Origin of the sequence: Peribacillus sp. FSL P2-0133 (assembly GCF_037975445.1) — a bacterium.
Classification (GTDB): Bacteria; Bacillota; Bacilli; order Bacillales; family DSM-1321; genus Peribacillus; species Peribacillus simplex_E.
The window spans coordinates 4,896,557-5,127,242 of record NZ_CP150254.1 but is presented as its reverse complement, the minus strand read 5'-3'; the positions used below and the strand labels follow the sequence as shown (position 1 = coordinate 5,127,242).

Annotated in this window: 231 protein-coding genes, 7 pseudogenes, 1 riboswitch and 1 other annotated feature (1 of these 240 only partly in view); of the genes and pseudogenes, 172 read left to right on the top strand and 66 right to left on the bottom strand. The window is 38.3% G+C overall.

Annotated features, from left to right (window positions below; translation table 11 throughout):
- Nucleotides 1-40: 40 nt before the first annotated feature.
- Entirely contained in the window at nt 41-310 is a 270-nt protein-coding gene (locus MKY17_RS24690) for a hypothetical protein (protein WP_098369293.1), read from the top strand.
- A 118-nt stretch (nt 311-428) separates the two neighbouring features.
- Here the strand turns inward: MKY17_RS24690 and MKY17_RS24685 are convergent, their stop codons facing one another.
- Together MKY17_RS24685 and MKY17_RS24680 are read right to left on the bottom strand one after the other, a co-directional pair.
- Nucleotides 429-824, bottom strand: a complete 396-nt coding sequence (locus MKY17_RS24685) for a DUF3888 domain-containing protein (protein ID WP_098369294.1) — start codon at nt 822-824, stop codon at nt 429-431.
- Between the two features lie 331 nt (nt 825-1,155).
- Nucleotides 1,156-2,568 (bottom strand): FMN-binding glutamate synthase family protein, encoded by a 1,413-nt coding sequence (locus MKY17_RS24680; protein WP_141994579.1) that lies wholly within the window; start codon nt 2,566-2,568, stop codon nt 1,156-1,158.
- 212 nt (nt 2,569-2,780) lie between these two features.
- Between MKY17_RS24680 and MKY17_RS24675 the strand changes: the two genes are divergently transcribed.
- Nucleotides 2,781-3,527: a DUF2071 domain-containing protein gene (locus MKY17_RS24675; protein ID WP_141994580.1), complete on the top strand. Its 747-nt coding sequence runs from the start codon at nt 2,781-2,783 to the stop codon at nt 3,525-3,527.
- Between the two features lie 411 nt (nt 3,528-3,938).
- Nucleotides 3,939-4,133, top strand: coding sequence for a DUF6366 family protein (locus tag MKY17_RS24670; protein WP_098372972.1), 195 nt, complete (start codon nt 3,939-3,941; stop codon nt 4,131-4,133).
- 174 nt (nt 4,134-4,307) lie between these two features.
- On the opposite strand, the gene MKY17_RS24665 is transcribed toward MKY17_RS24670, so the two are convergent.
- A complete protein-coding gene (locus MKY17_RS24665) occupies nt 4,308-4,736 on the bottom strand; it encodes a hypothetical protein (protein ID WP_230303197.1) in 429 nt (142 codons plus the stop codon).
- A gap of 637 nt (nt 4,737-5,373) precedes the next feature.
- Here MKY17_RS24665 and MKY17_RS24660 point away from each other — a divergent pair.
- On the top strand, nt 5,374-5,523 hold the full coding sequence (locus MKY17_RS24660; RefSeq protein ID WP_048680414.1) for a hypothetical protein: 150 nt from the start codon (nt 5,374-5,376) through the stop codon (nt 5,521-5,523).
- Between the two features lie 33 nt (nt 5,524-5,556).
- On the opposite strand, the gene MKY17_RS24655 is transcribed toward MKY17_RS24660, so the two are convergent.
- Complete coding sequence (locus MKY17_RS24655; RefSeq protein WP_098372976.1) at nt 5,557-5,820, bottom strand: hypothetical protein; 264 nt, start codon at nt 5,818-5,820, stop codon at nt 5,557-5,559.
- Between the two features lie 255 nt (nt 5,821-6,075).
- Nucleotides 6,076-6,801, bottom strand: a complete 726-nt coding sequence (locus MKY17_RS24650; RefSeq protein ID WP_098372977.1) for a DUF4261 domain-containing protein — start codon at nt 6,799-6,801, stop codon at nt 6,076-6,078.
- Nucleotides 6,802-7,061: 260 nt separating this feature from the next.
- On the opposite strand from MKY17_RS24650, the gene MKY17_RS24645 reads away from it, so the two are divergent.
- Complete coding sequence (locus tag MKY17_RS24645; protein ID WP_053536610.1) at nt 7,062-7,781, top strand: YebC/PmpR family DNA-binding transcriptional regulator; 720 nt, start codon at nt 7,062-7,064, stop codon at nt 7,779-7,781.
- 100 nt (nt 7,782-7,881) lie between these two features.
- On the opposite strand, the gene MKY17_RS24640 is transcribed toward MKY17_RS24645, so the two are convergent.
- Nucleotides 7,882-9,288 carry a polysaccharide deacetylase family protein gene (locus MKY17_RS24640; RefSeq protein ID WP_339201009.1) on the bottom strand — a complete coding sequence of 469 codons (1,407 nt, stop codon included), beginning with the start codon at nt 9,286-9,288 and terminating at the stop codon, nt 7,882-7,884.
- 185 nt (nt 9,289-9,473) lie between these two features.
- On the opposite strand from MKY17_RS24640, the gene MKY17_RS24635 reads away from it, so the two are divergent.
- Both MKY17_RS24635 and MKY17_RS24630 read left to right on the top strand, forming a co-directional pair.
- On the top strand, nt 9,474-9,989 hold the full coding sequence (locus MKY17_RS24635; RefSeq protein WP_098372979.1) for a sigma-70 family RNA polymerase sigma factor: 516 nt from the start codon (nt 9,474-9,476) through the stop codon (nt 9,987-9,989).
- Nucleotides 9,974-10,840: an RsiV family protein gene (locus MKY17_RS24630; protein ID WP_098372980.1), complete on the top strand. Its 867-nt coding sequence runs from the start codon at nt 9,974-9,976 to the stop codon at nt 10,838-10,840. The genes MKY17_RS24635 and MKY17_RS24630 overlap by 16 nt, the downstream gene beginning before the upstream one ends.
- An 88-nt stretch (nt 10,841-10,928) precedes the next feature.
- Here MKY17_RS24630 and MKY17_RS24625 read toward each other — a convergent pair whose 3' ends face one another.
- The gene (locus MKY17_RS24625; RefSeq protein ID WP_098372981.1) at nt 10,929-11,153 is read right to left on the bottom strand and encodes a hypothetical protein; all 225 of its coding nucleotides are present in this window, start codon (nt 11,151-11,153) and stop codon (nt 10,929-10,931) included.
- 347 nt (nt 11,154-11,500) lie between these two features.
- On the opposite strand from MKY17_RS24625, the gene MKY17_RS24620 reads away from it, so the two are divergent.
- Entirely contained in the window at nt 11,501-12,994 is a 1,494-nt protein-coding gene (locus MKY17_RS24620; RefSeq protein WP_339201007.1) for a peptide MFS transporter, read from the top strand.
- A gap of 259 nt (nt 12,995-13,253) precedes the next feature.
- On the opposite strand, the gene MKY17_RS24615 is transcribed toward MKY17_RS24620, so the two are convergent.
- The 4 genes from MKY17_RS24615 to MKY17_RS24600 all read right to left on the bottom strand — a co-directional run bounded on the left by MKY17_RS24615 (nt 13,254) and on the right by MKY17_RS24600 (nt 16,679).
- Nucleotides 13,254-13,526, bottom strand: coding sequence for a YesK family protein (locus MKY17_RS24615; RefSeq protein ID WP_141994586.1), 273 nt, complete (start codon nt 13,524-13,526; stop codon nt 13,254-13,256).
- Between the two features lie 503 nt (nt 13,527-14,029).
- The gene (gene bioA / locus MKY17_RS24610) at nt 14,030-15,412 is read right to left on the bottom strand and encodes an adenosylmethionine--8-amino-7-oxononanoate transaminase (protein ID WP_098372983.1); all 1,383 of its coding nucleotides are present in this window, start codon (nt 15,410-15,412) and stop codon (nt 14,030-14,032) included.
- Nucleotides 15,409-16,116 (bottom strand): dethiobiotin synthase, encoded by a 708-nt coding sequence (bioD, locus tag MKY17_RS24605; protein ID WP_339201006.1) that lies wholly within the window; start codon nt 16,114-16,116, stop codon nt 15,409-15,411. The genes bioA and bioD overlap by 4 nt, the downstream gene beginning before the upstream one ends.
- Nucleotides 16,095-16,679 carry a biotin transporter BioY gene (locus MKY17_RS24600; RefSeq protein ID WP_339201005.1) on the bottom strand — a complete coding sequence of 195 codons (585 nt, stop codon included), beginning with the start codon at nt 16,677-16,679 and terminating at the stop codon, nt 16,095-16,097. The genes bioD and MKY17_RS24600 overlap by 22 nt, the downstream gene beginning before the upstream one ends.
- A gap of 381 nt (nt 16,680-17,060) precedes the next feature.
- On the opposite strand from MKY17_RS24600, the gene bioB reads away from it, so the two are divergent.
- The 6 genes from bioB (at nt 17,061) to MKY17_RS24570 (ending at nt 22,408) form a co-directional block, all read left to right on the top strand.
- Nucleotides 17,061-18,026 (top strand): biotin synthase BioB, encoded by a 966-nt coding sequence (gene bioB / locus MKY17_RS24595; protein WP_218925128.1) that lies wholly within the window; start codon nt 17,061-17,063, stop codon nt 18,024-18,026.
- Nucleotides 18,027-18,681: 655 nt separating this feature from the next.
- Nucleotides 18,682-19,167, top strand: a complete 486-nt coding sequence (locus MKY17_RS24590; protein WP_339201004.1) for a DUF2975 domain-containing protein — start codon at nt 18,682-18,684, stop codon at nt 19,165-19,167.
- A gap of 227 nt (nt 19,168-19,394) precedes the next feature.
- Nucleotides 19,395-19,586: a hypothetical protein gene (locus MKY17_RS24585; RefSeq protein WP_339201002.1), complete on the top strand. Its 192-nt coding sequence runs from the start codon at nt 19,395-19,397 to the stop codon at nt 19,584-19,586.
- 216 nt (nt 19,587-19,802) lie between these two features.
- A complete protein-coding gene (locus MKY17_RS24580; protein ID WP_098373067.1) occupies nt 19,803-20,501 on the top strand; it encodes a polysaccharide deacetylase family protein in 699 nt (232 codons plus the stop codon).
- Nucleotides 20,502-20,518: 17 nt separating this feature from the next.
- A complete protein-coding gene (locus MKY17_RS24575) occupies nt 20,519-21,118 on the top strand; it encodes a DedA family protein (protein ID WP_098372989.1) in 600 nt (199 codons plus the stop codon).
- Between the two features lie 123 nt (nt 21,119-21,241).
- Complete coding sequence (locus tag MKY17_RS24570; RefSeq protein WP_339201001.1) at nt 21,242-22,408, top strand: glycosyltransferase; 1,167 nt, start codon at nt 21,242-21,244, stop codon at nt 22,406-22,408.
- Nucleotides 22,409-22,598: 190 nt separating this feature from the next.
- Here the strand turns inward: MKY17_RS24570 and MKY17_RS24565 are convergent, their stop codons facing one another.
- Entirely contained in the window at nt 22,599-23,525 is a 927-nt protein-coding gene (locus tag MKY17_RS24565; RefSeq protein WP_339201000.1) for a helix-turn-helix transcriptional regulator, read from the bottom strand.
- Nucleotides 23,526-23,673: 148 nt separating this feature from the next.
- On the opposite strand from MKY17_RS24565, the gene modA reads away from it, so the two are divergent.
- Nucleotides 23,674-24,477, top strand: a complete 804-nt coding sequence (modA, locus tag MKY17_RS24560) for a molybdate ABC transporter substrate-binding protein (protein ID WP_339200999.1) — start codon at nt 23,674-23,676, stop codon at nt 24,475-24,477.
- A gap of 229 nt (nt 24,478-24,706) precedes the next feature.
- Here the strand turns inward: modA and MKY17_RS24555 are convergent, their stop codons facing one another.
- The gene (locus MKY17_RS24555; protein ID WP_339200998.1) at nt 24,707-25,489 is read right to left on the bottom strand and encodes a hypothetical protein; all 783 of its coding nucleotides are present in this window, start codon (nt 25,487-25,489) and stop codon (nt 24,707-24,709) included.
- 362 nt (nt 25,490-25,851) lie between these two features.
- Here MKY17_RS24555 and MKY17_RS24550 point away from each other — a divergent pair, with 362 nt between their 5' ends.
- From MKY17_RS24550 to MKY17_RS24510, 9 genes and pseudogenes are all read left to right on the top strand, one after another.
- The gene (locus MKY17_RS24550) at nt 25,852-26,550 is read left to right on the top strand and encodes a response regulator transcription factor (protein ID WP_057219206.1); all 699 of its coding nucleotides are present in this window, start codon (nt 25,852-25,854) and stop codon (nt 26,548-26,550) included.
- Between the two features lie 3 nt (nt 26,551-26,553).
- Nucleotides 26,554-27,915 carry a HAMP domain-containing sensor histidine kinase gene (locus MKY17_RS24545; protein WP_098372995.1) on the top strand — a complete coding sequence of 454 codons (1,362 nt, stop codon included), beginning with the start codon at nt 26,554-26,556 and terminating at the stop codon, nt 27,913-27,915.
- Nucleotides 27,916-27,984: 69 nt separating this feature from the next.
- Nucleotides 27,985-28,689 (top strand): polysaccharide deacetylase family protein, encoded by a 705-nt coding sequence (locus MKY17_RS24540; protein WP_260398146.1) that lies wholly within the window; start codon nt 27,985-27,987, stop codon nt 28,687-28,689.
- Between the two features lie 19 nt (nt 28,690-28,708).
- A complete protein-coding gene (locus MKY17_RS24535; RefSeq protein ID WP_098372996.1) occupies nt 28,709-29,308 on the top strand; it encodes a DedA family protein in 600 nt (199 codons plus the stop codon).
- Nucleotides 29,309-29,566: 258 nt separating this feature from the next.
- The gene (locus MKY17_RS24530; RefSeq protein ID WP_098372997.1) at nt 29,567-30,733 is read left to right on the top strand and encodes a galactosyldiacylglycerol synthase; all 1,167 of its coding nucleotides are present in this window, start codon (nt 29,567-29,569) and stop codon (nt 30,731-30,733) included.
- 186 nt (nt 30,734-30,919) lie between these two features.
- Entirely contained in the window at nt 30,920-31,522 is a 603-nt protein-coding gene (locus MKY17_RS24525; protein ID WP_098372998.1) for a DedA family protein, read from the top strand.
- Nucleotides 31,523-32,082: 560 nt separating this feature from the next.
- Nucleotides 32,083-32,518 (top strand): annotated as a pseudogene (locus tag MKY17_RS24520) (GNAT family N-acetyltransferase).
- A gap of 585 nt (nt 32,519-33,103) precedes the next feature.
- Nucleotides 33,104-33,604 (top strand): hypothetical protein, encoded by a 501-nt coding sequence (locus MKY17_RS24515; protein WP_098372999.1) that lies wholly within the window; start codon nt 33,104-33,106, stop codon nt 33,602-33,604.
- A gap of 299 nt (nt 33,605-33,903) precedes the next feature.
- Nucleotides 33,904-34,257 (top strand): annotated as a pseudogene (locus MKY17_RS24510) (GrpB family protein).
- A 129-nt stretch (nt 34,258-34,386) separates the two neighbouring features.
- On the opposite strand, the gene MKY17_RS24505 reads toward MKY17_RS24510, so the two are convergent.
- The 3 genes from MKY17_RS24505 to kduI all read right to left on the bottom strand — a co-directional run bounded on the left by MKY17_RS24505 (nt 34,387) and on the right by kduI (nt 37,233).
- Nucleotides 34,387-35,394: a LacI family DNA-binding transcriptional regulator gene (locus MKY17_RS24505; protein WP_339200997.1), complete on the bottom strand. Its 1,008-nt coding sequence runs from the start codon at nt 35,392-35,394 to the stop codon at nt 34,387-34,389.
- A 184-nt stretch (nt 35,395-35,578) separates the two neighbouring features.
- Nucleotides 35,579-36,355 (bottom strand): 2-dehydro-3-deoxy-D-gluconate 5-dehydrogenase KduD, encoded by a 777-nt coding sequence (gene kduD / locus MKY17_RS24500; RefSeq protein WP_339200996.1) that lies wholly within the window; start codon nt 36,353-36,355, stop codon nt 35,579-35,581.
- A gap of 47 nt (nt 36,356-36,402) precedes the next feature.
- A complete protein-coding gene (gene kduI / locus MKY17_RS24495) occupies nt 36,403-37,233 on the bottom strand; it encodes a 5-dehydro-4-deoxy-D-glucuronate isomerase (RefSeq protein WP_339202456.1) in 831 nt (276 codons plus the stop codon).
- 309 nt (nt 37,234-37,542) lie between these two features.
- Between kduI and MKY17_RS24490 the strand changes: the two genes are divergently transcribed.
- From MKY17_RS24490 to MKY17_RS24445, 10 genes are all read left to right on the top strand, one after another.
- On the top strand, nt 37,543-38,508 hold the full coding sequence (locus MKY17_RS24490) for a sugar kinase (protein ID WP_339200995.1): 966 nt from the start codon (nt 37,543-37,545) through the stop codon (nt 38,506-38,508).
- 84 nt (nt 38,509-38,592) lie between these two features.
- The gene (locus MKY17_RS24485) at nt 38,593-39,618 is read left to right on the top strand and encodes a 2-keto-3-deoxygluconate permease (protein ID WP_339200994.1); all 1,026 of its coding nucleotides are present in this window, start codon (nt 38,593-38,595) and stop codon (nt 39,616-39,618) included.
- A 141-nt stretch (nt 39,619-39,759) separates the two neighbouring features.
- Nucleotides 39,760-40,299 (top strand): GrpB family protein, encoded by a 540-nt coding sequence (locus MKY17_RS24480; RefSeq protein ID WP_098373000.1) that lies wholly within the window; start codon nt 39,760-39,762, stop codon nt 40,297-40,299.
- Entirely contained in the window at nt 40,280-40,672 is a 393-nt protein-coding gene (locus MKY17_RS24475; protein WP_098373001.1) for a YdbC family protein, read from the top strand. Before MKY17_RS24480 ends, MKY17_RS24475 begins: the two co-directional genes overlap by 20 nt.
- Before the next feature lie 18 nt (nt 40,673-40,690).
- Nucleotides 40,691-40,879 carry a hypothetical protein gene (locus tag MKY17_RS24470; protein WP_142324003.1) on the top strand — a complete coding sequence of 63 codons (189 nt, stop codon included), beginning with the start codon at nt 40,691-40,693 and terminating at the stop codon, nt 40,877-40,879.
- A 109-nt stretch (nt 40,880-40,988) separates the two neighbouring features.
- Nucleotides 40,989-41,744: an AAA family ATPase gene (locus tag MKY17_RS24465; protein ID WP_098373002.1), complete on the top strand. Its 756-nt coding sequence runs from the start codon at nt 40,989-40,991 to the stop codon at nt 41,742-41,744.
- A gap of 189 nt (nt 41,745-41,933) precedes the next feature.
- Nucleotides 41,934-42,314 carry a GntR family transcriptional regulator gene (locus MKY17_RS24460; protein ID WP_098373003.1) on the top strand — a complete coding sequence of 127 codons (381 nt, stop codon included), beginning with the start codon at nt 41,934-41,936 and terminating at the stop codon, nt 42,312-42,314.
- Nucleotides 42,311-42,997 carry an ABC transporter ATP-binding protein gene (locus MKY17_RS24455; RefSeq protein ID WP_098373004.1) on the top strand — a complete coding sequence of 229 codons (687 nt, stop codon included), beginning with the start codon at nt 42,311-42,313 and terminating at the stop codon, nt 42,995-42,997. Before MKY17_RS24460 ends, MKY17_RS24455 begins: the two co-directional genes overlap by 4 nt.
- Nucleotides 42,994-43,827 carry a hypothetical protein gene (locus tag MKY17_RS24450; RefSeq protein ID WP_179891162.1) on the top strand — a complete coding sequence of 278 codons (834 nt, stop codon included), beginning with the start codon at nt 42,994-42,996 and terminating at the stop codon, nt 43,825-43,827. The genes MKY17_RS24455 and MKY17_RS24450 overlap by 4 nt, the downstream gene beginning before the upstream one ends.
- A gap of 28 nt (nt 43,828-43,855) precedes the next feature.
- Nucleotides 43,856-45,064, top strand: a complete 1,209-nt coding sequence (locus MKY17_RS24445) for a hypothetical protein (RefSeq protein WP_098373005.1) — start codon at nt 43,856-43,858, stop codon at nt 45,062-45,064.
- A 62-nt stretch (nt 45,065-45,126) separates the two neighbouring features.
- On the opposite strand, the gene MKY17_RS24440 is transcribed toward MKY17_RS24445, so the two are convergent.
- Together MKY17_RS24440 and MKY17_RS24435 are read right to left on the bottom strand one after the other, a co-directional pair.
- The gene (locus MKY17_RS24440; protein ID WP_098373006.1) at nt 45,127-46,326 is read right to left on the bottom strand and encodes an MFS transporter; all 1,200 of its coding nucleotides are present in this window, start codon (nt 46,324-46,326) and stop codon (nt 45,127-45,129) included.
- 12 nt (nt 46,327-46,338) lie between these two features.
- The gene (locus MKY17_RS24435) at nt 46,339-46,767 is read right to left on the bottom strand and encodes a MarR family transcriptional regulator (protein ID WP_311609502.1); all 429 of its coding nucleotides are present in this window, start codon (nt 46,765-46,767) and stop codon (nt 46,339-46,341) included.
- 345 nt (nt 46,768-47,112) lie between these two features.
- Here MKY17_RS24435 and MKY17_RS24430 point away from each other — a divergent pair.
- Nucleotides 47,113-47,503, top strand: a pseudogene (locus MKY17_RS24430) (VOC family protein).
- Nucleotides 47,504-47,606: 103 nt separating this feature from the next.
- Here the strand turns inward: MKY17_RS24430 and MKY17_RS24425 are convergent.
- Nucleotides 47,607-48,269 (bottom strand): hypothetical protein, encoded by a 663-nt coding sequence (locus MKY17_RS24425; RefSeq protein WP_098373007.1) that lies wholly within the window; start codon nt 48,267-48,269, stop codon nt 47,607-47,609.
- 130 nt (nt 48,270-48,399) lie between these two features.
- Here MKY17_RS24425 and MKY17_RS24420 point away from each other — a divergent pair, with 130 nt between their 5' ends.
- From MKY17_RS24420 to MKY17_RS24410, 3 genes are all read left to right on the top strand, one after another.
- The gene (locus tag MKY17_RS24420; protein ID WP_286177195.1) at nt 48,400-48,879 is read left to right on the top strand and encodes a DUF4306 domain-containing protein; all 480 of its coding nucleotides are present in this window, start codon (nt 48,400-48,402) and stop codon (nt 48,877-48,879) included.
- Nucleotides 48,880-49,146: 267 nt separating this feature from the next.
- Nucleotides 49,147-49,794, top strand: a complete 648-nt coding sequence (locus MKY17_RS24415; protein WP_098373008.1) for a pentapeptide repeat-containing protein — start codon at nt 49,147-49,149, stop codon at nt 49,792-49,794.
- 207 nt (nt 49,795-50,001) lie between these two features.
- Nucleotides 50,002-50,688 carry a VOC family protein gene (locus tag MKY17_RS24410; RefSeq protein WP_098373009.1) on the top strand — a complete coding sequence of 229 codons (687 nt, stop codon included), beginning with the start codon at nt 50,002-50,004 and terminating at the stop codon, nt 50,686-50,688.
- A gap of 267 nt (nt 50,689-50,955) precedes the next feature.
- On the opposite strand, the gene MKY17_RS24405 is transcribed toward MKY17_RS24410, so the two are convergent.
- The gene (locus MKY17_RS24405) at nt 50,956-51,156 is read right to left on the bottom strand and encodes a nucleic acid-binding protein (protein WP_098373010.1); all 201 of its coding nucleotides are present in this window, start codon (nt 51,154-51,156) and stop codon (nt 50,956-50,958) included.
- A gap of 222 nt (nt 51,157-51,378) precedes the next feature.
- Here MKY17_RS24405 and MKY17_RS24400 point away from each other — a divergent pair, with 222 nt between their 5' ends.
- From MKY17_RS24400 to MKY17_RS24360, 9 genes are all read left to right on the top strand, one after another.
- The gene (locus tag MKY17_RS24400) at nt 51,379-52,656 is read left to right on the top strand and encodes a glycosyl hydrolase family 8 (protein ID WP_098373011.1); all 1,278 of its coding nucleotides are present in this window, start codon (nt 51,379-51,381) and stop codon (nt 52,654-52,656) included.
- A gap of 45 nt (nt 52,657-52,701) precedes the next feature.
- Nucleotides 52,702-53,097, top strand: a complete 396-nt coding sequence (locus MKY17_RS24395; protein ID WP_339200988.1) for a VOC family protein — start codon at nt 52,702-52,704, stop codon at nt 53,095-53,097.
- A 322-nt stretch (nt 53,098-53,419) separates the two neighbouring features.
- Nucleotides 53,420-53,578, top strand: coding sequence for a hypothetical protein (locus MKY17_RS24390; protein WP_179891163.1), 159 nt, complete (start codon nt 53,420-53,422; stop codon nt 53,576-53,578).
- A gap of 369 nt (nt 53,579-53,947) precedes the next feature.
- Nucleotides 53,948-54,148, top strand: a complete 201-nt coding sequence (locus MKY17_RS24385; protein ID WP_063595989.1) for a DUF3311 domain-containing protein — start codon at nt 53,948-53,950, stop codon at nt 54,146-54,148.
- Nucleotides 54,145-55,620, top strand: coding sequence for a sodium:solute symporter family protein (locus MKY17_RS24380; RefSeq protein ID WP_339200985.1), 1,476 nt, complete (start codon nt 54,145-54,147; stop codon nt 55,618-55,620). Before MKY17_RS24385 ends, MKY17_RS24380 begins: the two co-directional genes overlap by 4 nt.
- Before the next feature lie 51 nt (nt 55,621-55,671).
- Nucleotides 55,672-55,878, top strand: a complete 207-nt coding sequence (locus MKY17_RS24375; protein WP_141994608.1) for a hypothetical protein — start codon at nt 55,672-55,674, stop codon at nt 55,876-55,878.
- 142 nt (nt 55,879-56,020) lie between these two features.
- Entirely contained in the window at nt 56,021-56,335 is a 315-nt protein-coding gene (locus MKY17_RS24370; protein WP_048686672.1) for a thioredoxin family protein, read from the top strand.
- A 173-nt stretch (nt 56,336-56,508) separates the two neighbouring features.
- Nucleotides 56,509-57,015, top strand: a complete 507-nt coding sequence (locus MKY17_RS24365; protein ID WP_141994609.1) for an Rrf2 family transcriptional regulator — start codon at nt 56,509-56,511, stop codon at nt 57,013-57,015.
- A gap of 2 nt (nt 57,016-57,017) precedes the next feature.
- The gene (locus MKY17_RS24360; protein ID WP_339202454.1) at nt 57,018-59,867 is read left to right on the top strand and encodes a YhgE/Pip domain-containing protein; all 2,850 of its coding nucleotides are present in this window, start codon (nt 57,018-57,020) and stop codon (nt 59,865-59,867) included.
- A 45-nt stretch (nt 59,868-59,912) separates the two neighbouring features.
- Here MKY17_RS24360 and MKY17_RS24355 read toward each other — a convergent pair whose 3' ends face one another.
- From MKY17_RS24355 to MKY17_RS24340, 4 genes are all read right to left on the bottom strand, one after another.
- Nucleotides 59,913-60,284, bottom strand: a complete 372-nt coding sequence (locus tag MKY17_RS24355; RefSeq protein ID WP_339200983.1) for a metalloregulator ArsR/SmtB family transcription factor — start codon at nt 60,282-60,284, stop codon at nt 59,913-59,915.
- Nucleotides 60,285-60,713 (bottom strand): SRPBCC domain-containing protein, encoded by a 429-nt coding sequence (locus MKY17_RS24350; protein ID WP_339200981.1) that lies wholly within the window; start codon nt 60,711-60,713, stop codon nt 60,285-60,287.
- Between the two features lie 125 nt (nt 60,714-60,838).
- The gene (locus MKY17_RS24345; protein ID WP_339200979.1) at nt 60,839-61,282 is read right to left on the bottom strand and encodes a DUF6376 family protein; all 444 of its coding nucleotides are present in this window, start codon (nt 61,280-61,282) and stop codon (nt 60,839-60,841) included.
- A 34-nt stretch (nt 61,283-61,316) separates the two neighbouring features.
- The gene (locus MKY17_RS24340; protein WP_098373020.1) at nt 61,317-61,922 is read right to left on the bottom strand and encodes a serine/threonine protein kinase; all 606 of its coding nucleotides are present in this window, start codon (nt 61,920-61,922) and stop codon (nt 61,317-61,319) included.
- A 590-nt stretch (nt 61,923-62,512) separates the two neighbouring features.
- Here MKY17_RS24340 and MKY17_RS24335 point away from each other — a divergent pair.
- Complete coding sequence (locus MKY17_RS24335) at nt 62,513-65,605, top strand: SH3 domain-containing protein (protein ID WP_339200978.1); 3,093 nt, start codon at nt 62,513-62,515, stop codon at nt 65,603-65,605.
- Between the two features lie 47 nt (nt 65,606-65,652).
- Here the strand turns inward: MKY17_RS24335 and MKY17_RS24330 are convergent, their stop codons facing one another.
- The gene (locus MKY17_RS24330; RefSeq protein ID WP_098373022.1) at nt 65,653-66,084 is read right to left on the bottom strand and encodes an Rrf2 family transcriptional regulator; all 432 of its coding nucleotides are present in this window, start codon (nt 66,082-66,084) and stop codon (nt 65,653-65,655) included.
- Between the two features lie 314 nt (nt 66,085-66,398).
- Between MKY17_RS24330 and MKY17_RS24325 the strand changes: the two genes are divergently transcribed.
- The 7 genes from MKY17_RS24325 (at nt 66,399) to MKY17_RS24295 (ending at nt 77,278) form a co-directional block, all read left to right on the top strand.
- The gene (locus MKY17_RS24325; RefSeq protein ID WP_339200977.1) at nt 66,399-67,088 is read left to right on the top strand and encodes a DsbA family protein; all 690 of its coding nucleotides are present in this window, start codon (nt 66,399-66,401) and stop codon (nt 67,086-67,088) included.
- Between the two features lie 2 nt (nt 67,089-67,090).
- Nucleotides 67,091-67,498 (top strand): disulfide oxidoreductase, encoded by a 408-nt coding sequence (locus tag MKY17_RS24320; RefSeq protein ID WP_141992527.1) that lies wholly within the window; start codon nt 67,091-67,093, stop codon nt 67,496-67,498.
- A 1,063-nt stretch (nt 67,499-68,561) separates the two neighbouring features.
- Nucleotides 68,562-69,203: an NAD(P)-dependent oxidoreductase gene (locus tag MKY17_RS24315; protein WP_098373026.1), complete on the top strand. Its 642-nt coding sequence runs from the start codon at nt 68,562-68,564 to the stop codon at nt 69,201-69,203.
- 394 nt (nt 69,204-69,597) lie between these two features.
- Nucleotides 69,598-70,485, top strand: coding sequence for a UTP--glucose-1-phosphate uridylyltransferase GalU (gene galU / locus MKY17_RS24310; protein WP_098373027.1), 888 nt, complete (start codon nt 69,598-69,600; stop codon nt 70,483-70,485).
- 155 nt (nt 70,486-70,640) lie between these two features.
- Nucleotides 70,641-74,243, top strand: coding sequence for a CDP-glycerol glycerophosphotransferase family protein (locus MKY17_RS24305; RefSeq protein ID WP_339200973.1), 3,603 nt, complete (start codon nt 70,641-70,643; stop codon nt 74,241-74,243).
- A gap of 103 nt (nt 74,244-74,346) precedes the next feature.
- Nucleotides 74,347-75,318 (top strand): UDP-glucose 4-epimerase GalE, encoded by a 972-nt coding sequence (gene galE, locus MKY17_RS24300; protein WP_339200971.1) that lies wholly within the window; start codon nt 74,347-74,349, stop codon nt 75,316-75,318.
- Nucleotides 75,319-75,997: 679 nt separating this feature from the next.
- Entirely contained in the window at nt 75,998-77,278 is a 1,281-nt protein-coding gene (locus tag MKY17_RS24295; RefSeq protein WP_339200969.1) for an ArgE/DapE family deacylase, read from the top strand.
- A 767-nt stretch (nt 77,279-78,045) separates the two neighbouring features.
- Here MKY17_RS24295 and MKY17_RS24290 read toward each other — a convergent pair.
- Nucleotides 78,046-78,870 (bottom strand): hypothetical protein, encoded by an 825-nt coding sequence (locus MKY17_RS24290; protein ID WP_339200968.1) that lies wholly within the window; start codon nt 78,868-78,870, stop codon nt 78,046-78,048.
- Between the two features lie 64 nt (nt 78,871-78,934).
- Nucleotides 78,935-79,187, bottom strand: a binding site (T-box leader).
- Between the two features lie 149 nt (nt 79,188-79,336).
- Here MKY17_RS24290 and MKY17_RS24285 point away from each other — a divergent pair.
- Nucleotides 79,337-80,227 carry a PhzF family phenazine biosynthesis protein gene (locus tag MKY17_RS24285; protein ID WP_339200966.1) on the top strand — a complete coding sequence of 297 codons (891 nt, stop codon included), beginning with the start codon at nt 79,337-79,339 and terminating at the stop codon, nt 80,225-80,227.
- Nucleotides 80,228-80,429: 202 nt separating this feature from the next.
- Here the strand turns inward: MKY17_RS24285 and MKY17_RS24280 are convergent, their stop codons facing one another.
- Together MKY17_RS24280 and MKY17_RS24275 are read right to left on the bottom strand one after the other, a co-directional pair.
- Entirely contained in the window at nt 80,430-81,149 is a 720-nt protein-coding gene (locus MKY17_RS24280; protein WP_339200965.1) for a pentapeptide repeat-containing protein, read from the bottom strand.
- 16 nt (nt 81,150-81,165) lie between these two features.
- On the bottom strand, nt 81,166-81,495 hold the full coding sequence (locus MKY17_RS24275) for a PadR family transcriptional regulator (RefSeq protein ID WP_098373034.1): 330 nt from the start codon (nt 81,493-81,495) through the stop codon (nt 81,166-81,168).
- Nucleotides 81,496-81,704: 209 nt separating this feature from the next.
- Between MKY17_RS24275 and MKY17_RS24270 the strand changes: the two genes are divergently transcribed.
- The 4 genes from MKY17_RS24270 to MKY17_RS24255 all read left to right on the top strand — a co-directional run bounded on the left by MKY17_RS24270 (nt 81,705) and on the right by MKY17_RS24255 (nt 84,613).
- Entirely contained in the window at nt 81,705-82,325 is a 621-nt protein-coding gene (locus MKY17_RS24270; RefSeq protein WP_098373073.1) for a class I SAM-dependent methyltransferase, read from the top strand.
- A 19-nt stretch (nt 82,326-82,344) separates the two neighbouring features.
- Nucleotides 82,345-82,479: a hypothetical protein gene (locus MKY17_RS24265; RefSeq protein WP_339200963.1), complete on the top strand. Its 135-nt coding sequence runs from the start codon at nt 82,345-82,347 to the stop codon at nt 82,477-82,479.
- 179 nt (nt 82,480-82,658) lie between these two features.
- Entirely contained in the window at nt 82,659-83,363 is a 705-nt protein-coding gene (locus MKY17_RS24260; protein WP_098373039.1) for a class I SAM-dependent methyltransferase, read from the top strand.
- A 416-nt stretch (nt 83,364-83,779) separates the two neighbouring features.
- The gene (locus tag MKY17_RS24255; RefSeq protein ID WP_098373040.1) at nt 83,780-84,613 is read left to right on the top strand and encodes an STAS domain-containing protein; all 834 of its coding nucleotides are present in this window, start codon (nt 83,780-83,782) and stop codon (nt 84,611-84,613) included.
- A gap of 142 nt (nt 84,614-84,755) precedes the next feature.
- Here the strand turns inward: MKY17_RS24255 and MKY17_RS24250 are convergent, their stop codons facing one another.
- Together MKY17_RS24250 and MKY17_RS24245 are read right to left on the bottom strand one after the other, a co-directional pair.
- Complete coding sequence (locus tag MKY17_RS24250; RefSeq protein ID WP_098373041.1) at nt 84,756-85,412, bottom strand: TrkA family potassium uptake protein; 657 nt, start codon at nt 85,410-85,412, stop codon at nt 84,756-84,758.
- Between the two features lie 23 nt (nt 85,413-85,435).
- Complete coding sequence (locus tag MKY17_RS24245) at nt 85,436-86,767, bottom strand: TrkH family potassium uptake protein (RefSeq protein WP_098373042.1); 1,332 nt, start codon at nt 86,765-86,767, stop codon at nt 85,436-85,438.
- 175 nt (nt 86,768-86,942) lie between these two features.
- A riboswitch (cyclic di-AMP (ydaO/yuaA leader) is annotated at nt 86,943-87,085 on the bottom strand.
- Nucleotides 87,086-87,416: 331 nt separating this feature from the next.
- On the opposite strand from MKY17_RS24245, the gene MKY17_RS24240 reads away from it, so the two are divergent.
- Nucleotides 87,417-87,608, top strand: coding sequence for a hypothetical protein (locus tag MKY17_RS24240; protein ID WP_076370632.1), 192 nt, complete (start codon nt 87,417-87,419; stop codon nt 87,606-87,608).
- A 234-nt stretch (nt 87,609-87,842) separates the two neighbouring features.
- Here the strand turns inward: MKY17_RS24240 and MKY17_RS24235 are convergent, their stop codons facing one another.
- Nucleotides 87,843-88,442, bottom strand: coding sequence for a TetR/AcrR family transcriptional regulator C-terminal domain-containing protein (locus MKY17_RS24235; protein ID WP_098373043.1), 600 nt, complete (start codon nt 88,440-88,442; stop codon nt 87,843-87,845).
- 118 nt (nt 88,443-88,560) lie between these two features.
- Between MKY17_RS24235 and MKY17_RS24230 the strand changes: the two genes are divergently transcribed.
- The 10 genes from MKY17_RS24230 to MKY17_RS24185 all read left to right on the top strand — a co-directional run bounded on the left by MKY17_RS24230 (nt 88,561) and on the right by MKY17_RS24185 (nt 101,506).
- Nucleotides 88,561-89,286 carry an ABC transporter ATP-binding protein gene (locus tag MKY17_RS24230; protein WP_098373044.1) on the top strand — a complete coding sequence of 242 codons (726 nt, stop codon included), beginning with the start codon at nt 88,561-88,563 and terminating at the stop codon, nt 89,284-89,286.
- Nucleotides 89,283-90,299 (top strand): ABC transporter permease, encoded by a 1,017-nt coding sequence (locus tag MKY17_RS24225; protein WP_098373045.1) that lies wholly within the window; start codon nt 89,283-89,285, stop codon nt 90,297-90,299. The genes MKY17_RS24230 and MKY17_RS24225 overlap by 4 nt, the downstream gene beginning before the upstream one ends.
- A gap of 232 nt (nt 90,300-90,531) precedes the next feature.
- Entirely contained in the window at nt 90,532-91,140 is a 609-nt protein-coding gene (locus MKY17_RS24220; protein WP_098373046.1) for a VanZ family protein, read from the top strand.
- Between the two features lie 39 nt (nt 91,141-91,179).
- Nucleotides 91,180-92,646: an aminoacyl-histidine dipeptidase gene (locus MKY17_RS24215; protein ID WP_098373047.1), complete on the top strand. Its 1,467-nt coding sequence runs from the start codon at nt 91,180-91,182 to the stop codon at nt 92,644-92,646.
- Nucleotides 92,647-93,229: 583 nt separating this feature from the next.
- Nucleotides 93,230-96,973, top strand: a complete 3,744-nt coding sequence (locus MKY17_RS24210) for a glycoside hydrolase family 3 N-terminal domain-containing protein (protein WP_098373048.1) — start codon at nt 93,230-93,232, stop codon at nt 96,971-96,973.
- A 196-nt stretch (nt 96,974-97,169) separates the two neighbouring features.
- Nucleotides 97,170-97,529, top strand: coding sequence for a PTS lactose/cellobiose transporter subunit IIA (locus MKY17_RS24205; protein WP_098373049.1), 360 nt, complete (start codon nt 97,170-97,172; stop codon nt 97,527-97,529).
- On the top strand, nt 97,522-97,833 hold the full coding sequence (locus MKY17_RS24200; protein WP_098373050.1) for a PTS sugar transporter subunit IIB: 312 nt from the start codon (nt 97,522-97,524) through the stop codon (nt 97,831-97,833). Before MKY17_RS24205 ends, MKY17_RS24200 begins: the two co-directional genes overlap by 8 nt.
- Nucleotides 97,834-97,846: 13 nt before the next feature.
- The gene (locus MKY17_RS24195) at nt 97,847-99,256 is read left to right on the top strand and encodes a glycoside hydrolase family 1 protein (protein WP_339200959.1); all 1,410 of its coding nucleotides are present in this window, start codon (nt 97,847-97,849) and stop codon (nt 99,254-99,256) included.
- Nucleotides 99,257-99,356: 100 nt separating this feature from the next.
- On the top strand, nt 99,357-100,670 hold the full coding sequence (locus MKY17_RS24190; RefSeq protein ID WP_098373052.1) for a PTS sugar transporter subunit IIC: 1,314 nt from the start codon (nt 99,357-99,359) through the stop codon (nt 100,668-100,670).
- A gap of 131 nt (nt 100,671-100,801) precedes the next feature.
- Complete coding sequence (locus MKY17_RS24185) at nt 100,802-101,506, top strand: GntR family transcriptional regulator (protein ID WP_098373053.1); 705 nt, start codon at nt 100,802-100,804, stop codon at nt 101,504-101,506.
- Nucleotides 101,507-101,589: 83 nt separating this feature from the next.
- On the opposite strand, the gene MKY17_RS24180 is transcribed toward MKY17_RS24185, so the two are convergent.
- Both MKY17_RS24180 and MKY17_RS24175 read right to left on the bottom strand, forming a co-directional pair.
- Nucleotides 101,590-102,138: an SMI1/KNR4 family protein gene (locus MKY17_RS24180; protein WP_339200958.1), complete on the bottom strand. Its 549-nt coding sequence runs from the start codon at nt 102,136-102,138 to the stop codon at nt 101,590-101,592.
- A gap of 809 nt (nt 102,139-102,947) precedes the next feature.
- Nucleotides 102,948-103,535: a TetR/AcrR family transcriptional regulator gene (locus MKY17_RS24175; protein WP_098373055.1), complete on the bottom strand. Its 588-nt coding sequence runs from the start codon at nt 103,533-103,535 to the stop codon at nt 102,948-102,950.
- 166 nt (nt 103,536-103,701) lie between these two features.
- Here MKY17_RS24175 and MKY17_RS24170 point away from each other — a divergent pair, with 166 nt between their 5' ends.
- Both MKY17_RS24170 and MKY17_RS24165 read left to right on the top strand, forming a co-directional pair.
- Nucleotides 103,702-104,619 (top strand): ABC transporter ATP-binding protein, encoded by a 918-nt coding sequence (locus MKY17_RS24170; RefSeq protein ID WP_098373056.1) that lies wholly within the window; start codon nt 103,702-103,704, stop codon nt 104,617-104,619.
- The gene (locus MKY17_RS24165; RefSeq protein ID WP_339200956.1) at nt 104,619-106,223 is read left to right on the top strand and encodes an ABC transporter permease; all 1,605 of its coding nucleotides are present in this window, start codon (nt 104,619-104,621) and stop codon (nt 106,221-106,223) included. The genes MKY17_RS24170 and MKY17_RS24165 overlap by 1 nt, the downstream gene beginning before the upstream one ends.
- Before the next feature lie 81 nt (nt 106,224-106,304).
- Here the strand turns inward: MKY17_RS24165 and MKY17_RS24160 are convergent, their stop codons facing one another.
- From MKY17_RS24160 to MKY17_RS24145, 4 genes are all read right to left on the bottom strand, one after another.
- Nucleotides 106,305-107,054, bottom strand: coding sequence for a sulfite exporter TauE/SafE family protein (locus MKY17_RS24160; RefSeq protein WP_339200955.1), 750 nt, complete (start codon nt 107,052-107,054; stop codon nt 106,305-106,307).
- Between the two features lie 372 nt (nt 107,055-107,426).
- On the bottom strand, nt 107,427-108,089 hold the full coding sequence (locus tag MKY17_RS24155) for a methionine ABC transporter permease (RefSeq protein WP_098373059.1): 663 nt from the start codon (nt 108,087-108,089) through the stop codon (nt 107,427-107,429).
- Nucleotides 108,082-108,840 carry an ATP-binding cassette domain-containing protein gene (locus MKY17_RS24150; protein ID WP_098373060.1) on the bottom strand — a complete coding sequence of 253 codons (759 nt, stop codon included), beginning with the start codon at nt 108,838-108,840 and terminating at the stop codon, nt 108,082-108,084. Before MKY17_RS24150 ends, MKY17_RS24155 begins: the two co-directional genes overlap by 8 nt.
- Before the next feature lie 34 nt (nt 108,841-108,874).
- The gene (locus tag MKY17_RS24145; RefSeq protein ID WP_218925127.1) at nt 108,875-109,708 is read right to left on the bottom strand and encodes a MetQ/NlpA family ABC transporter substrate-binding protein; all 834 of its coding nucleotides are present in this window, start codon (nt 109,706-109,708) and stop codon (nt 108,875-108,877) included.
- A 343-nt stretch (nt 109,709-110,051) separates the two neighbouring features.
- Between MKY17_RS24145 and MKY17_RS24140 the strand changes: the two genes are divergently transcribed.
- From MKY17_RS24140 to MKY17_RS24115, 6 genes are all read left to right on the top strand, one after another.
- Nucleotides 110,052-111,536, top strand: a complete 1,485-nt coding sequence (locus MKY17_RS24140) for a 4-hydroxyphenylacetate 3-hydroxylase N-terminal domain-containing protein (RefSeq protein ID WP_098373061.1) — start codon at nt 110,052-110,054, stop codon at nt 111,534-111,536.
- Nucleotides 111,484-112,920, top strand: coding sequence for a 4-hydroxyphenylacetate 3-hydroxylase N-terminal domain-containing protein (locus MKY17_RS24135; protein WP_286177196.1), 1,437 nt, complete (start codon nt 111,484-111,486; stop codon nt 112,918-112,920). The genes MKY17_RS24140 and MKY17_RS24135 overlap by 53 nt, the downstream gene beginning before the upstream one ends.
- Before the next feature lie 12 nt (nt 112,921-112,932).
- Entirely contained in the window at nt 112,933-113,988 is a 1,056-nt protein-coding gene (locus MKY17_RS24130; protein ID WP_098373062.1) for an LLM class flavin-dependent oxidoreductase, read from the top strand.
- Between the two features lie 34 nt (nt 113,989-114,022).
- Nucleotides 114,023-115,072, top strand: a complete 1,050-nt coding sequence (locus tag MKY17_RS24125) for an LLM class flavin-dependent oxidoreductase (protein ID WP_098373063.1) — start codon at nt 114,023-114,025, stop codon at nt 115,070-115,072.
- Between the two features lie 542 nt (nt 115,073-115,614).
- Nucleotides 115,615-117,027, top strand: coding sequence for a LysM peptidoglycan-binding domain-containing protein (locus MKY17_RS24120; protein ID WP_339200951.1), 1,413 nt, complete (start codon nt 115,615-115,617; stop codon nt 117,025-117,027).
- 303 nt (nt 117,028-117,330) lie between these two features.
- Nucleotides 117,331-118,116 carry a PhzF family phenazine biosynthesis protein gene (locus MKY17_RS24115; protein ID WP_098373064.1) on the top strand — a complete coding sequence of 262 codons (786 nt, stop codon included), beginning with the start codon at nt 117,331-117,333 and terminating at the stop codon, nt 118,114-118,116.
- A 62-nt stretch (nt 118,117-118,178) separates the two neighbouring features.
- Here MKY17_RS24115 and MKY17_RS24110 read toward each other — a convergent pair whose 3' ends face one another.
- Entirely contained in the window at nt 118,179-118,763 is a 585-nt protein-coding gene (locus MKY17_RS24110; RefSeq protein WP_098373078.1) for a LysE family transporter, read from the bottom strand.
- A 103-nt stretch (nt 118,764-118,866) separates the two neighbouring features.
- Here MKY17_RS24110 and MKY17_RS24105 point away from each other — a divergent pair, with 103 nt between their 5' ends.
- From MKY17_RS24105 to MKY17_RS24080, 6 genes are all read left to right on the top strand, one after another.
- Entirely contained in the window at nt 118,867-119,421 is a 555-nt protein-coding gene (locus tag MKY17_RS24105) for an XRE family transcriptional regulator (protein WP_098373065.1), read from the top strand.
- Nucleotides 119,422-120,245: 824 nt separating this feature from the next.
- Nucleotides 120,246-123,056 (top strand): 5'-nucleotidase C-terminal domain-containing protein, encoded by a 2,811-nt coding sequence (locus MKY17_RS24100; RefSeq protein WP_286177197.1) that lies wholly within the window; start codon nt 120,246-120,248, stop codon nt 123,054-123,056.
- A 54-nt stretch (nt 123,057-123,110) separates the two neighbouring features.
- A complete protein-coding gene (locus tag MKY17_RS24095) occupies nt 123,111-127,442 on the top strand; it encodes an endonuclease (RefSeq protein WP_179891164.1) in 4,332 nt (1,443 codons plus the stop codon).
- 301 nt (nt 127,443-127,743) lie between these two features.
- A complete protein-coding gene (gene sdaAB, locus MKY17_RS24090) occupies nt 127,744-128,406 on the top strand; it encodes an L-serine ammonia-lyase, iron-sulfur-dependent subunit beta (protein WP_098373863.1) in 663 nt (220 codons plus the stop codon).
- Between the two features lie 40 nt (nt 128,407-128,446).
- Nucleotides 128,447-129,322, top strand: a complete 876-nt coding sequence (sdaAA, locus tag MKY17_RS24085; protein WP_339200947.1) for an L-serine ammonia-lyase, iron-sulfur-dependent, subunit alpha — start codon at nt 128,447-128,449, stop codon at nt 129,320-129,322.
- A gap of 607 nt (nt 129,323-129,929) precedes the next feature.
- On the top strand, nt 129,930-130,448 hold the full coding sequence (locus MKY17_RS24080; protein WP_098373258.1) for a DinB family protein: 519 nt from the start codon (nt 129,930-129,932) through the stop codon (nt 130,446-130,448).
- Between the two features lie 153 nt (nt 130,449-130,601).
- On the opposite strand, the gene brnQ is transcribed toward MKY17_RS24080, so the two are convergent.
- A complete protein-coding gene (gene brnQ / locus MKY17_RS24075) occupies nt 130,602-131,942 on the bottom strand; it encodes a branched-chain amino acid transport system II carrier protein (RefSeq protein ID WP_098373256.1) in 1,341 nt (446 codons plus the stop codon).
- A gap of 295 nt (nt 131,943-132,237) precedes the next feature.
- On the opposite strand from brnQ, the gene MKY17_RS24070 reads away from it, so the two are divergent.
- The 6 genes from MKY17_RS24070 (at nt 132,238) to MKY17_RS24045 (ending at nt 138,360) form a co-directional block, all read left to right on the top strand.
- Entirely contained in the window at nt 132,238-132,747 is a 510-nt protein-coding gene (locus MKY17_RS24070) for a hypothetical protein (RefSeq protein ID WP_142324007.1), read from the top strand.
- Nucleotides 132,748-132,775: 28 nt separating this feature from the next.
- Complete coding sequence (locus tag MKY17_RS24065; protein WP_098373254.1) at nt 132,776-133,006, top strand: hypothetical protein; 231 nt, start codon at nt 132,776-132,778, stop codon at nt 133,004-133,006.
- A gap of 636 nt (nt 133,007-133,642) precedes the next feature.
- The gene (gene speB, locus MKY17_RS24060) at nt 133,643-134,581 is read left to right on the top strand and encodes an agmatinase (RefSeq protein WP_098373253.1); all 939 of its coding nucleotides are present in this window, start codon (nt 133,643-133,645) and stop codon (nt 134,579-134,581) included.
- A gap of 42 nt (nt 134,582-134,623) precedes the next feature.
- Complete coding sequence (locus tag MKY17_RS24055; RefSeq protein ID WP_098373252.1) at nt 134,624-135,991, top strand: APC family permease; 1,368 nt, start codon at nt 134,624-134,626, stop codon at nt 135,989-135,991.
- Between the two features lie 43 nt (nt 135,992-136,034).
- Nucleotides 136,035-137,678, top strand: a complete 1,644-nt coding sequence (locus MKY17_RS24050; RefSeq protein ID WP_098373251.1) for an amidohydrolase — start codon at nt 136,035-136,037, stop codon at nt 137,676-137,678.
- A 103-nt stretch (nt 137,679-137,781) separates the two neighbouring features.
- Complete coding sequence (locus tag MKY17_RS24045; protein WP_098373250.1) at nt 137,782-138,360, top strand: TetR/AcrR family transcriptional regulator; 579 nt, start codon at nt 137,782-137,784, stop codon at nt 138,358-138,360.
- A gap of 373 nt (nt 138,361-138,733) precedes the next feature.
- On the opposite strand, the gene MKY17_RS24040 is transcribed toward MKY17_RS24045, so the two are convergent.
- The 5 genes from MKY17_RS24040 to MKY17_RS24020 form a co-directional block, all read right to left on the bottom strand.
- Nucleotides 138,734-139,264 carry a helix-turn-helix transcriptional regulator gene (locus MKY17_RS24040; protein ID WP_141992561.1) on the bottom strand — a complete coding sequence of 177 codons (531 nt, stop codon included), beginning with the start codon at nt 139,262-139,264 and terminating at the stop codon, nt 138,734-138,736.
- Between the two features lie 46 nt (nt 139,265-139,310).
- The gene (locus MKY17_RS24035; protein WP_098373248.1) at nt 139,311-140,492 is read right to left on the bottom strand and encodes an ABC transporter permease; all 1,182 of its coding nucleotides are present in this window, start codon (nt 140,490-140,492) and stop codon (nt 139,311-139,313) included.
- Nucleotides 140,493-140,688: 196 nt separating this feature from the next.
- Nucleotides 140,689-141,897, bottom strand: a complete 1,209-nt coding sequence (locus MKY17_RS24030; RefSeq protein ID WP_098373247.1) for an MFS transporter — start codon at nt 141,895-141,897, stop codon at nt 140,689-140,691.
- A 17-nt stretch (nt 141,898-141,914) separates the two neighbouring features.
- Complete coding sequence (locus MKY17_RS24025; RefSeq protein WP_339200945.1) at nt 141,915-142,796, bottom strand: LysR family transcriptional regulator; 882 nt, start codon at nt 142,794-142,796, stop codon at nt 141,915-141,917.
- A gap of 273 nt (nt 142,797-143,069) precedes the next feature.
- Nucleotides 143,070-143,981: a LysR family transcriptional regulator gene (locus MKY17_RS24020; protein WP_339200944.1), complete on the bottom strand. Its 912-nt coding sequence runs from the start codon at nt 143,979-143,981 to the stop codon at nt 143,070-143,072.
- 132 nt (nt 143,982-144,113) lie between these two features.
- On the opposite strand from MKY17_RS24020, the gene MKY17_RS24015 reads away from it, so the two are divergent.
- From MKY17_RS24015 to MKY17_RS24005, 3 genes are all read left to right on the top strand, one after another.
- Entirely contained in the window at nt 144,114-144,692 is a 579-nt protein-coding gene (locus MKY17_RS24015; protein ID WP_339200942.1) for a LysE family transporter, read from the top strand.
- Nucleotides 144,693-144,826: 134 nt separating this feature from the next.
- A complete protein-coding gene (locus MKY17_RS24010) occupies nt 144,827-145,267 on the top strand; it encodes a cell wall hydrolase (RefSeq protein ID WP_098373244.1) in 441 nt (146 codons plus the stop codon).
- A gap of 59 nt (nt 145,268-145,326) precedes the next feature.
- Nucleotides 145,327-145,587 (top strand): hypothetical protein, encoded by a 261-nt coding sequence (locus MKY17_RS24005; protein WP_142324006.1) that lies wholly within the window; start codon nt 145,327-145,329, stop codon nt 145,585-145,587.
- A 252-nt stretch (nt 145,588-145,839) separates the two neighbouring features.
- Here the strand turns inward: MKY17_RS24005 and MKY17_RS24000 are convergent, their stop codons facing one another.
- From MKY17_RS24000 to MKY17_RS23990, 3 genes and pseudogenes are all read right to left on the bottom strand, one after another.
- The gene (locus tag MKY17_RS24000) at nt 145,840-146,277 is read right to left on the bottom strand and encodes a VOC family protein (RefSeq protein ID WP_088085025.1); all 438 of its coding nucleotides are present in this window, start codon (nt 146,275-146,277) and stop codon (nt 145,840-145,842) included.
- Between the two features lie 87 nt (nt 146,278-146,364).
- Nucleotides 146,365-146,843, bottom strand: a pseudogene (locus MKY17_RS23995) (IS1595 family transposase).
- Nucleotides 146,844-147,040: 197 nt separating this feature from the next.
- Nucleotides 147,041-147,403, bottom strand: coding sequence for a hypothetical protein (locus MKY17_RS23990; protein WP_098373242.1), 363 nt, complete (start codon nt 147,401-147,403; stop codon nt 147,041-147,043).
- Between the two features lie 368 nt (nt 147,404-147,771).
- On the opposite strand from MKY17_RS23990, the gene MKY17_RS23985 reads away from it, so the two are divergent.
- The 14 genes from MKY17_RS23985 (at nt 147,772) to MKY17_RS23920 (ending at nt 159,430) form a co-directional block, all read left to right on the top strand.
- Nucleotides 147,772-148,479, top strand: a complete 708-nt coding sequence (locus tag MKY17_RS23985) for a DNA alkylation repair protein (protein ID WP_141992568.1) — start codon at nt 147,772-147,774, stop codon at nt 148,477-148,479.
- 185 nt (nt 148,480-148,664) lie between these two features.
- Complete coding sequence (locus tag MKY17_RS23980; RefSeq protein WP_098373857.1) at nt 148,665-149,273, top strand: undecaprenyl-diphosphatase; 609 nt, start codon at nt 148,665-148,667, stop codon at nt 149,271-149,273.
- A gap of 311 nt (nt 149,274-149,584) precedes the next feature.
- A complete protein-coding gene (locus MKY17_RS23975; RefSeq protein WP_098373856.1) occupies nt 149,585-149,851 on the top strand; it encodes a CPCC family cysteine-rich protein in 267 nt (88 codons plus the stop codon).
- A gap of 154 nt (nt 149,852-150,005) precedes the next feature.
- Nucleotides 150,006-150,650, top strand: coding sequence for an HAD hydrolase-like protein (locus MKY17_RS23970; RefSeq protein ID WP_098373855.1), 645 nt, complete (start codon nt 150,006-150,008; stop codon nt 150,648-150,650).
- Between the two features lie 239 nt (nt 150,651-150,889).
- Nucleotides 150,890-151,099, top strand: coding sequence for a hypothetical protein (locus MKY17_RS23965; RefSeq protein WP_098373854.1), 210 nt, complete (start codon nt 150,890-150,892; stop codon nt 151,097-151,099).
- A 255-nt stretch (nt 151,100-151,354) separates the two neighbouring features.
- Nucleotides 151,355-151,996, top strand: coding sequence for a DUF4272 domain-containing protein (locus MKY17_RS23960; RefSeq protein WP_098373853.1), 642 nt, complete (start codon nt 151,355-151,357; stop codon nt 151,994-151,996).
- Nucleotides 151,997-152,492: 496 nt separating this feature from the next.
- Nucleotides 152,493-153,290 carry a fumarylacetoacetate hydrolase family protein gene (locus tag MKY17_RS23955; RefSeq protein ID WP_076370456.1) on the top strand — a complete coding sequence of 266 codons (798 nt, stop codon included), beginning with the start codon at nt 152,493-152,495 and terminating at the stop codon, nt 153,288-153,290.
- 715 nt (nt 153,291-154,005) lie between these two features.
- Nucleotides 154,006-154,209, top strand: coding sequence for a helix-turn-helix transcriptional regulator (locus MKY17_RS23950; protein ID WP_056522061.1), 204 nt, complete (start codon nt 154,006-154,008; stop codon nt 154,207-154,209).
- Nucleotides 154,210-154,257: 48 nt separating this feature from the next.
- The gene (locus MKY17_RS23945) at nt 154,258-154,464 is read left to right on the top strand and encodes a hypothetical protein (RefSeq protein WP_098373591.1); all 207 of its coding nucleotides are present in this window, start codon (nt 154,258-154,260) and stop codon (nt 154,462-154,464) included.
- Nucleotides 154,465-154,700: 236 nt separating this feature from the next.
- Nucleotides 154,701-155,195: a DinB family protein gene (locus MKY17_RS23940; RefSeq protein WP_098373590.1), complete on the top strand. Its 495-nt coding sequence runs from the start codon at nt 154,701-154,703 to the stop codon at nt 155,193-155,195.
- 581 nt (nt 155,196-155,776) lie between these two features.
- Nucleotides 155,777-156,433, top strand: a complete 657-nt coding sequence (locus MKY17_RS23935) for a phosphoribulokinase (RefSeq protein ID WP_339200937.1) — start codon at nt 155,777-155,779, stop codon at nt 156,431-156,433.
- Between the two features lie 159 nt (nt 156,434-156,592).
- Nucleotides 156,593-157,072 (top strand): VOC family protein, encoded by a 480-nt coding sequence (locus MKY17_RS23930; RefSeq protein ID WP_339200936.1) that lies wholly within the window; start codon nt 156,593-156,595, stop codon nt 157,070-157,072.
- A gap of 724 nt (nt 157,073-157,796) precedes the next feature.
- Nucleotides 157,797-158,681, top strand: coding sequence for an aminoglycoside phosphotransferase family protein (locus MKY17_RS23925; RefSeq protein WP_339200934.1), 885 nt, complete (start codon nt 157,797-157,799; stop codon nt 158,679-158,681).
- A 404-nt stretch (nt 158,682-159,085) separates the two neighbouring features.
- Complete coding sequence (locus tag MKY17_RS23920; protein WP_098373584.1) at nt 159,086-159,430, top strand: YolD-like family protein; 345 nt, start codon at nt 159,086-159,088, stop codon at nt 159,428-159,430.
- 373 nt (nt 159,431-159,803) lie between these two features.
- Here the strand turns inward: MKY17_RS23920 and MKY17_RS23915 are convergent, their stop codons facing one another.
- From MKY17_RS23915 to MKY17_RS23905, 3 genes are all read right to left on the bottom strand, one after another.
- Nucleotides 159,804-160,235, bottom strand: coding sequence for an ASCH domain-containing protein (locus MKY17_RS23915; RefSeq protein ID WP_098373583.1), 432 nt, complete (start codon nt 160,233-160,235; stop codon nt 159,804-159,806).
- A 516-nt stretch (nt 160,236-160,751) separates the two neighbouring features.
- The gene (locus MKY17_RS23910; RefSeq protein ID WP_286177232.1) at nt 160,752-161,000 is read right to left on the bottom strand and encodes a site-specific integrase; all 249 of its coding nucleotides are present in this window, start codon (nt 160,998-161,000) and stop codon (nt 160,752-160,754) included.
- Nucleotides 161,001-161,053: 53 nt separating this feature from the next.
- Nucleotides 161,054-161,362 carry a tyrosine-type recombinase/integrase gene (locus MKY17_RS23905; RefSeq protein WP_286177231.1) on the bottom strand — a complete coding sequence of 103 codons (309 nt, stop codon included), beginning with the start codon at nt 161,360-161,362 and terminating at the stop codon, nt 161,054-161,056.
- Nucleotides 161,363-161,666: 304 nt separating this feature from the next.
- Between MKY17_RS23905 and MKY17_RS23900 the strand changes: the two genes are divergently transcribed.
- From MKY17_RS23900 to MKY17_RS23880, 5 genes and pseudogenes are all read left to right on the top strand, one after another.
- The gene (locus tag MKY17_RS23900; RefSeq protein WP_098373582.1) at nt 161,667-161,927 is read left to right on the top strand and encodes a hypothetical protein; all 261 of its coding nucleotides are present in this window, start codon (nt 161,667-161,669) and stop codon (nt 161,925-161,927) included.
- A 9-nt stretch (nt 161,928-161,936) separates the two neighbouring features.
- Nucleotides 161,937-162,203 (top strand): hypothetical protein, encoded by a 267-nt coding sequence (locus MKY17_RS23895; protein ID WP_098373581.1) that lies wholly within the window; start codon nt 161,937-161,939, stop codon nt 162,201-162,203.
- 118 nt (nt 162,204-162,321) lie between these two features.
- Nucleotides 162,322-162,984, top strand: coding sequence for a DUF421 domain-containing protein (locus MKY17_RS23890; protein WP_098373593.1), 663 nt, complete (start codon nt 162,322-162,324; stop codon nt 162,982-162,984).
- Between the two features lie 147 nt (nt 162,985-163,131).
- A pseudogene (locus tag MKY17_RS23885) lies at nt 163,132-163,611 on the top strand (alpha/beta hydrolase); the annotation flags it as partial.
- 576 nt (nt 163,612-164,187) lie between these two features.
- Nucleotides 164,188-164,538, top strand: coding sequence for a VOC family protein (locus tag MKY17_RS23880; RefSeq protein ID WP_144530032.1), 351 nt, complete (start codon nt 164,188-164,190; stop codon nt 164,536-164,538).
- A 273-nt stretch (nt 164,539-164,811) separates the two neighbouring features.
- On the opposite strand, the gene MKY17_RS23875 is transcribed toward MKY17_RS23880, so the two are convergent.
- Nucleotides 164,812-164,982 carry a YjcZ family sporulation protein gene (locus MKY17_RS23875; RefSeq protein WP_098373666.1) on the bottom strand — a complete coding sequence of 57 codons (171 nt, stop codon included), beginning with the start codon at nt 164,980-164,982 and terminating at the stop codon, nt 164,812-164,814.
- A gap of 370 nt (nt 164,983-165,352) precedes the next feature.
- Here MKY17_RS23875 and MKY17_RS23870 point away from each other — a divergent pair, with 370 nt between their 5' ends.
- The 3 genes from MKY17_RS23870 (at nt 165,353) to MKY17_RS23860 (ending at nt 168,054) form a co-directional block, all read left to right on the top strand.
- Nucleotides 165,353-165,802 carry a GNAT family N-acetyltransferase gene (locus MKY17_RS23870; protein WP_339200928.1) on the top strand — a complete coding sequence of 150 codons (450 nt, stop codon included), beginning with the start codon at nt 165,353-165,355 and terminating at the stop codon, nt 165,800-165,802.
- 234 nt (nt 165,803-166,036) lie between these two features.
- On the top strand, nt 166,037-166,699 hold the full coding sequence (locus MKY17_RS23865; RefSeq protein WP_339200926.1) for a hypothetical protein: 663 nt from the start codon (nt 166,037-166,039) through the stop codon (nt 166,697-166,699).
- A 518-nt stretch (nt 166,700-167,217) separates the two neighbouring features.
- Nucleotides 167,218-168,054, top strand: a complete 837-nt coding sequence (locus MKY17_RS23860) for a DUF1835 domain-containing protein (protein ID WP_339200924.1) — start codon at nt 167,218-167,220, stop codon at nt 168,052-168,054.
- 625 nt (nt 168,055-168,679) lie between these two features.
- Here the strand turns inward: MKY17_RS23860 and MKY17_RS23855 are convergent.
- Nucleotides 168,680-170,749 (bottom strand): sigma 54-interacting transcriptional regulator, encoded by a 2,070-nt coding sequence (locus tag MKY17_RS23855; RefSeq protein ID WP_339200922.1) that lies wholly within the window; start codon nt 170,747-170,749, stop codon nt 168,680-168,682.
- Nucleotides 170,750-170,808: 59 nt separating this feature from the next.
- A complete protein-coding gene (locus MKY17_RS23850) occupies nt 170,809-172,242 on the bottom strand; it encodes a Na+/H+ antiporter NhaC family protein (RefSeq protein WP_339202452.1) in 1,434 nt (477 codons plus the stop codon).
- Between the two features lie 417 nt (nt 172,243-172,659).
- Here MKY17_RS23850 and MKY17_RS23845 point away from each other — a divergent pair, with 417 nt between their 5' ends.
- From MKY17_RS23845 to MKY17_RS23790, 12 genes and pseudogenes are all read left to right on the top strand, one after another.
- Nucleotides 172,660-173,742: a M20 family metallopeptidase gene (locus tag MKY17_RS23845; protein ID WP_339202450.1), complete on the top strand. Its 1,083-nt coding sequence runs from the start codon at nt 172,660-172,662 to the stop codon at nt 173,740-173,742.
- Nucleotides 173,743-173,981 (top strand): annotated as a pseudogene (locus MKY17_RS23840) (lyase family protein); the annotation flags it as partial.
- 365 nt (nt 173,982-174,346) lie between these two features.
- Complete coding sequence (locus MKY17_RS23835; RefSeq protein WP_339200921.1) at nt 174,347-175,456, top strand: beta-propeller fold lactonase family protein; 1,110 nt, start codon at nt 174,347-174,349, stop codon at nt 175,454-175,456.
- Nucleotides 175,457-175,844: 388 nt separating this feature from the next.
- A complete protein-coding gene (locus MKY17_RS23830; protein ID WP_339200920.1) occupies nt 175,845-176,591 on the top strand; it encodes an alpha/beta hydrolase in 747 nt (248 codons plus the stop codon).
- 695 nt (nt 176,592-177,286) lie between these two features.
- Nucleotides 177,287-177,640, top strand: a complete 354-nt coding sequence (locus MKY17_RS23825) for a hypothetical protein (protein WP_260398202.1) — start codon at nt 177,287-177,289, stop codon at nt 177,638-177,640.
- Between the two features lie 406 nt (nt 177,641-178,046).
- A complete protein-coding gene (locus tag MKY17_RS23820; protein ID WP_098373669.1) occupies nt 178,047-178,394 on the top strand; it encodes a VOC family protein in 348 nt (115 codons plus the stop codon).
- Between the two features lie 176 nt (nt 178,395-178,570).
- Nucleotides 178,571-179,059, top strand: coding sequence for a GNAT family N-acetyltransferase (locus MKY17_RS23815; protein WP_339200918.1), 489 nt, complete (start codon nt 178,571-178,573; stop codon nt 179,057-179,059).
- Nucleotides 179,060-179,332: 273 nt separating this feature from the next.
- Nucleotides 179,333-179,611 carry a metalloregulator ArsR/SmtB family transcription factor gene (locus tag MKY17_RS23810; protein WP_076370470.1) on the top strand — a complete coding sequence of 93 codons (279 nt, stop codon included), beginning with the start codon at nt 179,333-179,335 and terminating at the stop codon, nt 179,609-179,611.
- Nucleotides 179,612-179,720: 109 nt separating this feature from the next.
- The gene (locus MKY17_RS23805) at nt 179,721-180,104 is read left to right on the top strand and encodes a VOC family protein (RefSeq protein WP_339200916.1); all 384 of its coding nucleotides are present in this window, start codon (nt 179,721-179,723) and stop codon (nt 180,102-180,104) included.
- Nucleotides 180,105-180,573: 469 nt separating this feature from the next.
- Entirely contained in the window at nt 180,574-181,836 is a 1,263-nt protein-coding gene (locus tag MKY17_RS23800; protein WP_339200915.1) for a cation:dicarboxylase symporter family transporter, read from the top strand.
- A gap of 533 nt (nt 181,837-182,369) precedes the next feature.
- Entirely contained in the window at nt 182,370-183,074 is a 705-nt protein-coding gene (locus MKY17_RS23795) for an amino acid racemase (RefSeq protein ID WP_339200914.1), read from the top strand.
- Nucleotides 183,075-183,117: 43 nt separating this feature from the next.
- Nucleotides 183,118-183,993, top strand: coding sequence for a LysR family transcriptional regulator (locus MKY17_RS23790; protein WP_339200913.1), 876 nt, complete (start codon nt 183,118-183,120; stop codon nt 183,991-183,993).
- A gap of 212 nt (nt 183,994-184,205) precedes the next feature.
- Here the strand turns inward: MKY17_RS23790 and MKY17_RS23785 are convergent, their stop codons facing one another.
- A complete protein-coding gene (locus MKY17_RS23785) occupies nt 184,206-185,201 on the bottom strand; it encodes a zinc-dependent alcohol dehydrogenase family protein (protein ID WP_339200912.1) in 996 nt (331 codons plus the stop codon).
- A 264-nt stretch (nt 185,202-185,465) separates the two neighbouring features.
- Here MKY17_RS23785 and MKY17_RS23780 point away from each other — a divergent pair, with 264 nt between their 5' ends.
- From MKY17_RS23780 to tnpB, 13 genes are all read left to right on the top strand, one after another.
- The gene (locus tag MKY17_RS23780; protein WP_339200911.1) at nt 185,466-185,834 is read left to right on the top strand and encodes a winged helix-turn-helix transcriptional regulator; all 369 of its coding nucleotides are present in this window, start codon (nt 185,466-185,468) and stop codon (nt 185,832-185,834) included.
- A gap of 154 nt (nt 185,835-185,988) precedes the next feature.
- Nucleotides 185,989-186,480: a hypothetical protein gene (locus tag MKY17_RS23775; protein ID WP_339202447.1), complete on the top strand. Its 492-nt coding sequence runs from the start codon at nt 185,989-185,991 to the stop codon at nt 186,478-186,480.
- Nucleotides 186,481-187,004: 524 nt separating this feature from the next.
- Nucleotides 187,005-187,529 carry a hypothetical protein gene (locus MKY17_RS23770; RefSeq protein WP_339200910.1) on the top strand — a complete coding sequence of 175 codons (525 nt, stop codon included), beginning with the start codon at nt 187,005-187,007 and terminating at the stop codon, nt 187,527-187,529.
- A 69-nt stretch (nt 187,530-187,598) separates the two neighbouring features.
- Nucleotides 187,599-189,392, top strand: coding sequence for a DUF2642 domain-containing protein (locus MKY17_RS23765; protein ID WP_339200908.1), 1,794 nt, complete (start codon nt 187,599-187,601; stop codon nt 189,390-189,392).
- 36 nt (nt 189,393-189,428) lie between these two features.
- Nucleotides 189,429-189,587: a hypothetical protein gene (locus MKY17_RS23760; RefSeq protein WP_179891095.1), complete on the top strand. Its 159-nt coding sequence runs from the start codon at nt 189,429-189,431 to the stop codon at nt 189,585-189,587.
- Between the two features lie 23 nt (nt 189,588-189,610).
- Entirely contained in the window at nt 189,611-189,811 is a 201-nt protein-coding gene (locus MKY17_RS23755; RefSeq protein ID WP_339200906.1) for an ArsB/NhaD family transporter, read from the top strand.
- A complete protein-coding gene (locus MKY17_RS23750; RefSeq protein WP_339202446.1) occupies nt 189,802-189,945 on the top strand; it encodes an ArsB/NhaD family transporter in 144 nt (47 codons plus the stop codon). Before MKY17_RS23755 ends, MKY17_RS23750 begins: the two co-directional genes overlap by 10 nt.
- Nucleotides 189,939-190,415: an ArsB/NhaD family transporter gene (locus MKY17_RS23745; RefSeq protein WP_339202444.1), complete on the top strand. Its 477-nt coding sequence runs from the start codon at nt 189,939-189,941 to the stop codon at nt 190,413-190,415. Before MKY17_RS23750 ends, MKY17_RS23745 begins: the two co-directional genes overlap by 7 nt.
- Nucleotides 190,416-190,464: 49 nt before the next feature.
- Nucleotides 190,465-190,893, top strand: a complete 429-nt coding sequence (locus MKY17_RS23740; RefSeq protein ID WP_339200905.1) for an ArsB/NhaD family transporter — start codon at nt 190,465-190,467, stop codon at nt 190,891-190,893.
- Between the two features lie 15 nt (nt 190,894-190,908).
- Nucleotides 190,909-191,577: a DUF2642 domain-containing protein gene (locus MKY17_RS23735; protein ID WP_098372122.1), complete on the top strand. Its 669-nt coding sequence runs from the start codon at nt 190,909-190,911 to the stop codon at nt 191,575-191,577.
- A 330-nt stretch (nt 191,578-191,907) separates the two neighbouring features.
- On the top strand, nt 191,908-193,554 hold the full coding sequence (locus MKY17_RS23730; protein ID WP_098372121.1) for a spore germination protein: 1,647 nt from the start codon (nt 191,908-191,910) through the stop codon (nt 193,552-193,554).
- Nucleotides 193,555-193,811: 257 nt separating this feature from the next.
- The gene (locus tag MKY17_RS23725; protein ID WP_098372120.1) at nt 193,812-194,303 is read left to right on the top strand and encodes a GNAT family N-acetyltransferase; all 492 of its coding nucleotides are present in this window, start codon (nt 193,812-193,814) and stop codon (nt 194,301-194,303) included.
- A gap of 247 nt (nt 194,304-194,550) precedes the next feature.
- A complete protein-coding gene (tnpB, locus tag MKY17_RS23720; RefSeq protein WP_098372119.1) occupies nt 194,551-195,756 on the top strand; it encodes an IS200/IS605 family element RNA-guided endonuclease TnpB in 1,206 nt (401 codons plus the stop codon).
- A gap of 80 nt (nt 195,757-195,836) precedes the next feature.
- On the opposite strand, the gene nhaC is transcribed toward tnpB, so the two are convergent.
- The 3 genes from nhaC to MKY17_RS23705 form a co-directional block, all read right to left on the bottom strand.
- Nucleotides 195,837-197,288 carry a Na+/H+ antiporter NhaC gene (gene nhaC / locus MKY17_RS23715; protein WP_098372118.1) on the bottom strand — a complete coding sequence of 484 codons (1,452 nt, stop codon included), beginning with the start codon at nt 197,286-197,288 and terminating at the stop codon, nt 195,837-195,839.
- Between the two features lie 49 nt (nt 197,289-197,337).
- Nucleotides 197,338-198,504: an alanine dehydrogenase gene (locus MKY17_RS23710; protein ID WP_098372117.1), complete on the bottom strand. Its 1,167-nt coding sequence runs from the start codon at nt 198,502-198,504 to the stop codon at nt 197,338-197,340.
- A 234-nt stretch (nt 198,505-198,738) separates the two neighbouring features.
- Nucleotides 198,739-200,148, bottom strand: a complete 1,410-nt coding sequence (locus MKY17_RS23705) for a sigma 54-interacting transcriptional regulator (protein WP_098372116.1) — start codon at nt 200,146-200,148, stop codon at nt 198,739-198,741.
- Between the two features lie 162 nt (nt 200,149-200,310).
- Here MKY17_RS23705 and MKY17_RS23700 point away from each other — a divergent pair, with 162 nt between their 5' ends.
- From MKY17_RS23700 to MKY17_RS23675, 6 genes are all read left to right on the top strand, one after another.
- Complete coding sequence (locus MKY17_RS23700; RefSeq protein ID WP_098372115.1) at nt 200,311-200,751, top strand: GNAT family N-acetyltransferase; 441 nt, start codon at nt 200,311-200,313, stop codon at nt 200,749-200,751.
- Between the two features lie 50 nt (nt 200,752-200,801).
- Nucleotides 200,802-201,332, top strand: a complete 531-nt coding sequence (locus tag MKY17_RS23695; RefSeq protein WP_098372114.1) for a PepSY-associated TM helix domain-containing protein — start codon at nt 200,802-200,804, stop codon at nt 201,330-201,332.
- A gap of 14 nt (nt 201,333-201,346) precedes the next feature.
- The gene (gene fosM / locus MKY17_RS23690; protein ID WP_098372113.1) at nt 201,347-201,769 is read left to right on the top strand and encodes a FosM family fosfomycin resistance protein; all 423 of its coding nucleotides are present in this window, start codon (nt 201,347-201,349) and stop codon (nt 201,767-201,769) included.
- 28 nt (nt 201,770-201,797) lie between these two features.
- The gene (locus tag MKY17_RS23685) at nt 201,798-202,490 is read left to right on the top strand and encodes an aspartate/glutamate racemase family protein (protein ID WP_098372112.1); all 693 of its coding nucleotides are present in this window, start codon (nt 201,798-201,800) and stop codon (nt 202,488-202,490) included.
- A 600-nt stretch (nt 202,491-203,090) separates the two neighbouring features.
- Entirely contained in the window at nt 203,091-203,288 is a 198-nt protein-coding gene (locus MKY17_RS23680) for a hypothetical protein (protein ID WP_098372110.1), read from the top strand.
- 322 nt (nt 203,289-203,610) lie between these two features.
- Nucleotides 203,611-204,492, top strand: coding sequence for a hypothetical protein (locus tag MKY17_RS23675; protein WP_098372109.1), 882 nt, complete (start codon nt 203,611-203,613; stop codon nt 204,490-204,492).
- 255 nt (nt 204,493-204,747) lie between these two features.
- On the opposite strand, the gene MKY17_RS23670 is transcribed toward MKY17_RS23675, so the two are convergent.
- Together MKY17_RS23670 and MKY17_RS23665 are read right to left on the bottom strand one after the other, a co-directional pair.
- Nucleotides 204,748-205,158 carry a DUF3021 domain-containing protein gene (locus MKY17_RS23670; protein ID WP_098372108.1) on the bottom strand — a complete coding sequence of 137 codons (411 nt, stop codon included), beginning with the start codon at nt 205,156-205,158 and terminating at the stop codon, nt 204,748-204,750.
- On the bottom strand, nt 205,155-205,613 hold the full coding sequence (locus tag MKY17_RS23665) for a LytTR family DNA-binding domain-containing protein (protein ID WP_098372107.1): 459 nt from the start codon (nt 205,611-205,613) through the stop codon (nt 205,155-205,157). Before MKY17_RS23665 ends, MKY17_RS23670 begins: the two co-directional genes overlap by 4 nt.
- Before the next feature lie 440 nt (nt 205,614-206,053).
- On the opposite strand from MKY17_RS23665, the gene MKY17_RS23660 reads away from it, so the two are divergent.
- Together MKY17_RS23660 and MKY17_RS23655 are read left to right on the top strand one after the other, a co-directional pair.
- Nucleotides 206,054-206,506 (top strand): DUF4279 domain-containing protein, encoded by a 453-nt coding sequence (locus tag MKY17_RS23660; RefSeq protein WP_286177103.1) that lies wholly within the window; start codon nt 206,054-206,056, stop codon nt 206,504-206,506.
- Nucleotides 206,507-206,774: 268 nt separating this feature from the next.
- The gene (locus MKY17_RS23655; RefSeq protein ID WP_034310892.1) at nt 206,775-207,443 is read left to right on the top strand and encodes a DNA alkylation repair protein; all 669 of its coding nucleotides are present in this window, start codon (nt 206,775-206,777) and stop codon (nt 207,441-207,443) included.
- 188 nt (nt 207,444-207,631) lie between these two features.
- On the opposite strand, the gene MKY17_RS23650 is transcribed toward MKY17_RS23655, so the two are convergent.
- The 4 genes from MKY17_RS23650 to MKY17_RS23635 form a co-directional block, all read right to left on the bottom strand.
- Nucleotides 207,632-207,796, bottom strand: coding sequence for a YjcZ family sporulation protein (locus MKY17_RS23650; protein WP_076370340.1), 165 nt, complete (start codon nt 207,794-207,796; stop codon nt 207,632-207,634).
- A 309-nt stretch (nt 207,797-208,105) separates the two neighbouring features.
- The gene (locus tag MKY17_RS23645) at nt 208,106-209,194 is read right to left on the bottom strand and encodes a nitronate monooxygenase (RefSeq protein WP_098372106.1); all 1,089 of its coding nucleotides are present in this window, start codon (nt 209,192-209,194) and stop codon (nt 208,106-208,108) included.
- A 34-nt stretch (nt 209,195-209,228) separates the two neighbouring features.
- The gene (locus MKY17_RS23640) at nt 209,229-210,431 is read right to left on the bottom strand and encodes a YbfB/YjiJ family MFS transporter (protein WP_286177102.1); all 1,203 of its coding nucleotides are present in this window, start codon (nt 210,429-210,431) and stop codon (nt 209,229-209,231) included.
- A gap of 46 nt (nt 210,432-210,477) precedes the next feature.
- Nucleotides 210,478-210,867 (bottom strand): tautomerase family protein, encoded by a 390-nt coding sequence (locus tag MKY17_RS23635; protein ID WP_098372104.1) that lies wholly within the window; start codon nt 210,865-210,867, stop codon nt 210,478-210,480.
- Nucleotides 210,868-211,033: 166 nt separating this feature from the next.
- On the opposite strand from MKY17_RS23635, the gene MKY17_RS23630 reads away from it, so the two are divergent.
- From MKY17_RS23630 to MKY17_RS23590, 9 genes are all read left to right on the top strand, one after another.
- A complete protein-coding gene (locus MKY17_RS23630) occupies nt 211,034-211,924 on the top strand; it encodes a LysR family transcriptional regulator (protein ID WP_098372103.1) in 891 nt (296 codons plus the stop codon).
- A 253-nt stretch (nt 211,925-212,177) separates the two neighbouring features.
- Entirely contained in the window at nt 212,178-212,534 is a 357-nt protein-coding gene (locus MKY17_RS23625; protein WP_069981781.1) for a DoxX family protein, read from the top strand.
- A 30-nt stretch (nt 212,535-212,564) separates the two neighbouring features.
- Nucleotides 212,565-213,332, top strand: a complete 768-nt coding sequence (locus MKY17_RS23620) for a pirin family protein (RefSeq protein WP_098372102.1) — start codon at nt 212,565-212,567, stop codon at nt 213,330-213,332.
- A 44-nt stretch (nt 213,333-213,376) separates the two neighbouring features.
- On the top strand, nt 213,377-213,820 hold the full coding sequence (locus MKY17_RS23615; RefSeq protein WP_098372101.1) for a MarR family transcriptional regulator: 444 nt from the start codon (nt 213,377-213,379) through the stop codon (nt 213,818-213,820).
- Between the two features lie 443 nt (nt 213,821-214,263).
- Nucleotides 214,264-215,475 carry a macrolide family glycosyltransferase gene (locus MKY17_RS23610; RefSeq protein WP_098372100.1) on the top strand — a complete coding sequence of 404 codons (1,212 nt, stop codon included), beginning with the start codon at nt 214,264-214,266 and terminating at the stop codon, nt 215,473-215,475.
- 261 nt (nt 215,476-215,736) lie between these two features.
- Complete coding sequence (locus tag MKY17_RS23605) at nt 215,737-216,189, top strand: DUF4279 domain-containing protein (RefSeq protein ID WP_142323974.1); 453 nt, start codon at nt 215,737-215,739, stop codon at nt 216,187-216,189.
- Between the two features lie 178 nt (nt 216,190-216,367).
- Nucleotides 216,368-216,541, top strand: coding sequence for a hypothetical protein (locus tag MKY17_RS23600; protein ID WP_169803995.1), 174 nt, complete (start codon nt 216,368-216,370; stop codon nt 216,539-216,541).
- A 277-nt stretch (nt 216,542-216,818) separates the two neighbouring features.
- On the top strand, nt 216,819-216,968 hold the full coding sequence (locus tag MKY17_RS23595; RefSeq protein ID WP_179891190.1) for a hypothetical protein: 150 nt from the start codon (nt 216,819-216,821) through the stop codon (nt 216,966-216,968).
- 408 nt (nt 216,969-217,376) lie between these two features.
- Nucleotides 217,377-217,805: a hypothetical protein gene (locus tag MKY17_RS23590; RefSeq protein WP_098373422.1), complete on the top strand. Its 429-nt coding sequence runs from the start codon at nt 217,377-217,379 to the stop codon at nt 217,803-217,805.
- Between the two features lie 569 nt (nt 217,806-218,374).
- Here the strand turns inward: MKY17_RS23590 and MKY17_RS23585 are convergent.
- The gene (locus MKY17_RS23585) at nt 218,375-219,256 is read right to left on the bottom strand and encodes a DMT family transporter (RefSeq protein WP_098373421.1); all 882 of its coding nucleotides are present in this window, start codon (nt 219,254-219,256) and stop codon (nt 218,375-218,377) included.
- Between the two features lie 166 nt (nt 219,257-219,422).
- On the opposite strand from MKY17_RS23585, the gene MKY17_RS23580 reads away from it, so the two are divergent.
- From MKY17_RS23580 to MKY17_RS23565, 4 genes are all read left to right on the top strand, one after another.
- Nucleotides 219,423-219,983, top strand: coding sequence for an XRE family transcriptional regulator (locus MKY17_RS23580; protein ID WP_063235852.1), 561 nt, complete (start codon nt 219,423-219,425; stop codon nt 219,981-219,983).
- Between the two features lie 262 nt (nt 219,984-220,245).
- Nucleotides 220,246-220,881, top strand: coding sequence for a Type 1 glutamine amidotransferase-like domain-containing protein (locus tag MKY17_RS23575; protein ID WP_339200897.1), 636 nt, complete (start codon nt 220,246-220,248; stop codon nt 220,879-220,881).
- A 312-nt stretch (nt 220,882-221,193) separates the two neighbouring features.
- Nucleotides 221,194-221,691 carry an SRPBCC domain-containing protein gene (locus tag MKY17_RS23570; RefSeq protein WP_141993648.1) on the top strand — a complete coding sequence of 166 codons (498 nt, stop codon included), beginning with the start codon at nt 221,194-221,196 and terminating at the stop codon, nt 221,689-221,691.
- Nucleotides 221,692-221,725: 34 nt separating this feature from the next.
- Nucleotides 221,726-222,145, top strand: a complete 420-nt coding sequence (locus MKY17_RS23565; protein WP_098373419.1) for a VOC family protein — start codon at nt 221,726-221,728, stop codon at nt 222,143-222,145.
- Between the two features lie 63 nt (nt 222,146-222,208).
- Here the strand turns inward: MKY17_RS23565 and MKY17_RS23560 are convergent.
- A pseudogene (locus MKY17_RS23560) lies at nt 222,209-222,589 on the bottom strand (SDR family oxidoreductase); the annotation flags it as partial.
- 172 nt (nt 222,590-222,761) lie between these two features.
- On the opposite strand from MKY17_RS23560, the gene MKY17_RS23555 reads away from it, so the two are divergent.
- From MKY17_RS23555 to MKY17_RS23535, 5 genes are all read left to right on the top strand, one after another.
- A complete protein-coding gene (locus MKY17_RS23555; RefSeq protein WP_286177225.1) occupies nt 222,762-223,196 on the top strand; it encodes a GNAT family N-acetyltransferase in 435 nt (144 codons plus the stop codon).
- Nucleotides 223,197-223,666: 470 nt separating this feature from the next.
- Nucleotides 223,667-223,930 (top strand): hypothetical protein, encoded by a 264-nt coding sequence (locus tag MKY17_RS23550; RefSeq protein WP_098373417.1) that lies wholly within the window; start codon nt 223,667-223,669, stop codon nt 223,928-223,930.
- A 61-nt stretch (nt 223,931-223,991) separates the two neighbouring features.
- Entirely contained in the window at nt 223,992-224,207 is a 216-nt protein-coding gene (locus tag MKY17_RS23545) for a hypothetical protein (protein WP_098373416.1), read from the top strand.
- 207 nt (nt 224,208-224,414) lie between these two features.
- Entirely contained in the window at nt 224,415-225,419 is a 1,005-nt protein-coding gene (locus MKY17_RS23540; RefSeq protein ID WP_339200893.1) for a phosphotransferase, read from the top strand.
- Nucleotides 225,420-225,430: 11 nt separating this feature from the next.
- A complete protein-coding gene (locus MKY17_RS23535; protein WP_098373414.1) occupies nt 225,431-225,952 on the top strand; it encodes a GNAT family N-acetyltransferase in 522 nt (173 codons plus the stop codon).
- A gap of 92 nt (nt 225,953-226,044) precedes the next feature.
- Here MKY17_RS23535 and MKY17_RS23530 read toward each other — a convergent pair whose 3' ends face one another.
- On the bottom strand, nt 226,045-226,842 hold the full coding sequence (locus MKY17_RS23530; RefSeq protein ID WP_144529903.1) for a peptidoglycan-binding protein: 798 nt from the start codon (nt 226,840-226,842) through the stop codon (nt 226,045-226,047).
- Nucleotides 226,843-227,132: 290 nt separating this feature from the next.
- On the opposite strand from MKY17_RS23530, the gene MKY17_RS23525 reads away from it, so the two are divergent.
- From MKY17_RS23525 to MKY17_RS23505, 5 genes are all read left to right on the top strand, one after another.
- Nucleotides 227,133-227,786: an HAD family hydrolase gene (locus tag MKY17_RS23525; protein WP_339200891.1), complete on the top strand. Its 654-nt coding sequence runs from the start codon at nt 227,133-227,135 to the stop codon at nt 227,784-227,786.
- A gap of 105 nt (nt 227,787-227,891) precedes the next feature.
- Nucleotides 227,892-228,398: a GNAT family N-acetyltransferase gene (locus MKY17_RS23520; RefSeq protein ID WP_339200890.1), complete on the top strand. Its 507-nt coding sequence runs from the start codon at nt 227,892-227,894 to the stop codon at nt 228,396-228,398.
- 51 nt (nt 228,399-228,449) lie between these two features.
- Nucleotides 228,450-228,689 carry a hypothetical protein gene (locus MKY17_RS23515; protein ID WP_098373410.1) on the top strand — a complete coding sequence of 80 codons (240 nt, stop codon included), beginning with the start codon at nt 228,450-228,452 and terminating at the stop codon, nt 228,687-228,689.
- Between the two features lie 365 nt (nt 228,690-229,054).
- On the top strand, nt 229,055-229,987 hold the full coding sequence (locus MKY17_RS23510; RefSeq protein WP_098373409.1) for an ATP-binding cassette domain-containing protein: 933 nt from the start codon (nt 229,055-229,057) through the stop codon (nt 229,985-229,987).
- Nucleotides 229,987-230,686, top strand: partial view of a DUF2705 family protein gene (locus MKY17_RS23505; protein WP_179891188.1) — the 5' portion only. 257 nt of this gene lie beyond the right edge of the window; 700 of the gene's 957 nt are visible here — the first part of the coding sequence; it begins with the start codon at nt 229,987-229,989; its stop codon lies off the right edge, out of view. The genes MKY17_RS23510 and MKY17_RS23505 overlap by 1 nt, the downstream gene beginning before the upstream one ends.

Sequence of the window (230,686 nt, the reverse complement as noted above, 5' to 3'; positions counted from 1 at the left end):
TATATTTGGTAAAATAGATTAAAGGAGAAGGGGGGGAATCATGAAAAAATATTTAGGGGTTATTTCGTTTGCTTTTATTATCTTGGTTATTTGTTTCTTGGCTGCAGATATAACTCGAGTAATTGAAACTGGAGTAACAACTTTTCGTGTATTAATGATATGCGGAATCATTATATCTCTCTCTTTCTCTTTTCTCAGTGAGAAAGGGATTTGGAGAAAATTAGCTCTAGGTCTCAGTATATTTGTTGGTTTATTTTACTTTATAGCTTTCGAATTAATGAGATTAGTATTCCAGGGTAATGGATTTTAAATTGTTTATTCATCTAGGTGCTTTACTTCAATAAGAGAGTTGCTTCGGCAGCTCTTTTCCTTATGGAACTATCGGGGCAGTTTAGTTGAATAATATTCCTGAAGAAAAAGCACCCTTTTTACAAAGGATGTCTGCATTCAGTTATTTCGTTCGGCTTTAACCTTTTTCTTTTGAAATCAATAGCCTGCCACTCTATGGATTTTTCATTACTAAAAGTAATCGTCACTAAATCATTGGGAGGACCGTGAGCACCTTCAAATGTTGTTACCTGCACGGTGACATTAAATAAGTAAGTGCCTATTGGCAGCTTCTTAATTTGGGTTATTTCACCACAATAATTTTGTTTAATTTCGCCATATTGCTTCTTCAATTCTTGTTGAATTGAGGGATAAAGCATAATGAAAATCAAGTCATCACGCAACTGTATATCATTTTTAGTTACGGTTTCGGCTTGAACAGGAGAATAAGAGAAAAGAGTTAGGCAGGCAATCAATATTACAAGGCTTTTTTTCATAAAGAACCTCCATTCAATGTTGCTCTTATTATGAACAATTAAAGAAATTCTTATTAAACTAACGGGTGCTATAGTTCAAGAAGCTAATGGCAGCAATTATAATTATTATTTTGTTCTTCCGCAATCGGACGCATTAGTTGAAGATGGAGTTGCGATGGCAGCTCTTTATTCTTGCTGATCAACTAACGAATAGGTAAAAGGACCACACATATTAGACATATCAAAAATGTGTGGTCCTTTTAATATCAAAGGTTAAACTTACCTTACTAAATATAACATGTGATCGTTTGCCAATCTGGATATTTTGAATTTGCTTTCTATACACATTCAATTATTTCTCTTTTTGTATGTCTTCCCAAGGTTCAAACGAAAAGGGAATTCCAATCATTTTAGCAGTCAATTCATCATAGGAAACTAAATCTTTTTTTGACAACTCCTTTAAGGAATGTTTCCCCATCGCTCTTAATGCCATTTTCATTTCTTCTATACTTGCTGTAAAGAATTTCTCTGCTGCTTTTACTCCATCTTCTATCTTAAATTGATCCTTGAATTTACCTTGATTCCAAACAACTTGTGTAGGTGGTTCAAAGGGAAGAGCATTCAATGCTTGACTATGTGAGACAGCAAATAATATGGCAGATCCTACATAAACAGCATCAGCACCGAGTGCAAGTACTTTTAAAAAGTGCCCAGGTACTAATAGCCCTCCTGAAACAATTAAACTAATTTGCCCCTTCATTTTTCTCTTTTCTAAATGATTAACAGCCCGGACAACTGCATGCAATGTTGGTATTCCCATGTCATCGGATAAAATGGGGGGGGCACCGTGTGTGGCTGCTTGGCCGCCGTCAATCGTAATGAAATCAACACCGAGTTCAATTAAATGATCTATATCTTCTTCGATTTTTCCACCTGCCCCCATTTTTACACCAATGGGAACACCACCAGTTATGCTCCGAAGTTCATTAACAAGTTTTTTAATATCTTTCAATGTTTGATTTTTAAAAAAATGTTCAAAAATGACTCCATCCTCATTTTCTTTAAGCCCCATCACTTCACGAGCCCGACCTGTTAAATTTGTGGGTGAAATTTTCCCCCCCATCCCAGCTAGTGCGCCTTGTCCGAACTTAATTTCAATCATGTCGGCACGCTTAATAAGATCTTCTTCCTTTGACCATTCTGTTTTTGAAAACTGTAAAATATATTTTCCTGCTTTATCTAATTCTTCAGGTATTACTCCGCCTTCTCCGGAATTAATCGCGGTTCCTACATTTTTTGCTGCTTCCGCCAAAGAAAGCCTTGTTTGTTCACTAAGTGCGATACCATAGGCCATCCCTGTAATCATAAGAGGAATTTTTATTTTCATTGGTTTTTTTGCTTTTGGTCCAATGGTTACCTTAACATCAACGTCTTCTTCACCATCAATAGGAAATGGTGTCGTTTGTGCAGGGATAAAGGTAATTGGATCCAAATGCGGCCATTTTTTTGAAGAGCCAAGTGGTCGATGCAGGACGTCGCCTGTTTCTGCACGCAAGCTATTTTCAAGCATATTTTGAACGCCCATATGCCTTAGTCCTGGCATTAACTCCATAATATTTTCTTGATAGCTGTCGGTTAAAATGATTTTTCCCATTTTCTTAACTATACGTTTCATAATCCAACGCCAACCAACAAGCATGAATAAAAATAGGACAAATATTATTGCAACCATCACAAAAGATAAATAGGATAGAATGTTCGACATATTCACTTCTCCACTATCAAATTAATTTAACAGCTCAATATTGTTGTTATTTCCAGAAAAAGTATAATTGTGTTATTTTATAAAGATATCAGTCACAACTTTATAGGGTGAAAGTCAATACAGAGAGCAATTGAAAAATACAAGCAACATCAAATGATTTTCTGAGTTTTTTTTCACCCCTTAACTAAGTAGATATAAAGGAGATACTTTTCATGAACCTACTAGATGATAACGCTCACCGTCCTTGGCCAATACCTTCAAAAAAATGGATTATGCGACAACCTTGGAGAAATCTCTTGTTTACCCATTGGCCTATTCCAGCTGAAACACTAAGACCGCATATTCCTCTTCATTTAGAAATTGACACCTTTGATGGATATGCCTGGTTGGGAGTTATTCTCTTCGTTATGGAGGGAATTTATCCTCGTGGATTGTCATCTGTATCACTAACCCCTAAATTTTCAGAAATCAATGTAAGGACATATGTTCAATGTGATGGTAAACCCGGTATCTTTTTCATGTCTCTTGACGTTGAGGACTGGGCCTCCTATATAATAGCCAAGAAATGGTTTCGTTTGCCCTATCATTCTGCACAAATTTCTTTAGAAAAAAAAGGACAAACCTTTCATTGTCAAAGTATCCGTAATGGAAAAACAAATACTCCAATTAGATTTAATGCAAAGTACGCTCCAATACCAGAAGTTTATTTTCCTAAAAAAGGAACTTTAGATCATTGGCTCACAGAGAGATATTGCTTGTATAGTACGGATAATGGAGTCAATATCTATTGCGGAGAAATACACCATCGTCCTTGGCCGCTACAAAAAGTAGAGGCAGAGATATGTACGAATACACTTTTTACTCCCTTTAATTTTGACCTTACTGAAGTCAATCCGCTTTTTCATTTCTCTAAAGGTGTTGATACACTTATATGGAATATTAAGAAAACACGGTTCTAGTGTATAAAGATTCCTTGAACTATTCATTTCTTTCGAATTCGAGGATTAAGAAACTTCACTTAATTTCAATACTCAATATCCCTCACATCTAAAACTTAAATGTAACGCAAATAATGAAGAATCCATTTTATTTAATTAGTAATCCCTAATGGTCGTTTTGATATTATAAAATAACCCTTAGCGTGTAAGTAATTTTGAACCTCCCCGCAAAATAATAAAAATCATTAAATATTGTCTGAGGTATTTTTAATCAAACTTTATTTGAATTCAACACTTAGCTTAAGATCGGAGCTGTCTTTAAGGCAGCTTTTTCTTATGGCACTAACTGGGCAGGATAGTTCAACAAGGATAATGGTTATTTATGGTAAAATATAAAAGGAATGATTGTTTAATTTACAGGGGGGTGTTCAAATGAGTGAAGATAAAGAAACTCCTGAAAGAAGAAGAGAAAAATTAAGACAAAAAGAATTAAAAAGAAATCCTTCTAGCAGTATTCACGGTGGAGGTCTTGCTGATTTAGTTGGTAGCTTAGGTTGGAAAGGTACGGGAATTCTTATTCTTGTAATCATAATTGGCTTTATTTTTGTATCACTCTTCTTAAAGTAACGGATGCTTTAATTCAATAACAGGGGTTGCTGTGGCAGCCTTTTTCTTATGGCACTAACGGGGCAGAATAGTTCAAGAGTGCTGTTGATCTTTGTTCAACAATTGGGCCATATTCTTGAATAACTATCGACAGTACACTTGTCATAAGAAAGAGCCTATCAAGGTAAACTCTTTCTATTTTCCTTTTAATAACCAAAAACCAATTAATATAATTGTGATACCAATCCCTGTTCGCCAATTGGGAATTTCTTTTAGAAATATATATCCAATTGCGACACTAACTAGTATCTCCATTCCTTTAGAGACAATAAGTGAGAAGGTTAAGTTATCTACAATTTTTGTTAAAAACTTCACTCCGTATCCAATCATAATACTCGCAGACAGGAAAAGAGGTAAAAGCTTTATGTAGTACCATAAAGTGGATAAAAAATTCGAGTCAATGTGCTTGGTGTGATAAGCGTAAATAGTATTAATAATTAATAAACCGCCTAACATTAATAAAAGGGCAAGGAAAATCATAAATGTTGTTCTCCAATTGAATTTGTTTCTATAATTTTGTCCAAATGCAAAATCTTTATGTAAAGTAAAAATGAAGTTACTCATTAGCATGAACTGTTTTCAGAATCGCTTTTCTTAATGAACTAAAGGGTGCGTTAGCTGAAGATTGGAGCTGTCTTTGAGGCAGCTTTTTCTTTATGCAACTAACGGGGCAGGTTAGTTGAATAAGGTAATATTTGGATTAAGATAGATATAAGTAGAAAAGTTAATAACAAGGGGTGATTTTTTGGAGAAAAATATTGGGGATGTAGATTTTTTTTAACAAGTAGTAAAAAGACTTTGCAAAAAAAACAATATTTCCCCTCAGAAACCTAAATTTGAAATCAGCGAGAACGTAATGGTTATTAGCATTAAGAACCATTTAAAAGATGGAGTAGACTTAGATTGTTTTAATATTTTAAACCTTATTTACCGAACAATTGGACCTTTAGAAGAGAGCTGAACAAACAAGAAATAGAATTATTGAGGCTTATGCAGAGTGTCAAGGCATTTTATTTTGATTATAGCAATGAAATGAATACCATTTGGCGATGAATTATTTTACTAAGTTTTTAATGTTTTTACTGATATATGCAAAGTTAGCAGTACACTAATAAAGTAATAAGGTTTACTTCAGTAAAATAAGGTATATTATATTTGTTGAATAGATTCTCTTTAAAGACAAGAAAAGTAGGTGAAAAAAGTGGGAAAATATCAATTGGATACCAAAGGTAAGGTAGCTGTGACAAAGTTTCATGAAAAACAGAAGCCTGCCAAATTTGATAAAAAGCAGCAACTTGAAAAAATACGTGCGGAGTATTTGAAAAAGAAGCAAAAACAAACAGATAAATAATATGAATGAAAACATAGGAAGACTAAAATCTCCCTATGTTTTTCTTATTCGAAGTTCTTTTTTCAATTGATGATAGAGTTTATTATTCCCATAAATTTCAGATTCGGTGACAAAAAACTCGTCATCAGATATCCATTCCTCACTAAAAATTTCAGTAGCAGAATCAATAGACCAGCCGTTATTTTGGATACACCAGTAATCTGCAGCAGAAATTTTTAAAACATTTGGATACTCACTTGGCTTAGGTAGCTGAATAAAAAGATAAGTCTCGATCTTTTCAGCAAGATACTTTCTCAACACCCCACACTCAAAGAAAGTCAGGGAATACGTGCTTTACATCAATAAGGGAGGTTGTTGAAGCAACCTTTTCTTAATGAACTAACGGGTGCGTTAGTTCCATAGGATGCACTTAAGAAGACCACCAAAAGGTGGTCTCTTTTATTTGTTCAAAAATCAACATTAATCTTTTAACAAAGCCTTTAAATAAAAAAACTGCAGGCAAACTCGCTTTATGCGAATTTATCTACAGTCTGGGGGGAGCGAATCGCTCCTCTATTTACTTGTCCCTAAATTCCATAATCCTAACGGGTTGTAGAAGGGATGGTCTTCTTCATATCTAAAGTCCTGAAGGCCCGTCAATATAAAGTCGGGTGCATCTTGTTGAATGCTAAAGGTTTCGCCATTCTTAAAGAGAGGACGTTCACCTAAATGGTAATAATTAAATGTGTTAAGCAGGGCAGCCGCCTCTTTCGGACTCATCGTGTTAAGTGTCACGGCATCCGGAAGACCAAAAGCTTTCATTCCGAATGAACAATAATAATCTTCCTCTCCGATGATCGTGACAAAATGGGCATATACCGAGAGAATATCGGGGCTATGATGAAGATGCTGCCAATCTTCCTTTGAATGGGCAATTCCAGCCGTTTCTATTTTCACTGCCATTCCGCCTGCCCTTAGGATCGCTGCCCCGGCATCGATCAAATCGATAACAGTTCCGGTATCGGATACATCGGCTATTATATAAACGGTAAAGGTATGGTCATTGATCTCCTCTAATGCATTTTCCGAAAAGGCGTCTTTACTGGCGTAGGAAAAGCTTTCTTTCAAAGTGGGTTCATAATCATGGATCTCAGCCTGAAAAGTAATGTTCTTATCGCTGTTATGAAAAACATTCCCGGTTAACAGATACCCTTCACTTTGGGAAGCGACCGTTTGAATCAATTCTGTCCGGTCCTTCCATTTACCGGGTATCCCTATGATGATTTGGTTGTCCTTCATGGATCATCTCTCCTTTCCGTTAACTTCATACTATACCAATGCTGATGTTTTCCAAAGTAATTCATATAAAATAGCGCAAGGCTCCGATAAATACCAGTGATGGTTGTGCAGGACTTTTTCAAAATTATACAATTGATGTATAATATAATCTAGTAAACGTATAGCCTATCTTCAAAGGAATTCCCCTGTTGGGTTTTCTCATAGGGCCGTATCTTAATAATCTATTCGTATATATCAATGATGAAAGAGAGTGGAATATAATGGGTCGTAAGTGGAATAACATTAAAGAAAAAAAAGCGTCAAAAGATGCTAATACTAGTCGGATTTATGCTAAGTTCGGACGGGAAATATATGTAGTGGCAAAACAAGGTGAACCAGATCCAGAGTCCAATCAGGCATTAAGGGTAGTACTTGAGCGTGCGAAAACGTACAATGTTCCAAGAGCGATCATTGACCGTGCGATTGAAAAAGCCAAAGGCGGTTCGGAAGAAAACTATGACGAACTTCGTTATGAAGGATTCGGTCCGAATGGTTCAATGGTCATCGTGGATGCATTGACAAACAACGTGAACCGGACGGCATCTGATGTGCGTGCCGCATTTGGGAAAAATGGCGGGAATATGGGAGTCAGCGGATCTGTTGCTTATATGTTCGATGCAACAGCTGTCATCGGGATTGAAGGTAAGACGGCTGATGATGTTCTTGAACTGTTAATGGAAGCGGATGTTGATGTACGAGACATCATTGAAGAAGAAGAAAGTGTCATCGTTTATGCCGAACCTGAACAATTCCATGCTGTACAACAAGCATTCAAGGATGCAGGAATCAGCGATTTTACAGTGGCCGAGCTGACGATGCTTGCCCAAAATGACCTAACCCTTCCAGAAGATGCTCAAGCACAATTCGAAAAAATGATTGATGCATTGGAAGATTTGGAAGATGTTCAACAAGTTTATCATAATGTAGATCTTGGTGAATGATAAAATGAGCAGACCTTTGCTATATGATCAAAGGTCTGCTTATTTTATTTGAAAGGAAAGAGCCTGTTTACGAATCACGAAACAGGCTCTTTCCTTTTGATTATTCTTTTATGGTGATTCCGGAAAGTTCACGGTCTTTCTGTACCTTTTCCAATTCCGAAATTGTGACCAGTTGATATCCTTGGTCATGCAGTTGCTTGATGATTTTTCCTGCAGCCTGGGCGCTAGTTTGATAGATATCATGCATTAATATGATACTGCCATCTTTGGCTTTGCTCATCACTTTGTTTACGATTTTCTTTTCATTCCGCTCTTTCCAATCTTCGGGATCTACATCCCAAAGTGTGACTTTCATATCCTCCATGAATTCACGCACATTATTGTTAATCGCTCCATATGGGGGACGGACGAGATTTGGCTCAGCACCTGTAGCTTTTTCTACAGCTTCTTGGGTCTTTTCGATTTGACTTTTGATTTTGTTCTTGCTTAAGCGCGTCAGCTGCGGATGATCCCATGAATGGTTGCCGATCTCATTTCCTTGCTGCAGCATTTTTTGCAGAACTTCCGGATAGTGCTGTACGCGGCTTCCAAGCACGAAAAACGTCGCGTGTCCATCATACTTGTTCAGGTCTTTAAGAATGGACGTGGTATAACTTGGATGCGGCCCGTCATCGAACGTCAAGGCAATGACCTTTTTTGAAGGGTCGATCCATTCATTTTGCACGGGCAGTTTGGCGACGATATGTTTCGGCTGCCATTCCTTTACACGATCCGCATTCAAATCTTGACTTTGATATGAATCTAGCAAACTATCTTTAAAAAGTTCCTTCTTGATGGCTATTGTATGGGTCTTAGTTGAATCATCAGTCTTAACGTAGAATACAAGCGTATTTTTCAAGACTGAAAAAGAATTGAAGTTGGCTGCCTTCAGTTTGTTTTCCTTTTTAATGAGACTGTTTGAAGTGCCTTCTTCTTCCTTCTCCGTTAACTCTTCAAAAACAATATCGGATAAAACGGATAAATAATCAGTATCCGTGGCAAAGATGTCTTCTATGGAGAGCTTTTGCTGAGATGGAATATCATAAGTGAAGATCTGGGATCCAGACTGCTTCTTTCCTTCCACTTGCTCATATTTATCGAAGGAAATCGTAATGGTCTGTTTGCTGAAATGGAGGATCGTATAAGTGAGGTTAAGCTCGGAAGCTTTTCCATCGGATGCTTTCCATTTCTTTTCATAATCCTTAATTTCTTTCTTTATGTAGGCTTCTAGCTGCTTGTCGATATTTTCTAAATGCAGAACGGGCCTGCTGGCTGAATACCCGCCTTTCGTATTATCTTTCACATACGTTTGAATATCGGCTTCTGGGTAATTTTTATCAGTTGTATAGGCCGAAACGGTTCTTTTCTTATCAAAAGCAAGGCTTTTGATGGCTAACCCCAACGTTCCCACAGTAGCTGTTAGACAAAATAGAAAAATAAAGACTTTTTTATAATTTAATTTACTCATGATGCACTCCACCTCGATAATCATTCTACTATATAGACGCGCCAAAAGCCTTAAAAGTTTGTAAAAAATTTCATTTTTTTATATTTATATATTTCCCTGTTCATTTTCAAACTTTTATGGCTGCATAAACGTCTATCCTTAGTACCCAGGATACGTAATTTAAATGTAAGGAGCTCTTTCATGCAATGAAAAATCTAGATATGAATCAATTAATCGCGGCCCGGATAACCGAACGGCAAGAAAATTTGTACAGACTTGCTTTTTACTATGTTAAAAACCAAGAGGATGCGCTTGATATTGTACAGGAATCAATCAGGAAAGCGCTGGCCTCCAGCAGCAAAATCAAAGACGCTGCTTCTATAGATAGCTGGTTATATAAGATCATCGTCCGAACGGCACTGGATGTTTTGCGGAAGAAAAAGAAACTGACCGTCGCCGATGACGAAACAATAGAATACTTACGCAGCGGTGAGGAAGATCACTATCCTGACCTGGATTTGCAAAAAGCCCTTGAAGGACTTTCGGTCAAGTACAAAACGGTAGTCGTTCTCCGTTTCTTCGAGGACCTGAAGCTGGAAGAGATAGCGGAAGTGCTGGAAGAGAACGTAAGCACGATTAAAACGAGATTATATAAAGCATTGCAACTATTGCGGATCAACATGACTGAACGGGAGGAAACGAAAAGATGGAAAAAAAACTAAAAGATCTGCGGGAAGAATATCTTAAAACACCGATACCAAAGGAATTGAATGATGTCGTTCAAGCGGCCTTGAATGAAAAGCCCAAGAAGCCAAGGGTTGGCAGGAATATCCTCATGTCAGCGGCTGCAGCGCTTCTGATTGTGACAGCTTCCGTAAACATCAGTCCGGCAGCGGCGAAAGCCATGAGTGAAATCCCGATAGTCGATAAGGTCATCAAAGTGATTACCTTCGTCGAATGGAAAGAAGAAGCTAATAATTCCTCGGCAGTAATCAAAACACCTGCCATATCCGGTCTGGAGAATAAACAGCTCGAAGATAGCTTGAATGAGAAATACTTATCGGAAAGCAAGCAGCTTTATAAGGAATTCACGGACTCCATGTCAAAACTGAAGGAAGGGGAAAAGGGCAATATGTCCGTGGAAAGCGGATATGTGATATTGACGGATAATGAAACGATCTTATCCGTACAGCGTTATACGGATAAGATTTCTGCTTCCAGTTCTACAGAAAGTCAATTCGATACAGTCGACAAGAAAAACGATGTGCTATTAACACTAAATAGCTTATTTAAAGATGATCGTTATCTTCAGGTGATTAGTGAGAACATCAAAGAACAGATGAAGAGGCAGATGGCAGAAGATCCGGAAAAGATATATTGGGTCGAAGATGATGACCTTACTGCATTTAAAGGCATCGATGAAAACCAAAACTTTTATATAAACGAAGATGGCAAACTAGTCATCGCCTTTAACAGCTATGAAGCTGCGCCGGGATATATGGGGGCCGTCGAGTTCATCATCCCGACAAAAGTGCTGTCAGACCTTCTTGTGGGCGATCAATATATCCATTAAAACGGCTTTACTTGTAATTCTTATGATGGGCGGGAGGTTTTTAAAACGGGAAAATACCCATTAAAAAAGACGAACCAACGTTACTTGATTAAAGTAACCTTGGCTCGTCTCTTTTTTGTTCGAATTTCATCTGATCCAGTTCCAGCCTCATTTTTTCCGTCTCCATAAGAAAGTTTTCATGTTTAAGTTTTTCAAGTTCCAATTCAACTTTCAGCATATTGTGTTTGGTCTTTGACTGTTTCTCGAAATGGCTTGTCAGTATGGCGATTATAGGGATGGAAAAAATAAGCACAACAGTTATGATCCCTAGCATTATCGTGCCTCCTCATTTTTGGTTATATCTATTATACGGTGTATTTAACGGTTGAAGTTGTTTTTTTCCAAAATGGGTCTCCCCATTTTTCCGATTCTCATTGCATGTGCATGGCAAACAAAGAGATATGAAACGTAATACCATTGTTGAAGTTAGGGCAATATATCTTTGATGGCAGCTCCCTATTAGACTATATGGGGTGTTTTTAACTGCGAAACCCGGACTTTGGCTTGCATGGTGGCAACCCTCTTCTATTTATTTTGAAATTAATTATTTAAATATACTAAATATTTATTTACAATAGAGAAAATAAAAGTTATTATACAATAATAAAAGGAGGGCTAGGTATGGCAACGATAAATAAACAGAAAATTGTGGATAGTGTACCTCAAAAAGGTTTTTTTGGAAACCCTAAAGGATTATTCACCCTTTTCTTTACTGAGTTCTGGGAGCGTTTCTCCTATTATGGCATGAAGGCAATTCTTGTTTACTATATGTATTACGAAGTTTCTAAAGGGGGACTAGGTCTTGATGAACCCACAGCCCTTGCCCTTGTATCCATTTACGGATCTTTAGTATATATGTCAGGTATAATTGGCGGATGGCTTGCCGATAGGATCTTCGGGACTTCCAAAGCCGTATTTTACGGTGGTATATTGATCATGCTCGGGCATATTGTCCTTGCTGTACCAGGCAGTCTCTCCATGTTCTTTGTTTCCATGGTACTCATTGTTCTTGGTACTGGTTTATTAAAACCGAATGTTTCAAGCATTGTCGGTGAAATTTACGCGGAAAATGACGAACGCCGGGATTCCGGTTTCAGTATATTCTATATGGGTATCAACATGGGTGCATTCCTTTCACCTTTTGTTGTCGGTACAGTCGGAATGGACTACAGCTTCCATCTTGGTTTTGGACTTGCGGCAATTGGTATGTTAATTGGACTCATCGTCTTTGTTGCAACAAAGAAAAAGAACCTGGGCCTTGCTGGAACTCTTCCTGCGAACCCATTATCACAGAATGAAAAGAAAAGCGTATTCACTAAATTGGGGATAGCTGCACTTATCATAGCTGCCATCATCGGCATCACTGCCGCTAAAGGCATCTTAACGATTCAAACCTTTATCAATCTTGTAGGTATCCTAGGGATCGTTATTCCGACCCTTTATTTCATTTTCATGTATCGCAGTCCTAAAACAACTTCTGTTGAACGTTCACGCTTGATTGCCTATATTCCTTTGTTTATAGCAGCTGTCATGTTCTGGGCGATTCAAGAGCAAGGTGCAACTATATTAGCAAGCTATGCAGACAAACGGACACAGTTGAATTTTGCTGGAATAGAAATAAACCCGGCATGGTTCCAATCTTTGAACCCTTTGTTCATCATTACCCTTGCACCAGTATTCGCATGGTTATGGATTAAACTAGGAAAGCGTCAGCCGACCATTCCTCAAAAATTCTCAATAGGCTTATTGTTCGCCGGTTTATCATTCCTGGTGATCCTGCTTCCTGTTTATTTCGGTGGATCGGACGCATTAGTCAATCCGCTATGGCTTGTACTTAGCTATTTCCTTGTAGTACTTGGAGAACTTTGTTTATCTCCTGTTGGACTTTCAGCAACTACAAAATTGGCTCCTGCCGCATTCTCGGCACAAACGATGAGCCTTTGGTTCCTGGCAAGTGCAGCAGCACAAGCACTGAACGCACAAATCGTCAGATTCTACACTCCTCAAACCGAAATGGCTTATTTTGGCGTGATCGGTGTTGCTTCAATGGTCCTTGGACTGATCCTTATGGTCTTATCACCAAAGATTCAAGGTTACATGAAAGGCATTCGCTAACACTTAGCCTGCAGCAAAAAAAGATGACCTCCGAATTAAACGGGGTCATCTTTTTTATTATTCATTCCTTCTAGCTATAGAACGAGCTGGTCCTGCTTAGCCTTTTTTTCAATTGCATTATTGCCTGAATCTATTTAATATCACGGGTGGAGGGGGCAAACGCCCAACATATCCGGCTATTTTTCATTTCGGCAATTGGTCTTTTATTCGTTTTAGTCTTTGTATATATTCCTATTTTCATAGTCATTTGAATTTAACTTTATCTTTGTACACCTCTGTTTTTAATCGCAATAATTGAAGCCGCAATAGCAAAGGGAAGTAAAAAGAAAGCCAGTATTCCATATCCAGCTCCTTCAAACCCTCTAATGTTCACAAAACCAATGTAAAACAAAATAATTGAAGTTATTACAGTTAATATGCCTGGTAAAAGCCTTATAAATAAAGATAAATGTAATTTCCTAAACCACCACGCCAAAAATACTACTAACATTCCAGGGACACAAGCAACCAGGAGTGGAACTCCCAACATCATTTTGTAACCTCCTCAAATATCTTATGTAAATAATACCATAATAAGGAAGTCTTTTCTTTTTTATTTAAATAATGAAAGAGACAGCAGGGGGTAGCTGCCTTCTTCAATTTAATGTGGCTTTATAAAATAGGAAAAAACCATGAAATATAACCTAGTCCTGTTTTAAAATCACGGTTCGGGATTAAACCATTCCGAAGTCCGCTTTGTTAACAAAAGGGTTTCTATCAAAATTTTAAAACAAAGTTGATTGGAGCGGGTGTTCGAGACTCCTGCGGGAAAAGCGCGTCCAAGGGAGACCCCACAGGCGCGTAGAGCGCCGAGGAGGCTCCCGGACCGCCCGCGGAAAGCGAGTGCCTGGAGTGGAAATCAACGTTGCGATACTCATGCCGAATAACTGGCTAGACGAGACGAGACCTCGTAGGCGCTTGCTTTGATGAGGCTTGGCCTACAGAAAGGGAAAAGAAGAAACCGGATGAGCCCTGCTCTTCCGGTTTCTTTTTGAATCAGTTTGCTGCTGGAATCAATCCTTTATGAATGGAGACTTCCTGGATGGCACGGTAGACGGTTTCGACCATGAAATCGAGTTCTTTTTCTGACATGGAAAGGATTGGCATCATCGTGATGACTGGACCAAGTTCCCGGATGATCAGGCCATTTTCCCGTGCTGTATGGATGATCCCGGAAACGACGTTCTCTTGGAGGGTGAACGTTTCTTTTGTTTCACGGTCTTTAACGATTTCCACTCCAATCATGAAGCCGCGCTGGCGAATATCGCCGACGATCGGAAGTTCGTATAGCGCTTGCAGTCTTTGTGATAGATATTTAGATTTTTTCTGGATGTCTTTAATGAGATTGCGGCTTTCCATCAGCTCGATATTCTTCAGGGCCAGTGCACAGGCTAGCTGGTTTCCTGTATAGGTGTGGCCGTGATAGAAGGTTTTATGTTCTTCCCGTTCTCCCAAGAAGGATTGAAAGATCTGCTCGTTCATGATGGTGGCTGCGAGTGGCATATATCCCCCAGTGATCCCTTTGCCCATACACATGATATCGGGGACGACATCTTCCTGTTCGCAGGCAAACATTGTACCGGTGCGACCGAATCCTACGGCAACTTCGTCACAAATTAAGAGGATATTGTACTTTTTGCATAATTGTTCGACCTCTTTCAAAAAGCCCTGGGGATGGGTTATGATGCCTGCTGCTCCCTGTACCAGCGGTTCAATGATCAATCCTGCAATTTCCTCTGATTGTTCTTGCAGTAACTTCTCCAGTTCCTTCAAGCAATGGTTTTTCACGGCTTCTTGATCCCCGTACTCAGTCATGTGATAGGCATATGGTGAGGGGGCGGAGATCCGTTGAAATAAGAGGGGCTTAAAGATTCTATGGTATAGATCCATGCCGCCCACACTCACAGCTCCGACAGTATCGCCGTGGTATGCTTCGTCAAGTGAGACGAATTTGTTTTTATTCTGATGTTTGACGGGATCGATATTCTGCCAATATTGATAAGCGACTTTAAGAGCGATTTCCACAGCGGCAGATCCCGTGTCGGAGTAGAATACTTTCGATAAAGAACCAGGAGTGATCTCTGCCAGTTTTTTTGCCAGTAAGATCGATGGTACATTCGCAGATCCAAGCAGCGTGGAGTGCGCGACTTTATTCACTTGTTCAATAAGGGCGCCGTTTAATTCCGGCTCGTTATGCCCGTGCACATTCACCCATAATGAAGCATAGCCGTCGAGGTAGCGTTTACCATCCACATCAATCAGGTAGCTGCCTTCGCCGCGCTCGATGATCAGCGGTTTACTTTCCCGATACGTTTTCATTTGCGTGAACGGATGCCATACATATTCCTTATCCCATTGTTCTAAATCCTGACTGTTCATGCTTTGAACACCTCTTTCAGTTGTTGGGTATAATTTTGATCACCAAGCAAATTAAGGATGCATTTCCTCAAGTCTTTTCTGACATCGGCCATTGTTGGGATGCAGGCGAGACCATTCAGCCCAGTCAGCTTTTCAATGGTTTCGATATTGTCTTGATGAATCCGATCTTCTGGCCGGTAATGATTATACAAAATGGTTTTCACGTTTATATCATGGACTTGGGCATAAGAATGGGTCGTCACGACATCATGAATCGCCCCTAAACCGCTTGTGGATACGAAGAGGACAGGCATGCGGCAATCCCTTATGAAATCCGCCGTCATATAGAAACCTTCCGTCCGTTCAATGAGCGGCACAGCCAATCCGCCAGCGCCCTCGACTAATACGATGTCATACATTTCCTCAAGTTCATGAACCCTTTCCACGACTTTCTTCTCATCGATTTGACTACCAGTTAATTTAATCGCCAAATGTGGGGAAGTTTCGGGCTCCAGTGTGTAAAACCCTGATTCCTTTACACCGAGCTCCTGCTCAAACCAAGATATATCCGGGTATGTATTATTTTCCTCATTGATTCCAGTTTGAAATGGCTTGAAGATCGTGACGCTTTTTCCCAATGTTTGAAGCGACAGATAGAGCGCACTCGTGACGATGGTCTTTCCAATATCCGTGCCAGTTCCGGTTATAAAGTAGGCTTGGCCCATGGATGATTCAGCTCCTTTACGTTTATAAATTTTTCAATGCGCGGACGTACTTGTTGAATGATGGCAGCACATAGAATGCATAGCATTAAATCACCGGGTACAGGTAATAAGAAGCCGTAAAGAATCGTTTGGTTGATTGAAAGCGGCGTTTCCACAATCCACTTCATCGCACCATACAGCCAGATGCAGCCGAAAAAGTAAACTGTCAGCAAAGAGGCGGCATTAGCAAAGAATATGGAACGAATCGTGGAGAGGGAAAACCGGTTGATCAGCCATCCATTTACATAGGCTCCCAGTATATATCCGAGCAAATAGCCGAAAGTGGGTTTGAATATGTAGCCGAATCCCCCGCCTTCAGCAAACACGGGCACCCCGATAAGTCCGATCAAGACGTAGCATAACTGACTGAGCATCCCAAGCCGGGGCCCCAATAATGCGCCTGCCAAATAGACTGCCAGAATTTGCAGTGTGAATGGTATGTAAGGGATAGGTATCTTAATAAAGGCGCCAATGGCAGTTAACGCGGTAAAAAGGGCCACATAAGAAATCGTCCTTGCTTTCAAGTTTTCAACCTCCTTTTTAGAAATGGCTGGCAGAATGCCCACTATTAGTTTGCCTGATTCTCATTTTATATGTCAACTAATTTATATATTTAGTTAACATATAAAATGCCAGCTTTCCTAGGATTTAAAGGACAGACTAGGAAAATATTGAAAAAAGACCATTGAATAATATTTTGTATGTATGTTATTATTCAATCGATATGTTAACTTAAAATATTTAAGGTTAACATATTAAAAGTTTTATTTTGTATTGAGTGTGCAAAATGATCCAATCCGTTCCAAGGATTCAGGTAATTAATCGCGGAAGATTCATGGGAAGGAATATAGAACATTAAAAGAAAAGAGGGATTAGGTTTGGAAACATTGGTTAGGGATTGGAAGATGTTGGCAGAGAACGTTATCAAAGGATATAAAGTGACGAAGGAAGAGGCATTATCCATCGTACAAGCCCCAGACGAAGAGGTTTTGGAAATTCTGAATGCAGCCTATCTCATACGTAAGCACCATTATGGGAAAAAGGTTAAATTGAATATGATCATCAATACAAAGTCAGGATTATGTCCGGAAGATTGCGGCTACTGCTCGCAGTCGATCGTTTCGGAAGCCCCAATCGATAAATATGCTTGGCTGACTAAAGAAAAGATTGTCGAGGGAGCGCAAGAATCAATTCGTCGCAAAGCGGGTACTTATTGCATCGTTGCGTCCGGCCGACGTCCTACCAACAGGGAAATCGATCATGTCATTGAAGCGGTAAAAGAAATCCGCGAAACGACGGATCTTAAAATCTGCTGCTGTTTAGGTTTCTTGAATGAGGAACATGCCGGCAAACTGGCGGAAGCAGGCGTTCATCGCTACAACCACAACTTGAATACATCACAGGAGAACTACAGCAAAATTACATCGACACATACATATGAAGACCGGGTAGATACAGTTGAAGCTGTGAAGGATGCCGGAATGTCCCCATGTTCTGGTGCCATTTTCGGTATGGGGGAATCTGAGGCGGAAGCGGTGGAAATCGCCCTATCCTTACGAAGCCTTGATGCAGATTCCATTCCTTGTAATTTTCTCAATGCAATTGACGGAACGCCGCTTGAGGGAACTTCCGAGTTGACCCCCACTAAATGCCTGAAATTGATTTCGATGATGAGATTCGTTAATCCGAGTAAAGAAATTCGTCTGGCCGGCGGTCGTGAGGTCAATCTCCGTTCCATGCAGCCTATGGCACTTTATGCAGCCAATTCCATCTTCGTCGGCGATTATTTAACGACAGCCGGTCAAGAACCCACAGCCGATTGGGGAATCATCGAAGACCTTGGATTTGAAATTGAAGAATGTGCTCTTTAATTGGATTTCTTTAAAAAACACCCTCAGGGTGTTTTTTTCAGTTTGTCTATAAAATACTGTCTTATGAGACCCTGTTTGTTAATATAGAATGTTGATTTCCTCTCCAGGCACTCGCTTTCCGCGGGCGGTCCGGGAGCCTCCTCGGCGCTTTGCGCCTGTGGGGTCTCCCTTGGACACGCATTTCCCGCAGGAGTCTCTCGCCTTCCGTTCCAATCAACTGGAATGTTTTTTTTAAAAATCTGCAGGTAAACTAATTGGATTGAAGAAATGAACTGAATATTTTTTTGAAGGGTTTGTTAATATAGAATGTTAATTTCCTCTCCAGGCACTCGCTTTCCGCGGGCGGTCCGGGAGCCTCCTCGGCGCTTTGCGCCTGTGGGGTCTCCCCTGGACACGCATTTCCCGCAGGAGTCTCGTACCCTCCGTTCCAATCAACTTTATTTAAAAAATTCAGATAGATACCCATTTTTCGACAAAAGGAGGTTCTTTTAAAGTAAGAGCATTTCTTTGTAATGAGAAGTGCTTTTTATTTTTGTCAAAATTAAAAGGATATTTCAATAACAATAATAATATAAATAAAAACAATATAAATTTATTGTAAAACGATAAATAATTTGCTAAAATCATGTTGTCACTAAATAAGTGAGGTGTTTAAATGAATGTTAAACGAGGTTCAACCACTTTCTTAAAGGTAATTATTTTTCTGGCTGGAATTGCAGTGCTTGCTTTGTGTATCTGGTTGCCTGAGATAGCCGTTAGAGATGCAAGGGTACATCCAGATACGGCTTACTTCCTAATCCCCTTTTTAGTATGTGCATACGGATTCTGTATTGCGTTTTCTGTTGCGTTGTATCAAGCATATAAACTATTAACCTACATCGAAAAGAACAATGCTTTCTCTGAAGTATCCCTTAAATCTTTGAAGATTATAAAGAAATGTGCTTTTACAGTCATTTTCCTCATTTTGTTAGGAATAGTAAGCTTAAGGGTGCTTGCTAAAGTTACAGGTAGTGATGATGCAGCGGGTCCTACATCATTATGTCTAATGGGTATTTTAGCAACAAGTATCATCGCAGCCATTGTGGACGCACTTCAAAAGCCATTAAAAGATGCCCCAGATATAAAGTCAAAAAATGAATGATTAACGGATATGTAAGACTTTGGATTGTCAGCCAGGTGATTTTTGGAATACAAAAGCGACGAAGACACTCAATAAAAACAGACACAACTAATTTATTTAACTACGGGGACGATAGCTCAATTAACCGCCTTTTCACCAAGGCGGTTTTCTTATGGTCAAATATCAACATTAGAATTTAACATAGCCTTTAAAAAAAGAGCAGGCAAACTCGCTCTTTATGGTTTTTATTGTTTTATGAAACCCTTATTGGATTGAAGAAATATGCGACACTCCTGCCGAAAAACTGGCTAGCCGAGACCCTGCAACCGCTTGCTTTGCTGAGGCTTGGCAGACAGTCGGCGGAAAGGGAGCGGATTTCTGAAATCATCCGAACACTTTTCGTTTTCTTCGAAGTTGTCTATAGTCTGGGTGTTTTATGATTTTACTGTAAGCGGGCTATTGGTCTGTCAATCTTTACAAAAATAAAAAAATAATTGATAAGTGAAAGTAATGAAAAAAAAATGCTAAATTGTAAGGGGAGGTTTTTTAATGAATTACCTGAATACAATAACATTTGCTGCATTGTGGTAAATGATTATGATAAAGGGAAAGGATCAGTATTGGTAATATCAATAATGAGAGGATAGTTTTGTGTGATGCATATATGGCTGATTAGTTTTATTATTTTTTTATTGCTATTAATCTTTTATACGATTATCCCAACGGTGGTTATTCGTGTAAGCAGTCTGGGAATAACAAAAAAAATCAATTCGAATAATGGGATTGCGCTAACTTTCGATGATGGCCCAAACCCTGAATATACAATAAAATTACTTGATCTTTTAAAAGAGTTTGAGATAAAGGCCACATTTTTTGTTGTTGGCAATAAAGTGAAAAGTAATCCTGAGATTATTAAAAGAATGAATGAAGAGGGACATACTATCGGTATCCATCATTTTCATCATGTTTCAAGTTGGGTGCTATCACCAATCCATCTACGGAAACAGTTGGAAATGACTGAAAAGGCGATAAATGAAGTTACGAATGAAAAGGTTGTTTTTTATAGACCGCCATGGGGCCATTTTAATCTATTCACCCCACTTTTCAGTAAGAAATATAGAGTGATAATGTGGTCCGGCATCTTCGGGGATTGGAAGGCCGAAAATTGCAAAAATACTCTGCTTGATCAACTGCGAAGCACTTCGACGGAAGGTTCCATCCTGTTGCTTCATGACTGTGGTGAAACCTTGGGGGCGGATAAAGAGGCACCAGGCTATATGATCGAAATGTTAAAAATTTACCTGCAGGAGAGTAAGGAAAAGGGAACACGCTTCATTACTTTAAAAGACTTATAACTAATTCTGGGGGTATTATGAATATAGATACGCTTTTACATTTTATTGATTCATATGGATACCTGATCATTTTTCTTTTTTTATTCTTCGGCATTGTGGGAGTGCCTGCTCCAGAAGAATCACTACTATTCCTAATTGGGGTGTTGGCTGTCCAAGGTAAGCTCTCACTAGGTTTGGCAATGCTGTGTGCAATTCTCGGCGCCTTTATCGGAATGCTTGCAGCTTATGCATGCGGAAAATATGTGGGGTATCCATTTATAAATAAATATGGAAGATTCATTGGGATTACGAGTGAACGCTGGGAGAAAGCAAAGAAAAACTATACGGATAATGCACAAAAAACCTTAGTATTGGGATTTTATATTCCGGGTATAAGACAAATTAGTCCATATTTTGCAGGGATCTCATCTATACCCTTTCGGAAATACTTCCTATTTTCCCTATTAGGCACTTTACTCTGGACCGTTCCTTTTATAGTGGCCGGTTATTTTGTGGGGGATGCTTTTGATGTTAATCCCAAATATGTTCCATATTTAGGTGTTGTATTTTTAATTATTTTCGTACTATATGTTACTATCAAATACATGAAAAAGAGAAAACAAATGTCCAAAAGTTGAGTCGGCTCCTTATTATAAACCGTTGGAAATGAAAAAGGATTTGTTCAACGATATTTTAGGAGGAAGATATCATGAGCTATATATTTTCGTGTTTTCAGAATGATTTCTTAGGAGATGACACATATGAAGAAGATTTTGTTTTTACCTCTCTTTCGAATGCAGTCGGGACATCATCAAGTTGCAGAGGCATTAATGGATATGTTAAAAAAGCATTCAAATGGGATTACTTATAAAAAAATCGATCTAATCAGTTATACCAATACTTCTTTAGAAAAAATCATTGCAAGCAGTTATCTAACATGGATCCGTTATGCGCCGGCAACCTATAATCTTGCCTATAAGAATCTGTTTTATGTGCACTCTCCAAAGGAACGGATATTTAAATGGTATCAGCAATTATTCATGAATAAACTGGAACAATTGATAGCAGAGGAAGAGCCTGATTTAATTGTGTGTACACACGGTTTCCCTTCCTACCTTTTGAGTCAGCTAAAGATAAAAGGGAAGTGCAGCACACCGGTAATAAACGTGTACACGGACTTTTTCATTAATAACGTGTGGGGAAGCGAAGGGATAGATGCCCATTTTCTTCCTAGTCAAGAAGTAAAAGAAAAGCTGATGAGCATGCGTCAAATATCAAAACAAACGATGATGGTCACTGGCATACCCGTGCACGAGGAAATCACTAAAAATGCTTCTGTTCAAAAAAACACAGAACGGCCCAAAATTTTGATATCCGGAGGAAATAGCGGTCTGGGAGGGATTTTGAACTTAGGTGATGAGTTAAAGACTTCAACCGACTTTGATTATTTAGTTCTTTGCGGAAATAACAACAAGCTGTATGAAGAACTCGATACATGGAACTTACCTCATATCAAGCCATTGCCTTATATCTCCTCAAGGTCTGAAATGAATAGGCTTTATGAAGAAGTTGACGCAATCGTTACGAAACCCGGCGGTGTCACGATTAGCGAAGCATTGCGAAAAAGGCTTCCCATTTTTGTTCACTCCAGGCTTCCGGGGCAGGAGGAAATTAATCTGCAGTATTTAAAACAACAAGGACTTGTATTTAAACTTAATCAGAAAACGCCTTTTGAAAAACAATTGCTGAGTATATTGAAAGATCAGAAAAAAATGAAAAAGTGGAGCACATCCATAGAATCCTATCATAAGGAAATAGAGTTGGAGAAACCTGAGGGAATAGTGGAAGTCATGAAATTGATCCTTAACCTTAATCAAAATGGTACGCCTTCCTATCTAGCCCGACAGCCCAAACTCCTTTATAGCTGAGGTTATTGTGTTCCCCGTAAGAAAAGGCTTCTTATGCTTGTCTTCTATTTGGAATTGCCAAAGATATATGAACAGAAGAACCCGAAAAAAGGCATTCAAAGGGGGGATTTCAAATAGAACCGTTTGAAATCATTGACCATGGCTTGATGCATACGTAACAGGAAGGCTGCTGAATCAGTAGCCTTCCTGTTTAATATGTCTCGTATATGATAGAGCCTGTCTGAGAAATATCATAATCGCCTAAAGCTTTGATTTCAGCTTGAAATGGATTCGATGATAAAATCCGCTTAACAACGTTTATGAGCTCTTCGTTTTTCGGAGATTTTAAAATAACAAGGTCATAACGTTCTGTAATTAATGGGACAAAGTCAACTCCAACGATTTTTGCAGCTTTTTCAATTCCCACACCCACATCCGCTTTCCCCGCAGAAACCGCTGAAGCCACACTTAAGTGGTTGGTCTCTTCGTTTTCATATCCCTTAAGATCTTTAGAAGATATTCTGTGAATCCTTAGCTGCTCATCAAGAAGAATTCGTGCTCCCGATCCTCTTTCCCGATTGATGATGGCCAAGTCTTTATGTTTTAAATCAGTCCAATTTGTGAGGCCAAAGGGATTTCCCTTTTTAACATATAAACCGGCTTTCCTTGAAACAAGATTAAGTAAAATATAAGGATAACCGACCAAAATCTTTTTTATATAAGGAAGATTATATTCCCCAGTATCTCCATCAAACATATGCAAACTAACGATGTCGGCATCCCCATTGTACATGGATATAAGACCGCTTAGACTTCCTGTGTTAGATCGTAATGTTTTATAGCTGGAGTGCTTTTGAATGTGCTGACCTAGTATATCCAACACCATGTCTTGCCCGCTTATGACAAGGTTAAGGGAATCCTTCACTTCGTTTCCAGGGAGTTCGGCAACAGGAGCAGGGGATGTACTGGATTTATGGTTATTAATATACAACTCCAAATCTTTTGCATCCATTCTCATCTGCCTTCCCACACGGAATACTGGGAGTTCCCCTTTTTTAACAAGATCATAAATTGTCAATTTAGATACCTTTAAAAGCTGTGCCACTTCCTCGATCGTATAGGAAAGCTCTTTTGACATGTGCATCCCTCCGTTCTTTATTGTATCTTAGAGTCCTTAAAAAAGTAAATTCACAGGAAAAAGGGCATTGATTAAAACCTTTTATACGACTTATACTAGTTATAATTAGATATAACTAATTATAACTAGTAAGGAAGGAAGAGGGACTTTGAAAAAAATATACCTTATGATTTTTTCGGTTATGATGCTTGTGATAGTGGGGGCAGGGTGTTCAAGTGATGAAGAAAAAAGCGCAGAAAAGCAGACGCAACAAGCTGACGAGAAAGTAGAATTGACGATGTCAGCAGCCGTGAGTTTACAAGCTGCCTTAAATGACATTAAAACTGCTTTTGAAAAAGAAAATCCAAATGTGACAGTAAACTATAACTTAGGAGCTTCTGGAGCTCTTCAACAACAAATTTCACAAGGAGCACCTGTGGATCTGTTTTTCTCTGCTGCAGAAGATAAATTTGAAAAATTGGTAGCCGAAGACCTAATTGAAGAGAAAAATGGAATCGACTTAGTAGGAAATGAACTTGTGCTGGTGGTTCCAAAGGAATCGGATAAAGAAATCAAGAGAATAGATGACATCACAAAGGCTACCAAAATTTCCATCGGTACCCCTGAGTCAGTGCCGGCAGGGCAATATGCGAAACAAACATTAGAAAACCTAAATCTTTGGAAAGAGATTGAAGGAAAACTGGTCTATGCCAAGGACGTTAGCCAAGTGCTTACATACGTAGAAACAGGAAATGTAGACGCAGGACTAGTTTATAAAACAGATGCCTTAAACTCAGAAAAAGTTGATATCGTCGCAACAGCTAAGGAAGATTTACACGACCCGATTATTTATCCAGTAGGCATGATTAAGGATAGTTCTCATCCAAAAGAGGCGCAGCTATTTTACGACTATCTTCAAAGTGAAGATTCTATCAAGATTTTTGAAAAATATGGATTTGAAGATTTAAATTAATGCCGAAGTTTTGTAAAATAAAGATAAATTGCATTCTATAACAAAGGCCACCAATTTGGTGGCTTTTACTTTTGTGCGCCCTGCATGGCGCAATCTATAGGGTGAGACCCGAACACGAAAGCTGTATCAAGTAAATGTAGCAGATAGATCGGGGAAAGATTGTACTTTTCCCAGAGGTCTGTAACCTGTTCAGTGATGGACACCTGAATTATCAGAAATTGACCTACCTCTACTCTACAACTTTGCTCTCATCTCTTTTGGTTTTGGTCAAATAGACGACCAAGCCCAAGATTATAACGAGGAAGATCAAACTGGTTCCCGTCGTACCTAGACCAAGGCCACCCTTATCACGAGGTTGTGACAGATAGTCGCCAAGAGAGGCGCCGAGAGGACGAGTCAAGATGTAGGCGATCCAGAAGGAAAGCACTGTATTTAGTTTGAAACCGTAATGGGCGATGGTCACCACCCCAATCAATGCCGCAAACATAAGTGCTGACTTCCAATAGCCCATGTTGAGACCTTCTGCTATGAGATCACCAGCTGCGGTACCCAAGGCGAAGGTGAACAAGATGGCCAACCAGTAGAACGCTTCTCGTTTGGACGTGTAGATAGAGTGAATGGACAGTGTCTTCTCACTTGCATACCAAGCCGCAAACGTCGCAAGCATCGCAACTGTGAAGATGATAGTTGTGGTCACCAGACTGACCCCAAGATTGTCCACGAGGTTGTCGGTAATTAGCGTGCCTACAACGCTAATCATCACTACCGTAAACCAGTAAATCCTTGGCACATACTTACTCGCTTTTAATTGGAAGAAAAGCGTAATGATCAAAAGGACACTCATGATTAAAGTTGTGTTGGTCAAGCCCAATTTCAGATTTCCAATCAAGAAGTCTGCGGCCGTCTCTCCCACAGTGGTTGCCATTATTTTGATGATCCAGAAGTAAATGATGACTTCAGGAACCTTGTTCAACATCTGACGCCCGATGGATGGGCTTTTTGTATCATTCATTTATGAATCCTCCTTATCTTCTTTTGTTTTATTTCGTTTTCGATAAAACCTTATTGGATAGTTCTTTTGTTCGATATATTCACCATATCAAGTCAACCTTAACGCAACTTGAAAAAAGGATTAAAAATCAATTAAAAGACGAAATTAAAAGCAAAATAATGCTAAATTGTAGAAAGAGCATTTCAATAATTAGTAAAAGCGAGTAAAATGCAGGACTTTGGAGCAAATATAGAAGGGTATTGAATTATAAGCGGACGACAATTTTCTGTATTTAGGATGGAACTAATATTCCTAGCTAAATTCGATAAATACATGTGGATGTGGCTTCCTTTCCATATTGCACTCAAGTAGGAGGATTTTAAATGAAACAGCGTATTTTGGTTGTAGAAGATGAAGTCCAGATAGCAACGATATTAAAGATAGAACTCGAGTACGAAGGGTATGAAGTGCTTGTGGCCCATACTGGTAAGGCGGGGTTGGAAGCGGCATTACAGGAAAAATTAGATTTAATACTTTTAGATGTTATGTTACCTGAGATGAATGGTATTGAAGTTTTAAGAAGAATACGAAATGAGAACACCTTACTGCCAATCATCCTATTAACAGCTCGTAATATTACAATGGATAAGGTGACGGGACTAGATCAGGGAGCCAATGACTATATAACGAAGCCTTTTGAAATCGAGGAGTTATTGGCAAGAATACGTTCTTGTATTCGTCAGAATTCAATAGCTGCCAAAGCTTCAAAAGAAGAGGAATCGATCTTATCAATTAAGGATCTATTCATTAATCTCGATACTCGGGAGGTTAACAGGGGCGATTTTTCTATAGCGTTAACCCCGAAGGAATTTGATTTACTCGTTTATTTACTATCCAATAAAAATAAAATAGTGACACGAGAAAATATCCTGATTAATGTATGGGGTTATGAGTATGAAGGGGAGACCAATGTAATTGATGTGTATATCCGACATTTAAGAAAGAAAACGGAAGAAGGTTTTTCTGATCCAACGATTATTCAGACGGTAAGAGGAATTGGCTATACAGTAAGGGAGAATTAAGTAATGAAAATTACTACAAAAATTAACCTGATCACGACTGCTTGGATACTCTGTGTGTTGGTTGCCGTTAATGCAGTTGTATTTATTTCTTTTATGAAAATTACTGTAAATATGGAAGAGGATATATTAGTTCACAAAGCGCAAAATATTATTGCTGAAATTCAAAAGGATGATTCTCCTCAAGAGATAGAGAAAAAATTAACGACATATTTAACGAATCATTCATTTATACGGATCATTCAACCTGATTCTCAAATTAGTAGCGAAGTATCCAGTGACCCTTATTTGATTACTAAATTTAAAGGTGAATTTTCAAGCGAACAAGAATCGCAAAGAAGCACAATTAGACAAGCGAAAAAAGAAGAACAAATATTAATTGTTAGAGTACCTATTCTATCCGAAGGTAAAGTTGTTGAAACTTTAGAAATTGGCGATAGATTACTAGGACTGGAATTAGGGAAGGATGTATTACTTTCCATTCTGACATTTTGTACGCTATTAGGGGCGGGGTTATCGTTGCTAGGCGGCAGGTGGTTATCGAATGTAATTATGAGACCTATTTCCAATATGATTAATACGATGGAGGATATTGAACAAAGCGGTATACCAAAAAAAATCATCATCCAACATGAAACAAAGGATGAACTGCAAAAAATGGCTGTTACATTCAATCGGATGATGGGCAGATTGGATGCAAATTTGGATAAACAGAAGCAATTTATTTCGGATGCTTCTCATGAAATAAAGACCCCGCTTACGATTATAAAAAGTTATGCTGATCTACTGCGAAGACGTCGTATACAAAACGAAGATAAAGCACTTGATGTTATAAATGTAATTCATTCAGAGGCAACCCGTATACAGAAAATGACGGAAAGGCTGCTAGAATTAGCCGATACAGAATTGGAAAATACTTTGGATTATAAATCATTGAATGTAATAACTTTATGTCAGAACGTGTTTAATCAATTCAAAGAAGTCTATGACCGGGAAATAGATTTTCATTATCAAGAAGATTCCATTATGGTTATAGCAGATGAATTGAAGATAAAACAGGTGATCATTATCCTTTTAGATAACGCAATCAAATATAGTAATGACAAAATTGATGTGTATGTAAAGGATCAGTTATACTCTACAGTCATTAGGGTAAAAGATTATGGGATTGGAATACCTGAGAATGAAATAGAAAATATCTTCGAACGTTTTTACCGGGTGGATAAGGCTAGAAGCCGGGAGACAGGTGGAACAGGGCTAGGTTTGTCGATAGCCAAAAATATAATGAATCAACATAATGGGGAAATTAAAGTGGTTAGTACCGATGGAAAAGGAACAGAGGTGGTATTGTCCTTACCCAAAAGGTAATCTGCTACTTGCTAAATGATTAAGAAGGCGCAAGATAATTTGCCGCTAAATACAAGAATGAGGTGTTCTGTGAGTGACACTAATATGATGATTAGCTTGAGTATCTTATTATTGCTATTTCTCGTTTATACGATTGTCCCAACGGTATTTATTCGTGTATGCGGACTGGGCATAACCAAAAATATCAAGAGGAATAATAGGATAGCCCTAACTTTTGATGATGGACCTAACCCTGAATATACGACACAATTACTTGACCTTTTAAAAAAGTATAAGTTAAAGGGTTCGTTTTTTGTTGTGGGCAGTAAAGTGAAAAATAACCCTGATATCATTAAACGAATGCATGAAGAAGGACATACAATTGGAATCCATCATTTTGATCATATTTCAAGCTGGGTCCTTTCGCCATTTCATTTAAGGAAACAGTTAGATATGACTGAAAAGGCCATAATGGAATGTACCCATGAAAAAGTCACTTTTTACAGACCTCCATGGGGCCATTTTAATATTTTTACGCAAATTGCCAGTAAGAAGTTTCAAGTGATCATGTGGTCAGACATTTTCGGAGATTGGAAAGTGGAAACATGTAAAAATGACCTACTTGATCAATTGCGAAAAACGTCAACAGAAGGTTCCATTCTCCTGCTCCATGACTGTGGGGAAACCTTGGGAGCGGATAAAGAAGCACCTCGATATATGATTGAAGCCTTGGAAGTTTACCTACAAGAAACAATAAAAAAGGGAACACAATTTATTACATTAAAAGACTTATAAACTGATTCGAGGGGATTTTATGAATATAGATAGTATCTTACATTTTATTGACTTATATGGCTATCTTATCATTTTTCTTTTTTTATTCATGGGCATTGTGGGAATTCCCGCCCCAGAAGAATCTCTTCTATTTTTAATCGGAGTCTTGATTGGACAAAATAAGCTCTCTTTTGGTTTAGCCACGCTGAGTGCAATTCTTGGAGCCTTTATAGGGATGCTTATCGCTTATGTATGTGGTAAATATGTTGGGTATCATTTTATAAATAAATTTGGAAAATACGTGGGCATTACAAATGATCTCTGGGAGAAAGTACAGGGAAAGTATATGAAAAATGTCCAAAAAACAATTGTGTTTGGATTTTATTTACCAGGAATAAGACAAATTAGTCCGTATTTTGCAGGAATCAATCATATCCCCCTTTGTAAATTTCTCCTCTTTTCCCTGTTAGGCACGGTTCTCTGGACTGTCCCTTTTATAGTGGCAGGGTATTATATGGGCAATGCCTTTCATATAAATCCGGAATATGTTCCACTTTTAGGTGTCGTATTCATAATTTTTTTATTGATATACGTTTCTATCAATTATATAAAAAAGAAAAAAAAGAATGCCCAAAAATAGGCCCACTTCGTAAGGATGATCCCCATCCCGAATGGAATAACCAGTTGCTACAATTGGTTTTCTAATCGGGCTATTTAGTTTAGAGAAGGGGACTTAAGATACCTTGAACGTATCATTAAAAATTGATTAAAAAGAAAGTTTTTAACAAAATCAGTGATATATTGTAAGAGGAAAAAAGCTCTTGAACATGCAAATAGTCTTTTTTCTTAGTATGTAATCATCGTATTAAAAGAATGATTTCTATAGGAGATGACATATATGAAGAAGATTTTGTTTTTACCTCTCTTTCGCATGCAGTCAGGACATCATCAAGTTGCAGAGGCCTTAATGGATATGTTAAAAAAACATACAAGCGGAGTTACTTTGAAAAAAGTGGATCTGTTAAGTTATACAAGTAACTCTTTAGAAAAAATGATAACAACTGGTTATTTGAAATGGATCCGTTTTGCACCTGAAACCTATAATCTCGCCTATAAAAACCTTTTTTACGTTTCCTTGCCGAAGGAACGTTCATTTAAATGGTATCAACATATATTCTTGAAGAAAATGGAACAATTGATAGCGGAGGAAAAGCCAGATTTAATTGTGTGTACACACGGGTTCCCTTCCTATCTCTTAAGCCAGTTGAAAATAAAAGGGAAATGCAATATCCCAATTATCAACGTGTATACGGATTTCTTTATTAATAATGTGTGGGGAAGCAAGGGGATTGATTTTCATTTTCTACCTACCCAGGAATTGAAAGAAAAGCTAATAATCAAGAATCAAATACCGAAACATAGTATGAGGGTAACTGGTATTCCTGTGCATGAGGAAATCACTAAAAGAGCCCGTGGATTAAAAAACGAAGATCGCCCCAAAATTTTAATCTCAGGAGGAAACAGTGGTCTGGGTGGGATATTGAATTTAGAAGGTGAGTTAAAGAAATCAACCGACTGTGATTATTTTGTACTTTGTGGTAACAACAAAAAGCTATATGATGCAATAGATACGTGGGATTTAGCTCATATTAACCCATTACCTTATATCTCATCAAGGTCAGAAATGAACAAACTTTATGAAGAAGTGGACGCAATCGTTACGAAACCCGGCGGTGTCACCATTAGTGAAGCACTTCGAAAAAGGCTACCGATTTTTGTTCATTCAATGCTTCCAGGACAGGAGGAAATTAATCTACAGTATTTAAAAGACCATAAACTTGTATTTGAACTCAATCACAATTTATCATTTGAAAAACAAATACTCAGTATTTTAAAGGACCATAAAAAAATGGATCAGTGGGATATATCCATTGAATCTTATCAAAAGGAAATAGAGCTGGAAAAACCTGAGGGAATGGTGGAAGTAATGAAATTGATCCTCAATCTTAGACAAGCAAGTAAGCCGTCATACCTAACCAATCAGTCAAAAGTTATTTATAGCTAGGGATAATTCAGTTCAAGTAACATGGTGTTAAAAATATCTGTTCTGTATTTAATGAATCAGCTGGAAGATTCGTTTAATTAGTAGCAATTTGTAGTGGGCGCCATTGGGTGATCTACAAGGGGAATTATCAACAACGGTCGAGATTTTTTAAGAGAAAAGCTGAAAATGAAAGAGGGAAGCTGATTTATGAACGACTTTATCCAATCTATCCTACTTACACTTATGGATTATGGGTACCTTGGAATTACCCTCGGTCTTATGATTGAAATCATTCCTAGTGAAATTGTATTATCTTATGGAGGCTTTTTAGTATCCCAAGGAAACATCAGTTTTGTAGGGGCGGTTATTGCCGGAACAATTGGTGGAACCATCGCTCAGATCTTTGTTTATCTAATCGGATATTATGGTGGAAGACCATTTTTAGAACGATACGGAAAGTATATTTTCATACACAAGAAACATATTGAGCTATCGGAATCTTGGTTTACTAACTATGGACCAAGTGTCATTTTTACGGCTCGGTTCATTCCGGTTGTCAGACATGCTATTTCGATACCAGCGGGGATTTCTAAAATGTCTTTAATAAAATTCACGAATTATACGCTACTAGCCGTACTTCCATGGTCTGTGCTTTTTGTATTTCTCGGGATGAAGTTAGGAAGCAATTGGGGACAGATTAATGAGATGGCCAAGCCCTATATCCAGCCAATCGCAATTGTTGCGGTTCTTATTATTGCAGGAATGTTCATTCGCGGGTACATGAAAAAAAAGAAAAACAAAGCCTTATGAAGTTTATAGATTTAAGGAAGGGTTGTTATGAAACATAATAGGATACTTACAAAAGCCTTTATAACAACAGGAACCGAACCAATAAACGTGAAAAACTTCACAACGAATCATCGATATTGACGGTAAAAGCTTTCCAAGGACATTCGGTGGAAGGAGTTGGGTTTTATAATATGAATTAATTAAAAAGACCACCAATTTGGTGGTCTTTTTAATTAATTTATGGGGAAATAGATTGGTATTTCTTCCTTTATTTTGAAACTTTATCATTTGTAATCCGTATATGATGTGAACGATAGTAGTGAAAGTGAAAAATCAAGAAAGCCACATTTAAGAAAACACCATTTGAAATGGATGGGGTTAACGGTGGTTGTTAGGTTTCCTCATAATATTAAGATTCTTTTATTTGTAAATTTGATTAAGGGAAGGAATATAGAAGCAATAGAATACTTATAAATAGTATAGAAAATGTATTAGTAATATTTTTTAATAGGACAAATATTCAAATGGCAATGGAACCACTTACTAACATGTACTAGCCCTTAGAAAGGATGCTTTCATTCATGGAAATAAGGAAACCAACTGATTATGAACTTCAAAAGGTTGTATCACTTTCGCCACAAGTTGTTTTTGACGGCACATTAGGTGAAGTAAAGCCAACTAATCAAAAAATCAAACAACTTGTTGAACCACTGCTTGCAAAAGGGAGTTATTATGTCATTGCGATAGAAGAAGATCAACTAATGTGGATTCTATTGGGAGCAAGTAAAGATCAGTTTACGGATAAGATGAATGGATTTATTTATGAACTTTTTGTAATAAAAGAATACAGAGGGAAATGTATTTCTAAGAGATTAATGGAGTCAGCAATTGATTTTTCAAAAACAAGATGGGCAATCTGAAGTCCGTCTAAGTGCTTTTGCCCAGAACAAAGCTATTAAGCTCTACGAAAAAATGGGCTTTAACATCAGAACCATTACGATGAGTTTGCCGTTATGACTCTTTCAGTGGATGTTTTGCAATAGAGGAATATGTACTTAGAGGATTGCTTAGTTGACTATGGGCTGATAATCCTGATAAAAAAGCAAATTTATTACATAAAAAAGGATAGTAATTAACCGTCCTAAAGCTTTTATCCATTAGTGTTAGACCTATTTACAGGGGGGATAAAAAAAGTGAATGAAGCAATAATTAGTTTTCTTATTATTGTAATGTTGATCATTGCGTTCACATACGGTCTCATAAGACAAATACGGCAAATAGTTAGTATCAGAAAAGGAAATAACTCAGATTATGTTCATTACAAAAGAACAGTAGTTGGAAACTATCTGAGTTGCATTTCATATGCGGGTTTTCTTATTGCCTATATCTTAAATGTACTTCTTGCATCACGTATAATACCTAGTGTATTTTTTACAAGTGATAACACCAGTTTCAGTTGTTTTATTTTTTTTGCCTTACTATTGATTGCGAAATTTGGAATTATTCCTAATGATTCAAAACAGGGGGATTTACAGAATTGATGATGTCAGAGGATGTTCAATATTCTTGTGAATACAAATACGTAATTAAGAAAGAGGAAATATGAAAAAAATTCCGCTAACACTATTAATCATCGGAATATCCATTACCTTTGTCTTAAGCTTTGCCATGCCAGAGTTAGCAGGCAAAGTAAAAAACGATATAAGCTCTATGAAAATCCTATACTCCTACAGCGTTACAAAGTCATTCTTGGAACAAACCGAAGAAACAATCGAAATGGCATCTGTACCTCTGGGTAAAATAAAGACCCAAGATGTTAATATCCGCACAGATGTTCAGCTTGAAGAAACACCACTGAATATTCAGGGTGTAGTGAAGGAAAACCTAAACAAGCCAGAAGAGTACAAACACGAAGTCACCTTAACTGGCCCCGAAAAAGGGTTTACCTATCGGAAATATTATCTTACCAAAAATTACGATAAAGGAACTTACACAGTTATACGGACTAATAAAATAACTGGAAAAGAAAAGGAGTATGCCGGAACGTACTATGAACCGAGTACTCAGGATCCAATCATCGCGTGGTCACGTGACAAAAAGTAAAAAAGGTATGTGATTGATGACAGCTCTTATTACTACGCTTATTCCATTGTTACAATAGATAAAAACGATAGTCTAAAACAAGACCCCCATTCTAGGGGGATTTTTTAATTAATGAACATGATTAACATGAAAGTTGGGGGGAAAATGGAAAAACCAGTTTTGATTGAGAATTACAACCCTAATTGGGTTACTGAGTTCGAACAGGAAAAAGCAAAGATAAGGAAGTCCTAAAAGACAAACCTATTTGTGTTGAGCACATTGGGAGTACCTCAATAAAAGATTTAGGCGCAAAACCAATTTTGGATATAATGGCAGGCGTTCAGCATTTAGATGAAGTGGACATGTTCATTGAACCCTTGAAATCGATTGGTTATGAATTTGTCCTGCATAAGGAATTTCCTGAAAGGCGTTTTTTTAGAAAAGGTCAATGGAGAGCGGGAACACAACATTTGCATATCTATAAATACGGAAGTTAACAGTGGAAGAATCAACTTTCATTCAGGGACTATCTAAGAAGCCATTCTGACGTACGAAGACAATACCAGGAATTAAAATTAGCCTTAGCTCAAAAGCATCCTGCAGATATAGTGGGGTACACGAAAGCGAAAGCACCATTTATATTAAATGTCATAGAATCAGCAAATGGCGGGTGACTTCCAAGGGGAAAGTTTGAGCCGTGTTTCGGTAAATTACCTGAAAGAAAATGAAACACCAGCGGTTAGTTGTTCTGAAGGGAAATGGTAACGGCAGTGAATTTAAACTGCCGTTTTTTGTATGAGCAATTAACATGAACTTCGTACAATTAGTTCGGGGGCAAACCGGTAAGTAATGTACGGGGTCTGATCTGAATTAGTTATCCGGCTCAGTAATAACTCTGCTGTTTTAATTCCCATTTGCTGTATGGGTTGTCCAATTGTTGTGATGGATGGTTCATAAAACTCCGTATAAGCGACATCATCAATGCTGACAAGGGCCACTTCCCCGGGAATCGAGATTTTTTGCTTTTTCAAATAGCTAAGGATTTCACGTAACACTAAATCATTTCCTGCCACTATGGCTGTTGGAGGTTTTTCTGCATCGAATATTTGGGCCATTTTTTCTTGAATTTGGTTTCTGGGTAAAGAATGAATATCATCTTCCCTGACTTCCAATTTATGAGATGCCATCGCTTTTTTAAATCCTTCGATTCTCTCCAACCTCGGTGTGATCGGGATATCAATTGGCAAGGTTAAAAACGCAATATTTTCGTGTCCTTTTTCAGCCAGCATGGAAACAGCTAAAAAGATTGCAGCATGATTGTCCAATAGGACGGAATCAGATGTAACTCCATCAACTAATCGATCAACGAATACCATTGGAATTGAATGATCGATCAAGTAATTATAGACTTTAAAATCATTTCCTACCGGAAAGATGATGATTCCATCTACTTGCGTAGAAACCAGCAAATCAAGGTATTCTTTTTCTTTCTCCGGATCATCGGCAGAGTCACATATGAATACCTTCATGCCATGCTGCTGAAGCTGTTCTTCTACGGTACGGATGATTTCAGTGGATAAAGTATGTAAAATATTTGCTACGAGTATGCCTATGACCTTTGTTTTTTTCACTTTTAAGTTCCTGGCATTATCATTGGGCCGAAAATCAAGTTCATGGATGACTTGCTCGATTCTGTCTTTTGTTTCAGCGCTCATATAACGAAAACGTTGGTTAATATATTGAGAAACCGTACTTTTGGAAACACCGGCCTTCTCAGCAACATCTGATATGGTAGTTTTCTTTTTTTTCATGATGTTCTCCTAAAGGATATTATTTCTTTGAAATAGATCGGGATACCTTCATCATAACAAAGGAGCATTATGATTCCAACGCCAGTTAGCAGATTTTGTTAAACATTGGATGTAAGAAACACCCTAAGCACTTTGGCTAAGGGTGTTAACCTTAAAATATCCATTTGCAACTCTTGATCAACGGTTAACGAACGAGCCAGCCTCCATCAACAGCGAGGATATGGCCATTCATATAGTCAGAGGCCTTGCTTGCAAGAAAAACGACTGTTCCCATGACATCAAAGGGTGTTCCCCATTTTTCAGCCGGGATCCTTGAGAGAATGTCTTTGTTTCTTGACTCATCTGCACGAAGCGCGGCAGTATTGGCCGTTTCAATATATCCTGGGGCAATCGCGTTTATTTGAATGTTTTTAGACGCCAATTCATTTGCGAATGCTTTGGTCAGCCCGGCAACGCCATGTTTACTCGCTGTATATGCCGGAACGAACTTGCCTCCTTGGAATGTGAGCATCGAAGCGATATTAATGATTTTCCCGCTGCCTTGTTCAACCATTTCTTTGGCAACTAACTGACTAAGAAAATACAGGGAATTAAGGTTAATGTCCATTACCGCATTCCAATCTTCGTCTTTATATTCTAATAAAGGAGCTCGGCGAATCGTTCCTGCATTATTAACAAGGATATCGATTTTCCCGTATGCTTCAAGACAGCTTTTTACAACACCTTTAAGGCTTTCTTTATTCGTAAGTTCTGCTTGATAAAAGACTGCTTTTTGGCCGGTCGTTTCGATTAAATCCTTTGTTTCCTGCCAATTATCACCATGGGCAACGATAAAAACATCTGCACCTGCTTTTGCTAAAGCAACCGCATATCCCTGTCCTAATCCAGTATTTCCTCCTGTTACGATGGCAACTTTCCCTTTTAAACTGAAAAAGTCCATTGAAAAATCCAGTAAACTCATTTTGTTTCCTCCATCCCTATATGGATTAGTAAACCACTCTTAGCATGTTACTTCATTTCTGAAATAGGAAAGTTATCCATATCCTCATATGTATAATTTTCTCCAGCCATTGCCCAAATAAATGTGTAGTTGCTTGTAGCGGAACCACTATGTATGGACCACGGAGGTGAAATGACAGCTTGTTCATTTTTCATTACAATATGCCTTGTTTCATCGGGTTCACCCATCATGTGGAACAAAATGGCATCTTCTGCTAAGTCAAAATACATATAAACTTCCACTCTGCGGTCATGAACATGAGGAGGCATGGAGTTCCAGACATTTCCTGGAGCCAATTCAGTCATTCCCATACACAGTTGGCAGCTTTGGATACCTTTTTCATGAATCATCCTGCGAATCGTCCGCTTATTTGCCGTTTCCTGTGACCCCATTTCATCACCTTGCACTTCCTTGAATGCAACGTGTTGAATGGGGTAATTTTTATGTGCTGGAGCAGAGGCTAAATAAAATTTAGCGGGCTCGGAGTCTGAATCACTAGTGAAAATCAGCTCTTTACAACCTAATCCTATATACAGACAATCACGATTTTGAAGCGTATATACTTCCCCATCAACTGAGATCTTTCCTGATCCCCCTATATTAAATACACCTAATTCTCTTCGTTGAAGAAAATAATCAGCTTTTATGAAATCATGGCCCTCAAGCTTAACCTCTTTAGAAACAGGTTTGATTCCTCCTATGATGATCCTGTCATCAAGGGAATAGCATAAAGAAACGTCATCATCGAGAAATAAATTTTCCACTAAAAAGTTTTTGCGGATTTCACTTGTATCGAAGTGCTTGGCTTGTGACGGATGAATGGAATAACGTTTTTCCATATGCATATAAATAACCTCCTAGTTAGTAAAACGGTTTATCGTAAAATTTCAAAATGTTAGCGCTGCCAATATTAAAAATATATATAAAATTTTCCAAATAGTCAATGATAATAGAAAATTTTAGTAGATTAATCAGTATAAAACAAGAAATAAATGATTGAAACTATGTTTTTATGCAAAATAAAAATATAAAGATTAGTATTGTTAAAAACTGGTTTATATGGTAATCTGACTTTATTAAAAAGAAAGCGCTTTCTTGTGGTTTGGGTTTACTAAACCGCTAGACACCTTTTTCAGGGGGAATTAGGAATGAAAGAATTAGATGTGATCACCTTTGGGGAACCGATGACCATGTTCTATGCAAATGAAGTAGAACCTTTACACGAGGTTAAATCCTTTTCACGAGCGATTGCGGGAGCCGAATCAAACGTAGCTTGCGGATTGGCGCGTCTTGATTTAGATGTTGCTTATATGACGAAACTTGGCAACGACAGTTTCGGTAAGTTCATCATCGGAGAATTGAATAAAGAAAAAGTCGATACGACAGGTATCCGTTTTACAAGTGATCACTCGACAGGAATGCTAATCAAGTCTAAAGTGCTGGACGGAGACCCAGAAGTGGAATATTTCAGAAAAAATTCAGCAGCTTCTACTCTGGAGATTGACGACTTCTCGGAAGAATATTTTCTGCAAGCTAAACATCTGCATGCAACAGGTATCCCATCCGCATTATCTGAAAGCTGCCATGAATTTACGGTTGCTGCCATGAAATTTATGAAGAATCAAGGAAAAACCGTTTCATTTGACCCGAATTTACGGTCTAACCTATGGCCGGATAAACAAAAAATGGTGGATTGCATTAATCAGCTAGCTTACATTTGTGATTTCTTTCTTCCAGGCATGTCTGAAGCGGAAGTTTTAACAGGACTCCAGACACCTGAGGAGGTGGCCGAATTTTATTTGAACAAAGGAGTTAAAATGATTGTCATCAAGCTTGGAGCAGAGGGAGCCTATTATAAAAATGCGAATGAAGAAGGGTATATTAAAGGATTTGTACCCGAAAAAGTCGTTGATACAGTAGGGGCCGGCGATGGTTTTGCCGTCGGGGTGATCAGCGGCTTGCTTGAAGGTATATCCACGACGGAAACCGTTACTCGGGGTAATGCGATTGGCGCCCTGCAAGTCATGTCTCCTGGTGATATGGACGGTATGCCCAGCCGGAAAAAATTACGGGACTTTATTGAAAGTCAGAACAAACTTTTAAACGTTGAATGATCGATAACAGCAACCAGTTAACTCCACAACTAGACTTCCAATTACAAATAATCATAAATTTGATAATGAAGTGGAGAGATTGTGATGAGAATAAAAGCCGGAATAGAAAAAATCCCTGGTGGAATGATGGTTGTCCCTTTGTTCATAGGTGCTTTGATACATACTATTTTTCCTGACACAGCAACCTTCTTTGGCGGATTCACAGGTGCGATGCTAACAGGTACCGCATCGATATTAGCCGTTTTTTTCTTTTGTGTCGGAGCTACGATAGATGTTAAGCAATCCGGGTATATAGCAAGAAAAGGATTTACATTGCTTATCGGTAAAGTCATATTTGCGGCATTATTAGGATATGGGGCAGCTTTGCTGCTTCCAGAGAACGGGATTCAAACTGGTCTCTTTTCCGGTCTTTCGGTGTTAGTGCTGATAGCAGCATTTAATGAAACGAATGGCGGTCTTTATACCGCACTCATGACAAAATTGGGCAGAACGGAAGATGCTGCTGCATTCCCGTTCATCAGTATTGAAAGCGGACCGTTCTTCACGATGATCATCCTCGGTGTTGGAGGCCTTGCAACGTTTCCATGGCAAACGATCGTCTCCACTTTGATTCCATTTGCAGTCGGTATGATTGTAGGGAATATCGATAAAGAATGCCGGGAATTCTTTGGACAGGCCGTACCGGTCCTTATCCCGTTTTTCGCACTGGCTCTAGGGTTCGGGTTGGATTTTGGCATGATCATAAAATCCGGATTCATGGGTATTTTAATGGGTGTTGCCGTCGTCTTCCTTTCCGGGGGTATCTTATATCTACTGGATCGCTACGTTACAGGCTCGGATGGTGTTGCTGGGGTCGCAGCGTCTTCAACAGCGGGGGCCGCAGTTGCAGTGCCTTTCATTATTGCCGAGTTAAACCCGCAGTTTGCTCCTGTAGCAGAATCGGCAACAGCAATCATCGCGACAAGTGTATTGGTGACAGCAATTCTAACACCCATGCTGACGATGTGGGTTGCAAAGAAACAAGAAGAAAGAGGGATTCCGCAGCGAAGAGGCATGAAACCAACTATTTTGAAAGATCCAACTGTGACTCCCATCCAAAAAGCGAAGTAAAACAAATGAAATGTAAGCGTTATCCAAAAAGTGGCTGGGGTAATTATCCCGGCTGCTTTTTTGTGATACATGCACATTGGTGTTAAAATAAGGAAAAAGAAAAAAGGAATATAAATGCCAATTACTATCAAGGAGGCTTTCATGAGAAAGGTCGAGGTCGTACCATATAAGAAAGAATGGTCCAAGCTATTTCATGATGAATGCCAAAAATTACAGGATACTTTCGGGCCTGAATTGATAAAGTTATACCATATTGGCAGTACAGCCATCCCGGCTATCCGTGCCAAGCCAGTAATAGATATTTTGGCAGTGGTAAAAGATGTGGAATGTGTGGCTGATTTTAATAAAGAGATGGAAGAGATAGGGTATGATGCCATGGGGGAGAACGGAATCTCTGGACGGCGGTTTTTTCGTAAAGGCGGGGATGAGAGGACGCACCATATTCACATGTTTCAAAAAGGACATGAAGAAATAGCCAGACACCTCGCTTTTCGGGATTATTTGCTGACACACCCTGAGGAAGCACAAAAGTATAGCAGGCTGAAGCAGCGCTTGGCAGCGGAATTCCCAGATGATATCAAAGGATATGTAAACGAGAAAAATGATTTTATAAAAAAGGTGGACGAAAAAGCGAAACATTGGGCGAAGCGTGGTGATCATCATGTTAATGAAGTGGATTAAATGCCAAGTGAATGAGGAAAACAAGCTTTCATTCTCAAAAGCACAACAGGGATGGGGGGAATTACGCCATTGTTCTGGTTTCATGGGACAAATCGGAGGGTGGAATAAAAATGAACCCTATGAAGCAGGCATTCTCTCCGTTTGGAAAGATCTTTATTCTTATCATAGTTTCATGCAGCATCAGCATGATGAAATATTCGGAAAGAGTGACCAAGGAAGTACATATACAAATATTTCTGTCGATATATACGAGAAAATATTCAATATAGGAACAACAGACATTACGGAATCTTTTGGCAAGGGGAAATTACTTCGAGTGGCTGACTGTTCTGTTGAAAATGATAAACAAGCCGGATTTGAGCAGGTGCAATAGGACATATGGAACAAAGGGATGGCACCGGGCATGCTGTCTGGTGCCATTGGAAAAAGGCAATCCGGGAGATACCTGGCCGCCTCATTATGGGACAATGAATATTCACATCAACGGTATGTGGATAAGGAGTTAGCTGCCCCGATAAAGGAATCGGGAGTGAATACAGGAAGTTTATTTGAATTGCATCCAAAGTGGGCTGTCATTTAGAATCAAATATTATCAATCTATCAATTTGGATAATCAATGGCGTCCAGTGGAATGTAAGAATGTTGGACATTTCAGCGCTCCAAATATATTTTACAGAAGGTGATAACAAATGAAACTAGATTATGATTCACAGTACATCAGGGGCATCTACCTGAATAGAGACCGAATATCTTCGTATGACCATTTCCCCCTTGACCTGCCGGTTATCAAGCACCTTCAAGAAGTGGCTTTTCATCCCAGTGTTACATATGTTATCGGGGAAAATGGAATGGGAAAGTCCACTCTGCTGGAAGGCATTGCGATTGCGTATGGCTTCAATCCGGAAGGCGGAACGTTGAATTTCAATTTTTCCAATTATGATTCACATTCCAATTTGGACGAATACCTCCGTTTGAAAAAAGGCGTGTACAAACCGAAGGATAATTTTTTCTTTAGGGCGGAAACCTTTTATAATTTAGCTACGAATATAGAGGAATTGGACAGGGAGGCATCGTTCGGGTCGAAAATCATCGATTCCTTCGGTGGAAAATCACTTCATCAGCAATCTCATGGGGAATCGTTTTTTTCAGCTTTTGTAGAACGATTTCAAGGCAATGGATTGTATATCCTCGATGAGCCTGAAGCTGCTTTGTCGCCATTGAGACAAATATCGATGCTGGCCAGGATAAATGAGCTTGTTCAACAAGGCTCCCAATTCATCATTTCCACCCATTCTCCGATCATCATGGCCTACCCGGATGCTAAAATCCTCCAAATTTCAGATGAGGGTATGAGTGAGGTGACTTTAGAGGAGTCCAATCACTATTTGCTAATGAAACAGTTTTTTGAAGATAAAGATCGGCTGCTGCATCATCTATTCGAATGAGATTTTTAGAATCTCCTTTAAAAAAATCCCGATTGCACTGCGCATTCGGGGTTTTCATTTTGTTGAAATTCATTATTGACAGTTTAAGTGTATTACGGGTATAGTACATCTATAAGGTGTATGAACCACTTAGTACATACACGTAAGACACTATGCATATCTTTTTTTAATAAATAGGGGGTGGTTTTAATGAACGTAAATACCCGGGAACCGGTATATCTGCAAGTCGTTAGGCATTTTAAAGAACAAATAGCCATTGGTAAATTCGTGGCCGGACAGGAAATTCCCTCCCGAAGAGAACTGGCGGCTACATTGAACATAAATCCTAATACTGCTCAAAAAGCGTATAAAGAAATGGAGGAACAGGGCTTGATTCATACTGAACGAAATTTTCCCAGTCAGATCACGACGAATGAAACGATTTTACAGGCTGTAAGGCAGGAATTGATTTGGGCAGCCGTCGATACGTTTGTCGATGCGATTCGTCCGATTAATGTACCAGTTGATGAACTGCTTCGTGTGGTTAAAGAAAAATACTCGGAAGAAATAAGGGAGGAGGAAGAAAAATGATAGAAGTAAAAAAGATCTCCAAGAACTATGGCCGGAAAAAGATCTTGGATAGTGTTTCATTTACAGCCAATAAAGGGGAAGTCACCTGCCTGATCGGGATAAATGGTGTCGGTAAAACGACAACACTCAAAGCGATCATGGGATTGACGCCATATAAAGGTGAAATCCTGATCGATGATCAAAAGATGACTAAGGACAGTTATGAAAAAATCACCTTCATTCCGGACGCACCGACCATGCTTCCGCAAATGACCATTAAACAGGCCATGGTTTTCATGTCGGATTTCTATACGTCCTGGAATCCGGAAAGAGCTAACCAACTGATGGGGTTTTTCAAGCTTAAAGGGGAAAATCGCATTTCGGAATTGTCAAAAGGGAATACAGCCAAGCTCAACCTGATGCTAGGTCTGTCACTTGACGTGGATTATGTACTGATGGACGAACCATTTTCGGGAATCGATATGTTTAGCCGCGAGCAAATTGCCGATGTCTTTGCGAGCCACCTTATTGAAGATAGGGGAGTCATCATCACGACCCATGAAATCGGTGATATTGAACATTTAATCGACAAGGTCATTTTATTGGATAACGGTACAGTGCTTAAAGAGTTCAATACAGAAGAAATGCGGGAAGAGGAAGGAAAATCCGTAGTCGATGTAATGAGAGAGGTGTATCAATCATGATGCGATATATAAAACTAGTGAACTTTGAAATCAATCGATTCAGTAAAATCTATATTAGCTTATTGTTGATCACCTTGGTTTCGCAATTTGCAGGAGTGATCTTCATAACGAAGAGCCTTCTTAATGATGCCAGGGAGATTATTTCAAATGAAAAACTATCGGAAGCCGCTTATATTGCCAAGTATGGAGGCATTGATTTTAACCATATCGCCAATACCCTCTTGTTTGTAGGACCGATTGCGCTTAGTGCGGTTGCCCTTATTTTTTACATTTTCCTTATTTGGTATCGTGATTGGTTTGGAAAAAATACATTCATTTATCGCTTATTGATGTTACCGACATCCAGGTTTTCGATCTTCCTTTCCAAAGCTACGGCCATCTTCCTAATGGTGTTAGGAATGATTGCTTTCCAGATCATCATTTTACCAATGGAAAATGCGCTATTTAATTCAAACGTACCGGAAGCGTTCTTGAATATGGAAATGTCAACTTCCACCATCACGAAATTCAGTCCGATTTTGGCATTGATCATCCCGAGTACCTTCACGCAATTCCTGATTTCCTATGGCATCGGTCTTATGATCATGTCGATATTATTCACGGCGATCATGTTTGAAAGGAGTTTCCGTATAAAAGGGATCATTTTGGGCTTGGTGTATTGCGGAATCGCTGCTGTGTTGTTTTTAGCTCCAGTTTTCGTAATGGAGTTTGGGGATTTCTATTTTTACCCTAATGAATTATTTGGCCTGCTGCTCGCATTGGGAATCATCGTGACGGGATCATCGGTTTGGCTTGGTTCTTGGTTATTGAAAAATCGCGTTACCGTATAACAACAACTATTAAAGGAGAGTGAACAAGGTGAAACGTTATTTATGCAGCATCATTATTGGAATGGTTGTCATCTTAAGCATCGGGACCTATTATGTCAAAGTAGCTTCCTCCGCTTCCAGCTTTCCAAAGTATACGTTCAAGACACTGGAAGGCAGTGATAAAGAGCTTGATCCGGTGATCATAAATGCTACGCTTCGAAATGGAAATTTTTATGAACCATTAAGATTTGAATCCAATACAACCACATATGCCAGTGAAAGTTCTTACTTGGAGAACTTAACTGGAGGACAAGATCATCAAATTGAAAGATTAATAAAAGAGCATCGTTCGTTTATGCGTGGCAAGGATTCCATTAGTTCTTTATATGAAGACGATGATTTTCTGGCTTACGCTTGGGTGAATAGCGAATTTACGAATAACGGGAAAATGGAAGCGGAGTTTGATATCGGTTTACTGGAGAAGAAAGACGAAGAAGAAACTTCTTTCCAAATTGAACTTCCCGATCAAGAGAGAATCATGAATGTTGATGTCAGGGATGTGCAGTTGGTCCATTCAAAACTGCAGGTGTTAACGATGATTGATGTGAATTCAAACAATGAAAAGCAAACGAAAGAAGTTCATCTGTATACGATCGATTTAGCTAATAAGAAAGTCTTGAGCGATAAAACCCTTTTATCTGAAACCTTTACTTACCCTAATCAAGTTGATTTTGAGATGCCAATTGATGTTGTTCCCTCCCGGCCAAACAACATGGTTTTAATTTCATTAATTAAAGGAGTAAATCATGAGGAGGGTCCTTATGAGGAAAAACTAAAAGAAAGCAAGCTGTTATCTTATAATTATGAAACGGAAAAATTAGAAACGGTTAAAAAAGGATCGCTTAGCCTCGACATGGCAAGATCAGGATATGCAGACGGGAAAAACCTTTATGCAGTTGAAATGAAATCAGGTAAATATCGCATTAAAACATTTGACCTCAGCAGTCAAACGTTAACGAATGATACGGAGCTTGACATAGCTGCTAATAAGGAAGAACAATATACTGCTGCCTTTAAAAACGGGCGTGTGTACTTCCTATTAAATGAAATGAATCAAGAGGGCAAATCAAGCAAGCCTGCCAAACTTCTGATAGCAGATTTAAAGACTGGAAAGACTTTATATAAAGGTGAAACAGTCATAAATAAAAAGAACAGCAAAAGTTTTGGACTTTATTTTGATGACTTGGAAATAAAATAAGGACCTATTATCAATGAAAAAAGGATATCCCCCAATGGGATATCCCTTTTTTTGATTATCATTTAAATGGAAGCCAAGTTTGTTCTGGCTGCACGTTCCTTCTTGCCGTGCAAGAAGTAGTAAAGGACGGAGGTTGTGATGACCACAACGCCCAGGATGACATAAAGTGTGCTGTAACCTGTTACTGGAATGATGAATCCGAGAATATAAGGGCCGAATCCAAGTCCTGCATCAAGCATGATAAAGAAGGTGGACGTTGCCATCCCCATTCGGTGAGGCGGTGTAAGTTTAACGGCAATCGCCTGCGAGCTTGATTGCATATTACCGAATCCAAGGCCGATGAGGAAACCAGCTGCCAGTAAAGTAAAACTATTCGTTGTGATACTTAAAAGCAGCAAGCCGATCCCGAAAAGCATGAACGCAGGATACATAATGAAGTTCGATCCTTTGCGGTCCATTAACGGTCCAGAGAAAGGACGTGATAACAATACAGCGACTGCGTAAACGACAAAGAAGAAGCTTGCTGTATTGACCAGATTGATTTCGATGGCATAGAAACTGATGAAAGAAAGGACGCTGGAATAACAGAATGCCAATAACAAAGTAATGATTGAAATGGGCAGAGCCTTAGGTTCAATGAAATTGGAAAGCTTGAATCCTTTGCTTTCCGTAACTTTTGCCGTCACTTTCAATGCCGGGACATAAAGGAAGAATGCAGTAATTAAGCTGATCACCCCTAAAGCCAGGCAGAAACTGAAAATCACTTGGAAGCTTGTATGTTGAGCCATATACAGACCGATGAAAGGACCGATTGCCGTCGCAAGTGTCGCGCTCATGCTGTAATAGCCGATGCCTTCTCCCTTTCGTGTTGCCGGGATGATCTGCGCGACGATTGTTCCTGTCGCAGTACTCGCCATCCCCATCGCCATCCCATGGATCAGGCGGTTAACAAGCAGGAAGCCAATTCCGAGGTCCACAAAATATAGAAGTGTTGTCAAAGTGAAAAAGATCAAACCTATGAATAATGTTTTCTTGCGGCCGATTGAATCAATGAAACGGCCAATGAACAGACGTCCGATTAACGTCCCGATTATAAAAATACCCGATATGAGTCCGGCTTCGCTTGTAGAAGCATCCAATTCATTAACAGCATAGATGGCAAGTGTGACCATCAGTAAATAAAAAATTAATGTGATGAAAAAATTGATGGACGAAACGATGACAAAGTCCTTCGTCCACAGTCTGGCTCTGGATTGATCCATGTTATTATCCCCTTACTTTATAATGTTATTTCTTATTTCGCCCATGATACGTATGGCTGCAAGTTGTTCCTCTTCAGTGATTCCTTTCAAGATATCCTGTTCGTATTGATCGATTGTCACGCGGACTTCGCTGTAGATCTTTTTGCCAAGCTCAGTAAGCCGCATTCTTTTCTCGCGTTTATCTTTACTGGGCACATGCTCGACATACCCCAGTTCTTCCAAGCGGGCAATGGTCCTCGTAATCGTTGGTTTTTCCACACCTTGATAATTGGCAAGCTCTACAAGCGTTGCCGAATCATAATTGAATAAGAAATGTAAAATCGACCATTGCGCCCTGTGTAAATCATGCTTGCCCAGCTGGATATTAAGATTATTTTCAAACGGACGGTACAGCAGCAAAAATTGCTGAAAGAACTTTTGGTAAGTCTCTATCAGAAACACCCCTTATATACAATATATAGTTACCTTTAGTAATTGTTACCCTCGGTAACTATAATAACAAAATAAATCCATTCTGTCCACTCGGATTTGTATTTTGTAAAAGCACCAAACTCATGAGTAACGCCCATTTACAAGTAAAACGCTGAAACTCACGAGTAAAATAGCAGAATTCACGAGTAAAAGGCGTAAACTCACGAGTAAAACGCCAAAATTCACGAGTAAATACCTCAAACTCACGAGGAAAGGCGAAAACTCACGAGTAAAAGGCCCAAACTCAAGAATAAAAGCACCAAATTCACGAGTAACGCCAATTCACGAAAAGCGATAATGAGGAGAGGAAGAGAGTTGTCAAAGGGATTTATTCATCATATTGAGCTGAATGTTTCAAATTTAAATAGGACCGTTGATTTTTGGGGCTGGTTTTTGGAGGATGAATTATGAGCCATTCCAGGAGTGGGAAAGCGGGAAGAGTTGGAGATTGGATGATATGTACATTGTTTTTGTACAAGCGGAAACAAGGTATCTTGACATTCCCTATCATCGGGGACAAGTGGTCTTAACCATTTAGCCTTTCACGCCACCTCCCGTCATCAGGTTGATGAGATGACCAGAAAATTAAGGGACAGAGGAGTTACCATCCTCTATGCCGACAAGCACCCATTCGCCGGTGGGAAGGAACATTATGCTGTTTACTTTGAAGACCCAGAGGATGAAAGTTGAATTGGTGGCACCTTAAGTATTTTCGTTAGTTGGTAAGATGAAGGAAATGGCAAAGCAACTGTACTATATGATAAATAAAAGCTAACGACATCCATCTTTAGCTAGCCCTTAATCAGGTATTAATAATTATTATAAGAATAGGGATAAGAATTGCCGTTTCCGTTTTTCGGATTTTTCTCGTGTTCCTCGTGTTTAATGTGTTCAACCTCAAGGGTAATAGCATGAAGTAATATAAATGCACCAATAACTTGAATCCAGCTACCGACCAATAGAATCTGTTCTCCAATTACACTTTTTTCGTTTAAAACGTAAATATTACCGATCGCTGCTAAAAAAGAGCCTAAAGAAATGAAGCTATTTCCTATAATCGCAAGTTCCCGATAGGATGAATCCTCTTCAAGAAATGCACCTACTGCTTCAAAAGCTGCGCCAAGACCTTGGACTCCACTGCCAAGGGTATCTATTTTTGTTCCCTCTTCCTCAGCACCATTTAGTTCAATACTTACTCCAACTGCATTTGTACTATTACCAGCAGCCTCAAGCCAAGCACCGAAGATGGTATATATTTGTGCTAACTCCCTCTCAGGTTTAAACAGCTTAGTTCTCCCGATGGCCTGCAACGAATTTCCGAATGCTTCAATCCCATTTCCTTTTACGATTAAATCTTTCCCCTGATCGCTATGGGTGAAAGTTTGCTGGGTCTGCCCGATTGTATCAATAAGTGAACCAATACCTAGTATCCATGCTCCTGAAAGAAGGAGGTCTTCTCCACGAAATGTCATATTCCCAAACGCTCCTTAAAAGAGGTTATTTTATATTATTCATAAACCAGTGTATGTTTACATATTGCTTTAACCGGCATATTTAAACATAAACCAATTATTGGTATAATGGCAGCTGGAGGAGATGAGATTGACTTTTAATAATTTTTTGCAAATGATAATCGCTGCATTTTTCCTTTTACTTTTTTCATTTTGTACCTGGTATGAAGGAAGCGAAATTCTGGATAACCCTTGGGAATGGAAGTATTCCACGCATTTCACACAAGTAAATGATGATCATGCGATGGATGCAAATGATATTTCGAATTTCGATTATTTCGTGTATGCCGCAAAATTCAAACCGTTATTTCCATTTCTTATGGTCCTTGCAGCATCGTACTTAATCATACTTACGGGATATATCCTATTCAAAAGAAGTATTAAAAAAATGGCTCTTTTCTTGTTGGGGTTGGGTGTCCTTTTTCTGCTTTCAACTGGTTTTGTATCCAATTCCCCAACTGTGGGAGGGAATATCTTTCAAGCTTTCTTTCTGATAGGCGGTATGATGGCCATAATGGGTGCAGCGCTATATTATTTCCTGATGCCAACAGGATTACATACTGAAGTTTAAAGTTAAAAAGCTGCCGATGAGGCAGTTTTTTTTTTGCAAAATGTTGATGGAAGATGACACAAAATAACGAAAAATAATAGTCATTTTTGCGAAATTCTTAGATTGAACTTCACTGAAATATAGCTTACGGTTAGTATATTACCAGCGGTGGACCCATATCGGTTCAGACCTTTAAAAAATAAATGATACCGTTTCCGGTAAAGAAGTGTGATGCGGTTGGAAAAAAGTTATCCAGTGATTGAAGAAATAAAGTGAAAAGGTGATAAGATGTCAGGCAAAATCAGAATTGAACAGCCAAAGATCCCTCAAGACTTAACTCAAGCGAACTTTCAGGAAATATATTATCAAGATGAGCCTTATCTAGATTCATGTATCATATCCAATTGTACGATCGATAGAGAAAAGATGGACAAAATCGTATTATCACAGGTAGTTTTTAAAAATGTGACATTCAGCGATGTATCATTCAGGAATATCGAGCTGACGGATGTCATTTTCGATCATTGCGATTTGACGAATGCCGATTTCATGGGCGGCTCGATTCATCGGGTGGAATTCAAAGAGTCCAAACTATTAGGCATTAACCTGTCTGACGCGAGTTTAGGGAATGTCTACTTTGAGAATTGCAACTTGAATTTAAGTGCTTTTGGTTATTCCAGTTTAAAGCAAGTGAAGTTCGATCATTGCTCATTGGAAAGTGCTGATTTTTATGAGTGTAAATTCATCAAAGTGAAGTTCGAAACATGTAGATTAAATGAAGTGAACTTTTCCCGGACACCGCTCAAAGGAATTGATATTAGCAGTTCTACATTTCAAAGGCTTACCGTATCCATGGAAGATTTAAATGGATGCGAAGTTTCCCCGGACCAAGCGATAGTATTTGCAGCCATGCTGGGCCTGAAAATTAAAGAGTGAACCTTTTAAGATGAAAAAATGACTCAATGGAGCTGACACGAGTGACCACCGAATTTGGTGGTCCTTTTTGAGTTGGCATGTCGCTAATTGTTGGCGTAGTAAAAATGGGCAACGTGTATATGAATATATGATTTTGAAAAGTACGGAATGTTTGCACAAATGCAGGATTACTTTACAATATTTGTTAGGTGGAAGGGGGATTAAACGTTGATTATCAATAAGGTCACTTTGTATAGTCATGCATGGGATGAAATGCGGAATTTTTATGTTGATGTGTTAGGATTTGAGTTACTATCGCAAACTGATGATGTTTTTGAAATGAAGGCAGGGGAAAGTGTGCTTGAAATCAAAAAATATCATCACAATGAAAAGCCTTTTTATCATTTTGCCATGAACATTCCAACCAATTTATTTACTTCGGCAAAAGCATGGGCGAAATCAAAAGTGGAATTGACTATAGAAGATGATTATGACGAAATTTATTTCAGCTATTCTGATGCACATGCTTTTTATTTTACAGACCCTTCAGGCAACATTGTCGAGTTCATATCGAGATATTCCGTATCACCCAAATCCGAGGCTAAGTATTTTTCAGCTCAAAACGTCCTGTGCATCAGTGAAATAAACATTACGACAGATGAAGTCAGGGCCTTGGGAAACCAGTTGATCAGTAATGGTGTACCTGTAAGGAATGGTGAAGAAATAAGTGAAGATGGATTGAATTTCATGGGGGAACATGAAGCAGGTTCGTTTTTACTTTTAGGTCCAAGGAAACGGCGGTGGATTTTTTCGAATAAAGAGTCGGAAATCTTTCCGCTTTCGATAGTCATAAATCAGCAACTGGATATTTCAATGGATGGCAAAGGAGTTATGGAATTGAAAAAAGTGGAATGATGTAGGTTTATATTCATTCGACCGATTTAATCATGAAAGCTAACGCAGAAGCAGGGCTGCCTGCCATTGATGTATCTCCAAACCACCATTTAATCTTATTACTGATTCAAGTATAAACTTGTTACCATTAATACCGGCTTTCTTTAAATAAGCTATGATAAAGCATAATCTGATATTTCTTCCTTAAGCGATAAGGACAAAACATAAATATATACTTGCTAACTTACTATCCTCACAAACGTCAGTTAGCTGTATATATTTATATTTTTACTTAATAAATTCTCTAAACTCATCAATATAGAAAGCTACATAACCACAATTTGGGCATACAGATGCTTTAGGGTTTGCAGAAACACTACTGAAAAGTCCTTTCTTTTGACTAATCTTTATCCCATACATTCCGCCTTGAACATTTACTTGGCAATCATCTATCATTTCAGTTTGGCACTGATTACAAATTCTTTTCATTAAAACACTCCTTTTTAAAATACTTAAGTAGAAACACTCAGAATTCGACGTTTATAATAACATAAATATCCAAAATAACTTATGATATAGTGCAAGTACATAAGAAAAGTCATGTTTAATAGAGGAAGAATTGATAACATATATTTTAACAGCACCATTTTTATGTTCCTAGCCGAACATACAATAGCAGTGAATACTGCATCATAACTCAAGGAGCCAGCCATGAAAAAAAGAAGTTTATTGATAGCATTGGGCGTGATCGTTTTTGGGATCATTGCTTCGATAGCATTGGTACCTCAAACCAAACAGAAAGAGCTTGTCGGTAAAAGGGCATTTCCTCAGCATACTGTCTATCAGGCGGGTACGATAAAACCTGACAATGTTTCACAGGAGGAGTTGGATGCTGCCGTAACGAATTTTTATAAAGCCTGGAAAAATGAATATCTTAAGCAGCCAGCTGATGAAAATGATCAATATTATATTTTTTACAATGATAAAGGATATGCAGAGCCCAAGAATGCAGTGACCGTCTCTGAAGCGCATGGGTATGGGATGATGATAACGGCAATCATGGCAGGCAGCCAGGACAAGCATTACTTCGATGGTCTTTATCGTTTTTATAAAGCCCATGGAAGTGATAATGACCCTTCCTTAATGGCATGGCAGCAAGTTAAGGATAAGTCGGGTAAAATCATCAATACGCCAGGGGACGCCGATTCAGCAACTGATGGCGATATGGATATCGCCTATTCGTTGTTATTGGCCGATCGCCAGTGGGGAAGTGAAGGGGAAATCGACTATCTTGCCAGTGCAAAGGACATCTTGGCAGCGATCATGTCGAATGAGATAAATCGGTCGCAGTCCTTGGTTAAGCTAGGGGACTGGGTGGAAGATAAAGATAAGGTATACGGACAATCGACTCGTTCATCTGACCTTCTTCTTAATCATTTTAAGTCATTTGAGGCGGCAACCGGGACTGATGAATGGAAAGATGTAACGGATAAGGCTTATGCGGTCATTCATTCGATTTATGAGGAGAAAAGCGGCAATACAGGTCTCATGCCGGACTTCATTGTCCAATCCAGGGGAGAATATCAACCGGCTCATGCTGATTTTTTAGAAGGGGAGAATGACGGCAATTACAGCTGGAACAGCAGCAGGACCCCTTGGCGCTATACACTCGATTACTTACTGACTGGTGATGAAAGAGCCCTGCCGCAATTAAAGAAGATGAATGATTGGATTAAAGCGGAAACGGATGGCAATCCTGAAAATATCCAATCCGGCTACACGCTGAGCGGAAGAGCTGTGGAAGAAGGGAATAGTACAACCTTCGTTGCTCCATTCATGGTGAGTGCCATGGTTGATTCCTCCAACCAGCAATGGATCAACGAATTATGGGATAGGACGATACAGAAACAAGACGATGATGACTATTTTGCCAATACGATAAAATTACAGACAATGATCGTGGCTTCAGGTAACTGGTGGGCGCCATGATTCAATGAAGAAACATAATTAAAGTTGAACAGGAGTTTGATGAGAATGATGAAAGTCACACCTTTCTTGATGTTCGAAGGAAATGCGGAAGAAGCAATGAATTATTACACATCTTTAATCGAAGGATCGAAAATAACCAGCATGATACGGTATGGTATCAATGAAGCAGGTACAGAGGGGAGTGTCATGCAGGCCACCTTTACCTTGAAAGATCAGGAATTTATGTGCATCGATAGCAATGTTAAGCATCAATTTACGTTTACACCTTCGTTTTCAATATTCCTTACATGTGATAGTGAAGAGGAAATTGACAGGCTTTATTCGAGCTTAGCTGATGGCGGACAAGAGCTTATGCCATTGGGTGATTATTCCTTTAGTAAGAAGTTCGGATGGATATCTGATAAATTTGGTATTTCCTGGCAACTTACTCTCCCAATATGAATGATGTGAAAAAAGCCACTGGATAGTGGCTTTTTTTCAGTTTGTTAAACATAGGTGTTGGTAAGGCGTGGATGGTCGAAAAATTGCAAACCATGATTTTTAAACGAGACCTGGTTGTACTACTGATTTCCACTCCAGGTACTCGCTTTCCGCGGGCGGTCCGGGAGCCTCCTCGGCGTCTTTGCGCCTGTGGGGTCTCCCTTGGACGCGCTTTTCCCGCAGGAGTCTCGCACACCAGCTCCAATCAACCTTGTTTAAAAAATCAGATAGAAGCCCTTTTTTCGACAAAAGGAGGTTCGGAAGTGTTTCAGCATGATCCATCATGTTTTTTACTGTAACCCTCACTAGATTGAAGAAATTTGCGACACTCCTGCCGAGTAACTGGCTAGCCGAGACCCCACAGTCGCTTGCTTTGTTGGTGCTTGGCAGACAGTCGGCGGAAAGGGAGCTGATTTCTGAAATCACCTGGAATGTTTATTAAATAAAAAAACTGAAGAGACTCTTGTTCCCTATAAGGGATGAAAAAAAATTTTACTTGTAAAATTTTTTTTACTCATTAATAAGGATTCTCCTATCAACAGCACGTTGATGCATCCTCGATAATAAGTTTTGCCCAACTGCTTTCCTTGATATATACCCCATTCACTCCGTTTATTTCTGGAAATTCCAACATTGGCATGCGGATTGCTAGATTAAAAGTAATATCACATATTGACGTCGGCAGAAAGGGGGACTATGTAACTGCGGCGGCTCCGCACTTTTTCACGATTGCTGCGCAGGTGATGAATCAAAGATATCAATCTTCGTGTTACCACATTTAGTTCATATCATTAGACAAGAGGAGAATCTCATGAAACCAATTTATTTTCTTTCTTTAATTCCTGTAATCGCCATACTTGGCGGGCCTTTTTGGGCTAATAGTATCGAACCGTATATTCTTGGCATGCCGCTATTCTTTTTCTGGAACTTTTCGTGGCTGATCTTTACCGCTTTAGTCGTTTTTATCATTTATATGCTAGATCCCAAGAATAAAGAGAGGGAAGAGAAATGAATATTGCGATCATCATTATTTTCAGTTTCCTGTTGCTGTCACTTTATTTAGGGATTAGGGCAAGAAAAGGCAAGGACATGGACCTTGAACAGTGGACAGTCGGCGGACGCGGGTTCGGCCCTTTCATCATCATGATTTTACTGGCGGGAGAGATCTATTCCACCTCCACTTTCCTGGGCTCCAGCGGGTGGGCATATGGTATAGGCGGTCCGGCATTGTACGGAACGGCGTTCGCAGCATTGGGCTACCTGTTTTCTTATTGGATTTATCCTGCCATTTGGAGCTACGGAAATAAACACAAGCTCATTTCACAAGCAGACTTTTATGTTAAAAAGTACAAAAGTCCATTATTGGGGGTACTTGTTTCAATCGTCGGTGTTTTGGCCCTGGTACCGTTTTTGGTGCTGCAATTAAAGGGTCTGGGAATCATCGTTTCGACTACTTCCTATGGTTCGATTTCCCCGACGGTCGCCGTTTGGATCGGAGCTGTTTCAGTTACCGTTTATGTGATGATTTCAGGTATCCATGGATCGGTTTGGACAGCTGTTCTCAAAGATATCATGATCGCTTTGGTCGCGTTATTTTTAGGGATTTACATTCCGCTTCATTATTTTGGTGGAATCCAGCCGATGTTCGAAGCAGTCAATGCCGTCAAGCCTGATTTCCTGACACTACCGGATATGGGGATGAGTGCTTCATGGTTTATATCGACGATCATCTTGACGACGTTAGGTTTCTATATGTGGCCGCAAACATTCGGTTCTGCATATACAGCTAAAAGTGCCAAGACATTCCGTAAAAATGCGTTCATCCTTCCGCTTTACGGAGCATTATCCGTCGGTGCGATCTTTGTCGGCTATGCCGCCATCATTAAAGTTCCTGGGTTGCAAGGGTCGGATATGGATCTTGCGCTTTTGAAGCTTTCGATCAATACCTTCGATCCTTGGTTTGTGGGGGTCATCGGGGCAGCGGGTCTATTGACCGCCCTTGTTCCAGGCTCGATGATTTTAATGAGTTCAGCGACGCTGCTTGCCAAAAACGTGTATCAGCATTTTTCTCCTTCCGCCTCGGATAAACAAATTACGACCATTGCCAAGTTGCTCGTACCTGTTCTTGCTCTCATTTCCGTGTATTTTACTTTGACAGGAGGGAATACGATCGTGGCCCTTTTATTGATGGGATACAGCATGGTGACTCAATTATTCCCATCATTCATCGCCAGTCTCCTGCAAAAAAACTTCGTGACGAAAGAGGGTGCGTCAGCGGGCATCATTGCCGGTTTAGCCACTGTTGGGTATACAACCATAACAAGCGCTACAATTGGGACACTTTTTCCGGCATTGCCGCAAGTTATTAAAGATTTGAACATTGGTCTTGTCGCTCTCCTCATAAATGTGATTGTAATGATTGGAGTCAGTCTTATTGCAAGGAAATTTTCCAAGGACAATAACGGTGAATTGGAAGCTGCTTGATTATTTTGGATTTTAATAAAAAGATGATCTAAAAAGAGAAGGGTCACATTAATGGCAGGCGGCCGTCATGATTGGATCACTCCTGTAGAGGCATCCATTCTCATCGCCGAAAAGATTCCTGACAGTGAATTGATCATTTTTGAAAAAAGCTGTCATTATCTTTTCATTGATGAAAATAGGGAGTTCATTTCAAGGATTTCCTCTTTCATAAACGAGAGATTAGAACTCCAAGAAATGGCGGCTTTGCCCAAAGCATAGAAAAGGTACATGAACCGGGCAAGAGTTAGATGGATCCAAGATAAACCGTTTGTGCTGTAAAGGAATTAATTATATATTAATCCTTGAGTACATTAATTCATGGATTAAAGTATGATGATAAGAAAGCCCGGAGGAGACGATCATGAAAAATATCAATACTGAACAAGAATACCGTGAACAAATCAATCAAGAGGGACTGACGGTCGGGATTTTTACTACTACATGGTGTCCGGACTGCAAACGTTTAGACATGTTCATCGATGAGATCACTCAAGAACATCAAGACAAACAGTGGTTTACAATCGATCGTGACGAGTTCCCTGAGATTTCTGAAGAGCAAACGGTAATGGGAATTCCATCACTATTAGTATTTAAGAATGGGGAAAAGGTTGCACATCTGCACAGTGCAAATGCCAAAACTCCAGAAGCGGTCAATGAGTTTCTAAATGACCTATAAAAAACCTTGAAAGGTGAACCCCTTATTATGCTGTCATAAGGGGTTCACTTTTTTTTAGAAATTTTTTCTAGAATTAACTTGATTTCTATGATGAAACGGGTTTTAATTAGAGATACCGAATATCCATTATGGATATCAGACATCCATATAGATACTGAAAGAGGTGAACTGATTTGCAATTAACAAAAGGGGTCGAGCAAGCTATATGCATCATTGTTATCCTCTCCACCCAGGATAAAAATGTACCGCTTTCGTCTAATGAGATCAGCAGGCGATTGGAGGTGTCTCCTTCTTATTTGAAAAAAATCATAAGGAAATTGGTCGTTAAGCAGATAATCACTTCCGTTCCTGGTAATAATGGCGGCCTTACTCTTGCCAAAAGTGTAGATAAGATTAAAAACCTTGAAATTATTGAGGCGATGGAAGGCCCCATTTCGATGTTTCCGGATACGGGACTTATAGAAAAAGCGTTTAAAGATGGAGAGTATGCAGAGAAGGGGATGGACGTCCTTCGTCGGATGTTTTCTAGGGCGGATCAACTTTTGATAGAGTTCTTTTCCAGCCAGACAGTGGCAGATTTGCTGAAAGAAAGCTTTGGCACCACGGACATACCGACTCTTAATTGGAATTCAACGTCATTGAGTGATGTACTGCGTGAAAAGAAAGGTGAAATGAAGTGAACATGCTTAAACAAGAATGGAAGCTTTTCCTTACAAATCGAAAACTAGTCGGTGTCGCAATCGTTTTACTGTTCGTACCGATTATTTATGGGGGGTTATTTCTTAGTTCCGCTTGGAATCCATACGGGAATACAGGCAAATTACCTGTTGCAGTCGTGAATAAGGATGTGAAGGCGGAATATGAGGGTAAAACCTTAACAGTCGGTAATGAGCTAATCGAGAATTTAAAGGAAAATGATGATTTAGAATGGCATTTCGTAACGGAAAAAGCGGCGAAAAAAGGATTTGATGATGGTACATATTATATGGTCGTTACCATTCCTGAGGACTTTTCGAAAAATGCTGCAACCGTCATGGATGATAAGCCAAAAAAAATGAATTTGACGTATGACGTGAATCCTGGACGCAGTTTCGTTTCTGAAACGGTCGGAAAACAGGCAACGAATAATTTGAAAACGGAAATTGCCGAAAGTGTCACTAAAGAATATGCGGAAGCGATTTTCTCCCAGCTGGATGAAATCGGAGATGGATTCAATGATGCAGCAGATGGGGCATCAAAACTGGATGACGGTGCAAAAAAACTGCATGATGGAAACAAAGAAGTGACGGAAAATCTGAATAAATTAGCTTCCAGCACATTAACTTTTAAAGATGGAGCGAATAAACTTCAAATCGGCGTCGGCGAGTTTTTGGAAGGAGCCAACAAGCTTGAAAGTGGCGCGTCGGAATTAAATAAGGGAATTTCACAATATACTTCCGGTGTCGGTCAGTTACAAAAGGGTGCGGACGAACTTGCATCAGGCACAGGGGAATTAACTAATAATAGTGAAGCACTTATACAAGGTTCATCCCAACTTTCCACTGGGATCGCCAAAGTAGTTCCAGGAGCGCAAACTTTAAATACGGGATTGGCACAAGCGCAAACAGGCAGTGCGAATTTGAATGAGGGGTTGAATCAATTATCACAAAATGCAAGCCAGCTGACGGACCAATCGACAGGAATTCCAAAATTGGCAGCAGGTCAGCAAAGTTTAAATGAGGGAATCAATAAACTGGCAGAAGGAGGCCAGGCGTTAAATGACGGCCTGAAAAAAATGGATGGCCAATTGCCCGCAGAAGAACAGCTGAGTCAGCTTAAGCAAGGACTGACAAGCATTCAAAGCGGTGTAAATCAATTGCAAAAAGCGGTTCCTGCAGGGAGCAGCGCGTCCGGTACCGTATCTGGCATTACTGATGGCCTCAATAACAGTCAAGCGGCCTTAACGGAACTTCAATCAACAATTGCGAATAATGGTCAGAGCACGATCAATGCCGTTCAAAATACGGAAGCATTCAAAGGCATGACCAGTGAACAACAATCCGAATTAATCGGAGCCATTCAAAATGAACTTCAAAACCAAGCGGAAGCACAAAAACAAATCGCATCGACTCTTGCTGCAAGTGTATCCGACTTATCAACGCAATTAAAGGATAAAGTAATGCCTGTATTGAATGGATTAGGCCAGCTTCCAGAACAAGTGGCCAATTTAAATAATGCGGTGAATAAAGTCAATCCAAACGCCGTTTCAGCGTTAAACGGATATACGGCAATAAGGAACGCACTTGAAGAACAATTGATTCCTGGTGCAACCCAATTAAATGGCGGCTTGAATGAGGCTGTTGAAGGCAGCAATCAATTAACGGCGGCAACACAAAGTTTAAATGAACGGACACCAGAATTAGTGAAGGGGATCAACCAGTTAGCACAAGGCGGTTCCTCGTTGAATAATGGCCTATCAAAACTAACTGAGGGATCTGGTCAGCTGGTTGATGGAGTTTCACAACTTCAAGCAGGGTCAACCTCCTTTGGGGATGGTCTTGAGAAGTATGCTTTTGGGGTTAGCCAAGTTGGCGAAGGGGCAAGCAAACTTGCTAGTGGAGCCAATGAACTGAATGCCAACTCAGCTGCCTTGAACGATGGCTCATCAGCACTTGTTAAGGGCACTGAACAATTGGCAAGCAATCTGCCTACTTTAAGCAATGGAGTCATCCAGCTTGCCGATGGGGCAGGTAAGATCAATGAAGGTTCATCAGCACTTGCTGAAGGTTCCGGTAAATTGGGTGATGGCATATCCTCACTTAAAGATGGAACGGTCGAGCTATCGGAAAAACTCGGTGATGGAGCAGAAGAAATAAGTGAAAACAAAACAACCGATGATAATTACAGCATGATTGCTGAACCGACACAGGTTAAGGAACAAAAAAGCAGTGACGTGCCGAATTATGGTCATGCACTGGCTCCTTATGTATTGTCTCTTGGCTTATTTGTAGGAGCTATAGCCTTCAATATGGGATTCCCGACAGGCTTGCCTTCCACAAGGCCTACTTCAGGAGTGGCATGGTGGTTCAGTAAATTTACGGTCCTATTTATCCAAGCGACGCTTTCAGCATTAGTGTTGGATGCGATCATGATTTGGGGAATGGATTTACAGGTCGAGAACATGGGGCAATTCATTGGGGTTTCCATACTGACTTCCCTTACCTTCATGTTCATCGTCACCTTCTTGACCGTAGGATTTGGAAATCCGGGTCGTTTATTAGCGATGATATTCCTTGTATTACAGCTAGGTGCAAGTGGAGGGATGTTCCCCGTGGAACTGACCAATAACTTCTTCAGTCATGTTCACCCGTTCATACCAATGACATACTCTGTCATGGGCTTCCGTCAAGCGATGAGTACGAGCCTTGGAGCGGATGCATTGACAACGAGTATAGTGTTCCTTACTGGATGCATCATTGTCTTCAATCTACTACTATTGCTAACGATGGTCATCAGGAAGCGCAAAGAACACAATGTGGAGATGGATGTATAAACTAATGAAAAACCCCCCGGTGCAATGCGCCGGGGGTTTTCTTCATTATGATGGTTCATCCGTGACCTTTTCTTTATCGATGACTTTCAATCCATTTTCCCCTGAATTTTCAATCACATGTTTAAGGATGGATAATTTGTTATCCCAGAATTGATCATAAAAAGAGAGCCACTGTTTCAATTCCGCTAAAGGTTCTGGCTGAAGCCGAAAGCGTTTCTCTCTGCCTACCTTCCGGCCACTGACCAATTCAGCTTCAGAAAGGATATGAAGATGCTTGGCAATCGCTGTACGGCTCATGGAAAAGTGAGAAGTGATTTTCGAAATGGGTAAATCCCCTTCAGCAAGCAATTGCAGGACCTTTCGGCGGGTTGGGTCGGCGATAGCCTGAAATACATCATGCTTTTCTGCTGCAGACATTTAGCCCTCAACAACCTTTTTAAGTTTTGCATGAACGATCTGTTCCCAGCCATGATCCATTCTATCGCGAATCACTGAGCTTTTTTCATTCGGTTTCGGAAGAATCGTTTCAGGCTCTTTCCAACCACCATGAATAAGGGTAAACTCCGTTTTGCCATCCAGTTCTTTTAAAATGAAGGAAATGAACCAACCGTCCGTATCCCAACTGAATGAAAGACGATGAGGAACATCTAACTCCGTTACCTTACAAGGAGATGGACCAAAAGGTGATTGCACATGGAACTCATGTCCCACTTTCGGTTGAAAATCATTTGGCATGAACCATGAAGCTATGCCCTCTGCAGTCGAAACTGTATCCCAAACTTGTTGGATAGGGGCTTCAAGAATAATCATCTTCTTGATATCCTGTAGTGTATGTTGATTTTCCATACTGATTCTCCTTTTTAACTGAAAATATGAAACCAATTGGTTTTGCTTTGTTGATTATATAAAACCTTTTGGTTTCATGTCAATAATTTGTTTCAAGCGATTCGATTTTATTCATTGCAGGATGCTTAATTCCCCAATTCTTCAATTTGTTTTGCCAATCCTGTTATATTATCGATTGATTTCATTATCTCTGAATCTTCCAATGCCTTAGGGTCAATTTGGCCATTTTGAATATTATTCAGATATAATTCAATTCCATCCGAAAGCTGTTGATTCGAGCTGACGATCTTCTCATGGATGCCTTCAGCGATTTGGGGTGGTTCCGTTGCATTGAATTCTTCAATCTCCGTTTTCATCAATTCCAGTTCTTTTTCAAGATTTGCTCTTGCTTCGGCATTCGTGACGGCGTCCTGTGACAATGCAGGCACCTCATTGGAAAATTCCTTAACGGTATTTACATACTCCGTCGCATTATCTGCATACTCCAATGATGAATTGACTTCTTCTAAAGCTGAGCATCCGCTTAATGTAAGGATGGACAGCAGAGCAATGGTCATTATTTTTTTCATATATGCCTCCAATGTGATTTTTTTAAAGTAAGGATCAGATGGGCAGAAATCTCTTTTTATAAATCGCTGCAATGGAATTCAGTATGAAGCTGGGGATCTTCTTCGGAAAAAATGACTTCGAATAGAAAAGGTGAAATGCACTTTTCAAGTCGTGCCACTGATTGCAGGATTTCACTTGCTTAAACCTTGCAACGTCAATGATCTTCACCTTTTTTTCGGAAGTGATGAAGATGTTTCGTAAATGGATATCCGAAGGGTTCAATCCCTCTTTCCTTGCCAATTGCAGGGCATGGTCTATCTCGGCAATGTTTTCTTCCGTTATCGGGATTCCCAACGTTAAACATTCAAAAAGAGTGTTGCCTTCAATGTGATCTATAACCAGGTAACTTACCCCCGCATCATATAGGGTTGGATAGTATTCGATGGATTGGACGGTTTTGTATATTTCAGCTTCAACTTTAGCTGTGTGAGAATGATCCGGGAAAAACACTTTTAGTGCCTTATTGGTGGAATGTATTTTGAATACATATGCGCTGCGGCCTTTTCCGATAAGTGATAAAGATGGGTCGGCATCAAGCAATATATGCTTTTTATCATCGGAAATCTTAACGCTTTGAGCTAATTCATTATAGTTCTGCATACTTTTCACCTCTATTGTGCAATTTTTCGAATCAAAAAAGACGGTATAACCGATTATTGGTCATACCGTCTTTAAAAAAATTAAAAGACCTCACCAAATAATCGGCAAGGTCTTGCAAACAACTAAAATCAGTTGCCAATAAAGCCGAGGATTCAATCCTGTACTGACGACTTTATTGTATAGCTACTCCCCTTAACAGAAGGATTCTTATAAGTTATATACAGTAATTATATAGGTTATTGCCTCGATCCGTCAAATACTAAGGATCGTGTGCTCACCTTTTATGTATATTCGGTAAATGCAGAAAGATGCTCGTCTCATAGGCATTTATTTGAGTGGTAAGTAATTATATCAATATACTTTATATTCATCATTTGCTTGCCGGGTAAGCTTCTTTGCGAATATTTCTATTTTATTACTTAAATGTCTATTAGTTTACTATTATGTTACAATCTCCTTTATCTCCCTATAGATCTAAAGGAATATGATATATTTTAGACGAATGAGCATATATGCCTATATTATTATACTGATTTTAACCGATATTTAAATAAATGTTAAAAACATAATTCTTTAGTAGGGAGAATGAGATGAAGAAATTAATCATACCAACTTTCTGTTTTGCAGTGTTGTCTACAGTTGCTTTCGAAGAAAAAATATCTGCAGCTCCACTACATGCGGAACAGGCCAGTATTGAGGACTTCATGTTTGTACATGTAAGTACCGGTTCGCTCAATATGAGAAAAGACGGGGCGGAGGATGCAAGCATAGTTGCAAAGCTGGCAAATGGCACACAGGTAACGGTGTATTCGGAGTCCAAAGGCTGGGCGAAGATCAAAGCCAATGGAAATGATGGATATGTCAGTACGAAGTATTTATCGGCAACGAAGCCAGGGACTTTAACGAAAAGTGCAGTAACGATTAAAACGACAACAAAATATGTGAATGTGAGCACAGGATCACTGAATATACGAAAAAACGCCAGTGATAGTGCAGGCATGGTCGCGAAGCTGACTAGGGGCACACAGGTAACGGTGTATTTGGAATCCAACGGCTGGGCGAAAGTCAAAGCCAATGGAAAAGAAGGATATGTCAGTTCGAAGTATCTATCGGCAACGAAGCCAGGAACGGTAACCAAAGCTGCGGCGACCGTTAAAACGACAACGAATTATGTGAATGTGGGCACAGGTTCACTTAATATGCGGAAAAGCGGGGTAGATAGTGCCAGCATAGTCGCAAAGCTGACAAGAGGCACACAGGTAACGGTGTATTCGGAGTCCAAAGGCTGGGCGAAAATCAAAGCCAATGGAAAAGAAGGATATGTCAGTACGAAGTATCTATCGGCAACGAAGCCAGGAACGGTAACCAAAGCTGCGGTAACGGTTAAAACGACAACGAAATATGTGAATGTGAGCACGGGCTCCCTCAATATGCGAAAAAGTGGAAAAGCTACCGCAAGCGTTGTCGCCATCCTTTCTAAAGGGACGAAAGTGACGGTCTATTCGGAAGCTAATGGCTGGGCGAAAATCAAAGCCAATGGTAAGGATGGATATGTCAGCGCCAAATATCTGTCTGCTTCAAAGCCAGGATCGGGAGCAACGTCAGCCACACCTGCAAAAACGACGACGAAATATGTTACGGGTTCCCTCAATATGCGAAAAAGTGGAAAAGCTACCGCAAGCATAGTCGCAATCCTTTCAAAAGGAACGAAAGTGACGGTGTATTCGGAATCCAATGGCTGGGCCAAAGTCAAAGCCAATGGAAAGGACGGGTATGTCAGCACCAAATATCTATCGATGGCAAAGCCAGGATCGGGATCAACGGCAGTAACGCCTGAAAAAACGACAACGAAATATGTAAACGTAAGCTCTGGAACGCTCAATATGAGAAAAAGCGGATCGGAAAGCGCGAACATAGTCGCAAAGCTTTCAAAAGGAACGAAAGTGACGGTCTATTCGGAATCCAAAGGTTGGGCCAAGGTCAAAGCCAATGGAAAAGACGGCCATGTCAGTGCCAAATATCTATCGACGGCAAAGCCAGGATCGGGATCAACTGCAGTAACGCCTGAAAAAACGACAACGAAATATGTAAACGTAAGCTCTGGAACGCTCAATATGAGAAAAAGCGGATCGGAAAGCGCGAGCATAGTCGCAAAGCTGTCAAAAGGAACGGAAGTGACGGTCTATTCGGAATCCAAAGGCTGGGCGAAAATCAAGGCCAATGGGAAGGATGGGTATGTCAGTGCTGACTTTCTTTCAACGATAAGGCCTGAAATGGACTCCAAACCATCTATACCTGAAAAAACGACAACGAAATATGTAAATGTCAGCTCGGGTTCACTGAATATGCGGAATAAGCCTTCAGAAAGTGCTTCCGTCATTGTGAAATTGGCAAGGGGTGTAGAGGTAGAAGTCATCTCGGAATCAAATGGATGGTCAAAAGTTAAAGCGTATGGCGGAGAAGGTTATGTCAGTACGCAATATCTATCAGCAACGAAGCCTGGTTCTTTACCGGGGCTGAATCCGGACGGAGAAGAAAACACGTTAGTTAAATATGTAAATGTGAATGATAGCTCCAGTCTGAATATGCGGTCACAAGCATCAGCTTCCGCTTCAGTTATAGCCAAGCTTGTAAACAATACGGCCGTAACGGTGTATTCAGAATCTAATGGCTGGTCAAGAGTCACGGCCAATGGAAAAACGGGATATGTCAGTACGCAATATTTAACGGTCAAAGCACCGGAAGGTCCAGGAAGTTCGAATGGATCGATAATCAGGATCGATAAAGAGTATAATCTTACGATGGAAAAGATGGTTGAAATTCAAATGGCCGTAAATGGTCAAACGGATAAAAATTATAAAACCTACATACGCGAAGATGGATTAACTTTAATCAATTCTACAAAAGGTACGGTTAAAGGAACCGGATGGCGTGTCAGGGGCGGAGCTGGATCTAATTATTGGGTAGTCGGCCCTGTCAGCAATAATCAATCATTGAATATTAAATCAAAAGTAAAGGGCTCTGACGGATACTATTGGTATGAGGTGGACTATAACAAGACATGGGTAAATGCCAGTCCGGAAGATATAAAATATAATCTTAACCCAAATAATTTTGTGAATGATCCAGTCAAATCATTCCAATTCGTCAAGCTCTCTCAAGTCACCAACATGAACGTTTCTGAAGTGAATAATAGAATCCTTTCGGGTAAAGGGATTCTACAAGGCCAAGCTGCAACCTTCACTGCGGCAGGGGAGAAATATGGGGTCAATGAAATCTACCTGATTTCACATGCTTTGCTGGAGACCGGGAATGGCACTTCACCGTTAGCTACTGGCGTAAAGGTTAACGGGAAAACGGTCTATAATATGTATGGAGTGGGAGCATTTGACGGAACGGCGCTAAGCAGAGGCGCTCAATACGCCTATAATGCTGGCTGGTTCACTCCGGAGGCGGCCATCATAGGCGGTGCCGAATTCATCGCCAAAGGATATATCTCTGCTGGACAGGACACGCTTTACAAAATGAGATGGAATCCCACAGCCTCAGAGAAATATGGATATGCTTCACACCAGTATGCGACTGATATTGGCTGGGCAACAAAACAGGTGAAACAGATTTATAATTTGTATAGTTTACTAGATTCCTATAAATTGACGATTGAAGTTCCTAAGTATAAATAAGAAACGGCAAAAAACACATGAGTCAGACTCATGTGTTTTTTTTGCTATTAAGTTTTATCCTTTTCCAGAATACCCCTAACGACATCCTCGATCGTTACCACTCCCAATGCCTTTTCCAAGGCAAGTTCCGCAACTGAAAAGATGGGTTCTATTGTATCTTGTATATTTCTTCCAACAGTGCATGCTGGATTAGGATTTTCATGGATTCCAAATAATTCTTTATCGGAGGCAACGTTGACAGCCTGATAAACATCAAGCAAAGTGATATCCGATAATTCCTTGGCCAATGTTGCTCCGGCGATACCCGGACGAACGTTCACTAAGCCTGCATTCTTCAGCATGCCGGTGATTTTTCTGATTAAGGCTGGGTTGGTGTTTACACTTTTTGCAATAAAATCAGAAGTGTTAACGCCTTCTTTGTTTATTTCTAAAAGAGATAATATATGGATCCCTACGGAAAAGCGGGTACTGATGGACATCTCTTTTTTCTCTCCTTTAAAATCTCTATTCTTATATAGTATAAATTATTTAACATGTAATTCAAGTGGTTACAAGTTATAATGGCCTGCAAGAATAATATTTATCCATTAACCGTATCCTTGTCAAGTAACGCCGTTTCTGCAAAGGCAAAAAATAAAAAGTATGTGTAATTGACAAACCAGCATGGTGAAACTTATATTATAACGTGTAAATGAATCAGTTACAGGTGAAAGCAACAGGAAGGGGGAATCGAAATCGGCCGCTATGGCTGGAGAAGGAATATCGACACAACTACAAGTGATGGAGGTATATGATGGCTAATAAAAAAAAGGGTAATCAAAAACAATCTTCTGCATTCACGTTTTGGATGATAGGGTTAATTGCTGTAATCATCATTGGCTTTATATTTTTGGCAAATGGGAAGGACGAAGATACAGCCGTTAATGAAATCGATTATAAATCACAGCCTTATTTGGGTGAAAAATCAGCACCTGTCCAAATAGTTGAATTTGGTGATTATAAATGTCCAGTATGTAAGACATTCGAGGAGCAATTCTTTCCTTCTATACAAAGTGAATTGATTGATACAGGAAAAGCGCAATTTTATTTCATGAATTATTCGTTCATTAACGTCGATTCAACCAGATCCGCTAAATTTGCGGAAAGTGTTTATCAGGAATTAGGAAATGATACCTTTTGGAAATTCCATGAGCTTCTGTACGAAAAGCAACCAGAGGACCTGAAATATGAAAAGGTAGATGTGTTTACGGACAAATTCTTAGAAGAAACATTGAAAGAAATCGCAAATGACAAAGATGTGAAAAAAGTAGTTTCCTCCTTTAAAGCAGGTAATTCCGAGGACCAATGGAACAAAGATATGGATTTGGCCGACGAATTGGGTGTTTCTGGAACTCCTTCCTTATTTGTCAATGGCAAGAAGTTTGAAGGAAATACAATTGATGATTTAGAGAAAATGGTTGATGATGCAGCGAAGGAGAAATAGTGATGAACAAGCCATTATTATTTTCTTGGATCCTATCGATCATCGCCACTGCTGGAAGTCTCTACTTTAGTGAGATTCTCCATTATGTACCCTGTACCTTTTGTTGGTATCAAAGGATCTTGATGTACCCGCTCGTTATTTTATTGGGCCGTGCCTTTTATGAGCAAGACCTGAAAATTTACCGATACATCCTCCCATTATCGATTTTGGGCATGTTGGTGTCAGGGTATCACTATAGTCTGCAAAAAATCCCAGCACTGAAGCATTTTGAAATGTGTCAAAGCGGTGTTCCCTGCTCAGGTGAGTATATAAATTGGCTAGGATTCATCACGATCCCGTTTTTGGCCTTTATCGCGTTTACTCTCATCACTATCTGCATGGGACTGCTAATGAAAAAGAAAAACAGCTAATTTAAGCGCACCATTCTAAAAGGAATGGTGCTTTTTTATATATATCGACGAAAAACTGCAATATATCGAAGAAAATTCAGGATATTTCTCAGGAAATAGCCATATATCGACGAAAAACCAGGATATATCACCGGAAATAGCAATATATCGACGAGAAAGCAGAATATATCCCCGGAAATAGCCATATATCGACGAAAAATCATGATATATCTCAGGAAATTGCAAGATATCGACGAGGAAGCAGGATATATCTCCGAAACCTGCAAGATATCGACGAGGAAGCAGGATATATCCCCGGAAATTGCAATATATCGACGAAAAATCAGGATATATCCCCGGAACCTGCAATATATCGACGAAAAATCAGGATATATCTCCGGAACCTGCAATATATCGACGAGAAAGCAGAATATATCATCGGAAATTGCAAGATATCGACGAAAAATCAGGATATATCTCCGGAAATAGCAATATATCGACGAAAAATCAGGATATATCCCCGGAAATTGCAAGATATCGACGAAAATCAGGATATATCACCGGAACTTGCAATATATCGACGAAAAACCAGGATATATCTCCGGAACCTGCAAGATATCGACGAAAAACCAGGATATATCTCCGGAAATAGCAAGATATCGACGAGGAAGCAGGATATATCTCAGGAAATAGCAATATATCGACGAAAAACCAGGATATATCACCGGAAATAGCCATATATCGACGAAAAATCATGATATATCTCCGGAAATTGCAATATATCGACGAAAAATCAGGATATATCACCGGAACCTGCAATATATCGACGAAAAATCAGGATATATCACCGGAAATTGCAAGATATCGACGAAAAACCAGGATATATCTCCGGAACCTGCAATATATCGACGGGAAAGCAGAATATATCTCCGGAAACAGCAATATATCGACGAAACTCGAATATATCTCCGAACTCCTTAAAATAATAAAGTTGACAAAACGGCAACCTGTAACTTATATTATTACATGTAAGTATTTAAGTTACAATTAAAGTTTCAAAAACAATATATAGGAGGAATTTAAAATGAAAATCGGTATTATTGGTGCGAGCGGAAAAGCTGGAAGTCTGATTTTAAAGGAAGCGTTGACTAGGGGACATGATGTTACGGCCATTGTCAGGGATGAAGCTAAAGTCCAAATTCAAGGAGCATCCGTACTGGAAAAAGACGTATTCGATCTGAAATCAGAAGATATTAAAGGGTTCGATGTGATAGTGAATGCATTTGGCGCTGTTCCAGGGAGAGAACATCTGCATGTCGAGGCAGGAAAAATCTTGATTGAGGCTATGAAAGGGGCTCCTCAAACTAAACTGATCGTTGTTGGCGGAGCTGGAAGCCTTTTCGTTGACGAGGCAAAGACGATCCGCGTGCTGGATACGCCAGAGTTCCCTAAAGAATACTTTGCAACAGCATATAATCAATCCAAGAACCTTGGCGATCTACAAAATGCCACTGGCATCCAATGGACGTTCATCAGTCCTTCCGCCTTCTTTGATCCGCAAGGAAATAGAACAGGTCGGTATACACTGGGTAAAGACAATCTTCTTGTAAACTCAAAGGGTGAAAGCTATGTAAGTTATGCCGATTTTGCCCTTGCAGTACTTGATGAAATTGAAAACCCGCAGCACATCAACCAACGCTTCACCGTTGTTGCCGAAGCTGAATAATTTAGTGGACGTCGCTCCTTGTGGTGACGTCCATTTTTTTACGTTGAAATGGCCGAATTATAGGCAGACCTGTTGATCGCAACAGATCCGGATGCAGACGACTCGTTAAAAACGAATGAAATGATAAGTGGAGCTAAATAATCAGGTCCTTGGGCCTATCATCCGTATAGTGAAAAAAAATAAGGCCTTTTCCTGAAATATCGGGGAATGGCCTTATTTTTAAGCGGGATATTGCATTGGATGGAAGTTTTAACTATGGGTGAATTTACAAAAGAAGGGTATTTTTTCTGTTAATATATTTACAAAAAACGAGTCTATGTTACTATAAAAAGGATGATTCAGAAAAATTTGGTGTTTTTTGTAGATTTATCTTAATATGAAGGAGTTACAAAGTATGAAAAAAGTTAAAAAGGCCATAATTCCTGCAGCGGGATTGGGAACTAGATTTTTGCCCGCAACGAAGGCAATGCCTAAAGAAATGCTGCCAATAGTCGATAAACCTACTATTCAATATATTATAGAAGAAGCTGTGAAAGCGGGAATTGAGGATATAATCATTGTCACAGGAAAGAATAAACGAGCGATAGAAGATCATTTTGATAATGCTTACGAACTAGAGAATAATTTGAGGGATAAAGGGAAATTCGATTTATTGGAGAAGGTGCAATACCCATCCAATTTAGCTAATATCCACTATATTAGGCAAAAAGAACCGAGAGGCCTTGGACATGCTGTTTGGTGTGCACGTAATTTTATTGGTGATGAGCCTTTTGCCGTCCTTTTAGGCGATGATATCGTGGAAAGTGATGTGCCCTCCCTACGTCAATTAATCAACGAATATGATGCGACAGGTTCGTCCATCATTGGAGTGCAGCCGGTAAATGAGAACGAAACACATAGATACGGCATCATTGACCCGCTTACGCAAGATGGCAGAAGATACGAAGTGAACCGTTTCGTCGAAAAACCAAAACAAGGAACGGCACCATCCAATTTAGCCATCATGGGAAGATACATCCTGACTCCGGAAATATTCGATTTCCTGGCCAAGCAGGAAACAGGAGCTGGCGGTGAAATCCAGCTAACGGATGCCATCCAAAAATTGAATGAAATCCAAAAAGTCTTCGCTTACGATTTTGAAGGAAAACGCTTTGATGTAGGTGTTGTTGATGGTTTTGTGAAAACGACCATTGAATTTGCCCTGCAACGTCCTGATTTAAGAGACGATATCATAAAAGTAATGGAAAATATCCTCGAACTGCACAAGGCAGTGGACAAATAAACTTTTACTGCCCATTCATAAACTTTTAATTTAATAGAGTAATCATTTAAAAAAATCTCCAACTATTGATCATTCATAGTTGTTATTTTGGTTTAATGAACGGCAAACATAATTTTGAATGGTGAATATAAATCGATAAAAGGGGAGCCTATTTAGTGAATAAGAAGGTAATAAAAAGAAAAGTCGATTTCCTTAAACAGCCTATCGCCAATTTCTTAATGAAGGAAAACCATCAGCGAGTAAATAGATATGCAAAGTATTATGAGAGATTAAGCGTGCAAAAAAACACAATACTATATGAGAGTCGTGATGGAAACAGTATGACTGACAGTCCATACGCGATGTTTAAATATATGCTGGAAAATCAGGACTATCAAGATTTTATGCACATTTGGTCCATCCAGGATTTCAGTGTCCTCTCAGGTGTAATGGCGAAGTATAAGGATATGCCGAATGTTCAATTTGTTCAACGTAATTCAAAGGAATATTTAAAATGGTTGGCAACGAGTGAGTATTTAATCAATAACTCCACATTCCAGTCTTTCTTCATCCCTAAAAGCGATCAAATTTACATCAATACCTGGCATGGAACGCCCCTTAAGAATATGGGCTTCGATATTCCCGGTAACCCTTCGGTCTCTCAAAACGTCGTTAGGAACTTTTTAAGTGCGGATTTCATTTTGAGCCCTAATGCCCATACTACGAACATATTTACACATAGCTATAAGTTAAATGGATTGTATAAAGGTGAAATTATAGAAGAAGGATATCCGAGGATCGATTTGACGCTGAACACGAATCCGGAGGAGTATAAGGATTATCTAAGAACGCTAGGTTTGAAAATCAGTGATGCTAAGGAAAATATTTTATATGCCCCGACTTGGAAGGGGACGAATCTGGCCAAAGTAGATAACGATCTTCTGCAAATCATTGCAGATATTAATGATTTACAAAGTCAAATCGGTGAACAATATAACCTATTCATTAAGGTGCATCCATTTTTATATAAAGAAGCTGCCAAGCATTCGGAAATCAAGGATCGACTAATACCTGACCATGTGGATACAAATGAATTGCTTGCTGCAGTCGATTTGCTTATCACGGACTATTCCAGTATCTTCTTTGATTACCTTGTTACCGATAAGCCAATTCTGTTTTACACATGGGATACGGACGTTTATGCTGAGCAAAGGGGACAATATCTCCAAAATGACGAACTCCCGGGACCGATGCTTTTTAACTCAAAAGAATTGGCACAGGCCATTAAAGATATTAAAAATGTGAAATCTAGATATTCCGATAAATATAAAAAAATGCAGGGAAAATTCACGAACCATGAGGATGGAAAAGTAACAGAGAGAATAGTCAAAAATATTTTCAATAAGTCTACGAAACAACTGAACACAATTACCAGCCTGGATTCCGCAAAGGAAAAAATATTGATTTATCCGGGTGGATTGAGGGATAACGGAATTACATCTTCTTTCCTTAACTTAATGAATAATATTGATTACGATAAATATGATGTCAGCTGTTTTACTGCCACTCCTCACTCGCACGAGGTTTTGAAAAATATGGGCAAGGTTAATAAGAATGTACGTTTTCTATTCAAACCTGGCTTGCCTGTGTATAAATTTTTGGAAGTCTACAAAGATAAATTCATCCATAACAGAGGGGAAAGAGGGTTCTTAGGGAAGAAGCTTTACCCGGAAAATGCCTATATTAGAGAGCATGCACGTTTATTCGGTAAAACGAAGTTTGATTTTGTGATTGATTTTAGCGGTTATAGCCATTATTGGGCTAAATATCTGCTGGCGGCAGATGCAAAAAAGAAAGTTTGTTATATGCATAATGATTTGCTTTCTGATAGTGAGCGTATCATTAATGGAAAGAGACCTCACCGTATTAATCTACGAGGTATTTTTTCGGTATACAATCGATTTGATAAACTTGTAAGTGTTTCTGAGGGAACGATGGAATTAAACCGAAAGAATCTATTGGAGTATGCAGACTTAGATAAATTTGATTATGTAATGAATTCTATCAACCCGGATAAAATCCTTCAAATCGAGTCAAATGAATCTGAAGTTATCGAAAATGATGAAAAGGCATTGATCACAGAAAACTTCAAAGCAAGGGCGATATTAAGGGATGTTAAGGATAATCATGTTTGGAATACCCTTCCGGGAATTTCGAATGCCACTCAATTTCCACTGGAAGAACGATTTGAAGGTGCTGAAATCGTGATTTCGAGAAAGGCCTATGCTAATCAGAACACTTTTTACAAATTCAGCCATAACAATCAAATCATTGGCTGGATTAGTGAAGAAGCTGTGGAGCTGTTGCCAGACAGCATCATTTATGAAAAAGAAGTGGATAAAATTGCCAGATTAGTAAGACCTCGATCAAACTATATTTGGTCGTTGCCGTATAAGGTTGAAGGAACGTACAAAATTTCTGGCAGTCATGATTTTAAAGGGATCATTGTAAACGTCGATAAGGAAGCAAAAACCCAGCATTCGATTTATAGCAGAATATCTGTAAAAGATAAGATAATAGGCTGGATAGATAATTCGGCTTTATCCATGCTTGAACATTGTACAACCAATGAAGACATGAGCTTAAATGACAAGCTGCAAATCATGATGAAAAGAAAGTATATAATATCCAGAAACTATAAAAACAATAAAAAGTTCATTGATAAGATTGAGAATAGGACGCTGAAGGAAATAAACACGGGTAATCAGAAGTACGGAAAAATAACTAATCCGGAGGAGCATACGATCTGGACGAAGGCTTATCCGAACTACAAGGCTAAAAGAGTGAGTAAGGCAATCGATTTTGAAGGGCAAATCGTCAGAATCATAAAGTATAACAGAACCAACAAAGGCGGCTATTACCTTTTCGAAATCGATAATAAGAAAATTGGCTGGTTAAATACGGGAGCATTCGAAGTCATAGAAGAGCCAATCCTGTTAAAAGAACGTGAAGTGCGCGGCACTGCCGAAATTAACTTAGGTGATTATAATATTTGGGATAAGCCTTATGGGCTTCAAGATGCCATGGTCTTGGAAAATGGGCCAAGCTTTAATGGCCGGATCGTGGAATTCGATAAAGAATCGGTTACCCAACTTGGCACTTATGCCCATATATTATTGGACGGGATATCTATAGGCTGGATCGATAAACAGGCGTTAAGCGTACAAGAGGTCCATGGATTGGAAGTGAATAATCAATTCGTTCCATATCCTGATAAAAATGATTTTAACTTTGTCAATATGGGAAGATTATCACCTGAAAAAGGCCAAGATAATTTGATTCGTGCATTCGCAGGCTTTCATGAAAAACACAAAAATAGTAAACTGTATATTTTAGGACAAGGACCTTTAAAGGAAGATTTGCAGGCAATCATTGATGAGCTGGACTTAAATCATTCCATTCATCTTTTGGGCCAGCTTGAAAATCCATTTTCGTTCATGGAAAAATGTGACTGCTTCGTTCTTTCCTCACATTATGAAGGGCAGCCTATGGTATTATTGGAGGCGATGACTTTAGGAATGAAAATCATGGCTACTGATATAGTGGCTAACCGAACCGTTTTGGAAAACGGTAAATATGGTTTACTTGTCGAAAATAGCATAGATGGACTGGAAAAGGGCTTATCTACCATGGTTAGTAATGATAATCCTAAACTAGCGAAGTTTGATTACACCCAATATAATGGATTGGCCATGGAAACCTTCAATAAATGCTTATAAAATGAGGGAGGTTCTTATAATTAGACCTCACACTAATGGCATATATAGGTTGAGAAAATTGGCAAGATTTCATTTAAGCTAAAAGTAAAAGGGGAAATTCTATATGATTTTGGTCGTTGGCGGTGCAGGATATATTGGAAGTCATCTTGTAAAAGAGTTAGTGAATACTGAAGAGGTTGTCATTCTGGATAATCTCTCAACCGGTTTTCGTTCGCTGGTCGATTCGAAGGCCATCTTGGTGGAAGGAAATTTAGGGGACGAAGCGGTCTTGAATGATATATTCCTTAAGTATCCCATTAAAGCTGTTATGCACTTTGCTGCAAATAGCTTGGTTGGGGAGTCTGTCCAAGATCCTTATAAATACTATGAAAATAATGTAGGTGCAACTCTTACATTGTTGAATACCATGCTCAAGCATGATGTTAAGAATTTCATTTTTTCATCAACGGCAGCTACTTACGGGATACCGAATGTTGATATGATTGATGAGGATCAGCCAACCAATCCGATTAATCCATATGGCCGCTCGAAATTGATGGTAGAGCAGATCTTAGGAGACTTCGCAAAAGCATATGGACTTCATTATGTCGTCTTGCGTTACTTTAATGCGGCCGGAGCACATGCATCGGCAGAAATCGGTGAAAGCCATGATCCGGAAACACACTTGATTCCGATTATTTTACAGCATTTATTAGGTCAACGTGAGAAGATTTCCGTGTTTGGTACGGACTATGACACAGAAGATGGCACTTGCATCCGTGATTATATCCATGTAACGGATTTAGCTCAAGCCCATATAATCGCGCTTCAAGCCCTTTTATCCGGAAAGAAGGATACGGCCACCTACAATCTTGGGAATGGAAAAGGATTTTCGGTTAAGGATGTAATCGACACTTGTGAAAAAGTCACGGGAGTGAAACCGACCATCGAGTATGGAGACCGTCGCCCTGGAGATCCAGCCCGTCTTGTTGCTTCGGCTAATAAGATATATGAAGAACTTGGGTGGAAAGCATCGATAGATTTGGAAGAAATCATTGAAAGTGCGTGGAAATGGCATAAATCTCTTTTGAAATAAAGGCCCGGATAGATTAAAAGTTGTTTCAGACTGTAGACAAACTCGAAGAAAAGCGAGTTTGCCTGCAGTTTTTTTATTTGTAAAAAGGTGGCAGTTGATTTCAGAAATCCGCTCCCTTTCACGTTTATATAATAGAATCAAAAATGGATACTTGAGTCATTGAGTATCCCTTTTTGATTCTATGTTTGTTTAATTAATTATCGTTATTAAACAGACAAGTTTAGCATAAGCATTAATATCTTTATAACTTTGTAAGCTCACAAATGTTTTTTAGGGGGGGATAGCTTGTCCATCGAGCATGCTTGACGGTTGCTTGATGCAACCTCTAAAACTTACAGTAGCGCCTTCGGGTAGAAGGTTCCTGAGCATAGGGGATAAGACTGCCTTCCAGCCGTTTCAATGCTTCACTTCAGCAAGTCAAAAACCCTAAAACCAGTCAAGCATAATTAGCTAAATAGTTGAAAGAATTGTTGTTAAGATAACGGGGGTTAGGCATTACCACTACATAATCTTATATATCTTTGGCTCATTAAGTTTAACTATAGCATTGAACGCGACTTTAAATAACATGTATCAAATGTTTCCCCACTTTTAACCCCAGAAATATGATCTAGGAACAGCACATAGAATAGTATAGAAATACTGCAGCTAATACTGGACATGGAGGGGATGTATTTATATGAGTACCAGAATAATCCGGCAGCTGATAAGGTCAAGGCAACAGGAATTAGTCGAACTTGCTGCTTCATTTATTCGAATTCCAACTGAAAATCCATCGCCCGAGTTTATGAAGCAGTCAGCAGAAATGGGACGCCATATTAGCCGATACCTAGCAGCAAAAGGGTTCTTGATTACCGAGCACCGCCGTAGCGAAAATGCGCTGGTTACCGTGGTCTGTGATGCTCCCTTAACCAGGGTACCTGGTCCACGGCTCCTATTTTGTGGACATACAGATGTCGTACCTGCAGGCGATTGTTCACATTGGACCTTCGATCCATTCTCAGGAGAAGTCAGAGCAGGTATGCTTTTGGGGAGGGGAGCCTCCGATATGAAAGGAGGCTTGGCATCACTGATTTTTGTGGCTGGACTACTTCAGGAGTTCGCCCCCACTCTTAATTTGAAAGGTAGCCTAGGAGTTATTGCCTCTCCGGATGAAGAGACTGGCGGCATTGAGGTGGCCTCGCTCCTGGATCAAGGATTGATTAAGGGTGATGCTTGTCTGATTGGTGAACCAACGGACCCCCACCATCCGAATGCCGGTGAAAAGGGCAGGGCATGGATGCAGGTGATCATACCAGGTCAGACAGATCATGGCAGCCTACATCCGCTTTATGGAATCTCCGCCGTACGAAGAGGGGCAGCCGCGGTCGAAGCACTAACCAAGCTATGGGAGCTCAAGGCAACGCCACAGGCAGAGCCTTGTCAACTTTTGTACAATACTGAGTGGCTCCTATCTCAGCGTCTAGGAAATCCCTTACTGTCACAGTTACTTTATCGTCCCTCTTACAATCCAGGTGTAATTCAGGGCGGAACAAATGTGAACGTCGTCGCAGACAAGTGTATCATTAAAGTGGATACCCGGGTTCCATTCGGTATGAAGCCCGAGTTTGTACTTGATGTCGCTAGGAATCTTGTTAGTGCTGTAGCGCCAGGTGCAGTTGTGGAGCCAATGGTACCCTGTACTAACCCGAACTGGACCTTAGAGAATCGTCCAATTGTCAGGGCCATAGAACTGGGAATCCAGAGTGTCCTTGGAATGGAGGAACCCGTCTTCAGCGTACTTTTGCTTGGTTCAAGTGATGCCAGTCACTTCCGGCGCCATGGCATTGATACCGTCCTTTACGGTCCTGGGCTGGAACACACTATCCATGGGTACGATGAGCGGGTTTCAGTGGAGAACTTAGTAGAATCTGCCGAGATATATGCTGAGACGGCAGTCAAATATCTTAGGTCATTTTAAATCTATTTTCACTAAACTTTTTGCAGGTTAATGATGCAGGGTATACTGCACGTGCTACTGTTAAGGTTCTCTTTCAAGGTGTATATGGTGGGAATATTTATATACTCGTTGGTATTAATTCTTTAGTTCAATGCTAAACTAAATATATTTATAGCGTGTTTTGATCAAACTTTGTTTCAAATTTACATGAAGACCAAAAGCTAAAAAAAGAGCCTGGAGCAGAAAAACCGCTTCAGGCTTTTTTCTTTTTGGGAAAAGTGGGAATTCCTTTTTTCTCGATTTTCCTCTAGACGATAATACAAAGTTTGATATACTAACCGAATTCCTAAAAGGAGATAGTTAAATGAAAGTTGTATTAAAGTATTTAGTATTAATTATATGGTTAATCATATTCATTCGCTATTTTACTGAGTATATGCCACATAAAGTTTATATATATTTGTTAATCATACCGGTTTATATAATAAGTCACACAATATTTAATAAAACATTCGCAACCAGTAAACGGCCAAAAATATAAGTGAAAAAGGAGTGGTTTTTCCAAATGACGGCTAAAAAGAAGGGATCGCAAACCTCGCCTGCGATTCATAAAATCGGAGCTTGCAAGTGAGATTCTTATTTGTCCATAAATAAAGTGGTGAAAGTTTAATCCTAAAACTTCCACCACTCTTTTATTTTCTTCTTTGTCTTCTGTCTATTTCCAATATTTTTTCTTCTAACTTTTTTCCGCCGTTGACGCAGTTATTCGACCTACCTCGCACTTTATACTAAGCCTGAAGTGCTTTCTGTAAGGATTTTTTCATGGCTTTTACAAAATTTCGGCGTGTTTCATCGGTTAATTCCAACAGGGAAAGAAAGGGGTTTAGATCTTCAAGTTCTACTAATAAAAGTTCACCTTGTTCATTCCGGCAGGCATCAACGCGTTGGATTCCCCAATCAAGATTGTTCCATTCAATAAATCGTTTAGCAAAGGCCAGATCTGCTTCAGTAGGTTTATATTCTTTTAATTCCCATCTTTTCTCTTTGTCAGGCGCATAGAGGGCATACTGAAATTCCGTATCGATAAAATAAAAAGAGACTTCATACTCAAAGTTGATAAATGGCTGCACCAATGTGTTCTTTGATTCTGAATCCATTTTATTTCCCAATTCTTCTTTCGTGGCAAATTCCAAACCGATGGAATCCGCGCCATCTTTCGGCTTAACTATATATGTTTCCACATCAGGAAGTTTATTTAAGGATTCAAGTGTATCGATGGTCGGAATGACAGGGAATTGAGCATTCGTCAGTTCAATTAAGTATTCCTTCCCGTTCATATCAGCCTTTCCAACAAATGAATTGTACGTTTTCAAATAACCAGCAGCCACTCTGTTACGGAATGCTAGATACTTATCTTTAAAATTGGCGACTGGACCGGCATTTCGAAATACGATTAGGTCAAAATCCTTTTCAAACGTTTCAATGTCTTCAGGATGGCATAGTACTAATTGAAAATCTTCTCTAAGTTTCGAAGTAAGGAACAAATCCTCCTCATAATAATTTCTTCCTTTTGCTTCATAGTATAAATCTGTTACGAATAATAGTGTCTGCATTATTCCTGCACCTGCTTTTCCGTTATTTTCATTGATTATGATAAAAACAAAAAATCCCGTCTCATTAAGAGACGAGATTTTAACTCGCGGTACCACTCTTGTTTAATAAAATGCTTCGAGAGCACATTACTACCCTTTACAAACGCACAATAGTACGTTGTCCCATATAACGGGGGAAACCGGTAAAGCTTACTGAAGATTGGGCTTTACTTCTCAGGGATGATTTTCGGTTATATTCTGGACACTGGCTTTCAGCAAAGCACCAGCTCTCTTTGGAACAGAAGCTATAACGTACTCCTTCCCTTCATGGAATTTTACAATTAGATGAATTTGAGTAATTGTACAATAGTCAGAAAATAAAATCAATGGTCGTTTCACTGAGTATAGGACGAAAGAGGGATTTTGATGGAGATATAGAATTACTATTAAAAGAGAAGCACCATTCATTTAATAGGAGATGTTAGATTTGAAAATGGTAAGGGTTTTTCATTACGATGCGTTCAGTAGTAAACCGAATAAAGGAAATCCGGCAGGTGTCGTTTTAGATGCGGATGGACTGACGGAAAAGGAAATGCAGGATATAGCGCTGAAGGTGGGGTTCAATGAAACCTCTTTTCCCATGAAGTCCGATATTGCGGATCTTAGAATCCGTTATTTTACACCAGGACACGAAATGAATCTCTGCGGTCACGCGACAATGGCTACCATCCATGCACTGAAGAGCAGGGGATTATTGGATAAAGATGAGCTGATGATTGAAACAGGAGCAGGAATATTGCCAATCAAGATCCATACGACCGCGGATCAAGAGGTATACATTACGATGAAGCAGGCCGCGCCACAGTTTGAAGAGTTTAGCGGAGATAAGGGCGGCTTGGCCAGTTCCCTGGGACTTGATATAGAAGATCTGGAAAATGAATTACCTATTGTTTATGGAAGTACAGGCTTATGGACTTTACTGGTTCCTGTAAAAGAACGCGATTCATTCAAAAGGATGAAGGCGAACAATAAACTGTTTCCGCAATTATTAAAGGAAATGCCAAGAGCTTCTGTTCATCCCTTTTGCCTGGAAACGTATGATAGTGATGCCCATATGCATGCCAGGCATTTTTCCTCGCCATTTTCAGGTACGCTTGAAGACCCTGTTACGGGAACGGCTTCAGGTGTAATGGGCGCTTATTATGCAAAATACATAAAGGATGGTCTTGAAGATGAGGTGCACCTGTTAATCGAACAGGGACAAGAAATCGGGAAGGATGGGAGAGTTCGCGTTAAGGCTACCAAAAACCATGACATATACGATATTGAAATCACCGGGAATGCTGTCTACGTTAAAGAATTTGAAGTGGAAGTCTAAAGGTTCATGCAGAGGAGGATGGGCGGTTGAATGATAATCATATAAAAACCCTGTGCTAAGACTTTTCGTGTCTTAGCACAGGGTTCTTATTGAATCATTCTCCCATGCTCATTCCTTTTAAAACGACCGCAGTCAGAAACACGGTCACGCAAATGATTGAGGTAGATACTTACAATCGCTATCGGTAAAGTCAAACCCTCCTTTAGATGATGGTCACGCCGCTAAGATCAACCTTAGCTCCAGGTAAAAAGTTATAAGTGAGTTTATCCATCGAAGCTCCAGTAAAGTCGATTTTCTTTAAATCGGACATCCGAAATTGAACATTGATGAGTGTGGCATCGCGAAATGATGCCTTTTTCAATGAAGAACCCTCGAAAATGGTTTGTTTGAATGTTTCCTTATCAAAAATAAGACCTGATAAATTACAGCCTTTAAAATGGGTTTTATTATAAATGCAGTTCTTGAAAGTTACTCCTTTTAAATTTGCACTTTTAAATAAGGTACTGGTTAAATTGGCGTTTTCAAAGATGCAATTATTTAAGTTAGTGCTTTTAAATGTGCTGTTCGTCAGGTCGGAATGACTGAAATCAGAACGGCTTAAATCGCAGGAATTAAATTTTCCATCATGCACCGAAACCGAGCGGAAGTCGGAATCCAATAAGCGTTGCCTGGAATAGTCCATGCTTATCGCCTGCTCAAGCACATTGTATTGCAGATTGAGCGATTCTATGAGCTCTGATACTTCCCCAATCGAATCCACAGTCAGCTTATACGCTTCCTGCTCACTGGCACCATTCCTTCTATGGTCATTGTATTTTTCCAGTAAGTTTTGCAGCAGTTCTTCTTCCAATTCCTTTGCTGTTTTTGCACTTTTGTACGGGGCAAAAATGTTATGAACATGTGCATTCAGTTTTTCAATCACATTTCATCTTCCTTTCTTACAAGAGGCGCTCAAGTATTCGCTTGGCCTGCTCCCAGTCATTTTTATTTTGGATATATGTGTCTTCCCCAATCGGGGTGATTTTGTAATATTTCCTTCTCCCGCCTTGTGTGGCATCTCCCCAATAAGAGATGATGCATCCGTCCTTTTCCAGTCGTTTTAAGCTGGAATACATCGTCGCTTCCTTAATTTCATATTGCTCATCCGAATCCATATATATCAGTTTGCTGATTTCATAACCATATTTATCGCCACTTTGCAGGAGTTTTAGAATCATCGTATCTACATGTCCGCGAAGCAAGTCAGAGGATAGTTGTCGTTGAACCAAATCCTCACCTCCTTTGGTATATCTTATAGTGTATTACTATGACAGTCAAGGTAATGTGTTTGAAATGAATCGCGCAGGTGTAATGTCTGCATTAAAGCGGGCAGGGAAGCGCCGCATGGAGATTAATCTTACTAATTAGCCAGAAATAATATCCGCTTGAAAGGGATATTTAATGCTTTATAGAAAAAGTAAGCAAGGGGGTGGGGATGTTGAATAATTCGTGGAATAAAGTGATTTATAAGGTTTGGTCGCCGATTTATGACAAAATCTTCAATTCTTATCTCTTTTTAGATGCCAGGAAAAGAATATTTGAAGAGATGCATTTTCAAGATCATGCAAAGGTTCTGTTTGTGGGCGTAGGTACGGGGGCCGATTTGGAGCTGGTCAAGAACCTTGACCTTGAGATAACGGCGATAGACCTGTCAGCCGATATGCTAAAAAAAGCGATGGGGAAATTTGATAATACAACGATCAATTTTCTCGAGATGGATGCACAGCATATGGAATTCGATAATGAATCGTTTGACTATATAGTGGGAAGTTTGATTCTTTCCGTCGTACCTGATGCCGATGAATGCCTTCAGGAAATGATCAGGGTTTTAAAAGGCGAGGGAAAAATCATACTATTCGATAAGTTTATCTCTAAAGATGAAGTGCTTTCACTACCCAAAAAGCTTCTGCGACCCATCATAAGATTTTTAGGAACGGATATTGGCTTGCGGTTTGAAGACTTGTTCAGTAGACATGATAAGAGTGTGAAAATTGAAGAAGATCGACCGGTCATGCTGAGTGGAATGTATAGGAAGATAATCATCAGTAAACGTATGTGAGGAAGGTGATGGAGGAGGCATGTTTCAGAAGTGGATCGGGAGTCAATTGAAAAATCCGAAAGGACCCCTATCCAAATTGAATAGCAATGGAAATGATACTATTCTGGAAGTCGGAATCGGAAATGGCTCCACATATCCAGATTGGCTCAAGTGAACATTCTTGGCAAAAATTAAGGTGTCGACATTTCAGAAGAGATGGTCAAAGTAACAATGAGGAAGAATAGGAAGCGTCTGAACGCCATATGTTACGAATTTTTGATGCAGCTGTTACATAGGCACAGGCTGAAGCCAGTATAATTAAATGGTGGGATACAATGGGAAGAGGTGATGGTATTGTCGGAGACGATTACAACCTATGAAGATTTATTGAATATGCTGGACTCGTTATTGCGTGAGCCAACTGCATTCTGGAATGATTTTTATGAAGACCGTGAAAAGGGGGTCCCCTTTTTCGAAAATTTCCCTGATGAGAATTTGGTTACTTATTTTAATGGTGGGTTAATTGGGCCAGGAAAGGTTCTTGAGCTTGGATGCGGACCTGGGAGAAATGCCATTTACCTTGCTCAAAAGGGCTGTTCCGTTGATGCGGTGGATCTTTCGAAGGAAGCACTGGACTGGGGAAAAGAACGAGCGGCAGAAAAGAAAGTGCACGTGAACTTCATTCAAAGGAATATATTTGATTTGGATATTGATGAAGGGCAATATGACTTCGTGTATGATTCAGGTTGTTTTCACCATATTGCTCCACATCGAAGGATCAATTATTTGGAGATGGTGAAAAAGGCGTTAAGGCCTAAGGGATTGTATTCGATTACTTGTTTTGTCGAAGGCGGCATATTGGGTGGTGCAGATCTTTCAGATTGGGAAGTATATAGGCAGGGAAGCCTTAAAGGCGGATTAGGTTTTACTGAAGAAAAAATCAGAATGATCTTCAAGGAATTTGACGTGCTGGAAATACGTAAAATGAGGAAAATGGAACATTCCGATGAAACGTTTGGGGTGCAAGGCTTATGGACGGCCTTATTTATGAAAAAGTAATTCTCATAAGATAGGCGAAATGGTGATGAACGGAGGATCTGGGAGCAGGTCCTTTTTTGTTATAAAGAAAAGGGAGGATTTGTTAACGAAATATAAAAATGGTAAACTATAATAATAAAATGCTTTTTGGGTGAACGAAGATTTACCAGAATAATAGATGTAGGTTCTTGCAATTTTTTTTAAAAAAATAGTGTTTGTATGGTTTCAAAAACGGCTGGGAAGGTATATGGAAAGAGGGGACCATTGGGTATCAGGTCATGACATTTCATGTATGGAAGAAATTATCTACGATGCTTACTTTGATGATATTTCAATAGCCTGACAATGCTGATTTCTGTAATTAGCTGCATTGGATTTATTGATTACTGAGACCAATTGGAATGCTATTTTATAAAAAAAAATAGGTGGAGAAACTTATGCACAGAAATAAAGAACTATATTCCTTTTTATTGGGTGTGGCAGGACAATTAACTGAGGATTGGTACGCAACATTGAATAAGAACGATAAGGCGGGGGTTTATAGCTCAACCGATCTCAAAGTGATTAAAAAACTTAAGCGGCAAAATAATGAATTCCATTTACGTTTCTTTCAGGTCTTTGTTACAGAAGAGAGGGAATTCTTTAATTGGCTTGGTGATTGGATTGAAGATATCGGTCAGGATGAGCAGCATTTAAACACACCCATCTATTTTATATTGAGGGAGTTCTTTCGAACGCAAGAGCAATACCTGGATTATATTGACCGGTTTGTGGGATTGCATGGAGATAAATATACGCAGGAAGAAATAAATTCCTGGTATCGGATAGTGGTGAAGGTGTTCAGTGAAGTGATGGAGAGGTTTACGGAAGCGAATCATAGATATGCCAATAAAATCATGAAAGCCCAACAGGCAACGATCGATGAATTGAGCACGCCCATCATTTCCCTTAAAGATAACACGGCTTTGCTTCCCCTGATAGGCGATATTGACACGACTAGGGGCATGTCCTTGCTTGAAAACACATTACAAAAGTGCGCTGAAAAAAATGTCACAAGGCTTTTCATTGACCTATCGGGCGTTCATGCAATTGATGCTGCATCCGCTCACCAGCTGTCACAATTGATTGAATCCTTACATTTGATCGGTATTCAAACAACCCTTTCAGGACTTCGGCCGGAAATAGCCATGACTGCCGTTAAGCTTCATCTGCCTTTTGATAAAGTTACGATAAAGTCCACTCTTGCCCAAGCAATCAGTACGATAAAATAATACATACATATCCAGGGCATAGGGATGCTCATTATAAATATCATCGAGAAGACCTCCATATGGCGGTCTTCTCGCATGTATAAGTGATGCTGCATTCAAAATAGGTACAGGGCCCATAAAGCAAGAGCCGGAACCTGTTGGATTATTCAATATTGGCAAAGACGGCTAGATCTTCTTTATTGCCAACCACTAAAAGTATATCATTTTCATGGATATCCTGATCCGGTGAGGGGGCTATGATGATTTCTCCATTACTCACGATGGCAATGACGCTGATATTATATTTTGCCCGTAGATCAAGCTCCCTGAGGCTTTTTCCCTTCATGCTCATGGGGAGGATGATTTCCTCGATATTGTATTCTTTAGAGAGTTCTATATAGTTCAGCATGTTAGGGGACAGGAGTTGATTCGCGACCCGCTCCCCCATATCCCTCTCAGGATAGATGACCCAGTCGGCCCCGACTTTAGTGAGCACCTGACCGTGATTTTTATTAAGTGCTTTGGCAATGACCTTATCTACCCCAAGCTCTTTTAAAAGCAAGGTAGTTAAAATGCTCGATTGCATGTCATTTCCTATGGCTACGATGACACAATCGAAATTACGGATTCCGATTGATTTCAATGTCTCTTCTTCAGTCGTATCCGCCATGATAGCATGGGTAACGCTCAGTTCCGCATTCTCGACTCTTTCCTCGTTGACATCAATACCCAATACCTCTTGGCCAGCCGTATATAATCTATGGGCCACACTGGTTCCGAATCTGCCTAGACCGATCACGGCATATTGTCGTTTTCCCATCTTTTACACTCCTTCATTTATGTTTAACCAATCATGATTTTCCCTTTTGGACGTCGGAACGGATCTGGTTTGCGCCTCATAGCGATGGCAAAGGCCAAAGTCAAAGGACCCACACGGCCTGCAAACATCGTGAAAATGATGAGCATCCGGCCAACCGGTGATAATTCAGGGGTCAAACCCATTGAAAGTCCCACGGTGGCAAATGCGGAAGTGGCTTCAAATAAAATCATCAAGAAGTCACTTCCGCTTTCAGTGATGGTCAGCAGAATGGAGATGATTGAAACCATGAATACGCCAATGAATGTAACGGACAATGCTTTAAAGATCGTTTCACTCACAATGCGGTGCCGGAATAATACCACATCACCCTTTCCTTTAATCTGTGACCAAACCGTTCCGACAAGCGTTGCCAATGTAGTCGTTTTAATCCCGCCGCCAGTCGATCCGGGTGAAGCCCCGACGAACATCAAGAAAATGATGAGCAGTAATGTAGGCTGAGTTAAATCAGGGATATTCAGCGTATTGGAGCCTGCCGTCCTTGGTGATACCGATTGAAATAATGATGACAGCATTTTACCCATGAAAGATAAAGGCTGCAATGTCTTGGCATTGCCGAACTCGAATAAAAAGATTAAAATTGCGCCGGCAATCGTAAGTGCCAAGCTAGTCGTCAGAACAATCTTCGTATGTATGGATAAACGATGGGTATCACGGTATTCGTATATTTCATTCATCACGATAAAACCTATCCCGCCAAACGTGATGAGGAAGACGACCGTAAGGGTCACGAAGGGGTCCGATACATAAGGGGTCAAACTCTTGAATTCCCCCATTAAATCAAAGCCGGCATTATTGAAATTCGATATGGAATGAAAAAACCCGTAATAGATTGCTTTGCCGATTGGCATGTCAAAAGAAAAGCGAATCGATAGAATAAGGGCACCCATGCCCTCAATGATTGCCGTGAAAATTAAAAGCCGTTTCACTAACCTGACTACACCTGCCATGGATAGATTATTTAAGGATTCCTGCAAGAGTAACCTGCCTTTTAAAGAAATCTTTTTGCCTAAAAGGAAAAAGAAAAATGTCGCAAATGACATGAACCCTAAACCGCCTATCTGTATCAGTGTTAAGATGACCAACTCACCAAAAGTGGTGAAGGTCGTTCCTGTATCCACTACGACCAGTCCTGTTACACATGTAGCGGAAGTCGAGGTGAATAAAGCATCCAGAAAAGAAAGACCATTTCCATTTTCTGTGGAAATCGGCAGGGTTAATAAATAGGCCCCAATAAGTATCAGGATGGCAAAGCCTAGTACAAGTATCTTGGGCGGATCCAATAAATTTTTTTTCATTCTCAAATGATCATCCCTACCTAAAAAAATTGTGTGAAACTGTATGTGATTTTAATCATCAATCTGCTTTCAGAAATCTTTTTTTAAAGGCATAATAAAAAGACCAGCGAAAACAACGAACAGTTATTTTGCCACAAAAAGCGTGCAAATAAACTCCCGAAATAGGCGGTCTTATGACCTCCTTCGCTTTAGCCGACGAAGTTAGCTGACGGGTAGGATGGCGAAAGAGCTGATCTCATCCCTTCTGCAAGGCAGAATTAACCCCAATTGATTGGGTCCTCCGTACTCAATTCCCTTGAGTTTAGGCCGAAATGCATTAAATTGATAAACGTATTCTACTCCCAACATTTAGCAGTTGTAAACCCCTAAATCGTAAAAAAATATTTCTTTAACAAGACTGAAAATTTACGTTTCATTTACATTTTAAAAACGTATTGACAAATATTAGTTAGCACATTATGATAGGTTCGATTAATCCGATTATGATAACCAGCACCGATGTACTTTATTCAATACTTTCAAGCAGAAAACACTATTCGCCAATCAAAATTTGTAATATATATTATGTTTCTTTTGTAAATGATAAAGAAAAAAAGCATTGCATTCGTATTTAAAAATTCAACACATTTTATTAAAAAGGCGGGCAATTATGGAGAAGACGTTCAATAGATATGTTATTAATGCTACAGGCAAGGGTGGCCAGACATATTTAACACAATGCCAGGATAAAGATGCACTAAGGAAATGGATAGCCGATCATGAGGATCAAATCATCATGGATGAGTTAAGGATAACGGATAAGAAAAAGAATCCGTTTTTAAAATTGTTTTCCCTAAGGTAAATCAACTAAAATCCTAACATCATTAGGTATTCAATTATGAAATCCCTGTGCTCTATCCGGGAACGCTGAGCGAAAAATCCATATCTTGTTTTGCTTTTAAACTCATTTATTTTAAATGAGTTTTTTTGCTATGAGCATCTCTAAGAGCAGGTATTATTCCGTTGGTAATATAGGAGCGGAAGCCAAGATGTAATCAGATTTAAAGGTATGTTGATGGAACATGCCTTTGATCGTTCATTGTATGAATGTGCGCAATTGGCTGATGAAGTTCAAGATTTGAAAATGGATTTTCGCCATTTCTTCCGCCGTCTGCTCTTCACAATTCTCCAGCCACTCCTGTATCACCCCTAAAATCGCCGATGTCATGAAGGCGTGCATATACATGCGGAATGCTTCATCTTTAGCTGCTGGATGATGGCTGATCAAACGCTCTAATAGTACTTCACCGAATACGCGCTTTATTTTTTTTGCAAAAGAAGGATCGCCCTGATCACCAAGAATGGCCCTCAAAGCGTGGGCATGCTCACTGATGAATTGAAAAATCGCTATGAAGGGCGGGTAAAGCTGTTGTTGATGAAGAGCCATAAAAGCCTCTTTCGGCAAAATGGCAGTAATGCGAGTTTGAAGTTCATTTAACAATTCCTGCTGTAAGTGATCCATCAATTCATATTTATCTGTGTAATGCAAATAGAATGTGCCCCGATTAATGTTGGCGCGCTCTGCAATTTTCTTCACTGATACATGTGAGAACCCCTCTGCTTCAACGAGTGCAATGAAATGATATTGTATCTGCATTTTCGTCTTTTGTACCATATCCTCATGAATCGATGCCATGGAATGTCTCCTTCACTGAACATTTTTCCAAATGTGTTGATTGTATTAGACCAAATGCTGTCTTAGAATGATGATACACTCAACACCGTGTTAATTAAAGAGGGAGGATGTGTGTACATTGAAAAATGCGATTTCCATTGAAGGAATTGCCAAAGGTTTTCATCAGAAAAAGGTCATTCAGCCATTGAGCCTGAATATTGAAAAAAGCGGAATTTTTGGCTTGCTAGGTCCATCCGGATGCGGAAAGACGACCTTGATTAAAATGATTGTCGGATTGATTAAGCCCGATGCGGGTAAAGTCACAGTTCTGGATCATGAAGTGCCAAATGAAGCACTGTTAATGGATGTCGGCTATATGGCACAGTCCGATGCTTTATATACAGAACTGACGGGAGCTGAAAATCTCGAATTTTTTGCGAAGCTATACCGTTTTTCGAAAAAGGAACGAAGGGAACGCATTCAATATGCAGCTGAAATCGTACAGTTGACGAATGACTTGAATGTTCGGGTTGCGCATTATTCCGGGGGAATGAAACGCCGTCTGTCACTGGCGGTTGCACTCATCCAAAATCCGGCGATTCTCATTTTGGATGAACCGACAGTAGGAATAGACCCTTTGCTGAAACAATCAATTTGGCAGGAACTTGAGCGTTTAAGTAATGAAGATCATAAGACGATCATCATTACGACGCATGTAATGGATGAAGCGGAAAGATGCGATAAACTGGCGATGCTGCGTGAAGGTGAAATCATCGCGGCAGGAACCCCGGCAGCTTTAAAAACACAATTTGCCGCGGAAACGCTTGATGATGTTTTTTTAAGGATTGGAGGTGGCCAAAAATGAGAATTGCCTCTCTAGTTACTCGAATTACACAGCAGCTGCGCCGGGATCGAAGGACACTCGCTTTATTTTTCCTGGCTCCATTGCTCATTTTAACGCTCATGTATTTTATTTTCGATACAGAAGCAAGTGATTTGAAACTCGTTGTTACAGGCAGTGATGAAACCATGGTCAAAGCATTGAAACAAGCGGATTTTCAAGTAACGGCTGCTGAGGAATTTTCACAGGAAAAAATGATTGAAAATGATTCGGATGGCTGGCTGCATGTTGAAAATGGCAAAATGAAACTGACACTATTGAACGACGAACCATCACGTGCAAAGGCCATTCAAATGCAAATGATGCAGGCTTTGCAAGGGAATGAAAAAAACACTCCTTCAATTGAGAAGCAATATGTATACGGGGATGCCAGCACAAAAGGTTTTGATACTTTCAGTCCGATGCTCGTCAGCTTTTTCGTTTTCTTCTTTGTATTTTTAATAGCGGGGATTGCGCTTTTGAAAGAGCGTACAAGTGGTACATTGGAACGGCTGCTTGCCACCCCGATTAAAAGATACGAAATTGTAGCGGGCTATGTGATCGGATATGGCTTATTTGCTCTCGTTCAAACCATAATTGTCGTACTATATGCTGTCAATGTATTGGATATCGTTCTTGTTGGCTCCATTTGGCTCGTTTTACTGACCAATATACTGGTCGCGCTCGTTGCATTATCGCTTGGTACATTACTATCGAGCTTCGCGACATCTGAATTCCAAATGGTACAATTCATTCCACTGGTCATCGTGCCGCAAGTCTTCTTTACAGGGATTTTCCCATTGGATGGAATGTCAGACTGGCTGCAAAAAATCGGCAAGATCATGCCTCTCTATTACGCCTCGGATGCCATGAACGGCATTATGTATAAAGGCTTCACGTTCAATGAGGTATTACTGGATCTCCTCATTCTTCTTGCATTTGCAGCCGTTTTTATCACCATCAATATTATTAGTTTGAAAAAGTACCGTGCACTTTAAAATGAACTTATCATTAAACAAAAAAGCAGGATTCCCGAACATGGGGAACCGGCTTTTTTGTTTTACCGGAAGAAGGCCGAATTATCCTTCCCATCGGTTGATATATTCGAAAAAGCGTCCCCTCGACGGACGGTTTTCTACTGACAGGTTAATGCAGTTTATTGACGGGTTCTTAAAGTTGTCCTAGGATATAAGCATATGCAATGATTTGGAAATAGAAGGGGGGAGTTATATGTCTCTAAAATCGGTCATGCTTTCCCTTTTGCTGTCGCAAGCATTGTTTTTGTGCGGTTTGCCTTTTTTCCTTCAGCTCCGATTATATTTGAATCCTTTAGTAATCATCGTTGTCTGGTTTTGTATACTTCTTTTCGTTTCGTTTACGGTTCTTTTTTTTCGAGGTGAAACGGTCCGAATTCCACGCCTTTTATGGCAGGCAGTATTGTTTGGCTACAGTTTATCATTATTGGTTTTACTGTTCTTTCGACCAGAAGGGCAGGTATATTCGTATAATTTGATTCCTTTTTCTACGCTTCTTTTATATTTATCGAACGAAATGAACGGGCTTGTGTCATTTTATAACCTTAGCGCCAATGTGGGGCTCTTCATTCCATTCGGGCTGTATTTGTTGTCCAGGGAAGGGAAAGAGCCCTCCGCTAAAAGGAAATTGCTTTATCCATTACTTTCGATTTCGAGCATCGAAGTCTGTCAGTTTGTTTTTCGGCGCGGAAGTTTGGATGTCGATGACCTTATCCTGAATATGAGTGGTGTTTATCTGGGGTACGTTCTGTATCCATTGTTCACGAGAGTAGCAGTGTTCCGTTCTGGAAAAGTAAAAGGATGAGAGGCAGTACAAATATTTTAAATGAAAGGGTGTATTTCCATGTATAGCACTTTAGAAGAATTATCGAGCCATCCGGTGTTTCATTATTTTGCAGCGATTTCCAAAATCCCCAGAGGATCGGCTAATGAAAAAGCGATCAGTGACTATCTGGTTCACTTCGCTAAGGATAGGGACCTGGAGGTGATCCAGGATGAGGCGCTGAATGTTATCATCAAAAAGCCTGCCACAATTGGATATGAAAGTGCACCTACCGTCATTATCCAGGGGCATATGGATATGGTTTGCGAAAAGAACAAGGGTACGCTTCATGATTTTGAGAAAGATCCGCTTCAATTAAGGATTGTGGGAGATATGTTGTATGCGACGGATACAACATTGGGGGCGGATAATGGAATTGCTGTTGCGTATGCTTTGGCATTATTGGATGCAAATGATATTCCGCATCCTTCTCTTGAGATAGTCATAACGACTGAAGAAGAAACGACAATGAACGGTGCTCTTGCCGTGGATCCGGCTCACTTCAAGGGAAAAATGATGATCAATATCGATTCGGAGGAAGATGGAAAGCTGCTGGTCAGCTCTGCAGGAGGAATACGCGTTCGTCAGGTCCTGCCAATCGGATGGGAATTGGCTTCTATTGTTGATGCTGTATCTTATAACATCAGGATTAAAGGGTTGAAGGGCGGACACTCCGGTATGTCCATCCATAAGGAAAGAGGGAACTCCAATAAACTTTTGGGCAGAGTATTACATGGATTAACGACAGACTTCCCTTGCTACATACAGCAAATGAACGGGGGCCTGAAAGGGAATGCAATTCCTCGTGAAGCAGAGGCAACTGTACTGATTCATGCAGAAGATGTTCAGAAGATAACGGAGAGACTCCAGCAATGGGAAAATACTTATAAAAATGAACTGCAATCTTCCGACCCTGAAGTATCGATCAGGTTTGAAAAGATTGAAACGGTTTCTTCAACCGTTTTTTCCAAAGAGACGGTGACAAAAGCCATTACCTCCTTACTGGTAATCCCGCATGGCGTTCAAGGAATGAGCATGGGAATAGAAGGATTAGTGGAAAGTTCGACGAATCTAGGTGTCGTTACAACAAATGAAGCGGAAATGATATTCGAAAGTGAAATCAGGAGTTCGGTCAAAAGCATCAAATATAATATGGTCACGCAAGCAAAGGCGATTGCCGACATGCTTGGGTGCGAGCTATTGGTTGACGCGGATTATCCGGAATGGCCCTATAATCCTGATTCGAAACTCAAGAAATTATTTGAAGAGACATACAAAGAAAAATATCATGAAGATATTGAAATCATCGCTGTACATGCAGGGATCGAGTGTGGAGTATTCATAGATAAGATACCAGGATTGGATACTGTTTCAATCGGACCGGATATGTTTTCCGTACATACACCTGAAGAACACTTAAGCATCCCTTCGACCATAAACAACTGGGAATACTTTGTTTACACATTAAAGAGAATGAAGGATTTATAAACAACTGCAAGTTTGGGGAACAGGTAAAATGATAATTGAATAGATTTTGAGACATCTTATCGTAAACGATTTGATGTCTCTTTTTTTTGTTGAAATAAGGAACAGCACGAGGATATGGAACATGTTCAATTCCATAAGCCTAGTAAAAAATATAATTGAAGTTATATTAATTTTAGAAAGAGTAAGAAAGAGCCATTAAAGAGAACCAGTCTATCAAAGGCAGATATTATCCTGTTTTGTTGACTTGATCTGCAAGTGAAAAAAGCGTTTACAATTTTATGTAAACGCTTTATAATTCATTTGTACCTATAAATTCATACCAATGAATTTAATGTATACTTATCAATCTGAATTAAAAATGCCAGAATTCCCTTTAATTAAGGATGGAAGTCATTAATGAAGAGTAGCTTTTGAATTCAGAACATTCTGTTTTTTTATCCGATAATCATCTTCTGCATTTTAGATTAGCAGAAACATATTTCATATCTTTCTTTAAAGGGGGTGACATGCATCTTCATTTCGTTTTGAGATTTACCTGGATCAGAAGCAAAAAGTAATCTAAATCAAATAATGGAGGAGAAAAATGAGAAAAACCATTACGATAATAATTTTGTGTATTTTTACCTTTACTTTGTTCGTAGGGAATATATCAGGAACAGTCAAGGCGAAGCAAGCAGGGAAACCATTATATATGAACGAGAAGGCACCTGATGAAGAAAGAATCAAAGATTTGTTAAAACGAATGACAATCGATGAAAAGGTCGGTCAGATGATCCAGGCTGAGCGAGCCTCAGTAACCCCAAATGATGTAAAGGAATATAAATTAGGTTCGGTATTAAGCGGGGGAGGTTCTTTTCCGGATGGAAAGGAGGAAAACAGCACCCGTGAAAAGTGGTCAAACTTAGTGGATTCATATCAATCCGGAGCTGTTTCTACCCGATTGGGCATTCCACTATTATATGGAGCAGATGCTGTCCACGGTCATAATAACGTAAAAGGCGCTACCATTTTCCCGCATAATATTGGTTTAGGTGCCACTAGGAATACAGAATTAATAGAGAAAATTGGACATGCTGCCGCATCAGAAATCAAATCTACAGGCGTGAATTGGACGTTTGCCCCGACAATGGCCAATGTCCAAAACATCCGATGGGGAAGAACGTATGAAGGGTTTGGAGAAAACTCAAAACTCGTTGCCAACATGGGTGCAGCCTATATTGACGGGCTTCAAGGCAAAAACCTTAAGAAAACGGAAAATGTTCTAGCTACCGCTAAACATTTCATTGGTGAAGGATATACAAAAGGCGGAGTCAATCAAGGTGATGTGACTGAGTATACAGAAGAAGAGATACTTAAGAATGACAGGAAGATATATGAGGAGGCTATTGAATCAGGGGCCAGAACGGTGATGGCTTCTTTTCATAGTATTGAAGGGTTGAAAATGCATGCGAACAAACGGCTGCTTACCGATGTATTGAAGAAGGATATGGGCTTTACGGGATTTGTCATTTCTGATTGGTATGGGATACAGCAAATCACGAAGGATCAAAATGGGAATGCGGTTTCCGGGTTAAAGCAGCAGATTGAAGTGGCAGTGAATGCTGGGGTCGATATGTTGATGCAGCCTGAAAACTGGAAAGAGACACTTAAACTTACAAAAGAACTGGTGAATGAAGGTGAAATTTCAGAAAAAAGGCTAGATGATGCCGTTACACGGATTCTTCGGGTCAAGTTTGAGTCTGGTGTTTTTGAAAAACCAATGACAGATCCAAAGTTGGCTAAGTCATTTGGGTCTGAAAAGAACAGGGAAATAGCGCGTCAATCCGTCAGTGAATCTCTAGTCCTATTAAAAAATGATAAAGTGAATGGTAAACCGATTCTTTCTCAATTAAAGAAAATGGACAAAATATTTGTGGCAGGCAGAAGCGCTGATGATATCGGAAAGCAGTCGGGTGGCTGGACGATATCATGGCAAGGGAAATCAGGTGATACGACTGAAGGTACGACTATTCTAGAAGGATTAAAAGAAGTTGGTGGAAAACAAAAGAAAATCACTTATAACAAACATGGAAGAGGAGCAAAAGGAAATGATGCTGCTATCGTTGTTGTAGGTGAAGAACCATATGCAGAAACTGATGGTGATGCCACTGATCTTCATTTAAATCGAATGGATCTATTAACATTGGAGAATGTCCGCAAGGCAGATCCGAATATTCCAATTGTTGTCGTATTAGTATCTGGCCGGCCGATGATCATTACGGATGAAATGAAGGATTGGTCAGGTTTGGTTGCAGCGTGGCTTCCTGGTACTGAGGGTGCAGGAGTTGCTGATGTCTTGCTCGGTGGTGAGGAATTTTCAGGTAAATTGCCAGTCAGTTGGCCTTTCTATTTGGAAGCCTATGAAAATAGAGAAAACAAAAAGGGTCATTTTATGTTTAATTATGGATATGGTCTGACGAAGAAGCAGGCTACGCCAAAGCTGCCTGAAAAACCAGAGCTCCCTGAAAAGCCTGGCTTAAAAGTACCAGGGAAAATTGAAGCAGAGGATTTTGCCGCCCAATACGGATTGCAAACGGAGAATTCATCTGAAGGGTCATTAAATATGGGGTATGCGGATGGAAGAGATTGGTTGGAGTACGAAATAAATGTAGAACAGGATGGCCTTTATCAAGCCGATTTTCGTTATGCGGCCAATCTAAGTGGTCAAACCGGGATTAATATCGTTAGCGAAGAAAAGAAGCTGCTTGGTAAGTTACGAGTCGGATCCACTGGGGGATGGCAAAATTGGGACACATCTACGGTTGATGGCGTCATCTTGAAGAAGGGTAAACAAAAGATCAAATTTGAATATATCGAGGGATCATTGAACTTAAACTGGTTCGAATTTAAGCGGGTTGGCAATATTCCGGCAATACCTCCTCCGACTGAGGATGTACCCGCAGAAGTTATTAAGGCAAAGGCAGTTGAATCATGGATCACGAATGAACGGGAACCAAGTGATGTTGCTTGGTACTTTGATTCTAGGTATCAACCAGATGATAAGAAGTTATCCAAGCAGGAAAAATTGGACATCACCAAACCGGATGCATCCAATCTTACCACCATAAACATTGATCCGACCAAACAATACCAAAGCATATTGGGAATCGGTTCTTCAATGGATGAGTCGACCGTTCATAATTTGACGAAAATGTCCCCTGATAAGAGACAGGAAGTTCTCGATAAATTGATAGATCCGGATAAAGGCATCGGAATGAGCCTTATTCGAACAACGATTGGCACATCTGACTTCACGGCACAGGAATTTTATACGTATGACGACATGCCGCCAGGGAAAACGGATGTCAATCTGAAGCATTTTTCAATCCAAAAGGATATTGATTATAAGATTATTGAAACGTTAAAACAAATTAAGGAAATCAATCCGGATGTTACATTCTTTGCCTCCCCATGGAGTCCTCCAGGCTGGATGAAAACGTCTGACAGCATGATCAAAGGACAGGTGAAAGACGAATACCTGCCAATCCTGGCAAAATATTATTTGAAATACTTTCAAGCCTATAAGAAACAGGGAATCGATATAAGTGCAATGACCTTGCAAAATGAACCGATGCTGGAGATTGAGTACCCGAGTACCAATATGCCTTACAGCCAGGCAGCGGAATTAGCGGCACTCCTAAGAAAAGAGCTCGATAACAACGGTTTCAAGCATGTAAAACTTTGGGGATTTGATCATAACCCAAGTGATACAGGAGCATACGCGGAACAATTGTTAAAAGATAAGGGAGCCTATGATGCTTTAGATGGTACGGCCTTCCACGATTACGGCGGATCCTTGTCTGAAATGACTAGATTACACAACTTATTCCCACAGAAAAACGTGTATTTAACGGAGCGTGCAGTTTGGGGAACGTATGGCGCGGATCGAATTGCGCAATACATGAGAAACTGGGCGAGGAGTTATAATTCCTGGGTGGTCATGCTGGATAGCGACATTCAAACGCATCAATGGGTGGGTCAGCCGGATCCTACACTATTGATTCAAGATTCAGCTGATAGGGATAATTACTGGTTGACTCCGGAATATTATTTAACTGGTCATTTCTCCAAGTTTGTTAAGCCAGGGTTCACTCGTGTTGACAGTGATTATGGTTCTTCGGATACGGTTACAAATGTAGCATTCTTAAGTCCTGACCAAAAGACACTTGTATCTATAGTTATCAATCAATCCTATGAACCTCAAAAATTCAAGTTCATTAGCGAGGGTGAACAAATCAAAGGTGAGCTGCCGGCCAAATCCGTGGCTACTTACCAATGGCAAAGATAATGAACACCAAGATTGAAGGAAGGGGCCAATCAAAAAGATTGGCTTCCTTTGTTGCTGAATAAAAACGCAAGAAATTATTTGAATAGATAGAATATAAGCGTTTACATTTCTGTGTGCACGTTTTATACTATATTCATACCTATGAATTTGTACCAATAAATATAAATCATTCTTATGAAATGGAGGGGTATTATAGATGCCTTATACTTCTGAAGAAGATGTACAGATGATCATATTTGGCTTGATTGCTGGAGCGGGAGATGCCAAATCCAACTTTTATCAAGCGATTTCCCTTGTGCGGGACCATAAATATGAAGAAGCAGAGGAATTGATACATCAAGGGGAAGCAGCCTTACTAGAAGCACATAAAGCCCAAACTAGATTAATAACAAATGAGGCAAATGGAAACAAAACGGATATTGGCATCTTAATGATTCATGCTCAGGATCATTTAATGAATGCCATTCTAGTGAAAGAACTATTAAACAATCTAATTTCGATGCAAAAAGATATAAATGCATTAAAAGAAAAATTGGAGGGAAATGAAAATGGTTAAAATCGGTTTGTTTTGTTCGGCAGGAATGTCAACAAGTATGTTAGTGACAAAAATGAAAAAAGAAGCTCAAGCAAATAGTTTGGAAGTAGAAATCAATGCATATCCAGAATCTGAATTGGAACAGATCGCAGATTCAATTGATGTGGCTCTATTAGGACCACAAGTTAAGTTCCTTCTGTCTAAAGCAAAAGCCGTTTGCGAACCGAAATCGGTTCCTGTCGAGGTGATAAATACAATGGACTACGGCATGATGAACGGCAAGAAGGTTTTAGAAACCGCATTGAATCTAGTGAAAAAGCAATAGTGGGAGGTACAACATGAAATTTCCAAAAGACTTTTTATTCGGAGCTGCATCTGCATCATATCAAGTGGAGGGTGCCTGGAATGAAGATGGAAAAGGGCTGAGTAATTGGGACGTCTTTTCAAAGATTCCAGGTAAAACATTCGAAAATACAAACGGTGATGTAGCGATTGATCATTACCATAGATATAAAGAAGATATAAAACTAATGGCAGAAATGGGATTGGAGTCTTATAGATTTTCAGTTTCCTGGGCGCGCATCATCCCGGACGGTGACGGTGAAATAAACGAAAAAGGAATCGAATTTTACAATAATGTCATAGACGAATGCTTGAAATATGGAATCGTCCCGTTCGTTACACTATACCATTGGGATTTACCACAGAATTTAGAAGCGGACGGGGGCTGGGTGAATAAAAGAACGATACGTGCATTCGCTAAATACGCCGAGGTTTGTTTCGAGGCTTTCGGTGACAGGGTTAAACATTGGATAACTTTTAATGAAACCGTTGTATTCTGCACATTAGGATATTTGAATGGAGCCCATCCACCAGGACTTGTAAACGATCAAAAAAAATACTTTCAAGCTACTCATAATGTATTCGTGGCTCATGCTGAAGCCGTTCAAATCTATAAAAACTTAAGGCAATTCGGCGAAATTGGCATAACACATGTTTTTAACCCCGCTTTTAGCATTGACGGCAAAGAAGAAAATATTTTTGCCTCGATGCATGCGAATCACTATCAAACATTTTGGTATTATGATCCGATTTTAAAAGGGGAATATCCAAGTTATGTAGTGGATGCCTTAAAGGAAAAAGGCCTGACACCTGATTGGACAGAAGCAGAGTTGACTTTGTTGAAGGATGCGGCTGATTACAATGATTTCATAGGCTTGAATTATTATCAGCCAGCAAGGGTAGCCAAAATTAATGAAACGATTGAAAGCACGAAAATTGATCGTGATAAGGCGACCGGAAAACCTGGCAACCCATCATTCGACGGTGTATACAGAACGGTCATGATGGAAGATAAAGTATATACAAAATGGGGCTGGGAAATTTCTTCTGAGGGGTTCTTGGATGGCTTAAGGATGCTGAAGGAACGTTATGGCGATGTAAAACTTTATATCACTGAAAATGGTTTAGGCGACGAAGATCCGATCATAGATGGTGAAATTGTCGATGTCCCAAGAATCAAGTATATTGAAGAGCATTTAACAGTGATTAAAAGTGCAATAAGTGAAGGAATTAATTTAAAAGGCTATTATGCTTGGTCAGTCATTGACTTATTAAGCTGGTTAAACGGCTATAAAAAACAATACGGTTTTATTTACGTGGATCATAAAAATAATTTGGAAAGGAAGAAGAAGTTATCGTTCCATTGGTATAAGCACATTATTGAAACAAGAGGAGAAGAGCTGTAACGCTTTCAGTCATCATGAAAAAGACTGACCTAATCTATTTCCAGGATAAGGTCAGTCTTACTTAGTAAGGATTATTCACTATTGACTAGGAGGGGTAGTTATGTCGCGTATTGAAAAACTATTCGAGAAAATGATGCCTGCATTCATGAAATTTTCAAATGCAAAAGCAACCGTCGCACTTAAGGATGGTTTCGTACTTACGATGCCATTGACACTTATTGGCTCCATTTTCTTATTAATAGCAAACCTGCCGATCAAGAATTGGAATGAAATCATGGCTAATTTATTTGGTGCAGATTGGATGGTGCCATTGAATCAAGTTACAGGAGCCACTTTTGACATTCTTGCTCTCATAGCCGTTTTTGGAATCGCTTACTCCTATGTGAAAACAAGCAATATTGAAGCCGTTCCAGCAGGGATAATCGGTATCATTTCATTTTTGATTCTCAGCAATTCATTTGTTGAAAGTCCTTCTGGGGAAGTGGTTGGCGGAGTCATTCCTAAAGCCTGGACAGGCGGACAAGGGATGATAACATCCATATTGGTAGGGTTGGCTGTCGGTGCGATCTACACATGGTTCATCAAAAAAAATATCAGGATCAAAATGCCGGAAAGCGTGCCATCTGGTGTTTCAAATGCCTTCTCGGCATTAGTTCCTGGATTTGTGATCATGTTATTATCGATGTTCATTTTCCTCATTTGTGATAAGATTCAAGGCGTATCAATGACTGAAATCATTTATAAAGTATTACAGATCCCCATGCAAAATCTATCAGATACATTACCTGGAATCATCATTATCATGGCATTAATCTCCATTTTCTGGTGGTTTGGATTACACGGTCCGAATATCGTCATGGGAATCATGGCACCTATTTTAACTTCAAATGCCTTGGCGAATCAAGCTGTCATAGATGCCGGTAACACGTTGGCCGTAGGCGGAAATGCAAAAATCGTTACGGTTCAGCTAGTGGATATTTACGCGAAATTCGGTGGTGCGGGCATAACATTAGGTTTAATTGCAGCAGCGCTGCTTGTCGCTAAATCACAGCAAGTGAATCAGTTATCTAAAATGTCGCTGGTTCCAGGTTTATTCAATATTAATGAACCAATCATTTTCGGGCTACCCATCATATTTAACCCTTTAATGATCGTTCCATTCGTTTTGGTACCTGTCATTGCCGTATTGATGACGTATTTTTCAATTATTTTAGGGTTTATCCATCCATTTACAGCGGTACAGGTCCCGTGGACAACCCCACCAATCATTTCAGGCTTTTTATTATCGGGATGGCAAGGGGCAGTCGTCCAACTAGCTATATTGGGTATGGCTACCGTGGTATATTTCCCATTCGTTAAAATGCTTGATAAAGTAGCACTGGAACAAGAAACCCCAATTGAAAAAGTTAGTTGATTTAAAAAGAAACAGAGGTTTCTTTACAATCGTTATGAAATAAACTATTGTAAAGAAAACCTCTCTTTTAGTCTAAACTATTGTTCGAAAACGTTCGAAATCATTATGTATAGAGGAAGGTATATGGAAATATGGGTGTAAAGTATAGAATGGTCGTAGAACAAATGGAGAAAGAAATATTAGATGGAAAATATACATTAAATACTAAGTTACCTACTGAAGAAGAGTTGATGAAGAAGTTCGATGTCAGCAGGAATACCATAAGAAAAGCAATCAATATATTGGTTGAACAGGGTTACATATATCAAGTTCAAGGAAGCGGCATATTCCTAAGGGAATTTTCCAGACCCGGCTGTATTTCTATGAAGGATATGAATGGCTTAACCAAAGAGTTTGCAAAGGATGAAATGACAAGTAAAGTGCTGAAGTTGGAATTAATAGAAGCTGATGAAAAATTGGCCGAACAAATGAAATGTAATGTGAAAACCAAAATCTATAACCTCAAACGGGTTAGGTACTTAAATGGTGCACCCATTGTAATAGAAGAGTCCTTTTTCAATAAAGACATCATTCCCATTTTAAATAAAGAAATCGCAAATGGTTCCATTTATGAATATATCGTCGAGGATTTAAAGTTGAATATTGGTTTTGCAGATAAAATCATTTCATGTGAGAAACTAAATGACGATGATGCAAAGCTTTTGGACTTGCAACCAGGAGATCCGACTTTAATTGTTGAAAATACGGTCTTCTTAAAAGCGGGAGTCGTTTTCGATTTTTCAATTGAGAAATATAATTATACTTCCGCCAAATTATTAACATTGACCACGAATTAAAATGGGCTTTCGGGATCTGAATGGAAGAGTCGAAACAAAAAAAGAGCGACTGCATTTCTTAGCAATCGCTCTTTTTATTTATTTTACCTGGTTCTATAGTAGTTTTCAGCTGTGTATATAGGCCAGCTCCAAAACGGTACACCTTGTGAAATAATGTAGCGGTCCAAGAAGATTTCAAAATTAAGATTTAGAGATGAAAGCTCTGTAAACTCCAATATATGAAGGTAATTTGGATCCCCGACCTTTAGTTTTTCTTTATCTAATATTAGAAAACAATCTTCCAATAAATGTCCAATCGGAATCCCCTGTTCACCTATAATCTCAAGTTCTTGAGCCTCTTTTACTTCATTTAAACTAAATAAATGAAGACCGCTCCCTATATTAACACCGTCGTCATCAATCAATTCATATATTCTTGCCCCATTATGGAGTGTTAAGAATGCCTTGTAGTCTTCAGGAAGCTTGATATTGTTTTCACTTTCAAACATTTCAACTTCAGTTGTCTTTATCGGAGCGTTAAAAGAACACGAAACGTTACCAACTTCTCCTTCGTCTGATACTGTCTTCATTTGGTCTTTCTTATTCAACAATTCTTTTAGTCCCGACAATGTATTATGTATAAAATGACTCAATTCACTAATCCCTCCATAACGAATGATTATTACTAGTTCCTATTCATGATGTAACAATAATTACCAATTCTATCATTAAATTATTGATATGCATCGGAAATTTCATTTAACAGGAAAGAAAATTATAGCGTAATTCATGAAACGGAAAACTTTGTCCATCGTATATTATATATGGAAAAATAAGGATGGTTTAATCTTCAAGAAGATTATAGATGGGAAAACTTATTAAGGGGTGAGAAGGGGAATCTTATGCAAAAAAGGGTTAAAAGAAAATTATTTCATTTATATATAGTCTAATTGATGGCAACTGTGATTTTTGCTGTACTGTGGGTTTTGTATCTGATGCAACATGATTGGACCGATTCCTACTTAACTTCATTTTCATCTGTTTATGCGTTCGTCCTATTGGAATTTATTTTGCTTCAAGGAAGTTTATATTGGTTTCTTAAATGGAAAACGGGCAAAAGAAAACGATTACGCCCATTTACCTTATACGCAATTACGGATTTTTCTATTCTTTAAAAGGCTCAACCTATTCCTTATTGCCACAGGAATAGCAGTCTTTTTTTATCAATTAAAAGTTGTTCGATCAGGAATTTATTGGTATTTATTTCTTTATGCTTTCGCCATCATCGAGCATATAAATTACTACCACTTCAGGCTTTCTTATCAAAGTCCAGAGGAAATGAGAGAATTCAATCGCCAAAAAGGATTAAGGAAATCCATTTTGGCAAAGGAATTGAATGAGCTTAAAAAAGATTTTACGGTGTGAATCGATTCAAACCGTTTTTTAAGTCCGCGGTTATGGTTCATTTCTTATTTTCCCCAACTATCCCATAAAACAAAATCTTCATGATATCTTCAGTCAAAGGCAAGATGCTTTGATAAACCTCTTCCCGTTGGATATATTCATTCATCGCTTTTATATAAAATAAAATCGCTTCATTGGATAAATTTGGATCAACATATCCTTGTTCCTTCCCTTGGTTAAACAGATCAATAAAGCGTGGCAGAGCCTTTTCTGTATATATTTTTTCCATATAATTGACTCCGGAAGTGTATTCCCTCATTAAATATTGATAAAAATCTTCATGAATGTGTTTCGCAGTTTCATTCTTCGTGAACATGATTTGCTTTATTTTCTCAGGGAAAGCCATGTTGCTATTAAGTATTTGTTCAAATTCATCCAAGGCCTTATTTGTATAATGAATAAAAACCTCATGAATCAAGTTATGTTTACTTTCGAAGTAATTATATATCGTTACTTGAGATACATTTGCTTTTTTGGCTATTTCTCCAATAGAAATCTTTTGGACACCATACTCCATGAATAAAGCTAAGGCAGCCTCTAGTATATTCAGTTTTTTTTGTTCCCTGCGGCGTTGAAACCCGTCCATTTATTTCACCTCAACTTTAGTTTAATTAAAAATATGTAATAGAACAATAAAATAAGTTCATAAACTATTGTCAGGAATTATTATTTTATATATTATGAACTAAATCGATTAAAATATTTCATAATTTCTTTCGTATTTAATTCAATGAGGAAGAGGTGGATGAGGAATGTCAGTATTGAAAACAACGGATTTAACGAAAAAGTTTGGAAAGTTTACCGCTTTAAATGGGGTGAACATTGAAGTGAATAAAGGTGAAGTGTTTGGATTCATCGGTCCTAATGGTGCTGGAAAATCAACAACTATCCGTGTGTTGCTCGGTATTTTAAAAGCGACGGATGGGGAAGCGAAGATTTTTGGCATGGATGCATGGAAAGATGCCGTTGAAATTCACAAGCGGATCGCGTATGTTCCAGGAGATGTGAACCTATGGCCCAACTTAACAGGCGGGGAAGTTATTGACCTATTTGTTGAATTACGCGGGGCAAACAATAAAAGCAGACGTGAAGAACTTATAAAAAAATTCGATTTGGATCCTTCCAAGAAATGCGGGACATATTCAAAAGGGAACCGGCAAAAGGTTGCTTTGATTGCTGCTTTCTCATCTGATGCCGACCTTTATATATTGGATGAACCAACATCAGGTTTAGATCCATTGATGGAAAGAGTTTTCCAGGAATGTGTGCTGGATGCGAAAAATGAAGGAAAAAGCATATTACTTTCCAGTCACATTCTTTCTGAAGTGGAAAGATTATGCGATAAAGTGGGCATCATTCGGCAAGGACAAATAATTGAAACGGGAACATTGGATGAGTTACGTCATTTAACGAGAACAAGCTTGCTTGTCGAAACGAAGCAACCTATCCCTGCTTTAGGGAATGTAAACGGTGTTAGGGATATCGTGAAGAAAGATCAAGCACTTTCATTCCAAGTGGATACAAATGAATTGGATAATGTCATGAAGTATATAAGCCAGTTTGGAATTGTGAAATTGGAAAGCGCGCCGCCTACATTGGAAGATTTATTCATGAGCCATTATGAAGGCGAAAGGAAGACTTCTGATACTGGGGCGGGAGGTGCGTTATAATGGCGAACCAGTCCTATCATAATACAGGAAGGCTCTCCCGATTCATCGTACGGCAAGATCGGATTCGGATCCCTGTTTGGATAATTTCCCTATCGGTCCTTTCATTTATGGTTGCAATGGCATTCACCGATCTGTATCCGACTGGGATAGAAAGGCAAACCATTGCAGAAACGATGAGGAACCCTGCAATGACAGCGATGGTGGGGAAAGGTTACGGTCTGGATGACTATACAAACGGAGCGATGATGGCGCATCAAATGTTACTCTTAACTGCTATGGCCGTGGGGATAATGAGTATTTTACTTGTTACGCGCCATACACGCGCAGATGAAGAGGACGGCCGCATCGAAATGATTCGTTCTTTGCCGGCTGGCCGGTTGGCTAATTTATTTGCAACCATTTCCGTATCGTTTGGAACGAATGCATTGATCGCGATAATAACGGGCTTCGGATTGTATGCCCTGGGAATTGAAAGCATGGATTTGGAAGGTTCCCTTATGTATGGAGCAGCTTTAGGGGCAACAGGTATTTTCTTCTCGGCGATAACGGCATTATTTGCCCAGCTTACGGAGAGTGCGCGAGGTACGATTGGATATTCCATCACTGTATTGCTTCTCTCCTATCTTATTCGGGCGATTGGGGACGTTAGCAATGAAACCCTTTCCTGGTTTTCTCCATTGGGTTGGGTTTTAGGTTCAGAAGTATATGTGAAAAATTATTGGTGGCCCATCATCCTTACGATCGGTGCGGCAATCACTTTGGTTGTCCTATCTCTATATTTGAATGGCATCAGAGATTTGGAAGCTGGATTCATACCGGCTAAACCAGGCAGGAAATATGCTTCAACGTTTTTAAAAAGTCCGCTTGGCCTTGCGTTAAGGCTTCAGCGTATAGGATTAATTTCGTGGGCAGCCGGGATGTTCATTTTGGGAGCATCTTACGGTTCCGTTTTAGGTGATTTGGAATCCTTTTTTGCAAAAAATGAAATGATGGCCGAACTATTGACGCCTGTTGAAGGCTATTCGCTGACAGAACAATTTTTGACGATGTTGATGTCAGTCATCTCCATGATTTGCACCATTCCGCCTTTAATGGCGATGTTAAAGCTTAAAGGGGAAGAAAAAAAGAATCGTACTGAACATTTACTGAGCCGCGCTGTATCACGTACAAGGCTTATGGGCAGCTATCTTATCATCTCCGTCATGGCCGGTTTTCTCATGATTACGCTTGCTGCAATCGGTCTTTGGGCAGTCGGGAATTCGGTGATGGATAAAGGGATTGCTTTCGGCACTTTATATAGCGCAGCAATGGTCTACCTGCCTGCAATGTGGATCATGATTGGTCTCGCTGTGCTGTTTATTGGCTTTGCACCGAAATTATCTGGCTTGACTTGGCTTTACTTGACATACTCAATCTTAGTCGTTTATTTAGGGGGAATGCTTCAATTTCCGGAATGGATGGGTAAACTAACACCATTTGGCCATATTCCGAAACTTCCTATTGAAGAGATGGGCTTCATGAAGGTATTCATTCTTACCATCATAGCCATAGTATTACTGACTGTTGGCTTTATCGGATATAACAAACGGGATATCCGGGGTTGACGATTCAACTATGATTCTATTAATCCTGCAAAAAGCCTGGTTTCTCGGTGTTTCAATGAGAAATCAGGCTTTTATTGGTTTTCAGCCATGGAGCAGCAATAATAGTACACCTAGCGCAATGATGATAAAGAATAAATAGCTTTCGAATTTCTTCGCAGGAATTCGCTTATTCATGAAGATTCCGAGACCAGTCGCCAATAATATGGCTGGAATGGAATAAACGTAGAGAATTAATGAATCGGCTGTCCACAGTCCGCCTAGCGCATGCCCCATCACGACAAGGATTCCGGATATAAGAAAATGGGCTTGCAATGTTCCTCGGAATCGATCCGGACTCCATCTTCTTAAAGTTCCATAGACGACGACCGGCACCCCATTAAAGTTATATGCACTGCCAAGGACTCCCGACGCAAAACCGAACGGCCATACCCAGCCCTTCGAGGTGAGTAACGGTTTATCCACAGCCTGGAAAAGTTTTTGCTTAAGAAGGGAGTATCCTCCATATGCCATCAAAAAAACACCGAGTGCAGAAGTAATGATCATCGAAGGTGCGTAATGGAGCAAAGCGAGGCCGGCTGGTATGCCGATGACCGTTGCAAGCGCGAGCCTGATTAATACCGAACGTTCGATATGACGCCATCCGCTAACGACAGTTAGTGAGGCAACGGTAAGACCTGCCAACCCAATCAAGGATACCGAAGTATTAAGCGGAATGTGAAGTAAGGCAAGCAGGGGCATGCTGACTATCGCTTCACCGAACCCGAACATCGTCCGCATCAAGGCGCCGATAAAGACTGCACCTACCACCAATATGATGCTGCTGATCGTCATTATTTAACCTCCTGAAGCAAAAATTCACCCTTCTGTAATTATACCATACCAATCGGGTTTGAGTTTGGCGGAACCTTGTTTTGAAACAGGTTATTTCAGGCTTGAATTGCTCTCTTAGGCGCGTTTGGTATGTGTTTTAATGGGGAGATACACCCCATTGTTTTTGTCGATTAGGAGTCAGGAATGGGGCCGAAAAAGCGGGTGTATATCTTGAGGTGTTGATTTATTTTGATGTGAGGGTTTTCTAACAGATTAATAGAGGTAACGAAGGATTGTTTGTTACTGGCTATACTTTTTAGGTAAGCATTTTTAATTTAAAGAAAAAGTCATAGCCGTTCATTGGATTCGAACCAAGAAAGGCTATGATTGCGTTCACCTTTTATCAAGTTTAGCAGATAGATAATTTCCGGTGAATTGGACGGATTGAACAATGATGATAAGAAGGAATACGGTTGTTATCATGATGTCAGTTTGAAAACGGTAGTATCCATAACGAATGGCCAAGTCGCCAATTCCCCCGCCTCCTACGACCCCGGCAATAGCTGAATAGGATATGAAAGAAACGGCAGTAACAGTGAGGCCTAACAGGAGACCGGAACGCGCCTCTAATAATAAAACTTTGCTAATGATCTGGAAGGGAGATCCGCCCATCGCAACAGCAGCCTCAATTGTTCCTTTAGGCACCTCACGTAAAGATTGTTCAACAAGCCGAGCTAAAAACGGAATGGCCGCTATCGATAGTGGAATGGAGGCGGCTAGCGGACCTACAGATGTTCCCAATAACGTTCGTGTAAATGGAATAAGAGCAATCAGTAAAATGATGAATGGGAATGAACGGACCGTGTTGATCATTGCATTTAAAACGTTATTTAAGATAGTCTGTTCGAGTAATTGTTCCTTTGAAGTCAAAAATGTAAGGAAACCAAGCGGAAGGCCCAATAAGATGGCTGCCAATATCGCTATTCCCACCATTAAAAATGTTTGGCCTACACCTAAGTAAATTTCAGGGAGTAAGGAAATGATATTATCAAACACTTACCTTCACCTCTTCAGATTCATGTTTTAATAGAATTTTACCGATTTTTGTTGTGGGTATGGTTCTATTATCCGCTAAGTTCAATTCCTCCATGATTTTCCCATTTTCCATGACCGCCACCCTATTTGCTAACCTTCGAATTACATCCATTTCATGAGTTACGATCAGGATGGTCACACCATAGGTTTCGTTTATTTTTTTTAGATAGGCCAGGATGGATTGAGTGGTTTGTGGATCAAGTGAAGAGGTGGGCTCATCACAAAGCAATACATTTGGTCTTGTGCTTATGGCACGGGCAATCGCGACTCTTTGCTTTTGTCCGCCAGAGAGCTGAGCTGGATAATGATTTGCCTTATCAGATAAATCAACGATTTGCAGGGACTCGGCAATGATTTTGGCGCGCTCATGTTTTGGTACATTGGCAAGTTCCAATGCGAGGCTGACATTTCCTTGCACCGTTCGATTTGCCAAGAGGTTGAAATGCTGGAAAACCATCCCGATTTTATTACGTGCTTCCCGAAGCTGTTTGCCAGATAAATCACTAAGGATTGAATCATTTATCGCAATCGTACCTTCCGTAGGCTTTTCTAGCAGGTTGCCCATGCGCAGTAAAGTAGATTTACCTGCCCCGCTAAAACCGATGATCCCATATATTTCATTTTCCTTAATATCAAGATTTACATGGGAAACCGCAGTGAATAATTTGTTTTTGACAGAAAAGGTTTTACAAACATTATTAAACTTTATCATTCTGAACCTCCGATCTGCATACGTTATATATCTTTCATTTAAAATAATCAGGTCGGTGAAAGCCTTCAAACTCTTTATTGCTTTCAATCGCTTTTTGAAAGTCAGGGGATTGGTACGCGTCAATGATTTCCTTCACGAATTGCTTGTCTTTATCTTCGGTTCTTACCGCCACAAAATTTTGGTATTCAAATGGGGGATCTTCTAAATAGATGGCAGAAGATAATTTTCGGTCGGATACCAAGATTGTATATCCATTGGCTACCGCATAATCTACATCAGGCAAGATTCGAGGAACTTGAGCCTGTTCCACCTCAACAAATGAAAATTTCACCTTTTGATCCACGATATCTTTTTTTGATACAGTCAGGGGATCGTATCCCTTTTTTAATTGAAGCCAGCCAATTTGTTCAAGCATTCTTAATGCTCGTGCCACGTTAGCGGGATCATTAGGGATTGCCACTTTTTGCCCCTCCCTCAATTCATCCTTGCTTCCATGTATGTCTGAATATAACCCCATAGGTGCTGTAGGTACTTTAATGGTTTCGGTAAGTTCCAGTTTGTTTTCATTGATGAAATTCTTGAAAAATGCAGTATGCTGAAATACATTAACATCGATTGAGCCTTCCGCTAAGGCAAAATTTGGTTGGTTCGGGTCACTGATTTCCACATACTTAACGGTATATCCTTTATTTTTCAGGTAGGGTTCTATTCCTTTTTTCACTTGGTCACTATAAGGGCCTGGAGTGAAGCCGAAAATAATTTCTTTCTTATCTTCACTCGCGGCTTTTTCACTGCCGCTGCCGTTGCAAGCTGAAAGCAACATGACGAATAATAGGGACATGATGATAAACAAAAATGAATTTCTCATCTGGAATTCCTCTTTTCTTTTTTATGGGTCCATTCTTTTTTTGGGAATAAAAAAAGCATGAACAAGGTTTGTTCATGCCGCCGGTTATCCGGTAGGCTTTCATAGTATAGTTTTCCAATTGGAATAATTAAACTATAACAAGATTGTTGATTATTTATCAAGTATTATTTTTTTCTGGTTATTTTTGGGTAATTAGTAAAATCATACTTGACCAATTAATTTTATCGGATTATGATAATAAACATAAAAAAATAGCTTATCGGACAACCGAGAGCCCTTGTTAGGAGTCAGTTCCATACTCCTTCAAGGGCTTTTGTATTATCCAAGGAGGGGTTATTGCTTAATGAAGGTCAATAAAAGAAGCCGGCTTGCCGAAAGTTTGAAAGATGGAAGAACTGTTTGGCTTGATGGAAAGAAAATAGACGATCTATATGCCCATCATGCTTTCACAGGCACCTTAGACACATTAACACATTTGTTAGATATGCTGGATTCACCTGAGGAACAAAAGATTGTCGGGTATGAAAGTCCAAAAACAAAGGAATTTGTTCACAAATCTTTTCTTATCCCCAAAGATATGGATGAGCTGATTGCAAGAAGAAAGGCTTTTGAATTATGGTCGCGGAAAACTTATGGAGTGATGAGCCGATTATCTGATTATGCGAATTCGATGGTTACAGGCTACTACATTGATAGGGACTTCTTTAACCAATATGATTCAGGATTTTCCAAGAAAATCACGGAATACTATGAACAGGCCAGGGATGAACGACGTATTGTGATTCAGGCCATACTTGATCCTCAGATCGATAGGTCAAAGCCAGGTGATGAACAGGAAGATGCTTTATTGAAAGTCATAAAGGAAACGGAGGAAGGAATCGTTGTTAGAGGTGCGAAAATGATTGCTACCGCTTCCCCGTATGCACACGATGTCATCATCATGCCGCATCAGAAACTGACTCCTGATAAAACAGAGCAAGCAAATATGTGTATCATCCCATTGAATCTTCCTGGCCTGCAAATTGTCTGTCGTGAATCATTCGCCTCAAAAGATCAAAAGAAACATCCATTAAGTGCACAATTTGATGAAATGGACGCTGTTTTATTATTTGATGATGTGTTGATTCCTTGGGAACGTGTACTTATAAGGGGATCCGTAGAAGGGGTGTTTGAAGCGCAGCGGCACCAGCAATTAAACTGTCTCGCCCATCATCAAACGGTTGTCCGATTGCTGACGAAACTTCAATTCGTTGCAGGGGTGGCTACGGCCATCGCTCAATCTATCGGTGTCGATCAATTCTTGCAAGTGAAGGAGAAGCTTGGTGAACTATATACCCAAATCGATAGTATAGAGGCGTTGCTTATTGCCTCGGAGATTCAAGGATCACTAAACGAAAAGGGTGTTTATCTACCTGCTCTCGTACCCTTGCAAACGGCACGAAATCTTGGAACCCGCCATTATCCAAGAGCGATCGAGATTTTAAAACAAATCGGGGCAGGCGGTTTTATTCAGCTCCCTTCTACAACGATCGAGGACAGCAACGAACTCATTCCATTATTAGAAAAGTATTTTAGAGGAGCGAATGTCGATGCAGTCACTAAAACGTCTTTATTTCAAGTAGGATGGGAACTGATAGGAAGCACACTGGGATCGAGGCATGATCTGTATGAAAGGCTGTATACCGGGGATCCCATTCGAACCTTCGCTATGCAGTATGAAACCTATGATAAAGAGCCATTAAAACGAAGACTCCACCATTTTTTGGAGGAGGTAAATGGAAAGGGGAATCGTGATGATCGAAAACAATCGGTATCTTCAACGACTTAATGATGGGAGAAATATCTGGTTAGATGGAGATATCATCAAGAACGTAGGGGAACATCCTGCATTTAAAGGAACGGTCCATACGATTCAGTCATTGCTGGATTTACAAACAAAAACAGGCAGTAAATCCTTGCTGACATACAAGACGGAGGAAGGACTTGATGCGAACCTGTCATTCTTCGTTCCAAGGACACATGAGGATCTGGAAAAAAAACGTTTGGCGTATCAGCATTGGGCCGATCAGACTTTTGGAGTCATGAGCCGTCTATCTGAATATTCCCGTTCCATAATTACTGGTTGGTTCGCAAACCGTTCAGAGTATGAAGATGCACATCCAGGTTTTTCAGAAAAAATAGAAAGCTATTACTATCAATCCCGTAATCTTGATTTATTGTCAACAGTTGCAGGGCATGATCCACAAAAGGATCGCTCAAAAACATTAGTGGAAAAGAAACCGGGGATTTTACATATCAGCCGTAAAAATCGTGAAGGAATCTATGTTCGCGGTGCGAAAATGATTGCGACAGCTGCTCCATATGTTGATGAAATTTTAATCTTTTCCTATCACAAGAGAGGGGAAAATGAACGTGAATTCGCAAATGTTTTCTTTGTTCCTGTCAATGCCAAAGGTTTGCATATCGTTTGCAGGGAGTCGTTTGCTGATGAACGAGAGGAGGATCATCCGCTAAGTGCACGTTTTGACGAAATGGATGCCGTCTTGATTTTTGATGATGTATTCATCCCTTGGGAGCGGGTGCTTGTTCAAGAGGATCCTGAATTTGCATGGAAGCTTCGTTGTGATGCCCCTTCATCACTGCTTAGCCAGCATCAAACTGTAGTGAGGCTTGTCAGCAAACTGGAAAGTGTCGCAGCAATCGGAAATGAATTAGCGGAAACGGCTGGTGCTACACAATTTTTACATGTGAAAGAGAAGCTTGCAGAATTGATCATCCAGCTTGAAACCATTAAGGCATTACTACTCGCTGCGGAAAATAAAGCGAAAATGCATAATGGCATAATGCTTCCTGATCAAGATTTTTTAACGACGGCCAGAAATCTGGGAACGAGATTCTACCCAAGGGCATTGGAAATCATCCAGCAAATTGGTGCAGGAGGACTGTTACAGGTCCCATCCAGCTTGAAAGAATTGGAAGGTCCCATAGGTCCTTTGTTAAAAGAGTATTACCAGGGTACAGAGACATCTGCCGAGGATAGGACCCGATTAATTAAATTGTCGTGGGATTTATTAGGGAGTCCGCTTGCATCACGGCATGAATTATATGAACGATTTTATTCCGGTGACCCTGTCAGAACTTATGCTGCACAGTACACCAATTATAAAAAAAAGCAGAATCTCGTAGATTATGCTTATGAGATTTTAAAATAAGGAGGTTTTATAATGTCTGTGCATTTTTACTGGTATGTGCCTACAAATGGCGATGGAGAATACTTAGGACTAAACGAGCCACAGAGGAAACCCACTTTGGATTATATAGTAAATGTTGCTAAAGCGGCAGAAGAGGCTGGTTTTGAAGGAGTTTTGATTCCAACAGGCATTCCTTACCTAGATTCATGGATAGTGGGCTCGGCCATCATTCATCATACAAGAACGATCAAGCCATTGATCGCCTTTCGCCCAGGATTCATTGCTCCTACGGTTGCCGCAAAAATGGCCGCGACCCTTGACCAATTCTCGGAAGGGCGAATGCTTGTCAATGTAGTTACTGGAGGTTCGGCAAAAGAATTGGGGCAGGATGGTGACTTCGTTGAACATAATGAGCGATATGCCAGAACAGGTGAATTCCTTGATGTGGTACAAAAATCATGGACGGAAGAAAAGGTGAATCATATAGGAGACTATTTCACGGTCAGCGATGGAGTATTGAATCCAAGCATCCACCAAAGTCCGAATATTCCAATTTATTTCGGTGGTTCATCCGATGCAGCAAAGGAAATTGCCGCGAAATCTGCCGATGTTTATTTGCAATGGGGAGAACCAGCGGAGCAAATTGAACAACAAATCAATGATGTCAAACAGAGAGCCAGGAAGTATGGTAGGCAATTGGAATATGGTGTCAGGATTCATGTGATTGTTCGGGACGAGGAGAATGAGGCATGGGAAGCAGCGAGGAAAATAATAAGCAGAGCAGGCAGGGGATCTTTGGAAAATATGAATCATTATTATGAAACGACGGATTCGGTGGCTCAAAAGCGGATGAATGAATTAACGAAGAACAAGGAACGTTTTGGAAGATATGGTTGGTCGGGAATCGGGAAAATCAGAAAAGGAGCAGGCACAGCCATCGTAGGCACCCCTGAACAAGTGAGGGAAGGACTGCAAGAATATATCGATATTGGCGTAAAGCATTTTATCCTATCAGGTTTTCCACACTTGGAAGAGGCAGAAAGATTTGGGAGAACGGTGCGGCCATTATTTGGAGAAAAGGTTTTATGAGCAGGAAGATCCCGAAAACTAAGGAGGGAAGGATATGAAATTTTCAATCTGGGGAGCTAATTTATCCGGCGGTTTCTTACGGGCAAACGTAGAACAAAATACGGATGGAAGTATGGAATACAATCGTAAACTCGCAAAAATGGCAGACCAGCTACAAGTAGACTCCATCCTTTATGCAATTCGCTATGTTGGCAGTATTGGAGGTAGCTCGGCGGATAGAGGGCAACTGGATCCTTTATCGGTTATTACTGCTTTGGCAGGGGATACCGAAAACGTTCATTTCATTGCTGCGGTTTTACCGGGTTTCATTCATCCTGCAACCCTCGCTAAAGTAGGTTCGAGCATCGATATTATCTCAAAAGGGAGATTTCACATTAATTTGGTCAGCGGCTGGTTTAAAGAAGAACAAGAAATGTTTGGGATAGAATGGATTAAGCACGAAGAGCGATATAAACGTTCAAGGGAATACCTGGAGGTTTTAAAGGGATTGTGGACGACCGATCATTTTTCTTATCAAGGAGACTATTATCAAATCAATAATGCTATATTGGCACCGAAACCTATTCAAAAACCATATCCACCAATCTATCAAGGCGGGAATTCACAGGATTCCCAAGAGATGGCGGGGGAATTATCCGACTATTACTTTATGAATGGGGCTTCCATAATAGAGTTGCAAGAACAAATGGAATATGTGAAGGCTATAGCACGAAAGCATGGTCGTGAAGTGAAATTTGCCGTTAATGCTTTTGTCATTGCCAGAAAAACGGAAGAGGAGGCAAAAAGCGAATATCAGTATATTATCGAACGCGCAGACGATACGGCAATAGCACAGTTTAAAAACCGTAAAGATACAAAAGGAATGTGGAAAAATGCGACTTCAATTAGTGATTTTGTAGCCAATAATGAGGGATTCAGGACGGGGCTAATCGGCAGTTACGAATCGGTTGCGATCAAAATCCAGGAACTTCAAGCGATCGGAATCGATAAGATCCTATTAACTTTTCGGAATGCACTACAAGAATTACCGGACTTTTATAAAAACGTAAACAATCGTTTGGAATCAGAGTTCATAAAGAAATAAATATGGACAAGGAATGTTGGGTCTCAATCGAGGACACAGTATGGAACTTTGGGTGAATGGTAAAACACTGAAATACGAAAGACTGCCATATGGTGGTCTTTTTCATTTTAATGAGATAAAGAGAACTTAAAAACAAGACTAGATTATCTTTTACTGTTTTTTATGAAACCCTCAATGAATTGAAGAGAGTTTCCTTTGGATTCTCTGTATGCACCTAATAAATACGTTTCTCCTAATTTTAATTCTACTTTATCCTCCCCTATGGCATAATCCCATCCACTAAACACACAACAGAATGTATTTTGTCTATTTTTTGTTGGGGGTGAAGTTACATTAGGTGCATAAAGAAAACCTAAACGAGAACCATTAGTATTTATTATTCCAAATCCTGAATTTCCTTCCTCCACAATGGGGAACAAAAGTTATACGCAATAAGAGCGAAAAAACTAAGAATACTGGAATGTTGAACGCAAAAAAACATATTAGGGCTATCTAGGGAATAAAATGAAAGGAATATTTTGAAGGAAAGTGGGGCAGTGCATGTGAAAATCCATGTGGTGAATAGGGGGGATTCTTTGTGGGGAATTTCCCAGCAATATGGTGTCAGTACCAACAGAATTGTTCGGATCAATGGCCTTGAAAATCCAGATAAGCTGGTGATTGGCCTAGCACTTTTGATTCCTGATCCTTATCTTCAGTACAGGGTTCAGGAAGGGGATACTCTAAATAAAATCGCAAATCAGTTTGGAACTACGGTACAGGAAATCATGCAATCGAATCGCATCACAAATCCTTCTGCTATCTATCCAGGGCAGAGACTAACCATCCCGGTTATTTATCATACCGTAAGGGAACGAGATACCCTTTATGATATAGCAAGACGTTATGGAACGACAGTTCAAGCCATTATGCAGATGAATCGGATTACAGATCCGTCCAATATTCATATCGGACGGATAATAAGGATTCCCCAGAAACCAAAACCCATCATTGATGTAAATGGTTTTACAAATGTTTACGGGCAAGTAGGTGCGGAGCAGGTACGTGAAGTAGCCTACGATTTGACCTACGTAAGTCCATTTGGTTATAGAATGAGGAAAGATGGCAGCTTAGAAGTCATAGATGACACCCCGACGATACGGGCGGCACAGTCAACTGGCGTCATACCCATGATGTGCATAACGAATTTTTCCGCCACGGAAGCGGGAACTCAGCTTGCACATACGATACTTTCCGATTTAAGTTTAGTGGAAAAATTATTAACCAACGTCATAAATACGATGAAAAATAAAGGGTACCGTGGATTGAATATCGATTTTGAAAGTGTAGCACCAGAGGACCGTGATTTCTATAATCGCTTTCTCCAAAGAGCGGTGGATCGATTGCATCCTGAGGGCTACTTTGTGTCATCCTCCCTTGCCCCAAAAACTAGCGCCAATCAAAAGGGAGCATTAGTTGAGGCACATGATTATCCAGTTCATGGACGGCTGCTCGACTTCGTAGTGCTGATGACATATGAATGGGGTTACCGAAAGGGGCCGCCGCAGGCAATCTCTCCCATTAATGAAATAAAGCGTGTCCTTGACTATGCCGTAACGGCTATACCAACAAATAAAATCTTCATAGGATTTCAAATTTATGCACGGGACTGGCTTGTTCCTCATGAAGAGGGGCAGGAAGCAGAGACTTTCGACATGCAGGAAGCCATCAGACGCGCCGTCCAATATAATGCAGAAATAAAATATGACGAGACAGCTCAATCACCTTATTATAGGTACAAAGATAATCAGGGGCGCACACATGAAGTCTGGTTTGAGGATGCACGCAGTGCTAAAGCCAAATTCGACCTGGTGAAGAATTACAGGTCAAGGGGTCTCAGTTATTGGGTACTTGGTTATCCTTTTCCCCAGAATTGGGAACTGCTTGGGGATACATTTATTGTACGGAAACTGTAGGGTGTTTTTTTACAGCAACGTGGATCACACATAATAATATAGTGATGGACAGCTTTTTTTATAAAGCTGTCTATTTTTAGTGATTTCGAAATGCACTACAAGAATTACACGATTTTTATAACAACGTTAAAAATCGTTTGGAATCTGAGTCGATAAAGGGACTTAATCGAGGACGCCATATGGTGGTCTTTTTCATTTTAATGAGAACTCTTTAAAAACAAGGGAATGGTAATTCAAAAAAGGAAAAGGTCTCCTCATTGTGGAATTAGGAGACTAGAATATTACTTACCGGAGGTACATTTAATGGAATTAACCATCATTAATACGTTTACAGATCAACCTTTTAAAGGAAACCCTGCTGCTGTCTGCCTTCTTACCGGGGAAAGTGACAGCGAGTGGATGCAGCGAATGGCTAAAGAGATTAATATGCCTGTCACTGCGTTCATTCACCTTCATAAAGCTGAATGGCAGCTGCGTTGGTTCACACCTTTCATTGAAATCCCGATTTGTGGACATGGGACGCTGGCAAGCTCTTTCTTTTTGTGGGGTAAAGGATACACCCCAAGGGCTCGACCGATTGTCTATCAGACGAAAAGCGGGCTTCTCACTGCAAGATTCGTGGATGGAATGGTTCAATTGGAGTTCCCGTCATTAATCGAGCAGGAGACCGCTGCCCCTGAATTACTGATAAAAGCTTTAGGTGTTGTGCCTGTGTATGTTGGACAAAACAAATGGGATTATCTAGTCGAAGTTCAATCAGAGGAAATCGTAAGGAATATAAAGCCGGATATAGATTCCATTGCCCAATTGCCGATTCGGGGAATCATTGTAACGAGTCGATCGGATAGCAGTGAATATGATTTCGTTTCACGTTTCTTTTCCCCTGCCCAAGGCCTTGACGAAGATCATGTAACGGGCTCGGCCCATTGTTGCCTGGGACCATATTGGAAAAGAAAGCTGGACAAAAGTATTTTTATAGCCTATCAGGCATCGGAAAGAGGAGGACTATTGAAGGTTGAAGTAACGGAAGACACAGTTAAACTTTCTGGCCATGCCGTGACAATATTCGAAGGAAACTTAAACATTTAATGCAGGGGGAGGGAGGCTTGGTGCAATCCTTCTTAATGAAGGATCGCGCCCGTTGCCCTTTTTCATTGTACAAGAATCGAAATGGCACTATACACCAATAACAAAGCCATGACTACATTAAACTGACTTCTATACTTTGATAAAAACGATTGAAAAACCGAACCGAACATACTCCAACAGAACGTACTCATAAAACCGACAAAAGCCAGAAATAATGAAAAGAATAGTAAGCTGAAATTTGAAGAGTGATAAGGTAGGATGAAGGTCGATATTGCCGTGATGCCATAAAGAATGCCTTTTGGATTTATGAATTGTAAAAGCATGCCCGCTATAAAACTGTTGTTCTTGTCATCTTTATCGTCTTTAGCTTTATTTGAACTTGAAATGATTTTTATGGCCAGATATAGCATATAGATTGCACCTAGGATAGTCATGATAAATTCAATCTTCGGTATGAAATTTTCAAGCAAAACATTAAAATAACTACACAATAACATGATTACAAAAAAACCGGCACCTACCCCGAAACAAAATTTAATCGTATTTTTTAACCCGTACTTGTTAGCAAATAGCATTGCCATGATGTTATTTGGACCTGGAGTGAAACTTGTAACGAAAACAAATAGTAAAAAAGATAGTAAATGCATGGTTGACTCTCCTTTGTATGCTATAATGACCAAAAGTGACATTATAACGACTTCCTTTTTATTGTACAATGCCGACGTTATATTGTAAATAAGGAGCATTTTTATGGAAGAAATAAATTTTATTATTGCTAACAATTTAAAAGCCATCAGGGAAAGTAAGAAATTAAGTCTGGAAAAGGTTGCAGAATTAACTGGAGTAAGTAAAACGATGATCGGACAAATAGAAAGGGGAGGATCGAGCCCTACGATTACAACAATTTGGAAAATAGCCAATGGATTGAAGATTTCATTTTCTTCATTAATAAATAGCCCGCAGCCGGATACAAAAATCATTTTAAAAAGTGAAATTCAATCTTTAACTGAAGATAACGGCAAATATCGAGTTTATCCCCACTTCCCCTTTGAAGATGAGAAGCGCTTTGAAGTATATTCAGTCGAGATAGAAAAAGGTGGATTCTTAAGTTCCGATTCGCATAGGGAAGGAACGGAAGAGTACATAACAGTTTTTGAAGGGGAACTGACTGTACGTGTAAATAACGAAGAATATACAGTAAGGAATGGTGATTCTATCAGATTCAAGGCTGACAGACCGCATGCCTACCATAATTCAGGAGAAACAATAACTCGATTAAGCATGATCCTGTATTATCCAACTTAAAAGCCTGTTTAGTAATGTTGATCCTCTATTCGAAGCATACTTGAGTATCGGCAAGGCACTTCCCTCAACCATTAAGGTGGAATTTTTGACAAGGGCATCGTAATTGATGCTCTTTTTTGTTTTTTTGAGGTTTTGCAAAATTACGTTGATTGGAACGTAGGGCACTCGCTTTCCGCGGGCGGTCCGGGAGCCTCCTCGGCGCCCTTTGCGCCTGCGGGGTCTCCCTTGGACGCGTTTTTCCCGCAGGAGTCTCGTACCTTCCGTTCCAATCAACTGGAATGTTTTTTTATAAAAACCGTAGCTGATCTCATCCCGAACCACGCTTAAGACTAGTTTATACCACATGATTTTTCACTGTTTTATATAAGATGAATACTCATTGAATTGAAGAAATTAGCGACACTCCTGCCGAATAACTGGCTAGCCGAGACCTCTACAGTCTGGGTGAGATTTAAATCGCTCTCTTTTTTTTGCTTTTCGACAAATCAGGTATAAAGACCATGAGTGGTCACGAGGTAAATCAGAACTATTTTACCATTAAATCATTTTATTGATATATCATCTATCAAATAATGGGTATTTTGGGGTGATTGTAATGATAATATTCTGTTAATATTCCGTGTTGTATTGTAAATTTGTTTTAAAATTGGATTATTTTGTTGTAATATAGGAGATACACGAATCTTTAGAGGAAAAAAGTAGGGTGGATTTGTGTATGGATAAGTAAATTTGTCGGGATTCAATTTTTGGGAAATTGTGTAAATTCTATGGATAAGTTAGCAGAATGTTATGTCAGTATATAACTTATGGGGGGATTAACTATAATGGGGAAAAAGAAAATCGTAAAAATTGCATCAGCTACCATAATGGCTGCGACAACGATCGTAGCGGTAGCGCCGGCACCTTCTGATGCTGCCACTAGCCTGAATAGTAAAATCAAAACGGCCAAGGCCGCCATCAAAAAACCATTCGATACCTATTTTTACACTTCTAAACTCGCTTCAGTGTCCACTGTTGAAAAACAAATCAAATCTGCTAAACAAGCAAAAAAAGACATCAACTCTACCATTAAAAAATCAATGTTAAGCAAAAAAGAAAAAGATGCCAAATACAAAGAAATCGAAGCTTATGATAAGTACATCACTCGTTCAGAAGGCTATGTAAAAGGATATAAAGCGGCTGAGAAAGCAAAAGCTGCACATGGCAAATCGATTGGCGCCCTTACGAATGCCATCCTTGCCAAGAAATCAATAGATATCAGGAATCAATACGAGGCACTGGATAAAGCCGTGAAAAAGGCAGATAAAGATATTAAAGATACTGTTTACGGTGCGAAAATCGAAAAGCTCCTATACGATAAATTCACTAAATCGACCAAAACAGCTTTGAACGGTGACCTGAAAGTTCCGTACTACTATGAAAAAGCTGAATACTGGGTGAAGAAAGGTGATTTAAAGACCGCGGACAAGCGGATGCAAACGGTTTCTTCGCAGTTGAAAAAGGTCAGCAAAACATCCAAGCTCGGAAAAGCCATACATGCCTATGTTAAAGAAGTGAAAGGTAAGTATGATGATGCGGTATATGCAGAAAAGAAAAAAGAAGTGGCAAAACGGGTCAATGCCTATGTAGCTCTTGCCAATGGGGAACTTAAAACGAAAGAACAGATAAATGCAGCTAAAAAGGCGAAAGCAGCCATTAATTTAAATGGAATCAAGGAGTCGGACAGAAAGGAATTCCTGGCGAAAATGGCATTGGCGGATAAGAAAGTTGCCGCAGCCGAAGAAGCCTTGAAAAATCCAGCGAAGGCGATCACCCTTTCCTTGATGCATACGAATGATACGCATGCCCACTTGGACAATGTGGCAAAAAGGGTGACGGCTGTTAAGGAAGTGCGTAAGAGTAAGCCGCAAGCTCTTTTGGTAGATGCTGGTGACGTATTCTCGGGAACTCTTTATTTTAATGAATTCAAGGGGCAAGCGGATCTTCGCTTCATGAATTTAATGAAATATGACGTCATGACATTCGGGAATCATGAGTTTGATTTGGGATCAAGCGCCGAAGGGCATCAAGCTTTGGCTGACTTCATAAAAGGGGCAAAGTTCCCATTTGTCAGTTCGAATGTAGACTTCTCCAAAGATGATAAGTTCAAGGGGCTTTTCTCGGACTTGATTTCAAGTAAGCCAGAGCAAGGGAAGATATACAATGGGATCGTAAAACAAGTGGATGGCCAAAAGGTAGGGTTCTTCGGGCTTACAACTGAAGAGACGAAAGATATTTCAAGTCCTGGAAGTATAGAATTCGAAAACTATCTTGAAGAAGCCGAAAAAGCGGTCAAGGCGTTCAAAGGCATGGGAGTCAATAAGATAGTTGCCGTATCCCATATTGGTTACGATGACAATGCGGCTTATGACAATGATTTAACATTGGCTGCTAAGGTCAAGGGCATCGACGTGATCGTGGGCGGACATAGCCATACGCAGTTAGACGCCCCCGTTGTTGTTGACAAAGATGATAAAGGGAAAACGAAAGAGCCGACTGTCATCGTTCAAGGATATCAGTATAGCGATTATTTAGGAACGATCGATGTGAATTTCGATAAGGATGGCAAGATTGTCGGACAAGCCGGTAAGCTGATTAAGCTTTCTGAAAAACAGGATGATGCCGAAGCGGCAAAAGTGCTCGAAACATACTCCTCGAAAATTAAGGAGCTGAAGGAAACGAAGACTGGTGCAACAGCTGTGAAAGCCTTGGAAACACCGCGTGATGCAGGAGATGAGACGAAGCCGAGTGTTCGTAAAAATGAAACGGAACTGGGCAATTTAATTACGGATGGAATGCTAAGTAAAGCGAAAGAATTCAATAAGGATACGGTCATAGCCTTCCAAAATGGCGGGGGCATCCGCGCTGGCATCGATCAAGGTGAGATCACTTTAGGGGAAATCCTAACCGTTTTACCGTTTGGGAATACGTTAGCGACGATGAAGCTTACGGGTGCAGAAATCAATGAAGCATTAGAGCATAGTGTAAGCCTCGCTCCTAAGGAAAATGGCGGTTTCCTGCATGTTTCCGGAATGAAATTCAGCTACGACAGTTCTAAGGAAGCAGGCAATCGTGTCACAAAGGTTGAAGTCCTTGGACAAGATGGAACCTATTCCGAATTGGATGCAGCGAAGGAATATGTCGTGGCGACCAATGCTTTTACAGCCAAGGGCGGAGATGGATTCACCGTTTTCAAGAAGGCTTATGAAGAAGGAAGAGTGACGGATATCGGACTCGCTGATTGGGAGAATTTACGAGATTATGTAGGCGGGCTGAAAACTGTCGATCCAAGCATTGAAGGACGCATCAAAGATGTTGCCGGAAGCAATACAGATCCGACTGTCGTATTGGCTAAAGACTTTGGCGGAACGGCTGATGCCCCAAAAACACATGAAGGTAATGTAGTTGTAGACATCACGGATATTGCTTCATTGGAAAATGCAGTCGTTAAAGGGAATCTTACATTAACAGGAACTCCTCCGGATGACTTTACTTTTTCACAGGTTACGGTCGAGGGTAATTTGGATTTATCGGGACTTAACGGTAAGACCGTGAGCATGAGCGGTGTCACGGTGAATGGCGAAACCATTCTTTAAGCGGTATTCAAATGATTGCTGAGCCTGCGAAAAAAAGTTGGAGGGGTTGAGATCTTGAAGAAGAACGGGGTAAGCAAGCTTTTCTTTGCCATACTGATTGTGCTGTCAACGGTTTTGCCAAATGCAGCCGCTGCAAAAGCGGAAGGGACAATATCGGTAATGGAAGCGATTAATAATAACAGCGGAACGGCGACAGTGAAGGGATATATCGTCGGTACAGCTAAAAGCGGTACAAGCTATCAGCAAACATCGCCTTTTACTGAAAGTACCAACATAGGTATTGCGGATAGTCCGGATGAAAAAGATGTTAAGAAAATCATGCCTGTCCAGCTTCCAGCCGGAAATATCCGAACGGCTTTGAATTTGGTCGAACATCCGGAATTACTTAAAGCTCAGGTGACGATTACAGGGAAGCTGGAAAAGTACTTTTCAGTACCCGGCCTGAAATCCGCAACGGATTACACGATAATCACTGATGGAGGAACAACTCCTGAACAGCCTGATGTGAAGGTTCTGGACTCCATTGCCGAGGCGCGCACGAATACCGAAGATGTAGTGCAGGTCGATGGAGTGGTCACCACAGGGCTTGGTTATTGGGGAGGAAAAGGCTTTTATATCCAAGATGAAACGGCGGGGCTATATGTTTATGGTTCTTCCTGGCCTGAGGATGTAAAGCAAGGGGATAAGGTTACTTTAATCGGAAAAGTATCCGCTTATAATAAGGAATTGCAAATCCAACCAACCTCCCTTGAAGTGGTTTCTTCCGGGAATGAACTTCCTGAAATCCAAAAAATTGATGCATCTGGGGTCAATGAGGAAACACAAGGTGAGCTGGTCACCATTGAAAAAGCGACCATTACAGAATTGGCTGCATCGGGAACATACGGAACATTCGAATTCAAGGCGGAAGATACTGAAGGGAAATCTGTTATCGTTCGCCATGATAACCGGACCGGTTCGAGTTATGAAGAGTTCGTGAGGAACTTTAAAGTAGGGGATGTCATTTCCGTAACCGGGATCGGATCAAAGTTCAATGACACGTATCAGTTGAAGCCGCGTGGCATTGAAGATTATGAACTGGTGAACAAACCAGCAGTATACACGGATATTTTCCCTGGTACGGTTAGTGAAAATACAAAAGTATCACTTGAATCTGGCTGGGAAGAAGCGAAAATCCATTATACGCTGGATGGAACCTCACCGACTTCTTCAAGTGCCTTGTACACAGAACCGATCATTTTAACGAAAGATACTGTCATCAAGGCAATCGCTGTCAACGATAAGACATCGGAAGTTTTCACTTTTGCCTATACCGTTACCAAAACCAATGAAGTGAAGATTCGTGACATTCAGGGGATGAATCATTTTTCATCATATGAAAATCAACTCGTCTCAGGTGTGGAAGGTGTCGTCACTTATGTAAAGGATGCGAATAACTTTTATATGCAAGATCCCAACCCGGATAAGGACTTAACGACTTCCGAGGGAATACTTGTGTACAACAAAGCACATGGTCTGAAAGCGGGAGATCATGTCAAAGTGGCAGGTAAAGTCGCTGAGTGGTATATCGAAGGATACGCTGAAATGAAAACGACGGATCTGCCAACAACTGAATTGACCAATACGACGATTGAAAGGCTTGGCACTGCAGCGATTCCAGAACCGATCGTCATCGGAAAAGATGTCATTCCGCCTTCCGAGAACATCGATGATGATAGATTGACAGATTTTAATCCGAGCGAAGACGGCATTGATTTCTACGAGAGTCTGGAAGGAATGCTCGTTCAAGTATATAACCCGAAAGTGGTCGCTCCTCAAGACTATGGTGAATTGGTCGTGATTCCAGGGAATATGGAAACGACGACTGCAGTTGGGGGCGTCAAAATAACGGAAACGGATTTCAATCCTGAAAGAATTACCCTGGATATAAATGATGAATCATTTGCAGCGAAAACGGGTGATTTCTTTGATGGCTCGGTCACGGGTGTCATCAGCTATGGATATAGCAATTATAGGGTAGTGACGGATAAAGCCCAGCTGCCTGCGTTAAAGGATGGCGGAACGGCCCGGGAAGTGACATCCTTAGAGAAGGATGCTGATAAGCTATCGATCGCTTCCTATAATATCGAGAATTTTTCCACTCAAACAGCTAATTCTAAAGTCGAAACGATTGCAACATCCATCATTACCAATCTTAAACAACCCGATATCATCGGCGTAACGGAAATGCAAGATAATGATGGGGCAACGGATAGCGGGACAACGGATTCTGCTCAAAGTGCCAAGAAGTTAACCGACAAAATAAAAGAGCTGGGCGGACCGCAATATCAATACATCGATATCGCTCCAGAAGATAAACTTGATGGCGGGGCACCCGGCGGTAATATCCGCGTAGGCTTTTTATATAATGTCGACCGTGTCCAATTGACTGAAGGAACGAAAGGAACGGCAACACAGTCCGTGGGCTTCAAAGCTGGAAAACTTACCTTGAACCCTGGACGAATTGAGCCTACCGATCCCGCCTTCACTTCAAGCAGGAAGCCTTTAGCCGCTCAATTCGAATTTAAAGGCGAAAGCGTAGTGGTGGTGGCCAATCATTTTAATTCCAAGGGCGGTGACCAGCCTTTATTCGGCAAAAACCAGCCTCCTGTCCTTTCAAGTGAAACGCAAAGGCTTCAAATTGCCTCCATTGTCAATCGGTTTGTCAGTGATATCAAGTCACAGGATGCCAAAGCGAATGTCGTCTTGCTTGGAGACTTTAATGATTTTGAATTTTCGGCTCCGCTAAAAACATTAAAGGGCAATGTTCTAACCAATATGATCGAGAAAGTCCCTTTTGAAAAACGTTATTCTTACACATATCAAGGCAATTCACAAGTACTGGACCATATCCTTGTATCGAATAATATGGCTGAGGCGACAAAAGTCGATATTATCCATATTAACTCATCCTTCATGGAAGCTCATGGAAGGGCTAGCGATCATGACCCTGTACTAATCTCAACCTCTTTATCTGGATCAGGCGGAGTTGAAACTCCTGCTCCAGAAAAAACGTATAATTTTACAAACGTTAAAACAAAAAGACTTACGATTGCTTCACCTAGTGTTTTGATCGATCTTGATGAAACATCCAACATCGAAGAAGGTATCTGGTTAAAAGGTTCATATGCTGTACTCAAAGGCCTTGGGCTGAAGAATGCTGCAGTGACGATAAAACCGGATAAGGAAGGCGCAATCATCGATTTTGGAGGCATGGCGGTGAAGGAAGTTATCATCGATAACGCCAATGTAAAAGAAATCAGGGGCGCTGAAAATGTTCAGAAGTGGACGGTAACAGAAGGTGTCGACACATCGAATATCAAGTTTGTCAATTCGAAAGGGGAAGCGATTGCTTCCCCTTTCGACCCTAAAGAAAATCATGCGCCAGTCGTATCGAAAAACCTGGAAAATCTTGAAGTGAAAGCCGGTTCCAAGGTCACCATCGATTTGAGTGAGCACTTCTCAGATCCAGATGGAGATGAACTTACCTTTTCATCCACTATCGGTACGGTCGCCGGCCAGACATTAACCCTTCCTGCAAATGAAGCAGGAACATACCTTGTCGCAGTCAAGGCCGAGGACCAGCAATCGGAAGCGGTTGCCCGTTTCACGTTGACCGTATCGAATGATAAGCCGCTTGAAGCTTATTACGAAACGGCGGCAGGAAAAACGGGAACGGAATTGAAATCTGTTCTGCACTCGATAATTAAGGGGCATACGATGTTATCTTATGATCAAGTGTGGAATGCCCTTAAAGAAACGGATGAAGATCCGGTGAACAAACAGAATGTTATCTTGCTTTACTCTGGAAAATCCATCTCGAAGAACGCGAATGGGGGCAATACCGGACAATGGAACCGTGAACATGTTTGGGCAAAGTCCCACGGTGATTTTGGGACAAGCAAAGGTCCCGGGACAGACCTTCATCACCTCCGTCCCGCTGATGTAACAGTGAATGGTAAACGGGGCCACCTTGATTTCGACGAGGGCGGTCAAACATATAGTGGATGTGAATGTAAGTTTGATTCAGATTCATGGGAGCCGCCAGATCGTGTTAAAGGCGATATAGCAAGGATGTTATTTTACATGGCCGTCCGATATGAAGGAGACGGCGAGTTGGATCTTGAATTATCCGATACAGTCAATACGTATCCTAAGCCGCTTCATGGAAAGCTATCGACACTTTTGAAATGGAATGAACTCGATCCAGTCGACGAATTCGAGAGCCATCGCAATGATGTCATTCATGACTGGCAAAATAACCGCAATCCATTCATCGACCATCCTGAATGGGCATCCGAAATTTGGGGTGCCGCTAAATCCATCGATGAGAAAAAGGCAAGTTAAAATCGGAGATAGAAGGGAAAGCAGCCTGTTGGCTGCTTTTTTCATGCTTTTCTACAAATTTAATGATTAAAAGATTAATTATCTTAATATACTGAAAAATCAAATATTGATTTCGCGTTAAATGATAAATATTTTGGTATGTATGTTATGTAATATATGTTAATATGGGATATACAATGAAAGGGTTTTCATTGCAGGAATGATAAAAATATTTTAATATAGTAATTATGCCGCTTTTTGATCTTCATTCACCCTGAAAAGACGGTTAAAAAATATATTGCCAGAAATGGGGCATTACACGATGAAATACAGATCTGCATTCGATATAATCGGTCCCGTCATGATTGGACCTTCAAGCTCACATACAGCAGGAGCTGCCAGAATTGGCAGAGTAGCACGGACATTATTCGGAAAGCAACCGAAGAAAGCCATCATTTCTTTATATGGCTCTTTTGCAAAAACATTCAGGGGACACGGTACAGATGTCGCTGTGGTAGGCGGGATATTGGATTTCGATACGGATGATGAACGAATCCCTGCCTCTTTAACGATAGCGGAAGAAGCTGGCATGGAAGTTACCTTTACAATCGAGGATACGGTGATGGATCACCCTAATACAGTCAAGATCAGACTGTTCGACGAAGATAAAGAATTGGAACTTGTTGGGATCTCGATTGGCGGCGGAACGATAGAAATAACGGAATTGAATACGTTCAAGCTTAAATTGTCGGGTGAAAACCCAGCCATTTTAGTCGTGCATAACGATGTGTTTGGAATCATATCCTCCGTTTCGACAGTATTGGCGAATCATGAAATTAACATTGGACATATGGAAGTTTCACGAAAAGAAAAAGGTCAAATGGCCCTCATGGTGATTGAAGTCGATCAGAAAATCAAGGGTGATGTCATGAAGGAAATTGAAGGATTGGAAAACGTGTCGCAAGTCATAAGAATGGTTGAATAATAATCAGTAAAAGTGTTGGCATAGATATGGAGGTAAAAACATGTTCCGAAATGTAGCAGAGTTGGTTGAACTTGCTGAAAGTAAACATGTAAAAATCGCGGAAATCATGATTTTACAAGAAATGGAGTTCTCGAGCCTGTCGAGAGAACAGATCATTGAAAAGATGGACAGGAATTTGACAGTGATGGAACAAGCGGTGGAAAGAGGCCAGAAAGGTGTGCAATCCGTTACAGGCCTAACGGGCGGGGATGCCGTTCTTTTGCAAAATTATATCAAGTCAGGCAAGGCGCTCGCAGGCGATTTATTATTGGATGCCGTCAGTAAAGCTGTTGCGACGAACGAAGTGAATGCAGCAATGGGAATGATTTGTGCCACTCCGACTGCCGGTTCGGCAGGCGTTGTTCCCGGGACATTATTTGCTGTGAAAGAAAAATTAAACCCGACCCGAGCAGAGATGATCGAATTTCTTTTCACTTCCGCTGCCTTCGGTTTCGTGGTCGCAAACAACGCTTCCATTTCTGGAGCGGCTGGTGGCTGCCAAGCAGAAGTGGGCTCGGCAAGTGGCATGGCCGCAGCTGCGATAGTAGAACTGGCCGGCGGTACACCGAGCCAAGCCGCAGAAGCGATGGCGATCACATTGAAAAATATGCTTGGACTGGTTTGTGATCCAGTGGCTGGATTGGTTGAAGTTCCTTGCGTGAAACGTAACGCAATGGGTGCCTCCAACGCGATAACGGCAGCTGATATGGCACTTGCAGGCATTACTAGCCGCATTCCATGTGACGAAGTTATCGACGCCATGTATAAAATAGGATTGACCATGCCGGTTGCACTTCGCGAAACGGCAGAGGGCGGGCTGGCTGCGACTCCTACTGGGCGTAGATTGGCAAAGGAAATTTTCGGTTCATATAAATAAACATTCAGTCCCATTAACAACAGGTTTGTTAATGGGACTTTTAATTTGTCATCAACCTGCTCTTTTTGTAAATGAAAAAAGGGAATTAGAGGAAGATGGAGGGATTTGGCGTTTATGTACACGGAGATAGAAATAGCTGTTGAAAAATCTGAATTATCAGTGAATATGGAGCCATAGCAACTTTGTGAGTTATCACTAACAATGATAAGATGAGTACGAAATTTACTATGGGAAGGATTGATTCTTCATTAATTTTCTCGAATTAACGTACACGTCGGCAATGGAAAAAGCGATGTTTCAGGCTCATGGAATCAGCTATGCACAATATGCTCAAAAACTGGAGCAACGCATGATGGTTGAACAAGAACGGGAACAGGATTATCTACAAAGCAGGCGTATAACAGAGGAGATGAGAGCCAATCTCTTTTTGGGGAGTTAATTTCGATCTACGATATCGATGACATAAACGAAACAATCAGGAACAAGCGAAAGGGCAATCTAAAAGATTGCTCTTTTTGTCCTGCTCTAAAAGGTAATTTTTCCATTTAAAAGAAGGAAACAACACTTTTAAATAGAATGTACGTTCATGAAGAGGAGGATGATCTTGGTGGAGAGAAGAGCATTACTGGTATCTGCATTATCGGGATATGAAGAGGAAATTGGGCGGTGGTTATGGTGTTTAGAAGATGTTCGCCGTACGCTTATAGCGGAATTGACTGGAATCAGCCAAAATTTACTCGATTCGAAAATCGATGAAAGGCAAACGATTGGCTCGCTGTTATATCACATAGCGTTGGTAGAGGCAGATTGGTTATACGAGGAGGTCCTTGTTACGGAATGGGATTCGGAAATACGAGCATTGTTTCCATTTGGATGCCGTGCTGAAGATGGCTCCCTAAGCCAAATTGAAGGACAAACATTGGAAGAACATTTCTACCGCCTCAATAAGGTACGTGAAGTATTTCTTTCAAACTTTCGCACAATGGATCTAACGGATTGGCGTAAACCGAGGGTGCTTGAACAATATGACGTCACACCTGAATGGGTCGTTTACCATCTGATTGAACATGAAGCACACCATAGGGGGCAGATTTTTCAATTGCTGAAGAAATTACGGAATGAATGAATCCTGCAGAATAACTGGCTTGCGAAGATGGGGTTGGCAGACAGTCGGCGGAATGGGAGCGGGTTTCGTTTTTTAAAGAAAAAAACTGTAGGCAAACTCGCTTTTCTTCGAATTTTCCTACAGTCAAATATTCCTGGACTGATTATATATCGTTTAATCTATTTGGTGATTATGACCGAATTTCGAACGTAAGACGCTGCTGGCATACCCAATGAATCCTCCGACAATGGCTGGGATGATCCATCCTAGTCCTGCCTCATACATAGGAAGGATTGCGGTGAAGAAATCATTGATGAATGAAATGTGTACACCTGCTCCATTTAATCCATCGAATAAACTGACGATGAATGTTAAAAGTAAGCTGCCTTGATAAACTTCAGGTCTTCCTTTAAAGAAAGAATGAAGAAATGTCAAGAAGATCAAAACAATCGCTAATGGATAAATGGCTGTCATCACCGGTACAGAAATGGCAATTAATTGGGTTAGTCCAATATTGGCAATTATTGCACTGAATATGGATAAACTTATGGCAATTGTTTTGTAAGGCAGATTTGGAAATAGCTTATGAAAGTATGTCGAGCAAGATGTAATGAGTCCCACGCTTGTCGTTATGCAAGCCACTGTGATCATTAATCCTAATAATAGTCCGCCATATGCTCCAAAGTAATAATCCGAGACTTTTGCTAAGACACTGCCTCCATTATCCAAGCGTCCAAGTTCTCCAACGCTTGAAGCACCCATATAAGAGAGAGCTGTATAAATGGTAGCAAGGATAACGGCCGCAATCGCAGTCGCTTTTCCACAAACAATCATTATTTGTTTTTTTGTTTTAGCACCTTTTTCTTTAATGGCATTAATGATGATGATGCCAAAAACAAAAGATGCAAGAGTATCCATCGTCAGATAACCTTCTCTAAACCCATTGAAAAATGGTTGAACCATATAGTGCTCGGCAGGTGCTTGAAAATCTCCAATTGGATTGACGAAAGCGACTACCACAAGGATTCCTATGAATGTCAACTTGATGGGTGTCAAAACTTTCCCCACAATTTCGACAATTTTCGCAGGATTGAGCGAAAGAAGGCACGAAACCGTAAAAAAGATGATAGTGAAAATAAGTAAAGGCAGTGGACCTGAATCTTCAGGTAAAAAAGGTTTAACACCGATCTCAAAAGAAACGTTTCCTGTTCTAGGCATTGCGAATAATGGACCAATGGCTAAATAAAGAACGGTTGTGAATACAATACCAAAGACTGGATGGACGCGGCTCGCTAATGATTGTAAGTCATCTTTTCCAGAAAAACCGAGTGCCAGCACACCGAGTAACGGCAATCCTACTCCTGTGACCAAAAACCCTGCATTAGCCGTCCAGACATTCGTACCTGCTGATTGACCAAGCATTGGCGGGAAAATTAAATTCCCTGCCCCGAAGAAAAGGGCAAATAACATGAACCCAATCACAACTATAAATGATGATGGTACCTTATTAGACAAAATAAACCCTCCGAAAAAACCAAAATTTGCTATTTTAGAAAATTATTAAATTTTCTAAAAATTATACACAGACTAATTTCAAGACCGTATCGTATTATATCTAAATTAAATTGATATTTCAATATATTTTTTGTTTTTTATTATTTCCCCTGATGATCAGTGGTCCGCCTTTACCTTATTTTGAACATTTAAAGGCTGCTCATACTAATGAAATTCATTTTTTAACAAATGAAATGTAAAAGGAAATGAGGGTGCTGACATTAAAAAATTTCTTAGCTTTTTGTTGTTAATCGCAGTGTTTTCAGTTGCAGGTGCATGTAACAAGGAAGTGGTCAAAGAAAACGGTGAAATGACAGAGAGGAGCCCTGTTAAAGAGGGTAATGCGGTCAAATTGGAAGAGGCAGAAAAGTTATTTAAAGGCTATTATACTGTACGATATACCATTAAAGATCCAGCGAATCCTCCTGCATTTAATGAAATTGCAGACAGAATTAAAGGATATTTATCAGAAGATGAATATAATGCCCAAATTCTTAACCGTTTTTATTCTATGCCAGCACTGGTAGCCAAAGAAATCAAGAAAAGCATCGAAGTGCAAAGTGTGAAGCTTGAAGAACAAAGTATTAATGAAGATGGTACAGTGGATTACACATACACAACGGTATTTAAGGTTTATGACGAGAATTCATCCAAGATTTATAAGAAAGAAGGAGAACTCACGATAACCATCATTGATAATGAATTAAAAGTCACCCGTGATTGGAGCAGAGGGATAAAGATTGACGGTTTAGACGGCGGACTTTAGAGAGGGAAAATTAAGGGGGTGTTTTATAATGGGATCAGTTTTTGAAAAAATAGTGGGATTGTTCTTTGAAAAACGGAAACAAAGTAAAAAAGATGTTTTCTTACTAATTTTCTTATTCGGGCTTTCTATAATAAGTATGGTTGAGTTTTTCACGGATATGGACTTATTTTGGTTATCTGACATTGTATTAATTGCAATCATTGTTCTATCGGCATTCATATATTTTGAGGGAAAAAGAAACAGGGAAAATGATATATAAAATCCCAGATTTCGTGGAGTAAGGGGGCAGAAATGCTATTGAAAGCCCGGTAGCTAGGGATACCTATAGAAGAAATTAGAGAATTCTTGAATCAATCGCAATCTTTGAGACCTGAATAAGGTCTTTTTTTTATTTCATTTTATAACGTCAGAATAAGTGGAAGAAGGCATATTACACAATTTCACTCGAATTGTGCACTAACGCACGAATCGTAGTCAATTGGTCATTGAAGATATCCTGTTCCTGTTTATAATGTTACACAGATGATCCTTATTGCGCATATGTGCGGTTTATCTTTGGGGCATCGAATTCATTACAAAAAAGGGGAAAAAACATGAAAAAATCAGTAACGTTTAAAAATGGTCATTTAAAGATGTCAGGGAACCTTTATTCATGGAACTAAAGGGGCAGGTTTGATCAAAAGGCGGATTTGATAGACAATAAAAAATAGTTTGACTTTTTTTACAACTATGTTTATATTTGGTTTAATACTAACTACCGTTAGTTAATATGGTGCAAAAAGTAGGTGTTAGAAATAAAAAGTAAACTAATGAACTAAAGGTTGTAAGCGATTACACTCTGCGTTTGTAAAATTTGTATGAAATGATTTTTATTTAAAACCAGGAGATGATACTTATGAAATATCCACTTACACCAGATGTAAAGCCAGAGTTTTGTACAACAGGAACTTTTATGCGTTTACCTTCCCAAAAGCATGATGCAAAGCTGGCAATTGTAGGTATGCCTTTTGATACAGCAGCTTCTTTTCGGGTGGGAGCGAGGTTTGCTCCTCAAGCCATTCGCCAAGCATCCATGACCCTGTTTCCTTATCATCCTGTTCATGAGGTATATCCTTTTGAACAAATGAATGCAATTGATATTGGTGATATCCCTGTTATTCCTCATAATATTCATCGGAGTTATGATTTAATGAAGGAATCCATGTATGAATTGATGTCTAAAGGAGTCATACCTATTGGATTAGGGGGAGATCATTCTGTCACTTTAGCTAGTTTACGCGCTGCGGCAAAGGTATATGGCCCTGTAGCCATGATTCATTTTGATTCCCATACAGATACTTGGGATACATATTACGAGGAAAAATATTGGCATGGATCTCCTTTTATTCGTGCACACGAAGAAGGTTTGCTGCAGACGGATAAAGTATTTCAAATAGGAATCCGAGGCACGTTAAACCACTCTGGAGATTTACAGGCAAGCCTTGATTTAGGTTATCGTTTGATTACAACTGGTGAACTTTCCAATCGAGGATTTGAAGATGTTTTGAAAGAGATCAGAAAAACTATTGGCAACACACCTTGTTTCTTAACATTTGATATAGATTTCGTCGATCCTTCTTTTGCTCCAGGAACAGGTACGCCAGAAGCAGGTGGTTTTAGCAGTTTTGAAACACTAAAAATGATACGTTCCCTAACTGAATTTAACTTTATAGGATATGATATGGTTGAAGTGCTGCCTTCATATGATCCAAGTCAAATCACTTCACTTTTAGCAGCAACACTTGTACATGAATTTGCCAGCCTCGCTGCATTAAGTGCAAAAGAAGATAATTGATAATTCACTTCAACTATTTAATAAAGGAGGTAGCTCTTTGCGATGAAAGGATTACCCGAGCTTAAGCGTTCACTTAATACAAGATATGTAATTGTATTTGGACTTTCCTTTATGGCGCCTGTGACAGTCTTTAGCACATATGGTATCGCTATTGATCGTACCCATGGAATGGTTCCGACGGCATACATAATTGCTTTAATCGTTATGCTATTCACTTCATACAGTTACGCAAAAATGGTTCAGGTATTTCCCACTACCGGTTCAGCTTATACCTTTGTGCAGAAAGGAATTAATTCACACCTTGGTTTTCTGGTAGGATGGGTCATTTTATTGGATTATCTTTTCAGTCCTATGATCAGTGCTTTACTTTTTGGGATTATGGTGAATGCTTACTTCCCTGGTGTTCCTATCATTGCAGTTATTATTTCTTTTATTATTGCTGTGACAACCATTAATATTTTTGGTATTAAGGTTGCTGCAAATGTGAATACCTTTTTGGTAATATTTCAATTTCTTTTTATCATTATTTTCAGCCTGCTTTGCATAAATGGACTTTTAGCAGGAAAGGGTACCGGGGAGTTGTTTTCTAAGGAGCCTTTTTTTAGTCCTGACGTGGATTTTAATCATCTACTCTCAATTGTACCGCTATTATGTTTTAGTTTTCTTGGGTTTGATGCGGTTACAACATTAGCTGAAGAAACCAAAAATCCCAAAAAAACACTTCCTAAGGCCATTTATGCTACGACATTAATTGGAGGGTTATTATTTGTTACATCTACCTATTTTGCACAATCGATTTTCCCGAATTTTAATGCTTTTAAGAACCCTGATACAGCTATAGTGGATATCATGATTTATACCGGAGGTAATTTACTGAATAGTTTGTTTATTTCCGTGGTAGTGACATCTGCTACTGCTTCTGCTATTGCCTCAGGAGGAAGCGGGGCAAGGATTTTATATGCAATGGGGAGAGATAGGGTTCTGCCTAAGAGGATTTTCGGGTATGTTTCCCCAAAATATCAAACGCCCATATTCAATATCTTGATCATTGCTTGTGTAGCCATGAGTGCTGTTTTTTTGGATATAGCAACAGCTACTTCTTTCATTAACTTTGGAGCCCTGTTTGCTTTTACATTCGTTAATCTTTCTGTGCTCATCCATTATTTTGTGAGACAGAAGCAGAGATCTCCTAAAAGCATCATTTTATATTTACTTCTTCCCTTAATAGGCACCGGTATAACCATATTGTTTATGACAAAGTTAGATATCCATTCTTTAGTATTAGGAATTACTTGGATGTCAGTAGGGTTCATTTACTTATTGTACTTAACAAAAATGTTTAAGGAACGTCCACCTGAACTGAATTTTGAAGAGCAAAAAGAAGAATTCGATGTAAAGCTAGTGCAATGATCCATTACTGTTTTATTATTTTGAATGAAAAGAGGTAACGACTATGGCTATTAAAAAAGCAGATATTGTTCTTTCTAGTGATGCTATTTTCACGGGGCTTACACATGAGCCAACGTCTGGTGCAATTGCTATCTTAGGTGACAAAATCATGAGTGTAGGATCAAAAGCGGAGATTGAACCTTTCATAGGAAGTACGACAAAAGTATTTAACTATGGAAATCAATTAATTATGCCTGGATTTCATGATTTTCATATGCACACTATGTTTAGTGCACTAAGTTTAAATAGCATTAATTTGTTTGATGCCAGGTCAGCCCAAGATGCAGCTGCAAAAGTACTGGAATTTTCTAAAGGTTGTTCTGAGGATGAATGGATTATAGGTATGCAATGGGACGCAGGTTATTGGCATGATAAACAAGAGCCCCATTATAAAATACTCGACGCTGTTATTCCAAATCGTCCTGTCGTTCTTTTTCATGCTGAAGGTCATTATACATGGGTAAACAGTAAAGCCATGGATTTAGCAGGAGTTACTGAGGACATACGTGATCCGGATTTTGGTCGGTATGAAAGAGATAAAGATGGTTTACTTACGGGAATTTTCTATGAAGATGCTCAACAAATCGTTTTAAAAGAGGCATTACGGTTAACACAAAATAAAAAAGAAACGATTTTAAAAAAGTTTTTACAATTGTTATCCCAATATGGAATAACTTCTGTAAACGATTTGTATGCGCCGATAGATGACTTCATTCAAGACTATGACCTTTATGAAAAATTGGATAAGCAAGGAGAATTAACGACTAGATTTCATATCACTCCTGAATTGGATGGCAATTTGGAGAAAGCTCAAATACTGAGAAATAAATATGAATCAAAGAAACTTCAATTCTCAGGATTAAAGCAGTTTGTTGATGGAACAGTCACGGGTCATACAGCTTACTTCCTCAAACCTTACTCCGATCAATTGGATATCTGTGGTCATCCAGCTCTAGATCCAGAAGTATTGATTGATCGAGTTGTTAAAGCGGATGAACTTGGATTCAGAATCAGGTTTCACGCTATTGGAGATGGGGCAATTCGTTTAGCTTTAGACGCTTTTGAAGAAGCTGTACGTAAAAATGGAAAAAGGGACTCAAGGCATACAATTGAACATATTGAAGTAATCGATCCGGATGACATTGAACGTTTTTCAAAACTAGGAGTCATTGCCTCCATGCAACCTGATCACATGGCTGCTTCATCAAGAGAGGTATATTCTTCAATTATAGGTCCTGAAAGGGAAAAAAATGTTTTCCTGACGAAGTCGCTATTAAATTCAGGTGCATCCTTAGCTTTAGGAACAGATTTTCCGGTTTCTATCTCATTAAATCCAATGCGACAAATATATACGGCAATTACAAGAGTTGATAGTAGTGGAGATCCAAAAAGCACATGGCATCGTGAACAAAAGCTTACTTTGGCAGAGGCATTGCAAGCATATACATATGGCTCAGCCTATGGATGTTTTAGAGAGCACGAGCTAGGTACAATAGAAGCGGGAAAACTTGCTGATCTTGTGGTTTTAGATAGAAATATTTTTGATATTCCTGAAAATGAAGTGCTCAAAACGAAAGTGGAACTTACAATAAGCGATGGGAAAGTTGTGTATAAAAGCGAAGAATCCTCTTTATCCAGCATATTCTAATTCTCTTATCTTTTAGAGAAACAGAGGTATCAAATATTTAGTTTAAAAAAGGAAATGAGTTTATAATGATATTAACTAACGTTAGATAGTTTGGGGGCTCATTATGACAAAAAATGAAATTAAAAACATTTCCTTAACTCTTTTTACTAAGTACGGATACGAGGGAACCGCTTTATCGGAAATTGCCAAGAGGGTAGGTATACAAAAACCCTCAATCTATAACCATTTCAAGAGTAAGGATGACCTTTTCTTGTGTCTTTTTGAAGAAATTCTCGAAGAGCATATACATCAGGTCGAACAATTTGTCGAAGAAATAAATACACTCTCTTCTGAAGAAAAGTTAAAGCACATCCTTCTTGATACTTGTAACTATTATAAAAACCATGAAGATAAAGCAACTTTTTTAAAGAGAGCGATGATCTTTCCGCCGGAACATTTGAAGCACATATTAAATGATAAATTCCTTAGATCTGAAAAATCATTTTCTTCTCTCTTACATGATATCTTTTTAGAGGGAATTGACAAAAAAGAAATACGCCAAGTGAAAATCGAGAACTTAATCATGTCCTATCTCTGTTTGATTGATGGGGTATTCATGGAATTTTCTTATTATGGAAAGGAGAACATGGAACCAAGAATTCAGAATATATGGGAAAATTTTTGGTATGGACTGAGCGGATGATACGTTAATACAGCTCATACTCTAAGAACTATCAAATTGGCATACTTTACTTGCTCATTCCGATTAAGTATGTAAGGGTTTATACAATTGATTGTCGTTGATTTCCACTCCAGGCACTCGCTTTCCGCGGGCGGTCCGGGAAGCCTCCTCGGCGCCTATGGCGCCTGTGGGGTCTCCCCTGGACACGCATTTCCCCAAGGAGTCTCGTACCTTACGTTCCAATCAACTTTGTTTTAAAATTCAGATGAAACTCCTTTTGTCTACAAACTGGAAAAAATGAAAAATAAAAGCTATGTGTTTTCACATAGCTTTTATTTTTGGTTATGCGATTGGGCCAATTTCGCTGCCTTCGTTGTAGTGCCGCCAAGTAAACTTACAATTCCTTTGACTTGATCCTTTTGATTAACTCTTCAAACCAATATATTGTGTGATCTGTTCTGGTCGAAAAATAACCAGCCAAAAATTCACGAATATTCTCGTTGCCTTTAGGTTCTGGCTCGAAATTCCCAAGCTGCTCCCAAATAGCCTTGATGGACTTTACTTTTTTTTCTAATATATCTACTACTTTGTCCCGATCTACATATTTGATGTTGGCTAAACAAACAATCATATCCTTGATTTCATCCGCACTTTCAAATAATTTATAGATTTTTTTGGGGAGTTCTTCGCGACCCTTATCCGTAATCGCAAATACTTGTTTATCAGGCCGATGTTCTTCTTTTATCACTTCAACTGGTTCGACTAAACCTTGTTTTACCAATGATTCGAAATGGTAGTACAGTTTACTTTCAGTTAACCCGCCTAGGCGATCTAATGGAATGGGTTCTGAAAGCTGTTTTTTTAATTTATAAGGATAGTTTTTATCCTCCATCAGCTTGCTCAATATAAAAATTTGGATGGACATTTTCTACGCTCCTTTAAGAAGTATTATCTCCTTATTGTAGCAAAACTTAAGCCGTGATTTCAGCCGCTTTCTTTTCAACTTCTGTTTCAGAAACCTGTCCTGGCATCGGTTTTTGTATAAACGCGACAATAGCCATGTTAATTACCATCGCAACGGCGCCAACCGCAGCCATTGACCAAATATACGGACTTGGACTGATGCTTCCATATAGGTTTGCAAAGTACGCTTGCACCGAGTAATACATCGGGGAAATGTGGCTCATCCATTCATATGGTAAATGCATCATATCACGTGAGATGGTGGCACCATTTGCGATTGTTTGCATTAATAAGATCGGTAAGTTTAAAATCATGCCGCCTTCACCCAATAAGAAGATTAAAATCGCGGTGAAATTAAAACATACCATATAGTTTAGTATTTGTTGACCCACTATACCGAAGAATAGGTCACCGCTTGGCTTGTCAATTAAATATGCTACACCTACAGCAATGAGTGATGAAACCACAGCAATCAATAACGCAGTTAATTGCACATAAATGAATAAACGTGTTTTACTAGCTTTTCCACGGCTGGCTCTAAATGCACCCACTATTTGCATCGCCCCGATCATCGCCCCGACATAACCGGCCATTGTCAAGAACATAGGCAGCATATTGTTATTCATGCCATCTGGTATTTCATTGATTGTAACCACATTTCCTACATAGGATTTCTCAATCTTTTCCGCTAATTCAGCGGCTTGCTTTTCAGGTACATTAAAGTTCATCAATACGCCCTTGGCAGTTTGTTGTGAGAATTGTGTGCTTAACTGATTGTTAATTTCAGTTACGACAGAATTCATGGTAGAAGAAACGGCTGTTGCCCCTGCCTCATTGATTGTAAAGTCAATGCTTGATGACGCTTCACCTTTTTGCATATTCGCAGAGAAGGTTTTCGGGATGTGTACGACTAATGCTAAGTCATTTTTCTCTAAATCTTTTAAGGCTTGTTTATTGGTTATATCCGTCTCTATTTCTTTAAAGGGTAAATTTTCTTTTAACTGATCGGCAATCATCGCACCATTTTCCCCGGCATCATCATTGATGATGGCGATAGGTAATTTATCGACATTTCCTGGAATGGCTGTATACCCAGGCAAAAAGATGCCTAGCATGGCAATTGCATAGAATATCCCCATAAAGATTGCCGCAGATGCACCTCTTGTTTTTAAGAATGCAGTAAATTTCATATGTTGAATCCATCCTTTTGATTTAATAGTATATTACTTCATTTAGAGTACTCTAATTAGAGTAGTTTAAAAGAAGTACTTTGAATTTTATTTCATTTTTTTCAAAAAGTCAATTGAAAAATTTTATGTATACAAAAAAACTCCCAACAAAAATCTTCTCATTGTTGGGAGTAACTATTACATTCTTTAAATTGCTTTATTGAACTTTCAAAAACTTTATTGTTCGTGAAGATATCGTTCCTAAACGAATTGAAATCAAGAGAGAAATTGTTGAAAGAACAGCGATCATGATGACAATGCCAATCCACCCAAAATTACTATAAAATGTACCGCTTGCCGTTCCTACAATACTTCCCCCAAAATAATAGGAAAATAAATATAATGAGGCTGCTTGAGCATTATTTTGAGCGGCCAATCTCCCTACCCAGCTGCTAGCTATAGAATGGCTGGCGAAAAAACCGAAAGTAAAGAGTGCGATTCCAAAAATTTTTATCCATAGATTGACGTTCAATGTGATGAAAACCCCCAACAATAAAATAATGATGGATAACTGTAACATCCTGTTTTTACCGTATTGATCTGCTAACATTCCCATCCATGTTGAACTGAATGTACCAACAATATAGACGATGAAGATAAATCCAACTAAGGTTTGACTAAGTGAATAGGGCGGGTTAATGAGCTGAAACCCAATGTAGTTATATAAAGAAACAAAGCCAGCGGACAATAAAAAACCAATCAGAAAAAGATGAATGAGACCGGGTGTTTTAAAATGGCTGAACAAGCCAATTCCAAATTGTTTTACTTTAAAGGTTTGCACTTTAAAATTGGTTGATTGAGGGAGGAATGACCAAAAAATAAAAGTCGCAGCTAAACTAACGATGCCAATCCCGGTTAATGCGGTGCGCCAACCAAAATAATCAGTCAATATCCCGCTAATAATCCGCCCTGCCATTCCTCCAAATGAATTTCCGCTTATATATAAACCAATGGCCATTCCTAAACTTTTAGGGTCGATTTCTTCTCCTAAATATGCCATCGCCACCGCTGGAAGCCCTGCTAACGTTATGCCCAGTAATATTCTGCAAGTAATCAGCAAATCAAGATTCGGCATGAACCCTGTTAATACGGCAAGCATGGATGATGCTACCAAAGATATGGTCATAACTCGCTTCCGCCCATAAATCTCTGATAATGTACCAGCGATCAATAGGCTAATGGCCAATGCAATCGTTGTGGATGTTTGACTCAAACTTGAAACCGCCGGTGATATTTGAAATTCCTTTGCGATTTCAGGAAGGAGGGGCTGTGTTCCCCAAAGTATGGCAAAGGTACAGAATCCACCTGCAAATAAAGCAAAGTTTACCTTTTTAAATTCTTTTGTTCCACGCTTCATGTAAGTCATTTTTTATGGCTGCCCCTTTAATCGTTTTTGAAAAAGCGATTTATATACTGAATGAATCTCCCAACAACAGGCGACAAGTAGGCGTCTTGTAACCAAGCCATTCCAATTTCCCTTTTGCAGACTGGGTTGCTGATACGTATAAGCTTCACTTTGCTTCTGTCCAAAACATGTAATTCAGGTATTAAAGAAACGCCTAATTTTGCACCGACTAACCCGGATACCGTCCCAATATCATCGCCTTCAAACACAACATCCGGCGAAAAGCCGGCTTTTTTGCATAAATCATTAATAATGGTCTGAAGTACATTATCATTTTTAAAAGAGATGAATGGTTCATCTTTAACCATATTTAAGTCAAGAGCATTCCAAGATGCTAAGTGATGATCGAAAGATACGGCCAAAAATAACTCTTCGGTTAAGAGTGGCCGACAGTTCACCTCTTTATCCTCATGGAGCAGTGAGGTAAGAGCCAGATCGACCTTTCTTGATTTTAATTGCTCTATAATTTGCCGATTCGAGGCTTGAGTTAATTGAAACTTGATATTGGGATGCATTTTTTGAAATGAACTTATTATGTCGGGAACCACATGTATCCCAAGAGAGGGCAAAAAGGACAAGGAAATCGTGCCATGATCGGGGTGGATTTCATCCCATATTTCCTGTTTTCCAATTTCAATTTGTTTAATTGATTGCTCCACACGGTTTAAGAACATCTTTCCATATCGATTCAAATATATATTCCTGCCTTTTCTATCAAAAAGCTGTACACCTAATTCGTCTTCAAGCTTTGAAATGGACCGACTAAGCGCAGGCTGGGATATGGATAATTGCTCTGCTGCACGAGTGATATGTTGGACACTTGCAACTTTTTGAAAATAATTGATTTGATGCCAATCCATTAAATTACCTCACTTGTTTTTTATTTCTCTTTAATACTATGCTCCTTCACTCATAACTTCTAATTGTTAATATGCATGAAAATGATACCTAAAAGGTATTAATAGAAGGTTTGCCCCTTTTTGGTCATAAAAAATCCCTCAAATAGACTATCGAGAACATCAAGTTCTCTTTTTTACTGTCCATTTAAAGGGAGAATGTTTGTCATGCGGATTCCTTCGGCAAGCTTGTCCGCCCAAAAAATCTTTCTCTGGCTAGCATATATGACCATGATTTTATTTAATTAAGACATTCATTTTCTCGGTGTTACTAAACGAGTTTAAAACAACTTCAACAAAAGCCTCTACTGCTGGAGAAAGCCATTTTTTCTTTTTTATCAGCATATAGGAATAAATGGGATCGAGCTTTTCAGAATGACCAAGGATTTTAAGCTTGCCGCTCTCTACTTCTTCTTTCACTGTAATATAAGGCAAAACAGAAAACCCAAGTCCGCTCATGACAATCTGTTTGATCGCTTCTATACTCCATAACTCCATGGTTTGAAAGTTATCCATTTCATGCTTTAATAGATACCTTTCAAACATGGTCCGATAACTGCAGCCTTCTTCATTTGTGATGAAAAAATGGTTGGTGTTGGTGCCGCCTTTTTTATATTCATCAAAAGAATCAGGACCATCAGGACTGCACACAAGAACTATTCTTTCCTCAATCAAGGAATAATGAATGCATTTTTCAGGATTTATTTCCGGATAAACCATTAAAGCGACATCTACCCGCCCGCTTATTAAGTCGATTTGGTTTTGGCCACATGTACCGTTGGTTAATATGATTTTGACATCAGGATATTTCAAGGAATAATCCCTTATTATTGGACCTAACCTGGAGATTGTTAAAGACTCTGGTGCCGCCACTTTTAAAATACCCTTAACTTCGTTGGTGCAGTGCATATTCTTGATCTGTTCGTGGGTGGAAAGTAAATCTTCCGCTAAAGGCATCAAGTCTCTGCCTAGGGCAGTAAGCTGCAAATTTCTATTTGCATAAGTGAAAAGTTCCCCGCCAATCTCATGCTCAAGCGCTTGTATATGTGAAGTTATCGTGGATTGAGTATAACCCAACTTCGAAGCAGCCCTTGTATAACTTCCTATTTCTACAATCGTCTGAAACGTTATAAGGTGTCTAATTTCCATATCGTTTCTCCTTAAGTTGGATGATGTATCGAAAAAAATGATAATGAATTTTTTAATTTCAATTTTATTTATAGATATAGACATCTTACAATAAAGACTGTTCGTTAGGAAATTGTAAATGAAGGGGAGATTATGAGTATAATAGCATTTCTATCGTATGTGATTATCACATCGATTACGCCTGGTCCAAGTAACATCTTATTGATGAATGAAGCAAGGAGATTTGGCTTTTTGGGGTCTTGGCGGTTCACTGGCGGCATCTTGGCAGGATTTGCAGCATTAGGGATCATGAGCGGAGTATTTACAGCAAGCCTCTACAATTGGATCCCTATTGTAGAGCCATATTTTAAAATAGCCGGTGCAGCGTATCTACTTTACTTAGCTTGGCAGATTGGCATGCCCAAAGGTTCAAAGAAGGAATCCAGAGATGTGCAGTCTTCTTTTTTATCTGGTTTCATTCTTCAAATTATCAATGTCAAAAGCATATTGTTTTATTTAACCGTGTTGAGTGCGTTTATTTTGCCGTTTAATGAGTCGCTTAAATTCGTTGTTATCTATTTAGCGATAACTATTTTTCTGGGATGGATGGCATTGCTTCTGTGGTCAGGATTCGGCTCGCTGTTCAAAGATTTTTTCGCTAAACATGACAAGCCATTTCGGTTAATTATGTGTTTGTTATTGATTTACTCCGCCGGTACAATTTTTGTGTGATTACTCAAAAAGTAGCTGTCTTTAAGTTCTTATCCTGCAAAAAAACATTAAGCTTTAAAAATTAAGCAATCTTAATTTATGATCAATGACATTAATGCAGTCTTTTTTTCATACGATATTTTTGGGGTGAAAAAATGGCAAGAGTAAGTTACCGGAGTTCAGACGTCGACTTAATGGCAAGGATGATGAGAGCAGAGGCCGAAGGTGAAGGAAAACAAGGGATGTTATATGTTGGAAATGTAATTGTTAATCGTCTTAAAGCGAATTGTACAGACTTTATAGATTTAAGAACAATTCCACAGGTCATTTATCAAGTACAAGGAGGAAATTATTCTTTTGAAGCAGTTCAAAAAGGTAATGTATTTTATCAAAGAGCAAGATCTGCTGAAAAAAGATTAGCAAAACAGAATTTGGATTATTGGAGAGAACACCCAGGGAAATATGCCCTTTGGTATTTTAATCCATATGCGCCATGCCCTCCAACATGGTACGATCAACCTTTTGCTGGTCAATTTAAAAATCATTGTTATTATGAACCCAAACCTGGAACATGTGAAAGTGTTTATACCGGTTAGGCTGTCTGGAGGCGGACTATTATTTCATTTCAAGGAGCTGATCGGCAGCTCCTTTTTTTATGCAACAAACGGGTACTTCAACAAGGAATTGTGGATTGTATGGTAAAGTAAAGGAAAATAATGGCGCGTTGTTTGGGGGATTTTTAGTGAAGGATATTATATTTTTTGTTGTTGGGTTATTCATTCTCTATATAGTTATTGAAACAGCAGTAAGAAAAGGAATTAATAGTTCAATTATTGGTCAATTTCTTGAAAAAAAGTATGGAGTTAAAGCAGATAAAAGGTCTTTTCTTGATGATGATTTAGATAATGATAAATAAAACGGATTGGAGGTTGCTGCGGCAGCCTTTTTTAATTTAAGGCTCTGTTAAATTTAAATGTTCATTTTTTATATAATAAATTAGGGAAACCTTCATTTGTAAAGGTTCCCCATTTTTTTTTAGCTAATGCCCCCGTTTGTCCAACAAGAGGAAAGAACGACTGTCCATAAAAAAGACAGCCGTCCAGTCTGAAATATCAGTGTGTTTAGTTAAGCGAAAGTGCTTCTATATATATGTCAGCATATCGTCTGTTTATTTGATTTTCTCCGCCAACTCTAAAATAATTCCCTCTGGACCACGAACGTAGCATAACTTATAACTTTCTTCATATTGCTGTATTTCACTAAAGATTTCCGTGCCCTTCTTTTTCAATTTTGCAACAATAGCTTCAATATCTTCAACAGCAAAGCAAATATGTCGGATACCCAGCGTATTTGCAAAAGGTTGCTGAATATCTTTTTCATCTGACGGCGTATAAAATTTGACTAGCTCTATCCATGCCTGACCATCTGGCATCCCCAATCCTACACATGCCGTTTTAACATCATTAAGCCCAACTATTCGGTCCAACTGTTCTCCATCCAATTCCCATTCCGCTTGCACTTCAAGTCCTAAATCAAGAAAAAACGCTTTAGCCTCTGAAAGATCATTTACGTTTATACTCACATGATCTATTCTATTGATCTTCATATCTCATACCTCCTTGAGATCAAGTGCTCATTGCAGAATTATTCAACAAACTTATTGCAAATTCCTGTCACGATTGTTAAATAAGCACTATACAGCGAATTTTGATAAGCGTAAACTATCGTAAGTATCTGTCATTTCAAAGACGATGATAATTGAAAATCTTTAATATTGTGCTTTGTGTTTTCGTTACTGCGGCTATCGACAAACAAAAACCAGGCTAGGTAGTTATCAAGGTACTTCGTTGCGACACCTTTAAATCGGTTTATGAATTGTTTCAATCGGGAATGGAGACCATTAACGTTTTGAATATGATATAAGCCCTTAATAACGTGTTTACCATCGTTTGATTTAATTCTGTAATTCTCAATGCCTTTTTCTTTTGCCTGCGTTTTGTAGGCTCCCCAAGCATTTGTTACAAAGCGAGTCTCCCTCATTTCATTTATTAAACGTCCACCGACAGAGGAAGAAGGATCAACATAACGTTTTACCCATTGATAGACTTGTTCTTTTTTTGTAAGGGTTAATTTATCAATGTGATTTAATAAATTGCTAAACGCCTTGTCCATCCTTATAACCTCCCCGAATACTTGTTCCTATATTAATTATATAAGGGAATCAGGGAGGTTTCAATTATCAACATTTACTTTTAATACAGCCTAATTTAAAACAGTAACTAGTTAATTATGAACTCTTTTATTAAAACAAATTCAACAAGACAACAATAATCTTCCACAAACAGACGCCATTTTGTGGAACAGCACATTTATTCAGCGTCTTTCCCAGTGCGACGAAATTCGGCGTAGAACACCTTCCGTTTTTCTGGTTCGGATTCAATATTTTCGATAAAAGCTGTTTTGGCTTCCTCCAGTAACAAGCCCTTTAATACCCGAAGCTTTATTGGTCCTACTCCTGGCAACTTATCAGATATATGTACTTCGAAATCCCCCAGCCGTTTATAAAAGCGAATGCTGCCAAGCCCGATTCTTTCCACTTCCCCCAAGGTATATGCAAATTCAAATCGTTGCTGAATGAATGAAGATACCTCAGGCAGCCCTAAACCTTCATAGAGGGGAGGGAATTCGTGGGAAACTGGAGGTTCTTTGAATGATATTGAAGAAATCTTCAAATGGATACTCCTCCTTTGGTGGAAGAAAGACAGACATACGTTGCTTATATTATTGTGCAATGCCAATTTTTTAAACATCCTTTTCAGTGGTCGTGCTTTCCTGTAGCCAGGAAGTGATGATTATCGCTTTTGAAGATAGAACAGGCATCGTGAAGAATTGTACTTAAACTGGAAGGTTATTAGATGGTAATATTACATAATTAGAAAAGAGGCCTAAATAATGACCGATTTAAACCTGCGTAACACTCATGTACTTAGACGGTAGTTTTGCTGACAAATGGTAGTTTGTTATAGTATAGGATAATGGTGATATATTTGATGGGCAAAATATTAGGGGGAAAACTCCGTAAAGAAGGAAGTGCTAAGCGATGAATTTAGAGATGGTTATGCAGGAACTTGAAGCCCTTGGCAAGGAACGAACTAAAAAAATGTACATATCCAATGGTGCGCATGAGCCGCTTTTTGGCGTGGCTACAGGCGCTATGAAACCAATTGCAAAGAAAATAAAAATAAGTCACCGTTTAGCTGAAGAGCTTTATTCCACGGGGAACTACGATGCAATGTACTTTGCAGGCATTATTGCAGATCCAAAAGCCATGACTGAGTCGGATTATGATCGTTGGATCGATGCTGCGTATTTTTATATGCTGTCCGATTTTGTAGTGGCCGTAACTTTAGCAGAGTCGGATATTGCACAAGAAGTTGCTGATAAATGGATCGCAAGCGGTGAAGAGCTGAGAATGTCAGCGGGCTGGAGTTGCTACTGCTGGCTTTTAGGGAATCGGCTTGACGTTGAATTTTCAGAAAGCAAGATTTCCAATATGCTTGATATTGTGAAAAATACGATTCACGATTCGCCAGAACGAACGAAATCCGCTATGAATAATTTTCTATACACCGTGGGGATTTCATATTTGCCACTCCATGAAAAGGCAGTCGAGACTGCAAAGGCAATAGGAATAGTGGAAGTCAAACGGGACAAGAAAAAAAGCAGTTTTCTAAATGCTTACGAAAGTATTCAAAAAGAAGTCGATAAAGGAAGGCTTGGTTTTAAACGTAAATATGTAAGATGTTAAAAAAATTGGCCTCGCATTATGATTGGTTACAAGAAAATATCCTTCTTAAACTAAACGTGTGCTTTACTTCAATAAGGAAGGTTGCTGAGGCAGCCTTTTTCTCTAGGTCTAATTGATGTTCATCTTATTTACATAATGGAACTTAATAAAGTTAAAGTGCTAATACAATCAGGAGGAATTTTTCAATGGCTTTGTCCGAAATGAATAGTACATTGTTTAGAATGATTAATAATCTAGGTAAACAATACACGGATTTAAATCCTTTCTTTGTATTCATCGCTGAATACATGATTTTTTTCTTATTATTGGCGGTCCTGATGTTTTTGTTTTCTCGAAGAAATAAAAATAGAATCATGGTAATCTGCGCATTTATTACATTAGTTATCTCGGAACTATTGGCAAAAATAGCAGGGCAATTCCACTCGAATAATCAACCATTTGCTGAGTTGCCAAACGTTAATAGGTTAGTTGAAAAAGCAGTCAATAATTCCTTTCCAAGCGACCATACGATCATATTCTTTTCATTTTGTATAACCTTCTGGTTGTTCAAAAGGGGTTGGGGGATTTTATGGGTGATTTTGGCTGTACTTGTAGGTATTTCGCGAATTTGGGTAGGTGTCCATTATCCAGCAGATGTTCTTGTCGGAGCCATCATCAGTATCGTTTCAGCCACGATCGTTTGCAAAATTGTTCTTAAGTTAAGTCTGACTAAGAAATTTTTGGGGAATCAAGACGAACCATCCATTCTATCTGCCCTATCCGAACAAAAGAAAGGTAAGTCTAAGGACTTTTAAAAAAGAGCCTTAATATACTACCAAATTAGCAGACCAAATCGATCATTGCTTCACTTGCACTTTTGCGTTTTAAGTCTAGTTTAAAGTACCGAACGGAAGAAGCAAAAAGCAAATGGAGCAGGACAGAAAATGATGCTTTTATCAAAAGAAAACGTTCTGATGTTCTTCTTGAACAATTTTTAAACTAAAAGGCTGATAGCTAAACGAAGGGTTGCTGCGGCAACCTTTTTTTTAGGGAATAATGGGGCAGTTTAGTTGAAGAATTATGTTTAACTATAAAAAAGAATAACAAACAACTAAGAGGTGATTGTATGAAATATACTTGTCCCTGCTGTGGATATAAAACATTAGATGAAGAACCGACCGATACATATGAAATTTGCAAAATATGCTTTTGGGAAGATGATGGTGTTCAATTTCGAGACCCTTATTACGAAGGCGGGGCAAATGAAGTTTCATTATGGCAAGCACAAAAAAACTTTGTTAAGTTTGGGGCATGTGAAGAAGGATGTATTGCTTTTGTAAGAAAGCCAAATAAGAAGGATATAAAAGACCCTAATTGGAAACCGTTTATTTAGATAAAGCTTTTAAGCTAACGGGCACTTTACTTCAATAAGGAGTTGCCTTGGCAGCTCATTTAACAGAGCAGGTTATTGTGTGGACAACAGAATATTGCAAGTTAAATATTAATATGTTCTTGCTTAATTTTCATTTTTGCAAAGGGGGAAGAAAATGTCACAATCATTGATTTTTGATATGGATGGTACATTATTTCAAACAGATAAAATTTTAGAAATATCCCTTCAAGAAACATTTGATCATTTGAGAAATTTGAGTTTGTGGGAGCATAAAACGCCCATTGAAAAATACCGAGAAATTATGGGAGTACCTTTACCAGTTGTATGGGAAACCTTATTACCTGAACATTCGAGCGAAATCAGACAACAAGCAAATGAATTATTCCACGAGAAATTAATTACTAATATTAATGTAGGTAATGGTGCTTTATATCCGGATGTAAAGGAAGTTTTTGGCCATTTAAAAGATAATGATTGTGCAATATACATAGCAAGCAATGGGCAAATAGAATATTTAAATGCAATCGTAAAGTATTATCATTTAGATAATTGGGTTACGGAAACATTTAGTATACAACAAATACAATCTCAAAATAAGTCAGATTTAGTACATACAATAGTGAACAAATATAACGTTGAAAAAGGTGCTGTAATTGGTGATCGATTATCAGATATTAAAGCAGCAAAAGATAATAGTTTAATAGCTATAGGGTGTAATTTTGATTTTGCTCAAGAAAATGAGCTTGCACAAGCAGATATCATCATTAACAGCTTAGTTGAATTGAAAACAGTTTTATAAAAATTAAATGACAAAAGCAATAAGGGAAATAAGGCAATAAGGTGCGTTAGGTGAAGATCAGCGCTGTCCTTAAGGCAGCTTTTTCTTTTTGCAACATATGGGGAAGGTTAAGAAGATACATGGATCTGTATTATTGAGTGCCAGCGCATGTTATAATGAATGACTTACGATAATTACTGTTTTTGGACGGATGCCAAGTAAAGCCTCCGCATAGCGATAAAAAATGGAGGTGTAAGAGATTGAATAAACAATGGACGATTGGCAAAATTAAAGAATTTGTTGAGAACAATTCGGAAAGTAAGTTGCTATCGACGGAATACCACGGTTTTTCTCAAAAGTTACTATTTAAATGTACGTGTGGTAGCAATTTTGAAAAAACGTTTACGAAGTTTAAAAATAATAAACAACGTAAATGTGACGTGTGCCAACCGCCTAAAGCTGCACGATAACGGATAGTGAATAAACGAAGTGCTGATTCCTTTAAGGGAAGTTGGCACTTTTTTTAAAATAGGGTAATAGAAGTGGATTTCCTAAGGGGAGGTCTAGAAGAATTATTCCTTCTCAAAACTAGCGGGTGCGTTAGCTTTAAAAAAGGGCTGTCATAAGGCAGCCCTTTTTTATGCAACTAAAGTCTCAGGAAAGTTGAGATTAATGGTATAATAAAAGATGGTGTGTGGAAAGTTTTTCTAATAGTGAGGTGCGGAATGAGAAGTTTGAAAAATAGAAAAAAAAGATCCGAAAAAATATTAAAGACCCTAAAGGTACCAATAAATAAACATTTACCCTTAACGGAAAATGAAGAAGAAGTTTCCCTTAGAACAAAGGAAGAGATCATTAACAGAATTATTCCATTAGCGATAGTCGCAGCAAAAGCGATGGAGGCTCCGCTAGAAAAAATTGAGGAATTTATTGAAAGGTATAATGCAAATGAATTATTCACAGAAGAAGAAAAAAAGTTTTTAATGAAAGAACATCTGAATCAGAACGAGCTGATCCAGTACTCTTGGAAGCTGGAATGTATCTGGCTTCTGCTTTGGTCTGTAAATCTAATATCCGATATAGACGTTCCAGCCGATACGTGTAATGCTGAATATGTTTTTGAGACGGTTTTTCTTCATTCTAAACAAGAGTTGCTTGATAAATCCTCTATAAAACCAACCAGTGATATATTAGATAGCCTTGATTTTATTTATAGAGCACATTGGGCGGTACGAGAAGCTCAAATAAATCATTTGGAAGTTCCATCATCTCTAAATGAAGGCGTTGTATATGAAAGACACTACACTCTTAATTGGCTAGTAAATTATATGGATCAAGAATGGGAAGAAATAAGTACAGATACATAAAAGCACGAATACTTTTATGCTCTCATATCAGGGGCGAATGATCAGAGTACTTCAAACAAGGAAGGTTGCTGAGGCAGCCTTTTTCTTATGGTACTAACGAGACAGGTTAGCTGGATAAGGGACGAATTACCAGTACAAAAGTTTTCATATTTTGAGATAATCAATAAGCACCAAGATTTTGAATGTAATAGGGTGTATTAGTTGTAATTGTATAAATGAAATTAAGTGAACATTTCATGGGGAATGTATTACTAGGGCTACCAATCGGAAAATTTATTGCAGCCTATATAAGGCAATACACAGATAATAAATTGTAGGTTCCATAAAATACATAGTTAAATAATTTAATCTTATTGAACTAAAGGTCGGTTTAGTAGAAGATGGAGTTGCGACGAGAGCTCTTTTTTCACGTAAAAGAACAGGCATGTTATAGTATAGGAGAACCGGATTTTATTTTATCTGAGGTAATCTTTATCATCAAAGGAGTTTTTTCATAATGCATGTGCTACAAAAAACACAAAAAATAGTTCGCTATCAGAATCAACAGGGCAATATACATTACGGTATTGTTGAGGATGAGATGATATTACAACTGTCTAGCAGTTTTGCTGAACTTGTCAACAAGGAAATAAAGTATGACGGGGTAGAGCTGAAATATAGTGACGTAAAAATTCTGGAACCTGTAAAACCTTCGAAAGTTGTTAATTTCGGCTGGACATATGCAGGTCATGCAAAGGAAACCGGGGGAGAGGCAAACCTTGTAGAACCATTTCTCTTCTTAAAGCCATTATCTTCGCTTATTGCAGACAAGGAGAAAATTATCCTTCCTCCAAACGAGCTATCCAACCAAGTGGAGCTCGAAGGGGAAGTAGCCTTGGTGATTGGAAAGCGCGGAAAAAACATCAAAGAAGAAGATGCGCTTGATTATGTGTTCGGTTGCACGATATTTAATGACGTCACAGCAAGAGACCTTACAAAAAAAGATCCACAGTTTACGCGGGGCAAAGGATTTGATACATTCGGACCTTTGGGACCGTGCATCGTTACCGGGGTAGATCCCACTAATTTGCGGATTGTGACCACTTTAAACGGCCGCGTTGTCCAAGACGGAAATACCAATGAAATGTCTCTAAGCATTCCGTTTCTAATCAGCTGGCTTTCACAGGTAATGACACTGGAGCCAGGTGACATTTTGGCTACGGGTTCACCATCTGGCAGCTGCCCGATCAAGTCGGGGGATGAAGTCGTTGTTGAAGTCGAGAACATCGGTCGATTAACTAATGATGTTCAGTAAGATTTGCCAGCAATCTTAATAACCACGAATGATAAATAGTTAGCAAAGATCGGAGCTGTCTTTAAGGCAGCTCTTTTTCTTATGGAACTAAAGGGGCAGGATAGTGAGCACTCGAGAGATATAGCTATCATACTGAGGGAGTTGAATACTATTAAAACTAAAATTGTTCAAATGATGAAATATTTTGCTACTTCCATTGACATTTGTTTTGAAAAAGATTAACATGAAATCAACTTCACATGAAGTTAACTTCATGTTAAATAAACTTCACTCCAGGTGAATAAGTTGGTTAGGAGAGGTATGATTGAAAAATCTATTCATACAGCGTTTTTTAGTCTCAACTGTGGTAATTATATTGGGAATCATTCAAATAATTCTCGATACATCACTAAGATCAAATTTTGGTTATATCATAGTATTCCTAGGTGGAATAATTTTGTTGTACTCAACAATTTCTTACATTACATCCCGTAAGAATAAATCACTAGAAAAGGAATTATCGAAGGAGTACGACGAAAGAGATGCTTTAATTGATGGGAAAGTTGCTCGCTTTTCCTTGCATATTCTTATGTGCGAAATTTTTATTCTTATGTTTATAACTAATTTCGTCGTTATCCCAACAAATACTGCATTATTTGTTGTCTTAGTATCATTAATGATTAGTCAAATTGGGTCTAGAAAGTATTACAATCTTGTCCTTTAATTCGGAGGATTTATGAAAAATAGAGTAAAAGAATTGCGAATAGAAAATGGAATAACACAACAACAATTAGCTGATAAAGTAAGTGTATCTTCTAGAACAATCATCTCATTAGAAAAACAAAAGTATAATCCATCTGTGCTACTTGCGTATAAAATAGCATCAGTTTTTAATTTATCAATTGAAGAAACTTTTATTTTTGATGAGGATGACAAATAATACATTTCACCAAGATGCACATATTAAACAAACAACGGAGGAACATAAATGCTTATTGTATTATTTATTTTTGGGGCTGTTTTAATAGTTTGGGGTATTTATCGTATGAAAACAGATGATGGCTTATTTGGAAAAAACCAAAAGAGTAAAAACATATTCAATTTACTGCTAATGGGAGAAGCTTCAGGATTAGGGCAATTTTTGAGTGGAATTCTGTGTATTATTATAGGGATTATCGCATTTATTTTGAAGTAGTTATATATAAGAATTTTCAATTTTTCACTGAAATATTGTGAATGAAATCACTTAAACAAACGGGTGCGGTAGCTGAAGATCAGAGCTGTCATTATGGCAGCTTTTTCTTTATGCAACTAAAGGGGCAGGTTGGCTTAATAAGAACAGGACAATCAATATACTATGTAGAATATAATTAAGATGACATTGTTTAAAGATTTAGAAAAAACAGTATATAAAAATTGGGAGTGTTTGTTATGGTTCATGCAAAAGATGTTTTATCGGATCAGTTGTTGGCAAATGCTAATGACCCAAGTTGGTACCTCCCATTTTCAGATTCAGTAGAAAGATTGTCTGAGGAACATGCATTTTGGAAGCCAAACGAAGAAAGTAATAGTATTGCTGAAATTGTGCAGCATCTACTATATTGGAATCAAACATGGCAAAAAAGGTACCAAAAATCTCACGTTGATGCTGTGCCTTCAATAGGAAATAATAATAACAGCTTTATTATTCCTGAAAATCATACTTTTGCTGACTTAAAAAAACAACTATTAGAGGTGCTTTTACGTTGGCAAGAGTTATTATCTGAAGAAAAAGTTGAGGGAGAAGTTAATGGTTATCCTGGACACGTGAAATGGTGGGCAATACTCGGAAATGTGTCAACTCATAACGCATATCACATTGGTCAGATCATTTATATCCGGAAGTTGCAAAATAACTGGAAAATAGATGCAGGAGTAAATAAATAAATAAAAGTTGCACTAGTGCCTACTTGAACTAACGGGTGCGTTAGCTGAAGATCGGAGCTGTCTTTAAGGCAGCTTTTTCTTATGCAACTATCGGGGCAGGTTAGTTTAACAAGAATTATCCTGAAAATATGGTGGTGTATAATAAATTTTAGTTGAGGGGGAGATTGGTATAAATAGAAAGCTAAGTTTAAGCATTTTAGTAAGTATCATTATTCTAATTGGGGTCTTTTGGTTAGATAATTTAAATGTTTCAAGAATCCTTGTGATATTAGGAATTGTTAACTTATTTTTTACTTTAATTGTATTAACCAAAAATAAAAATTAACCGTTATAAAATGTATTACTTTAACAAGATATGTTTTTCTTATTGAGATAAAGGGTGCGTTAGCTTGAGAACAGGGGCTGCCATTTGGTGGCCTTTTTGCTTAATGAACTAAAGGGGCAGGATAGTTGATGAGTACTGTTTGATCTTTATTCAACAATTGGCCATATTCTGGAGTAAGAAAGGAAATCAGATGCTTCATCTGGAATTTGTAAGTTATGCCTGAAAAGAGCATTATTTTAGTAAAAGGAGGAGAGGGATGGATAAGTTATTACAAGAAATCATAAATTGGGTCAGAATGACTGATGATCAGATTGTTATTGGCATTTCAGGACATGGTGCTGCTGGAAAAACGACGTTTGCCAATAGGCTCGCAATCCTACTAAATCATAATGAAGTGAATTATATTAATACAGATCCATATATTGTTAGTTCGAACATACGAAAGCATGCAATTATCGACTATACATATCAAAACGAAAATCATCGTTATAAAATGACGGCTTGCCATCCATCAGCTCATCATTTGCATTCTTTAGAAAGAGATGTTCAGATGGTTAGAGATGGTTTAGATTTATATACAATTGATACGCATTATATGAAAAGTGAGTTAATTTCTTCGAAAAACAAAGTAACGATTGTAGAAGGAATGAGTGTCGCATTTATTAATCCAGATTTATTTGATTTAAAAATTTACTTCTATACAGATGGTGAAACGGAATTAATGAGAAGGTCGAGCCGTGATATTGTTGAGAGAGGAACCAATATCAATTATTTAAGGCAGTCTCATGAAGAACGTCGGATTCAGTACGAAGTATTTATGCATCCATACAGTCAGCGCTTTGATATTATTATCAAAACTTTTGATGAAGCAATATGTCTAGAAAAAAATACATTTGAATTTAAATGCAAATAATCAACTATTTGTTGTGTTTAGAACGGGTGCGTTAGCTGAAGATCGGAGTTGTCTTTAAGGCAGCTTTTTTTTATGGAACTATCGGGGCAGATTAGTTGTATAAAACATGTGTTTATCTATAATTGGTAATATATTCATAATTGTAGAGGGGTTGAGAACTTGATAGAAGGAATATTTGAAGCACATTTGCCTGTAAAAAACTTAGATGTTTCAATGGAGTTTTATAAAAAGCTGGGTTTAGAATTTGCATGGCGTGATGAAGAAACTGCTTTTTTTTGGATTGAAAAAGGAAAAAGTTGGCTAGGTTTGTGGGAAGGAAATGAGTATCAAACGCCATACCATCCTTCCTTACGACATATTGCTTTTCGAGTTTCATATGAAAATTTAAAAGAATCTTTAAAATGGTTAGATTCTATTCAAGTTAAAGTCGTGCCATTTGGTAGTAGAAAATCTATTGAGCCATTTATTCGACCATATTCAGAAAATGCTTCCGTTTACTTTGAAGACCCTGATGGTAACAGTTTGGAAATGATGTGTTCTGTTGAAGTTCCTAATGCTTTAAAACATATTACTGATAAGCTGTCCTTTGAAGATTGGGAGGAATTAGCTAAAAGTAAATTTAAAAAAGAGAAGGCATAATTAATTTTGTATCTTAATGAACTAACGGGTGCTTTACTTCAATAAGGAAGGTTGCTGAGGTAGCCTTTTTCTTATGGCACTAAAACTAAAAGGGCAGGTTTTTTACAAGTGAAGTGTGTTCGTACTGTGTAGCTACATCGAATAACAATACTTTTAATCATTAGTATGTTATAGTTAATTAGAGTTAAAATTAGATTTATATGGGGCACCTCCTGACTTCTCTTAGTCATCTTCCCTCTGTAATAGAAGGGAGACTAGACGATATGTCCTTAGACCACATTAAAACAATGTTAGAAACCTTAAAACAGTATAATAACTGTGAAATAACATTAACTTTCAAAAACAAAAATGGTATACCGTTACTGTCTGTATGCTATGACAATAATTGTTATGAACTAACACATTTGGATACACAAATTATCGAAACCTGTGACGATATAAAATCTACTATCTCAGCTATTGAAAAAGTTATGCAAGATAGTTCTAAAAAAACCTCTAATTAATAGAGGTTTTTTTGTTTCACATTTTAGTTGCTTTGGCAGCTCTTTTTCTTATGGAACTAAAGGGGCAGGATAGTGGGATAAGATGTCCTTGTAGTAGTAAGTATATGGTACATTAAATGTAATCAAATTAAAGGGGTTGATAAGGATGCGTTTATCAAATAAATTTGTGACTGTAACTGGTTTTTGGGTGATGAATAAATAAAATTATAGGGAGAAATTAAATGATAAAAATCGACGTAGATTTAGTTTCGAAGTTAATAAATAGCCAATTTCTAGAGTGGTCTAATTTGGAAATTAAACCTGTTAAAAAAAGTGGAAATGATAATAAAACTTTTCACTTAGGCAACAGTATGAGCGTTAGGTTACCAAGTGATGAAGCCTATGTACCCCAAGTTGAAAAAGAACAAAAATGGTTACCCATTTTAGCCAAGCATCTTTCTACACCAATATCTGAACCATTAGCTAAAGGAGAACCAAGTGAGGATTACCCACATCCTTGGTCAGTCAACAAATGGTTGGATGGAGAGACATTAACTTTAGAAAATATAGATGATTCAAATCAATTTGCAAATGATTTGGGGAAATTTTTAGTTGAATTACAATCTATTGACGCCAGTGAAGGTCCCTTAGCTGGCGAACATAATTTTTATAGAGGCGGAGATATTGTTGTATACGATGATGAGTGTAGAGATGCCATTAATAATAATGTAAATACTTTTAATAAACACCTATTGAAAGAAATTTGGGAATTGGCATTAACTTCAAAGTGGGCTGGTGAACCAGTTTGGGTCCACGGTGACATAGCCCCAGGAAATATATTAATTGAAAATGGTAAATTGTGTGCGGTTATTGATTTTGGGATACTGGGAGTAGGAGACCCTTCTTGCGATGCTGCAATGGCTTGGACTTTTTTTGATGATAGTAGCAGAAAGACATTTAAGAATGCATTGAATTTTGATGCAGAAACTTGGAATAGAGCAAGAGGTTGGGCTTTATGGAAGGCTTTAATAACCTACAACTATAATAAACAATCAAACAAAGCAGTCGCAGATGAACATTGTAATATTATAGAAGTAATCATTAATGATTACGAAACTGAAAGATAAAGGCATTAAAATAGAATTTTTTATTGCACTAACGGGTGCGTTAGTTGATTAAGGATCACAAAAATAATCTATCTTTTTTATAAAATAATCAAGAAGTTTAAAAATATATGTTGTTCGAAAAAGGGGAGGGTATAGATTGCCTTCCCCTTTGTGTATACAGATAAATTTGTATGACTGTATTGTTTATAATGTACTCGATTTTGTATCTCAAAACAGTTTAGAGATTGAATTGGTGCGTTTTTGAGTGGATTAATAACTCTATGTACTCAAATTCATGTCCCCAATGTACTTATCTTTGTGTCTTCGTACAATTGGAAAAGCCCTTCTCTGGAACAGGCATTTTTTTCTACCTTTCATAAGAACATTAGTTCGTATATAATAAATAAAAAGGAGGGATCTTTCTGATGAGTACAATTCGTGATAGAGGGCTCGTTAAATGGCAAGCAGCGCTGATTATGCCAGAACATAAAGCTTTAAATAAAAAAATGGGTGAGGTTGATTACTTCCTAAATAAAAAACCTGTCCTAGATGAATACCAGGTTGAAGAATTTGAAAACAACATTCATTATGCGATGGAATATCATTTACCGATAAGTTTTATATTGCATAACGATGGAAATCCAATTGAACTGCATGGATACTGTGTGTATATTGATCCTGTCACGAAAGAGTTAAGTATTCAGAAGAAAGATAGTTTCTTTGAGAAAATTAAATTTAATGAAATTATTAATGTAATCGTTGAGGATTAAAACATTATTTGTACATATTCTGTAGTGTGTCATGAACACAAAAAAGCTTCACACAATTAAGTGTGAAGCTTGATGTAATAGCGATTCTTCGCTATTGGTGATACCGATGGCCGGGGTCGAACCGGCACTCCAGAGGAACACGATTTTGAGTCGGGCTAAAAAATGTTAAATTCCCCATTTGCGGAAACCGATATCCCCTAAAAACCATCATATTTCTCCCTCTTTTTGAACCGCGCAATGGGGAAACAAGCAAAAATTAGTCTCAGAACTATGAAAAACCACCAAAAAAACAGTAAATTCCTAATCAAATGGCAACCCCAAAGAGAACCACAAGCATAGAATTTCCAGATTCAGTGCCACTATGGTTAGATACTTATATCTTTCCGCTAAACTCCCACAGCCCAAGCTGCCCTTTTGCAGGAATATATTCATCGAGCATCCGCATGTCCTCAATTTCCCAGGCATAGCCGCCAACTCTGTAATCCCCTAAAAACAAGTCGTTCCCTGAAATAACCCGACTATCTTCTAAGACCGCCCAGTTTCCATTGTTTTCTTCTATTTTCAAACAGTTTTTCAGCTTGCAGACTCCAATTATCATTCCGGTCGGCAGATTATCTTCTGTATACCCATGCTTAGCCAGCAGCTCGGCAACTCCATCCAGTCTACAGGCGGGCTTATCTACTTTTTTGCTCGTATGAATAGCAAAAGGACCCCGATAATGCGTTCTCCAAGTCCTTGTTTCATATTCGGCTTCCCTAAGGACAAATAAGCTTGCCCAAGGCTGGATCATCGACAGTACTTTCATTATTAATCCCCCTGCTCCTGACAGCATTAAGTTAATTGATTATATAGTTCCCTTGAATAAGGATAATATAGACTGTATCTAGATTTAATGTTCTCTTTTTGCCATAAAAAAGACAGCTAACCAAAATGTACGCTGTCCTCGTGGTCCTAACTATATTTTGTTGCAACACTAAGTGCATGTGGACATAATAGATGCTAGTGCATTATTTTGGCAGTTCTACAGTAAACGGTTATAACTTTTCACTGTCGATAAAGCTAGAAAAATCGAATTGTAGAACAGTTTTCTCCTGCCTAAAATCAGCTATTTTTTCCTTTGTTTTGTCTATTAACTTGTGCTTAACGGCAGCTCACAAGGGAATACCCTAAAAAAGGCAATACTAAAGACACCTTGCAACATCGAATTTTTTTCCATACTATAAGGGTAAGGAAATTCCATATTTAGTTTTATAGGATTATTGATTTAAAATGTTTGGAGGCAGGGTATTGCGAGTACCTTGTCTCTTTTTTTTCATTCGACTTAATTTCGTACCCTTTTTTTATTTATATTTTCAATCGGTGAAAACTCTTTGTGCTTTCTGATAACGTCATCAGAAAACAAATTCACATAGTGCTTTACCATGTCCATTGATGTATGTCCTAAAATTGCTTGAAGTTCAAAGATACCAGCAGATGCTTCTACAGATAATCGAGCAAAAGTATGTCTGAATTTATGACAAGTAGCTTGGATATTTATCGCTTTACCGTATCTGGATATTTGCGATTGCATCTGTCTTTTAGTTAATGGATCATTGTCGATATTTACAAATAGAAAATCATGTTCTAATACTCTCTAATCGAGAGGTATCGTTGGAGTTGTTCTTTCATCCTGTCTTGAATCGGTACGAAGCGTTGTTTGTATCCCTTTGTGTTTTGAATCAGTATTCTTGAGCGCGAGTAATCAATGTCTTTTATATTGATTCCTATACATTCAGATGCCCTTATACCTGTTTCAAGCAGCATCATAATTGTTAAGTCTCTGATGCCTGTAAATTTTCTATGATTAGGTTGTTTAAAGAGAAGGTCAAGTTCATCATTTGTATATGTTGGAACAGCGCACTTCCTATCTTTTAACAGCTTTATTTCACTCATTGGATTTTGTTTCTTCGTTATTAGCCGTTCTCTAACGAGGAAATTAAAGAAAGCTCTTATCTCCCTTAAACGCGTGTTAATAGTTACGGTCTTACAATTCTTGCTTTTCATATAACGAATGTCGCTTCGATTCAATGGTTTGAGAATTAGATAAGAAAAAAAGGATATACTGGAATAAAAGGGTTTTAATTAGAATTTTTTACCATTACACCTTCTATGAGACAGATAATTTTGTAGTAAGTGTAGAATTAACTGAGGAAGAAATTAAAGAACTCGGGTTCAATGAGAAGGAGGAAGAAGAGTAATGAATAAAGACAACCTATTTATATATATTCATCCTGCATCTACAAAGACTGATGTTGATTTCTTTGGATATGATCATGAGGACACCAAATTTGAAGCACCTACACTGGCTAAATTAGAAAAATTTGATGATCTTTCTAGTTGGCTTCATAAAATGCCTGAGGGCTCAAAAGTTCATTTAGCTGATATAACTTTAACTGTTTCAAATAACACTATTGAACTTAAGGATGAAGAATACACAAAAAAAGGCATAGAGATTTAGGAGTAACAAATGAAGATTCAAATTGAGGTTCAATTGTTTGCGAACGGTGCTAATTTCTTACAGTCTGGTAGTTGTTCAGTAATAACAACTGACTTTAGAAAAGAACCGGAATGGACTGCTGCCGTATCAGCTTATGAGTGGATACAAAAGATAAAAAACACCGTTCGCTATCCAGACGACTTTCAAATTGTTAGAGTTGTTTACAACGGAGAAAATGACATTACAGATTTAGTAAGAAAAGTACGCCCTATAATAAAAGATGATTTACTTTTTTAGAAAAAACCAACTAATATTTTGGATTAGACAACCCTTAAACCAAAGAATTTAGAGGGCTTTTTTCATTTTAGTAGCCGTTATCTCAATGAAATTTGAAACATACTTAAAGGAGCTTTTCATGGAAGACTTAATACAACCAATTATTCGTACAGTTATTTCCTATATAGTCTTACTTGTTTTTACATACTTATTTGGTAAACGTATGAATTCCCAACTAAATTATTATAGTTTTGCTTTATCTGTAACAGTTGGCTCCTATATTGCGAATATGGGATTTGATACAAACCTTCAATTTTTTCCAACACTTGCTTCCTTTCTAACACTGATTTTTATCTTTTTCCTTTCTTCTCTTTTTTCTTTTAAACAAAGAGGTTTTCGAAAATACTTATCGGGAAAGCCTCTTATTATTATTGAAAAAGGGGAAATCAATGAGTTCAACATGAAAAAAGCTAAATATTCTATCGATGATTTAAAACAGCAAATCAGGGAACAAGGGCTATTTAAGATAGATCAAATCGAAACAGCCATACTCGAAGTAAGCGGAAAACTTTCGATTCAAAAAAAAGAAGAATACCAGCCATTATTGAAGAAGGATATAGATCTAATAACTTCAGAAATTCCTATTGAACTCATATTTAATGGTGAAATTATTACAAAAAATTTAACCTCTTTATACAACGAAGAATGGGTTATGAAACAATGCAAAGATCGAAAAATCACGGCTAAGGATGTTCGATATGGAGTTGTTGGCAGGAATGGAGTTTTTTATGTAATGAATTGATAGGTGATAATTTTGCTCCATTCTGGAATTTTAACGTCACAAGTCTCATAACGTCCTATTTGTCAATTTAACTGGATAAAATGAAAAAAGTCCCTTTAACATGTGGGGCCTAGACATCCCCTGCTTTAACTTGAGGGAGGGAATCCAGACAACATTTCTATTGCTGGCGACAGCGCAGGTGGACATCTTGCTTTAGTAACGTGTTTACGATTAAAAAAACAAGGCCATTTGATGCCTAAACGGCAAATTCTAATTTACCCAATGCTTGATGCAAAGGCATCAAGCGATAGTTATAAAAAATTCGGTGATGATTATGTGGTGACAGCCGATGCTTTAGTAAGTGGCTTTGAGGCTTATTTATCAAATTGTCTACCCCCTGAGCACCCAGAAGCAAGTCCGTTATACTCAGATGATCTCGAAGGGCTACCAGAGACTCACATTTTAACTGCTGAATTTGACCCTCTTGTCGACGAAGGTGAAGATTTTTATCGTCGTTTACTTAATGCAGGGGTAGAAGCACAATGCCAACGGTACCTTGGAGTTACACATGGCTTTTTTCAGTTAGGTGTTATTAGCCTAGCAGGTAGAAAGGCAATTCAAGATGTCGCTACCATATTATCTAATTGAGATTATATAAAGATTTTATTAGGTGGTGGTAGAATGGATAATTGTCTTAATAGTATATTATCAATTGTCTAACCTAGAAAATTAATGATTACTCCATTAAAGGGCGCGATTCTTGAAGAAGTTTCGCTTTTCTTAATGAACTAACGGGTGCGTTAGCTGAAGATTGGAGCTGTCTTTAAGGCAGCTTTTTCTTTATGCAACTATTGGGGCAGGTTAGTTGAAGTAGGTGTGTTTGGGTAATATAGGAATAAGAGGTGAATTTGATGGAGGATTTTTTATTTTATTTACTTGCATTCTTAGGTATTTTACTTATGTTTATTAGCGTCATTAATATGTGGATTATAGACACGAAAAATAAGAAGAGTGAACAAAAGAAAAGTAAATCAATCCATGTAAAGTTACTGATAGTTGGGTTAATTATTTTTATCTTATCCCGTATCTTACATGGACAACTTCTTTGATGGTTACATATGACATTTCTTATTCAGCTAACGGGGCAGGTTACGAATAAAGAAGGGAATATAAAACTTAAAGCGAATGAATTTATTTAACAAATTCGGTTTAGGAGTGAGAAATATGAACCCCATATTAAATCAAATCGGAACAATTTTTATTCCCGTAAGTAATATTGAAAAAGCTCGAAAATGGTATTGTGACTTATTGGGGTTAGCAGCAGATGGTGAGATATTATACGGTCACTTATATATTGTACCTATGAACGGAATAGGGATTGTTTTAGATAGCAAGATTTATTCAGAAGAAAATATTTTTAAAACTCCAGTTTTTCATTTTAACAGTAATAAAATAGAAGAAGCATATGAATATATTAAGGGAAGAAAAGTGGAATTAACAACAGAAATTATGCATAATCATTGGTTTAATTTCAAAGACCCTGATGGGAATCATTTAATGGTATGTAAGTGTTAAACTTTTGAACGGGACTAAAGATAATGAGTGTTGCTGCGGTCATTTTTCTTGTTGAACTAACGAGTGCGTTAGTTCATTAAAGATATGAGATCCTTGAGGATCCTAAGCGCAGGAAATTCGGGGCTTTATTTTTCATAAAATGTATTATCATATTTTTTCGCGTTTTATCGTCTGGACCATAATTAGAGTCCTCAAAATAGCTATCATTCCCCAGAAATAGGTATCAAATTTGAAGAAGCCGACCAATAAAGGTCGGCTTTTTTCATACTATTTTCAACAACAGGCGCCATATCCGTAACCGCCGCCGTAACCGCCACCGTAGCCGTCGCAGCCACCAACAAAGCTAGCTCCAACAATGATTAAGAGTATAAACAAGACGACTATAAAGGCGAAACCTCCACCAAATCCAAAACCGTCATCACAACTTGATTCACAACGTGACATATAGAAACATCTCCTTTTTGTTTTTAAGGAGGAAATTAATTAAATGGGTAATATCACTTTATGCTCTAATTATGAAAATGACACAATAGTCTCCATCTCTGTTCATAGGAAAAATGTTGGAGGTACCTCTTATTGAGCTAACAGGTGCGTTAGCTGAAGATCAGAGCTGTCTATAAGGCAGCTTTTTCTTATGGAACTAACGGGGCAGGTTAGTTCTATAAGGGAAATGGTCTTTTGTGGTAAAATCAATAAGGAAAGGTAACTTTTACCTTTTTTTTGTTTAGATTAATAAGAATCAATGGTAAAATGATGAGAATTAATTATGCTATGGGGCTGGTCAGTTGTAATTTTATAAAGGAGTTGTGAGAAGTTGAAATATCGTAAAGCAAATATCGATGATATTGATAAATTGGTCGAGTTAAGAAAAAAGCAATTAGTTGATGAGGGGATAGAACCTAATATAGATATTGATAGAGAACTATATGTTTTCTTTAAAAATAAACTAAGTGATGGTACTTTATTTCAATGGCTAGTGGAGGATAATGAAGAAATTATAGCTTGTGGTGCAGTAATTTTTTATGAATTTCCACCTTGTTACACTAATAAGACTGGAAAAAAGGCTTATATCACAAATATGTATACTAATGAAAATTATCGTGGGCAAGGAATCGCAACAAAGCTGTTAACTAAATTAGTTGATGAAGTTAAGATTTCAGGTATTTCACAAATATGGCTTGGGGCTTCAAAAATGGGTAGACCAGTGTATAAGAAGTTTGGTTTTATGGAAACTGATGAATTTCTAGAATTAAATATTTTTTAATAATTTGTGAAGTATAACACTTAAACTAACGGGTGCGTTAGCTGAAGATCGGAGCTGTCTTTAAGGCGGCATTTTCTTATGGATTATTGGAAAAGGCATTAGCGCATCTGGTAAAGATGACCTACTTGGAATCCTTTTCAGGTTTTTTTTGTATGATTCGGAGACCGTTTAGGTATAAGGTTTGTTATAATTGGTTGAAGAATGATGGAAAAGTTATAGAGATGAGGATAATATTTGAAAAAGGCACCACTTGTTTTATTTTCTATTTTATTATTGGGGTTATTTGGTTGTGAAGCATTAAACACGGAGAACAGGAAAGCCAATTCCGATGATAAAATAGTCAAAGAAGATGAAGAAAAAACAGTCAAAGAAGATGAAGAAGTTAAATCTCTTTATACGGTAGACAGTTATATGAAGTCAGTCGAAGAAAACCTTGAAGCAAAATCGGAAACATTAATCAGTAATTTAAAGGAGTTACATAAATACACCATTTACTCTAAAGTGGAATTATTGGATTTTGTAGCATTTGTAGATGATCCTTCCGAGTTTGACTTATCCATTACTATGTTCTCAATGGATAGACAAGCTAATGAAGTTTTTAACGAGGGTAAGGATTCTACTATCTTTGCAGGTAGTCTGGGTATGATTGAAAATGTAAGATACACCCACCTTTTAGGTAATCAAACAGATGACTTTTGGGATTTCTACGAAAAAAATGAAGAAGAAATTAACCTTGCAGAAAAACAAGCGTTTGCTACTTGGGTCGCAGATTGCTGGAAAAAAGCAGATGGACAAGCAATCACATTGCCAGCCTACTTTTCTCTTCACGATGATTATGAATCTTTTGATTTAAAGAAAAATCAGTGGGTTACAGATGATGAGAAATGGTCTTATTGATACATTAACGGAGGGGCCTTTATCCACATTGTTCCTCATATGAGTAAAGACCTTCAATTGAGGGTCTTTTTTGTTCGCACATCGGTTACATAGTAAATCTGCTGCAATAGATTAATATACTATTCTTGTTCAACTAACGGGTGCATTAGCTGAAGAACGGAGCTGGTTTTAGGGCAGCCTTTTCCTTAATTGAACTAAAGGGGCAGGTTAGTTGAATAAAGAGCTGTGTATATCTGAATGAATCTTATAAATCCATGTGTCATAAATACAACTCCTTTAGTTCAATAAGGGGTACCATCACATGCCTATCAAGCTAAACTAACTTTGTATCCCCATAACGAAAAAAATTTGTCATTTATATGGTATTACTGGGCGTACAAAAATGTAATGTATATGTAATATGTAATTTCATATTCCTTTTTATATCACATATAATAAAGTCAGTAAGAGCAATTCATATATACTTGTTCTTTCGATATAAAAATAGCTATATTAAGTCAGTAAGGAGATATTGAAATATGAATGTTATACATATTAGCTTTGGAGATTCTGCGTGTGGAAATTTAAAAAGTGCTTTTCATAAAAGTAAGGAACACCAAAACGAACAAATCATTTGTATTAACAAGGACTTTTCTATAGGCCCTATTTATAAATTAGAGTCAAATGAAGGGATGCAAGAAAGAAAACAATGGCTGAAAGAAGTGTTAACAAAAACAGGCCCAGCCTCAGAAAGAGATTATTTAGATTGGATTGAAACAACCCTTAAAAAAAATTCACAAATTGCAACAGAAGTTCCAACTGATAGTAAAGTGATTTTATGGCATGGTGGTAATGTATCTGATGAAATCGGTTTGAGATTTGTAGCATTTTTACTCCAAAATAAAAATATTCAATTTGAAGAAGTGAATGTTACAGAGTACAGTCGCCATATAGAATACAAGGTGCGTGATTTGCAGAACCAATATATTCCATATAGGATAAGAAGTTTAGGTGAAATGCCTCCAGAACTGATTCAAGATGCTCTTCAAATGAAAAAAAACATGTCCCATCTAACAATTGAAAGTTTGATAAATGATTGGGAAAAATGGTCTCAAACGAAAGATGTATTGAGAATATTATTAAATGGAAAAATAGTAGCTGTATCTGAAGATTATTATGATGCATCTATTTTAGAAAATACATCAAAGGAATATCAAAAAGCATCTCGTATCGTTGGGGAAGTAATGGGAGAAAGTGATCAATGTATAGGGGATACGTATTTAGCTTTTCGAGTATACCAATTAATTCAACAAGGAAAGTTAAGTTACCAAGGTGATTTAGGTTTTTTAGGGAAATTTGAGATTCGATTACCTTAAATAACGTATAAATTCATATTTATTTGCTTATCTTCTCACTATTAAGTGAAAATAAATTTATATCTATATGAATAAAAAAACGCTATTCTTTTAAATTAAAAGAAGTAACAAAAAAGAGTGTGTTCACCTCATATAAACTGTATTAATAATGAGGTGATCTTGGAACGTATATGGGATGAAGATAAAGTAATGATATCTAAAAAAAAAATTAATTTATAGAGCTAAAGGTGCTTACTTCAATAATTAGGTTGCTGCGGCAACCTTTTTCTAATTGAACTAACGGGACAGGTTAGGTAATAGGGTGGATCATCTGAAGAAAATAATATAAAGATAATTGGCTTGGTTTTAGGTGTATTAACTGTAATTTTATGCATAAAATTAAGTGGATATTTAATTGGCAATATTGGGATTACCAATCGGAGTATTATTGCAGCATCAATAAGGTAATACACAAATAAAATTATTAATAAGTAAAAGGAATATCCTCTAATGTTTTAGTGCCAGCTGATGCGAATCATACGCATTTTAAGATAAAAACGGACAGAATAAGAATTATTTCTGTCCGTTTTTTATCTTACTTAGAAACTTAAAGTTTTTCTACCAAAAACCAATTTGAATGCAATATTCACTCGTTTAATTTATTAAGTATCTTTATACCAACTTCTGTAATCTCTGTTCCCTGTTTTCTAATTCCGACTTTAATGCAATTAGCTTTATTTAATATTGATAATCGATGGCGCAATTTGGAATCTGACAAAAAATAAGGGAGCATTTCTTGTATCACACCTCTTCCCACGTTCTTTCCTCTCTTTTTACAATTCCATAGTATTTGTAATATCGATTTATAATCTTCTATAAAACTTCCTGTTTTTAAGAAGAGAAGTGTCTCATCAATCTCTGATAATGAATTATCAGAGGAGCTAACAGTCTCTTGTGATAGTAAAATCTGATCTGGTAGATGAATTTTAGTGACTACATTCCCTTCAACAGTGACCATTAAATAATGGAAAAAATTTTCAAGTTCTCGTATATTACCTGGCCAATTATAATTCATTAAAAGTTTTTTTACATTTGATTCAAACATTAGATTTTTCTTATTTGATTTTAAAAAGAAATCTATAAATATAAATAAATCCTGCTTCCTTTCTCTAAGTGAAGGGATTTGCAATGGTAGAACATTTAGACGATAATATAAATCTTCACGAAACGCACCTTCTCGAATCATTTGATGTAAGTTTTGATTGGTAGCTGCAATAACTCGTACATTTATCGGTATTATTTTATTGCCACCTACACGCATAACTTGACGTTCTTGAAGAACGCGTAGAAGGGATGCTTGAAGACTTAGGGAAGCATCCCCAATTTCATCCATGAAAATAGTTCCATTATGGGCTAATTCAAATAAGCCCATTTTTCCTTCTTTTCTAGCACCTGTAAATGCCCCACCTTCATATCCAAATAATTCACTTTCTATTAGCGTTTCGCTTAGTCCCGCAAAATTAACAGCCACAAATGGACCATCTTTTCTTTCGGAACTATTATGTATAGCTTGAGCAAAGACTTCTTTTCCAGTACCATTCTCTCCAGTAATTAACACTGTATAATCACTTTTAGCCAATTGAACTGCTTTTTGTTTTGCAGATAAAATCAAAGAACTTTCCCCAATAATATTGTCAAATGAATATTTTGTGGTTAAACCTAACTCTGTACTTTTCCGTCTAATTTCTTGCTCCATTCTTTGAACCCTTGTAACATCTTGAAATGTGATGACAAGGCCTACTAGTTGTTTGTTCAGGATTAAAGGAACTTTCGATACTAGCAAAGAGCGATTGTTTATTTGAAATAAGTTATCAAGTTGTTCTTTTTGATCTAAATATGTCTCATTAATCTGAAAATCAGGTAGAATTTCTCTATAATGCTTTCCAATAAAATTTATAGAAGGGAGTTGTAGAATTTGATATGCATCTTCATTTATCAATGTAATAATGCCTTTTTCATCTAGCCCTATAATCCCTTCATGTACTGCATTTAAAATCGATTCTAATTTTTGTGTTAATTGTTTTTCATTTTGAATTGCTAATGATAAATTCCTTCCCATATTCACAAAATCTCTAAAGAATTCTGCCGTATAGAAATGCGCCTTTTCTAAGGAAAGGTTTAAAAGACGAGCAATATCAAGCATAGTTGTTAAATCAATTGGTCGGGTTTCTAAATAGATAGTGCTTTTGATATGTTTCGGCACAAGTTCATCTTGTCCAAACGTAATAGCCAATTCTAGTTTCTCTGTCTGTTCGAAGCTTGTAAGACCAGGAATATAAGGAATTAACGTTAAATGTCCAAATCCAAAGGCGTGTAGAACATCAATAGAGTCTCTAGCCACTTTCATGGAGTTAGTAACTAATAAAATTTTTGTTTTAGCAGGCAAATCCAAAAGCTGTTCTAACTTTGCAATTCGAATAGAACGTCGAGCAACCATAAGAGGAATATTTAAATTCAATTTTCTAAACGCTTCTTCTAGCACTGGGCTAGACAGTAAAATTAAATCAGCTTTATGGATAACCTTTTCATTTAATGGCAATGTTTCATAACATGTATCAATGTCAATTTTTGAACCAAAAAACATTTGAAGATTTTCTTCAAATGTTTTGCTTACTGTTTTAGTGCTAGTTACAAGAAGTATAGTAGGCTTTTTCATCTTCTTCTCCTTACCACACAATTACATTTTGCTCTTATTCTAACAGGTTTTAAGGTAACTTAAAAAGGACCCCATTTTATTAATACACCAATTGTTAAGAAAATGGCTGCTAAGATTGCCCATAAGATCGATAAAGGAATCATAAATTTAAGCCATTTGCCATATGAAATACCACTAGTAGCCAATATTGCCATTAACACACCTGAGGTTGGATTAATACAATTCACTACGCCTTCCCCAAATAAAACAGATTGTACAGCTACTTGACGAGTAATATGCAACAAATCAGCAAGTGGCACCAATATTGGCATTAACATAGCTGATTCTCCTGAACCAGAAGAAATTAAAAAATGAAGAGCTGCACTTCCTAAAAACATACCTAAGGTTCCAGTAACAGGAGAAAGTGGAGCCAAAAGAGTCGAAAGGTGGTATATAATGGTATCGAGAAGTTGGCCATGTTCAAGCACAACAATTACAGCTCGGGCCATTCCTACAATTAATGCACCGTATACAAGTTTCTGACATCCAGCCATAAATGTTTTAGCGATATCATTCACATTCATTCGAGAGATAAGCCCAGCACCTATAGCTATAAAAATAAATAAACCTGCCATTTCGCTTTCAGTCCATTTAAAAATGAGTGTGCAAATAATAAATGCTAGTAAAGATCCACCTGAAAATAATAAAACAAGCTTATGTTGTAATGTTAATTTCTGTGTTTGTATTTCGTTCTCGCTGACACCTAAAGAATTAGGGAATTTTTCCAAACCTAAAATACTGTGCCCAGTGTTCTGAACTTTACGTGCATATCGATATATATATAATATTGTACATAGTAAGAAAGTTAGATAAATGACAATACGGAAACCCATTCCAGATAATAATGGAAGCTCAGCAATACGCTGTGATAAGCCTAATGTTTGTGGGCTTATAAGAGAAACATTCCACCCTGCATAAGTACCTAGATAAATGATAGATACTCCAAAAATAGCGTCTAATTTTAATTTGCGAGCAATCATTACACCTATAGGGATAAAGGCAATAACGGAGTTCACGATAATTCCGGTAGTACCAAGTATAGAAAACATGAAACAAATAGGAATAATGAGTAGAAGTACCTTCCCCTTACATAAATTAATAATACTCCGAATGAAAGTATCAATTGCTCCCGTTTTATCAATAACTGCCAATGCACCACCAGTAAATAAAATAAGAAAAATCAAAGGAGCACCGGCGACCATTCCACTTTGAATTGCAGTAAAAATTTCAAGAAAATTAACAGGAGTGGATTTTACTACATGATAACTTCCAGGGACAGTCATCGTAATATCACCTTTTTTAATTCGATCGAATACCCCAGCCGGTACAAGATATGTCGCAATGGTGCAGGCAATTAAAATATAAAACAAAAGAACATAAGCATCAGGTTGTTTAAATGTTTTTCTTTTAATAGGTTTAGGAACCAGTTTTTGAGCCGTAGATTGCATAATTATATTTCCCCCTTATTACATTATAGCAATTCAATGATAAAGCTTGAAAGTCTCTCCTCCTCTGCTTGTATTTCCTTTTTTTTTGAACTAAGATTCGAGTACAAATACTCACAATAAAAATAATGCAAAAAGCATGCCAATTCTATGAGGAAAGGAATAGCTTCTACAAAGCGGCTTATATTAAATAAATGGATCATTTATAGGTTGTTTTATAGGTGTTGATAACTTAAAAAATAACCTATAAATTACACTAAGAAACAAAGGTAGTTGATTTTATAAAGAAAAAAATTGGCATAATTCTTGCTAATATATTAATTGATAGAAAAAAATGTACAGAAGTGTTTTAGAGGAGGAATTATTTTGAGTAAGTTACTAATCGAAAATGACGTTTCTAGCTATCTCGAAGTTCATAAACAAGATATGTTGGATGATTTGATTGAATTTGTAAGAAAAGAATCACCTTCATACAATAAAGAATTAGTTGATGAGTGCGGTACATATTTAAGCCAGCTCTTTCAAAAGCGATTGGATGTAGGATACGAATTAATAGAAGAAAAAAAAGTGGGGAATCACCTGAAATTTACAATCGGAGAAGGTAAACCACAAATTTTGATCATAGGGCATTTTGATACAGTTTGGAAAGAAGGCAGACTTAGTCTTAGAAAGGAAGGAAATAAACTGTATGGCCCTGGTATTTTAGATATGAAAGGTGGTATTATCCAATCTTTATGGGCAATTAAAGCCATTCAAGAGCTAAATCTTCCGTTAAATAAAAAAATCGTTTTTCTTTGCAATTCAGATGAAGAAATTGGTTCAGGCGCTTCTAAGAAATACATTGAAGAAGAAGCACAAAAAAGTGATGCTGTATTAGTGGCTGAACCTGCTGTAGCTGGATCAGGAGCTTTAAAAACAGCTCGCAAAGGAACAGGAACTTTCGATATAAAAATATGGGGGCGGGCTGCCCATGCTGGTAATCATCATGAAGAAGGCATCAATGCTATTGAAGAACTAGCTCGGCAAGTGATTGTACTGCAAGAATTGACCAATTACGAAAAAGGAACAACTGTCAATGTAGGAACGTTTACTGGAGGAAGTGGGAGAAACGTGGTTCCCGAATACGCAGAAGCTCATGTTGACTTACGTGTCTCAACAGAAGAAGAAGCAAGACGAGTGACGAATATCATTTTAAATTTAAAACCAATTTTAAAAGGAATCAAATTAGAAGTAACCGGTGGCTTGAATCGACCACCAATGGTGAAATCTGAGCAAACAAGAGAACTGTTTGAATGTGCTCAATCTGTTGCATCCGAACTTGGCATGAAATTAGAAGAAGCATCTGTTGGTGGAGGAAGTGATGGGAATTTTACAGCAGCTATTGGTATTCCAACTCTTGACGGTTTAGGTTCGTGTGGAAAAGGAATTCATGCAGAATATGAACATATTCAAATTGATACACTCCCTGAACGGGCTTCTTTATTTGCGAATTTGTTATTGAGACTGTAGCTGATTAAAGCTTTAGCGCTAGTTAAAAAAGCTGCGGCTCTCGCCAATATGGATCTGGAACGTTCATATCAAGGACTTGGGGATGTAATTATTGAAGCTACAGATGAGATCATTGAAGGAAAGATCGACAATGATTTCAATGTCGATCCTATCCAAGGGGGGCTGGTACATCAATGAATATAAATATAAGTGAAATCATTGCTAACCGTGCTCTGGAGTTACTTGGACATGAAAAAGGCTAAAGATTCTCAGCCTTTGATAATCCACTTTCTTTAAAATCTTGGATGTGAGCTTCCCATTCTTTCTTTATATGGCGTTTTTTCATAAAAAAACTTCCACATGTATGATGTAAGGAGAGTATCTCATGAGCTATTTACAAGTAGTAGGTGGGGAATATTTGACGATTACTATTCAACTAACGGGTGCGTTAGCTGAAGATCAGAGCTGTCTTTAAGGCAGCTTTTTCTTATGCAACTAAAGGGTCAGGATAGTGGGATAATTGGGATGATAGTCCACCTCTGTTTGTAAAATAATTTACATCGATTTGTGGAATTTAAAGGGTAAAAGAATCATATTAAATTATGCAAAGGAGGAGAGTCATAAAATGCAGATCATCAACAATTATTTTCGTGAGCGTGTGAGTATGGTGTACATGATGACAAATAATGAAGTAATGAATCAAATCATTGCCTTTTACAGGGACATGAATGGAATGCTCACATTTGTGGGTGCCTACCCAACTCATGGTAGAGGTACTGGTTCAAAGGAAGTCTCCACTGCAACTGCAAACGATGGCATCGACCCTCTTGCGTCACAAGGCGCCCTTACTTTGTCTCGTGATCGGCGTTTCCTACTTGCTGTTAACGCCGGTGACAATAGTATAAGTAGTTTCATCATAACCGACTCCGGAGCACTTGTTTTCATGGATGTGAAGCCATCAGGAGGTGCTCAGCCCAACAGCGTAGATGTGTTTGGTAATATTGTCTATGTTTCCAATGTAGGGAATGCCACTAACAATTTTGCTTCCAATATCACTGGTTTTCGCATAGATGATAACGGACGGCTTACTCCTATTCCCGAATCCATCTATTCTCTCAGTACCGTCAATGCTCAGCCGGCTCAGGTTCTCTTCACTCCTGACGGTAGCAAAATCCTTGTATCCGAGCTTACTTCAAACCATCTATGTGTATTTCATGTGAATCAAAAGGGTACGCTTACAGGGCCGATCGTTAATGATTCTTATGGTCAAGGGCCATTGGGTGCATATTTTCTATCGTCCGGAATCCTCTTAGTTACAGAAGCTGTTTCAAATGCGTTGTCATCTTATTCATTGAGCAATGACGGTATCCTTCAGGTGCTCAGCGGTTCTGTACCAAGCGGTTATATGACTGCTTGTTGGGTTGTAACAACGAGAGATGAACGTTTTGCATACATTACCAACACTTTAAGCGGCACCATCTCGACATACCAAATTGATCCCAATGGAGCACTGTCAGTGGTAAAGCATATTACCAGTACACCGCCAGGTACAGCACCGGGTCTTCCGATGGATGTTAGAGTGAGCAGAGATGGACGGCATTTTTACACCCTTAACGGAAATCAGGGAACAGTTTCAGTATTTAATATTCAAGATGATGGTAGTCTAGTAAGATTGCAGGTTGCTGCCTGGACTAACATTCCTTACTTTGGTTCGCAAGGTTTAGCTGTTCTTTGATTCTATTGGGTTCACCATACTGTGTGGAATAGGAAAATACAGGAGTTGCTAAAAGCAAGGATGCCGACATATTGGTAGCTTTTGTTATAAGACACCATAATTGCCGGCAAGATTGAGAAGAAATGTACTTAAACAAATGGGTGCGTTAGCTGAAGATCGGAGCTGTCTTCAAGGCAGCTTTTTCTTATGGGACGAAGGGGCAGTTTAGTTGAAGAGAGGTTTTTAACTTGTGTTCAACAATCGGGCCATATTCTAGAATAAGGAAGGAAATTAAAAGGGTGCTTCTTGAATTGTAAGTTAAGCCAGAAAAAAAGCAGGATTATTTAAGAAAGATAACATAGTTTTAATTATTAAATTATAAGATTTTGTAATGAATGGAGGGATTTCAATGGATTTGTATTACGAAGTTAATGGTAATGGTCATCCTGTGGTTCTCCTCACTGGTGGTGCTGATGTACGGAACTGGACATTTGTCGCATCTCTTTTAGCGAAACACTTCAAGGTCGTTGCTTTTGACGGACGTGGGACCGGGAAATCACCGTCCCCTTTAGAAGATGTCAACCCTGTTGAAGATTTGCTGTCGTTACTTGAACATCTAGAAATCAATCAGGCGACACTCATCGGTCACTCAATGGGTGGCCAAATTGCCACTGAATTCGCTCTGAATTATCCTGAAATGGTTTCAAAACTTGTTTTGCTTGCGCCTGGATTATCTGGGTTTAGCTATTCAAAGGAATTTGAAAAGAATATGAAGAAGATTCATGAAGCCGCTCCCGATATCGATAAGATGGTAGAGCTTTTGCTCAGTGATCCATCGTATCGCGTTGTAACGGTGAGTCCTCACCGGAATTTGATGGTTCAAATGCTCAGGCACCATATGAAGCGAATGTTTGATTGGCCGGCTGTTAAATTGATTTGGCCGCAACCACCGGCCATCGAAAGATTAGGAGAATTGACGGCCAAAACATTATTGATAATCGGTAAGGAGGATTCACCCGATAACCTTCGTGTTGCCAATTACTTTCGAAAGCACTCAGACGCTCGAATCATAGAAGTTCCAGGTGCTGACCATATGGTCAATCTCACCCATCCCGAGAAGCTGTATCGTCAAATTACTAGTTTTATGAAGGAATGAAAAGTTTACTATGCCAAGGACTCCGGAAAATCATTCGTCAGTTTTGTAACTTATCTAAACTATAAAACGGGCGACAATATAATAGTAACAGTTCAATTAAATGTAGTAAAAACTGATAACGATAAAGAAACTAAAAAGTTTGCATTACAGATCAAAGGAAAAGATTATAAAGCTGTTGAAAACCTTGAATATAAGATTAATGCTCCTAATTATGCTTGGGGTATGGGCGATATTGAATTGAATAGTACTGGTGAATACAAAACACATAATAATGAAAAAGGTGAATTTTCTACGTCAAAAACTGATGTTATCGATATAGAAGTGAAGTGGAATGGAAAGGTTAAAAACTTTTCGTTAAACAATAAGAAGTAACCTCCAACCTAATACATCATGTTAATAACTTTGACTTCTACTTTTTTCTGTTCATAAGATAAGTTTTGTAGGTACCGCCTTTTAGCTTATATAAGAAAAAACAGAAATTACTGATGTTTGCGGTTCATGAACTTTATTTAAGTAAGATTGATGAAGATGTCGTAACTAAAAGATATTTGAACATAAGAAGCTTTGGTTATTTTTAACTATTTTAATAATTAGTTTATTCTGATATTATGAAAGGGATAAAGATTGGAGGAGGAAATAACATAAAAAGCTTATTTTCAATCTTAAGTACCTTTGTGTTAGTTCTGGTAGGTGGAATGGTATTAAGTACTTCTTCTGCTCAAGCAAGTGTTCCTCAGTATTCTTTTCAAACAGAAGATGGAAAATGGGATGGTGAAATTGGAAACCCTAACAAAGGCAGTGACTTAGAGGTAGAACTAGTTTCCCCAATCTATTTAAAGACGTCTTCTGGAAGTAAGTTATTGACTAATTATAGTAACTTATGGGCTCGTCTCTGCAATGCTAGTACTGGAAATTGCACAGGCTATCATAGCCTAGCAGGTGGAAATACATTATTCACAGATATGAAAATTGGTAAATTTTATGTTGATGTGAAAGATGGATATTCCTCTGGCAAAGTATATGGAAAACTACAAATTATTTTCAAATAACTTGTATTATTTGCTACTCATTCTCAATGGGTAGCATTTTATTTGAAAAGTTTCGAAAATAAATTAATATTTAAATATTTTTGTATAATTTACTATCATTGAATTTTACAACTGCCCTTTTTTCCAGAAAAGAAGGGAAGCTTAATGACATAACTAGCACGTTCACCAACGCTACAAAGGGTACGAGCCACAATAATACAAGATACAGGAAATGTTGTTTGTGTGATATGAAATATAATTTGATACTATGTTATTGAACTAATGGGTGCGTTTGCTGAAGTTCGGAGCTGTCTTTAAGGCAGCTTTTTCTTATGGCACTAACTGTGCAGGTTAGTGAAAGAAGGAATTCGCTTTCAAAACTAGAATTTAAATTAATAACTAATGGGAGAGGAAGGGGATTCTTATGATAATAAAGGGTTTTGGAGGAATCTTTTGGAGGACTAAAAATATAGAGGAAATAAAAAAATGGTATAGTAAAGTCCTGAAAATGGAAATTGATAATTGGAATGGTACCATTATTACACCACAATCAGGCAATGAAACTATCTTTTCCTTCTTTTCTGAAAATGACCGCTATTTTCCAACAGAACAACAAGTGATGTTAAACTTTCAAGTTGAAAATTTGGATGACAGTATCAAACATCTAGAAAAAATGGGTGTACCCCTTGTTATGGAAAAGGCGATTAATGAATTTGGAAAGTTTATTTGGATTGAAGATCCAGAGGGAAGACGTATAGAGCTTTGGGAGAAGTAATAGGATAATAATAAATTTTGTTGTTGAACTAAAGGGTGCGTTAGCTGAAGATCGAAGCTGTCTATAAGGCAGCTTTTTCTTATGGAACTATCGGGTCAGTTTAGTTCATGAAGGGCAAATGAAAGTTTATGTCGAAATAATAAAGAGATTTGATTAATTGTAAAAGAGGTATGATAATGACTGTTTCCTTAAATCAAATTTCCACAGATGAAAGGCATATTCTTAAGAATTTATATTCCCTTTATTTACATGACCTTTCGGAGTATACCGAGGGTTTAAACATATCATCAGATGGTTCATTTGAATTTGATTCATTTGAATTAATTTGGAAGAGGGAAGGGTTAACACCATTTTTTTTGAAAAAAGATAAGATAATTGTAGGGTTTTTATTACTCTTGGAAAGGCCGTTTTTAAATAAGGAATATGATTACAGCATTAATGATATTTTTATTTTGAAAAAATATAGAAGAAAGGGTATTGCCATTGCATTATTAAAGCAATTGTTTAAACAAAAAAAGGGTTGCTACTTTGTTGTTGAATTAGCCAAGAATATTCCTGCCGTTATATTTTGGAGGAAGATTCTTAATACGCTGAATATAGATTTTGAAGAAAAAAAGAAAATTATAGATGATGAAGAATGTTTGATGCAATCCTTTCAAATTTAAACCGGATTATTAACTAACAGGTGCTTTACTTCAATAACAAGGGTTGCCGCGGCAGCCTTTTTCTTATGGAACGGGGCAGGTGCTTAAAATTTTACTAATGTGATGAACAAATGAGGATTAATGCACTTTTTTTGAAATTATATTTCTATAATGGTTCAAACTACAATTATGTGACTTTAACTTGTTAAGAAAGCATGATACGGTTCCTTTGTCATGCAACTCTACAGTTGCTTGTTCTTGACAAGCAACCGTAGAGTTGCTTATACTCGATATATGAATTGGGACAAAGACGCTATATTCAAAGCACTCGGAGACTCGACTCGGCGGCTTATATTAGACGAACTATCCGAACGCAACGAGCTGACGTTGTATGAACTTACGGTACGTCTCATTATGAAGCACGACATTTCCATTTCGCGACAAGCGATAGCTAAACATCTTTCTGTATTGGAAGATGCAGGGCTCGTAAAATCAAAACGAAAGGGAAAGTATCGAGTAGTTATATTCAACAACGAACCACTTAAAAATTTGCTAAAAGGATGGATAGAGTAATTTTATAAAATTGGAACAAGACTTCTGACAAATGTGTGGGTCCGTTTTCTTGCAGCGAGATTGTTAGCACAGTACCATGCGTCACAAATATCAAAGGAGGCAAAACATTATGAAAATCATTGTTACCAGCATATTCGTACAAGACCAAGACAAGGCACTGGAATTTTATTCAGAAAAGCTGGGATTTGTAAAAAAGCATGACGTTCCCATGGGGAAATTCAGGTGGATCACGCTTGTTTCTCCCGAAGCTCACGACGGTACCGAGCTTTTACTCGAACCGAATGAGCATCCTGCCGCACAGGAGTATCAAAAGAAGATATTTGCCGAGGGTATCCCGGCAACAATGTTTGGCGTTGCAGATATTAATAAAGAGTACAAACGATTATTGGAAAACGGCGTGAAGTTTACTATGGAACCGACAAAGATGGGCGAAGTCACAATAGCTGTCTTCGATGATACATGCGGCAACCTTATTCAGATATTGCAGCAGTAACTTTATGTAGAAATAGATGTAACCTAGTTCTATTGGTTTGTTTTAAGTTGGGTGAAGTGTTTTTATCAACAATTAAACAGTTTTATGTTAACCCTGTCCTAATTTTAGGACAGGGTTATACATGTTTAAGATATTGTTCTCATTCTGCAATAGAAATGTACCATTGTGGATCACCTAAACTAACAGGTGCGTCAGCTGATTAAGGAACAATAAAAGATGTAAACGGGATTAATAATTTATTCTTATAACTTTATAGTAATTCAGTATTTTACTGAATTGCGAAAAAGTGATACAGTTTTTGGTATAATTACAAATATTTTTAAATGGGAGGTTGTCTATGGAAATGTAGAATCAATTTTTAAAAGCCATTTCTTTTTTCTCATTCAATAGTCAAATGAGAATGGAATGATCTATTTATTGACATATTGTGTGATGAGGCTATTAATCTTTCGGTCAGGGAGGACAACATATGAAAAAGTTTTTTGCTTTTCAAGTATTAATAGCACTGTTTATTGGAGCACTTATCGGACATTTTTTTCCTGTACTTGGCCAATCCTTAAGACCAATTGGCGACGCTTTTATTCATCTTATTAAAATGATTGTTGTGCCTATTGTTTTCACCACTATTGTCATTGGGTCATCAGGTGACGGAAACATAAAAAAAATGGGTTCATTAGGACTTAAAACAATTATTTGGTTTGAATTTATTACCACTCTGATTTTAGGTTTAGGTCTTATACTAGTTAACATTTTAAAGCCTGGTGCCGGGCTCAATTTGTCCCACCTTGCTCAAAAGGATATCACACAATTAAATGAAAGCGTTACCAAGGTTGTCGATTTTAAAACGATGCTTGTTAACATCATTCCAAGCAACATTGTTGATGCGATGGCAAAAAGTGATTTATTAGCTGTTATATTCTTCGCTATTTTATTTGGTGCAGCTGCTGGAGCAATTGGCAAAAAGTCAGAGCCGGCAATGAAGTTTATGGAATCAGTTGCAAATATCATGTTTAAACTGACACAAATGGTCATGGTAACCGCACCGATTGGTGTACTCGCTCTCATGGCAGCCTCTGTAGGTCAGTATGGCATTGCCCTCTTAATCCCTATGGCAAAGTTGATTGGGGTTGTGTATCTTGGGCTTGCTATTGTTATTTTCGTTCTATTCCCAATAATTGGTTGGTTCTTGAAGATTTCTTACTTTAAAGTGTTTCGAATGGTATGGGATTTGTTCCTTATCGCTTTTTCTACAACAAGTACGGAAACCATTCTGCCTCAGTTAATGGATCGAATGGAGGCATACGGTTGTTCGAAACGCGTTGTTTCATTCGTTATTCCTTCTGGGCTATCACTGAATTGTGATGGTTCGACATTGTACCTTTCTGTTTGCTCTATTTTCTTGGCACAAGCATATGGCATCCCGATGGATTTTGGACAACAGTTGATTGTAATGGGGGTTCTCGTTGCAACCTCAAAAGGAATTGCTGCTGTTCCATCCGGTTCGCTAGTTGTCCTTTTAGCTACCGCATCAGCAGTTGGGCTTCCTGCAGAAGGCGTCGCAATTATTGCAGGAATTGACCGTGTGCTGGATATGGCACGTACTGCTTGTAATACTCCTGGACATGTTCTCGCTTGTATTGTGGTTTCGAAGTGGGAAAAAGAGTTCCGTCAGGGAGAATGGAAAGCTCAAACCGAACAGTCAAGCATTCGGCAGGTGCCACCAACATTTTGATGATACGTTAAGCAGCATCATTACATCAGAAGAATTGGGAAAAGCAATGATACAAGTAGCAAGGCAAGGACCGAACATTCTCGCCCCATTGTTGAAAGTCATGAGTTAAAACTAATGATGGGGTCTGAATAGTCATCTTGAAGACTTTTTTTGAATTGTATAGACATTGATCAGGAAAAAACGTTAGTGAAAGTTGAGAAATAAAGTCGTCCTTCACTAACAGCTGCGTTAGCTTAAAATCGGAGCTGCCTTTAAGGCAGCTTTTTCTTATGGAACTAACGGGGAAGGATAGTTCAGGTACAGGGAACAGTTCGGATGGACTTGAGGAGGGCTACTTAATGGTCAGTAAGAAGTCCTTCGAGAATTTGAGGGGAAATGGTTCAATGGAAGCTTCATCATTATTAAAGTTCAATTTATTGTTTCTATTAGTGTATAGATTATTTCTATAATTCATCACTTCGTATAAAAATTATAATAAAGTTAAGTATTAAAAAAACTATATTATAAAATTTAAATATAAGTGGTGAACAAAAATGCAAAAAGTAGTTGGGATTATTGGTGGAATGGGACCATTAGCAACTGTTGATTTAATGAATAAAATTATTTCTTATACACCTGCAAAGAAAGACCAGGATCATATCCATATTATCGCGGACAATTATTCACAAATACCTGATCGAACAACAGCTATTTTGGGAAAGGGTACAGATCCTACTCCTTTTATTGTACAATCGGCACAAAGGCTAGAAAATGCTGGTGCGGATTTTCTGGTAATGGCTTGCAATACTGCTCACTTTTACTTTAAATCAATAAAAGAATCCGTTAGTATCCCGATTCTACATATGCCTTTACAAACAGCTCGCTTTTTACACGTAAATAATATGAGGAGAGTAGGTTTGTTGGCTACTGATGGAACAATAAATACAAAACTGTATCAACAAAGTTGTCAATCCTACGATATTAAAGCCATTGAGCCTGATAAGCAAATGCAAAAAGAAGTGATGGAAGGAATATATGCTATTAAAGGGAGTGATTTGGAGAAGGGGCGTTTTTACCTTTCAAGAGTAGCTGATAAATTAATAAAAAGAGGGGCAGAAGCTATAATAGCAGGTTGTACAGAAATCCCTCTTGTACTTAAATCATCCCAAAATATTAGTATTATTGACCCAACAGAAATTTTAGCCAAATCGGCAATTAAAACAGCTACTGAGACAGAATCAGCTAAAGCAATTGGGTAAATTAGATAGACGTAATGGTGAACTAAAATAAGGAGCAGTAAATATGAATATTGAAAATATTGAAGCCTTCATTTATGTTTGTCAACTAGGTAGTTTCAATAAAGCAGCCGAGGCTCTTTATTTAACTCAACCTTCTGTAACAGCACGTATTCAATCCCTTGAACGTGAAATTAATTTAAAGCTTTTTCATCGAAATGGAAACAAAATTTCTTTAACTGAAAAGGGAGAATATTTCTTTCCACACGCACAAAAAATTCTTCAATCTTATCAGGAAGCAAAGTACGGATTACAACAAGTAACTGTACCTTTTGAGCTAGTACTTGGGAGTGCTTTGTCCATTTCCAACAACATTCTCCCTGATATTTTGCCAGCTTTTAAATCTAAGTTCAAGGATGTTAGAATCAAAATTATAACAGGACATTCTAAGGATATTCTACACAAGGTCCTTAATAAAGAGGTTGACTTTGGCATTATACGAACAGAAACCCACCCTCAAGTAGAATCAATTCGTCTTTATAATGATCCTATTAGCCTTGTTGTACCTTCAAATCATCCTTTTTTAAAAGAAGAAAGAATAACAGTAGAGGATGTAAGTAAACAGCCTCTAATCTTTTTTGATTATGGATCTATCGATTGGCTTATCATTCATCGTCTATTTCAAAGTAATGGTGTAAATCCGAATATATATGTAGAAGTTGACAATATGGAAACGGCTAAAAATTTAGTATTACAAGGTCTAGGCATTAGCTTTTTACCTGAGCATTGTGTAAGGAAGGAAATAGAAAATGAAGAGTTATTTAGAGTAGAAATGACTCCTCCTGTGAAAACGAATATTAGTATTGACTTTATCTATTTAAAAGGTAAAACTAAATCTGTTTTTATGGATTTTTTAAAAAATAAAATGTTTGAAAAACAATAAACGAATGATGTGTCAATCATTGGCAGGAGGTTCTTCGGCGCGCGATTGGACGAAGGTCCTTTAGAGTGGACACAAACCTTATGTTGAATATGCTCTACAATAATTAAAAATAAAAGAAGACGGTACAGTGAGAATCTTATAGAAATTCTCGCTGTACCGTCTTTTTTTAAATGAACTAAAGTTTTTGAGGCATTTCAAATGTTTATATAATATTACCAACTATTTTTCAAAACTATTTTTCCTATCGCCTTTCCAGACTCCATGTACTCATGGGCTTTTGAAACCTCATCAAATGTAAAAATGTTTGGATCCACAAGCGGATGCAGCTGCTCTTCCTCAACCAACCGAGCAACCTTTTTCAAAATTTCTCCATAATGCTTATGCATATCCTTGTTTAATATCTTCAACAACATAAAGGTGACATGCAGAGATAGTCCCTTTGAATGCACTGGCGAGAGGTCATGGGTCGAACGGGTAGCAATGGCTGCTACCGTTCCATGTACAGCGGCCGCCTCAAAGGAGCGATCAAGGTTTTCTCCTCCTACCGTGTCAAACACAACGTCAAATCCTTTTCCGTCTGTATATTTCTGTACATAGTCGTGAACGCTTTCTTCTCGATAATTAATAGTTACATCTGCACCAAGGCGCGTACCAATCTCCAGCTTCTCTTGCGAAGAGGCGGTTGTATAGACTGTCGCGCCTCCCCATTTCGCCAGTTGAATGGCAATGTGCCCTACACCGCCGGTCGCTGCATGGATCAGTATATCCTGACCAGAGACAAGATTTGCCCGATTGAATAATGCTTCCCATGCGGTAATGGCAACCAATGGTAAAGCTGCGGCTTCTTCCATCGTCAAATTTTTCGGTTTGTGAGCAAGTAAATCGGCATCTGCTAGCATAAACTCTGCAAGTGCACCGCCAGTACCCCTAAAACCACCCGCGCATCCAAACACTTCATCGCCAACTTTAAACTCAGTTACTCCTTCACCGACTGCAAATACCAAACCTGCAACATCTCCATGTAACACTGCCGGAAACTCGGGGGAAACAGCTGGAACTGCACCAGCACGGACTTTCGTATCAATAGGATTTACACTTGTAGCCTTGACTTGAAGAAGTACATGTCCAGGTTTTAGTTCAGGTTTTGAAATCTCTTTAAATTGAAATACGGAGGGTTCACCAAAAGATTGAATAATTTGTGCTTTCACTTTAGTCACTCCTATTTATTTTTTTTGTAAATGTCTCATCACCGATTCATGTTAAGGATGAATACACCCGGGGACATTACCATCAGACCTTTTTAGTAACATCTTTAATGATAAATAGTTAAAAGAACGAATATTTAGTCTTCTCTTGCAAAACCAATGATACTTTATATAATATAAAATTAAAAGTACGTACATTTTTGTTGAATAGGATAAAATTTGTAATATAGTATACAATTTGATACTAAAAAAGATTGGGGTGTCAATATGAAGGACTTTAAAACGGAAAAGTGCCCTGATACCACTGCTTGTCCTGTTGCAGTTACTGTAGATGTGATAGGAGGCAAATGGAAAGGGATCATATTATATAACTTAATATCCGGCCCTAAACGTTTTAACGAGTTAGGGAGACTTATGCCCTATACCACAAAACGCATGATAACGTTACAACTTCGGGAATTGGAACAGGATGGTATTGTACATCGTGAAATTTATCGAGAGATTCCCCCAAAAGTTGAATATTCTCTTACTCCCTTTGGGGAAACATTAAAACCTATTATTAACCTAATGCGAGATTGGGGAGATATGAACGGAAATGAGGTATTAATGAAACGAAAGATCTCAGAAAATATGTAGCATCAATTGGGGTCTCCGCCGACCAAACCAGAAAGTTGGCTTTCAGCATATCCATGACAAATGTTTTTGGACTAAAAATTGTTAAGGAAGTAAAGTTCAAATTATAAAGTCTGCAAGAAAATATTACTGGCTGACCATTTAGTTTAAGTACAATATTTCAGACTATAATTTCTTAACTTCATATTACATCCAATTATTATCGTTTTTATATTTATATCTTCTTGGTTCTGAAGATGCAAAGAAATTTATTTTAAGGGAATTGCAGCCCTACAAAGTAATAATTATTGATTTTCCAGATCCCGTTGACCCAGTCATTAGCTCATTATATACAATTGAATTGTTCAGTCAAACAGCAAAAATATTATCGAAACAAGGTGTGTTAGTTTGTCAGTCTAATTCACCAGAAGATACACCAACAGTATTTTGGAGTATTGGTAAAACAATTAATATGGCCGGTCTTAATACACTTGAATACAATGTTATTGTCCCCTCTTTCGGCTTATGGGGATTTCATTTAGCATCACATTTCAAGCTTCCAAGAATTATTCCGAGTATTTCTATCCAACATCAAGCTCTAACTTCAGACATGCGCATTTGTTTACTATTCCTTCGTCAATTAAGGAGGAACGGGGAAAAGCAGTTATGAATTGCATCAAAAATCTAAACTTACACAAGTTGTATAAAAACGAAATAGAAAAATGGTGACCAAACACCAGGTTTTTTAGTGACCATAAAAAAACACTTTTTAGTTTTGCTGCTTAAAATGACTCCGGTAATGCGCCGGGGTCTTTTTTTTGTAACTTTCTGGGTACATTCGTTTTAATAATCCGCTAAACGGCGATCCACTCTTCAGTAAGTTCATTAAAGTTGGACTATCCATTACACCAATTCATCTGTTAGATGCTGAGCGAATTTCTCACATGGATTTAGCGCCATCTCTTTACCCCTGGCTATTCAATATCCTTCAGCTATCTTAAAAGGCGTTCTCTGCTTCGAATAAATCAGGAATTTCAGTCATTTAACTTCAGGAAATTCTAAAGGTTAGTGCATATACACATTTTTGATGAATTTTAATCTTATTGATAGAAGATGGACATTTACCACGACACAATGTCATTCCATGACACATATACATACAGGGTAAATGATTATATAGGAAGGGGCAACATTATGAATAAGGAATGGTTAACTAATTTGGTTGGGAAAGTTCTAAAGGTAGATAGAGGAGGGCCAGAATCTCGGACAGGATTATTATTAGGCGTATACGATGATCACTTAGCGATTTTAACTGAGCAAGAAGGTGTTATATATTATAAAATCGACCATATCAAAAGTATTACCGAGAATGTAAAGAAGGGGCTCCAATTTCAACTGGAAATCCCCGAAGATTTTACTTTTAAAACAGCTGCAACTTTTAAAGGCTTACTAGGTATCCTCACAAATCAATGGGTAAATATTAACCGAGGCGGTCCCGAGAAGATTGAAGGCGTACTTCATGATACTAATGATGAATATGAATTCGTAACGTTAGTACTAAACGAAGAAGTTATTCGCCTGGCAATGTTCCATATCCGCAGCATCAGTTACGGGGCAAGAGTAGAGAAACAAAAAGAAGATGAAAAATCAGAAAATAATAAAGACGGTGGAAAAGCGGAAAAAAGTAAAGATAATAAAGCAGGAGAAAAAGAAAAATAGTATATCCCATAAATGATGTGTCGCTTCTGGGCAGAAGCGGCCATCCAATTAATAAGGGGGACTCATCAGATGAAAAAACAAAATTTTCAAGAGGCACTTAATTCACTGATAGGTTTTAATATTAGTATTATTTCCGATGATAAAAACGTTCATGATGGGGTGGTACTTGATGTGAAAAGCGACTTTATTGTCATTCAAATGAATCCAGATAAACAATGTTATTTTAACTTAAATCAGGTTTATGCCTTATCAAAAAACACCAAAGAATTCCAGGCTCAAATACTTGACCACGAACCAACACAGAAACAAAGTTTTACAGAATTAATAAATGAACTCAAAGATCATTGGGTGACAGTAAACAGAGAGAACAATCTATCCTTTGACGGATTTTTAGGTACCATAACTAATAATTATATCGTTTTAATAAATAAGGATAAACAAATTTATGTCCAATTATCAAATATACTCTATATTTTCAAAGGGATAGATAATCAGGAATCGTCAGAGAACAAACAACAGGAAAATAAGGACGAAAATAAACAGTCAGAGGCAGATCAAGTTAAGGAAAGTGATTCCGTGTTGAAGGAAGACACTGAAGTTAATTCCAAAGGAAAGGAAGAGCCGGTTGAACAAAAGCAAAAACAGGACATTTTAACTATTAGAAAAGAAGAACCAGCTTCTGCGCATCCGGAAGTTTTATCCGACGTGAAAGAAGAAGCGACTGTTCAATCTACAGTAAATGAAGTGAACAAAGATCAATTCATGGTAAAGAAAAGTACGGATAAAGATAAGAAACAAAAATCCCCTGAAAACAAGAAAAAAGAAAGCAAGAAGGAAATACCTACAGAAACTAATCCTGAAATAAGTGCACATCCGGAAGTTTTATCCGACGTGAAAGAAGAACCGACTGTTCAATCTACAGTAAATGAAGTGAACAAAGATCAATTCAAGGTAAAGAAAAGTACGGATAAAGATAAGAAACAAAAATCCCCTGAAAACAAGAAAAAAGAAAGTAAGAAGGAAATACCTACAGAAACTAATCCTGAAATAAGTGCACATCCGGAAGTTTTATCTGACGTGAAAGAAGAACCGACTGTTCAATCTACAGTAAATGAAGTGAACAAAGATCAATTCAAGGTAAAGAAAAGTACGGATAAAGATAAGAAACAAAAATCCCCTGAAAACAAGAAAAAAGAAAGTAAGAAGGAAATACCTACAGAAACTAATCCTGAAATAAGTGCACATCCGGAAGTTTTATCTGACGTGAAAGAAGAACCGACTGTTCAATCTACAGTAAATGAAGTGAACAAAGATCAATTCAAGGTAAAGAAAAGTACGGATAAAGATAAGAAACAAAAATCCCCTGAAAACAAGAAAAAAGAAAGTAAGAAGGAAATACCTACAGAAACTAATCCTGAAATAAGTGCACATCCGGAAGTTTTATCTGACGTGAAAGAAGAACCGACTGTTCAATCTACAGTAAATGAAGTGAAAAAAGATCAATCCAATGTAAAGAAAAGTACGGATAAAGATAAGAAACAAAAATCCCGGAAAAAAAAGAAAAAAGAAAGTAAGAAGGAAAACACTTCAGTAACTAATAAAAAAGATATTCAAGAGTCAATCCAAGAAAACTTGACTGAAGAATTCAGGAACTCAAGCCCTCAAGAAATGAACGAACAATCCGCAAAGAAAAATGATTTAAAAGAAAAAAGGAAACTGATAGATAAGAAATGTTACGAATTAATGAAGTCCACTGAAAAAATGTATGCAGAAAACGAAATTCAAAAAACAGAATATTATTCATTGATGAAATTTGCTGAAAGAATGCAGGGGAAAGTGAAGGCAAAACGGTTAAAGCCTTAAAATACAATTCAAGGCTAATTGAAAGGAGGACATGGAATGATGATTTTGTTTTTTTCTGTACTTGGGGGAGTCCTCTATACCTTTTTTGTAAAACCTCAAAATCAAACCACTCCTGATACCGTAAAAATTACACCATCCAAAAACAAGGCGGCGGAGGTAAATGCTCAGTTCACAAATTGTCTTGATGTCAAATAATTTTTACTTTAACTATTATTCTCATGTTATGGAGACCATTTGGGATTAATGAAACTATACCTACTACAATAGGGGCATTGACAGTATTAGTTGCAGGCATTGTTCCTTGGATGGATGTTTTAAATATATTTGATATTATCAGGGGCGCTTCTTTAACCATATTATCCACCATAATGATGTCTATTGTACTTGAAAGCATTGTTTTTTTAGGTGGATTGCTTTAAATATCATCATCCGGTCTAAGGGTTCAGGGGTTAGATTATTCGCCTATACTAATCTCCTATGTTTTTTCATGACAATGTTTTTCAATAACGATGGAAGTATCCTTATCACAACACCTATCATTATTACATTGTAACGTTACTAAAAATTAAACCTCAACAAAAAATCCCCTTTCTAATATCAGGAGCTCTAATTGCAACGGCAGCGAGTGCCCCAATAGCAGTAAGCAATATTTCCAATTTGATTGCACTAAAAATTGTAGGACTGAGCCTTAATAGTTATATCAATTTGATGTTTGTTCCTTCAATGATAGGGATTTTATTACTTTATCTATATTTTAAGAAGGACCTTCCAAGTAAAATTCCCAGTGTACCTGTAAAATGGTATAAAACCTTTTCACGCTTTGTGCAAACTCATCCACTCGATGTTAAACAACAATCCGAAGGAAATGATTGGAAGTTGTTTAAAATGAGTTTTGCAATCGTCATTTTATCTCGGGCGAGCTTCTTCGCACTTACACCATTTGGGGTTCCCTTGGAATTGATCGGTATGGTGGGAGCGTTCCTTTTGATATTACTGAGATGGTATAAACAAAACTGGTCTTAGCGATATTGTAAAGAAAACACCCTGGAATGTTCTTTTATTTGTTTTCAATATGTACGTGCTGGTATATGGTTTGAAGAATGTTGGCTTGAATGATTATATCGTCAGCAATTTAAAACCCTTAATTATGGACAGCCCATTCAACGCAACCATGATCATGGGCATATTATTAACTATCCTATCCAACTTATTCAATAATCTTCCTGCAGTTATGATAGGGACTTTGTCGATAACAGAGATGGGATTGGATCCTCACCTTGTGCAAATTGCTTATCTTGCTAACGTGATTGGAAGCGATATAGGTGCTTTGTTAACGCCTGTTGGAACGCTGGCTACATTAATTTGGATGTATATATTGAAAAAACACTCCATCAATATCTCCTGGGGGAGGTATCTTAGAGTTACCTTTTTGATAATTCCTATTGGGTTAATCGTAAGTTTAATCTCGCTGTATTTTTGGACCACTTGGTTATTAAAGTAGGAAGGAGGGGTGATTATGAATAAAATCTTACAAAAGCTCAGAGGAGAAACAATTAATATAGAAATTTCTGGAAAAAAATATTTTTTCGGTACACTGGTTGATACTGGTATTGATGTAGTGGTTATCTTTAATGGACAGGATTTTGTGTATCTTCCAATAAATCATATTCAAAATTGCAAAGTAAATACTACGGAAAACGAGGAGATTTTCCTTCCTGTAGACTCACCTGGAATTGAAGCTGAGGAAGAATTATCACTACGAAAAACTCTTTTATCCGCGAAAGGGATGTTCACGGAAATATACGTAACTGGTAACCAGCCTTTACACGGTTATATAACAAGGGTGATGAATAATTACTTTGAATTCTATTCACCAGTTTATAAGACTATGTATATACCTTTATTTCATTTAAAGTGGATTATCCCATACACAGACAATCAAACTCCTTATGGTTTAAGTAACAAGGATCTTCCTGTACATCCATCAAAACTTTCAATGGCAAGAACCTTTGACGTACAAGTGGAAAAACTGATCGGTAGCTTAATTATTTTTAATATAGGAGAAAATTCCAATTTAATTGGACAAATTAATAAGTTAGAAGATAATTTTGTTGAACTTATTACGGCAAGGGAGGAACCTGTATATTTAAATCTTCATCATATTAAAACAGTTCACCTACCCTGAATTAAAGGCAGCAAATATGCTGCTTTTTTTGATATTCCTTTTCTAAAGCGTAAACAAGGTGAGAATATTTTACGAAAACCCACTTCTGGTGCTTGAAATAAATCTCTAAATTCTATTAGTAAGCTGATTTTCTTATTGCCATAACGTGCGTTAGCTAAAAATCGGAGCTGTCTTTAAGTCAGCTTTTTCTTATGGAAGAGGGGGCAGGATGGTTACATAATGAATACCTAAATATTAGATCTAATAATATTGTTGGGAATGATGTTATCCATAAAAAACAATTTTTTGGGACAGAATAAAAAGAAATAGGATTGAAAGAGGACCGGTGCTATGGTTTCTTTTTTTAAACAAAAAGGACAAATGAAGAAACGCAAGAAGCAAAAGATAGACGAAAAAGAAAAAGATCAATCTATAATTAAAACACCCCAAAATATTGACAGCTCTATAACAGCCAATCTGGATATCGTGAAGCAAAAAACAGGAAACAGTCCGGATATCATTATACGAACGTTGAAAACTAGTCAAAATCCTGAGATTAAGGTGTCTATTTTGTATGTACAGGGTCTGATAGACAATCTAAGTGTTACAGATTTTTTAATTGAATCCATCATGAAAAATCCACTTCTAAAAGAAAAGTTACTTCCACATGAAGCGCTGGAAGTGATCTCTAAAGACGTGGTTTCACTCGGCGGTGTAGAACCCGTCACGGACTGGGGAAAATTATTTTTGTCATTATTATCAGGGGATAGCGTCATTTTTGTTGATGGCATAAACATAGCCCTGGTTGCCAGTACAAAAGGGGGAGAAAGGCGTTCTGTTCAGGAACCAAGCACAAATTCAGTGGTCCGTGGGTCAAGAGAAGGGTTTACTGAATCGAATGCAACAAACATAGCCCTGGTACGCCGCATCATTAACAGTCCGGATTTATGGATAGAGTCGATGAAAATAGGCACTGTGACAAAGACGGATGTTTCCATAATGTATATAAATGGGATTGCAAAAAAAGGAATCGTCGAAGAGGTCAAAGAGCGCTTAAAAGGAATAAATATCGATAGTATTCTTGAATCAGGATATATTGAACAATTGATAGAAGATCAGGTCATGACCCCATTCCCTACTCTTGATCATACAGAAAGACCTGATAAGGTCGCTGGCAATCTCCTTGAAGGAAGGGTAGCCATTTTTGTTAACGGAACGCCTTTTGTCTTGTTGGTGCCTGCGTTATTTATTCAATTCTTTCAATCTGTCGAGGACTACTATGCTCGCTTTGATATAGCCTCAGCTATACGTTTTTTACGTATTTTTATTTTCTTTATTTCGCTAATTGCCTCGTCTGTTTATGTAGCAGCTACAACGTATCATCAAGAAATGATTCCAACAAAGCTGCTCGTCATTCTTGCAGCACAACGGGATTCCGTTCCTTTTCCGGCAGTTATCGAAGCATTCATCATGGAAATAACATTTGAACTCTTACGAGAAGCAAGCTTAAGGATGCCCAAAGCCATTGGGGCGACTATGTCCATTGTTGGTGCCCTGGTGATTGGGCAGGCGGCAGTTCAGGCTGGAATTGTTTCACCGGCAATGGTCATCATGGTATCGATCACGGCCATTGCAAGTTTTGCAACCCCTTCCTATACCATGGCAACTGCTGCTCGCTTGCTGCGGTTCGTATTTATCATTTGCGCAGGTGCAATGGGGTTTTATGGTATGAATTTAATCTTTTTTGTCGTCCTAGTCCATTTATGTAGCCTGCGTTCCTTCGGAGTTCCTTATATGTCACCATTTGCTCCGCTTAATACGGAAGGACTAGGCGATACATTCTTCAGGAGACCATTGTGGGCGTTTAAAAAAAGACCCGAATTTTTAAGCTCCAATACTAATCTGAAAAGAGAAGGCGATAATCAAAGGCCACTGCCTCCTACATCACGTGGAATGAAGACTTCTAACATGAAGAAGGGTGACAGCACTGAACCGTGATATGCTTTTACAAAACGGGTGCGTTAGCTTAAGATCAGAGCTGTCTATAAGGCAGCTCTTTCTTTATGCAACTTAAATGGAAGAAAAAATTACGACTATTAAAGTAGATGGTTCAGAGGAAATATTAAATGAATTTGAGCTTAGTTAAATAATGTGTTCTTACAGAACTAACGGGCCAGGTTAGTTATAGAATTAATAAGGTGAAACTCACCTTAATGATAAAATTAGATTAGTTGCATCATTAAAGGGGGAGAAGGGTGGAAATTCGTTCAGTGAAAGGGTCAGATTATTATGCAATATCGCCACTGATAAATGAGTGGTGGGGCGGAAGGCAAATGTCTGATATGTTACCGAAATTATTCTTTGATCATTTTACAAATACAAGTCTCATTGCCGAAAAGGAAGGGAAAATAGTCGGTTTCCTAATAGGGATTCTATCTCAATCTCAATCTGATGAGGCATATATTCACTTTGTTGGCGTACATCCTGAATACAGAAAAAATGATATCGGAAGACATTTATACAATCAGTTTTTTAATGTCGTTCATCAAAATGGTCGCATTATTGTCCGTTGTGTAACGTCTCCTGTCAACAAATCCTCAATTGCCTATCATCTCAAGATGGGATTTGAAATGGAAGAGGGAGATAAATTAATTGATGGTGTTTCAGTCCACTCTGACTATGACGGACTAAATCAAGATAGAGTTTTATTCATGAAACAGTTATCAAATTACGGGGACTGGCAATGAAATCCTATCCTTAATGAACGAAGGTCGGCCAGTATAAATCACTGGTCGACCTTTTTTCATAGAACTTATATAGCGGGGCTGTCAGCTAAAGTGTTTTTATCATTTCCCACCAGATGACTCCCTCTTCAAGCGTGTGAAGGGCGAGAGCCCAACGGTAAGGGAGATGAATGGCGGTTGGCATAAGCCAAAGTAATCTTTTGACAAACGTATGTTCGTTGGTTAATAATAACTATAAGGTGGTGAAATTATGGTCGTAAACAAAGCTTATAAATTTCGGATCTACCCAACTAAAGAACAACTAGTTCTAATCAATAAAACGATCGGTTGCTCCCGTTTTGTCTATAACTTCTTTTTAGGCAAACAAAAGGAGAAAGATGCCTACTGGTATATCTGTGAAGAAATGAAGCAGAATGGCCAATTACCCTCTAATGGATGGGAAGGTTCTTTTCTGAATAAATACGCAACAATCAAAGAACTTCCAGCTTTAAAGAAAGAGTATTCTTTCCTGAAAGAAGTAGACAGTATAGCCTTACAGAAATCGGTGGAAAATTTAGCAGATGCCTATAGTCGATATTATAAAAAGCAAAACAAGTCACCACGCTTCAAATCCAAAAAGAATCAGGTCCAGTCCTACACGACTAAACATACGAAAGGAAATATCGGAATAATAGGAAACCAAATCAAATTGCCCAAACTCGGTCTAGTACGTTTTGCTAAAAGCCGCGAAGTCGAAGGGCGAATCATCAATGCCACAATCAGGCGGAACCCTTCGGGTAAATATTTCATTTCCGTTTTAGCCGAAACCGATGTACAAGTACATCCTAAAACGAATCGTTCGTGCGGTGTAGATGTTGGCTTGAAGAACTTTGCGATTCTTTCAGATGGTACGGTCTATCAAAACCCAAAATTCTTCCGGACGGTCGAAAAAAAATTGGCCAAAGCACAACGGATTCTTTCAAGGCGACAAGAAATAGCCTTGAATCGAAAAAAAACATTGGCTGAAGCCAAAAACTATCAAAAACAAAAACGAAAAGTGGCCATCCTACACGAAAAAATTTCAAATGCCCGAATGGATTACTTACATAAAGTCTCTACCGAAATTATCAAAAACCACGATGTTATTGGAATGGAAGACTTGCAAGTGTCCAATATGATGAAAAATCACAAACTAGCTAAAGCTATCAGTGAAGTATCTTGGTACCAATTCAAAAAAATGTTGGAGTACAAAGCAAAATGGTATGGTAAAAAAATCGTGACCGTATCTAAAACGTTTGCTTCTAGCCAATTGTGTTCTAGCTGCGGGTACCAAAATAAAGACGTTAAACATCTGAATCTTCGTGAATGGGATTGTCCTTCTTGTTCTACTCACCACGATCGAGATATTAACGCGGGACTCAATCTAATGAATGAAGCCATAAGGCTTCTAACCGTAGGAACGACGGGGATAGCCTAATTAAAAATTGGCCGATAGGCTAATGTTCTTAGGAATCTCCCACTTCAATCAGACCGTAAGATTGATAAGTGGAGGGTAGTTCAATCATTGCTTATCTTTTTCTGCATGAACGTTTTTTCTTCCGGATTTTCTTTATCCTTGTTCACATTTCCTTTTTCTTTAAAGATTGCAAATCCTGTTAGTGCGTAAATGATGGCAAGAATAGGTGTTAAGACGGCTTGATAAGCATAAGGGAAAAAATCCAAAGTCGAGACTCCCAGTACCCCTGATAAATAAATGGCTGTTAACGACCAAGGAACGAGATAGGAAAACATGGTTCCGCCATCTTCTAATGTTCTGGAAAGGACGGTTAGCGATACGTTATGTTTTTTATAAGCGGATTTAAACATTTGACCAGGCAATATTATGGACATATACTGGCTTGCTGTAAGCATATCTGTCACTAATCCTGAGAATAAGGTTGTTAAAACAAGACTTCGTGCACTTTTGATCGCATTCTTAATGCTGCCTAGAATAGCACTTACAATCCCTGTTCTTTGTAATATTTCTCCAAAACCGAGAATTAAAATAGATAGAGTAACAGTCGGCATCATGCTTGCTATACCGCCTCTATTAAGTAAGTTGTCGACTTGTTCGACACCGGTTTGTATTTGGAATCCTTTAGATAGTGCGGTGAAAATGGTGTTTATATCATAATTTGTTTGAATTAAAGCAGCAGCAATCACCCCGCCTAAGGCTGATATTAATAAGGCAATTAATGGGGGAACTTTCTTGGCAGCCAATAAAATCGTTATAACCGGTACAAGCAGCAAAAAGGGGCTGATTACAAAGTGTTCAGACAATGTATCTGTAATTAAATCTATTTTGGTCACATCCAAAGAATTATGGGAAAACTTCATTCCCTGAATTCCATACAAGATGGTACTGATGACTAGTATGGGGAGAACGGAATAAAGCATGGACCGAATATGGCTCGTGAGTTCAACACCCGTAACTGCCACTGCCAAGTTAGTAGTGTCGGCAAATGGCGAGATTTTATTTCCAAATATGGCCCCCGATACAACCATGCCTGCCGTTAATGCAGGTGGTATTCCCATTCCATAGCCAATGCCCATAAATGCAACCCCAAGTGTTCCGGCTGATGCATAAGCGCTGCCGATAAAAAAGGAGGTAACACATAATATCAGAAAGCCTGATACTAAAAACACGGTGGGAGACAATAATTTTAGTCCATAAAAAATAATGGAGGGAACAATCCCCGAAACAATCCAAGAACCAATAACCATACCTACACTCATTAAAATCAACACGACCAGCAATGATTTCTTGCAACCATCAACAAAATATTCTTGCAGTTCCTTGCCTTTAAATCCCTGTGTTAATAGAACGATGGAAATTGCGATCGTTGCGACAATAAATACGATATCAGTAGGCAGTTTCAAAATGCCGTTACCGATTGATAAAACCGTTATCAATACAAGAATAGTCAGCAATGCCACCTTGAGTGAAACCTTTTTTTCAACTTCATTCATGGATTTTTCTCCCCCCTTAACACTTCTTTCTTTTTAAATGGTTGATATGCTAACTCATTTTCATCGGTAATTTTGTAGTTGTAGCATTAGGTACAAAATCGAGATCATTGCGATCCGTTAAACCCAGTGCTTCTTCCGGAAATGTGAATTCCCTGCCTTGAACGACACATGTTTCTTCATGTGTAAGAATGCCTTTATATACGGTTAAGCTTCTTCTTAAGAATCCATCTCTCCTGCACGCCTCGGCTACACCGTTGTTCGCGATGGACCGGATATGAGGCAGCACGGCTGCAGCATAGGCTTTAGAGGCAGTATGTGGTGCAGCTCCTGGTATATTATCCACTCCGTAATGAACTACGCCGTCCAACACATAAGTAGGGTCTGCATGTGTTGTCGGTTTATAGGTTTCAATTGCCCCGCCAACATCCGCACTGATGTCTACAATCACTGAACCTTTTTTCATGATTTTTAACATATCTCTAGTAATTAAATGATCTTTTCTATGTTTTGGCCATTTAACACAATTGATGACTAAGTCTATATCTTGAAGGACTTTTTTGATGCTTTGTTGATTGGATATCATTGTGTTTACATTTTTAGGGAAAATTTCTTGGCAATGTCTTAATGCACCTATATTGATGTCCATCAGGGTAACGTCAGCACCTAAGGCGGAAACAATTTCTGTAGCTGCCTTTCCAACAATTCCAGCACCAAGGACCAGGACATTCGCTCCCGGTGCGCCGCCGACTCCGCATATAAGCTGTCCGTTTCCTCCATTAATACTAAGCAAATGATAAGCTCCCATTAAAGCGCCTAATTTGCCTGCAACTTCGCAATTCGGGGAACCGTATCTATGGGAATCCTCTGCCGTAAGTGCAATCACCTTTTTCTTCATTAATACGTCCACTTCTTCTCTGTTTGAAGCCGGATGGAGGCAGGCGAAGATCAATTGATTTTCCCTCAACAGCTCATATTCTTCGGGTGAAATTTCCTTAACTTTCACAATAAAGTCGGCTTCCTTATATATTTCGTCCATGGTCAGTCTGATATGTGCGCCTGCTTCCACATACTCCTTATCAGTGAAGCCAGCTTTCAAACCAGCTTCTGTCTCGATCAACACGCAATGCCCATCTCCGACTAACTCAGCAGTTTCTATTGGTGTAAATACAACGCGATCTTCTCCAGCCTTGATTTCCCTCGGCATACCAATTTTCATACAATACCCCTTCTTCCTATTTTTTTATAGAGAGGAAATGCTTTATGTTACATCTGTAAACTAAGCAAGAAGTATGCCAAAAGATCTCATCATTTTCCGCTGTTTTATGCAGGAAAATAAGAGTTTCGCATTATGATAATGTCGATTTCAGATAGTGAAAATGATTGAATTGTTAATATTTAAGCAATGGATGTTATATTTTGGGCACTTTCTACATCGTTTATTTGTCCATTGTTAGCTTTTGGGCACTATTTCGTACAATCGGATCTTATTTTGCAAAGTCTGTCTTGGTATTTCGAGTAATTTAGCTGCTTGCGATACGTTGTTTTTGGTTTCATGGATTGCTTTTTCGATCATGTTCCTTTCTAATCTGGCAACAGCATCTTTTAATGGTTCAATCTGAAACTCTTCTTCACAATGTCTAATGAAATTTTTCACACGCTCTTCAATATCTTTCATTTGAAGTGTATCTTCCCATTCATCTATTTGATTGATCGCAAATTCAACAATATGTTCCAATTCCCGTACATTCCCTGGCCAGTTGTACCTCAAGAGAAAGTCATATACTTCTTTGGATACGTTGGTAATATTTTTGTGAAGCAGCACATTATATTTAGAGATGAAAAAATCCAATAAAGGCTTAATATCATTTTTCCGTTCACGTAATGGCGGAATATTGAGCGTCATTACACATAATCTGTAATATAAATCAAGCCGCATATCTTTATCCTTTACACAATCTTCAGGGCGTTTATTGGACGCCGTGATTATACGCACATCAACCTTTCTAATATTTCTATCTCCTAATCTTCGAATATATCCGTCCTGCAGTACTCTTAATAACTTGGACTGGAGATGAATGGGCATCGAGTTGATCTCATCCAGGAAAATGGTTCCTCCTTCCGCTATTTCAAATAAACCTGGATTATTTTCTGCTCCTGTAAAACTTCCTTTTATTGTACCGAACAGAATACTTTCAATTAAGGCTTCCGGAATGGCTGCACAGTTTTGCGCAATGAAAGGCTTTTCTGCACGAGTGCTGGCATTATGCAGTGATTGGGCAAATAATTCTTTTCCTGTTCCTGTTTCACCATATATAAAGACGGGTGAGCTTCCTTTAGCGATTTTTTCGGTTAAACGCTTTAAATTCTTCATTTCCTCGTTATCAGTAATAATATCTTTTAGTGTATATTTGGCCCGTTCCGGCCGAATATTTTCCAGTAATCGTTTATCGCCTTTAAACATTTCTGAATTGATTTCGATTACATTATTAGGAGTTGAATCTTCTTTACTTCTTTCTTTCGACAATTCAATTGCTCCAATAATTTTCCCATGGGCCCTGATTGGTAAAGAAATATTTGTGGTTTCAATTTTCCGTCCCATAAAATCAACAATTTCTTGCTTGCCTTTAAAAATAGGGCGACCTGTTTTCAGGGCATTTAATAATGTGCTCGATTTTTCATTCAACGTAGGAAATACAGAAAATAAGCTTTCTCCTAATATTTCCTCCCGTTCGAGAGTTTCAGAGTGAAATCGCGGATTAAATTTGATTGTAAATAAGATTGTCCCTTTATTATCGATAATGGTAATGCCATCAATGTATTTCAATTGATTCAGAACCTCATAATTATCCAATCTGTTCATTGTTTTCTCCTCCATAATAGTTGTCTGGTATTTTAGGTGATTTTCTTCTGCTTAGGCAGATCTTCTTTTATGGTCCTATAGAAACAGGTTAGTTCACATAAGATAAGATATAATTTGGATTAATATACAAAATTTTAATGAAAATAGAAAGGAAGCATGAATATGATAGAAATGCTGCCACTGACATCGGAGAATATGGAGCAATGTATTGAACTCTACATGAACGTGTTTAATCGTGAACCATGGAATGAAAGTTGGACATATGAAACGGCTAAAGAGAGACTTTCCGACTTATTTCATACGCCTAAATTTCTTGGCTTTTTATTTCAGGTTGATCACAATACTGTTGGTTTTGTTGCTGGAAATAGTAAGGTGTCTTATCAAGGTTTAACTTTTTATTTGGCAGAACTTTGTGTAAATAATGAAATGCAAGGTAAAGGGCATGGCTCAAAGATGCTTCAATCTTTAGAAGATGAACTGCAGAAAAGAGAGATTAAAAGTCTATATTTATTAACTGCTAATGACGGGCTTGCAGAAGCATTTTATCTGAAAAATGATTATATTGTAAATGAAGATCGGGTGGTTATGAAGAAAAATTTATAATTGTATGAATATTACTGTTTTGAAAAATAGTCAAAGGATGTGATGGAACATTGTCGAAATCTGTAAAGTTGTATCAATTAAGCCGAAAAATACATAAATGGACTGGATTGGTTTTATCCGTTTTTTTTATGTTCATCGCAGTCACAGGCCTCGTGCTTGTTTATATGTTACCACTCGGAGTGGCTGATGAGTTAAGGACGGGGAAAGAGGCAGGTCCAGATCAAGCGATACCTATGGAGAAGGTCGTGTCCATTGCTACGTCACAGGATCTTCCAGGTGCAGACTCGGTTGAAGATATATTTAGAATTGAATATAGACCAAGTGCAAATGTGTACCAGGTTCGCTTTAATAATGGTCAAAATGTTCAAATAGATGTGAGTACGGGAAAAGTGTTATCCACAAATCCAGATTACTCGACGTTCCTCATCACTTTGCATGATGGAACCTTCTTTGGTGATTGGTATAGATACAGTATCCTCACAATGACCGGTTTATCCTTAATCCTGCTGTCATTTTCAGGGTATTACATGTTCGGGTATCCTCTTTATAAGCGTCTAATGGCGAAAAAAAAGCAACCTTAATATGAGGTGGTAGAGTGTCTATAAAAGGTTTGAATCACTTTTTATTTTCAGTTTCTAATTTAGAGAGATCCATTGAGTTTTATCGAAATGTTTTTGATGCAAAATTGTTAGTTAAGGGGATAAACACTGCCTATTTTGATTTGAATGGAATGTGGCTTGCCCTGAATGCAGAAAAGGATATACCCCGTAATGAAATAAGCCAATCATACACACATATAGCATTTTCCATAGAAGAAGCTGACTTTATGAACATGTACGAGAAACTAAAGGAATTGAAAGTAAACATCCTGTCAGGACGTCCAAGAGATGAAAAAGATAAGAAGTCCATTTATTTCACTGATCCAGATGGTCATAAGTTCGAGTTTCATACAGGTACTTTACAAAACAGAATAGATTACTACAAACAAGAAAAAGCACATATGGAGTTTTTCGACTGATAATTAAACTATGAAAAGGGGAATCTTTGTGAAAACTATTGGCCTTATTGGCGGAATGAGCTGGGAATCGTCGCTGGAATATTATCGACTCATTAATGAGGAAGTGAAAGCCAAATTGGGAGGATTGCATTCAGCCAAGTGCATTTTATATAGCGTGGATTTTGAAGAAATTGAACGCTATCAAGCTGAAGGGGATTGGGAAAGTTCCGGTAAATTATTAGCCGATGTAGCTCTGTCTTTGGAAAAGGCAGGTGCCGAAATGATTGTCATCTGTACAAATACGATGCATAAAGTGGTCGGATATATTGAAGAAAAAGTCAGTTTACCGATTTTACACATTGCTGATTCAACCGCAAAACAAATTAAAAAGTCCAAAATCAGTACGGTTGGTTTACTTGGCACTAAATATACGATGGAGCAAGACTTTTATAAAACACGAATTGAGTCTAATGGTATCAAGGTTTTGATACCAAATGACGAGGATAGAAAAGTGATCAATAAAGTAATTTATGAAGAATTATGTTTAGGGGAAATCAAACAATCATCAAGAGATCATTACAAAAAGATTATCAAGGGGTTAGTGGATGAAGGAGCGGAAGGAATAATATTAGGCTGCACCGAAATTGGATTACTGGTAAAACCAGAGGATTCAGAAGTGCCATTATTTGATACGGCCGCAATCCATGCCGTAGATACTGTTAATATGGCATTGGAAAAATGAATTGATTAGACACTGAGCTTCAATAAAAGGGGTTGCTGCGGCAGCCTTTTTTTTGTGGAGTTAAAGGGGAAGGATAATTCAGGTAATATGTAACCAAATAAATGGAATTATGTGTTAAAGTTTTACTAAGAAGACTGGGGACTCTGTAAAGGGAGATAAAGATGAGAAATGTAATATATATATTTATTACTAGTTTGATTTGGATATTATCAGGAACTTTATTGTTCATCCATAGTAAGGGGATGTTGAATGTTAGTCCTTGGGGGATGCACAATTTTGTTAATATAACGATACAAATAGCAGTTATTCTATTACCGGTTATTGGGCTATTTTTGTCCATTCTTATTAAGAAAAGATTCATAAAGTACGTAATGACTTTAGGATGCTTAATAAACATTTATTATCTCTCCATCCCATTTATCTTTGTCTGGTTACATTACTTTAAGGTCAGTTAATAAGGCAGATTACATTGAAAATTAAACTAACAGGAGCTTTTCTTCAATCTTTAAACATTTTCTACAATATTGTGCTTCTACAGCTAATGAGGCAAGTTAGTGCATTTGAAATGAATTTATATTGCAGTAAAGGAGAAGGGTGGATTTGATTAAGATTGATACAGTTTTTTCATATGTTCTTCTCGGTGTGATAGTTTTTTACGCCTTGGAGCGGGTAGCTGCTGGTTCAGGTTTCGGGGTATTAGTTGGCGGGAGTTTTGGTTTACTTTTATATATAGCTAATCATATTAGTAAGTATCAGAAAACAATGAGTGATAAAGAAGAACCTGATGACAAGCAATAAATTTTATTAATATGCTAGCGGGTGCTTTACATCAAAAACAGGGTTGCTGTGGCAGCTCTTTTACTTATGTACAGATAATGCCTAAAACGACTATTATCTGTACATAAGTAAAAAAAGGAAAAGTGGGTGTTATAGATATATAAAATCATATTATTCATCGTTATCGTCGTTATGGGTCTGATGGGGTGCAGAAATGCTCCGACGGAGAGCAATTATTCACAATAAGAAAAGTTAGAACAATTCATTCAAGAGTTTAATGAGGGAAAGGAAATTAAGGCTCTGTGTACGAATGTAGAGATGATACAACAAAAGGGGAATAAAAATGAAAGATATGCTTTCCACAAAGCTTAAATCTGTCTTGATCGTCAGCAGTATTCTCGGAGGGTTCTTTCTCCTATTGGAACTTCGAACAGGTTCGCCAATCTATTTTATATTCGCGATGGTATATGCCTTCATAGGCAATGTTGTTTACGGGTTACCCGTTTCCTTTCTTTCGGATTTTGTAACAATGAAAATCGGAAAGAATCGATTTAATTTCGCATCCTTGTTCTATCTGGTATTCGGTTTTCTGCCCTCCATATTTTTAGGAGAACTCGGAATTTATGCGGTCATCTGCTCTTTGCTCTTCTTCCTATCAGAAGAATGGCAGAGAATGAGAAAACACAACAGGGGGATAAAGCCGGCCAACAAGGTAATAATTACGAACACGCTAACTACTGTTATCTTATTCTCTTTAGCTTTATTTGGGTCAATGACTGTCTCGGGTCCATTGTTTGAAAAGCATACAAATGAATTCTATTTCATTCCAAAAGGGTATGAGGGTGAAGTTAGAGTGGTGTACAATATCAAGGATGCTCCAAAACCTAAAAAAAGTGAAGACTTTGATATTTATCGAATTAATGAAAAAGGATACACACTCAGTCCGCTTCCTGAAAGAGAAGGGATTATCAATAATCAATATTTTTATATTGATAAAGAAGGAAATAAAGAAAGAATTGATGATTCTTGCATTAATCTTGGAGGTTCGGAAGGTGTACAAATAGATGACTACTCGAAAATACAGACACTCAAACATGAGCGTCTGTATTTCGGGTTTTTGTTTTACTTATTGTATGCAGACATTGAATTGATTCAGCGTCTAATTGATGAAAAAGCTACCGAAAAAATATTGTACACGAATGCATTAAAATGGTATTTTAAGTAATTAAGCCATAAGATTTAGAATGAAAATTTAAAGTTTGTGAGTGAGTACACTTAAACTAACGGGTGCTTTAGTTCAATAAGGGAGGTTGCTGAAGCAACCTTTTTGTTATGCAACTAAAGGGGCAGTTTACTTTAATAACCACAATATTTCTGTATGGAAAATTAAACAAAAAATCTTCCAAGGCGGAAGATTTTTTTATTTTAAATTGGGATATCCTTGCTAGCCCAAAGCCCAGTACCTCATAAACATCAATTCTCATAGTTTCTTTAAATCATCATTTAATTTCCGTGCTTGATTTTTGAAGTAAAGATAAAATGCAACCCAAAAGATCGTATAGACGACAATGGAAATTAAGAGTGTTAACAAAATGTTGGTAATATTAAATGGAATCCAGCCAATCGTGAGTGCCAAGATGAGGTATAGGATTATGATGGTTAAAAAATGGAGAATCGTCTGCTGGGATAGTTTCAAATTCCTGTTTTCAAAGTATAAGGGACTGACTGTAAAAAACCAGCCACAAAGAGCGGAGCCGATGGAGTTTTTCAAAAATAATGGTCCATCTATCATTTCGAAGCCACCGAAAAGGATATATAAATTGGTGACTAAAACCGCAATAAAGCATCCGAAGAAAATACCGATAAAACTGCGGATTATAAATGTTTTCATTCTACTTTCCTCCTGTTCAATTTTAGAGCTTCTTTAATCGCAGGGACATAGGTACGAGACACATATTCTTTCTTTCCTGATTTGAAGTAAACGCAGAGTGTACCATTGAATAATGCTTCAAAACGGCTCAATTGATTCAAATTGGCGATAACCGATTTAGACAGACGGATAAATTTTTTAGAAGGGAGCATGGACTCGAGCTCATATAATTTCTCTTTTAAAATAAAAGAATCTTTTTCTGTTACGGCGATAATATGATCGTTTTCAGTATGAAAATAGTGGATGTCATCCGGTTTGAGAATATGTTGCATTTCTCCCTTTTTTCCAATCAGGAATTGTTGCTCCCTTCCATAGATGCAGTCAATTAGTTCCTGTATATTTTCATCCAACTCAGGACCTTCGATGGTAACTCTTGTTTCTTTAAATGCTTTGTCAATATTAAGGAAAAGTTTCAAATTTCAGACACCTCTTTTCACCTAAAATCCTCTCATTGACTTTCTAATTTATTGTATGATGAAATTCCTTTCAAGTCTCCATAATTCCAGTAAGTGGAAGAAAAATGAAGGGTAACTTGTGGAAAATAGTTGGTGACTTACATAAAAGGAATCATATGATCCGTTTAACGAAAACAACAATTTGTTGAGGTAGTTATAAAGAAGGCCATAAAACCTTCAACTGTGAGAGAGGAATGGTTACAGTATTTTTTGATGAGTATTATTCATTACTTTGTGAAGTATTGTACTTAAAGTAACGGGTGCGTTAGCTGAAGATCGGAGCTGTCTTTAAGGCAGCTTTTTCTTATGGAACTATCGGGGCAGGTTAGTTGCATAAGGGTGATATAATAATTTCAATAGAAAAGATGGAAAATGAGAACTACTGGGAGGGAAATTTGTACTTGGACAAAACTCAAGTAATGGTTTATTTCTGCTTGTATGGAGATGAGTTTCCAATAGATTATGTGACCGAAACGTTAGAAACTGAACCAACAAAAACCTATAAAAAGGGTGAAGTCATTGTAAGACCTCATAATCCAAATGTTATTTCAACGAAAACTCTTTATCGAAAAGAAACAGCCTGGGAATTAAGTACGGGCTATCAAGAATCCTATGATGTGAAGGAACAAATGGACCAGATTTTAGGACCGTTAAAAAATAAAGCAGCTATACTAAATCAGGTAAAAGCAAAGTATAAACTGGAATGTAAAATCTTCATCGTTATTATTATGGAAAATGGAGATTCACCGGTTTTGTATCTTGATAACGAACAGATTGAATTTGCAAATAGTGTTAAAGCTGAAATTGATATTGATTTGTATGCAAACCCTTATGAAAATGAATATGACGACTAAAAAAGCACAAACTTCCTTCAACTAACGGGTGCGTTTCTTTAAAAAGGAATGCTCTTTTCGTATCCAATTAAAAGGAAGTAAATGTTATTATTATATTAAAGATGGTTGCTCTTCTATTATAGGTGGAGAAAGCTTTAATACGATATATACTACAATATTAACTTTGGAGGCACACCACTGCAATAAGACTTATAACGAAATTAAGTTCTTGATATATCCCGTCAAGGACATATTATGAAACAGTGCTTTAATAAAGGAGTTGTATAAAATGAATGAAAATAAAGGTACAGAAATAAAACGCTTTTCAAAAGCAGAAAACATTCTACCTCAGATCAATAGTAAAACTAAGCTAGGCGACTTACGAAAAATCGCGAAGGACATTAAAAAAGATCACGAACTAGCTATGGAACTTTGGTCAACCGAAGAGTTTTTGCCCAGACTATTAGCAATCTTAATTATGGACAAAAAACTTCTTTCACAAGATGTGCTAAATAAGCTTGATAAGGATATGCAGACTCACACTTTTGATGAGCGAAATAACTTAATGGATTGGTTAATGGCTAATCAGCTCACCAAAGACAAGAAGAAAATTGCATTGATGGAGTCATGGGAAAATAGTCCTTCTGCTCTTCAAAGGCGAGCTTTCTGGTATTATCAAGGGCGATTGAGATGGACTGGACAAACACCGCCTGATAACACCGCATACTTGCTATCTGCATTAGAAGCTAATATTACGCAGGAAGAACCGGAAGTTCAATGGGCTATGAATTTCACCGCAGGCTGGATAGGCGTTTATGATGAAAAGAATCGTGCACGTTGTATTAAACTTGGTGAGAAAACGGGTCTTTACAAAGATGAAATAGTAGCAAAAGGATGTACTCCCAGCTATTTGCCGGAGTTCATTACAATTGAAGTTAACAAACGACATAATAATTAGTTACCTCTGAAAAAGGATTCTAAGCGTAGGAAATTCGGGGCTTTATTTTTCATAAAATGTATTATCATAGTTTTTCGCGTTTTGTCGTCTGGACCATAATTAGAGTGTTCAAAATAACTATCATTCCTCAGAAATAGGAATCAAATTTGAAGAAGCCGACCAATAAAGGTCGGCATTTTTCATACTATTTAGCAGCAGCCTCCGTAACCGCCCCCGTAACCATAGCCACCGCCGCCGTATCCACCGACAAAGCTAGCTCCAACAATGATTAGGAGTATAAACAATACGACTATAAAGGCGAAACCTCCACCAAATCCAAAACCGTCATCACAACTTGATTCACAACGTGACATCTAGAAACATCTCCTTAATTGTTTTTAAGGAGGAAATTAATTAAATGGGTAATATCACATTATGCTCAAATTAGGAAAATGACACAATAGTTTCCACTCCATCTCTGTTCATAGGATAAAATGTTGGAGGTACCTCTTAATGAGCTAACGGGTGCGTTAGCTTAAGATCGGAGCTGTCTTTAAGGCAGCCTTATCTTTATGAAACTATTTAGGCAGTAAACACTTGCTACTATTATAGAGAAACGATGCAAAAAATGGTCACCAGGAATATCTGGTGACCTTATTGTATGAATGGCAATTTTAGATTTATTAAAGAGCAGTGAGCTGCTGCCTCAACATTTTAGATTCAGACATAATATCGTTCATTAATCTTTCAACGGTTTGACTCTTGGCTAATCTTGGACTTTGTCCAGACCAGAGGGACATGAAATCTGGATTATTTTGTCCACTGCACGTTTTTCTAATTACTTGAGTTAATAGGTTTTGAACAGGAAAATCGGGTACAAGCAATTCATGCTCCACCATATCTGCAATGAATTTGTTTTTAATACCTCTTGCCCATTTACCAGAAAAGGCACGAGTAAAGGTTGTCTGGTCTTCATCAGCATTCAAAATGGCTTCTTTATGTACCTTATGTGCCCCACTTTCTATACAAGTCAAGAAAGCTGTACCCATTTGTACACCTTGTGCTCCTAAGAAGAGTGAAGCCATTAATCCTCTGCCATCCATAATTCCTCCTGCAGCAATAACAGGTATGCTTACATTGTCAACAGCCTGCGGAATAAGTGACATTAAACCTACTAGGCTCTCCTGATGACCATCAATAAAGTTCCCGCGATGCCCGCCAGCTTCACTGCCTTGCATAACAATCATATCCATTCCCGCTTTTTCATTTTCAACGGCTTCCCTTACCGTTGTAGCTGTTCCTATAAGAGTGATGTTATGCTGTTTTAATTCATTAATCACTTCCTTAGGAGGAATACCAAATGTAAAGGAACAAATAGATACATTCTCTTCAATGACAACCTTAACTTGTTCAATGAAGCTTTCATAAATTTTTTTATAGTCAGGAATGTCAAAGCTGTCTGTTTGTTCTAAATTTAATTGCTTACGAATGGTGTGTAAAAGCTGGTTAGCTGATTGGACTGCGTCAGGCGTTACGTTAAATTCGTTTGGCACGAATAGATTGATGCCGAAAGGATTTGAAGTTAACTGCTTGATTTCTCTAATCTGCTCTCTCGTTTGTATTGGTGTCTGATAGCCTGCTCCGATCATTCCAAGTCCTCCAGCATTGGATACCTCGGCTACTAAATTCGAAGTGGTGATCCCGCCAGCCATAGGAGCTTGTATAATAGGATTCTTAATCTTCAAATGCTTCATCATTTCATTATTTAACATCAATGACTCCCCCAATTTTGTATATTAATCCTAATTAATTCTCTTCTGTTTTTTTTATATTGGATGGATGAACGTTAGGGTTGATCTCGAAATGAATCCCACTTGAAAGCAAAATTGCCCCAAAGAAGACAACACTTGCTGCACCAATAAAAGCAGCATTAAAATCATGTGTGAGTGATGATAAAACCCCAGCAAGGGTTGGTCCTATCAACTGTCCAATAGCATAAATAGCGGTCAAAATGCCAATAGTCCGACTGCTATCAGATGGATTCATTTCCCGTCCCAATGTTGTAGCAAGGGTGGTGATACCCATAAACGTGGCTCCAAATAATAAAGCACTTATGACAAAACTAGTTTTTGACATCCAAAAGGCTGGCATCGCAATACCAAAGGATTGCAGAGCCATTGCAAGCACTAAAGATTTAATGAATCCCCATTTTTTAGCTAGTAAAGACCAGATGAGACACGATGGAATCGCAGCCAATCCCACCATCATCCAAACTAAGGTAGCACCATTATGAAAGTATGTGGTCTTTTCAGCGATGGATACGATAAACGTTCCGGTAACAATGTAACCCAATCCTTCTAAACCATACGCAATAATCAACCATGTAAGCCATTTAGCGGGAGGTACTTTTACAATAATAGCTTGTTTATTTTTCTTCTCGACAACGGTAGGGGTTTCATCGAGCCAGATCCATACAAAGATCGCAAGAATTCCACTCACAACAGCTAATCCTATCCATGTTCCTTCCCACCGAAATAAATGGTTTAAACTCGGAATCATTAGACTGGATAAAAAGATTCCCAAACCTACTCCCCCATAAAAAATCCCCGACCAACTGGTTTTTCTTATAGTTTCAAGTTTATCTAACACGATACCGGAGGCTAAGACCAACACAAACGCACTGGCAAACCCTGATAGAAAGCGAAGTCCATTCCAAAGTAAATGAGAGTATGAGAGACCCATTAGGGCAGTGGTTAAGATACTGATGATTAGACTTATTCTTAACAAAATGGTTCTATACTTCTTAAAAGGAATGGCACCTGCTAAAATTGCTCCAAGCAAATATCCTGCGTAATTACTGGATGCTATATAACCAGCAACTGTATTTGATAAAGAAAGCTCTTTTTGCATAAGGGGAAGGATGGGAGTATATGCAAATCTTCCAATCCCCATAGCAATGATTAAAGAAAATATTCCCCCTATTAAAAAAAGATAAGTTTGATTCTTCAAAGATTCTCCTCCAATGAAATTGTATACGTTAAGCATACCTTTATAGCTATAATGAACCTGTTAGAAACTGTGCTTCCCCTCGTCCAAAACTCCAGTCAGCATCGCTGTTTTCTGTTATAGAAACCATCAAGTCCTGTGGAGAAATCCCACAGTCCGATTCAAGTTTATGAGCAAGAAGTGAGTATAAGGTTTCTTTCTGTTTTTCAGTTCTTTTTTTACTTACAATACTAATGATTACTAGGTCTTTGCTTCTTTTAAATCCCAGTCCGGTATCCTCGATTATTAGCTCATGCGGCGGGTGCTGATGAACTATTTGATAACGATCACTTTCAGGTACTTGGAAAGCTTCCACCATCGCATGGTGAGCCGAATCCAATAATTTTTTTAACGTTTCTTCGCTTCTTCCTTCTACCAAATCAAAACGTAATAATGGCATTTTGTGTATCTCCCCTCAAAATAAATAATGGTTTTAGAGTGTCCAATTGAAATGTGGGATATTATAAGCATATCTTTTCTTTGCCATATGGTATAATACTTAAAATTTATATTTGGTATCACTCTTAATGATGGCTAAAGGATAAATCAACTAAGGAGAGATTATTTTGGATTTGCATTCATTAAAAATTTTCCAGAGTGTTGCTCAGATGGGGAGCATTTCTCAAGCAGCAAGGGAACTTCAATATGCACAGTCAAATATCACGATGAAAATACAGCAGCTGGAATCGGATCTTCAAACAACTCTTTTTTATAGACATAATCGCGGCACTGCATTAACTGACAAAGGAAGCATGTTGCTAACATATACAGAAAAAATATTCGACCTCATAGAAGAAACCAAAAATATGATGAATGATGATCAAACACCTAGAGGTCCGTTAAATATTGGTTCAATGGAAACAACCGCAGCAGTTCGCTTACCAGTCTTGTTTTCAAAGTATCATAAAGATTTTCCGGAGGTCGATTTAACTTTAAAAACAGGCTCTACTGAACAAAATATTCAAGCAGTCCTTCAGAATGAATTGGACGGAGCTTTTGTGGCTGGACCCATTAATCACCCCAATCTCATTCAGAAAGAAGTATTCGAAGAGGAACTAATTCTCATTACAGATACAGTTCATCCTCCTATATCTTCTATCGAAGATATTCAAACAAGGACGCTGCTTGTCTTTCATGCAGGATGTGCTTATCGGGAAAAGTTTGAACTATGGTTAAAACAAGAGAAGATGATACCAAATAAGATAATGGAATTTGGCACTATAGATGGGATCATCGGCTGTGTCGCAGCTGGTCTAGGTATAAGTATGCTTCCACAAAGTGTTATTGCAAAGCATGAACAAGACGGCCTTAGACAACATTCAATTCCGAATCTAAACGGAAAAGTCAAAACAGTATTCATTTATCGAAAAGATAAGTATGCACCTGCGTCTTTAATGAAATTTATCAATATGTTAAGTGATGAGGAGGAATTGTTAGATAATGAAAGGTTAATTTAAGCGGGGGTTATATTAACAGGTCCATTACTTCAATAACAGGGGTTGCTGCGGCAGCCTTTTTTTTGTGGAGTAAAAGGGGCAGGTTAGTTTAATGAAAATAATCATGAATAGTAAAACAACAACTGAATAACTAAATTGGTATTTTTGTTGACATGAAACATATCCTAATGTTAGGCTATTTTTATCCTAATGTCAGGATAAATAATTATAGGATAAAAATTAGTGAAATAAATGGAAAAAGGGGAGAGAAATAATGAGTGTATTGTCAATTATTCTTCAAGTTATATTAGGATTGGGATTCCTAATGTTTGGATTTATGAAGTTCGGATCAAAGCAAATGGTGGAAGGGTTTAAGCATTATGGGTATCCAGGATGGTTTAGAGTGTTTACAGGTATGGCAGAAGTCGTTTCAGCGGTATTGGTTATCGCAGGTATTTGGAATGAGAGTTTAGCTGCATGGGGAGGATTATTCATTGTAATAACGATGATTGGTGCCGTTTTTACTCATATTAAAATGAAAGATACTGTAAAACAAATGATGATGCCGATCATTTTATTCATTCTTGGATTAGTGGTTCTACTTATAAATTTCGGAGCTTTGCTTGGATAAATAGCCAATTGACCTATAGGAGGGTTAAAAATGGAAATTAAAATTATTAAACCAGAAGATCAAGCACACGGGCAGTTTGATGACGGAAAAATAAAAGAGCAAAAACCGATTGGCTTTTCTGGAGAAGGGTCTCTAATAAATCGAATAGGACCATTATTTTACTGGGCTTGGGGGCATTCTCAAGAACATGCAGAAATTGGGCTGCACCCACATCAAGGTTTTGAAATCATCACCTATGTGATAAAGGGTAAAGCTTATCATCGGGATACACTTGGTACGGAAAGTGTTGTAGAAGAAGGGGGAACCCAGCTCATGCAAACAGGCTCCGGTGTGTATCATGCAGAAGCATTAAAAGAACCATCGGAAATCTTTCAAATCTGGTTTGAACCGCATTTAAGTCAGGCTGTAAAACGTACACCGTCTTATTCACAATACGACTCCAATGATTTTTCTATAACGGATAAAGATGGTGTGAAAATAAAAACATTACTAGGAAATGATTCGTCAATGAAAATCGTGACAGATGCTTCCATGTGGGATGTAATCATTCCAAAGGGAACAGTATATACTCATGGCATTTCATCGGATCGTATATTAGCTGGTTTAGCCATCAGAGGCGATGGAGCATTTTCATTAGACACGAATGAACCCACTCGTGTAGCAGAAAAAGATTTTGCCATCGTTCAATCAGGACAGGGCGGAGACATAACAATTCAAGCGTTAGATAAAGACTTTAGAATCTTCCTAATTGAAGTTCCGACTGAAGTTGATTATCCTTTATACAGAAAACCAAAATAACCAATTGTAATTTCAAAAGTTAGTTGTAATAGGAGGTTCGGTGAATGTATCAAGGAGATGAACAAAGCCAGATTGATTTACGTCTTTTCCGTATCTGGCTTAAGGCAAGTAAAACTATTTTTGGTCATGTCGTTAAAGATATTGAAAGACACGGGATTAGTTCAGAGAATTTTATGATTCTGGAACTTCTTTATAATAAGGGACCCCACTCCATTCAAAAAATTAGTGAAAAATTGTCTATTCCAAGTGGGAGCATCACTTACGTTGTGGATAAACTCGAAAAAAAAGAATTCGTTAAAAGGGAGCCAAGTCCAACAGACCGCCGAGCTTCAAACGTAGTTCTAACTGATAAAGGACAAAGTTTATTTAAAGAAATCTTTCCCCAACACGTTGAAGTCATATCTAAAAATTTGTCTTTTATAAGTAATGAGGAAAAAATACAGTTAGCGAATCTGCTCAAAAGGCTTGGACTAGGTGCACAGGATTGAGATAACCAAATAAATAAAAACATCACAGAGGAAGAAAAATAAGCGATTGTAAAAAAGAAGAAACGGTGCGTGCACCATCTTCAAACAATACCTTACAAACAAAGACCGTTTAATTATGGTCTTTTTCTTTTTGATAAGGCTATGTTTGAATTTGTAGTTTTTGAAGCGAAGATTTTAAGTTTTGAAAGATTTAATCATTTCATCTGCTCAAGCAATTCATACCTAAAAAGACTATCATCTGTACATAAGTAAAAAAGAAAAAGAACAATCTGGCCCTTTATTTGAAGAAGAATGGTACCTAAACGATATTAATTTTAGATTACAAGGGTGATTAGGAGTTTGAGGTTTTCAAGTATTGTACTATGATAAATTTAAATTATTTGAGTTGGGAAGGGTATGGGACAGTGACCATACTCTTACAGAATTACCTAAGGAGTGATAAAATGTCACGTGTTTTATTTATTAATGGTGGATCAGAAGGACATATCAATCCAACTCTTGGAGTTGTGCAAGAGCTTATTTCGTGTGGAGAAGAGGTAGTGTACTTTACGATAGAAGCTTTTCGAGAGCGTATTGAGAAGACGGGAGCTACTGTACGAACATTTGACGGTGAAAAATTTATAAAAGCTTTTATCTCAGGTGGAAGAAATTATTTACTCGAAAGAATCAACGGTCTTTTACGTACGGTAGATATCGTCATACCTAGCGTTCTTGAACAGATCAAAGGAGAGCATTTTGATTACATCATCCACGATTCTATGTTTGGTTGTGGACATTTACTTGCCAAAATCCTTAAGCTTCCTGCAATCAATTCTTGTACTTCTTTTGCGCAGACAAAAGCATCATTCGATAAAATGTTGGAACAGCTTTGTAAAGAAATCCCTACAGAAATAGTTAAAAGTATATACGATGAATTTCAAAGCCTGACGGGAATGGTGAAGGAGAAATATGATGTGGAGATCCATTCTCCTTACGAAGTTTTTTGTAATCCTGCACCACTTACAATCGTTTATACAACTTGGGAGTTTCAACCTTTTGGAGATTTTGGAGAAGCATTCGACAAAACATACAAATTTGTAGGTCCATCCTTCTCTTCACGATTAAAACAGGATAACTTTGACCTTGCTGCTATCAAAGGAAAAAGTCCCATTTACATTTCACTCGGGACAGTTTTTAACCGTGCTGTTGATTTTTATAAGCTTTGTTTTGAAGCATTTGGAAATAGCAATCACACGGTTGTAATGTCGATCGGTCAACAAACCCCACTAATTGATTTAGGAGAGATCCCCCAAAACTTCATTGTGAAAAAATATGTTCCACAAACGGAAGTGCTAAAATACACTAAATTATTTATCACACATGGTGGTATGAATAGTACCAATGAGGGACTCTACTACGGGGTTCCGCTAATTGTAATCCCACAAAGCGCGGATCAGCCGATTATTGCTCAACAAGTTGCCAATATCGGAGCAGGTATTAAATTACAAATGCAAAGCTTGAATGCAAATCAACTGCGTGAAGCCGCAGATCATGTGTTAAACGACCCATCTTTCCATAAAGCTGTTTCGAGTATAAGGGAATCCTTTCAAAAATCGGGTGGATATCACCAAGCGGTTGATGAGATTTTTGAATTTAAAAGTCAATATGATATCTAAATCCTAAAATTTATCAGCTGCCATTATCGGTGGCTGATAAAAGGTTTTGAAAAACATCAACCGAGAATGTTTCAAAAGATATTACGTCAGGGATAATTTAAACCTTGTTCAACTAACGGGTGCGTTAGCTGAAGATCGGAGCTGTCTATAAGGCAGCTTTTTCTTTATGCAACTAACTGGGCAGGATAGTTGAATAAGGGTGATATAATAATCCTCATATAAAAGATGGAAAATGAGAACTATCGGGAGTGGAATTTGACCTTGGACAAAACTCAAGTAATGGTTTACTTCAGCTTGTATGGAGCTGAATTTCCAATAGATTATGCGACCAAAACGTTGGAAATTAAACCAACAAAAACCTATAAAAAGGGTGAAGTCATCGTAAGACCTTATAATCCAAATGTTATTCCAGCGAAAACTCTTTATCGAAAAGAAACAGCCTGGGAATTAAGTACAGGCTATCAAGAATCCTTTGATGTGAAGGAACAAATGGACCAGATTTTAGGACCGTTAAAAAATAAAGCGGATATAATAAATCAGTTAAAAACAAAGTATAAACTGGAATGTAAAATCTTCATTGTTATTATTATGGAAAATGGAGATTCACCGGGTTTGTATCTTGATAACGAACAGATAGAATTTGCAAATAGTGTTAAAGCTGAAATTGACATTGATTTGTATGCAAACCCTTATGAAAATGATTTTGAAGACTAAAAAAGCACAAACCTTCTTCAACTAACGGGGCAGGTTAGTTCAACAAGCGTAGTGTATACGAACTGTGCATATTTAGATTTATTATCTTATCGATTTCCTCTCTTTCAAAAGTTGAATAAAAAGCACTTTCTATTCAACTTTTCTAGAAATATAATTAAACGGAAAGGAGGCAATAAGAATGAAACATAATTCTATGCACCAATGGCATAAAGAGCATAATAAACGGGTAGCAGAATTTCACAAAAAACACGCTGCTCAAGTAGCTAATGGAGAAAACGGAAACGGTTGGTTAGCCAAGCTCGAAACGTCTTTTTTTAATAAAGTACTTGTTCCTCTTAAAGTTGTGAAATAACATCTTTTTTTCTGCTCCTGTTCTTTGAGGAGCAGTTATTTTTTGATTTTATGTAAATACTTTGTGACACAGTATGTGTCAACTCTGCAATAAGTCTTATAGAACTAACAGGTGCGTTAGCTGAAGATTGGAGCTGTCTTTAAGGCAGTTTTTTCTTAATGGAACTAAAGGGGAAGGTTAGTTCAAATAGCATAATTTATTCGAACTGTGCAACATAATCATTACTTTGGAATATTTTTTGGTTTACTACGAATCCTAATTTTAGGAGGCTACAAAAATGAAAAAACAAGAAAAATCAAAAAAACTTGGCCAAAAAGCCGATTCAATGAATGCTTTGGATCAGGGGTTAAACTTGTTTCCACAAATAGTTAATAACGCTATTGGTTTTGACAAGGGGAACGACGGTAAAATAAATAAAAATGATTAAATTGAACGCCTTTTTGGGGCGTTTTTCTATCTTTTCTAATGATCTTCTCCATCCTACTCCCTCCTTCACTTGTCAACTCAACAATTAGTCTTATAGAACTAACAGGTGCTTTACTTCAATAACAAGGGTTGCTGCGGCAACCTTTGTTTTCATGTGGACCTAAAGGGCTAACGAATGGGCTCTAATGATATAGTTTATCGACCTTCCTCTCACAGCCTTAGCATTAGTATTGAAGGTTTTTCGCCATTTTCATTCTCAGTGGTGAAGCGCTGATTTTTGCGCTTCATGGGTGGCAAACGGGAAGGTTAGCTACATGGGAAGTACCAATAATTTGTAAAATAAAAAGACGAATTATTACAAAACCTCTAGTAAGGAGTTTTTTTTGGAAGGAGTAAAAAGATTAGACATATGTTTTCATTACGTGGAGATGCTCATAAAATTTATCTTCAATTAAAAAAAGTCTCATACAAAGACCGATCTTTCAAATGTATGAAGAAACTTAAAGAAGTGGAAGAAATTCAAAATTTTTATAGTTCGATTGATAGCGATACGTTAAAAAAAATTTATTATTGTATGATAAAAGAGAAAAACGGATCGGGAATCATTCCAATTATAATATCCTCTGGACCTTGGCTTTTTTTTCTGTTTTCAAAACAATTACAAGATTTCCTTTTCAAAGATGGGAGTTTGCTTTGGGTTGTCTTTGTTTTAACTTATATTTCCATTCTTGCTATAAGTGTGTTTCTTCATTTTCATGAAAAATCATGGGCTTTTGTTCATATTGAAATCATTCAAGAAATTTTACATGAACGAAAAGAGATAAGTGAAAAGCCCTGAGGTGAGAAACTATAACGGCTTCCCTCAATAGGAGTTTGGCGAGAAAAACATATACTTTCGCACTGTTTCCATGTGTATTTTTCAGCGCGAAATATTATAGCAAAAAAGGATATTGAAACCGATGCTCCTTTAAATACGAAATAGCGATTATTTTTACATATTCAACCTTAATTCCAATTTCTCTTTCATCCATTTCGTAAGTCTCAGATGTTTTTTAATACGGGAGCGATTCTTTAATAAGTATCGCTTTTCTTATTGAACTAAAGGGGCAGGATAGACCCATAAGGAATATTAGATCTAACGAGGAACTTATTTTAAGGAGGAAAACATGAGCTTAGAGCATGATTTTTACCTTATTTCTAAGACAACTGATTTAAAAGTCAGTTTTATAAAAAAACGAAAAAATCTCTAATCTAATCTTTTAGAGATTTTTTAAATGCAAAAACACAACTTTTATTTAGTTAATACGTCTAAGTGATAAAGTGTAGGAGTGCTTCAAGTAATGCCTCCTTTAGTTGAACAAGCTTCTAATAACTGTCCTTAAATTAAATCACTTGTACTCCAATTATTTATTTGTTATTTCTTTGCTGTAGTAAAAATAATGCTAGACCAATTAAGATGAGTGCGATTCCTATACCTTGTTGTAAAGAAATGACCTCATCCAAAATGAAATATGCGAGTATACAAGTTCCGATCGTCTCTCCTAATATGCTCATTGAAATAACTGAGGTACTTAGCCATTTCAACAACCAATTAAAAACCGTTTGCCCTAATATCGTTGCAATAAACGCTAATCCAATAAAGGACAACCATGTTTGTTTGGAATAATTGACGAAAGAAGTTTGCTGGCTGAAAACAAAAATACTTAAAAATAGTGCGCTACTGGTATAACCGATGATTGAATAAGGGATAAGAGATAATCTTTTACGAACATGCTGGCCAATGAAGAAGTAGGCCGTTATAACACCTGCTGCAATAAAAGCAAGTATATCGCCAAATAATGCCTGACCACTAATTTGAAAATCCTGCCATCCAATGACAATACTTCCTGCAATCGCTACGAGACAGCCCATTATAGCGCCTTTACTGAAGTGCTCTTTGAATAGAAAGTAACCGCCAACCATCGAAAAAAGTGGTTGTAATGTGACGATGACAGTCGAACTTGCTACTGATGTGTAATTTAATGATTCAAACCACAATAAATAATGTGCTGCCAGAAATAAACCTGAGAGTAATCCAAGTCCCCATTGTTTTTTTGATAACGAACGTATTTCTTTACGGTTCTTTTTATTTACTAATAAAAATGGCAAAAGCATTACTGCTGTAAAAAGCATCCGATAAAATGCTGTAATTGTCGCAGGTGCATCTGCTAATTTCACAAAGATTGCTGAAGTAGACAATGCAAATACGCCCAAAAATAAGATCGTGTAAGAAATAAGTGGTGACTTCAATACTGTTCCCCCTTGACGTTTGTTTACTATAATAAAAATAATATATTATAATGTACAAATGTAAGTATAAAATATTTATGTTATTGGAAAAAGAATTATTTCTCCATGTTTAGAATGTCAGCACAAAAGACATCAAACATACATTATTTTAAAAGGGGCATATGCCATGAAAAATCATCGCTTAGGACAAACAGTATTAAACTATCGTAAGAAGAATGGTATGACAATTCGTGAGTTTGCTGATTATGCGGGAATTAGCACATCACTTATTAGCCAAATTGAAAGAGGACAAGGGAATCCGTCGTTAAGTGTACTAGAGTTAATTGCAAAAGCACTAAACGTGCCACTATTTACTCTGTTTGTTAATGAAATTGATACAGATTCCCTCATTTCCAGAAAGCAAGATCGAAAGAAAGTATATCGAGAAAATAGTGATCATATTGTATATGATGTATTAACACCAGATTTTATGAAAGCACATATTGAACTCTTAATGATGGATTTGAATGCACATTCTACTACTACTGAGAGTCATTACTCACATGACAATAAAGAAGAGATTGCTGTGGTTATGAAAGGTCAAGCATATGTTGAACTGGAAGGAACCGAATATTTTTTAGATGAAGGAGATGTCGTACGTATTCCACCAAATGTTAAACACCGATTTTTGAACAAGAGTGATGAACCTAATCATATTTTATTCGTACTAACCCCATCATTAGTTTAACACCTAAAACTTGGTGAATAGTATTAATCGGGCAGTGTGAATTTGTTAATTACTATAAATATTCCAGGATAAATTCTATCTTCTCTTTTCGCAATATTAGTTTTGTTTTTACTAATAAAACTAGTGCAATCTATTAGACGGTAAAACCGTCTTTTTTTATGTCACTATCGGGGGAGATTAGCTGAAGAGCAGTGACATAAAGGTATTGTCCTTTTTACATAGAATATTTTAAGAATAGCAGGTGAATAAATGGGGGACATATATGGAAATTTGTTTTATCGGTGGCGGAAATCACAATAATAATGAATTAGGTGAAGTGTTTCTGGAACTTTCAAAAATGATTAAACCCGATGCTAAGGTTTTAATAATCCCTTTTGCTACTGACAATTCCAGGTATGAAAGTTGGATGGCAAGTATCAATCAAGCTTTTTCAATAATGGATAATGTAAGCGTTGAATTATTAAACGAAGACCTTTCGGACAAAGAAATGAAAAGGTCTATAAAAGAACATGATATTTTGTACTTTATTGGTGGAAAGCCAGAAAGGTTAATTCATGTAGTAGAGGAAAAAGGACTTGCTCCAATTATCAAAGACTTTCAAGGTTTAATCATTGGATATAGTGCGGGTTCATTAGCTTTCTGTAATGATTGCATAATAACAAAAGATAAAGACTATCCAGAAACGGTAGTAATCAAGGGCTTAGGATTAGTTGGGTTTAGCGTTGAGGTCCATTACGAGGATAATATAGATGGAGAATTAATCCCCCTATCAAATGAACGAAAAGTATATGCAATACCAAATGGAAGTGCAATTTTCTCCAAAAACGGGGAACTATTTAAAGTAGTAAATGATATTTATTCCTTTCAAAATATGAAAAAGGAAATTGTGACCACCTAGGTCTTAAAGAACCAACAGATGCTTAATCCCCAATTGGAAGAAGGGTGGCGGCGCAGATTAGAGAAAAGGAGACTGCATTGAAAATAAATTTTAATGATTTCATAATGGATATGAAGTTGTAAAGGTTTCGATCAATTATGCTTCGAATGAATGTTTTGTTTCGCTTCACCCGCTAGCGTTGGAAATTGAGGAAATCAAGATGGAAACTTATATAGAAAAACTGGAAGCACACGGTTGGCGTGCTGTCTCAAAAGAGGAATTGAAAAGTATGTAAAAAGGTAAACCCATAAAATTGACGTAAGGAGCATGTAAATGGAAAAATACTCAACAACCACTTTAAAGATGACAAGAAATTTTGATGTAGTGCCTGAAAGGGTTTTTGATGCATGGCTGAACCCTGAGATGATGAGACAATGGTTTTTTACATTGGAAGGGACAAATAAGGTGGCAAAAAATGATCCTCAAGTGGGAGGTACTTGGGAAATTATTGATCATCGCGATGGAAAAGATTATCGGGCGATAGGGGAGTACCTTGAAATGGACTCTCCCAATAAATTAGTGTTCACTTTTAAAATGCCGCAGTTCAGTGAATCAGAAGATACAATTACAGTTGAGCTGAAAGAACTTCAACAAGGCTGTGAAATGACATTTTATCAAAACATCATCGTTCCTCATGAAGAAAATTGGATAGAATCCGATATCGAAAAAGCTCTTGGGGAGTATCACGATGGATCTGAACATGGCTGGAACTTAATGTTTATGGGACTGAAGGAATTAATTGAAACTGGGCAGGTTAGCTATAAAGGCTAATAGTATAATTCGATTTTCAGAGAGGGATGGGACAATGGAAAGTAAATGGCCAAATGAAATGAAAGTAGCACAAATCCGGGTTGCACGTCCTACTGATCAACTAAAAAAGGTTGTAAACTTCTATTGTGAAGGATTAGGCTTGAAAAAAATCGGTTCTTTTGAAGGGCATGAGGGATATGACGGCATCATGATTGGGCTTCCTGATTCCAGCTATCATCTGGAGTTTACTCAGCATAAAGATGGCAGTCCTTGTCCTGCCCCATCACAAGATAATCTGCTTGTCTTTTATATTCCTGAACGTAAAACCATTGAGGATATCACGAATAGATTGAAAGGTATGGGGTATGAACCGGTTTCTCCGGAAAATCCATATTGGGAAAAATCCGGTGTTACCATTGAAGATCCGGATGGTTGGAGAATAGTTTTAATGAATTCGCCCGGCATAGGAAATTAAATTTCGAATTTGCAGCTGGAAATGAAAGACCGAAAAGCATCATGCTTTTCGGTCGTTTTGGGTTTATGAGGACATCGTGATCCCGCCATTGATGTGAATGCACTGTCCCGTTATATAAGCACCTTCATCAGATGCCAGCAGCACATAGGCGCCTGCATGATCTGCCGGCTGCCCAGGGCGGCCAAGTGATGCCTCGGTACCGAACTCGGCAACGGATTGTTCGTCGAACGTCGCCGGGATGAGCGGAGTCCAAATCGGGCCTGGTGCCACCATATTGACCCGGATCCCTTTTTTAGCCACAATCTGTGCAAGGCTGCGTGTGAATCCGACGATTGCCCCTTTTGTCGCTGTATAATCCATCAAAGTTGCATGTCCTCTATATGGGTTGATCGATGTTGTGTTGATGACTGAGTTGCCTTGTTTCATATGAGGAACCGCATGCTTGTTAAACTATTGATCTAGTCATATTTAGCCGTTAAAAAGTACGGTTAAACATCATGATTCCCATCGATTACCTCTGCAAGCGATTACAACAATATCGAAGCAATACAGTAAGGAAGGAATTACGGTGTTGGAAGTTGAAATACATTCTAATAAAACTTTCAGGGGTGTTAATGTGAATTCGATAGAAACAATACAAGAATTAACCAATAAAGAACAATGGTTAGAAGCCTTTCCAATCATGAATCAGCTTCGTACTGACTTAACTCAAAAAACATATCTGGAGTTACTTGAAGAAATGAGGAAAGATGGATACTGTTTGTTTGCTTTATATAAAGATAACCAGGTTGTATCATTGGCTGGTTTAAGCTGGAGAGTGAACTTTTATAATAAACGTCACGTGTTTATTTATGACCTTGTAACAGATTCAGCCCACCGTTCATTTGGATATGGAGAGAAGTTATTGAATTATATACATAACTGGGCAAAAGAAAACGGAGCTGCATATGTGGCATTGGAATCTGGAGTCCGGCGAAAAGATGCCCACCGTTTCTATGAAGAGAAATTAGATTATGATAAATGGTGCTACTCATTTAGAAAAACGCTGTGAGTGGAAATAGCGATGGAAAAGAGCTGAGTAATCAGCTTTTTTTTATGTTGGAGAACAAAAGTAGTAATGAAGTGAATGTAAGACACATTGTCCACTATGTGTATTGGGTTATGAACATTTTTAATCAGAATAGAACAATAAAAATTCGCGAGTAAATAGGCGAAATTCACGAGTAAACAGGCTAAACTCACGAGTAAACTATTAACGGGAGTCGTTTTTCTGTATTTTGGTTTGTTTCAATACAATTGGCTGTATAAGAGATTGAAGAAGGCAATAATTTTCCTTTCATAAGCAGTTATTGGAGCTGGCGGATTTTGTTCATCGGAATCAGTTTATGCATCATTTTTACAACTGTAAATTCATTCTTTCGCTGAAAAGACCTATTTGAAAATTTTTGTAATGATTTATTTAGCCTTGGACATACTTAATTAAGATATCAAAAAGTAACATTCATTTAAGGAGGAAACCCAATGGCTAACGAAAATATACAAATGAAAATGGAGCATATTTGGCAGGATACATGTGGATCATGGGAAAACTGTACCGAAACCACAATTCAGTCATTCTTGGCGAAATCGCAAGAAAGCAATATAGACCCGCAATATTGCATGAGCTGGGTGGAACAACATAAAGCCCAAATACCTGAGTGGAATGCCGTTTCAAAAGTGTCGCTTGACTGGGTTAATCAACATACCTCAACGGGTTCACCCATTTCAATCAAGGAAGATTTTTAAAAAGTTAATTTTTTCTGCTTATGATTGGCACGAACTCTACTATGTTTAAGAGGTGAAGATATTGTCAAATAACGAGGAACAAAACGGCAAATCAAATACTTGGCAAGGTTCAGAGCATAATAATGACCCAGATTACAGAGTTAATGCTTGGGATGAAATGAATGGTGAAGATAAATTTGTACAATCAGCCATCCAAGAGGAATTCAATAATCCAGTAATCGAAGAAACGATCTTGAAGTTCAATAAAATAGCGAATGAAGAAGAAAAGGAAACTTGATTTTGGACGCGCCCCTATAGGGCGTTTTTTTTTGAGAAGGAAGAAGGAGCCACTAATAAAAAATATCTTTACCCTTGTAACCATAAAGATTTATAAAAAAAGAATGATATACAAATAAAGGGAAAAGGCATTTTGGTATCGTATAAAGCATAGTATAAATCGTTTTTATTAATAAAGTTAGCAATATCATTAATGGGAGTGAAGATCATGGAAGCATCGGTAGAGCGGATTTTTTCTGAGGAATTGGTGAAATTGGCTGGGCATTTTTTTCAAGTGAATGCTGGGGATCCGGTTAAACTTGGAGATGCAGAGAACTATGTATTTGAGGTTTACAGGGATGGAAGTCCATACATCTTAAGAATGACACATCAATCACATCGTACAAAAGGTCAAGTGCTTGCTGAGTTAAAGTGGATTGAATATCTACAGAATAATAGTAGTGAAATTCCTAAAGTTCTCTCTTCGAAAGAAAATAACTTGGTTGAAATTGTAAAGGGTTCGGATGGTACGGAATTTTATTGTTGCCTGTTTGAAAAAGCTCCTGGTGTAAGGATGAAAGTCACCGATGAAAATTTCGATGAACCTTTATTTTTTGAATGGGGAAGAACGATTGGCCAAATGCATAAACAAACAAAAAATTATCAGCCTGAAACAAAATATAAAAGGCTGGATTGGCATGAAGAGGAACTATTGAATGCCGAACTCTATCAATCCGATGTTCCAGAGCAATTGATGCACCAACAAGAATTAATCAAGAAGAAATTAAATGCCCTACCAGTTCATCAAGATAATTTTGGATTGATCCATTCTGATATACATAACGGCAATTTCCATTTTCATGAGGGGAAGATTCATGTTTTTGACTTTGATGACTGTTCTTATCACTGGTTTGCCAGCGATTTGGCCATACCTCTGTACTATCTGATATGGAGCTTGGAACGTGAAGGGGTAAAAGGGCTCGATGAATATGCCGCCAAGTTCATGAGGGAATTCATAAAAGGCTATGAGACGGAAAATATCCTGGCACCTGAAGAATACGAAACGATTCCTCTATTTTTAAAGTTAAGGGATCTAACGTTATATAATTTTTTTCATAAAAAGTATGATTTGAAAAATGCGGATGGTCAATTATTCAAAACCGTCAAAAATATCGAACAAAGAATCATCGAAAGCCGTCCTATTGTTCACTTCGATTCGAACATGGTTCATTAAGGGGGATTGGAATGTCAGAAGTGAAAAATTACATCATTCGGACCGGTGAGTTGGAAGATGCAGAAGCGGTTTTGGATGTACAGAATTCCGTTATTTCCGAAGGAGAGTATTTTATTGCGGTATCGGAAGAGTTCAATAAAACACCAGAACAACAAAGGGATTGGATACGAAGGTTATTGGAAAATGAACGAGAAACCATCATCGTGGCCGAAATAAATGGTGAAGTCATTGGATGGATAGGATTTCAATCGGAAAATAGGAAGAGAATGTCTCACAAGGGCTCATTTGGAATGATGATCAGGAAAAATTATAGAGGGAAAGGAATTGGAAAAGAGCTTATAAAAGCATTATTGGAATGGGCAGAAGCAAATCCGTTTATTGAAAAGGTGAGCTTGGGAGTTTTTTCAACAAATCAGCGGGCAATATCGCTGTATAAAAAGATGGGATTTGTTGAAGAGGGCCGTAAAATAAAGGAATTTAAGATGAGCGAACGTGAATACGTCGATGATATTATCATGTACAAAATGGTTTGAACAGACCAAAAGAGCATGAATTAATTCAATACATGCTCTCTCGGTTTGGTTATGTATCTATTTTTATATGAAAACGATGTGTATGTCACGCATCATTTAATTATCTTCACGTTCACTTGCTTTCTTCCCCACGTTAAAGCATCCGCTTCACTCGCGATGAATACATCGATTCTGTTTCCTTTGATGGCGCCGCCCGTGTCTGCAGCGATTGCTTGTCCATAGCCTTCGACTTCAACGATGGAGCCTAGCGGAATCACGTTCGGATCGACTGCTATCAGTTTGGCATCATCATATTTTTTTAGGTCAACGCCCATTCTTGTAGTGCCTGAGCATCCCTCGCAGCTCGCTGTATATGCTGTACTTGTTACCGTTATTTCTTTAACGGCAGAGCTTGCTAAACTTGCTCTTTCTTTTAATTTACTGAAGGTCCGAGCACCGGCTATTCCATCAGCGGATAATCCCTTTTGCTTTTGAAAGTTGATGACGGCTTGCTTTGTACCTGTTCCATAAATGCCATCGATCGTTGATGTGTAAACATCCCAGGCCTTCAATAATCTTTGCAGTTCAGCTACAGGTCTTCCCATATCCCCGCTTTTTAGTACCTGTATTTTCTGATTCGTTTGTGTTCCTGCTATTCCATCGACTTTCAGTCCTGATTTTTCCTGATACTTCTTTACGGATTCTTTTGTAATCGGTCCGTAGTAACCTGTTGCTTCGTGATAGGGAAAGACCCCTTTTGTCAGTAATAATTCTTGTAATACTTTTACATCACTATTACTCATTCCAAATGAAAGTGTGCGATCCAAAGCAGCGGCTTCGCCTTTTGTTGGCATGCAAACTCCTAGAATGAATACAGAAGCCGTTAGGATCGTTAATAAAATTTTCTTCATGTTTATCCTCCTCGTTGTTTCCTGCAATAAACGATTCGTTAAACTATCACTCTTTTAGGCGCAGTTAAGGAAAAACACCGCGAAGGCACTAATTAATTGTTAAAACATGTAACATATAAAAAAGAAATGAGGCGGACATCGGGTTACCATATCCTTAGTGATTAACTAATTATGGAAAACGATCGAGCTTCCCGCGGAACGAACGGAACCGTTTGGTTGAACAAGGGAATTCATTCATGTACGTTTATGTTAATAGAAATTCCATTTCAAGGTTAAAGGGGGAAATCATTATGATTAAAGCAGTTATTTTTGACTTTGATGGTTTAATTTTAGACACAGAAACGGCTTGGTATGAGGCTTATAAAGAAACGATGGCTTTTTATAAATCTGATTTGCCTCTTGAACATTTCGTAAAATGTATCGGAACGGATAATACTGAACTTAATCAGTACTTCAAGGATCAGCTGGGGGAAAGTTGTAATATTGAAGAAATTGAATCCAGAGCAAAAAGCCTTCATGAAGTCAAAATGAAAACATCACAGGCACGTGAAGGTGTAAAGGATTATTTAGAAGAAGCAAAAAACAATGGATATAAAATCGCCCTCGCTTCAAGTTCGACAAAAGAGTGGGTCACTCATCATTTGGGGGAACTTGGACTGTTAAACTATTTTGAAGTTCTTATCACAGGGGATGATGTTGAAAAAGTAAAACCTGCGCCTGATTTATATGTAAAGGCAATTGAAGTCCTGGGCATTCGGCCCACAGAAGCCGTAGCATTTGAAGATTCGTTAAATGGGCTTCAAGCGGCCCTGACTGCAGGATTAAAGTGTGTAATCGTTCCTAACCCCGTGACGGAAGCTTTAGTTTTTGAAAATCATCATTTACGCCTCCGATCAATGGGGGATAAGAGCTTGTCTGACGTAATAAAACATATTGAGCCATAAGCGTTCGAACGAAATTATAGTATGATAAAGGAATGAAACCACGCCGAAGATGGCAGAGTCTTCGGTTTTTCCGGTTTTAAATGAATTGGTGGGGAGGGTGACATTATGGAATTGCAAACCAATGACAAAGGAGTCCGGCTGCGGGAGGTCAAGGAGAGTGATCTTCCTATCTTTTTCGAGCAGCAACTAGATCCTGCCGCAAACTATATGGCTGCTTTCACATCCAAGGATCCATTAGACAAAGTGGCTTTTTTGACACACTGGAAGAATATCTTATCGAACCGGGATATTCAAAAAATGACCATAATCCACAACGGATGTGCAGCGGGCAGCATTCTCAAGTTTGAACAGTTCGGTAACCCTGAAGTTAGTTATTGGATCGGGAAGCAATATTGGGGTAAAGGAATTGCTACAGAAGCACTGCTCAATTTCTTGCCGAAAATCAAAGTCCGCCCTCTTTATGCTCGCGCAGCCAAGGATAATCTCGCATCCATCAGGGTGCTGGAAAAATGCGGATTTGAAAGATTCGATGAAGACAAAGGATATTCCCATGCAAGAGGGGAAGAGGTTGAAGAATTCATTTTGAAACTTGAATCAGGAAACCCCAGTTAAGATAAGAATATAACAATATCGTTTAACCTATGAGGAAACGGGTGACATACAATGGGATATAAGATTTTTTCCATCATTTTTATTTTATGCGGTCTTTTTGTAATGTGGTTCGCCATTTTTGGCAAAAAGAAAGAGATCAAAGAGTTCGGCTCCGGAATACCAGCGAATTTCATCGATGTAGTTTTAATGATGATATATAGGCTTTTACCATCAATTGTTAGAAAAATCCTTCTTTTTGCATTGGGGCTGGCCATTTCCATCGGCTTTACTTATATATTGCTTAACTTGTGATTATCCGTAAATTTTCCTGATTAGATAAAATAACCCTGAAACTTTATTCAAACAAAAACGTATTAAAAGATAAAGGTACATAGGAGTTGTTGCTGTTTAGAGGAAAAAAGTGATGGCAGTGTTTATGAAAATGGGAGCGGGAAGTTGACGCCGGCGGAAGGTTTTAATGAGAGTTTGATGTTATTGCGCAATAAGGATCGGACGGGGAAATGATCATGGGGTAAAAGAACGATGAAATTCAAATCTATTGATTGCAGCGGTGCATTTTTTAAAATGGAAGAATATCAGTATAGTAATAATATGCATAATATGGTAATGTAGGATTTGTGTGATTTTGGAAAAAAATGAAAAAAGGAAGGTATTATATGTCTGAATCGGTTCTTAAGGTTCAATCCTTAACTAAAAAAATTGGAAAAGCAACCATTGTGGACAATGTTAGCTTTGAAATAAAAAGTAATGAAATATTTGGTTTGCTTGGTCCGAATGGGGCTGGTAAGACCACTATCATCCGTATGATCACAGGTCTCATTAATCGTACGGGCGGTACTGTCATGATCAATGGCAGTGACCTCGATAATGATTTCGAAGGCGCGATGAACCAATTGGGGGCCATTGTTGAAAACCCAGAGTTTTATAAGTACATGACAGGCAGAAAGAATATCCTGCATTATGCCCGAATGTCATCCAATGACATATCCAATGAGAGAATAGAAGAGGTCATCAAGCTTGTCAAACTGGATCATGCCATCGATAAGAAGGTTAAAACCTATTCATTAGGAATGCGTCAGCGCCTTGGCGTGGCACAGGCCATTTTACATAAACCGTCGTTATTGATTTTTGATGAACCGACGAATGGCTTGGATCCACAAGGGATTCGCGAGTTTCGTGATTATTTGAAAGTACTTGCGAGTGAAGGCGTCGGGATATTGATTTCATCACATTTACTATCGGAAATGCAATTGATGTGTGATAGTTTTGCCGTTATCGAAAAGGGAAAACTGATACATACGAAAGAACATATTTTAGATGAAAAAACCGAAACGATCAATGAAGTTTCATTCACTGTCAGTGATGGGAAGCTAGCTAATAAAATCCTTCAAGAACAGTCTGTGGATATTACGATTCTGAAATATGATGCGAAGACAATCTCCGTATCGGCAACTCGAGAACAAACGGCCAAAATTAATAGGAGTTTTATTGAAAATCAACTCGATGTCTATGAAATTGGCATTACTAGAAAATCACTGGAAGATAAATTCTTTGAAATCACTGAGCAGGAAATGAGGGAGTCTGTATGATGTCCTTAGTAAAAAATGAATGGATGAAAATCTTTTCAAAAGTATCAACTTATATATTCATCGCTTTTCTTTTATTGGCAGCATTAGGAGCTGCAGTCATCGATTATAAACTAAGTCCCGAAGAATCGGGTAAAGATTGGAAGCAAGAATTAAAGGCAGATATACAAGAACAGGAAAAGGCTTTGGAAGCTAAGGAAATCAGTGAAGATGAAAAAGCCGCGATCATGGATGAAATCAATCTCAACAAGCAACTGTTGGCTGATAATATAAACCCTGACTTGAACACGAATTGGACCTATATGGCGGAATGGACTACATCATTAACATCATTTGTCACTTTATTCGTCGTTATTGTTTGCAGCTCGCTCGTTTCCTCGGAATTTTCGGACGGCACCATTAAACAACTGTTGATCAGGCCTTATAAACGTTGGAAGATCCTACTTTCCAAATATATTACATCCTTGTTATTTGCAGCGTTATTACTTGCGAGCCTACTTATATTCAGTTATCTAATCGGAATCATATTCTTTGGCAATGGCTCGTATTCAGACAAAATCATGGATCCCGCATCTTTCGGTGAATTCAGTCCGGTGGTGGTCGGCGAATATTTCGTGGACATGATCGTTTACTGGATACCAGGATTCCTGGTCATCACGACCATCGCTTTCATGCTAAGCACATTATTTAAAAACCAAGCAC

Bases quoted from the DNA above. Each gene is read 5' to 3' on its own strand.
- MKY17_RS24690 (WP_098369293.1), top strand. From the start codon at position 41: ATGAAAAAATATTTAGGGGTTATTTCGTTTGCTTTTATTATCTTGGTT.
- MKY17_RS24685 (WP_098369294.1), bottom strand. From the start codon at position 824: ATGAAAAAAAGCCTTGTAATATTGATTGCCTGCCTAACTCTTTTCTCT.
- MKY17_RS24680 (WP_141994579.1), bottom strand. From the start codon at position 2,568: ATGTCGAACATTCTATCCTATTTATCTTTTGTGATGGTTGCAATAATA.
- MKY17_RS24675 (WP_141994580.1), top strand. From the start codon at position 2,781: ATGAACCTACTAGATGATAACGCTCACCGTCCTTGGCCAATACCTTCA.
- MKY17_RS24670 (WP_098372972.1), top strand. From the start codon at position 3,939: ATGAGTGAAGATAAAGAAACTCCTGAAAGAAGAAGAGAAAAATTAAGA.
- MKY17_RS24665 (WP_230303197.1), bottom strand. From the start codon at position 4,736: ATGAGTAACTTCATTTTTACTTTACATAAAGATTTTGCATTTGGACAA.
- MKY17_RS24650 (WP_098372977.1), bottom strand. From the start codon at position 6,801: ATGAAGGACAACCAAATCATCATAGGGATACCCGGTAAATGGAAGGAC.
- MKY17_RS24645 (WP_053536610.1), top strand. From the start codon at position 7,062: ATGGGTCGTAAGTGGAATAACATTAAAGAAAAAAAAGCGTCAAAAGAT.
- MKY17_RS24640 (WP_339201009.1), bottom strand. From the start codon at position 9,288: ATGAGTAAATTAAATTATAAAAAAGTCTTTATTTTTCTATTTTGTCTA.
- MKY17_RS24635 (WP_098372979.1), top strand. From the start codon at position 9,474: ATGAAAAATCTAGATATGAATCAATTAATCGCGGCCCGGATAACCGAA.
- MKY17_RS24630 (WP_098372980.1), top strand. From the start codon at position 9,974: ATGGAAAAAAAACTAAAAGATCTGCGGGAAGAATATCTTAAAACACCG.
- MKY17_RS24625 (WP_098372981.1), bottom strand. From the start codon at position 11,153: ATGCTAGGGATCATAACTGTTGTGCTTATTTTTTCCATCCCTATAATC.
- MKY17_RS24620 (WP_339201007.1), top strand. From the start codon at position 11,501: ATGGCAACGATAAATAAACAGAAAATTGTGGATAGTGTACCTCAAAAA.
- MKY17_RS24615 (WP_141994586.1), bottom strand. From the start codon at position 13,526: ATGATGTTGGGAGTTCCACTCCTGGTTGCTTGTGTCCCTGGAATGTTA.
- bioA (WP_098372983.1), bottom strand. From the start codon at position 15,412: ATGAACAGTCAGGATTTAGAACAATGGGATAAGGAATATGTATGGCAT.
- bioD (WP_339201006.1), bottom strand. From the start codon at position 16,116: ATGGGCCAAGCCTACTTTATAACCGGAACTGGCACGGATATTGGAAAG.
- bioB (WP_218925128.1), top strand. From the start codon at position 17,061: ATGTTGGCAGAGAACGTTATCAAAGGATATAAAGTGACGAAGGAAGAG.
- MKY17_RS24590 (WP_339201004.1), top strand. From the start codon at position 18,682: ATGAATGTTAAACGAGGTTCAACCACTTTCTTAAAGGTAATTATTTTT.
- MKY17_RS24580 (WP_098373067.1), top strand. From the start codon at position 19,803: ATGCATATATGGCTGATTAGTTTTATTATTTTTTTATTGCTATTAATC.
- MKY17_RS24575 (WP_098372989.1), top strand. From the start codon at position 20,519: ATGAATATAGATACGCTTTTACATTTTATTGATTCATATGGATACCTG.
- MKY17_RS24570 (WP_339201001.1), top strand. From the start codon at position 21,242: ATGAAGAAGATTTTGTTTTTACCTCTCTTTCGAATGCAGTCGGGACAT.
- MKY17_RS24565 (WP_339201000.1), bottom strand. From the start codon at position 23,525: ATGTCAAAAGAGCTTTCCTATACGATCGAGGAAGTGGCACAGCTTTTA.
- MKY17_RS24555 (WP_339200998.1), bottom strand. From the start codon at position 25,489: ATGAATGATACAAAAAGCCCATCCATCGGGCGTCAGATGTTGAACAAG.
- MKY17_RS24550 (WP_057219206.1), top strand. From the start codon at position 25,852: ATGAAACAGCGTATTTTGGTTGTAGAAGATGAAGTCCAGATAGCAACG.
- MKY17_RS24545 (WP_098372995.1), top strand. From the start codon at position 26,554: ATGAAAATTACTACAAAAATTAACCTGATCACGACTGCTTGGATACTC.
- MKY17_RS24535 (WP_098372996.1), top strand. From the start codon at position 28,709: ATGAATATAGATAGTATCTTACATTTTATTGACTTATATGGCTATCTT.
- MKY17_RS24530 (WP_098372997.1), top strand. From the start codon at position 29,567: ATGAAGAAGATTTTGTTTTTACCTCTCTTTCGCATGCAGTCAGGACAT.
- MKY17_RS24525 (WP_098372998.1), top strand. From the start codon at position 30,920: ATGAACGACTTTATCCAATCTATCCTACTTACACTTATGGATTATGGG.
- MKY17_RS24515 (WP_098372999.1), top strand. From the start codon at position 33,104: ATGAAAAAAATTCCGCTAACACTATTAATCATCGGAATATCCATTACC.
- MKY17_RS24505 (WP_339200997.1), bottom strand. From the start codon at position 35,394: ATGAAAAAAAAGAAAACTACCATATCAGATGTTGCTGAGAAGGCCGGT.
- kduD (WP_339200996.1), bottom strand. From the start codon at position 36,355: ATGAGTTTACTGGATTTTTCAATGGACTTTTTCAGTTTAAAAGGGAAA.
- kduI (WP_339202456.1), bottom strand. From the start codon at position 37,233: ATGGAAAAACGTTATTCCATTCATCCGTCACAAGCCAAGCACTTCGAT.
- MKY17_RS24490 (WP_339200995.1), top strand. From the start codon at position 37,543: ATGAAAGAATTAGATGTGATCACCTTTGGGGAACCGATGACCATGTTC.
- MKY17_RS24485 (WP_339200994.1), top strand. From the start codon at position 38,593: ATGAGAATAAAAGCCGGAATAGAAAAAATCCCTGGTGGAATGATGGTT.
- MKY17_RS24480 (WP_098373000.1), top strand. From the start codon at position 39,760: ATGAGAAAGGTCGAGGTCGTACCATATAAGAAAGAATGGTCCAAGCTA.
- MKY17_RS24475 (WP_098373001.1), top strand. From the start codon at position 40,280: ATGTTAATGAAGTGGATTAAATGCCAAGTGAATGAGGAAAACAAGCTT.
- MKY17_RS24470 (WP_142324003.1), top strand. From the start codon at position 40,691: ATGGCACCGGGCATGCTGTCTGGTGCCATTGGAAAAAGGCAATCCGGG.
- MKY17_RS24465 (WP_098373002.1), top strand. From the start codon at position 40,989: ATGAAACTAGATTATGATTCACAGTACATCAGGGGCATCTACCTGAAT.
- MKY17_RS24460 (WP_098373003.1), top strand. From the start codon at position 41,934: ATGAACGTAAATACCCGGGAACCGGTATATCTGCAAGTCGTTAGGCAT.
- MKY17_RS24455 (WP_098373004.1), top strand. From the start codon at position 42,311: ATGATAGAAGTAAAAAAGATCTCCAAGAACTATGGCCGGAAAAAGATC.
- MKY17_RS24450 (WP_179891162.1), top strand. From the start codon at position 42,994: ATGATGCGATATATAAAACTAGTGAACTTTGAAATCAATCGATTCAGT.
- MKY17_RS24440 (WP_098373006.1), bottom strand. From the start codon at position 46,326: ATGGATCAATCCAGAGCCAGACTGTGGACGAAGGACTTTGTCATCGTT.
- MKY17_RS24425 (WP_098373007.1), bottom strand. From the start codon at position 48,269: ATGACATTTCGTGGAGAAGACCTCCTTCTTTCAGGAGCATGGATACTA.
- MKY17_RS24415 (WP_098373008.1), top strand. From the start codon at position 49,147: ATGTCAGGCAAAATCAGAATTGAACAGCCAAAGATCCCTCAAGACTTA.
- MKY17_RS24405 (WP_098373010.1), bottom strand. From the start codon at position 51,156: ATGAAAAGAATTTGTAATCAGTGCCAAACTGAAATGATAGATGATTGC.
- MKY17_RS24400 (WP_098373011.1), top strand. From the start codon at position 51,379: ATGAAAAAAAGAAGTTTATTGATAGCATTGGGCGTGATCGTTTTTGGG.
- MKY17_RS24395 (WP_339200988.1), top strand. From the start codon at position 52,702: ATGATGAAAGTCACACCTTTCTTGATGTTCGAAGGAAATGCGGAAGAA.
- MKY17_RS24390 (WP_179891163.1), top strand. From the start codon at position 53,420: ATGTTTTTTACTGTAACCCTCACTAGATTGAAGAAATTTGCGACACTC.
- MKY17_RS24385 (WP_063595989.1), top strand. From the start codon at position 53,948: ATGAAACCAATTTATTTTCTTTCTTTAATTCCTGTAATCGCCATACTT.
- MKY17_RS24380 (WP_339200985.1), top strand. From the start codon at position 54,145: ATGAATATTGCGATCATCATTATTTTCAGTTTCCTGTTGCTGTCACTT.
- MKY17_RS24375 (WP_141994608.1), top strand. From the start codon at position 55,672: ATGGCAGGCGGCCGTCATGATTGGATCACTCCTGTAGAGGCATCCATT.
- MKY17_RS24370 (WP_048686672.1), top strand. From the start codon at position 56,021: ATGAAAAATATCAATACTGAACAAGAATACCGTGAACAAATCAATCAA.
- MKY17_RS24360 (WP_339202454.1), top strand. From the start codon at position 57,018: ATGCTTAAACAAGAATGGAAGCTTTTCCTTACAAATCGAAAACTAGTC.
- MKY17_RS24355 (WP_339200983.1), bottom strand. From the start codon at position 60,284: ATGTCTGCAGCAGAAAAGCATGATGTATTTCAGGCTATCGCCGACCCA.
- MKY17_RS24350 (WP_339200981.1), bottom strand. From the start codon at position 60,713: ATGGAAAATCAACATACACTACAGGATATCAAGAAGATGATTATTCTT.
- MKY17_RS24345 (WP_339200979.1), bottom strand. From the start codon at position 61,282: ATGAAAAAAATAATGACCATTGCTCTGCTGTCCATCCTTACATTAAGC.
- MKY17_RS24340 (WP_098373020.1), bottom strand. From the start codon at position 61,922: ATGCAGAACTATAATGAATTAGCTCAAAGCGTTAAGATTTCCGATGAT.
- MKY17_RS24335 (WP_339200978.1), top strand. From the start codon at position 62,513: ATGAAGAAATTAATCATACCAACTTTCTGTTTTGCAGTGTTGTCTACA.
- MKY17_RS24330 (WP_098373022.1), bottom strand. From the start codon at position 66,084: ATGTCCATCAGTACCCGCTTTTCCGTAGGGATCCATATATTATCTCTT.
- MKY17_RS24325 (WP_339200977.1), top strand. From the start codon at position 66,399: ATGGCTAATAAAAAAAAGGGTAATCAAAAACAATCTTCTGCATTCACG.
- MKY17_RS24320 (WP_141992527.1), top strand. From the start codon at position 67,091: ATGAACAAGCCATTATTATTTTCTTGGATCCTATCGATCATCGCCACT.
- MKY17_RS24315 (WP_098373026.1), top strand. From the start codon at position 68,562: ATGAAAATCGGTATTATTGGTGCGAGCGGAAAAGCTGGAAGTCTGATT.
- galU (WP_098373027.1), top strand. From the start codon at position 69,598: ATGAAAAAAGTTAAAAAGGCCATAATTCCTGCAGCGGGATTGGGAACT.
- galE (WP_339200971.1), top strand. From the start codon at position 74,347: ATGATTTTGGTCGTTGGCGGTGCAGGATATATTGGAAGTCATCTTGTA.
- MKY17_RS24295 (WP_339200969.1), top strand. From the start codon at position 75,998: ATGAGTACCAGAATAATCCGGCAGCTGATAAGGTCAAGGCAACAGGAA.
- MKY17_RS24290 (WP_339200968.1), bottom strand. From the start codon at position 78,870: ATGCAGACACTATTATTCGTAACAGATTTATACTATGAAGCAAAAGGA.
- MKY17_RS24265 (WP_339200963.1), top strand. From the start codon at position 82,345: ATGTTTCAGAAGTGGATCGGGAGTCAATTGAAAAATCCGAAAGGACCC.
- MKY17_RS24255 (WP_098373040.1), top strand. From the start codon at position 83,780: ATGCACAGAAATAAAGAACTATATTCCTTTTTATTGGGTGTGGCAGGA.
- MKY17_RS24250 (WP_098373041.1), bottom strand. From the start codon at position 85,412: ATGGGAAAACGACAATATGCCGTGATCGGTCTAGGCAGATTCGGAACC.
- MKY17_RS24245 (WP_098373042.1), bottom strand. From the start codon at position 86,767: ATGAAAAAAAATTTATTGGATCCGCCCAAGATACTTGTACTAGGCTTT.
- MKY17_RS24240 (WP_076370632.1), top strand. From the start codon at position 87,417: ATGGAGAAGACGTTCAATAGATATGTTATTAATGCTACAGGCAAGGGT.
- MKY17_RS24235 (WP_098373043.1), bottom strand. From the start codon at position 88,442: ATGGCATCGATTCATGAGGATATGGTACAAAAGACGAAAATGCAGATA.
- MKY17_RS24225 (WP_098373045.1), top strand. From the start codon at position 89,283: ATGAGAATTGCCTCTCTAGTTACTCGAATTACACAGCAGCTGCGCCGG.
- MKY17_RS24220 (WP_098373046.1), top strand. From the start codon at position 90,532: ATGTCTCTAAAATCGGTCATGCTTTCCCTTTTGCTGTCGCAAGCATTG.
- MKY17_RS24215 (WP_098373047.1), top strand. From the start codon at position 91,180: ATGTATAGCACTTTAGAAGAATTATCGAGCCATCCGGTGTTTCATTAT.
- MKY17_RS24210 (WP_098373048.1), top strand. From the start codon at position 93,230: ATGAGAAAAACCATTACGATAATAATTTTGTGTATTTTTACCTTTACT.
- MKY17_RS24205 (WP_098373049.1), top strand. From the start codon at position 97,170: ATGCCTTATACTTCTGAAGAAGATGTACAGATGATCATATTTGGCTTG.
- MKY17_RS24200 (WP_098373050.1), top strand. From the start codon at position 97,522: ATGGTTAAAATCGGTTTGTTTTGTTCGGCAGGAATGTCAACAAGTATG.
- MKY17_RS24195 (WP_339200959.1), top strand. From the start codon at position 97,847: ATGAAATTTCCAAAAGACTTTTTATTCGGAGCTGCATCTGCATCATAT.
- MKY17_RS24190 (WP_098373052.1), top strand. From the start codon at position 99,357: ATGTCGCGTATTGAAAAACTATTCGAGAAAATGATGCCTGCATTCATG.
- MKY17_RS24185 (WP_098373053.1), top strand. From the start codon at position 100,802: ATGGGTGTAAAGTATAGAATGGTCGTAGAACAAATGGAGAAAGAAATA.
- MKY17_RS24175 (WP_098373055.1), bottom strand. From the start codon at position 103,535: ATGGACGGGTTTCAACGCCGCAGGGAACAAAAAAAACTGAATATACTA.
- MKY17_RS24170 (WP_098373056.1), top strand. From the start codon at position 103,702: ATGTCAGTATTGAAAACAACGGATTTAACGAAAAAGTTTGGAAAGTTT.
- MKY17_RS24165 (WP_339200956.1), top strand. From the start codon at position 104,619: ATGGCGAACCAGTCCTATCATAATACAGGAAGGCTCTCCCGATTCATC.
- MKY17_RS24160 (WP_339200955.1), bottom strand. From the start codon at position 107,054: ATGACGATCAGCAGCATCATATTGGTGGTAGGTGCAGTCTTTATCGGC.
- MKY17_RS24150 (WP_098373060.1), bottom strand. From the start codon at position 108,840: ATGATAAAGTTTAATAATGTTTGTAAAACCTTTTCTGTCAAAAACAAA.
- MKY17_RS24145 (WP_218925127.1), bottom strand. From the start codon at position 109,708: ATGAGAAATTCATTTTTGTTTATCATCATGTCCCTATTATTCGTCATG.
- MKY17_RS24140 (WP_098373061.1), top strand. From the start codon at position 110,052: ATGAAGGTCAATAAAAGAAGCCGGCTTGCCGAAAGTTTGAAAGATGGA.
- MKY17_RS24135 (WP_286177196.1), top strand. From the start codon at position 111,484: ATGGAAAGGGGAATCGTGATGATCGAAAACAATCGGTATCTTCAACGA.
- MKY17_RS24130 (WP_098373062.1), top strand. From the start codon at position 112,933: ATGTCTGTGCATTTTTACTGGTATGTGCCTACAAATGGCGATGGAGAA.
- MKY17_RS24125 (WP_098373063.1), top strand. From the start codon at position 114,023: ATGAAATTTTCAATCTGGGGAGCTAATTTATCCGGCGGTTTCTTACGG.
- MKY17_RS24115 (WP_098373064.1), top strand. From the start codon at position 117,331: ATGGAATTAACCATCATTAATACGTTTACAGATCAACCTTTTAAAGGA.
- MKY17_RS24110 (WP_098373078.1), bottom strand. From the start codon at position 118,763: ATGCATTTACTATCTTTTTTACTATTTGTTTTCGTTACAAGTTTCACT.
- MKY17_RS24105 (WP_098373065.1), top strand. From the start codon at position 118,867: ATGGAAGAAATAAATTTTATTATTGCTAACAATTTAAAAGCCATCAGG.
- MKY17_RS24100 (WP_286177197.1), top strand. From the start codon at position 120,246: ATGGGGAAAAAGAAAATCGTAAAAATTGCATCAGCTACCATAATGGCT.
- sdaAB (WP_098373863.1), top strand. From the start codon at position 127,744: ATGAAATACAGATCTGCATTCGATATAATCGGTCCCGTCATGATTGGA.
- sdaAA (WP_339200947.1), top strand. From the start codon at position 128,447: ATGTTCCGAAATGTAGCAGAGTTGGTTGAACTTGCTGAAAGTAAACAT.
- MKY17_RS24065 (WP_098373254.1), top strand. From the start codon at position 132,776: ATGGGATCAGTTTTTGAAAAAATAGTGGGATTGTTCTTTGAAAAACGG.
- speB (WP_098373253.1), top strand. From the start codon at position 133,643: ATGAAATATCCACTTACACCAGATGTAAAGCCAGAGTTTTGTACAACA.
- MKY17_RS24055 (WP_098373252.1), top strand. From the start codon at position 134,624: ATGAAAGGATTACCCGAGCTTAAGCGTTCACTTAATACAAGATATGTA.
- MKY17_RS24050 (WP_098373251.1), top strand. From the start codon at position 136,035: ATGGCTATTAAAAAAGCAGATATTGTTCTTTCTAGTGATGCTATTTTC.
- MKY17_RS24045 (WP_098373250.1), top strand. From the start codon at position 137,782: ATGACAAAAAATGAAATTAAAAACATTTCCTTAACTCTTTTTACTAAG.
- MKY17_RS24040 (WP_141992561.1), bottom strand. From the start codon at position 139,264: ATGTCCATCCAAATTTTTATATTGAGCAAGCTGATGGAGGATAAAAAC.
- MKY17_RS24035 (WP_098373248.1), bottom strand. From the start codon at position 140,492: ATGAAATTTACTGCATTCTTAAAAACAAGAGGTGCATCTGCGGCAATC.
- MKY17_RS24030 (WP_098373247.1), bottom strand. From the start codon at position 141,897: ATGACTTACATGAAGCGTGGAACAAAAGAATTTAAAAAGGTAAACTTT.
- MKY17_RS24025 (WP_339200945.1), bottom strand. From the start codon at position 142,796: ATGGATTGGCATCAAATCAATTATTTTCAAAAAGTTGCAAGTGTCCAA.
- MKY17_RS24020 (WP_339200944.1), bottom strand. From the start codon at position 143,981: ATGGAAATTAGACACCTTATAACGTTTCAGACGATTGTAGAAATAGGA.
- MKY17_RS24015 (WP_339200942.1), top strand. From the start codon at position 144,114: ATGAGTATAATAGCATTTCTATCGTATGTGATTATCACATCGATTACG.
- MKY17_RS24010 (WP_098373244.1), top strand. From the start codon at position 144,827: ATGGCAAGAGTAAGTTACCGGAGTTCAGACGTCGACTTAATGGCAAGG.
- MKY17_RS24005 (WP_142324006.1), top strand. From the start codon at position 145,327: ATGCAACAAACGGGTACTTCAACAAGGAATTGTGGATTGTATGGTAAA.
- MKY17_RS24000 (WP_088085025.1), bottom strand. From the start codon at position 146,277: ATGAAGATCAATAGAATAGATCATGTGAGTATAAACGTAAATGATCTT.
- MKY17_RS23985 (WP_141992568.1), top strand. From the start codon at position 147,772: ATGAATTTAGAGATGGTTATGCAGGAACTTGAAGCCCTTGGCAAGGAA.
- MKY17_RS23980 (WP_098373857.1), top strand. From the start codon at position 148,665: ATGGCTTTGTCCGAAATGAATAGTACATTGTTTAGAATGATTAATAAT.
- MKY17_RS23975 (WP_098373856.1), top strand. From the start codon at position 149,585: ATGAAATATACTTGTCCCTGCTGTGGATATAAAACATTAGATGAAGAA.
- MKY17_RS23970 (WP_098373855.1), top strand. From the start codon at position 150,006: ATGTCACAATCATTGATTTTTGATATGGATGGTACATTATTTCAAACA.
- MKY17_RS23960 (WP_098373853.1), top strand. From the start codon at position 151,355: ATGAGAAGTTTGAAAAATAGAAAAAAAAGATCCGAAAAAATATTAAAG.
- MKY17_RS23955 (WP_076370456.1), top strand. From the start codon at position 152,493: ATGCATGTGCTACAAAAAACACAAAAAATAGTTCGCTATCAGAATCAA.
- MKY17_RS23950 (WP_056522061.1), top strand. From the start codon at position 154,006: ATGAAAAATAGAGTAAAAGAATTGCGAATAGAAAATGGAATAACACAA.
- MKY17_RS23945 (WP_098373591.1), top strand. From the start codon at position 154,258: ATGCTTATTGTATTATTTATTTTTGGGGCTGTTTTAATAGTTTGGGGT.
- MKY17_RS23940 (WP_098373590.1), top strand. From the start codon at position 154,701: ATGGTTCATGCAAAAGATGTTTTATCGGATCAGTTGTTGGCAAATGCT.
- MKY17_RS23935 (WP_339200937.1), top strand. From the start codon at position 155,777: ATGGATAAGTTATTACAAGAAATCATAAATTGGGTCAGAATGACTGAT.
- MKY17_RS23925 (WP_339200934.1), top strand. From the start codon at position 157,797: ATGATAAAAATCGACGTAGATTTAGTTTCGAAGTTAATAAATAGCCAA.
- MKY17_RS23920 (WP_098373584.1), top strand. From the start codon at position 159,086: ATGAGTACAATTCGTGATAGAGGGCTCGTTAAATGGCAAGCAGCGCTG.
- MKY17_RS23915 (WP_098373583.1), bottom strand. From the start codon at position 160,235: ATGAAAGTACTGTCGATGATCCAGCCTTGGGCAAGCTTATTTGTCCTT.
- MKY17_RS23910 (WP_286177232.1), bottom strand. From the start codon at position 161,000: ATGCAATCGCAAATATCCAGATACGGTAAAGCGATAAATATCCAAGCT.
- MKY17_RS23905 (WP_286177231.1), bottom strand. From the start codon at position 161,362: ATGAGTGAAATAAAGCTGTTAAAAGATAGGAAGTGCGCTGTTCCAACA.
- MKY17_RS23900 (WP_098373582.1), top strand. From the start codon at position 161,667: ATGAATAAAGACAACCTATTTATATATATTCATCCTGCATCTACAAAG.
- MKY17_RS23895 (WP_098373581.1), top strand. From the start codon at position 161,937: ATGAAGATTCAAATTGAGGTTCAATTGTTTGCGAACGGTGCTAATTTC.
- MKY17_RS23890 (WP_098373593.1), top strand. From the start codon at position 162,322: ATGGAAGACTTAATACAACCAATTATTCGTACAGTTATTTCCTATATA.
- MKY17_RS23880 (WP_144530032.1), top strand. From the start codon at position 164,188: ATGAACCCCATATTAAATCAAATCGGAACAATTTTTATTCCCGTAAGT.
- MKY17_RS23875 (WP_098373666.1), bottom strand. From the start codon at position 164,982: ATGTCACGTTGTGAATCAAGTTGTGATGACGGTTTTGGATTTGGTGGA.
- MKY17_RS23860 (WP_339200924.1), top strand. From the start codon at position 167,218: ATGAATGTTATACATATTAGCTTTGGAGATTCTGCGTGTGGAAATTTA.
- MKY17_RS23855 (WP_339200922.1), bottom strand. From the start codon at position 170,749: ATGAAAAAGCCTACTATACTTCTTGTAACTAGCACTAAAACAGTAAGC.
- MKY17_RS23845 (WP_339202450.1), top strand. From the start codon at position 172,660: ATGTTGGATGATTTGATTGAATTTGTAAGAAAAGAATCACCTTCATAC.
- MKY17_RS23835 (WP_339200921.1), top strand. From the start codon at position 174,347: ATGCAGATCATCAACAATTATTTTCGTGAGCGTGTGAGTATGGTGTAC.
- MKY17_RS23830 (WP_339200920.1), top strand. From the start codon at position 175,845: ATGGATTTGTATTACGAAGTTAATGGTAATGGTCATCCTGTGGTTCTC.
- MKY17_RS23825 (WP_260398202.1), top strand. From the start codon at position 177,287: ATGGTATTAAGTACTTCTTCTGCTCAAGCAAGTGTTCCTCAGTATTCT.
- MKY17_RS23815 (WP_339200918.1), top strand. From the start codon at position 178,571: ATGACTGTTTCCTTAAATCAAATTTCCACAGATGAAAGGCATATTCTT.
- MKY17_RS23810 (WP_076370470.1), top strand. From the start codon at position 179,333: ATGAATTGGGACAAAGACGCTATATTCAAAGCACTCGGAGACTCGACT.
- MKY17_RS23805 (WP_339200916.1), top strand. From the start codon at position 179,721: ATGAAAATCATTGTTACCAGCATATTCGTACAAGACCAAGACAAGGCA.
- MKY17_RS23800 (WP_339200915.1), top strand. From the start codon at position 180,574: ATGAAAAAGTTTTTTGCTTTTCAAGTATTAATAGCACTGTTTATTGGA.
- MKY17_RS23795 (WP_339200914.1), top strand. From the start codon at position 182,370: ATGCAAAAAGTAGTTGGGATTATTGGTGGAATGGGACCATTAGCAACT.
- MKY17_RS23790 (WP_339200913.1), top strand. From the start codon at position 183,118: ATGAATATTGAAAATATTGAAGCCTTCATTTATGTTTGTCAACTAGGT.
- MKY17_RS23780 (WP_339200911.1), top strand. From the start codon at position 185,466: ATGAAGGACTTTAAAACGGAAAAGTGCCCTGATACCACTGCTTGTCCT.
- MKY17_RS23770 (WP_339200910.1), top strand. From the start codon at position 187,005: ATGAATAAGGAATGGTTAACTAATTTGGTTGGGAAAGTTCTAAAGGTA.
- MKY17_RS23765 (WP_339200908.1), top strand. From the start codon at position 187,599: ATGAAAAAACAAAATTTTCAAGAGGCACTTAATTCACTGATAGGTTTT.
- MKY17_RS23760 (WP_179891095.1), top strand. From the start codon at position 189,429: ATGATGATTTTGTTTTTTTCTGTACTTGGGGGAGTCCTCTATACCTTT.
- MKY17_RS23755 (WP_339200906.1), top strand. From the start codon at position 189,611: ATGTTATGGAGACCATTTGGGATTAATGAAACTATACCTACTACAATA.
- MKY17_RS23740 (WP_339200905.1), top strand. From the start codon at position 190,465: ATGTACGTGCTGGTATATGGTTTGAAGAATGTTGGCTTGAATGATTAT.
- MKY17_RS23735 (WP_098372122.1), top strand. From the start codon at position 190,909: ATGAATAAAATCTTACAAAAGCTCAGAGGAGAAACAATTAATATAGAA.
- MKY17_RS23730 (WP_098372121.1), top strand. From the start codon at position 191,908: ATGGTTTCTTTTTTTAAACAAAAAGGACAAATGAAGAAACGCAAGAAG.
- tnpB (WP_098372119.1), top strand. From the start codon at position 194,551: ATGGTCGTAAACAAAGCTTATAAATTTCGGATCTACCCAACTAAAGAA.
- nhaC (WP_098372118.1), bottom strand. From the start codon at position 197,288: ATGAATGAAGTTGAAAAAAAGGTTTCACTCAAGGTGGCATTGCTGACT.
- MKY17_RS23710 (WP_098372117.1), bottom strand. From the start codon at position 198,504: ATGAAAATTGGTATGCCGAGGGAAATCAAGGCTGGAGAAGATCGCGTT.
- MKY17_RS23705 (WP_098372116.1), bottom strand. From the start codon at position 200,148: ATGAACAGATTGGATAATTATGAGGTTCTGAATCAATTGAAATACATT.
- MKY17_RS23700 (WP_098372115.1), top strand. From the start codon at position 200,311: ATGATAGAAATGCTGCCACTGACATCGGAGAATATGGAGCAATGTATT.
- MKY17_RS23675 (WP_098372109.1), top strand. From the start codon at position 203,611: ATGAAAGATATGCTTTCCACAAAGCTTAAATCTGTCTTGATCGTCAGC.
- MKY17_RS23670 (WP_098372108.1), bottom strand. From the start codon at position 205,158: ATGAAAACATTTATAATCCGCAGTTTTATCGGTATTTTCTTCGGATGC.
- MKY17_RS23655 (WP_034310892.1), top strand. From the start codon at position 206,775: ATGAATGAAAATAAAGGTACAGAAATAAAACGCTTTTCAAAAGCAGAA.
- MKY17_RS23650 (WP_076370340.1), bottom strand. From the start codon at position 207,796: ATGTCACGTTGTGAATCAAGTTGTGATGACGGTTTTGGATTTGGTGGA.
- MKY17_RS23645 (WP_098372106.1), bottom strand. From the start codon at position 209,194: ATGTTAAATAATGAAATGATGAAGCATTTGAAGATTAAGAATCCTATT.
- MKY17_RS23635 (WP_098372104.1), bottom strand. From the start codon at position 210,867: ATGCCATTATTACGTTTTGATTTGGTAGAAGGAAGAAGCGAAGAAACG.
- MKY17_RS23625 (WP_069981781.1), top strand. From the start codon at position 212,178: ATGAGTGTATTGTCAATTATTCTTCAAGTTATATTAGGATTGGGATTC.
- MKY17_RS23620 (WP_098372102.1), top strand. From the start codon at position 212,565: ATGGAAATTAAAATTATTAAACCAGAAGATCAAGCACACGGGCAGTTT.
- MKY17_RS23615 (WP_098372101.1), top strand. From the start codon at position 213,377: ATGTATCAAGGAGATGAACAAAGCCAGATTGATTTACGTCTTTTCCGT.
- MKY17_RS23610 (WP_098372100.1), top strand. From the start codon at position 214,264: ATGTCACGTGTTTTATTTATTAATGGTGGATCAGAAGGACATATCAAT.
- MKY17_RS23600 (WP_169803995.1), top strand. From the start codon at position 216,368: ATGAAACATAATTCTATGCACCAATGGCATAAAGAGCATAATAAACGG.
- MKY17_RS23595 (WP_179891190.1), top strand. From the start codon at position 216,819: ATGAAAAAACAAGAAAAATCAAAAAAACTTGGCCAAAAAGCCGATTCA.
- MKY17_RS23590 (WP_098373422.1), top strand. From the start codon at position 217,377: ATGTTTTCATTACGTGGAGATGCTCATAAAATTTATCTTCAATTAAAA.
- MKY17_RS23580 (WP_063235852.1), top strand. From the start codon at position 219,423: ATGAAAAATCATCGCTTAGGACAAACAGTATTAAACTATCGTAAGAAG.
- MKY17_RS23575 (WP_339200897.1), top strand. From the start codon at position 220,246: ATGGAAATTTGTTTTATCGGTGGCGGAAATCACAATAATAATGAATTA.
- MKY17_RS23570 (WP_141993648.1), top strand. From the start codon at position 221,194: ATGGAAAAATACTCAACAACCACTTTAAAGATGACAAGAAATTTTGAT.
- MKY17_RS23565 (WP_098373419.1), top strand. From the start codon at position 221,726: ATGGAAAGTAAATGGCCAAATGAAATGAAAGTAGCACAAATCCGGGTT.
- MKY17_RS23550 (WP_098373417.1), top strand. From the start codon at position 223,667: ATGGCTAACGAAAATATACAAATGAAAATGGAGCATATTTGGCAGGAT.
- MKY17_RS23540 (WP_339200893.1), top strand. From the start codon at position 224,415: ATGGAAGCATCGGTAGAGCGGATTTTTTCTGAGGAATTGGTGAAATTG.
- MKY17_RS23535 (WP_098373414.1), top strand. From the start codon at position 225,431: ATGTCAGAAGTGAAAAATTACATCATTCGGACCGGTGAGTTGGAAGAT.
- MKY17_RS23530 (WP_144529903.1), bottom strand. From the start codon at position 226,842: ATGAAGAAAATTTTATTAACGATCCTAACGGCTTCTGTATTCATTCTA.
- MKY17_RS23525 (WP_339200891.1), top strand. From the start codon at position 227,133: ATGATTAAAGCAGTTATTTTTGACTTTGATGGTTTAATTTTAGACACA.
- MKY17_RS23520 (WP_339200890.1), top strand. From the start codon at position 227,892: ATGGAATTGCAAACCAATGACAAAGGAGTCCGGCTGCGGGAGGTCAAG.
- MKY17_RS23515 (WP_098373410.1), top strand. From the start codon at position 228,450: ATGGGATATAAGATTTTTTCCATCATTTTTATTTTATGCGGTCTTTTT.
- MKY17_RS23510 (WP_098373409.1), top strand. From the start codon at position 229,055: ATGTCTGAATCGGTTCTTAAGGTTCAATCCTTAACTAAAAAAATTGGA.